This is a genomic window from Pseudomonas sp. R1-1 (assembly GCF_051132135.1).
Lineage (GTDB): Bacteria > Pseudomonadota > Gammaproteobacteria > Pseudomonadales > Pseudomonadaceae > Aquipseudomonas.
In genome coordinates this window covers 2,128,511-2,359,196 of sequence record NZ_CP071663.1, presented here as the reverse complement: position 1 = coordinate 2,359,196, position 230,686 = coordinate 2,128,511, and the positions used below count along the sequence as shown (strand labels likewise).

General features: G+C 59.7%; 191 protein-coding genes, 4 tRNA genes and 3 pseudogenes (2 of these 198 cut by a window edge). 101 read left to right on the top strand and 97 right to left on the bottom strand.

The features are described 5' to 3' along the window. Together clpA and clpS are read right to left on the bottom strand one after the other, a co-directional pair. Nucleotides 1-69, bottom strand: the 5' end (the start) of a protein-coding gene (clpA, locus tag J3P75_RS10725; protein WP_007964841.1) for an ATP-dependent Clp protease ATP-binding subunit ClpA. Its footprint begins 2,202 nt before the window's first position; 69 of the gene's 2,271 nt are visible here — the first part of the coding sequence; its start codon is at nucleotides 67-69; the stop codon falls past the left edge of the window. A 30-nt stretch (nucleotides 70-99) separates the two neighbouring features. Then, nucleotides 100-483 (bottom strand): ATP-dependent Clp protease adapter ClpS, encoded by a 384-nt coding sequence (gene clpS, locus J3P75_RS10720; protein WP_011334948.1) that lies wholly within the window; start codon nucleotides 481-483, stop codon nucleotides 100-102. Between the two features lie 224 nt (nucleotides 484-707). Here clpS and J3P75_RS10715 point away from each other — a divergent pair, with 224 nt between their 5' ends. Then, a complete protein-coding gene (locus J3P75_RS10715; RefSeq protein WP_434710311.1) occupies nucleotides 708-989 on the top strand; it encodes a cold shock domain-containing protein in 282 nt (93 codons plus the stop codon). A gap of 75 nt (nucleotides 990-1,064) precedes the next feature. Here the strand turns inward: J3P75_RS10715 and icd are convergent, their stop codons facing one another. Continuing rightward, nucleotides 1,065-2,321, bottom strand: coding sequence for an NADP-dependent isocitrate dehydrogenase (icd, locus tag J3P75_RS10710; RefSeq protein WP_208940634.1), 1,257 nt, complete (start codon nucleotides 2,319-2,321; stop codon nucleotides 1,065-1,067). Nucleotides 2,322-2,802: 481 nt separating this feature from the next. Here icd and J3P75_RS10705 point away from each other — a divergent pair, with 481 nt between their 5' ends. From J3P75_RS10705 to aceA, 9 genes are all read left to right on the top strand, one after another. Continuing rightward, nucleotides 2,803-5,028, top strand: coding sequence for an NADP-dependent isocitrate dehydrogenase (locus J3P75_RS10705; protein ID WP_434710309.1), 2,226 nt, complete (start codon nucleotides 2,803-2,805; stop codon nucleotides 5,026-5,028). 198 nt (nucleotides 5,029-5,226) lie between these two features. Next, nucleotides 5,227-5,673, top strand: coding sequence for an NUDIX hydrolase (locus J3P75_RS10700; RefSeq protein ID WP_434597196.1), 447 nt, complete (start codon nucleotides 5,227-5,229; stop codon nucleotides 5,671-5,673). A 60-nt stretch (nucleotides 5,674-5,733) separates the two neighbouring features. After that, nucleotides 5,734-6,858 (top strand): tRNA 2-thiouridine(34) synthase MnmA, encoded by a 1,125-nt coding sequence (gene mnmA, locus J3P75_RS10695; RefSeq protein ID WP_203418618.1) that lies wholly within the window; start codon nucleotides 5,734-5,736, stop codon nucleotides 6,856-6,858. Continuing rightward, entirely contained in the window at nucleotides 6,855-7,478 is a 624-nt protein-coding gene (gene hflD, locus J3P75_RS10690; RefSeq protein WP_090284360.1) for a high frequency lysogenization protein HflD, read from the top strand. Before mnmA ends, hflD begins: the two co-directional genes overlap by 4 nt. Before the next feature lie 126 nt (nucleotides 7,479-7,604). Next, complete coding sequence (purB, locus tag J3P75_RS10685; protein WP_434597190.1) at nucleotides 7,605-8,975, top strand: adenylosuccinate lyase; 1,371 nt, start codon at nucleotides 7,605-7,607, stop codon at nucleotides 8,973-8,975. Between the two features lie 86 nt (nucleotides 8,976-9,061). After that, nucleotides 9,062-10,231 carry a cupin domain-containing protein gene (locus J3P75_RS10680; protein ID WP_093100576.1) on the top strand — a complete coding sequence of 390 codons (1,170 nt, stop codon included), beginning with the start codon at nucleotides 9,062-9,064 and terminating at the stop codon, nucleotides 10,229-10,231. Next, nucleotides 10,224-10,649 carry a GNAT family N-acetyltransferase gene (locus J3P75_RS10675; RefSeq protein ID WP_090284364.1) on the top strand — a complete coding sequence of 142 codons (426 nt, stop codon included), beginning with the start codon at nucleotides 10,224-10,226 and terminating at the stop codon, nucleotides 10,647-10,649. The genes J3P75_RS10680 and J3P75_RS10675 overlap by 8 nt, the downstream gene beginning before the upstream one ends. Before the next feature lie 242 nt (nucleotides 10,650-10,891). Then, complete coding sequence (locus tag J3P75_RS10670) at nucleotides 10,892-11,653, top strand: secretin N-terminal domain-containing protein (RefSeq protein ID WP_434710306.1); 762 nt, start codon at nucleotides 10,892-10,894, stop codon at nucleotides 11,651-11,653. Between the two features lie 474 nt (nucleotides 11,654-12,127). Then, a complete protein-coding gene (gene aceA, locus J3P75_RS10665) occupies nucleotides 12,128-13,453 on the top strand; it encodes an isocitrate lyase (RefSeq protein WP_016775277.1) in 1,326 nt (441 codons plus the stop codon). A gap of 79 nt (nucleotides 13,454-13,532) precedes the next feature. Here the strand turns inward: aceA and leuS are convergent, their stop codons facing one another. The 13 genes from leuS to J3P75_RS10600 all read right to left on the bottom strand — a co-directional run bounded on the left by leuS (nucleotide 13,533) and on the right by J3P75_RS10600 (nucleotide 27,920). Next, complete coding sequence (leuS, locus tag J3P75_RS10660) at nucleotides 13,533-16,127, bottom strand: leucine--tRNA ligase (protein WP_434710304.1); 2,595 nt, start codon at nucleotides 16,125-16,127, stop codon at nucleotides 13,533-13,535. 137 nt (nucleotides 16,128-16,264) lie between these two features. Further along, nucleotides 16,265-17,302, bottom strand: a complete 1,038-nt coding sequence (locus tag J3P75_RS10655; RefSeq protein WP_434710302.1) for a fatty acid desaturase family protein — start codon at nucleotides 17,300-17,302, stop codon at nucleotides 16,265-16,267. A gap of 60 nt (nucleotides 17,303-17,362) precedes the next feature. Next, a complete protein-coding gene (locus J3P75_RS10650) occupies nucleotides 17,363-18,571 on the bottom strand; it encodes an MFS transporter (RefSeq protein WP_434710300.1) in 1,209 nt (402 codons plus the stop codon). After that, complete coding sequence (locus J3P75_RS10645) at nucleotides 18,568-19,785, bottom strand: ATP-grasp domain-containing protein (protein ID WP_434710298.1); 1,218 nt, start codon at nucleotides 19,783-19,785, stop codon at nucleotides 18,568-18,570. The genes J3P75_RS10650 and J3P75_RS10645 overlap by 4 nt, the downstream gene beginning before the upstream one ends. A gap of 13 nt (nucleotides 19,786-19,798) precedes the next feature. Next, a complete protein-coding gene (locus J3P75_RS10640) occupies nucleotides 19,799-20,536 on the bottom strand; it encodes a type IV toxin-antitoxin system AbiEi family antitoxin domain-containing protein (RefSeq protein WP_434597173.1) in 738 nt (245 codons plus the stop codon). 67 nt (nucleotides 20,537-20,603) lie between these two features. Then, nucleotides 20,604-21,707 carry a pyridoxal phosphate-dependent aminotransferase gene (locus J3P75_RS10635; RefSeq protein WP_434710296.1) on the bottom strand — a complete coding sequence of 368 codons (1,104 nt, stop codon included), beginning with the start codon at nucleotides 21,705-21,707 and terminating at the stop codon, nucleotides 20,604-20,606. Beyond that, nucleotides 21,704-22,444, bottom strand: coding sequence for a class II aldolase/adducin family protein (locus J3P75_RS10630; RefSeq protein WP_434597169.1), 741 nt, complete (start codon nucleotides 22,442-22,444; stop codon nucleotides 21,704-21,706). Before J3P75_RS10630 ends, J3P75_RS10635 begins: the two co-directional genes overlap by 4 nt. Then, nucleotides 22,437-23,414, bottom strand: coding sequence for a C-terminal binding protein (locus tag J3P75_RS10625; RefSeq protein WP_434710294.1), 978 nt, complete (start codon nucleotides 23,412-23,414; stop codon nucleotides 22,437-22,439). Before J3P75_RS10625 ends, J3P75_RS10630 begins: the two co-directional genes overlap by 8 nt. Nucleotides 23,415-23,473: 59 nt before the next feature. Then, a complete protein-coding gene (locus J3P75_RS10620; protein WP_434710292.1) occupies nucleotides 23,474-24,460 on the bottom strand; it encodes an ornithine cyclodeaminase family protein in 987 nt (328 codons plus the stop codon). A 59-nt stretch (nucleotides 24,461-24,519) separates the two neighbouring features. After that, complete coding sequence (locus tag J3P75_RS10615; protein ID WP_434710290.1) at nucleotides 24,520-25,260, bottom strand: SDR family NAD(P)-dependent oxidoreductase; 741 nt, start codon at nucleotides 25,258-25,260, stop codon at nucleotides 24,520-24,522. A gap of 50 nt (nucleotides 25,261-25,310) precedes the next feature. Beyond that, nucleotides 25,311-25,835, bottom strand: a complete 525-nt coding sequence (locus tag J3P75_RS10610; protein ID WP_434710289.1) for a MaoC family dehydratase — start codon at nucleotides 25,833-25,835, stop codon at nucleotides 25,311-25,313. Between the two features lie 10 nt (nucleotides 25,836-25,845). Further along, nucleotides 25,846-26,673, bottom strand: a complete 828-nt coding sequence (locus tag J3P75_RS10605) for an HpcH/HpaI aldolase/citrate lyase family protein (protein ID WP_434710287.1) — start codon at nucleotides 26,671-26,673, stop codon at nucleotides 25,846-25,848. Then, nucleotides 26,670-27,920 carry an aminotransferase class I/II-fold pyridoxal phosphate-dependent enzyme gene (locus tag J3P75_RS10600; protein ID WP_434597156.1) on the bottom strand — a complete coding sequence of 417 codons (1,251 nt, stop codon included), beginning with the start codon at nucleotides 27,918-27,920 and terminating at the stop codon, nucleotides 26,670-26,672. Before J3P75_RS10600 ends, J3P75_RS10605 begins: the two co-directional genes overlap by 4 nt. Before the next feature lie 869 nt (nucleotides 27,921-28,789). On the opposite strand from J3P75_RS10600, the gene J3P75_RS10595 reads away from it, so the two are divergent. The 15 genes and pseudogenes from J3P75_RS10595 to J3P75_RS10525 all read left to right on the top strand — a co-directional run bounded on the left by J3P75_RS10595 (nucleotide 28,790) and on the right by J3P75_RS10525 (nucleotide 44,683). Further along, entirely contained in the window at nucleotides 28,790-29,203 is a 414-nt protein-coding gene (locus J3P75_RS10595) for an NADH-quinone oxidoreductase subunit A (protein ID WP_003223812.1), read from the top strand. A gap of 10 nt (nucleotides 29,204-29,213) precedes the next feature. Then, nucleotides 29,214-29,888, top strand: coding sequence for a NuoB/complex I 20 kDa subunit family protein (locus tag J3P75_RS10590; RefSeq protein WP_016775278.1), 675 nt, complete (start codon nucleotides 29,214-29,216; stop codon nucleotides 29,886-29,888). Between the two features lie 69 nt (nucleotides 29,889-29,957). Beyond that, a complete protein-coding gene (gene nuoC / locus J3P75_RS10585) occupies nucleotides 29,958-31,742 on the top strand; it encodes an NADH-quinone oxidoreductase subunit C/D (protein ID WP_056788887.1) in 1,785 nt (594 codons plus the stop codon). 2 nt (nucleotides 31,743-31,744) lie between these two features. Then, nucleotides 31,745-32,242, top strand: a complete 498-nt coding sequence (gene nuoE / locus J3P75_RS10580) for an NADH-quinone oxidoreductase subunit NuoE (RefSeq protein WP_003223804.1) — start codon at nucleotides 31,745-31,747, stop codon at nucleotides 32,240-32,242. Then, a complete protein-coding gene (nuoF, locus tag J3P75_RS10575; protein WP_064363636.1) occupies nucleotides 32,239-33,594 on the top strand; it encodes an NADH-quinone oxidoreductase subunit NuoF in 1,356 nt (451 codons plus the stop codon). Before nuoE ends, nuoF begins: the two co-directional genes overlap by 4 nt. 136 nt (nucleotides 33,595-33,730) lie before the next feature. Then, nucleotides 33,731-36,445 (top strand): NADH-quinone oxidoreductase subunit NuoG, encoded by a 2,715-nt coding sequence (gene nuoG, locus J3P75_RS10570; RefSeq protein ID WP_434710285.1) that lies wholly within the window; start codon nucleotides 33,731-33,733, stop codon nucleotides 36,443-36,445. Then, nucleotides 36,442-37,449, top strand: coding sequence for an NADH-quinone oxidoreductase subunit NuoH (nuoH, locus tag J3P75_RS10565; RefSeq protein ID WP_039763316.1), 1,008 nt, complete (start codon nucleotides 36,442-36,444; stop codon nucleotides 37,447-37,449). The genes nuoG and nuoH overlap by 4 nt, the downstream gene beginning before the upstream one ends. An 11-nt stretch (nucleotides 37,450-37,460) precedes the next feature. Beyond that, complete coding sequence (nuoI, locus tag J3P75_RS10560; RefSeq protein WP_016775283.1) at nucleotides 37,461-38,009, top strand: NADH-quinone oxidoreductase subunit NuoI; 549 nt, start codon at nucleotides 37,461-37,463, stop codon at nucleotides 38,007-38,009. Nucleotides 38,010-38,018: 9 nt separating this feature from the next. Beyond that, nucleotides 38,019-38,519 (top strand): NADH-quinone oxidoreductase subunit J, encoded by a 501-nt coding sequence (gene nuoJ, locus J3P75_RS10555; RefSeq protein ID WP_090284375.1) that lies wholly within the window; start codon nucleotides 38,019-38,021, stop codon nucleotides 38,517-38,519. Nucleotides 38,520-38,522: 3 nt separating this feature from the next. Then, the gene (gene nuoK, locus J3P75_RS10550) at nucleotides 38,523-38,831 is read left to right on the top strand and encodes an NADH-quinone oxidoreductase subunit NuoK (RefSeq protein WP_003180046.1); all 309 of its coding nucleotides are present in this window, start codon (nucleotides 38,523-38,525) and stop codon (nucleotides 38,829-38,831) included. Beyond that, a complete protein-coding gene (gene nuoL / locus J3P75_RS10545) occupies nucleotides 38,828-40,681 on the top strand; it encodes an NADH-quinone oxidoreductase subunit L (protein ID WP_434710283.1) in 1,854 nt (617 codons plus the stop codon). The genes nuoK and nuoL overlap by 4 nt, the downstream gene beginning before the upstream one ends. 39 nt (nucleotides 40,682-40,720) lie before the next feature. Continuing rightward, nucleotides 40,721-42,253 (top strand): NADH-quinone oxidoreductase subunit M, encoded by a 1,533-nt coding sequence (gene nuoM, locus J3P75_RS10540; RefSeq protein WP_203418622.1) that lies wholly within the window; start codon nucleotides 40,721-40,723, stop codon nucleotides 42,251-42,253. Nucleotides 42,254-42,260: 7 nt separating this feature from the next. Beyond that, nucleotides 42,261-43,724 carry an NADH-quinone oxidoreductase subunit NuoN gene (gene nuoN / locus J3P75_RS10535; RefSeq protein WP_394508313.1) on the top strand — a complete coding sequence of 488 codons (1,464 nt, stop codon included), beginning with the start codon at nucleotides 42,261-42,263 and terminating at the stop codon, nucleotides 43,722-43,724. A 303-nt stretch (nucleotides 43,725-44,027) separates the two neighbouring features. Further along, a pseudogene (locus J3P75_RS10530) lies at nucleotides 44,028-44,379 on the top strand (toxin). Next, nucleotides 44,369-44,683: a helix-turn-helix domain-containing protein gene (locus tag J3P75_RS10525; protein WP_434597146.1), complete on the top strand. Its 315-nt coding sequence runs from the start codon at nucleotides 44,369-44,371 to the stop codon at nucleotides 44,681-44,683. The pseudogene J3P75_RS10530 and the gene J3P75_RS10525 overlap by 11 nt, the downstream one beginning before the upstream one ends. An 87-nt stretch (nucleotides 44,684-44,770) precedes the next feature. Here the strand turns inward: J3P75_RS10525 and J3P75_RS10520 are convergent, their stop codons facing one another. Continuing rightward, nucleotides 44,771-49,282, bottom strand: a complete 4,512-nt coding sequence (locus J3P75_RS10520) for a hypothetical protein (protein WP_434710280.1) — start codon at nucleotides 49,280-49,282, stop codon at nucleotides 44,771-44,773. 218 nt (nucleotides 49,283-49,500) lie between these two features. Here J3P75_RS10520 and J3P75_RS10515 point away from each other — a divergent pair, with 218 nt between their 5' ends. The 5 genes and pseudogenes from J3P75_RS10515 to J3P75_RS10495 all read left to right on the top strand — a co-directional run. Continuing rightward, nucleotides 49,501-53,139 carry a Tc toxin subunit A gene (locus J3P75_RS10515; protein ID WP_434710278.1) on the top strand — a complete coding sequence of 1,213 codons (3,639 nt, stop codon included), beginning with the start codon at nucleotides 49,501-49,503 and terminating at the stop codon, nucleotides 53,137-53,139. Between the two features lie 9 nt (nucleotides 53,140-53,148). After that, entirely contained in the window at nucleotides 53,149-58,020 is a 4,872-nt protein-coding gene (locus tag J3P75_RS10510) for a neuraminidase-like domain-containing protein (protein WP_434710276.1), read from the top strand. After that, a complete protein-coding gene (locus J3P75_RS10505; protein ID WP_434710274.1) occupies nucleotides 58,017-62,636 on the top strand; it encodes a SpvB/TcaC N-terminal domain-containing protein in 4,620 nt (1,539 codons plus the stop codon). The genes J3P75_RS10510 and J3P75_RS10505 overlap by 4 nt, the downstream gene beginning before the upstream one ends. Then, on the top strand, nucleotides 62,633-65,416 hold the full coding sequence (locus J3P75_RS10500; protein ID WP_434710272.1) for an RHS repeat domain-containing protein: 2,784 nt from the start codon (nucleotides 62,633-62,635) through the stop codon (nucleotides 65,414-65,416). Before J3P75_RS10505 ends, J3P75_RS10500 begins: the two co-directional genes overlap by 4 nt. A gap of 126 nt (nucleotides 65,417-65,542) precedes the next feature. Further along, nucleotides 65,543-65,702: pseudogene (locus J3P75_RS10495) on the top strand (ABC transporter permease); the annotation flags it as partial. A gap of 113 nt (nucleotides 65,703-65,815) precedes the next feature. On the opposite strand, the gene J3P75_RS10490 reads toward J3P75_RS10495, so the two are convergent. From J3P75_RS10490 to J3P75_RS10460, 7 genes are all read right to left on the bottom strand, one after another. Next, nucleotides 65,816-68,557, bottom strand: coding sequence for an RHS repeat-associated core domain-containing protein (locus tag J3P75_RS10490; protein WP_434710271.1), 2,742 nt, complete (start codon nucleotides 68,555-68,557; stop codon nucleotides 65,816-65,818). 215 nt (nucleotides 68,558-68,772) lie between these two features. Further along, entirely contained in the window at nucleotides 68,773-70,515 is a 1,743-nt protein-coding gene (locus tag J3P75_RS10485; RefSeq protein ID WP_090284389.1) for an ABC transporter substrate-binding protein, read from the bottom strand. A gap of 47 nt (nucleotides 70,516-70,562) precedes the next feature. Next, entirely contained in the window at nucleotides 70,563-70,835 is a 273-nt protein-coding gene (locus J3P75_RS10480) for a DUF2160 domain-containing protein (RefSeq protein ID WP_038861868.1), read from the bottom strand. 10 nt (nucleotides 70,836-70,845) lie between these two features. Further along, the gene (locus J3P75_RS10475) at nucleotides 70,846-71,646 is read right to left on the bottom strand and encodes a carbohydrate ABC transporter permease (protein ID WP_090284391.1); all 801 of its coding nucleotides are present in this window, start codon (nucleotides 71,644-71,646) and stop codon (nucleotides 70,846-70,848) included. 9 nt (nucleotides 71,647-71,655) lie between these two features. Then, nucleotides 71,656-72,522, bottom strand: a complete 867-nt coding sequence (locus tag J3P75_RS10470) for a carbohydrate ABC transporter permease (RefSeq protein WP_007912484.1) — start codon at nucleotides 72,520-72,522, stop codon at nucleotides 71,656-71,658. Beyond that, complete coding sequence (locus J3P75_RS10465) at nucleotides 72,519-73,631, bottom strand: ABC transporter ATP-binding protein (protein WP_434710269.1); 1,113 nt, start codon at nucleotides 73,629-73,631, stop codon at nucleotides 72,519-72,521. The genes J3P75_RS10470 and J3P75_RS10465 overlap by 4 nt, the downstream gene beginning before the upstream one ends. Then, nucleotides 73,631-74,725 (bottom strand): ABC transporter ATP-binding protein, encoded by a 1,095-nt coding sequence (locus J3P75_RS10460; protein ID WP_434710267.1) that lies wholly within the window; start codon nucleotides 74,723-74,725, stop codon nucleotides 73,631-73,633. Before J3P75_RS10460 ends, J3P75_RS10465 begins: the two co-directional genes overlap by 1 nt. A 383-nt stretch (nucleotides 74,726-75,108) precedes the next feature. Between J3P75_RS10460 and J3P75_RS10455 the strand changes: the two genes are divergently transcribed. Next, on the top strand, nucleotides 75,109-76,947 hold the full coding sequence (locus J3P75_RS10455) for a sigma-54-dependent Fis family transcriptional regulator (protein WP_434710265.1): 1,839 nt from the start codon (nucleotides 75,109-75,111) through the stop codon (nucleotides 76,945-76,947). Nucleotides 76,948-77,141: 194 nt separating this feature from the next. Here the strand turns inward: J3P75_RS10455 and cysS are convergent, their stop codons facing one another. Both cysS and J3P75_RS10445 read right to left on the bottom strand, forming a co-directional pair. Then, nucleotides 77,142-78,524: a cysteine--tRNA ligase gene (gene cysS, locus J3P75_RS10450; RefSeq protein ID WP_208940612.1), complete on the bottom strand. Its 1,383-nt coding sequence runs from the start codon at nucleotides 78,522-78,524 to the stop codon at nucleotides 77,142-77,144. Nucleotides 78,525-78,545: 21 nt separating this feature from the next. Continuing rightward, nucleotides 78,546-80,243 carry a glutamine--tRNA ligase/YqeY domain fusion protein gene (locus tag J3P75_RS10445; protein WP_093100539.1) on the bottom strand — a complete coding sequence of 566 codons (1,698 nt, stop codon included), beginning with the start codon at nucleotides 80,241-80,243 and terminating at the stop codon, nucleotides 78,546-78,548. Nucleotides 80,244-80,492: 249 nt separating this feature from the next. Between J3P75_RS10445 and J3P75_RS10440 the strand changes: the two genes are divergently transcribed. Then, on the top strand, nucleotides 80,493-80,996 hold the full coding sequence (locus tag J3P75_RS10440) for a peptidylprolyl isomerase (RefSeq protein WP_093100536.1): 504 nt from the start codon (nucleotides 80,493-80,495) through the stop codon (nucleotides 80,994-80,996). After that, nucleotides 80,993-81,739, top strand: coding sequence for a UDP-2,3-diacylglucosamine diphosphatase (gene lpxH / locus J3P75_RS10435; RefSeq protein ID WP_434710263.1), 747 nt, complete (start codon nucleotides 80,993-80,995; stop codon nucleotides 81,737-81,739). The genes J3P75_RS10440 and lpxH overlap by 4 nt, the downstream gene beginning before the upstream one ends. Before the next feature lie 178 nt (nucleotides 81,740-81,917). Here lpxH and J3P75_RS10430 read toward each other — a convergent pair whose 3' ends face one another. From J3P75_RS10430 to J3P75_RS10400, 7 genes are all read right to left on the bottom strand, one after another. Further along, nucleotides 81,918-83,447 carry a DHA2 family efflux MFS transporter permease subunit gene (locus J3P75_RS10430; RefSeq protein WP_394598289.1) on the bottom strand — a complete coding sequence of 510 codons (1,530 nt, stop codon included), beginning with the start codon at nucleotides 83,445-83,447 and terminating at the stop codon, nucleotides 81,918-81,920. Nucleotides 83,448-83,608: 161 nt separating this feature from the next. Further along, nucleotides 83,609-84,811, bottom strand: coding sequence for an HlyD family efflux transporter periplasmic adaptor subunit (locus tag J3P75_RS10425; protein WP_434710261.1), 1,203 nt, complete (start codon nucleotides 84,809-84,811; stop codon nucleotides 83,609-83,611). Between the two features lie 15 nt (nucleotides 84,812-84,826). Then, nucleotides 84,827-86,296, bottom strand: a complete 1,470-nt coding sequence (locus tag J3P75_RS10420; protein WP_434710259.1) for an efflux transporter outer membrane subunit — start codon at nucleotides 86,294-86,296, stop codon at nucleotides 84,827-84,829. Beyond that, nucleotides 86,286-86,768 carry a MarR family winged helix-turn-helix transcriptional regulator gene (locus tag J3P75_RS10415; protein ID WP_203418636.1) on the bottom strand — a complete coding sequence of 161 codons (483 nt, stop codon included), beginning with the start codon at nucleotides 86,766-86,768 and terminating at the stop codon, nucleotides 86,286-86,288. The genes J3P75_RS10420 and J3P75_RS10415 overlap by 11 nt, the downstream gene beginning before the upstream one ends. Before the next feature lie 266 nt (nucleotides 86,769-87,034). Continuing rightward, nucleotides 87,035-90,709 carry a translocation/assembly module TamB domain-containing protein gene (locus J3P75_RS10410; protein WP_434710257.1) on the bottom strand — a complete coding sequence of 1,225 codons (3,675 nt, stop codon included), beginning with the start codon at nucleotides 90,707-90,709 and terminating at the stop codon, nucleotides 87,035-87,037. Then, a complete protein-coding gene (locus J3P75_RS10405; protein WP_434710255.1) occupies nucleotides 90,706-92,433 on the bottom strand; it encodes an autotransporter assembly complex protein TamA in 1,728 nt (575 codons plus the stop codon). The genes J3P75_RS10410 and J3P75_RS10405 overlap by 4 nt, the downstream gene beginning before the upstream one ends. A 65-nt stretch (nucleotides 92,434-92,498) precedes the next feature. Beyond that, nucleotides 92,499-93,149, bottom strand: a complete 651-nt coding sequence (locus J3P75_RS10400) for a GNAT family N-acetyltransferase (protein WP_093100518.1) — start codon at nucleotides 93,147-93,149, stop codon at nucleotides 92,499-92,501. A 297-nt stretch (nucleotides 93,150-93,446) separates the two neighbouring features. Between J3P75_RS10400 and xthA the strand changes: the two genes are divergently transcribed. Continuing rightward, nucleotides 93,447-94,259, top strand: a complete 813-nt coding sequence (gene xthA / locus J3P75_RS10395) for an exodeoxyribonuclease III (protein ID WP_434710253.1) — start codon at nucleotides 93,447-93,449, stop codon at nucleotides 94,257-94,259. A gap of 188 nt (nucleotides 94,260-94,447) precedes the next feature. Next, a complete protein-coding gene (locus J3P75_RS10390; protein ID WP_434710251.1) occupies nucleotides 94,448-95,782 on the top strand; it encodes a substrate-binding domain-containing protein in 1,335 nt (444 codons plus the stop codon). A 118-nt stretch (nucleotides 95,783-95,900) separates the two neighbouring features. On the opposite strand, the gene J3P75_RS10385 is transcribed toward J3P75_RS10390, so the two are convergent. Then, on the bottom strand, nucleotides 95,901-97,130 hold the full coding sequence (locus tag J3P75_RS10385; protein WP_208940600.1) for an acyl-CoA dehydrogenase: 1,230 nt from the start codon (nucleotides 97,128-97,130) through the stop codon (nucleotides 95,901-95,903). A gap of 166 nt (nucleotides 97,131-97,296) precedes the next feature. Here J3P75_RS10385 and J3P75_RS10380 point away from each other — a divergent pair, with 166 nt between their 5' ends. From J3P75_RS10380 to J3P75_RS10370, 3 genes are all read left to right on the top strand, one after another. Next, nucleotides 97,297-98,226, top strand: coding sequence for a LysR family transcriptional regulator (locus tag J3P75_RS10380; protein WP_090284427.1), 930 nt, complete (start codon nucleotides 97,297-97,299; stop codon nucleotides 98,224-98,226). A 188-nt stretch (nucleotides 98,227-98,414) separates the two neighbouring features. Further along, nucleotides 98,415-98,813, top strand: coding sequence for a MerR family transcriptional regulator (locus tag J3P75_RS10375; protein WP_434597105.1), 399 nt, complete (start codon nucleotides 98,415-98,417; stop codon nucleotides 98,811-98,813). A 142-nt stretch (nucleotides 98,814-98,955) separates the two neighbouring features. After that, the gene (locus tag J3P75_RS10370) at nucleotides 98,956-99,855 is read left to right on the top strand and encodes a hydroxymethylglutaryl-CoA lyase (RefSeq protein WP_090284431.1); all 900 of its coding nucleotides are present in this window, start codon (nucleotides 98,956-98,958) and stop codon (nucleotides 99,853-99,855) included. Between the two features lie 662 nt (nucleotides 99,856-100,517). Here J3P75_RS10370 and J3P75_RS10365 read toward each other — a convergent pair. Further along, nucleotides 100,518-102,215, bottom strand: coding sequence for an AMP-binding protein (locus J3P75_RS10365; RefSeq protein WP_434710248.1), 1,698 nt, complete (start codon nucleotides 102,213-102,215; stop codon nucleotides 100,518-100,520). A 297-nt stretch (nucleotides 102,216-102,512) separates the two neighbouring features. On the opposite strand from J3P75_RS10365, the gene J3P75_RS10360 reads away from it, so the two are divergent. The 4 genes from J3P75_RS10360 to J3P75_RS10345 all read left to right on the top strand — a co-directional run bounded on the left by J3P75_RS10360 (nucleotide 102,513) and on the right by J3P75_RS10345 (nucleotide 108,167). Next, entirely contained in the window at nucleotides 102,513-103,676 is a 1,164-nt protein-coding gene (locus J3P75_RS10360) for an isovaleryl-CoA dehydrogenase (protein WP_208940597.1), read from the top strand. A 108-nt stretch (nucleotides 103,677-103,784) separates the two neighbouring features. Next, a complete protein-coding gene (locus J3P75_RS10355) occupies nucleotides 103,785-105,389 on the top strand; it encodes a carboxyl transferase domain-containing protein (RefSeq protein ID WP_434710246.1) in 1,605 nt (534 codons plus the stop codon). A gap of 13 nt (nucleotides 105,390-105,402) precedes the next feature. Further along, on the top strand, nucleotides 105,403-106,218 hold the full coding sequence (locus tag J3P75_RS10350) for a gamma-carboxygeranoyl-CoA hydratase (protein WP_434710244.1): 816 nt from the start codon (nucleotides 105,403-105,405) through the stop codon (nucleotides 106,216-106,218). Beyond that, on the top strand, nucleotides 106,218-108,167 hold the full coding sequence (locus J3P75_RS10345; protein ID WP_434710242.1) for a biotin carboxylase N-terminal domain-containing protein: 1,950 nt from the start codon (nucleotides 106,218-106,220) through the stop codon (nucleotides 108,165-108,167). The genes J3P75_RS10350 and J3P75_RS10345 overlap by 1 nt, the downstream gene beginning before the upstream one ends. 39 nt (nucleotides 108,168-108,206) lie before the next feature. Here J3P75_RS10345 and J3P75_RS10340 read toward each other — a convergent pair whose 3' ends face one another. Next, nucleotides 108,207-108,866 carry a LexA family protein gene (locus tag J3P75_RS10340; protein WP_434710240.1) on the bottom strand — a complete coding sequence of 220 codons (660 nt, stop codon included), beginning with the start codon at nucleotides 108,864-108,866 and terminating at the stop codon, nucleotides 108,207-108,209. A gap of 131 nt (nucleotides 108,867-108,997) precedes the next feature. Here J3P75_RS10340 and J3P75_RS10335 point away from each other — a divergent pair, with 131 nt between their 5' ends. Further along, nucleotides 108,998-109,336, top strand: coding sequence for a DUF6124 family protein (locus J3P75_RS10335; RefSeq protein WP_434597091.1), 339 nt, complete (start codon nucleotides 108,998-109,000; stop codon nucleotides 109,334-109,336). Between the two features lie 480 nt (nucleotides 109,337-109,816). Further along, nucleotides 109,817-110,968: a M14 family metallopeptidase gene (locus J3P75_RS10330; RefSeq protein ID WP_434710238.1), complete on the top strand. Its 1,152-nt coding sequence runs from the start codon at nucleotides 109,817-109,819 to the stop codon at nucleotides 110,966-110,968. A gap of 59 nt (nucleotides 110,969-111,027) precedes the next feature. On the opposite strand, the gene J3P75_RS10325 is transcribed toward J3P75_RS10330, so the two are convergent. Both J3P75_RS10325 and J3P75_RS10320 read right to left on the bottom strand, forming a co-directional pair. Beyond that, nucleotides 111,028-111,573, bottom strand: coding sequence for a cytochrome b (locus J3P75_RS10325; protein ID WP_093100491.1), 546 nt, complete (start codon nucleotides 111,571-111,573; stop codon nucleotides 111,028-111,030). Continuing rightward, nucleotides 111,570-112,676 carry a catalase family peroxidase gene (locus tag J3P75_RS10320; RefSeq protein WP_434710235.1) on the bottom strand — a complete coding sequence of 369 codons (1,107 nt, stop codon included), beginning with the start codon at nucleotides 112,674-112,676 and terminating at the stop codon, nucleotides 111,570-111,572. The genes J3P75_RS10325 and J3P75_RS10320 overlap by 4 nt, the downstream gene beginning before the upstream one ends. Nucleotides 112,677-112,833: 157 nt before the next feature. On the opposite strand from J3P75_RS10320, the gene J3P75_RS10315 reads away from it, so the two are divergent. The 4 genes from J3P75_RS10315 (at nucleotide 112,834) to J3P75_RS10300 (ending at nucleotide 117,113) form a co-directional block, all read left to right on the top strand. Then, nucleotides 112,834-113,340: an RNA polymerase sigma factor gene (locus J3P75_RS10315; RefSeq protein WP_434710234.1), complete on the top strand. Its 507-nt coding sequence runs from the start codon at nucleotides 112,834-112,836 to the stop codon at nucleotides 113,338-113,340. Continuing rightward, nucleotides 113,337-114,092, top strand: a complete 756-nt coding sequence (locus tag J3P75_RS10310) for an anti-sigma factor family protein (protein ID WP_434710232.1) — start codon at nucleotides 113,337-113,339, stop codon at nucleotides 114,090-114,092. The genes J3P75_RS10315 and J3P75_RS10310 overlap by 4 nt, the downstream gene beginning before the upstream one ends. Nucleotides 114,093-114,365: 273 nt before the next feature. After that, nucleotides 114,366-115,496, top strand: coding sequence for a cell division protein ZapE (gene zapE / locus J3P75_RS10305; protein ID WP_434710231.1), 1,131 nt, complete (start codon nucleotides 114,366-114,368; stop codon nucleotides 115,494-115,496). Nucleotides 115,497-115,799: 303 nt separating this feature from the next. Then, the gene (locus J3P75_RS10300) at nucleotides 115,800-117,113 is read left to right on the top strand and encodes a leucine-rich repeat-containing protein kinase family protein (protein WP_434710229.1); all 1,314 of its coding nucleotides are present in this window, start codon (nucleotides 115,800-115,802) and stop codon (nucleotides 117,111-117,113) included. A 114-nt stretch (nucleotides 117,114-117,227) separates the two neighbouring features. On the opposite strand, the gene J3P75_RS10295 is transcribed toward J3P75_RS10300, so the two are convergent. Next, entirely contained in the window at nucleotides 117,228-117,932 is a 705-nt protein-coding gene (locus J3P75_RS10295; RefSeq protein ID WP_203418660.1) for a YebC/PmpR family DNA-binding transcriptional regulator, read from the bottom strand. 222 nt (nucleotides 117,933-118,154) lie between these two features. Between J3P75_RS10295 and J3P75_RS10290 the strand changes: the two genes are divergently transcribed. Beyond that, complete coding sequence (locus J3P75_RS10290) at nucleotides 118,155-119,549, top strand: type VI secretion system Vgr family protein (protein ID WP_434710227.1); 1,395 nt, start codon at nucleotides 118,155-118,157, stop codon at nucleotides 119,547-119,549. A gap of 112 nt (nucleotides 119,550-119,661) precedes the next feature. Here the strand turns inward: J3P75_RS10290 and J3P75_RS10285 are convergent, their stop codons facing one another. Continuing rightward, nucleotides 119,662-120,522 carry a LysR substrate-binding domain-containing protein gene (locus J3P75_RS10285; protein WP_434710225.1) on the bottom strand — a complete coding sequence of 287 codons (861 nt, stop codon included), beginning with the start codon at nucleotides 120,520-120,522 and terminating at the stop codon, nucleotides 119,662-119,664. 111 nt (nucleotides 120,523-120,633) lie between these two features. On the opposite strand from J3P75_RS10285, the gene J3P75_RS10280 reads away from it, so the two are divergent. Continuing rightward, nucleotides 120,634-121,743 (top strand): 2-aminoethylphosphonate--pyruvate transaminase, encoded by a 1,110-nt coding sequence (locus J3P75_RS10280; protein ID WP_434710223.1) that lies wholly within the window; start codon nucleotides 120,634-120,636, stop codon nucleotides 121,741-121,743. Between the two features lie 142 nt (nucleotides 121,744-121,885). Further along, complete coding sequence (gene phnX, locus J3P75_RS10275; RefSeq protein WP_434710221.1) at nucleotides 121,886-122,713, top strand: phosphonoacetaldehyde hydrolase; 828 nt, start codon at nucleotides 121,886-121,888, stop codon at nucleotides 122,711-122,713. Nucleotides 122,714-122,798: 85 nt separating this feature from the next. Here the strand turns inward: phnX and J3P75_RS10270 are convergent, their stop codons facing one another. After that, a complete protein-coding gene (locus tag J3P75_RS10270; protein WP_434710219.1) occupies nucleotides 122,799-123,140 on the bottom strand; it encodes a hypothetical protein in 342 nt (113 codons plus the stop codon). On the opposite strand from J3P75_RS10270, the gene J3P75_RS10265 reads away from it, so the two are divergent. Then, the gene (locus J3P75_RS10265) at nucleotides 123,115-123,678 is read left to right on the top strand and encodes a hypothetical protein (RefSeq protein ID WP_434710217.1); all 564 of its coding nucleotides are present in this window, start codon (nucleotides 123,115-123,117) and stop codon (nucleotides 123,676-123,678) included. The two genes, J3P75_RS10270 and J3P75_RS10265, sit on opposite strands and share 26 nt — an antisense overlap. Before the next feature lie 273 nt (nucleotides 123,679-123,951). Then, nucleotides 123,952-124,500 carry a cytochrome b gene (locus J3P75_RS10260; protein ID WP_434710215.1) on the top strand — a complete coding sequence of 183 codons (549 nt, stop codon included), beginning with the start codon at nucleotides 123,952-123,954 and terminating at the stop codon, nucleotides 124,498-124,500. A 3-nt stretch (nucleotides 124,501-124,503) separates the two neighbouring features. Here J3P75_RS10260 and J3P75_RS10255 read toward each other — a convergent pair whose 3' ends face one another. Together J3P75_RS10255 and J3P75_RS10250 are read right to left on the bottom strand one after the other, a co-directional pair. Continuing rightward, on the bottom strand, nucleotides 124,504-125,430 hold the full coding sequence (locus tag J3P75_RS10255; RefSeq protein ID WP_434710214.1) for a 1-aminocyclopropane-1-carboxylate deaminase/D-cysteine desulfhydrase: 927 nt from the start codon (nucleotides 125,428-125,430) through the stop codon (nucleotides 124,504-124,506). 200 nt (nucleotides 125,431-125,630) lie between these two features. Next, nucleotides 125,631-127,670, bottom strand: coding sequence for an FAD-dependent oxidoreductase (locus J3P75_RS10250; protein WP_434710212.1), 2,040 nt, complete (start codon nucleotides 127,668-127,670; stop codon nucleotides 125,631-125,633). Nucleotides 127,671-127,878: 208 nt separating this feature from the next. Between J3P75_RS10250 and J3P75_RS10245 the strand changes: the two genes are divergently transcribed. Beyond that, on the top strand, nucleotides 127,879-129,009 hold the full coding sequence (locus tag J3P75_RS10245) for a nitrilase-related carbon-nitrogen hydrolase (RefSeq protein ID WP_434710210.1): 1,131 nt from the start codon (nucleotides 127,879-127,881) through the stop codon (nucleotides 129,007-129,009). A 3-nt stretch (nucleotides 129,010-129,012) separates the two neighbouring features. After that, nucleotides 129,013-130,053, top strand: a complete 1,041-nt coding sequence (locus J3P75_RS10240) for an AraC family transcriptional regulator (RefSeq protein ID WP_434710208.1) — start codon at nucleotides 129,013-129,015, stop codon at nucleotides 130,051-130,053. 404 nt (nucleotides 130,054-130,457) lie between these two features. Here the strand turns inward: J3P75_RS10240 and J3P75_RS10235 are convergent, their stop codons facing one another. Further along, a complete protein-coding gene (locus tag J3P75_RS10235; RefSeq protein ID WP_434710206.1) occupies nucleotides 130,458-131,324 on the bottom strand; it encodes a DUF2242 domain-containing protein in 867 nt (288 codons plus the stop codon). Between the two features lie 92 nt (nucleotides 131,325-131,416). After that, nucleotides 131,417-132,316: a LysR family transcriptional regulator gene (locus tag J3P75_RS10230; protein ID WP_434710204.1), complete on the bottom strand. Its 900-nt coding sequence runs from the start codon at nucleotides 132,314-132,316 to the stop codon at nucleotides 131,417-131,419. Between the two features lie 117 nt (nucleotides 132,317-132,433). On the opposite strand from J3P75_RS10230, the gene J3P75_RS10225 reads away from it, so the two are divergent. Next, entirely contained in the window at nucleotides 132,434-133,627 is a 1,194-nt protein-coding gene (locus J3P75_RS10225) for an MFS transporter (RefSeq protein WP_434710202.1), read from the top strand. Between the two features lie 657 nt (nucleotides 133,628-134,284). Here J3P75_RS10225 and J3P75_RS10220 read toward each other — a convergent pair. The 10 genes from J3P75_RS10220 to J3P75_RS10175 form a co-directional block, all read right to left on the bottom strand. Continuing rightward, nucleotides 134,285-136,156 carry a SurA N-terminal domain-containing protein gene (locus J3P75_RS10220; RefSeq protein WP_434710200.1) on the bottom strand — a complete coding sequence of 624 codons (1,872 nt, stop codon included), beginning with the start codon at nucleotides 136,154-136,156 and terminating at the stop codon, nucleotides 134,285-134,287. Between the two features lie 228 nt (nucleotides 136,157-136,384). Continuing rightward, complete coding sequence (locus J3P75_RS10215; RefSeq protein WP_003183171.1) at nucleotides 136,385-136,657, bottom strand: HU family DNA-binding protein; 273 nt, start codon at nucleotides 136,655-136,657, stop codon at nucleotides 136,385-136,387. A 149-nt stretch (nucleotides 136,658-136,806) separates the two neighbouring features. Beyond that, nucleotides 136,807-139,203 (bottom strand): endopeptidase La, encoded by a 2,397-nt coding sequence (gene lon / locus J3P75_RS10210; protein WP_090284491.1) that lies wholly within the window; start codon nucleotides 139,201-139,203, stop codon nucleotides 136,807-136,809. Between the two features lie 163 nt (nucleotides 139,204-139,366). After that, nucleotides 139,367-140,650, bottom strand: coding sequence for an ATP-dependent Clp protease ATP-binding subunit ClpX (clpX, locus tag J3P75_RS10205; RefSeq protein ID WP_016775335.1), 1,284 nt, complete (start codon nucleotides 140,648-140,650; stop codon nucleotides 139,367-139,369). Between the two features lie 111 nt (nucleotides 140,651-140,761). Further along, entirely contained in the window at nucleotides 140,762-141,397 is a 636-nt protein-coding gene (clpP, locus tag J3P75_RS10200; protein WP_007951559.1) for an ATP-dependent Clp endopeptidase proteolytic subunit ClpP, read from the bottom strand. A 91-nt stretch (nucleotides 141,398-141,488) separates the two neighbouring features. Next, nucleotides 141,489-142,799, bottom strand: coding sequence for a trigger factor (tig, locus tag J3P75_RS10195; RefSeq protein ID WP_093100444.1), 1,311 nt, complete (start codon nucleotides 142,797-142,799; stop codon nucleotides 141,489-141,491). 400 nt (nucleotides 142,800-143,199) lie between these two features. Continuing rightward, nucleotides 143,200-143,275 (bottom strand) — tRNA-His (locus J3P75_RS10190). A gap of 76 nt (nucleotides 143,276-143,351) precedes the next feature. Then, nucleotides 143,352-143,436: transfer RNA gene (locus tag J3P75_RS10185), tRNA-Leu, on the bottom strand. Nucleotides 143,437-143,493: 57 nt separating this feature from the next. Continuing rightward, nucleotides 143,494-143,569: transfer RNA gene (locus J3P75_RS10180), tRNA-His, on the bottom strand. Nucleotides 143,570-143,601: 32 nt separating this feature from the next. After that, a tRNA-Arg gene (locus J3P75_RS10175) sits at nucleotides 143,602-143,678 on the bottom strand. Between the two features lie 274 nt (nucleotides 143,679-143,952). Between J3P75_RS10175 and folD the strand changes: the two genes are divergently transcribed. Both folD and pbpG read left to right on the top strand, forming a co-directional pair. Then, nucleotides 143,953-144,807, top strand: a complete 855-nt coding sequence (folD, locus tag J3P75_RS10170) for a bifunctional methylenetetrahydrofolate dehydrogenase/methenyltetrahydrofolate cyclohydrolase FolD (RefSeq protein WP_090284495.1) — start codon at nucleotides 143,953-143,955, stop codon at nucleotides 144,805-144,807. Nucleotides 144,808-145,036: 229 nt separating this feature from the next. Beyond that, nucleotides 145,037-145,975: a D-alanyl-D-alanine endopeptidase gene (pbpG, locus tag J3P75_RS10165; protein WP_434710198.1), complete on the top strand. Its 939-nt coding sequence runs from the start codon at nucleotides 145,037-145,039 to the stop codon at nucleotides 145,973-145,975. Nucleotides 145,976-146,027: 52 nt separating this feature from the next. Here the strand turns inward: pbpG and J3P75_RS10160 are convergent, their stop codons facing one another. The 3 genes from J3P75_RS10160 to J3P75_RS10150 all read right to left on the bottom strand — a co-directional run bounded on the left by J3P75_RS10160 (nucleotide 146,028) and on the right by J3P75_RS10150 (nucleotide 147,211). After that, nucleotides 146,028-146,234 carry a hypothetical protein gene (locus J3P75_RS10160; protein ID WP_434710196.1) on the bottom strand — a complete coding sequence of 69 codons (207 nt, stop codon included), beginning with the start codon at nucleotides 146,232-146,234 and terminating at the stop codon, nucleotides 146,028-146,030. 11 nt (nucleotides 146,235-146,245) lie between these two features. After that, a complete protein-coding gene (locus tag J3P75_RS10155) occupies nucleotides 146,246-146,449 on the bottom strand; it encodes a DUF6021 family protein (RefSeq protein ID WP_434710194.1) in 204 nt (67 codons plus the stop codon). Nucleotides 146,450-146,539: 90 nt separating this feature from the next. After that, nucleotides 146,540-147,211: a peptidase C39 family protein gene (locus J3P75_RS10150; protein WP_434710192.1), complete on the bottom strand. Its 672-nt coding sequence runs from the start codon at nucleotides 147,209-147,211 to the stop codon at nucleotides 146,540-146,542. A 232-nt stretch (nucleotides 147,212-147,443) separates the two neighbouring features. Here J3P75_RS10150 and J3P75_RS10145 point away from each other — a divergent pair, with 232 nt between their 5' ends. After that, nucleotides 147,444-147,611, top strand: a complete 168-nt coding sequence (locus tag J3P75_RS10145; RefSeq protein WP_172833265.1) for a hypothetical protein — start codon at nucleotides 147,444-147,446, stop codon at nucleotides 147,609-147,611. 249 nt (nucleotides 147,612-147,860) lie between these two features. Here the strand turns inward: J3P75_RS10145 and J3P75_RS10140 are convergent, their stop codons facing one another. Together J3P75_RS10140 and J3P75_RS10135 are read right to left on the bottom strand one after the other, a co-directional pair. After that, a complete protein-coding gene (locus J3P75_RS10140) occupies nucleotides 147,861-148,610 on the bottom strand; it encodes a TerC family protein (RefSeq protein WP_090284503.1) in 750 nt (249 codons plus the stop codon). Nucleotides 148,611-148,640: 30 nt separating this feature from the next. Then, the gene (locus J3P75_RS10135) at nucleotides 148,641-148,883 is read right to left on the bottom strand and encodes a hypothetical protein (RefSeq protein ID WP_090284505.1); all 243 of its coding nucleotides are present in this window, start codon (nucleotides 148,881-148,883) and stop codon (nucleotides 148,641-148,643) included. Between the two features lie 133 nt (nucleotides 148,884-149,016). Here J3P75_RS10135 and nhaR point away from each other — a divergent pair, with 133 nt between their 5' ends. Beyond that, the gene (nhaR, locus tag J3P75_RS10130; protein ID WP_090284507.1) at nucleotides 149,017-149,916 is read left to right on the top strand and encodes a transcriptional activator NhaR; all 900 of its coding nucleotides are present in this window, start codon (nucleotides 149,017-149,019) and stop codon (nucleotides 149,914-149,916) included. Here nhaR and J3P75_RS10125 read toward each other — a convergent pair. After that, nucleotides 149,911-151,068 (bottom strand): MFS transporter, encoded by a 1,158-nt coding sequence (locus J3P75_RS10125; RefSeq protein WP_093100186.1) that lies wholly within the window; start codon nucleotides 151,066-151,068, stop codon nucleotides 149,911-149,913. The genes nhaR and J3P75_RS10125 overlap by 6 nt on opposite strands. 309 nt (nucleotides 151,069-151,377) lie before the next feature. Here J3P75_RS10125 and sstT point away from each other — a divergent pair, with 309 nt between their 5' ends. Continuing rightward, entirely contained in the window at nucleotides 151,378-152,610 is a 1,233-nt protein-coding gene (sstT, locus tag J3P75_RS10120) for a serine/threonine transporter SstT (RefSeq protein WP_434710190.1), read from the top strand. A 184-nt stretch (nucleotides 152,611-152,794) separates the two neighbouring features. Here sstT and J3P75_RS10115 read toward each other — a convergent pair whose 3' ends face one another. Next, nucleotides 152,795-153,304 (bottom strand): DUF1993 domain-containing protein, encoded by a 510-nt coding sequence (locus J3P75_RS10115; RefSeq protein WP_434710188.1) that lies wholly within the window; start codon nucleotides 153,302-153,304, stop codon nucleotides 152,795-152,797. Between the two features lie 125 nt (nucleotides 153,305-153,429). Here J3P75_RS10115 and J3P75_RS10110 point away from each other — a divergent pair, with 125 nt between their 5' ends. Further along, entirely contained in the window at nucleotides 153,430-154,074 is a 645-nt protein-coding gene (locus J3P75_RS10110; RefSeq protein ID WP_434710186.1) for a YceH family protein, read from the top strand. A gap of 114 nt (nucleotides 154,075-154,188) precedes the next feature. Here J3P75_RS10110 and J3P75_RS10105 read toward each other — a convergent pair whose 3' ends face one another. Together J3P75_RS10105 and J3P75_RS10100 are read right to left on the bottom strand one after the other, a co-directional pair. Next, on the bottom strand, nucleotides 154,189-154,707 hold the full coding sequence (locus J3P75_RS10105) for a cupin domain-containing protein (protein ID WP_434710185.1): 519 nt from the start codon (nucleotides 154,705-154,707) through the stop codon (nucleotides 154,189-154,191). 399 nt (nucleotides 154,708-155,106) lie between these two features. After that, nucleotides 155,107-155,925 carry a shikimate 5-dehydrogenase gene (locus J3P75_RS10100; protein WP_434710184.1) on the bottom strand — a complete coding sequence of 273 codons (819 nt, stop codon included), beginning with the start codon at nucleotides 155,923-155,925 and terminating at the stop codon, nucleotides 155,107-155,109. A 255-nt stretch (nucleotides 155,926-156,180) separates the two neighbouring features. Here J3P75_RS10100 and J3P75_RS10095 point away from each other — a divergent pair, with 255 nt between their 5' ends. Next, on the top strand, nucleotides 156,181-156,534 hold the full coding sequence (locus J3P75_RS10095) for a hypothetical protein (protein ID WP_434597028.1): 354 nt from the start codon (nucleotides 156,181-156,183) through the stop codon (nucleotides 156,532-156,534). Between the two features lie 154 nt (nucleotides 156,535-156,688). Here J3P75_RS10095 and J3P75_RS10090 read toward each other — a convergent pair whose 3' ends face one another. Continuing rightward, complete coding sequence (locus J3P75_RS10090; protein WP_434707542.1) at nucleotides 156,689-157,831, bottom strand: IS481 family transposase; 1,143 nt, start codon at nucleotides 157,829-157,831, stop codon at nucleotides 156,689-156,691. 480 nt (nucleotides 157,832-158,311) lie between these two features. Between J3P75_RS10090 and J3P75_RS10085 the strand changes: the two genes are divergently transcribed. Together J3P75_RS10085 and J3P75_RS10080 are read left to right on the top strand one after the other, a co-directional pair. Then, the gene (locus J3P75_RS10085) at nucleotides 158,312-158,506 is read left to right on the top strand and encodes a hypothetical protein (protein ID WP_016984641.1); all 195 of its coding nucleotides are present in this window, start codon (nucleotides 158,312-158,314) and stop codon (nucleotides 158,504-158,506) included. Between the two features lie 102 nt (nucleotides 158,507-158,608). Continuing rightward, nucleotides 158,609-158,791, top strand: coding sequence for a hypothetical protein (locus tag J3P75_RS10080; RefSeq protein WP_203418686.1), 183 nt, complete (start codon nucleotides 158,609-158,611; stop codon nucleotides 158,789-158,791). Here the strand turns inward: J3P75_RS10080 and J3P75_RS10075 are convergent. Beyond that, nucleotides 158,788-159,849: an AI-2E family transporter gene (locus J3P75_RS10075; RefSeq protein WP_434710182.1), complete on the bottom strand. Its 1,062-nt coding sequence runs from the start codon at nucleotides 159,847-159,849 to the stop codon at nucleotides 158,788-158,790. The genes J3P75_RS10080 and J3P75_RS10075 overlap by 4 nt on opposite strands. A gap of 152 nt (nucleotides 159,850-160,001) precedes the next feature. Here J3P75_RS10075 and yegQ point away from each other — a divergent pair, with 152 nt between their 5' ends. Beyond that, nucleotides 160,002-161,333 (top strand): tRNA 5-hydroxyuridine modification protein YegQ, encoded by a 1,332-nt coding sequence (yegQ, locus tag J3P75_RS10070; RefSeq protein ID WP_434710180.1) that lies wholly within the window; start codon nucleotides 160,002-160,004, stop codon nucleotides 161,331-161,333. Between the two features lie 81 nt (nucleotides 161,334-161,414). On the opposite strand, the gene J3P75_RS10065 is transcribed toward yegQ, so the two are convergent. Further along, nucleotides 161,415-161,645, bottom strand: a complete 231-nt coding sequence (locus J3P75_RS10065; protein ID WP_434710178.1) for a hypothetical protein — start codon at nucleotides 161,643-161,645, stop codon at nucleotides 161,415-161,417. A gap of 94 nt (nucleotides 161,646-161,739) precedes the next feature. Further along, nucleotides 161,740-162,453, bottom strand: a complete 714-nt coding sequence (locus J3P75_RS10060) for a FadR/GntR family transcriptional regulator (RefSeq protein ID WP_093100159.1) — start codon at nucleotides 162,451-162,453, stop codon at nucleotides 161,740-161,742. A 355-nt stretch (nucleotides 162,454-162,808) separates the two neighbouring features. Between J3P75_RS10060 and J3P75_RS10055 the strand changes: the two genes are divergently transcribed. Next, nucleotides 162,809-164,155, top strand: a complete 1,347-nt coding sequence (locus J3P75_RS10055; protein ID WP_434597008.1) for an MFS transporter — start codon at nucleotides 162,809-162,811, stop codon at nucleotides 164,153-164,155. Nucleotides 164,156-164,179: 24 nt separating this feature from the next. Next, complete coding sequence (gudD, locus tag J3P75_RS10050) at nucleotides 164,180-165,523, top strand: glucarate dehydratase (RefSeq protein WP_434710176.1); 1,344 nt, start codon at nucleotides 164,180-164,182, stop codon at nucleotides 165,521-165,523. 128 nt (nucleotides 165,524-165,651) lie between these two features. Here gudD and J3P75_RS10045 read toward each other — a convergent pair whose 3' ends face one another. Continuing rightward, nucleotides 165,652-166,524, bottom strand: a complete 873-nt coding sequence (locus J3P75_RS10045; RefSeq protein ID WP_434710175.1) for a LysR family transcriptional regulator — start codon at nucleotides 166,522-166,524, stop codon at nucleotides 165,652-165,654. 160 nt (nucleotides 166,525-166,684) lie between these two features. Here J3P75_RS10045 and ampC point away from each other — a divergent pair, with 160 nt between their 5' ends. Next, nucleotides 166,685-167,851: a class C beta-lactamase gene (ampC, locus tag J3P75_RS10040; RefSeq protein ID WP_434710173.1), complete on the top strand. Its 1,167-nt coding sequence runs from the start codon at nucleotides 166,685-166,687 to the stop codon at nucleotides 167,849-167,851. A 65-nt stretch (nucleotides 167,852-167,916) separates the two neighbouring features. On the opposite strand, the gene J3P75_RS10035 is transcribed toward ampC, so the two are convergent. After that, nucleotides 167,917-168,183 (bottom strand): hypothetical protein, encoded by a 267-nt coding sequence (locus J3P75_RS10035; protein WP_394508024.1) that lies wholly within the window; start codon nucleotides 168,181-168,183, stop codon nucleotides 167,917-167,919. 16 nt (nucleotides 168,184-168,199) lie between these two features. Beyond that, nucleotides 168,200-168,526, bottom strand: a complete 327-nt coding sequence (locus J3P75_RS10030) for a DUF6124 family protein (RefSeq protein WP_434710171.1) — start codon at nucleotides 168,524-168,526, stop codon at nucleotides 168,200-168,202. Nucleotides 168,527-169,013: 487 nt separating this feature from the next. Here J3P75_RS10030 and J3P75_RS10025 point away from each other — a divergent pair, with 487 nt between their 5' ends. Both J3P75_RS10025 and J3P75_RS10020 read left to right on the top strand, forming a co-directional pair. Beyond that, nucleotides 169,014-170,381, top strand: a complete 1,368-nt coding sequence (locus J3P75_RS10025; RefSeq protein WP_434710169.1) for an AAA family ATPase — start codon at nucleotides 169,014-169,016, stop codon at nucleotides 170,379-170,381. Further along, a complete protein-coding gene (locus J3P75_RS10020; RefSeq protein ID WP_434710167.1) occupies nucleotides 170,374-171,003 on the top strand; it encodes a retron system putative HNH endonuclease in 630 nt (209 codons plus the stop codon). The genes J3P75_RS10025 and J3P75_RS10020 overlap by 8 nt, the downstream gene beginning before the upstream one ends. 65 nt (nucleotides 171,004-171,068) lie before the next feature. Here the strand turns inward: J3P75_RS10020 and J3P75_RS10015 are convergent, their stop codons facing one another. Next, nucleotides 171,069-171,635 carry a DUF4174 domain-containing protein gene (locus tag J3P75_RS10015; RefSeq protein ID WP_434710166.1) on the bottom strand — a complete coding sequence of 189 codons (567 nt, stop codon included), beginning with the start codon at nucleotides 171,633-171,635 and terminating at the stop codon, nucleotides 171,069-171,071. A gap of 206 nt (nucleotides 171,636-171,841) precedes the next feature. Between J3P75_RS10015 and J3P75_RS10010 the strand changes: the two genes are divergently transcribed. Further along, nucleotides 171,842-172,306 carry a GNAT family N-acetyltransferase gene (locus J3P75_RS10010; RefSeq protein WP_434710165.1) on the top strand — a complete coding sequence of 155 codons (465 nt, stop codon included), beginning with the start codon at nucleotides 171,842-171,844 and terminating at the stop codon, nucleotides 172,304-172,306. Here J3P75_RS10010 and J3P75_RS10005 read toward each other — a convergent pair whose 3' ends face one another. From J3P75_RS10005 to J3P75_RS09995, 3 genes are all read right to left on the bottom strand, one after another. Next, nucleotides 172,307-173,092: a sulfite exporter TauE/SafE family protein gene (locus tag J3P75_RS10005; RefSeq protein WP_434710164.1), complete on the bottom strand. Its 786-nt coding sequence runs from the start codon at nucleotides 173,090-173,092 to the stop codon at nucleotides 172,307-172,309. It abuts the gene before it with no gap. Nucleotides 173,093-173,322: 230 nt separating this feature from the next. Beyond that, the gene (locus J3P75_RS10000; protein WP_434710163.1) at nucleotides 173,323-174,537 is read right to left on the bottom strand and encodes an MFS transporter; all 1,215 of its coding nucleotides are present in this window, start codon (nucleotides 174,535-174,537) and stop codon (nucleotides 173,323-173,325) included. Between the two features lie 192 nt (nucleotides 174,538-174,729). Continuing rightward, complete coding sequence (locus tag J3P75_RS09995) at nucleotides 174,730-175,479, bottom strand: hypothetical protein (protein ID WP_434710162.1); 750 nt, start codon at nucleotides 175,477-175,479, stop codon at nucleotides 174,730-174,732. A gap of 245 nt (nucleotides 175,480-175,724) precedes the next feature. On the opposite strand from J3P75_RS09995, the gene J3P75_RS09990 reads away from it, so the two are divergent. From J3P75_RS09990 to J3P75_RS09980, 3 genes are all read left to right on the top strand, one after another. Next, on the top strand, nucleotides 175,725-176,873 hold the full coding sequence (locus tag J3P75_RS09990) for an aldose epimerase family protein (RefSeq protein WP_434710161.1): 1,149 nt from the start codon (nucleotides 175,725-175,727) through the stop codon (nucleotides 176,871-176,873). 292 nt (nucleotides 176,874-177,165) lie between these two features. Next, nucleotides 177,166-177,987: an aldo/keto reductase gene (locus J3P75_RS09985; protein ID WP_434710159.1), complete on the top strand. Its 822-nt coding sequence runs from the start codon at nucleotides 177,166-177,168 to the stop codon at nucleotides 177,985-177,987. A 28-nt stretch (nucleotides 177,988-178,015) separates the two neighbouring features. After that, the gene (locus J3P75_RS09980) at nucleotides 178,016-178,486 is read left to right on the top strand and encodes a DUF1810 domain-containing protein (protein ID WP_434710157.1); all 471 of its coding nucleotides are present in this window, start codon (nucleotides 178,016-178,018) and stop codon (nucleotides 178,484-178,486) included. Here the strand turns inward: J3P75_RS09980 and J3P75_RS09975 are convergent. Next, nucleotides 178,451-180,811 carry a DNA polymerase II gene (locus J3P75_RS09975; RefSeq protein WP_434711252.1) on the bottom strand — a complete coding sequence of 787 codons (2,361 nt, stop codon included), beginning with the start codon at nucleotides 180,809-180,811 and terminating at the stop codon, nucleotides 178,451-178,453. The genes J3P75_RS09980 and J3P75_RS09975 overlap by 36 nt on opposite strands. Before the next feature lie 198 nt (nucleotides 180,812-181,009). On the opposite strand from J3P75_RS09975, the gene J3P75_RS09970 reads away from it, so the two are divergent. After that, nucleotides 181,010-181,450, top strand: a complete 441-nt coding sequence (locus J3P75_RS09970) for a CBS domain-containing protein (RefSeq protein WP_093100130.1) — start codon at nucleotides 181,010-181,012, stop codon at nucleotides 181,448-181,450. Between the two features lie 49 nt (nucleotides 181,451-181,499). Here J3P75_RS09970 and J3P75_RS09965 read toward each other — a convergent pair whose 3' ends face one another. Then, nucleotides 181,500-182,123: a glutathione S-transferase N-terminal domain-containing protein gene (locus J3P75_RS09965; protein WP_434710155.1), complete on the bottom strand. Its 624-nt coding sequence runs from the start codon at nucleotides 182,121-182,123 to the stop codon at nucleotides 181,500-181,502. A 1,091-nt stretch (nucleotides 182,124-183,214) separates the two neighbouring features. Here J3P75_RS09965 and J3P75_RS09960 point away from each other — a divergent pair. The 12 genes from J3P75_RS09960 to J3P75_RS09905 all read left to right on the top strand — a co-directional run bounded on the left by J3P75_RS09960 (nucleotide 183,215) and on the right by J3P75_RS09905 (nucleotide 196,593). Next, nucleotides 183,215-184,039 (top strand): energy transducer TonB, encoded by an 825-nt coding sequence (locus J3P75_RS09960; RefSeq protein WP_434710153.1) that lies wholly within the window; start codon nucleotides 183,215-183,217, stop codon nucleotides 184,037-184,039. Between the two features lie 63 nt (nucleotides 184,040-184,102). Continuing rightward, entirely contained in the window at nucleotides 184,103-184,789 is a 687-nt protein-coding gene (locus J3P75_RS09955) for a MotA/TolQ/ExbB proton channel family protein (RefSeq protein ID WP_394508129.1), read from the top strand. Beyond that, on the top strand, nucleotides 184,789-185,190 hold the full coding sequence (locus J3P75_RS09950) for an ExbD/TolR family protein (protein ID WP_041477201.1): 402 nt from the start codon (nucleotides 184,789-184,791) through the stop codon (nucleotides 185,188-185,190). The genes J3P75_RS09955 and J3P75_RS09950 overlap by 1 nt, the downstream gene beginning before the upstream one ends. A 209-nt stretch (nucleotides 185,191-185,399) precedes the next feature. After that, nucleotides 185,400-188,111 carry a TonB-dependent receptor gene (locus J3P75_RS09945; RefSeq protein WP_434710151.1) on the top strand — a complete coding sequence of 904 codons (2,712 nt, stop codon included), beginning with the start codon at nucleotides 185,400-185,402 and terminating at the stop codon, nucleotides 188,109-188,111. 149 nt (nucleotides 188,112-188,260) lie between these two features. After that, nucleotides 188,261-190,126 (top strand): extracellular solute-binding protein, encoded by a 1,866-nt coding sequence (locus J3P75_RS09940; RefSeq protein ID WP_434710149.1) that lies wholly within the window; start codon nucleotides 188,261-188,263, stop codon nucleotides 190,124-190,126. 1 nt (nucleotide 190,127) lies between these two features. Continuing rightward, entirely contained in the window at nucleotides 190,128-191,192 is a 1,065-nt protein-coding gene (locus J3P75_RS09935) for a microcin C ABC transporter permease YejB (protein ID WP_434710147.1), read from the top strand. Next, the gene (locus tag J3P75_RS09930; RefSeq protein WP_434710145.1) at nucleotides 191,192-192,214 is read left to right on the top strand and encodes an ABC transporter permease; all 1,023 of its coding nucleotides are present in this window, start codon (nucleotides 191,192-191,194) and stop codon (nucleotides 192,212-192,214) included. Before J3P75_RS09935 ends, J3P75_RS09930 begins: the two co-directional genes overlap by 1 nt. Nucleotide 192,215: 1 nt before the next feature. Further along, nucleotides 192,216-193,859 (top strand): ABC transporter ATP-binding protein, encoded by a 1,644-nt coding sequence (locus J3P75_RS09925; RefSeq protein ID WP_434710144.1) that lies wholly within the window; start codon nucleotides 192,216-192,218, stop codon nucleotides 193,857-193,859. A 174-nt stretch (nucleotides 193,860-194,033) separates the two neighbouring features. Further along, complete coding sequence (locus tag J3P75_RS09920; RefSeq protein WP_434710143.1) at nucleotides 194,034-194,555, top strand: DUF3455 domain-containing protein; 522 nt, start codon at nucleotides 194,034-194,036, stop codon at nucleotides 194,553-194,555. Between the two features lie 164 nt (nucleotides 194,556-194,719). Further along, complete coding sequence (locus J3P75_RS09915; protein ID WP_434710141.1) at nucleotides 194,720-195,253, top strand: sigma-70 family RNA polymerase sigma factor; 534 nt, start codon at nucleotides 194,720-194,722, stop codon at nucleotides 195,251-195,253. Then, complete coding sequence (locus J3P75_RS09910) at nucleotides 195,250-195,942, top strand: anti-sigma factor (protein ID WP_434710139.1); 693 nt, start codon at nucleotides 195,250-195,252, stop codon at nucleotides 195,940-195,942. Before J3P75_RS09915 ends, J3P75_RS09910 begins: the two co-directional genes overlap by 4 nt. Nucleotides 195,943-196,074: 132 nt before the next feature. Then, nucleotides 196,075-196,593 carry a phage infection protein gene (locus tag J3P75_RS09905; RefSeq protein ID WP_434710137.1) on the top strand — a complete coding sequence of 173 codons (519 nt, stop codon included), beginning with the start codon at nucleotides 196,075-196,077 and terminating at the stop codon, nucleotides 196,591-196,593. A 71-nt stretch (nucleotides 196,594-196,664) separates the two neighbouring features. Here the strand turns inward: J3P75_RS09905 and J3P75_RS09900 are convergent, their stop codons facing one another. The 3 genes from J3P75_RS09900 to J3P75_RS09890 form a co-directional block, all read right to left on the bottom strand. Continuing rightward, nucleotides 196,665-197,756 (bottom strand): DUF1615 domain-containing protein, encoded by a 1,092-nt coding sequence (locus J3P75_RS09900; protein ID WP_434710136.1) that lies wholly within the window; start codon nucleotides 197,754-197,756, stop codon nucleotides 196,665-196,667. A gap of 192 nt (nucleotides 197,757-197,948) precedes the next feature. After that, entirely contained in the window at nucleotides 197,949-198,923 is a 975-nt protein-coding gene (gene hemB / locus J3P75_RS09895) for a porphobilinogen synthase (RefSeq protein WP_434710134.1), read from the bottom strand. A 245-nt stretch (nucleotides 198,924-199,168) separates the two neighbouring features. After that, nucleotides 199,169-199,867 carry a glutathione S-transferase family protein gene (locus J3P75_RS09890; RefSeq protein ID WP_093100104.1) on the bottom strand — a complete coding sequence of 233 codons (699 nt, stop codon included), beginning with the start codon at nucleotides 199,865-199,867 and terminating at the stop codon, nucleotides 199,169-199,171. Between the two features lie 282 nt (nucleotides 199,868-200,149). Between J3P75_RS09890 and J3P75_RS09885 the strand changes: the two genes are divergently transcribed. Continuing rightward, a complete protein-coding gene (locus J3P75_RS09885) occupies nucleotides 200,150-200,824 on the top strand; it encodes a histidine phosphatase family protein (protein ID WP_434596945.1) in 675 nt (224 codons plus the stop codon). A gap of 115 nt (nucleotides 200,825-200,939) precedes the next feature. Here the strand turns inward: J3P75_RS09885 and mnmH are convergent, their stop codons facing one another. Continuing rightward, nucleotides 200,940-202,043 carry a tRNA 2-selenouridine(34) synthase MnmH gene (mnmH, locus tag J3P75_RS09880; RefSeq protein ID WP_434710132.1) on the bottom strand — a complete coding sequence of 368 codons (1,104 nt, stop codon included), beginning with the start codon at nucleotides 202,041-202,043 and terminating at the stop codon, nucleotides 200,940-200,942. Then, nucleotides 202,043-203,077, bottom strand: a complete 1,035-nt coding sequence (gene selD / locus J3P75_RS09875) for a selenide, water dikinase SelD (protein ID WP_090284574.1) — start codon at nucleotides 203,075-203,077, stop codon at nucleotides 202,043-202,045. The genes mnmH and selD overlap by 1 nt, the downstream gene beginning before the upstream one ends. A 293-nt stretch (nucleotides 203,078-203,370) precedes the next feature. Between selD and J3P75_RS09870 the strand changes: the two genes are divergently transcribed. Both J3P75_RS09870 and J3P75_RS09865 read left to right on the top strand, forming a co-directional pair. Further along, the gene (locus J3P75_RS09870; protein ID WP_434710130.1) at nucleotides 203,371-204,330 is read left to right on the top strand and encodes a nucleoside-specific channel-forming protein Tsx; all 960 of its coding nucleotides are present in this window, start codon (nucleotides 203,371-203,373) and stop codon (nucleotides 204,328-204,330) included. A 15-nt stretch (nucleotides 204,331-204,345) separates the two neighbouring features. After that, nucleotides 204,346-205,368 (top strand): purine-nucleoside phosphorylase, encoded by a 1,023-nt coding sequence (locus tag J3P75_RS09865; RefSeq protein WP_434710128.1) that lies wholly within the window; start codon nucleotides 204,346-204,348, stop codon nucleotides 205,366-205,368. Between the two features lie 123 nt (nucleotides 205,369-205,491). On the opposite strand, the gene J3P75_RS09860 is transcribed toward J3P75_RS09865, so the two are convergent. The 3 genes from J3P75_RS09860 to J3P75_RS09850 form a co-directional block, all read right to left on the bottom strand. Continuing rightward, nucleotides 205,492-206,448: a quinone oxidoreductase family protein gene (locus tag J3P75_RS09860; RefSeq protein ID WP_434710126.1), complete on the bottom strand. Its 957-nt coding sequence runs from the start codon at nucleotides 206,446-206,448 to the stop codon at nucleotides 205,492-205,494. Nucleotides 206,449-206,477: 29 nt separating this feature from the next. Further along, the gene (locus J3P75_RS09855) at nucleotides 206,478-206,651 is read right to left on the bottom strand and encodes a DUF1427 family protein (protein WP_434710124.1); all 174 of its coding nucleotides are present in this window, start codon (nucleotides 206,649-206,651) and stop codon (nucleotides 206,478-206,480) included. A 210-nt stretch (nucleotides 206,652-206,861) separates the two neighbouring features. Continuing rightward, the gene (locus tag J3P75_RS09850) at nucleotides 206,862-207,638 is read right to left on the bottom strand and encodes an AraC family transcriptional regulator (RefSeq protein WP_434710122.1); all 777 of its coding nucleotides are present in this window, start codon (nucleotides 207,636-207,638) and stop codon (nucleotides 206,862-206,864) included. 136 nt (nucleotides 207,639-207,774) lie between these two features. Here J3P75_RS09850 and J3P75_RS09845 point away from each other — a divergent pair, with 136 nt between their 5' ends. Beyond that, nucleotides 207,775-208,002 carry a DUF6555 family protein gene (locus tag J3P75_RS09845; protein WP_090284584.1) on the top strand — a complete coding sequence of 76 codons (228 nt, stop codon included), beginning with the start codon at nucleotides 207,775-207,777 and terminating at the stop codon, nucleotides 208,000-208,002. 35 nt (nucleotides 208,003-208,037) lie between these two features. After that, nucleotides 208,038-208,310 carry a hypothetical protein gene (locus J3P75_RS09840; RefSeq protein ID WP_434711250.1) on the top strand — a complete coding sequence of 91 codons (273 nt, stop codon included), beginning with the start codon at nucleotides 208,038-208,040 and terminating at the stop codon, nucleotides 208,308-208,310. Between the two features lie 430 nt (nucleotides 208,311-208,740). Here the strand turns inward: J3P75_RS09840 and J3P75_RS09835 are convergent, their stop codons facing one another. Beyond that, on the bottom strand, nucleotides 208,741-209,196 hold the full coding sequence (locus tag J3P75_RS09835; protein ID WP_434710120.1) for a DMT family transporter: 456 nt from the start codon (nucleotides 209,194-209,196) through the stop codon (nucleotides 208,741-208,743). A gap of 3 nt (nucleotides 209,197-209,199) precedes the next feature. Next, a complete protein-coding gene (locus J3P75_RS09830; protein ID WP_434710118.1) occupies nucleotides 209,200-209,685 on the bottom strand; it encodes a DMT family transporter in 486 nt (161 codons plus the stop codon). A 111-nt stretch (nucleotides 209,686-209,796) separates the two neighbouring features. Here J3P75_RS09830 and J3P75_RS09825 point away from each other — a divergent pair, with 111 nt between their 5' ends. Continuing rightward, nucleotides 209,797-210,732 (top strand): LysR family transcriptional regulator, encoded by a 936-nt coding sequence (locus J3P75_RS09825; RefSeq protein ID WP_434710116.1) that lies wholly within the window; start codon nucleotides 209,797-209,799, stop codon nucleotides 210,730-210,732. A 201-nt stretch (nucleotides 210,733-210,933) separates the two neighbouring features. On the opposite strand, the gene J3P75_RS09820 is transcribed toward J3P75_RS09825, so the two are convergent. Beyond that, entirely contained in the window at nucleotides 210,934-212,616 is a 1,683-nt protein-coding gene (locus J3P75_RS09820) for a methyl-accepting chemotaxis protein (protein WP_434710114.1), read from the bottom strand. Nucleotides 212,617-212,867: 251 nt separating this feature from the next. Further along, nucleotides 212,868-214,184 carry a Na+/H+ antiporter family protein gene (locus J3P75_RS09815; protein ID WP_434710112.1) on the bottom strand — a complete coding sequence of 439 codons (1,317 nt, stop codon included), beginning with the start codon at nucleotides 214,182-214,184 and terminating at the stop codon, nucleotides 212,868-212,870. A 260-nt stretch (nucleotides 214,185-214,444) separates the two neighbouring features. Here J3P75_RS09815 and J3P75_RS09810 point away from each other — a divergent pair. Next, nucleotides 214,445-215,809, top strand: a pseudogene (locus J3P75_RS09810) (chemotaxis protein); the annotation flags it as partial. A gap of 150 nt (nucleotides 215,810-215,959) precedes the next feature. Next, a complete protein-coding gene (locus J3P75_RS09805; protein WP_434711248.1) occupies nucleotides 215,960-216,715 on the top strand; it encodes a methyl-accepting chemotaxis protein in 756 nt (251 codons plus the stop codon). Nucleotides 216,716-216,846: 131 nt separating this feature from the next. Here the strand turns inward: J3P75_RS09805 and J3P75_RS09800 are convergent, their stop codons facing one another. Genes J3P75_RS09800 through J3P75_RS09785 form a run of 4 tightly spaced genes read right to left on the bottom strand, consistent with a single transcriptional unit; the run spans nucleotide 216,847 to nucleotide 219,448 of the window. Next, nucleotides 216,847-218,160 carry a sensor histidine kinase gene (locus J3P75_RS09800; protein WP_434710110.1) on the bottom strand — a complete coding sequence of 438 codons (1,314 nt, stop codon included), beginning with the start codon at nucleotides 218,158-218,160 and terminating at the stop codon, nucleotides 216,847-216,849. Beyond that, entirely contained in the window at nucleotides 218,157-218,825 is a 669-nt protein-coding gene (locus J3P75_RS09795) for a response regulator transcription factor (protein WP_434710108.1), read from the bottom strand. The genes J3P75_RS09800 and J3P75_RS09795 overlap by 4 nt, the downstream gene beginning before the upstream one ends. Nucleotides 218,826-218,828: 3 nt before the next feature. After that, nucleotides 218,829-219,140, bottom strand: coding sequence for a PepSY domain-containing protein (locus tag J3P75_RS09790; RefSeq protein WP_434710106.1), 312 nt, complete (start codon nucleotides 219,138-219,140; stop codon nucleotides 218,829-218,831). Then, on the bottom strand, nucleotides 219,140-219,448 hold the full coding sequence (locus J3P75_RS09785) for a PepSY domain-containing protein (protein ID WP_434710104.1): 309 nt from the start codon (nucleotides 219,446-219,448) through the stop codon (nucleotides 219,140-219,142). Before J3P75_RS09785 ends, J3P75_RS09790 begins: the two co-directional genes overlap by 1 nt. A gap of 316 nt (nucleotides 219,449-219,764) precedes the next feature. Between J3P75_RS09785 and J3P75_RS09780 the strand changes: the two genes are divergently transcribed. The 4 genes from J3P75_RS09780 to codA all read left to right on the top strand — a co-directional run bounded on the left by J3P75_RS09780 (nucleotide 219,765) and on the right by codA (nucleotide 224,300). Then, on the top strand, nucleotides 219,765-220,844 hold the full coding sequence (locus tag J3P75_RS09780) for a patatin-like phospholipase family protein (protein WP_434710102.1): 1,080 nt from the start codon (nucleotides 219,765-219,767) through the stop codon (nucleotides 220,842-220,844). A gap of 84 nt (nucleotides 220,845-220,928) precedes the next feature. Further along, the gene (gene queD / locus J3P75_RS09775; RefSeq protein WP_007915588.1) at nucleotides 220,929-221,285 is read left to right on the top strand and encodes a 6-carboxytetrahydropterin synthase QueD; all 357 of its coding nucleotides are present in this window, start codon (nucleotides 220,929-220,931) and stop codon (nucleotides 221,283-221,285) included. A gap of 482 nt (nucleotides 221,286-221,767) precedes the next feature. After that, nucleotides 221,768-223,039, top strand: coding sequence for a cytosine permease (gene codB, locus J3P75_RS09770; protein WP_394508064.1), 1,272 nt, complete (start codon nucleotides 221,768-221,770; stop codon nucleotides 223,037-223,039). A 13-nt stretch (nucleotides 223,040-223,052) separates the two neighbouring features. Then, nucleotides 223,053-224,300: a cytosine deaminase gene (codA, locus tag J3P75_RS09765; protein ID WP_434710100.1), complete on the top strand. Its 1,248-nt coding sequence runs from the start codon at nucleotides 223,053-223,055 to the stop codon at nucleotides 224,298-224,300. A 128-nt stretch (nucleotides 224,301-224,428) separates the two neighbouring features. On the opposite strand, the gene J3P75_RS09760 is transcribed toward codA, so the two are convergent. Further along, entirely contained in the window at nucleotides 224,429-225,409 is a 981-nt protein-coding gene (locus J3P75_RS09760; protein ID WP_434710099.1) for a diaminopimelate epimerase, read from the bottom strand. A gap of 237 nt (nucleotides 225,410-225,646) precedes the next feature. On the opposite strand from J3P75_RS09760, the gene J3P75_RS09755 reads away from it, so the two are divergent. Next, complete coding sequence (locus tag J3P75_RS09755; protein ID WP_090284616.1) at nucleotides 225,647-226,798, top strand: MFS transporter; 1,152 nt, start codon at nucleotides 225,647-225,649, stop codon at nucleotides 226,796-226,798. 85 nt (nucleotides 226,799-226,883) lie between these two features. On the opposite strand, the gene J3P75_RS09750 is transcribed toward J3P75_RS09755, so the two are convergent. The 3 genes from J3P75_RS09750 to J3P75_RS09740 form a co-directional block, all read right to left on the bottom strand. Then, nucleotides 226,884-229,310, bottom strand: coding sequence for a TonB-dependent siderophore receptor (locus J3P75_RS09750; RefSeq protein WP_434710097.1), 2,427 nt, complete (start codon nucleotides 229,308-229,310; stop codon nucleotides 226,884-226,886). Nucleotides 229,311-229,408: 98 nt separating this feature from the next. Continuing rightward, nucleotides 229,409-230,392 (bottom strand): FecR family protein, encoded by a 984-nt coding sequence (locus tag J3P75_RS09745; protein WP_434710096.1) that lies wholly within the window; start codon nucleotides 230,390-230,392, stop codon nucleotides 229,409-229,411. Nucleotides 230,393-230,432: 40 nt separating this feature from the next. Then, nucleotides 230,433-230,686, bottom strand: partial view of a sigma-70 family RNA polymerase sigma factor gene (locus J3P75_RS09740; protein ID WP_434710094.1) — the 3' portion only. 238 nt of this gene lie beyond the right edge of the window; only the last 254 of its 492 coding nucleotides appear in the window; its start codon lies off the right edge, out of view; the stop codon is at nucleotides 230,433-230,435.

Sequence of the window (230,686 nt, the reverse complement as noted above, 5' to 3'; positions counted from 1 at the left end):
CTCATGACGCTTCGAACGAGCCTCCTTGAAGGCTAGATTGAGGGTGACTTCGAGCTCGCGGTTTAACATAGCTTCACCTCATACCCAAGTGGTCGGCGATTAACCGTCCTTCTCGATTTCACAGAGTAGCGGATGCTGGCTTTCCCTGGCGTACTGGTTGACCTGCATGGCCTTTGTCTCGGCGATGTCGCGGGTAAACACTCCACATACTGCTCGTCCTTCTGTATGGACGGCCAGCATGACCTTGGTCGCCAGCTCGCGATTCAGGTTAAAAAACACCTCGAGCACTTCGACGACGAAATCCATCGGTGTGTAGTCATCGTTGAACAAAACCACCTTGTACATCGGCGGCGCCTGTAATGCAGGCTTCGCTTCCTGAACAGCAACGCCTGCCGAATCGTCGTCGTGCTCCTGTGGAAGATCCTTTTGGAGAAGCGGGCGATCCTGATTGAATGTTAGTCGAATCTGGCTGATTGCATGCATGGAAAGAAAGGTTCGTCAGTTGTGCAAATACAGTGGTGGGGGCGGTTGCCTGCGTTTTCAACTCCGACGGCCCGGTCACCTTGACTATCGGGAAAACGGTGTTACAACCAATAGAGCCCACAGTGGGTAAAAAAGATCCGCGGAGTCAATTCTTTTATCGAATTCGACTGCGGATGAACGGGATGATACTCCAGCGATGGAGACTGTTGCAGAGGGATTTGAGCATGGCTGTCGGCAAGGTGAAATGGTTCAACAATGCCAAGGGGTACGGTTTTATTAATACCGACACCCACGAAGGCCGCGATGAGGATAAGAAGGACATCGATTTCTTTGCGCACTACTCTGCCATTGAAATGGACGGGTACAAAACTCTCAAAGCGGGGCAACTGGTGAATTTCGAAATCATACAAGGTCCCAAAGGCTTGCATGCGGTAAAAATCACCCCGGTCGAAGTCCCAAAAGTTGTACCCAAAATCGTCCCGCAAGCTCAAACGGTATCCAGCTGACGCCTTAGCGCCATTAGCCATAAAAAACCGCCTGACTCGATCTCTCGACTCAGGCGGCTTTTGTGTATCCGCGTTTTACATATGCGAAATCAACGCATCCCCGAACCCCGAAGACGAAACCAGCGTGGCCCCATCCATCAAGCGCTCAAAGTCATACGTGACAGTTTTCGCCCCGATCGCACCGTTGGTGCCCTTGATGATCAGGTCTGCCGCTTCGGTCCAGCCCATGTGTCGCAGCATCATCTCGGCAGAGAGAATCAACGAACCCGGATTGACCTGATCCTTGCCGGCATACTTCGGCGCGGTACCGTGGGTCGCCTCGAACATCGCCACGGTGTCGGACAGGTTGGCGCCCGGTGCAATACCGATACCGCCCACTTCTGCCGCCAGGGCGTCGGACAGGTAATCGCCGTTGAGGTTAAGCGTCGCGATCACATCGTATTCGGCCGGACGCAGCAGGATCTGCTGGAGCATGGCGTCGGCGATGGCGTCTTTGACCACCACGTTCTTGCCGGTTTTCGGGTTCTTGAACTGCATCCACGGACCGCCATCGAGCAGGGTCGCGCCGAATTCTTCCGCCGCTACTTCGTAGGCCCATTCCTTGAAGGCACCTTCGGTGAACTTCATGATGTTGCCTTTGTGCACGATGGTCAGCGAATCGCGGTCGTTATCGACCACATATTGCAAGGCCTTGCGCGCCAGACGCTTGGTGCCTTCGCGAGAAACCGGCTTGACGCCGATGCCGCAGTTTTCATCGAAACGGATCTTGGTGACGCCCATTTCTTCTTTCAGGAATTTGATCACCTTGGTGGCTTCCGGCGAACCGGCCTTCCACTCGATGCCCGCGTAGATGTCTTCGGAATTCTCACGGAAGATGGTCATGTCGACGTCGCCGGGCTTTTTCACCGGGCTTGGCACGCCTTCGAACCAGCGCACCGGGCGCAGGCAGACGTAGAGGTCGAGTTGCTGACGCAGGGCCACGTTCAGCGAGCGGATGCCGCCACCGACCGGGGTGGTCAGCGGGCCTTTGATCGAGACCACGTAATCCTTGACCGCGTCGAGGGTTTCCTGCGGCAGCCAGGTGTCCTGATCGTAAACCTGGGTGGCTTTTTCCCCGGCGTAGACTTCCATCCAGGAAATCTTGCGCTTGCCGCCGTAGGCCTTTTCAACAGCAGCATCGACAACCTTGATCATCACCGGACTGATGTCGACACCAATCCCGTCGCCTTCGATGAAGGGGATGACCGGGTTATCAGGAACATTGAGAGAATGGTCTGCGTTGACGGTGATTTTGTCGCCGACGGCTGGAACCTGAATCTTCTTGTAACCCATGCTGAACTCCATTGTTTGGATTGAACACCTGGCTTGCTTCGAGCGTAACCCAGTTGAATCAACACGCAAACCCTATGTTCCGCCGCCGCGCACATCTGGTTTCGTACAAGCCTGAAAGCAAAGGGAAAAGCGCCAAACTCCAGCATTCGTAACGAGTCTTTGCCCGGCACCGCCCTGCGACCTTTAGACCAATGGACGAGAATCGTTGCATATGAACCATCGGCAGATTGCCAGCTACCTATGTATAATGCCGCCCGCTGACCACAGGGTCACGACGGCTGGCCTCTCTAGTACGAGACTTTCCGCCTGATTGGTCGGGTTGTTACCGCAGCCTGACTGCTTGACGCTCTACTGATGCACCCAACATCACCGCGAAGAATCTCGACATTCGGTTCATGGATGACTTTGAACGAACGCGCTTACCCGGCGCCCCTCGAGTTTCTGCGCACGCTTTAGCAAAGAAGAGAGAGTTAATCCGAATATGCCCACCCGCTCGAAGATCATCTATACCTTCACCGACGAAGCTCCTGCCCTCGCCACCTATTCCCTGCTGCCGATCATCGAGGCTTACACCGCCTCGGCCGATATCGCCGTGGAAACCCGCGATATCTCTCTTGCAGCACGCATTCTGGCAAGCTTCCCCGAGCAACTGGGCGACAAAGCCGTAGCCGACCACCTCGCCGAACTGGGCGAACTGGCCGTTACGCCTGAAGCCAACATCATCAAGCTGCCGAACATCAGCGCTTCGGTGCCGCAACTGCAAGCCGCGATCAAAGAGCTGCAGGCGCAGGGCTACAACCTGCCGGACTACCCGGAAACCGTGACCAGCGATGCCGATAAAGACGCCAAGGCGCGTTACGACAAGGTCAAGGGCAGCGCCGTGAACCCGGTTCTGCGTGAAGGCAACTCCGACCGTCGCGCTCCGCTGTCGGTAAAGAACTACGCACGCAAGCACCCGCACAAAATGGGCGCCTGGGCCAAAGACTCCAAGTCCCACGTCGCTCACATGAGCACCGGCGATTTCTACGGCAGCGAAAAAGCCGCCCTGATCGACGCCGCTGACGCCGTGAAGATCGAACTGATCGCCAAGGACGGTACTGCAACCGTTCTGAAAGAAAAAACCACCGTTCAGGCCGGCGAGATCCTCGACTGCGCCGTGATGAGCAAAAACGCCCTGCGCGCGTTCATCGCTGCTGAAATCGAAAGCGCCAAGGCTCAGGGCGTGCTGCTCTCGGTGCACCTGAAAGCGACCATGATGAAGGTCTCCGACCCGATCATGTTCGGCCAGATCGTTGCCGAGTACTACAAAGACGCACTGACCAAGCACGCTGACGTGCTGGCCGAGATCGGCTTCAACCTGAACAACGGCATCGGCGACCTGTACGCGCGCATCAAAGCGCTGCCGGCCGAGCAGCAAGCGCAGATCGAAGCTGACATGGCTGCGGTCTACGCTGTACGTCCGGCGCTGGCGATGGTCAACTCCGACAAGGGCATCACCAACCTGCACGTGCCGAGCGACGTTATCGTCGATGCCTCGATGCCAGCGATGATCCGTGACTCCGGCAAGATGTGGGGCACCGACGGTCAGCTGCACGACACCAAGGCAGTGATCCCGGATCGTTGCTACGCCACCATCTACCAGGCTGTGATCGAAGACTGCAAAGCCAATGGCGCGTTCGATCCGACCACCATGGGCAGCGTGCCGAACGTCGGTCTGATGGCGAAGAAAGCCGAAGAGTACGGCTCGCACGACAAGACCTTCCAGATCAAGGCTGACGGCGTGGTTCGCGTGACCGACAGCAAAGGCACCGTGCTGATGGAGCAGGCTGTTGAAGCCGGCGACATCTTCCGCATGTGCCAGACCAAAGACGCGCCGATCCAGGACTGGGTCAAACTGGCCGTCAACCGCGCTCGCGCCAGCAGCACCCCGGCGATCTTCTGGCTCGACCCGATGCGCGCTCACGATGGCGTGGTGATCGAGAAGGTTCAGGCTTACCTGAAGGATCACGACACCGCCGGTCTGGACATCCAGATCATGGCGCCGGTCGATGCCATGAAGTACACCCTGCAGCGCACCCGCGAAGGCAAGGACACCATTTCGGTGACCGGCAACGTACTGCGCGACTACCTGACCGACCTGTTCCCGATCATGGAACTGGGCACCAGCGCCAAGATGCTGTCGATCGTGCCGCTGATGAACGGCGGCGGTCTGTTCGAAACCGGCGCTGGCGGTTCGGCACCGAAGCACGTGCAGCAACTGGTTGAAGAAAACTTCCTGCGCTGGGATTCGCTGGGTGAGTTCCTCGCCCTCGCCGCTTCCCTCGAGCACTTGGGTGTGAACTACAACAACCCGAAAGCACTGGTGCTGTCGAAGACTCTGGACCAGGCCACCGGCCAGTTCCTCGACAACAACAAGTCGCCATCGCGCAAGGTCGGCAACATCGACAACCGCGGCAGCCACTTCTATCTGGCGATGTACTGGGCTCAGGCCCTGGCTGCCCAGACCGAAGACGCTGCACTGCAAGCGCAGTTCGCGACTCTGGCCAAAACCCTGACCGAGAACGAAGCGACCATCGTTGCCGAGCTCAACGCCGTTCAGGGCAAGCCAGTCGACATCGGCGGTTACTACCACGCCGACGCCGAGCTGATCAGCCAGGCCATGCGCCCAAGCGCAACCTTCAACGCGGCGATTGCTGCGCTGGTTTAAGGTTGTAGTGCGGTAAACAAACCCCGGCCCCGTGCCGGGGTTTGTGTTTTTGCTGACAACACAAAACCCTTGTAGGAGTGAGCCTGCTCGCGATAGCGGTATACCATTCACCATTAATGGCGACTGATGCACCGCTATCGCGAGCAGGCTCACTCCTACAGGGGATTGGGTTTCACACTTCAGAATTGAGGAAGATTTATGGAATGGCTGCCCCACATCACCGTCGCCACCATCATCGAAGACAACGGTCGCTTCCTGATGGTCGAAGAGCACAAGGCCGGGCGCAATGTGCTCAATCAGCCCGCCGGGCATCTCGATCCGAATGAAACCCTGATCGAAGCCGCCGTGCGCGAAACCCTCGAAGAGACCGGCTGGGACGTCGAACCCACCGGCGTCATCGGCATTTATCTGTACACCGCGCCGAGCAACGGCGTGACTTACCAGCGTGTGTGCTTCAGCGCCAAAGCCGTCAAACACCACCCGGACTATCAGCTTGACGATGGCATCCTCGGCGCCAAGTGGCTGAGCCGCGAAGAATTATTGGCTCAACGGGACAACTGGCGCAGCGAGTTGATCATGCGCTGCATCGACGATTATCTGGCCGGTCATCACTTCAGCCTCGAACTGATCCGCCCTTCCCTTTAGCCTTGCGGCCGCGAGCCTGCTAGAATCGCGCCCTTTTCCAAGACACTCATTGAAATCCCTATGCGTGATCCAGCCCCTTCTGACACATCCAAGAAGCGCGTCATTGTCGGCATGTCCGGCGGCGTGGACTCTTCCGTTTCCGCTCTCCTGCTGATCGAGCAGGGGTATGAAGTGGAAGGCCTGTTCATGAAGAACTGGGAAGAAGACGACGGAACGGAATACTGCACCGCCATGGACGACCTGGCGGATGCTCAGGCTGTCTGCGACAAGATCGGCATCAAATTGCACACCGCCAACTTCGCTGCCGAGTACTGGGACAACGTGTTCGAGCACTTCCTGGCCGAATACAAGGCCGGACGCACGCCGAACCCGGACATCCTGTGTAACCGCGAAATCAAGTTCAAGGCGTTCCTCGACTACGCGATGATGCTTGGCGCCGACCTGATCGCCACCGGCCACTACGTGCGCCGCCGTGACATCGATGGCCGCACCGAACTACTCAAGGGCCTCGATCCAAACAAGGATCAGAGCTACTTCCTGCACGCCGTTGGCGGCGAACAGATCGCCAAGACCCTGTTCCCGGTCGGCGAACTGGAAAAGCCGGAAGTGCGCGCGATTGCCGAGAAATACGAGCTGGCGACCGCGAAGAAGAAGGATTCCACCGGGATCTGCTTCATCGGTGAACGGCGCTTCAGCGACTTCCTCAAGCAATACCTGCCGGCGCAACCGGGCGAGATCAAAACCACCGAAGGCGAAGTCATCGGCCGCCACCACGGCTTGATGTACCACACCATCGGCCAGCGCCAGGGCCTTGGCATCGGCGGTTTGAAAGACGCCGGCGATGAACCGTGGTACGTGCTGCGCAAGGATCTGGACGTCAACGAACTGATCGTCGGTCAGGGCAACAACCATCCGTGGCTGTTCTCCGGCGCCCTGCTCGCTTCGGAGATCTATTGGGTCAATCCGATCGACCTAAGCCAGCCGCTGCGCCTGACCGCCAAAGTGCGTTATCGCCAGAGCGATCAGGCCTGCACCCTGGAGAAAACCGCCAGCGGCTATCGCGCCGTGTTCGACGAGCCGCAACGCGCGGTGACCCCGGGCCAATCGGTGGTGTTCTATGACGGTGAAATCTGCCTAGGCGGCGGCGTGATTGAAGTCGCCGAGCCATGGAGCGGCCAGGCATGAGCCCGACTCAGGAGCAACTGACGGCGCTCGGCGGCGTGTTTCTCGCCGCCGTGCTGGTCGACCGCATCGCCAAGACCGGCCAGACCAACGAAGCCGGCCTGAGCTGCATGCTCGGCAGCCTGCTGGTGCGCGACCCGAAAGACACGCTGGATGTGTACGGCGGCGATGACATCAATCTGCGCGAAGGTTATCGGGCGCTGATCGGCGCACTGGAACGTGACCCCAGCACTTTGCAGCGCGAGCCATTGCGTTACGCGCTGTCGATGCTCGGTCTGGAACGTCAACTGGCCAAGCGCGACGACATGCTCGACACCATCAGCAAGCGTTTGCCGCAGATCCAGTCGCAGGTCGAGCACTTCGGTCCGGCCCACGAAAACGTGGTGGCTGCGTGCGGCGCGCTGTATCAGGACACCCTGAGCACCTTGCGCCAGCGCATTCAGGTGCACGGCGACATGCGCAATCTGCAGCAACCGAGCAATGCCTCGAAGATTCGCGCCTTGCTGCTGGCCGGGATCCGTTCGGCGCGCTTGTGGCGCCAGCTCGGCGGGCATCGCTGGCAGTTGGTGATCAGCCGTCGCAAGTTGCTCAAAGAGCTGTATCCGCTGATGCGCAGCGAGTAAACGCCGCGCGATACCAGTTTTGTAGTCTGTAACGCGTAATACGCCGGTCAGTTGGCGACGGACCGGCGGATTTTTTCATGTATGATACGCGCCCCATTTCGTTGCCCGACTGTCCGAGAACACCCCATGCAGCTCTCTTCGCTCACTGCGGTTTCCCCTGTTGACGGCCGCTACGCCGGCAAAACCCAGGCCCTGCGCCCGATTTTCAGCGAGTACGGCCTGATCCGTGCCCGCGTTCTGGTTGAAGTGCGCTGGCTCCAGCGCCTGGCCGCCCACGCCGGTATTCCTGAAGTACCGGCCTTCTCCGCCGAGGCCAACGCCGTTCTCAATGAACTGGCGGAAAACTTCGCGTTGGAGCACGCCGAGCGCGTCAAAGAGATCGAGCGCACCACCAACCACGACGTCAAGGCGATCGAATACCTGCTCAAGGAGCAGGCGGCCAAGCTGCCGGAGCTGGCCAAGGTCAGCGAGTTCATCCACTTTGCCTGCACCAGCGAAGACATCAACAACCTGTCCCACGCGCTGATGCTGCGCGAAGGCCGTGACGACGTGATGCTACCGCTGATGCGCCAGACCGCCAACGCCATCCGCGAACTGGCCATCCGTTTCGCTGACGTGCCGATGCTGTCGCGCACCCACGGTCAACCGGCCTCGCCGACCACTCTGGGTAAAGAGCTGGCGAACGTGGTTTACCGTCTCGAGCGGCAGATCGCGCAGGTCGCTGCCGTGCCGCTGCTGGGCAAGATCAACGGCGCTGTCGGCAACTACAACGCGCACCTGTCGGCCTACCCGCAGATCGACTGGGAAGCCAACGCCCGCGCCTTCATCGAAGACGAGCTGGGCCTGGGCTTCAACCCGTACACCACACAGATCGAACCGCACGACTACATCGCCGAGCTGTTCGACGCGATCGCACGCTTCAACACCATCCTGATCGACTTCGACCGCGACATCTGGGGCTACATCTCCCTGGGTTATTTCAAGCAGCGCACCATCGCTGGCGAAATCGGTTCGTCGACCATGCCGCACAAGGTCAACCCGATCGACTTCGAGAACTCCGAAGGCAACCTGGGCATCGCCAACGCACTGTTCCAGCACCTGGCGAGCAAACTGCCGATCTCCCGCTGGCAGCGCGACCTGACCGACTCCACCGTTCTGCGCAACCTCGGTGTCGGCTTCGCCCACAGCGTGATCGCCTACGAAGCCAGCCTCAAAGGCATCAGCAAACTCGAGCTCAACGAGCAGAAGATTGCCGCTGACCTCGACGCGTGCTGGGAAGTGCTGGCCGAGCCGATCCAGACCGTGATGCGCCGCTACAACATCGAAAACCCGTACGAAAAGCTGAAAGAACTGACCCGCGGCAAGGGCATCAGCCCTGAAGCGCTGCAGACTTTCATCGATGGCCTGGACATGCCAGCCGAAGCGAAAGCCGAGCTCAAGCAACTGACCCCGGCCAACTATATCGGCAACGCCGTGGCACAAGCCAAACGCATCTGATCGACCGTTTGCCCCGTTCAAGACGCCCGGCCGCGCCGGGCGTTTTTATTCCCGTCTGAAAAGTGCTTTTTTTCAATAGGTTACATATGAATTCCGACATTCCTCTTCAACTTCTGGGCGGCCTCACGGCACGCGAATTCCTGCGTGACTACTGGCAGAAAAAACCGCTGCTGATCCGTCAGGCGATCCCTGACTTCGAAAGCCCGATCGACGCCGACGAACTGGCCGGCCTGGCCCTGGAAGAAGAAGTCGAATCGCGCCTGGTCATCGAGCACGGCGAGCGCCCATGGGAACTGCGTCGCGGCCCGTTCGCCGAAGACGAGTTCAGCAAATTGCCGGAAAAAGAATGGACCCTGCTGGTACAAGCGGTCGACCAGTTCGTCCCGGAAGTCAGCGAGCTGCTGGAAAACTTCCGCTTTCTGCCAAGCTGGCGCGTCGACGACGTGATGATCAGCTTCGCCGCCCCCGGTGGCAGTGTTGGTCCGCACTTCGATAACTACGACGTGTTCCTGCTGCAAGGCCACGGTAAGCGCAACTGGAAAATCGGCCAGATGTGCGATTCCGAAAGCCCGCTGCTGCAACACGCCGACCTGCGCATCCTCGCCGAATTCGAACAGACCGAAGAATGGGTTCTGGAACCGGGCGACATGCTGTACCTGCCGCCGCGCCTGGCTCACTGCGGTGTCGCGGTCGACAACTGCATGACCTACTCGGTCGGCTTCCGCGCGCCGAGCGCTGCTGAAGTGCTGACCCACTTCACCGACTTCCTCAGCCAGTTCCTGACTGACGAAGAGCGTTACACCGACGCCGACGCCAAGCCAGCCGCCGACCCGCATCAGATTCAACACGATGCGCTGGACCGCCTGAAGAGCCTGCTCGCTGAGCACATGAGCGATGAGCGCCTGCTGCTGACCTGGTTCGGCCAGTACATGACCGAGCCGCGCTACCCAGAACTGGTAGTGGGTCCGGAAGATGTCGAAGAGGAAGATTTCCTCGCCGCCCTGCAGGACGGCGCCGTGCTGATTCGCAACCCGAGCGCGCGTCTGGCCTGGTCGGAAGTCGATGACGATTTGCTGCTGTTCGCCAGCGGCCAGAGCCGTTATCTGCCGGGCAAGCTGCGCGAACTGCTGAAGCTGATCTGCGCCGCTGACGCCCTGCACGCCGATAACGTCGGCGACTGGCTGAACGACGAAGACGGTCGCAGCCTGCTCTGCGAACTGGTCAAGCAAGGTAGCCTGGGGTTCGCCGATGAATAAAATTCGCGTTCGTGTCGCAGACTGGCAGAAGGACATCGCCGAGATCCGGCGCATTCGTGAAACGGTGTTCATCGCCGAACAATCGGTGCCACCCGAGCTTGAGTGGGACGCGGATGATGCGACCGCCGTGCATTTTCTGGCGTTTGAAGGCGACTACCCGATCGGCACCGCGCGTTTGCTGCCCGATGGGCACATCGGCCGGGTTTCGGTGCTGAAAGACTGGCGCGGGATGAAAGTCGGCGACGCGCTGATGCAAGCGGTCATCGCCGAAGCGGAAGCGCGCGGCCTGAAGCAGCAAATGCTCAGTGCGCAGGTGCAGGCCACGGCGTTCTATGAACGCCTGGGCTTCAGCCTGGTCAGCGAGGAATTCCTCGAAGCCGGGATTCCGCATGTCGATATGGTTCGCCATTCGGCCTGAGCCTTGACTGATCGTTCCCATGCTCCGCGTGGGAACGCCTCTCGGGACGCTCCGCGTCCCTTGCGGCATGTGACGCAGAGCGTCACGGGCTGCATTCCCACGCAGAGCGTGGGAACGATCGCGCCAAAATGCGCCCCGCCATCCACCGATGCCGGGGCGTTTTGCTGTCTACGATTCAACTTGCCCCACCCCGGGCCGACAAACTGGCAATATCAAGCCTTTCGAAAGCGGAGATAACGGACATGTCCCTACGCACCCTCCTCACCACCCTGCTGCTCGGCTGCAGCTTTTCGGTGCTGGCAGCCACAGAAATCGTGCCCCTCAATTACCGCACCAGCGCCGACATGCTGCCGATGGCGCAAGACTTCCTCGGCAAGGACGGCCAGGTCAGCGCCTATGGCAATCAACTGATCATCAAGGCCGACCCGGACAAGATCCAGGAACTCAAGGCACTGATCGGGCAACTCGACACCGCGCCCAAGCGCTTGCTGATCACCGTCGACACTAATGAAAACAATGGCCGTGGCGACGAAGGCTATTCGGTCAACGGCGCGCAGGCGAATCAGACCCGCATCATCAGCCGCAGTACGACCAGCCGCGAAGGTGGCGTGCAGCAAGTGCAGGCCACCGATGGCATGCCAGCGCTGATCCAGGTGGGGCAAAGCGTGCCGATCACCAACGTTCAGAGTGATTCGTACGGTGGTTACAACAGCCAGACCCAATACCGAAACGTCACCCAGGGTTTCTACGTGACCGCGAGCGTCACCGGCGACATCGTCCATCTGACAATCAGTACCAATCGTGACCGCATGAGCCAGGAACGTCCCGATGTAGTGAACGTGCAAAGCACCGACACAACCGTCAGCGGACGCCTCGGCGAATGGATCACCCTGGCCGGGGTGAATCGCCAGACTCAGGCCGACAAACAGGGTCTGACCCGCAGCTACTCGACTCAAGGCCGCGATGACATGACCTTGCGGGTGAAAGTCGACGCACTGGACTAAAGCACCGAAAACTGACTGATTAGTCGTATTGGACGAAAGATGTAGTGCTTGAAAAAAAGCACTACAAAACGTTTGACGCGAAAAAAAAGCGAAGGCATGATGGCCTCGCTCCCGCTAATCAGGGGCCCTGGCAAGGGCCTTCGAAGCGCCGCCCGCACCTACCCCGCGAGCCGTTTCGTGTCTGTACCGCCCACAAGGCGTGTTTGACGAGGTTGCCGACTGGAACGAAGTTGTCCCGAGGGACGGAAGCGTATTTAGGTAACCCGGCTTCACGCTGCAGACCGCATAAAGGCCCACGACGCCGGAATGCGCCCGCACCGCGCCACTACCTGCTCACTTCCCCTCGAGCCCATCGTTCATCCCGTCGCCTACCCCGCCGAATCCGACTTGACCACCTAAGCTTCTGGTCAGCGAGCGCAGGAATTTTCCACCGCAGAACAACTTTTCAATAAAGACGCGACGAGGTTTATCTCCATGGCACTGACACGCGAACAGCAAATTGCAGCCCTCGAAAAAGACTGGGCTGAGAACCCGCGCTGGAAAGGCGTGACACGCACTTACTCCGCTGCTGACGTGGTCCGTCTGCGTGGCTCGGTCCAGCCTGAGCACACCTTTGCGAAGATGGGCGCCGAGAAGCTGTGGAACCTGGTCACCCAGGGTGCCAAGCCGTCCTTCCGTCCTGAGAAAGATTTCGTCAACTGCATGGGCGCCCTGACCGGTGGCCAGGCTGTTCAGCAGGTCAAAGCCGGTATCCAGGCGATCTACCTGTCGGGCTGGCAAGTGGCTGCGGACAACAACTCCGCAGAATCGATGTACCCGGACCAGTCGCTGTACCCGGTGGACTCGGTGCCAACCGTGGTCAAGCGCATCAACAACTCGTTCCGTCGTGCCGACCAGATCCAGTGGAAAGCCGGCAAGAACCCGGGCGACGACGGCTACATCGACTACTTCGCGCCGATCGTGGCTGACGCTGAAGCCGGTTTCGGCGGCGTCCTGAACGCTTACGAGCTGATGAAAAGCATGATCGAAGCAGGCGCCGCCGGCGTTCACTTCGAAGACCAACTGGCGTCGGTAAAAAAATGCGGCCACATGGGCGGCAAGGTACTGGTACCGACTCAAGAAGCCGTACAGAAGCTGACCGCTGCGCGTCTGGCGGCTGACGTTGCCGGCACGCCGACCATCATCCTGGCGCGTACCGACGCCAACGCAGCTGACCTGCTGACTTCCGACTGCGACCCGTACGACCAGCCGTTCGTGACCGGCGAGCGCACCCAGGAAGGTTTCTACAAGGTTCGCGCCGGTCTGGACCAGGCCATCGCCCGTGGTCTGGCTTACGCGCCATACGCCGACCTGATCTGGTGCGAAACCGCCAAGCCGGATCTGGAAGAAGCCCGTCGCTTCGCTGAAGCGATCAAGAAGGAATACCCGGACCAATTGCTGTCGTACAACTGCTCGCCTTCCTTCAACTGGAAGAAAAACCTGGACGACGCGACCATCGCCAAGTTCCAGCGCGAACTGTCCGCCATGGGTTACAAGCACCAGTTCATCACCCTGGCTGGCATTCACAACATGTGGCACAGCATGTTCAACCTGGCGCACGACTACGCCCGCAACGACATGACTGCCTACGTGAAGCTGCAAGAGCAGGAATTCGCTGACGCCGCCAAGGGTTACACCTTCGTGGCGCACCAGCAGGAAGTGGGCACTGGCTACTTCGACGACATGACCACCGTGATCCAGGGTGGCTCGTCGTCGGTGACCGCGCTGACCGGTTCGACTGAAGAAGAACAGTTCCACTGACAGATTGCCCTGACTAAAAAACCGGTGTTTCTGAGGAAACACCGGTTTTTTTTCGTTTTCAGCGCTCGATATCTGAGTATCAGACGATGAAGTTCACCAGCCGGTTGGGCACTACGATCATTTTTTTGGTGCCTTCCAGATAACCGTTCAAGGAAGGATCGGAACACGCCCGAATACGTATCGCGTCATAATCGGCGTCCAGCTCAATCATTATTTCGCCACGCAACTTGCCGTTGACTTGCACCATCATCTTGATCGTGTCCTGTTTCAAAGCCTCCTTATCAGGTTGCGGCCATGAACTGTCGTAAATGTCCCCCTGAAAATCCAGCTCTTCCCATAGCACCTGAGAAATATGCGGCGTCACGGGATGCAGAATCTGCAACAGAATACGCACCCCCTCTTGAACCACCCGGGAATCCGCGGCGCCGGCGCCTTCCAGCACTTTGAGCATTTTCATCGCACCCGACACCACCGTGTTGTACTGAAGCCGCTCATAATCGGTGTTGATCTGCTGCAACAAGCGATGCATGTCGAAACGCACGCGTCGCGACTCTACGTCAACGAGTTCACTTCGCTCGTTCGCGCCAGCCTGGCTCACATTATCGTGCACAAAAGCCCATAACCGGCGGAGAAAGCGGTAGGCCCCTTCAACACCGCTATCGCTCCAGATGGTACTTTGATCAGGAGGGCCGGCGAAGATCGTAAACAAACGGGCAGTGTCGGCACCGAACTTGTCGATGATGTCTCTGGGCTCAACCACGTTGTTCTTCGATTTGGACATTTTTTCGACGCCGCCAATAGTCACTGGCAATCCGTCTTCAAGCGCCGTGGCCCGCAATGGCCGACCTTTCTCATCGTACTGAACCGAGACCTGTGCGGGATAAAACCAGCGTCGGCTACCATCCCCGGCTTTGCGGTAATAGCTCTCACGCAGTAGCATGCCTTGGGTGAACAGATTCTTGAAAGGCTCGCTGAATGTCACCAATCCCTCGTCACGCATCGCCCGGGTCCAGAATCTGGCATACAGCAAATGCAGCACGGCATGTTCGATACCACCGATGTATTGATCAATCGGCATCCAGTAGCGAGCGCCTGGGCCCACCATGGATTCGTCATTGTCGGGATCGCAATAACGCATGAAATACCAGCTCGAATCGACGAAGGTATCCATGGTGTCCGTCTCACGTAACGCCGGTGCCGCACAACGCGGACATGGAACATGGCGGAACCCTTCATGCTGTAACAGCGGATTCGCACTACCGTCGGGAACGCAATCTTCCGGCAACACGACTGGCAGATCCGCGTAGGGGACGGGAACATCACCACACTGTTTACAGTGAATGATCGGGATTGGCGTCCCCCAATAACGCTGCCGGGAAATACCCCAGTCGCGTAGCCGCCAAGTGGTCGTTTCTTCTCCCATACCGGAATCGATCAATGCAGCGACAATCGCAGGAACGGCCTGCGCGATGGATAAACCATCATATCCCTGGGAATTGATGAGAAAACCCTCACGACTGCCATAGCTGTCAGACCAGACCTCAGGATCGTAGACCTCACCGACACGATCAATGACTTGTATTACCGGGAGATCGTATTGCCTGGCAAAATCATGATCTCGCTGATCATGGCCGGGCACGGCCATCAAGGCACCTTCGCCGTATTCGTTGAGCACATAATTGGTGATCCACAGCGCAACAGGTTCGCCCGTCAACGCATGTGTCACCACAAGACCGCTGTCGACGCCGATCTTGGTTTTGCCGCTGAGCGCTGGCCCCGCCTTTGCGGCCTCTCGACACGCATGAATCTGAGGTTCAAGCGCAGGATTGAGATCCAGAGCATATTTGGCCAGAGCATGATCTGGAGAAACCGCACAAAACGTGACCCCCAGCAGCGTTTCTACACGGGTAGTGAACACCCATAGCTTGCCGCCATCGATAAGATTTGAGTCGGAGTCACGAAACGAGTGACCGAATGCAAGGCGCACCCCTTCTGTCTTGCCTATCCAGTTACGCTGCATCGAGCGCACCATTTCCGGCCAGCCATCAAGCGTGTCGATCGCAGACAGCATTTCCTCGGAATACTGGGTTATACGCAAGTAATAACCAGGAATTTCGCGCTTCTCAACCAGCGCGCCCGAGCGCCAGCCTCGACCGTCAATCACCTGCTCGTTGGCCAATACCGTGTTGTCGACAGGATCCCAATTGACGATCTGCGTTTTCTTGTAGGCCAGACCTTTTTCAAGCATTTTGAGGAAAAACCACTGATTCCACTTGTAATAACGTGGATCGCAAGTAGCAATTTCCCGTGACCAGTCGAAGGCCAGACCAAGAGGCTGCATCTGTGCCTTCATGTCGGCAATGTTCAACCGTGTCCAATCGGCAGGCGAAACACCCGACTGCATCGCGGCGTTCTCCGCCGGCAAGCCAAATGCATCCCAGCCCATGGGCATCAGCACATTGAAACCCTTCATCCGTAGGTGACGGGCCAGCATGTCATTGATCGTATAATTGCGCACATGCCCCATATGCAACTTGCCCGATGGATAAGGCAACATTGAACACGCGTAAAATTTTGGCTGATCGGGTCTCTCGACCGCTGTGAATACATCCTTATCAAACCATCTGGCCTGTGCCGAACTTTCAACCCAGGCTGGATCATACTGCGATCGCATAAAGTTTCCTCAACATTGGCAGGTCTGGCGACCATCAGTCGCTTGCCCCACGCTCCTTTGCAAGTACTTGTCGATATCAAAAAGACAATGCCAGCAGCATTCAAATCCGCTCTTTAAATAAGACAAGGCGTTGGACTCTAGCAGTTTTTTCCTTCGCTGCGTCCACCGGGCAACCAACCCGTTGGCCATACACGGAACGCTCGAGGAGGTTTATATTTCGACTTTAGCGATCGATACAGACTTCCGTGAGTAATTAGGCAAAAGTGCGGCTGAAAATTCTCCATATACTGTGGGATTTTGTTCCAAGGCACTGTAGGAAAAATATGATGCGCGCCGTGGTAATTGAAGTTCATCAAACATACCCGCTCAACAAAAAATGAGACCTTTACATTGCGCGCAAATACGGAATCGTTCAGAGGCGTCTGATAATGAGCAAAACTGTCCAGCACTGTCAGTATGAAAGCTCTTGCCAGATACAGCACAATTAACACCCAGAGGTTTCCCCAGTACAAATAAACGCTACAGGTCAGTAACAAAAAGATACATGCTCCTTCACAGCGCAGCGCACTCAATTTGCGATTACGAATGGTGATGGACAACGCCGAGTGATCTCCCGGATCGATAGTTACGCCATAAATGCAGCTCATCACCGAATAGATATATCGCACGGGCAGAAAACAGACGATGACCGTCAGTGCAAAGTCATGCCAATAGGCGCCGAACAGTTTTCGGTAGTAATAGCCCAACACCTTGCGCCGTGACGATCGCTCAGCGATGTAAACCTCATCACAATCCTGTTGTGTTCTGCTGATTCGGTGATGTCGCAGATGGTCAAACCTCTGCAGGTCATAGGAAATCCCCATGAATACAGCCATCACTTGACCCATACGCCTGTTCGTCAGCGGATTGGGATGCAAGAGACCATGGATTGCCTCATGCACCATGACTCCCGTAGTGGAAGCAAACAACAACGTCGGCAGCAATGTCAGTGCAAACCAGGTATTGATCGCGATCAACCAGGGGGCAATTAGAAACTGATAACCGTTGACCAGCACAAGACCGTAGAAAATCATTCGATTGGTCGTGACGTCGATATCTTCGAAGTCACGGGTTTTGATCAGGCTGGGACAAACCGTATACAGCCGCTCATAAAGATCTTGAATTATAGCGCTCATCCTGAACACACCTTCTTCCGTTGAAATTTGTAAAGACCCAACTGGCTTCACTCGCCCACTTTAGCTCCGTTCCGGTGATGAAACGCTCCGAGGTGAAGCTGCCTTGACGAAAGCGATAAGACAGCCGACTCCAAACAGAATCCCCATTGCACCGTAGAGACTCCAGCTCAACTTGAATCCTACGCCGGTGATCAATGAAGCCCCCAGCCCTACGGAGACGATTCTCGCTCCCGCGAGCAAAATCGGAATCAGGGAAAAAAGAGTGGCCTGTGTTTGCAACGTGGTTTTTTGTGAGATCAGCGCGGTGATGTAGGTGATGCCAAGAATTTCACCCAAAGTCCAAAAGAATACGAACAACAGGATCAGCGCGGTCTGCTCAAAAATGGCATAGGCACCAAAACCGATGCCGTAAAAGATCGCTGCCAGTGACAAGTTGCTCAGTGCCCCAAAACGAGACGTCAATGCTATCAAGGGTTGTGTCAACGCAATCACCAGCAAAGCGTTGACGATACCGACCGCACCAAACACGGTAGCAGCCTCCCCCGCCGTCACAACGTCGAGCCAAAGCGGCAATTGATATTCACGCTGAGCATCAAGCACTGACAATGCAAAAAACATCGCACCTGCAACAATCACGATTCGAGGCACATCAATCATCGCCCCCAAAGAGGCCTTTGCGGTCTGCTGTCCTGTCGCTGAACGCACTGGCAAAGCCAGAAAAGCACTCGCCACCACGCACATTGCACTCACGATGATGGAGAAGAACATCAGAAAGCGACTATCGATGTCGAGCAGATACCCACCTGCGACAAATACCAGCGCAGCTCCCAGATTGCTCGCCAGATGCAAATACCCGAAGGAGGCGATCCGGTTGTCATCATCAGCGGCCAATGACGTCAGAACGCTGAAGGCTGGCGTTATCAGACCCGCACACGACATGAACATCAACACCATTGCAATCGAGGTTGCCGGCGAATTGAATACGGCAGCGCCCAGCAGAAACATCGATGAGCACAATGACGTGGCCAGTAGCAACGTCCGGAATGCCAAGCGCCCGACCAGCGCCCCGCCGAGCAGATTACCGACCAGGTAAAAAGCCGACATCAGCGTGATGACCAAGGCCACTGCGGCACTGTCGAGTTGATAATGGCGCTGAAAAAACAAGGCAGCGAAAGGCCCTAAGGCGTTTGCCATAACGAACAGGAACCTAAGCAAAACGACGTTGCGCATATCTGCCGCCAAACAGAAAACTTGCAGCGAAATCTTCACGAGAGTATGACCTCGACGCTGCGTAGGTGCGCGGCGCTGGCAGTACGGCAATCTTGTGTGGTGTCTGCCTGGGTGATGATGAAGGCTGCCCGATCCAGAAATGCCTCTGGCGGCGTTTTCAAGGTGCGCCCGACGCTCGCTTCAACAACCAACTGCGAGGAAACGCCCTGAGGAAACACGGCGCCAGCGCATCGCACAGCTTCGAACACCCCTTCTACCGCTGGGTATACGAAATCGATACTGGCCACCCTTGCCCGCGTGGCCTGCAGCGCTAGCGGTAGATTCCGGTAGCTGTCTACCAGCAGCTTGAACAGATCCAGGCCCGAGGCCAACTCAACCAGTTTGAGGATCTGGTCACCACCCGCACGCGTAGCAAGTTCGATGACCTTCGGGCCGCCCCTGCCCAAACGAATTTCGGTATGAGTAATGCCCCACTCAACGGACAAAGCCTCATGAGCGGCAACCACCAACCGGGAGACCTCCGCAGGCAGCGCCTGATCATCCGGTTCGAATGAAACAAGGTGCCCGATTTCTTCGAAATAAGGAGCGCTCCCCAAACGTTTTTGAGTCAACGCAAGAATGTTCACCTTACCCTGAACAACAAGACACTCCACGCTGATCTCGGGGCCATCGACGTAGGTTTCAACCAACGTATCATCCAGCACCACACTGCTCGTGCGGACCAGCTTGTCGCTGGCGTGTCTGGCGGTAATCGCCGCTTGCAGAGACTGTTCGCTGTCCACCAGCACAACGCCAATGCTGCCCGCCAGTTTTCTTGGCTTGATGACTACCGGAAACCCGATCCTGCGCGCCGCCGAGACGATTTCTTCGTCGTCGCAGGCCAACAGGGAAACAGGTGAAGAGACTCCATGCTCGGCGAAAGCCTGCCGCATGAGCTGCTTGTCACGGCTGATGCGGGCAGTGCTCAGGCTGTTGCCGCGCAGGCCGTAATGTTCAGACAACTGCGCGACTGCCTCGACGTAGAATTCGTAGTAGGTCACTACGAGCAGCAGTTCGAGACCGATAGAATCAATCTGCCGAATAATGTCGTCAACCTGCTCCGGATCTGCCGCTATCCAGTGGCTCACATAGCCATCCGCCCATTCGGGCAGATTCTTGCCAACCAGGATAACGGGGGCTTGTCTAGCCAGCGAAGCCAAGGCAAATTCGCGGTAATACTGATTCCCTGCATCCAACAACAAAATATGATTCATCTTGATGGTATCCCTATCCATAGGGTTTCAAAGATAGCATCGAACCGTCCTTCAGCCGAGTGATCCAGCGACTGGTACTGCCCACCGGAATACAGTGCTGACGGAGCACCTCATCGACGTTGAGCACGCCGGTCTCACGCGCCCATTTCAAAAACAGGCGCACCGCTTTTACGCTGGTACAACACTTCAACAGATAGCCCACGGTATCCGGGCACAAGGCGCCCACTTGAGAAAAGATCTGCCGGGCACCCTCAAGTGATTGCTTGCCACCTATTTCATAGAGCATTTCCAGTAATGCTCGCTCAGGCGTCGAGCATTGAATGCCGCCCAAGGCTTGTGATGCATCCATCAACGTTACGCACTGCACGCTGCTGACACTCCAATCAAACAGCCGAGCATGAGTGTAGCGTGCGCCAAAGCGCTCCGAGAACCAGCGGGGCAAGCTCAGCCGCGCGTCTCCCCAAAGCACCAGCGTTTGCCCTGTATGTGTCAGCAACGAACTCGAGCCGCCGATATGCAATCCATCGATATTACGAGACAGATACGACAGTGCCGCTGGCAAACCCAAAGGCTCATTGGGAAGTGCATAAACGCCATGAGCCACACGGGTCAACCAGCCACTTTTTGCATAGTTGGCGGCACGCTGATTGGAAATTCCAATTTTCTGCAGCGTTGGCATATCCAAGGGAATGCCCCGTGGCATGGTGGTATAGAGTTCTCTGATCAACGAGTACTGATGACGTCCTTTCATTCAATGCATCCTGCTCTGAATCCAATGGAAACACGCACTCACCGAGGATTATTCTGACAAGTACGCATTACCTGACCGCAATTTTCAGATCGCTCCAGCCAGCAGCACTGCCAGTGCCCTGCAGTAGCGCCATCAGTAATGCCTTGAGATCCGATGACGCGGGCACCGCCACGCGCAGCATATTGTCAAGCAGACCAAAACTGTGCGGATATTGCGAACAGTCGCTTACGCGAATCCCGGCCTTTGCAAACGCATTAGCCAGACGACCGTCATGCTGATCCTGAATCAACAGAAAGTTGGTATCGCTTTCGAGAACGACAATCGAGTTCGCACGACAGACTTCGATAATGTCACTTTTGATGCGATCGAGTTTTTCGTGAGCCAACCTCAGCGTTGCCTGGTTCTGCAAGCAGTACATCGCTGCTTTGACCGCCACATGATTCACATCCCAAGGGCCACGAACTTTCATCAATTCACGAACCGATTCCGGTTGCGTAACCACGTACCCAAGACGCAATCCGGCCAGGCCGAAGTATTTCGAAAAAGAACGAATGACAAACAACTGCCGGACGTTGCCGAACAAGGTCAGACAGGAATGCTGCAAATACTCGAAGTAACATTCGTCCACAATCAACGGTTTGTCTTGTTTGACGCAAGCGTCGACCAGGATTGCCAGTTGCTCAGGGTCGAGTTTTACCCCTAGAGGATTGTTGGGATTGCACAAGATAAGTCCCTGGCTGGTCTGCAAAGCCTCGACCACGGATGCAGTTGAGAGGCCAAATCCCTGAACCTGTTTTTCGAACTCGACAATGACCGGCTCGACACCGTTGATGCTGAGCATCTGGTAATAGAAGGAGAAAACCGGAGAGGGAACCACGACCCTGTTTCCGGGAGAGAAAAGCAAGCGTATTACCAGATCGATCGCCTGATCCGCACCATTGGTGAGCAGTAAACGGTCGCTGGAAACATTGCAGTAAGCAGCCAGCTCCTCCAGAAGCGGTCGATAATTAGGGTAGGTAAAAAGGTCTGCTGGTCTCAGTTCGCTGGCAATGAATTGCCCCAGAAACCCCTGCAGGAATTGGTTTTCGTTCAAGTCCAACAGTATGGATGACAGGTCACGCTCCGGTGCCCTCCATAGCCCGGAACGCGAAATATGCTCATGAATTTTCATGTGTACATCCCTCCGTAGATCACGTGTTCGCCCAGCTCGTACATTTGCGCGACGTCTTCACGACTGGCATATGCCACCGACCTGCCTGTGGCGGCCGCAAGACACTGGCTGGTGATCAGACGGCTGATTTCCGCAGTGAATGCCACCGCTCGATGAAACGCCTCGGAAAGATCACGGCCAAAACAGGTGATGCCATGACTGGGCATCACAATGCAGTTGGTATCGTTGGCACAGCGGCCTATGGCACTGACATCCAGTTCGATGTTTACGCCGGAGCCCAGAATGTAGGGGGGCTTGCCCATCACTAATGCCGTGTCGTTCGACACGTACTCCATTTGATGCCACGGCATGACCGAGAAAAAAGCGATGACATCGTTAGGATGAAGGTGCACGGTGGCATTCACGTCAGAGCGCAATCGCATGATTTCTCGATGCATTTGATGCCCGAGACTGGGCCTGAAGCGCCCGTGCAGAAGCTCGTCGGAGCGCATATCCAGCACCGCCAGATGTTGCAGGCCGCATTCCTCCAGGGAAACTCCCCTGTGTTTGGTATAAATCACTTCGCGTTGCCAGTATGGACATTGGCTGCGAACCGCAATATTACCCAGAGTGTTTACCAGCAACTGTCGCGCGGCCAAGCGCTGACCGTACTGCAGAATGCTGGTGCCAATTTCCAGGTCGAACCAGGCCGGCAACCCGGAGTGTGAGGTATCGCCGGTTAATTTCAACTCAGGCATGTTGTTCTACCTTCTCGGGCAGACATTCTGGATTAATCAGGGTTTTGACCTTTTCTCCATTCAACAGGCGTATCAAAGTATCCAGCGCATCGGCCTTCAACCGGGCCAGAGAACGCGCACTGTAGAAAGCGGCATGCGGCGTCAAAAACACCCGCTCGTGCTCTAGAAGTGCCTGCGGAACCAGCGGCTCTTCTTGCACGACATCCAGCAATGCCATCGAGACTTGTCCCGATTCAAGCGCGCGAAGTAGCGCCTGGGTATCGACGATGCCCCCGCGCGCCGTGTTGACGATCGTGGCGCCGGACTTCATCAACGAAAATTGCGCGTCACTTAGCAGATTTCTGGTTTCGGGCGTCAACGGCAGATGCAGGGAGATGACATCAGCGACTTCCAGCAAAGACTCAAGCGTGCTGCACTGGCCGACATCGCCTGCACATTGCTTGATCCATGGATCGTAGAAACAGATTCGGTAGCCCATGACCGCAGCTCTTTGCGCCAATTCCCGTCCTGTTGCGCCATATCCGATCAACCCCAGAACCGTATCGCTACAGGCATTGACTTCACCTGTATGGGAACGCCAGTTCCAGCCGCCATGGCGGGTATGAGCGGCATATTCGAGAAGCTTGCGCTGGGCGAGTAAAATCAATGCCATTGCGTGCTCCGCCACCTCCTGCGCGCCCACGGAACCAATGTTGGAGCAGAGAATGCCTTTGGAGCTCAACGCATCGACGTCGACATCATCAAGACCAATAGTCGCCTTTACGAGCGCCCGACAACGCTCCATCCTGGCAATCAGTGCTTCATCGACCACTACTGAGTGAAAAGCGATAATGCCGTCGGCCCGGGCCAACTGCTCGTTGGTAGGCTTAGACGTCACTTCGAGTTTGAAAAGTTGCTGCCTGGCGCCCGAGACATACTCTCCGGGGTCGACATAATTCACGCGCTGCGAATCGATCATCAGAATATTCATGAACATCCCTTTCTTGTCTATCAGATGGATTTGCGGTTCCGGTTTTCTAAAGAGCTACATCAAGTGCAAAAGTAGTCGCAGTTTTTTCCAATGCGTCCTGTCTTGGCCACTGCGTATAGGCAGGCAGCGACCACCATGTCCTGACTGGCGTGTCCCACACTGCGAAAATAACTCCGGCTATCAGAGGCCTCCGGCGAAGACCGTCCCAAGAGCAAACTCCCCAATTCCAGAACGTCTTTCCTGTCAATCGCGGAGCTCGCCAATGCCTGGGAAATCTCCCCCGATTCCCGACATGCCGCCGCCAGATTGTCGACATAGACTCGCGCGGTTTTGAGCAGACAGGGATCGACCTCACATGCCTGCACCGTACTGCCGCCAATGGCATTTATATGCACACCGGGACCAAGCTGATGGGCGCTGATCAAAGGCTGAGAACTGTCATGGGACGTGGTTGTGCAAACGACATCGGCGTTTTCGAGTGCCTGTTCGATCTCGCAGACCGCTTCAATTGGCAGATTCAGCTCAGCGCGAAGGCATTCGGCCAAAGCGATGCTGCTGGCCAGACGGCGAGAAAAGATCCTCACCTGTTTCAACTCCCTGACAGTTGCCATCGCTCGGATATGAGCAGCGGCCTGAGCTCCTGCACCGATCACCGCCAGGTTGATTGACCGCCGGGGACAGAGTTTGTCTGTCGCCAACGCGCTCATCGCACTGGTGCGAATGGCAGTCAAGGCGCCACTGTCGAGCATCGCCAAAAGACGTCCGGTGTCGACATCAATCAGCAATACTGCGCCGTTGACGGCCGCTAGCCCGCGCGCGGAGTTACCGGGGTGAAAAGACGATACTTTGACACCCAGCGTCTGGGTCGTCGGAAGAAAGGCCGGCATAAACAACGAAAATGATTTTTTGGGCTCGTGCTCGATAATCAAACGCTGTGGAACCACAGGAGCCGACCACATGAATCCTCGGAGAGCATCCTCCAGCGCGCGCACGATCGTGGGAAACTCGATACAACGCTCGATATCTTCGCGATTTAGAAGCAGCATGGCTTTTCCTTGTCCAGTCACGCTTTTTTAAATAACCGATTGTCCTCAACCGGTTGCGCTCACGCCTGAGTGCCTCCATCCACCGGCATTGCAATACCGGTAACAAAAGATGCCTGCTTGGAACTTAGCCAATAGACCGCACTGGCCACCTCCTCGGCTTCGCAAATACGATTCAGGGGATGTGACCTGCCCATTGCCTCCAGCTCATCCCCCAGAATGCCTTCCGATAAAGGTGTCCGGACAAATGCTGGACACACCGCGTTGATCCGAATGCCAAAGGGCGCATATTCCCGGGCTGCGGCACGCGTCATTCCCACCAGCGCATGCTTGCTCGCCGAGTACACCGAGCCCCCCGTTGCACTGGCACGAATCCCGGCCAACGACGCCACATTGACGATACTTCCCGTTCCTGCCGCCCGCATCGTAGGTAGAACGGCCTTCATGCATTGCCATGGGGCTCTTACATTGGTCGCCATGACATCTTCGAAAACCGTGTCACAGTAGTCCTCGGTCAATGTGAACGGTGTACCTTCAATACCTATGCTGTTTACAAGACATTTCACAGGCGGATGATCAGCGGCAATCCTGCGGAAAAAATCCGCCAGTGCGGCAGAGTCCCGCAGATCGACTGAATAACCATGCACAAGTCCGCCGGACTCTTTGATACGCTCACTCAATGCCTGGTTCTGTGCTTCCCGTCGCCCGCCAAAAACGACCTCATACCCTTCTCTGATAAAACGCCAGACACACGCTTCGCCAATGCCCGAGTTCCCGCCCGTAATCACTGCCAGCTTGCCCATGCAATGCTCCTTTTTTGCACCACCCCTGCAACGTTGGTATCCCGAAACAGTCAGCCAATAGGGTAGTCCTGAGAGTGGCCTTGCTTGGGAACCAAAAAGGTCCGCAGATAGGTAATCACCGGAGCATCATCTTGCTTGCGCCCAATGACCTTGATAGTGACGATGCCCTGGCCCGGACGCGAGCGGGACTCACGCTTGGAGACCACCTCGCTTTCGGCATACAGGGTATCGCCGACAAATACCGGATTGGGCAGCCGAATTTCGTCCCAGCCAAGATTAGCGATTGCGCGGGCGCTCATCGTTGCGACGGTCATGCCACTGACAATCGACAACGTCACCGAACTGTTTACCAGCAACCTCTCGAATTCTGTGCGACTGGCGTAAGCCGCGTCGATATGGGCAGGATGGTTATTCATGTTCATCAACGACTGCCAGATGTTATCCAGCTCGGTCACTGTGCGGCCAGGGCGATGCTCAAATACATCACCCACCACAAACTCTTCGTAATGCAGGCCATAAGACTCGCGGTAACGATTAGCACCGACTTGCTCATGTGCAGGAATCAAAGTTTCCATACTGCTCTCCTCAAAGGCCCAGTTCACGGGCGCGCTGAACCAGCTTCCTGGCCTGTTTGACGAATGGCGGCCCCACCATGAGGTTTTTCAGCCGGGTGATCTTGTCACCACTCGATTGGGACGCTTCCACCACCGCTAAAGCATGTTCGTACTCTGCCAAAGAGGGAGTGAACGCTTCATTGATGATGGAAATTTGTCGAGGATGAATGGAAGTTTTGCCGCTAAAGCCCAATTCCCGAGTGTCCTGGCATTCTTTAAGCAGCCCTGCGTCATCATCGAGATTGAAATACGCAGTATCGAAGGCGGGAATGCCCGCGGCACTTGCCGCCGCAACAATGCTGCAGCGGGCATGGAAGATATTGCTCCACCCGCCGATCTGCACTCCGAGACTTGCAGCGTAGTCCGCCGAACCGAAGATCAAGCCATCCGCAGCGGAAGCGATTGCATATATGTCACGAAGACACGCCGGTGTTTCAACCGTAACGAGAATTTTCGGCGCCTCTCCCTCTCGGATCAGATTGGCGCGCACCACTTCTATTTCAGCCGCGGCCTCGGTCATCGCCAAAACAACGAATTCGGGTCGCTGCCTGAGTGACTGCACGAGCAATAGATCGAGCAATCCCTCGTTATCACGGAGCGGGTTGATGCGCAGGGCTGTACGTTTCGAAGTCTCCGTTGCAAAAAACCGATCGACGCACGCCCGCGCCTGATTTTTTTGCGCGTGAGGGACACCGTCCTCCAGATCGATCACCATGACATCTGTGAGGGCACTCTTGGCATATTGCTCAGGATGCAGCGCAGAACAATAAAGCAGGCTTCTCGGGACTGGTTTGCTCATCGGGATTCATGGCTCCGTACCGGTTGCAAATGCTGTCGTGCCAGCGCCACTTCGGCGCGAACGACTGCGCAGAACTCTCGGATATCGTCGTGGGACATATCAGCACGCATCATCACGCGCAGTCCCGATTTGTTCCTCGCAACAATCGGGAAGAACACGGCGGAGGTATAAAACCCGCGCTTGAACACCATTTCCGATACATGAACAGCCATATCCGGGCTATCCAGAGGAATCACCCGGATAGGCAAACCCGAACCTGCGTGCTCTGTAGTGAACAGGCTGTCGAAAAGACGGATATTGGAGTCGAGCTTTTGCTGCAAAACACCCAGTTCAGGCGTCTTGTGAATATCCAGCGACGCCATCGCAGCGCCGATGGTGGCCGGATTAACATATTGCGAATAGGACATTGGCCCGCCAAAACGGCGGAAGATCTGCTGGTAGTTTGCACGTTCTGACATGAATATGCCGCCACCGTTGGCCCCGAAAGCCTTGGCCAGAGAGTAGACAAGCATGGTCCGAGGACTGAGCTCAGGCATGAATGTTCGAATATATCCCTCGCCTCGCTCACCATAAGCACTTAATGAGTGCGAGTCATCAAAGTATAGAAACAAGCCATATTTGTCCTGCAGCTCTAATAGTCGCTCAATAGGTGCGCTGCCACCCATGCTGTATGCACCATCAGCTACATAAGCAACCAATGGGTGACGCTTGCACATATCTTCGATAAATTCGACATCATTGTGATTGCAAGTCACAACCTGGGTTTCATCCCCACAAATAGCTTTCACCTGATTCAATGCAAAGTGAGCATGTTTATCGAAAATCAGATAAGGCCGTTGCCCGTCTGTGAACATACCTGCCGCAAGCAAGGGCAAGGAGGCAACAATGCCGGCACTACAGGAAGTTGCCGTGAACACACTGCAGCGGAACTGGGCAGACATGGCTTGCTCAAGCTCATCCAGTTCTTTCAGACGAATCCGGATACGCGAGGTGGGAAGATTTACGGTGCCGCTCTGCAGCACGTATTCTGCAGCGCGCTGAGCCAGGCGCTGATCAATCTCAAGCCCCAGATAAGAACATGAGCACATATTCATAAAGGCATGTTCATTCTGATCGATCATACGACTATGAGCGATATGCCTTACACTCAAGTCAGTCAGCCCGGAGTCCTGGGCGAGTTGCCATGATGGATTGCCAATCTCGACAGTCCTGGCGGTATTTATATATTGATTTTTTGAATCAGACATTCGCATCTCCCTTGCAATAGACAAGCTTCAATAAACGTCGACTTCGCAGACATGACATACCATTGTTATCACACTGAGGAATTAAACGATAAGAAAGACAACCCAAGGCATCCGCTTGGGTTTAAGCAATACAACATTAACTCGATCAGCGCGAGCCAATATGCAAATCACTTAGAGGAACGTCAAGTGTTTTTATAAGTCACTCGCAAACAAACCAAAGAGAGTAATGCCAAGGGTTAATATTTACGGATTATCTAAACATTGTCGGAAAAAAACATGAGGCATTGCACCGCACGTGACCGTCCATGCAGGCTTTTCAAACGACGGGCCACTTGTCCCGCGCAAGTCAATGCCGCCCTATCGAGCCTCCACCGCCGATGCAAGCAGATTCCTTAGGGGCGAGAAACCAACAACACGACATGTGCACGCCCGGATCACCGTTCCGGGCGAGGCAAAGGCCCGACGGAAGAAACAGAATATTGATCTGGAGCAGTCCAATTGAAAAAAAATGGAAAAACCGAACGCGCAAGTTGCCTGGTATCTCACCTACCAATAACTTTGCGCCTGCAAAATGCCTGAAAAACCCTGACAACAACGCAAACAATATTCATTATCATTTGAGGTGCGATTTCGTTACACCTGCTGCAAAACACAATTATTGAAAAGCCGGCTAATGCCCCGCAACTGCTGGGTTTCAGCCCAGTCAAGGTGCGCTAGGTCCTTATTCCAATAAATAATTTCGCTACAGGAATTTTACTTGCCGGGTGTTTAGCCATAAAATCAGCCCGATTGATTGCTGCGACATATCGTCACTGCCTTATTTCTTTATCAAGCTCAGAGACCTTTGCTCTCTGTTAAGGATTACCAGCATGCCCGAAGCGACAGGACTCATGGCCCACAACTGGGGCTTTGCCATTTTCCTTCTGGGTGTCGTCGGCCTGTGTGCCTTCATGCTTGGCGTCTCCAGCCTCCTTGGGTCAAAAGCCTGGGGTCGCAGCAAAAACGAACCGTTCGAGTCGGGCATGCTACCTACCGGTGGCGCCCGCTTGCGGCTCTCAGCCAAATTCTATCTGGTCGCGATGCTCTTCGTGATCTTCGATATCGAAGCCCTCTTTCTCTTTGCATGGTCTGTGTCCGTCCGCGAAAGCGGCTGGACCGGATTCGTCGAAGCTCTCGTTTTCATAGCAATTCTGTTGGCAGGTCTTGTCTACCTGTTCCGAGTGGGCGCCCTTGACTGGGCTCCGGAAGCTCGTCGCAAGCGGCAAGCGAAGCTGAAACAATGAGGCTTTGGCAATGCAATACAATCTCACCAGGATCGACCCCGATGCTCCTAACGAGCAGTATCCGATTGGCCAGCGGGAAACCGTTGCCGATCCGTTAGAAGATCAAGTCCACAAAAACATTTTCATGGGCAAGCTGGAAGACGTGCTGAGTGGCGCGGTCAACTGGGGGCGTAAAAACTCCCTGTGGCCGTACAACTTCGGCCTGTCGTGCTGCTACGTGGAAATGACCACCGCCTTCACGGCGCCCCACGACATCGCGCGCTTTGGCGCCGAAGTGATCCGGGCCTCGCCGCGTCAGGCTGACTTCATGGTTATCGCCGGTACCTGCTTCATCAAGATGGCGCCGATCATTCAGCGTCTCTACGAGCAGATGCTCGAACCGAAATGGGTAATTTCCATGGGTTCGTGCGCCAACTCCGGTGGCATGTACGACATCTACTCCGTGGTTCAAGGCGTGGACAAGTTCCTGCCCGTGGACGTCTACGTACCTGGCTGCCCGCCCCGTCCGGAAGCATTTCTGCAAGGCTTGATGCTGTTGCAGGAATCGATTGGACAGGAGCGTCGTCCGCTTTCCTGGGTCGTTGGTGATCAAGGCGTGTATCGCGCCGACATGCCTTCGCAAAAGGAACAGCGCCGCGAACAGCGAATCGCAGTCACCAATCTGCGCAGCCCTGACGAAGTCTGATCCAGATCTGTTCTTAGTAACGAGAAGCTGGCTTCATTCTTTACGTTGACCGAAAGCGAAAAAATAACCATGACTACAGGCAGTGCTCTGTACATCCCGCCTTACAAGGCAGACGACCAGGATGTGGTCGTCGAATTGAACAACCGCTTTGGCGCCGAAGCGTTCACCGCTCAGGCAACCCGCACCGGCATGCCGGTGCTGTGGGTGGCCCGCGCCAGACTGGTTGAAGTCCTGACTTTCCTGCGCAACCTGCCCAAGCCGTACGTCATGCTCTATGACCTGCACGGCGTGGACGAGCGTCTGCGCACCAAGCGTCAAGGGCTGCCGACCGGCGCCGATTTCACCGTGTTCTATCACCTCATGTCGCTGGAGCGTAATAGTGACGTGATGATCAAGGTCGCCTTGTCCGAAGGCGACCTCAGCATGCCTTCCGTCACCAGCATCTGGCCGAACGCCAACTGGTACGAGCGCGAAGTCTGGGACATGTTCGGTATCGACTTCAAAGGCCACCCGCACCTGTCGCGCATCATGATGCCGCCGACCTGGGAAGGTCACCCGCTGCGCAAGGACTTCCCGGCGCGCGCCACCGAATTCGATCCGTTCAGCCTCAACCTCGCCAAGCAGCAGCTTGAAGAGGAAGCCGCGCGTTTCCGCCCTGAAGACTGGGGCATGAAGCGTTCCGGCGCCAACGAGGACTACATGTTCCTCAACCTCGGCCCGAACCACCCGTCCGCGCACGGTGCGTTCCGCATCATCCTGCAACTGGACGGTGAAGAGATCGTCGATTGCGTTCCGGACATCGGTTACCACCACCGTGGTGCCGAGAAGATGGGCGAGCGTCAGTCCTGGCACAGCTACATTCCCTACACCGACCGCATCGACTACCTCGGCGGCGTGATGAACAACCTGCCGTACGTGCTCTCGGTCGAGAAGCTGGCCGGCATCAAGGTGCCGCAGAAGGTCGATGTCATACGCATCATGATGGCCGAGTTCTTCCGGATCACCAGCCACCTGCTGTTCCTGGGGACCTACATCCAGGACGTTGGCGCGATGACGCCGGTGTTCTTCACCTTCACCGACCGCCAGAAGGCGTACACGGTGATCGAAGCGATCACCGGTTTCCGTCTGCATCCGGCCTGGTACCGCATCGGTGGTGTTGCCCACGACCTGCCGCGCGGCTGGGAAAAGCTGGTTAAGGATTTCGTCGAGTGGATGCCCAAGCGTCTGGACGAATACACCAAGGCTGCGCTGCAGAACAGCATCCTCAAGGGGCGTACCGTCGGCGTCGCTGCCTACAACACCAAAGAAGCTCTGGAATGGGGCGTCACCGGTGCCGGCCTGCGTTCGACCGGTTGCGATTTCGACCTGCGTAAAGCGCGTCCGTACTCGGGCTACGAAAACTTCGAATTCGAAGTACCGCTGGCCGTCAACGGCGATGCCTACGACCGCTGCATGGTCCGCGTCGAAGAGATGCGCCAGAGCATCAAGATCATCGACCAGTGCATGCGCAACATGCCGGAAGGCCCGTACAAGGCGGATCACCCGCTGACCACGCCGCCGCCCAAAGAGCGCACGCTGCAGCACATCGAAACCCTGATCACGCACTTCCTGCAGGTTTCGTGGGGCCCGGTCATGCCGGCCAACGAATCCTTCCAGATGATCGAAGCGACCAAGGGCATCAACAGTTATTACCTGACGAGCGACGGCGGCACCATGAGCTACCGTACCCGGATCCGCACTCCGAGTTTCCCGCACCTGCAGCAGATCCCTTCGGTGATCAAAGGCAGCATGGTCGCGGACTTGATTGCGTACCTGGGTAGTATCGACTTCGTTATGGCCGACGTGGACCGCTAAGCATGAACAGCACGCTTATCCAGACAGACCGTTTCACCCTGAGTGAAACCGAGCGCTCGGCCATCGAGCACGAGCTGCATCACTACGAAGACCCGCGCGCGGCGTCGATCGAAGCCCTGAAGATCGTTCAGAAGGAACGCGGCTGGGTGCCGGACGGCGCCCTGTACGCAATCGGCGAGATCCTCGGCATCCCGGCCAGCGACGTTGAAGGCGTGGCGACGTTTTATAGCCAGATCTTCCGTCAACCGGTCGGCCGCCACATCATTCGCGTCTGCGACAGCATGGTCTGCTACATCGGCGGCCACGAGTCGGTGGTCAGCGAAATCCAGAACAATCTGGGCATCGGCCTGGGTCAGACCACCGCCGACGGTCGTTTCACCCTGCTGCCTGTCTGCTGCCTCGGCAACTGTGACAAGGCACCGGCGCTGATGATCGACGACGACACCTTTGGCGACGTACAGCCTGCTGGCGTGGCCAAACTGCTCGAGGGCTACGTATGACCCTGACATCTTTCGGTCCTGCCAACCGCATTCAGCGTTCGGCCGAGACTCACCCGCTGACCTGGCGTCTGCGCGATGACGGCGAAGCCGTGTGGCTCGACGAGTACCAGGCCAAGAACGGTTACGCTGCTGCGCGCAAAGCCTTCGCCGACATGGATCAGGACGCCATCGTCCAGACCGTGAAAGACGCCGGCCTCAAGGGTCGCGGCGGTGCCGGCTTCCCCACCGGCGTGAAGTGGGGCCTGATGCCCAAGGACGAATCCATCAACATCCGCTACCTGCTGTGCAACGCGGATGAAATGGAGCCGAACACCTGGAAAGACCGCATGCTGATGGAGCAACTGCCCCATCTGCTGATCGAAGGCATGCTGATCAGTGCTCGCGCGCTGAAAACCTACCGTGGCTATATCTTCCTGCGCGGCGAATACACCACCGCCGCCAAGCACCTCAACCGGGCCGTGGAAGAAGCCAAGGCCGCGGGCCTGCTGGGCAAGAACATTCTGGGCAGCGGTTTCGATTTCGAGCTGTTCGTCCACACCGGCGCCGGGCGTTACATCTGCGGAGAAGAAACCGCCCTGATCAACTCCCTCGAAGGCCGCCGCGCCAACCCGCGCTCCAAGCCGCCCTTCCCTGCCGCCGTCGGCGTGTGGGGCAAGCCGACCTGCGTGAACAACGTCGAAACCCTGTGCAACGTGCCGGCGATCATTGCCGACGGCGTTGACTGGTACAAATCGCTGGCCCGCGAAGGCTCCGAAGACATGGGCACCAAGCTCATGGGCTTCTCCGGCAAGGTCAAGAACCCGGGCCTGTGGGAACTGCCGTTCGGCGTCACCGGCCGCGAGTTGTTCGAAGACTACGCCGGCGGCATGCGCGACGGTTTCAAGCTCAAGGCCTGGCAGCCAGGGGGTGCCGGTACCGGTTTCCTCCTGCCGGAACACCTCGACGCACAGATGTATGCCGGCGGCATTGCCAAGGTCGGCACCCGTATGGGTACCGGTCTGGCGATGGCGGTGGACGACAGCGTCAACATGGTCTCGCTGCTGCGCAACATGGAGCAGTTCTTCGCGCGCGAATCCTGCGGTTTCTGCACCCCGTGCCGCGATGGCCTGCCATGGAGCGTTAAGCTCTTGATGGCCATCGAACAGGGCAAGGGTCAGCCCGGCGACATCGAGACCCTGCTGGGTCTGGTCGGTTTCCTCGGCCCAGGCAAGACCTTCTGTGCTCACGCACCGGGTGCCGTGGAGCCGTTGGGCAGTGCCATCAAATACTTCCGTCCAGAGTTCGAAGCCGGTATCGCGCCTGTCAGCGCCGCCGTCCCGCCTCTGGCAAGGCCGATCGTAGTCGGCGCGTAAACGCTTAAAAAGGCGAAGGGTCCGTGCCCTTCGCCTTTCGTCCGATGACGCCTTTCGGGGCTGACTGGATTCGGACGCATAACAAGATTCCATTAGCCACGCCCGCTGACACCGGGCCAACGAAGACCTTTGAACCATGGCCACTATCCACGTAGACGGCAAAGCGCTCGAAGTCGACGGGGCAGACAACCTGTTACAGGCATGTCTGTCGCTGGGCCTCGACATTCCATATTTCTGCTGGCACCCCGCACTTGGTAGCGTCGGGGCCTGCCGCCAGTGCGCGGTCAAGCAGTACACCGACGAAAACGACACCCGTGGTCGCATCGTTATGTCCTGCATGACGCCTGCCACCGACAACACCTGGATCTCCATCGACGATGAAGAATCCAAGGCGTTCCGCGCCAGCGTTGTCGAATGGCTGATGACCAACCACCCGCACGACTGCCCGGTGTGCGAGGAAGGTGGCCACTGCCACCTGCAAGACATGACCGTGATGACCGGCCACAACGAGCGCCGTTATCGCTTCAGCAAACGCACCCACCAGAACCAGCAACTGGGCCCGTTCATTTCCCACGAAATGAACCGCTGCATCGCCTGTTACCGCTGCGTGCGTTTCTACAAGGACTACGCCGGCGGCACCGACCTCGGTGTATTCGGCGCCCACGACAACGTGTACTTCGGTCGCGTTGAAGACGGCACCCTCGAAAGCGAGTTCTCCGGCAACCTCACCGAGGTCTGCCCGACCGGTGTGTTCACCGACAAGACCCACTCCGAGCGCTACAACCGTAAATGGGACATGCAGTTCGCCCCGAGCATCTGCCATGGCTGCTCGAGCGGCTGCAACATCTCGCCGGGCGAGCGTTACGGTGAACTGCGTCGCATCGAAAACCGTTTCAACGGTTCGGTGAACCAGTACTTCCTCTGCGACCGTGGCCGTTTCGGTTATGGCTACGTCAACCGCACCGATCGCCCACGTCAGCCGCTGCTGGCCGACGGCACCAGGCTGAGCCTGGACGACGCGCTGGATAAAGCCGCCGACCTGCTGCGCGGCCGCAACATCGTCGGTATCGGTTCGCCGCGTGCCAGCCTCGAAAGCAACTACGCGTTGCGCGAACTGGTCGGCGCCGAGCACTTCTACTCGGGTATCGAAGCGTCCGAGCTGGAGCGCATCCGTCTGGTTCTGCAGGTGCTCAAAGACAGCCCGCTGCCTGTGCCGAACATGCGCGACATCGAAGATCACGACGCAATCTTCGTCCTCGGCGAAGACCTGACCCAGACCGCCGCGCGTATGGCGCTGGCCCTGCGCCAATCGGTCAAGGGCAAGGCTGAAGACATGGCTGAAGCCATGCGCGTCCAGCCCTGGCTCGACGCCGCTGTGAAGAACATCGGTCAGCACGCGCTGAATCCGCTGTTCATCGCCAGCCTCGCTGAAACCAAGCTCGACGACGTCGCCGAAGAATGCGTACACGCCGCTCCCGATGATCTGGCACGCATCGGTTTCGCCGTTGCTCACGCGCTGGATGCCAGCGCTCCGGCCGTTGAAGGCCTGGACGCTGAAGCGCTGGAACTGGCCCAGCGCATCGCCGACGCCCTGCTCGCGGCCAAGCGTCCGCTGATCATCGCCGGCACTTCGCTCGGTTCGAAAGCGCTGATCGAAGCCGCGGCGAACATCGCCAAAGCCTTGAAGCTGCGCGAGAAGAACGGTTCGATCAGCCTGATCGTGCCGGAAGCCAACAGCCTCGGTCTGGCCATGCTCGGTGGCGAATCGGTCGACGCCGCGCTGCAAGCGGTCATCGATGGCCAGGCTGATGCGATCGTCGTGCTGGAAAACGATCTGTACACCCGCACCGCCAAAGCCAAGGTCGACGCTGCACTGAACGCCGCGAAAGTGGTGATCGTTGCCGACCATCAGAAAACCGCCACCACCGATCGCGCGCAACTGGTTCTGCCAGCGGCAAGCTTCGCCGAAGGCGACGGTACGCTGGTCAGCCAGGAAGGCCGCGCCCAGCGCTTCTTCCAGGTTTTCGATCCGCAATATCTGGACGCGAGCATCCTCGTTCACGAAGGCTGGCGCTGGCTGCATGCCCTGCGTGCGACCCTGCTGAACCAGCCGATCGACTGGACGCAACTCGACCACGTCACCGCTGCCGTGGCTTCGAACACCGAACAGCTGGCGCGTATCGTCGATGCCGCGCCGTCGGCGGCGTTCCGCATCAAGGGTCTGAAACTGGCGCGTGAGCCGCTGCGTTATTCCGGTCGCACCGCGATGCGCGCCGACATCAGCGTCCACGAACCACGCATGCCGCAAGACCACGACACCGCGTTCGCCTTCTCCATGGAAGGTTACTCGGGCTCTGCCGAACCGCGTCAGCAGGTGCCGTTTGCCTGGTCGCCGGGCTGGAACTCGCCACAAGCGTGGAACAAGTTCCAGGACGAAGTCGGTGGTCACCTGCGCGCTGGCGATCCGGGCACCCGCCTGATCGAAAGCACTGGCGACTCGCTGAACTGGTTCGCCGCTGCGCCGCGCGCCTTCAACCCGGCGCCGGGCACCTGGCAAGCCGTGCCGTTCTTCCACCTGTTCGGCAGCGAGGAAAACTCTTCGAAAGCCGCCCCGGTGCAAGAGCGCATTCCGGCCCCTTACGTGGCACTGGCGAAATCCGAAGCGGATCGTCTGGGCGTCAACGACGGAGCCCTGCTGAGCCTGAACGTGGCCGGCCAGACCCTGCGTCTGCCGCTGCGCATCAATGAAGAACTGGGCGCCGGTCTGGTGGCATTGCCTGCGGGCATCGCCGGCATTCCACCGGCATTCGCCGGCGTGTCCGTCGACGGTCTGCAGGAGGCAGCGCAATGACCTGGTTCACCCCTGAAGTGATCGATGTGATCCTGACGGTCATCAAAGCCATCGTGATCCTGCTGGCCGTGGTGGTCGCAGGCGCCTTGCTGAGCTTTGTCGAACGTCGTCTGCTGGGCTGGTGGCAGGACCGTTACGGTCCGAACCGCGTTGGCCCGTTCGGCATGTTCCAGATCGCCGCCGACATGCTCAAGATGTTCTTCAAGGAAGACTGGACCCCGCCGTTTGCCGACAAGGTGATCTTCACCCTGGCACCGGTGGTCGCCATGTCGGCCCTGCTGATCGCCTTCGCGATCATCCCGATCACCCCGACCTGGGGCGTAGCGGATCTGAACATCGGCCTGCTGTTCTTCTTCGCCATGGCCGGTCTGTCGGTCTATGCAGTGCTGTTCGCCGGCTGGTCGAGCAACAACAAATTCGCCCTTTTGGGCAGCCTGCGTGCTTCGGCACAGACCGTGTCCTACGAAGTGTTCATGGGCCTGGCCCTGATGGGCATCGTGGTTCAGGTCGGCTCGTTCAACATGCGCGACATCGTCGAGTACCAGGCGCAGAACCTGTGGTTCATCATTCCGCAGTTCTTCGGCTTCTGTACCTTCTTCATCGCTGGCGTCGCCGTGACTCACCGTCACCCGTTCGACCAGCCGGAAGCGGAACAGGAACTGGCTGACGGTTACCACATTGAATACGCCGGTATGAAATGGGGCATGTTCTTCGTCGGTGAATACATCGGCATCATCCTGATCTCGGCGCTGCTGGTCACCCTGTTCTTCGGTGGCTGGCACGGTCCGTTCGGCATCCTGCCGCAACTGTCCTTCGTCTGGTTCGCACTGAAGACCGCGTTCTTCATCATGCTGTTCATCCTGCTGCGCGCTTCCATCCCGCGTCCGCGTTATGACCAGGTGATGGATTTCAGCTGGAAATTCTGCCTGCCACTGACCCTGATCAATTTGCTGGTGACCGCTGCGGTTGTGTTGTTGAACACGCCTGCGGTTGCGGTTCAGTGAGGATTTGACCCATGTTCAAATATATTGGCGACATCGTTAAGGGTACCGGTACCCAGTTGCGCAGCCTGGTCATGGTCTTCGGCCATGGCTTTCGCAAGCGTGACACCCTGCAATATCCGGAAGAACAGGTCTACCTGCCGCCGCGTTACCGTGGCCGCATCGTCCTGACCCGCGACCCCGATGGCGAAGAACGCTGCGTAGCCTGCAACCTGTGCGCCGTGGCGTGCCCGGTGGGTTGCATCTCGCTGCAGAAAGCTGAAACCGAAGACGGTCGCTGGTACCCGGACTTCTTCCGTATCAACTTCTCGCGCTGCATTTTCTGCGGTCTCTGCGAGGAAGCCTGCCCGACCACCGCAATCCAGCTGACCCCGGATTTCGAGATGGCCGAGTTCAAACGTCAGGACCTGGTGTACGAGAAAGAAGATCTGCTGATCTCCGGCCCCGGCAAAAACCCTGATTACAACTTCTATCGTGTTGCAGGTATGGCAATCGCTGGCAAGCCGAAAGGCGCTGCGCAGAACGAAGCCGAACCGATCAACGTGAAGAGCTTGCTGCCTTAAGGAAGAACGATGGAATTCGCTTTCTATTTCGCATCGGGTATCGCGGTGGTGTCCACGCTTCGTGTGGTCACCAACACCAACCCTGTGCACGCCCTGCTCTACCTGATCATCTCGCTGATCGCCGTGGCCATGACGTTTTTCGCGCTCGGCGCACCGTTTGCCGGTGTGCTGGAAGTGATCGCCTACGCCGGCGCCATCATGGTGCTGTTCGTGTTCGTGGTGATGATGCTGAACCTGGGCCCGGCCTCGGTGCAGCAGGAACGCACCTGGCTCAAGCCCGGCATCTGGGCAGGGCCGGTGATTCTTGCCGGTCTGCTGCTGGCCGAACTGCTGTATGTGCTGTTCGCTCACCAGAGCGGTCAGGCCATCGGCCACACCACCGTAGACGCCAAGGCCGTGGGCATCAGCCTGTTCGGCCCGTACCTGCTGGTGGTCGAACTCGCCTCGATGCTGCTGCTCGCCGCAGCCGTCACGGCGTTCCATTTGGGCCGTAACGAGGCGAAGGAGTAAGACATGCCTGCTATCCCTCTCGAACATGGTTTAGCCGTAGCCGGCATCCTGTTCTGCCTTGGTCTGGTCGGCCTGATGGTCCGCCGCAACATTTTGTTCGTGTTGATGAGTCTGGAAGTGATGATGAACGCCTCTGCCCTGGCCTTCATCGTTGCGGGCGCCCGCTGGGCGCAGCCGGATGGACAGATCATGTTCATCCTGGTGATCAGCCTGGCAGCCGCCGAGGCCAGTATTGGCCTGGCGATCCTGCTGCAACTGTATCGCCGCTTCCACACGCTCGATATCGACGCTGCCAGTGAGATGCGCGGATGAACCTGATCTTTCTGACTTTCGTATTTCCTCTCATCGGTTTCCTGCTGCTGTCGTTCTCCCGTGGACGCTGGTCGGAAAACCTCTCGGCGCTGGTCGGCGTGGGATCCATTGGCTTGTCGGCGATTGTCACCGCCTACGTCATCTGGCAATTCAACGTCGCGCCTCCCGAAGGCGGTCACTACACCCTGGTGCTGTGGCAGTGGATGGCGGTAGAAGGCTTCAAGCCTGATTTCGCCCTGTACGTCGACGGCCTGTCGATCACCATGCTCGGCGTGGTGGTCGGCGTCGGTTTCCTGATCCACCTGTTCGCGTCCTGGTACATGCGCGGCGAAGCGGGCTATTCGCGCTTCTTCTCGTACACCAACCTGTTTATCGCCAGCATGCTGTTCCTGGTGCTCGGCGATAACCTGTTGTTCCTGTACTTCGGCTGGGAAGGCGTGGGCCTGTGCTCGTACCTGTTGATCGGTTTCTACTACAGCAACCGCAACAACGGTAACGCCGCACTCAAGGCCTTCATCGTGACCCGGATCGGTGACGTGTTCATGGCCATCGGCCTGTTCATCCTGTTCCAGCAAGTGGGCACGTTGAACATCCAGGAACTGCTGGTGCTGGCGCCGCAGAAATTCCAGGTCGGCGACTTCTGGATCACCCTGGCCACCCTGATGCTGCTGGGTGGTGCGGTCGGCAAATCGGCACAACTGCCGCTGCAAACCTGGCTCGCCGATGCGATGGCCGGCCCTACCCCGGTGTCGGCACTGATTCACGCTGCGACCATGGTAACCGCCGGTGTCTACCTGATCGCCCGTACCCACGGTCTGTTCACCCTGGCGCCGGACATCCTGCACCTGGTCGGGATCGTCGGTGGTGTGACGCTGGTGCTCGCTGGTTTCGCCGCTCTGGTGCAAACCGACATCAAACGCATCCTCGCCTACTCGACCATGAGCCAGATCGGCTACATGTTCCTGGCGCTGGGCGTTGGCGCCTGGGAAGGCGCGATCTTCCACCTGATGACCCACGCCTTCTTCAAGGCCCTGCTGTTCCTTGCTTCCGGTGCGGTGATCGTTGCCTGCCACCACGAGCAGAACATCTTCAAGATGGGCGGTCTGTGGAAGAAACTGCCACTGGCCTACACCAGCTTCATCGTTGGTGGTGCTGCACTGGCCGCGCTGCCACTGGTTACCGCAGGCTTCTACTCCAAGGACGAAATCCTTTGGGAAGCGTTCGCCAGCGGCAACCAGGGTCTGCTGTACGCCGGTCTGGTTGGTGCGTTCATGACCTCGCTGTACACCTTCCGCCTGATCTTCATCACGTTCCACGGTGAAGCCAAGACCGAAGCCCACGCCGGCCACGGCATCGCACACTGGCTGCCCCTGTCGGTGCTGATCGTGCTGTCGACTTTTGTCGGCGCGATGATCGTGCCGCCACTGCACGGCGTCCTGCCGGAAAGCATCGGGCATGCCGGTGGCGAAGCCAAGCACAGTCTGGAAATCGCCTCGGGCGCCATCGCTCTGGCCGGTATCCTGCTGGCGGCCCTGCTGTTTCTCGGCAAGCGTCGTTTCGTCACGGCGATCGCCAACAGCGGCATCGGCCGTTTCCTTTCGGCCTGGTGGTTCGCTGCCTGGGGCTTCGACTGGATCTACGACAAACTGTTCGTCAAGCCGTACCTTGCGATCAGCCATGTACTGCGCAAAGACCCGCTCGACCAGACCATCGGTCTGATCCCGCGTATGGCCAAGGGTGGTCACACTGCCCTGAGCCGTACCGAGACCGGTCAACTGCGTTGGTATGCCGCCTCGATGGCTGCTGGTGCCGTGCTGGTAATCGGCGCCATCGTGCTGGTAGCGGTCTGATATGAACCTTGCGAATTTGCGAAAGGAAACGAGCCCGTCATGATTCTGCCCTGGCTAATCCTGATCCCCTTCATCGGCGGCCTGCTGTGCTGGATGGGTGAGCGCTTCGGCGCTACCCTCCCGCGCTGGATTGCGCTGTTGACCATGACCCTGGAACTCGCCCTCGGCCTCTGGCTGTGGGCCCACGGTGACTATTCATTTGCACCGGCGCCGGGCGCCGATCCGACCTGGGCGCTTGAGTTCAAGCATGTCTGGATCCAGCGTTTCGGCATCAATGTGCATCTGGCTCTCGACGGCCTGTCGCTGTTGATGATCCTGCTGACCGGTCTGCTGGGTATCCTCTCGGTACTGTGCTCGTGGAAAGAGATTCAACGTCACGTTGGGTTCTTCCACTTGAACCTGATGTGGATCCTGGGCGGTGTCGTCGGCGTGTTCCTCGCCCTCGACCTGTTCATGTTCTTCTTCTTCTGGGAAATGATGCTGGTGCCGATGTATTTCCTCATCGCGCTCTGGGGTCACAGTTCTTCGGACGGCAAGAAAACCCGCATCTACGCAGCGACCAAGTTCTTCATCTTCACGCAGGCTTCCGGCCTGATCATGCTGGTGGCGATCCTCGGTCTGGTGCTGGTCAACTTCAACAACACTGGCGTGATTACTTTCAACTACGCCGACCTGTTGAAAACCAAGATGTCGATGACCACCGAGTACATTCTGATGCTCGGCTTCTTCATCGCCTTCGCGGTCAAGCTGCCCGTGGTGCCGTTCCACTCGTGGTTGCCTGATGCTCACGCCCAGGCGCCGACGGCCGGTTCCGTCGACCTCGCCGGTATCCTGCTGAAAACTGCGGCCTACGGCCTGCTGCGTTTCGCCCTGCCGCTGTTCCCGAATGCCTCGGCCGAGTTTGCGCCGATCGCCATGACCCTCGGTCTGATCGGGATTTTCTACGGTGCATTCCTGGCCTTCGCCCAAACCGACATCAAGCGTCTGATCGCCTTCTCCTCCGTTTCCCACATGGGTTTCGTGTTGATCGGCATCTACTCCGGCAGCCAACTGGCCCTGCAGGGCGCAGTGATCCAGATGCTCGCGCACGGTCTGTCGGCGGCGGCACTGTTTATCCTCAGCGGTCAGTTGTACGAGCGTTTGCACACTCGGGACATGCGTGAGATGGGCGGCCTGTGGTCGCGTATTGCGTACCTGCCGGCGATCAGCCTGTTCTTCGCGGCGGCGTCGCTGGGTCTGCCGGGTACCGGTAACTTTGTCGGCGAGTTCCTGATCCTGATCGGCTCTTTCGCCAGCGCTCCATGGGTCACGGCAATTGCCACCTCCGGTCTGGTGTTCGGCTCGGTGTATTCGCTGATCATGATCCACCGTGCCTACTTCGGCCCGTCGAAATCCGACGCGGTGCTGCACGGTATGGATGCGCGGGAACTGATCATGGTGCTGGGCCTTGCGGTGCTGCTGATTTACCTCGGCGTCTATCCGCAACCGTTCCTCGACACCTCTGCCGCCACGATGCATGGCGTGCAGCAGTGGCTCGGCACCGCCTTCACTCAACTCGCTTCGGCCCGGTAAGAGCGCTATGGAATTCACGATTCAACACTTTATTGCGCTTGCGCCACTGTTGATCACCAGCCTCACCATTATCGTGGTGATGCTGGCAATCGCCTGGCGCCGCAACCACTCGCAGACCTTCCTGATCTCGGTCGCTGGTCTGAACCTGGCCTTGCTGTCGATCCTGCCGGCGTTGAAAGTCGCGCCGCTGGCCGTGACCCCGTTGCTGCAGATCGACACCTTCGCTTGCCTTTACATGGCGCTGATCCTGGTCGCCACCCTCGCCTGCGTCACCCTCGCCCACGCCTACCTGGGTGATGGCGGTTCGGGCTACCCGGGCAACCGCGAAGAACTCTACCTGCTGATCCTGATGGCCGCCGCCGGTGGTCTGGTGCTGGTCAGCGCGCAGCACCTGGCCGGTTTGTTCATTGGTCTGGAACTGCTCTCGGTACCGGTCTACGGTCTGGTGGCTTACGCCTTCTTCAACAAGCGTTCGCTGGAAGCCGGCATCAAATACATGGTGCTATCGGCCGCCGGTTCTGCGTTCCTGTTGTTCGGTATGGCGCTGCTGTACGCCGACTCGGGTTCGCTGAGCTTCGTCGGTATCGGTCAGGCGCTGGCCGCGACTGGCCTGCCTAGCTCGCTGGCACAACTGGGCCTGGGCATGATGCTGATCGGTCTGGCGTTCAAGCTGTCGCTGGTACCGTTCCACCTGTGGACGCCGGACGTTTACGAAGGTGCGCCGGCCCCGGTGGCGGCGTTCCTCGCCACGGCTTCGAAGGTGGCGGTGTTTGCGGTGATGGTGCGTCTGTTCCAGATTTCCCCTGCCGCCAGCAGCGGTGTGCTGAGCGACGTGCTCAGTGTCATCGCCGTCGCTTCGATCCTGTTCGGTAACCTGCTGGCCCTGACCCAGAGCAACCTCAAGCGTCTGCTCGGCTACTCGTCCATCGCGCACTTCGGCTACCTGCTGATCGCGCTGGTGGCGAGCAAGGGCCTGGCGGTGGAAGCCATTGGCGTGTACTTGGTCACCTACGTGATCACCAGCCTCGGCGCCTTCGGCGTGATCACCCTGATGTCCTCGCCGTACAATGGCCGTGACGCTGACGCCCTGTACGAGTATCGCGGCCTGTTCTGGCGCCGTCCGTACCTGACCGCCGTGCTGACCGTAATGATGCTGTCGCTGGCCGGTATCCCGCTGACCGCAGGCTTCATTGGCAAGTTCTACATCATTGCCAGCGGTGTCGAATCGCACCAATGGTGGCTGGTCGGTGCGCTGGTGCTGGGCAGCGCCATCGGCGTGTTCTACTACCTGCGCGTGATGGTCACCCTGTACCTGATCGAGCCGAACCTGCGGCGCCACGACGCCCAATTGCACTGGGAACAGAAGGCAGGCGGCGTCATGCTGCTGGCCATCGCCCTGGTCGCGTTCTTCCTGGGTGTCTATCCGCAGCCATTGCTGGTGCTGGTACAGCAGGCCGGTCTGGCGGGCTGATTGCTCTGTTAGAACTGGAAACAAAAAAACGGCACCTTCGGGTGTCGTTTTTTTTGCCTGGGCTTTTTGCGCAGCCAAGCGACGCGTCTGGCTTGGCTGACGGCGTTAGGGGCTTTTTCCGACACGCCAGTTACGACGTCTCCCCTCCCCTCTATCGAACCTTCTCACCCCACCTGTTGACGCTTCCTACAGGTGTTTTTGCGACCGGAGTCTAGCGTTGAATAAGCAGCGAACAGGATGGCTTGGAGGCCTTGACCGATTCGCTTTTTGAAGTCAACACTATACGTAGGCAGCGTACAAAACATGGATGCTCTTTTTATCGAACTTCCTGCGTTTCAGAAGCACCGCGACGATTACCTCGACGAAGACCTCTTTCTCAGCTTCCAGCTGGAATTGCTGAAAAACCCAGAAGCAGGCGATCTCATCGAAGAAACCGGAGGGCTCCGAAAAATCCGCTTCTGCGACCAACGCAGAGGCAAAGGCAAGCGCAGCGGATTACGCATCATTTATTACTGGTGGTCAGGCTTCGATCAGTTCTGGCTGTTCACCGTCTACAGCAAAAGTGATCAAGACGACCTGACACCCGCGCAGAGAAAACTGTTCAGGCAAACGCTGGATCGAGAACTCAACACGAGAACCCCACTATGAAACGTGACATTTTTTCCGAACTGATGGATGGCCTGGACGCCCTGGCCGATGAGCGTCAAGGCAAAATCACGCTGCGCACCCACAAGGTCCAGTTGCCCAAACTGGTGCCGATCACCGCCGAAGAAGTGGTCGCCATCCGTCAACAGCTCAACCTCTCCCGATCGGTGTTTGCGATGTATCTGCGCACCAACACCCGCACGCTCGAAAACTGGGAGCAGGGACGCGCTACGCCCAATGCCCAGGCGACGACACTGATTCGTCTGGTCGAACGCTTTCCACAGACGATGGAACAGTTGGCGGCTCTGAGCTGATATTCGGCATGACACACCTGAAAGAAATAAAAACGCCTTTTCTCTGGCGAGAAAAGGCGTTGGCGATATCCGGGACACCAAGGATTGTCAGACGGTACTTCCGTCATAGCGGTTGAGAATGGAAAGCCTGGCGTTTTGCCCTTCTGTGTAATAAACATAGAACTGACCGTCAGATCGAGTATTCCCGGACGACGGCGGCCTCCCGTTATACGTGGCTGTCACCAAAACGCCGGCGGCAGCCTGCCCCGTGAACGTCGACTCCGCAAGAATTCCGTACTTCATGTTACCCGGCGGAAATGCCAACTCTTCGGGTCCGAACCTTTGAGCTATCTGGACTTTGTTATGCCCTAGGGACATGGCTAATTTCAAAGAATCGAAATCCCACGCCGGCACCCTCAACCACGCTGAAAAGCTGCCGGCCTGAGTGCTATTTTCGCAATCCAGCAACCAGTTCGCGCCCTCGACACCCAGAATTTGCGCAGTGCTCGGGCTTACCGTTACGCCTAGATCGAGTGCTTCTGCGCTCAATTCAAACGTCACCTTCTGCCCCAGGAACTGACTGTCAGGTTTTGCCTTCACGTTAATGATGTGCGCCGCACCCAGGCAGGGATAAGCCGGGTCGCCCCCGAAAGTTTGCGTAACCGAATCGAGATCGATCTCCACATCGTCTGTCATATTTCCGCCTTCAACGCGACCCGGCAACTGCCAGCCTGGCAGTAGCGCGCTGACTACGCTCAAACCGAAAACACCGGTGCTGCACTCCTTCGTTGAGATATCCCAGCGAATAGATGCTCCCGGCATAATCGTCTGAGGTGTTCCCAGATCCGGCACGAAGGTCAGACCACGTTCCGAGGCGTCCCAAAAATCCTGCAGGATCACGGTAGTACCGATCAAAGTACTGTTGTCGTTCGCCTTCAGCTCCAGCTTATAGGGCAGGTTCCTTCGCAGCAGCATCAGATCGCTTACCGCCAGATCAACCCGCTCGCCGTCCAGATAAAGCCCGGCCTCCTTGGCCCATTCGTCATGCAGCGCGGTCATTACTTCGTAGCGGGCGGTCATCACCACATCGTCGTTCTGCCGGGTAATATCAGCCAGAACTTCACTTTTTCCGACGGTGGCAGGTGTGTATCGGTATTGCGTCCAACCCTGCACGTCGGTTTCCGTACTGGCCAGTATTTCCTCCTCACCGTTGAGACGCCATTCCACTGTGATGCCTTGGGCGGCTTCTGCAATGACACCATCAACCACTTGGACTCTCAACAATACGCTCTGACCAGTGCCCATCACCGGCGTACCAATGACCGGGGCGGCATCGCCAATCGCGTACTTGGAGTCGACGACATAGAAAGCTAGAGGCTCAGTCCATTCGGAACAGTCGCCGTCGACTCTCTGCTGTGCCCGCACACTATAGGAAGCAACAGGCCACTCCTCTTTTGCCTTCCAACGCCAATCTACCGAACCCGCGACGCTACCAAAGGGTGTCTCGGCTTCATTCGCATGGCACAGAACGATCTCTCCCCCGGTTTCGCCTTTACCTCGGATCTGCGGTTTACGCAAAGTGTTGCCGCCCGGCGAAGGCACTAAAAATATCGGGGGTTCTGGCGGTGGTTTTACCGTAAACGAATGGCCAGCACTCCAATCGGAACCGGGTCCGTCCAATGCTTGCATGACTTGGAGGTCGATTTCGCCTGGCTCCAGAGGATTAATTACGGTGAAGACGAGATTGCCGCTGGCGTCCGCGATGTTTTCGTACAACACATCGCTATCTTTGAGACGCACGGAAATTAACGCACCTTGCAGGCCGGCGATTTTGATGGTCGGGTATCGAGAGGTCCTGCCACCCCTTTGCGGCACAAGAATCACGGGGCTTTCAGGCTTCTCCCCAACCTCAACGGTGAAGGTGCAGAGGTCGCTGTAGTCAGAGTCCATACCGTTTACTGTTTGTATAACCTTGACCGTATTTTCACCCGGCCCCCAATCCGACTGAGGCGTGAAAACGCAACCAGTGCCGTTCACAGCAAAATCGCCAAGCACATTGTCGTCGATTTCTGTGAACATTTGCAGGGTGACGGTGCCGGTCGCGACGCCGGTAATGGTCAGTACCTGATTACTGGCAGCCGGGTCAGGTGGCGGCACGATGACTGGCTTCGATGGCTTCACGCTCACGGTAACCAGATCGCTTGGATCGGAAACCACACCATTAACGGTCTGCACGACCTTGACTTGCGTTGTACCCGCCGCCCAGTTCGCTGTCGGCGTGAAAGTGCGCGTGCTGCCACTGCCGGTGAAACTGCCAATCACCGGTGCATCTCGCTCCGTAGACATTTGCAGCATGACAACACCTGCCACGACGCCGGTAATGGTTAGTGCCTGTATTGCTGAGGCTGGGCTGGGTGGCGGTGTGATGGCTGGTCTGGATGGCTTCGCTGAGAAGGAGATGTGATCGCTCGGATCCGAACCCATTAAGTCTATGATTTGAACAACCTTTACACGATTGATGCCTGGAGCCCAGTCCAAGGTTGGCGTAAAAGTACGTGTGCTTCCACTGCCAGTGGAATCGCCAGCCACCGTTACGTCTTTCTCTGTATACAGGCGCAGGATGACGTTCCCTGCCACGACGCCAGTAATGGTCAGCGCTTGATTCGGCATGGACGGATCAGGCGGCAAAGTGATGGCCGGTTTGGATGGCTTCACTCTGATTGAAACAAGATTGCTCCAATATGAAGGCATGCCACCCACGAATTGACGGGCCTTGAGACCGGTGGCTCCTGCTGGCCAGTCCGAAGTTGGCGTAAAACTAGCGTAGACACCGCCCATGAAATGACCTTCCACCGGATCGCCTTCCTCAGTGGCGACTTGCACCGTGGCAAATGCCATGAGCCGGGTAAAAGTGAGTTTCTGTCTTGCTGCAGCCGGTATGGGGGGATATTCGATGGTAAGTTTGTCTGGTCTCGCTCCAATGTACTCAATATCGCTCGGATCCGAGGCCACGCCATCTACCGTTTGAACGGCTTTTACCCCGGTGCCTGCTACCCAGTTCGAAGCTGGCATGAAAGTACGTGTGCTTCCCCTGCCAGTGAAATAGCCACCGACCGTTGCGTCATTCTGATTGTACAAGTTCAGCATGTCGTTGCCTGTTACAACGCCGGTAATGGTCAGCTCCTGTTTGGGCTCGGCCGGGCTGGGTGGCGGAGTAATAACCAGTCTGGGTGGTTTAACTACAATGGAAACAAGATCGCTCGGATCCGAATCTACACCACCTACGCTTTGAACGACCTTGACCCGGCCTGCGACCCAGTCGGCTGCTGGAGTGAAATTGCGTGTGCTGCCACTGCCGCTGAAATTGCCATCCACCGGTTCGTCTTCCTCGGTGGATATTTTCAGTGTGACGTTACCTGCCACGACACCGGTAATGGTGAGTATCTGTCTTGCTGGACCCGGATTGGCCGGCGGTGTAATGGCGGGTCTGGATGGCTTCACTTCGATGGAAACAAAATCGCTCGGATCCGAAGTCACGCCATTTACGGTTTGAACGACGTTGACCGGGGTTGTGCCTGCATCCCATCGCGAGCTTGGTGTAAAACTGCGTATGTTTCCACCACCTATGAAAGCGCCATCCACCAGTGAGTCATCCTCGGTGTACATTTGCAGCGGGATGTTACCTGCCACGACACCGGTTACCTCCAGTGCCTGCATGACCGAGGCCGGGCTGGGGGGCGGTGTGATGACTGGTCTGGACGGTTTCACTGGAATAAAAACAAGATTGCTCGGATTCGAAGGCACACCATCCAAGAATTGAACGACCTTGACCCGAATGCCTGCAGCCCAGTCGTAGGTTGGTGTGAAAGTGCGAGTTGCACCACTGCCAGTGAAACCGCCTTCAACCGGTGTGCCTTCTTCAGTAGACAATTGCAGTGTAACGTTACCTGTCACGACGCCGGTAATGGTCAGTATCTGTCTTGCTGAGGCAGGACTGGGTGGCGCAGGTATGCCGGGTATGGATGGCCTTACTCCAATGGATACAAGATCGCTCGGGTCTGAAGCCAAGCCACCTACGGTTTGAACGACCTTGACCCAATTGAGGCCTGCTGCCCAGTTCGTGGTTGGCGTAAAAGTGCGCATGTTGCCGCTACCAGTGGAACTGCCAACCACTGGTGCGTCTAGATCGGTGGACATTTGCAGCGTGACGTTGCCTGCCACGACGCCGGTAATGGTCAGCGCCTGTTTGACCGCAGCCGGGTACGGCGGCGTGTTGATGGTTGGTTTGGGCGGTTTAGGTTGCGGCACGTACAAGTTGTAGCATTCCGCCCAATCACTCCAGATCCAGGCCTGTTTGTACCTGACTCTGAAATTGAAGTAGGCATTAAAGCGATCAAAAGCAATATCGGGTACCCAGTGCTCCAACTTTATCCACTCATCCTCTGAACCATGATGGTCAGTTGCTTCACCCCAACATTCGATTTTCCAACTATCAGCCAGTGCAGGGGCTAGAGCTACGATATTGAACCCGAAAGGCGAGACTGTTGTATTACCCCAAGGTGACAGGATTACCGGTGCTGACCAAAGCCCATTCGGCTGTAGTTCGTTTTTATCATCCATCCCTACCGCTCCCATTCTGCCGGTGCAACTACCGGCCTCGTTGACACGACTTTTAACTCCACCTGACGCTTACGAACACCTGTCAACTCTGACAGTCCTGACGAACGGTCGAACACTTGATACGTTAACGATCGTCTTTTTTTATTACGAAAAGATCTAAAAAACAGATACATACCTGTCAGGTCTGACAGGTTACGCCGCGTTATTTAATCGCTACCTTGATCCCTGCTAGGCATTTCCGGATGCCTCCCCTTTTTGGCAGGAGATCCAACGTCATGGCCGACACTCCCTCACTGATAACCGCCCTCATCAAATTCGAAGCCCCACCAAAAAACAGCCGCGCAAGCTTCGCCACAGCCATGCAGAAAATGGGCTTCACTTCAGTCTTCGATATCGTGCGCCTGCCCAAGGCGGCATTCGCCCGTCAGCTTGCCCGGTACAGCGATGCCAATGCTGACTTGGCTTACGACAACGCGATGGGATACGCGGCATTGATTGCGCGTTTGTATCGTGAATACAAAACCTCTTCAGGGACAGTTCAGCAGTTGGCCCAACGCAATGGCCTTCGCGCACTGGTGCCGTCGGGTCCGACTTTTCAAGCGCAGTTCAAAGAGAACTGGGACGAGTACTGTGAAGGGGGGGCTATTGCCGACGCGACCGGGCCTGTCGCTTATTTATCTGCACTGAGGATATTTGCCAGCCAGCTGGAAGATACCAGTACCGACACCATGCGCCTCTTGATGGACAAGCGCCGTCCTGATTTGAAGGACCTGTTGATCACTCACGAGAGCACGTTCACTCCGAGGCCGATGCTGGACATCGTCAACGACGTATTGGAGCGTCAGTTACGCGCCTGGCTGGATCGCAACCCTGCCGACAAAGTTCGTTCTATCCACGAGGTCCTGGCCGATCGGCGCTATCCATTCGAATTGCCTTACAACTTTTATCACCACCAATGCCGTTTGGGCCTTGACGATAAAAAGCCTCAGCTGGGGGAATTGAATTACCTGGCCAGCCTGTTGCTTCCGATCAAACAGGCAGCAGCCAACGATTACGGGCAGATACAGCAACTGCCGTCACAGGCGCAACGGCTGCTGTGCGGGTTGAGTCCACAACAACAGCAATTGCTGATCGAACGCTCGGTATTCAGCGATTTTTATCTGACCCGCAGTGATCTGATCGATGGCTGGCAAAGCCCCCTCACTGCCTACCTGCGGCCGCATACCACACTGACCAGATGTTATTTGTTGCTATCGGGGCAGGCAGATATCGTGACTGTTACCCCGTTGGCGGACACGCCAACCGATACAGATGGCGCTAAAACCGCAGTGTCGCTGACCTTTCGCAACGACGCCGGGACCCAGCTCGCCAGTATCGATCTGAGCTCCAACGTCTCGGCCCCGCCAGGGACTGGATGGCTGGTGAATCGTCTGCACGCTGCCGGTAACTTCATCATCGCTCATTTCAAGGCGACGTCGCTGCCGACGCCCACTGAGCCGGGATTCACTGCCAGATGCGAACTGATCACCGTCACCGGAACCGCGGCCGAACCGGTCCTTCTGGCCAGGCAGCGCTTCGCCCTGACACTGGATGACCGATACAGCCTGACAAGCACAGAGCAGGACTTTCTCAGAAGAAGCTACGGTATCCAAGCCACCAGCGATTCGACCGTGTGGCAATTGACCCTGATGAGCCACTTCATGCATCGCACTGGCTTGAATGCGAAACAAGTCGAGCAACTTGTGGCTCGCCGCAGGTTCGAGGTGCGCGTGTCGCCGAGTTGCCCAGACCTGCAGCCAGCCCGCAACGTCGGTGCGCAACGGCGAACCGACAAGGTATCGGAGTTTTCCTATCCAGATCGCTACGGCGCCTGTTACGTCAATGGCACCGGACCCGGCACCGAGCTGTACGAACGTGAACAGGAAACGTCTCCCGAGAAAGTCCTGCACGATGACTCGGACAACGCCATCGGGCTGGAGCAGACAGCGTCGGCGGACAGCACACAATGGCGCCTGACCAAAGTTTCGCTGGACCGTCTCGATCGCCTGCAGCGAATGGCCCGTCTGCATCGCTGGACCGGCATTTCCTTCGCCCATCTCGACACCTTGGTCATCAGCGCCATACGTGCCGAAGGCGAAACCAACCTGGGCATGGAATTCAACGAAAATACCCTGCGTGCGCTAGGTGTCTATCGCTTCCTCAACCATCACTACTCCATAGAACCTGAACAATTCGCTGCGCTGATGCACGACCTCAGCCCCTATGCCAGTGGCAAGGACCAGGTGCCGTTATTGGATCAGGTGTTCAATCGCGTCCAGTTGTTCGACACACCGCTGATTCTCGATCAAAGCGTTATCGATCTGGCATCCGGCGACGCCGCCACGCTGAAAACCGTGCTGCAGTTGTGCGCTGGTCTGAAAGTGCAGCCGACCGAAGATTCATTCTTGTTGATTGCCGCGCAAACCAACGACCATTTGGGCTCACTGCGCCGCGACTTGCCGACTATCTCTTCGCTCTACCGTCAGACATTGGTGGCGCAGCTATTTGGCCACTCGGTGGCCGAGGTGCTGACATTGGCGAAACTGCTGGGAGGCAAAGCGTTCCTGACTGCGTTGGTCGGCGGCCGTTTAAGTGCCAGGACGGAAAAGCCAGCACCCGACATCCTCGATGTACTGATGATTTTGCACTGGGCGTTTGACTGGCTCAAGCAGAGCCAGCAAACCGTTGATCGCTTGCAGCAGCGCTTGGGGCCGCCCGCTCTGCTGCGTGCCGATACACCGGAGGATGCTCGCCGCACCCGCTTAACTGAAGAGACATTGTCTGACGATCTGCGCGCGCGACTGGTGAAATTACAGGGCGACACACGCCAAAACCTGATCACCAGAGAACAAGTCGCAGCATTGGGACTTCCGCCCAGAAATGGCGACTCTGGGGGTGAAATCAATTGGTTCAAGTTACTCGATGATCACGACTTGATCAGTTCCGAAGGACTGATAGCTGGCCTGGACAAGCCTTTGACGCTGATGGACGAACCAATCGGCTGGCTGGAGACTGGAGTTGCGTCATTGCTCGAGCACCTGATTCTGCAGCCCGAAGTCAAAGCCGCATGCGCTGCGAAACTCATCGAGTTGCTGCTCCGCGCCCATGACCATCAGAGCCAACTGCTCGAAGGCCTGTTCCAGGAAACCGCGCAACTCCCGGCAGATCGCTGCAAAGCGGTCATTCATTGGGCACACTCTTCGATTTACAGCATTTTGCTCGCAGCCCTGGAGGACACGCTGGAGGTAGAACTCATCGAGCATTTCCAGCGCGTATCGCGCCACGCGCAAATCATCGTAGAACTGCGGTTGAGCAATAGCGCTTTACGCGCGTTTGTCGTCAACCCGGCCTGGCTCGGTGGTGCGCAATACACCGACAGCAACAGCGAACCGGCACTCTGCGACCTCTACCTGCTCGAGCGCTTCAGTCATTGGTTCCATAGCCAGAGCCAACCGGAGGACAGCCTGCTGAGCTACTTCACTTGTGCCAACCCACCCAAGGTACAACTGAAGAACAAGGCTTTGCGCCAGCTCGCCAGCGAAACCGCCAATGCGGCGCTGGCCTGCCTGTTGGAATGGTCGGAGGCGGAAATCAGCACACTGACCGACATTCTGCCCGACAAACGCGCCAGTTCCATGGCTCACGTGGATTGGGTACGGCGCTGCCAGGCTGCCTGCCAGGCCAGCGGTTTGTCCGCTACCGCGCTGCTGCAAGCCACCGATCTGACCGACACCAGCTCGCTGGAGGACTGGAAAGCCGTGGGTCAAGCGGTCATGGCCACTCACTCCGCCGCCGCTGCCGCAATGGCCAATGACTAAGGAACGATCATGACGAACTCTTTTGACGCGCCTCTCAACGAAGCATTGCGTGACGTGATGCTCGCGCTTTATTTGCACGAAGCCGTGCCTAACGATGAATACCTCATCGAGCAAAAACTGAACCTGCAGATCAAGACAGCCAACGACCTTTATGAGTACTGGTTACTTGATGTGCTGGTCACCCAGAATGTTCCGACCAGTCCGGTAGCCTGCGCGATTGCCAGTTATCAGCAATTGATCAACGGCCTGCTCCTCAACATGGAGCCCGGTTACAGCAATGACAGCCTCACGCCCCAACAAAGCAAAACCTGGCGCGACGGGCTCAATCGCTACCCGATCTGGTCGGCGATTCAGCAATTGCGTCTCTTTCCTGACATTTATCTGGACCCGACCCTGCGCCTGTCCAGGACCTCCAGTTTCGAGCAATTGCAAAACGACCTCAATCAGGCACAGATTCAGCCGGAGACCGTGCAGACTGCCGTGCTCGCCTATCTGGCGCGGTTTGAAGAAGTCGCCAACCTGAAAATCTGCAACGGTTATATCGACGGTGAAGACTTCGCCAACAGCACCTATTACTTTGTCGGCAAATCACCAGCGGAAAACGCTTATTACTGGCGCTCGCTGGACATGTCGCAACGGGCAGTGAAACAACCGGCCGGCACGCCAGATGAAATCCCGGACAAATACGACAAACCGCTACCCAATGCCTGGACAGATTGGCAGAAGGCCAACGTGCCGATTTCCGAGAAAGCGCTGGAACATACCGTTCGCCCGTGCTGGTTCAACAACCGCTTGTTCATCGTATGGGCCGAAGTTGAACTTCAGGATGATGACGCCTTTGAATCTGGAGAACCAGGGACAAAAGCTGCAGACATCCTGAAATCCCACCCACGCTTTCGCTTGTATGCCAGTTACAAGAAATACGATGACAGTTGGAGTACGCCGCGGGTTTATATCGAGAGTTATTGCACGACCAAGGCGCTGGTTGATCGATCAATAGAAGAGATCCAACAAGAGACTCAAACCATCGCGGTGTATGACCACTCGACGTCCCCGGAGTCGATGGTTCTCATGTTGTATTCACATTATCAGGACAGCAGCGAACCAAGTACCGACAAATATGATTTTCTGCGCACGGTGCGTATCGACAAGAACTTAAATGTAACACCGCTGTTTCCCTCGTCGGGCGTGGTGCCCGATGTCAAGCGAGATGGACTGCCTGTCCACGCAACTTCTGATACCACTAGAGCGCATGTAATGCTCATCGGGAAAATCTTCGCCAAGGATAATGCTCATCGCTTTCAGTATTGGCTCCCTTCAGGCACACGGGAGTTTGGCAGCGTAGAACACAAAACCCCGCATGAAGAAAGTGACACCTGGAACTTTAACCGTTGGCAGCCAACAATCACGACCAGTGAAAAAGACGTCGACATCATTTATGACTCGACAAATTCCAATATCGAGTTGACGGTGAGGCTGGACGGCAGCTTCGAAAGTTATCGACAACTTCAGATTCTGGTTTACGCCGAGGAGGACAAGACCGTTTTGATGTTCAGGGTGACACTTAGATTCGATCTTGATTTCAGCTCTAAGTATTTCGAAGATTTTGAGTGGTGGATTCCTCTCCTTCCCGGATCAACCATTGAACCTGTTGGCACCGATTTTATGGATATCGGCGATACGGCGTTCTGCTTTAAAGGGAATCCTGATTCTCTTCGCAGCTTGATTGCAGACCGCCATTTACGCACTGAATTCACCGCACCAGCCACTCAGAAGGGATCTTCCGCTTCGCTGTCGGATAAAAGAGCGAACATGTTTATCCTCGCACACCTGTTGAGCGATCAATCTGCGTCCTTTTTGTCCTTTTGGCGCCGTAGCCCTGCCGGCGAGAAAGAAATCGCGCTTAACCCCCCCGCTACCCGTAACACTAACGGCCCGTTGGGTTACGGCTATCAGTTTTTCATCGCGCATCCTATCGATGTCAGCTCAGATACACCGCCCACGACATTCGCCGAAATGCGAACGCTCGCTGCCACGCATATGACCGATGTTATTTCCAAAGACTCGACTCTGACCCACTCGTTTTCGATTGATCAAACCACGCTGCAGCCCGACGGCTGGCCCGTAAGCTGGCCTGATAGTGGCTCATTGAACATTCCGCTGATCTATGGAGTGCTGGTTTATGACCGGCACTCGATGTATACCGCTCTGGTTGGCGGTGCTCTGAAAATGCTTTCCATCGGCTGGGCCGAATTGCCTCCCGCGGGGGTACAAACAGCCCCCAGTATCAACGACGTGGACAACCCGTCTCTGGGGGACAGCGCTTCACTGGGCAAAGCGCAATTCATTGACTTCACCAACTCAAGCATCCAGTTCAGCGATGGAGGTAAAAAGCTTGTCCGGGCGCCTGTGCGCATGAACACCACCTTCGCCCGGCAATTGATCAACCTTGCCGAGAGCGGCATGGACAACCTGCTGAGTTGGGAAACCCAGACACAGCACACTGAACCGCCGATCCCCGACGGCCTCGGTGCGCAATCGATGGATTTTTCCGGGGCGTACTACCTGTATTTCCTCGAGCTGTTTCTGTATTTGCCGTGGCTGGTGGCGTACCGCTTGAACGAGGAACAGCAACACGACGAAGCGAAACACTGGCTGGCTTATCTGTTCAATCCGGCGCGGCAAAGCGCTGACCCCGGGCATCCTGGTTATTGGCAGGCCGTGCCGCTGGAGCAACCGGTGTGGCCCGGCCCGGCAGATCCCAGCCAGGCGATTCTCTACCCTGACGATCCGCATCAGATTGCCCTGAGCTTTCCAGTGCATTTCAAGAAAGCCTTATACGGCCTCTACATCGACATCGAGAGCAATCAGGCTGACCAGGCTTATGGAGAGCTGACCCCGGACGGTCTGGCGGAAGCCAAATTACGCTACGTGCACATTCTCGATTTGCTCGGACCACGCCCCGATGTGCGCCAGGCCGACGACTGGGTACCGGTTACGCTGGAGGAATTGAGTTCAGCGGAAAATAACGACCTGCGCCAGTTCGAACAACAGCTCATTACTGCTCAGCGGCAACTGCAGGAGCAACCGCCACTGCGCATCGGCACCGCCCCGTACTCTGAGCCGGCACCGCTCTTGTGCCTGAGGCCGTATGGCGCTGGCACATCGCTGGCGAGCGTCGACAATCCCTATCTGCGGCGTCCGTTCAATCCCGAGCTGATCAAGCGCTGGGACCGTGCCGAGAGTCGCTTGTACAATTTGCGCCACAACCTCGACATGGCCGGCGCGCCCTTGCACCTGCCGTTGTTCGCGACACCGCTCGATCCGCGCGCCCTGCTCAATGCCTGGGGCCAGGGTTTGTCCGGCGCGGCGCTGAGTCGCCTGTTGAGCCCGCAGATTCCTCACTACCGCTTCAGTTTCATGTTCGCTTTGGCGCAGAACGCCGTCGACAGCGTAATCCAGTTCGGTTCGACGCTGTTGTCGCTGATTGAACGCAAGGAGCAGGCGCAATATCTGGAACTGCAACAGCAACAAGCGTGGAATCTGGCGAAGGTGGCGGTGGATATGCAAACGCAGGCCATGAAGATTGATGAGAAAAACAAGGAGGTTTTGCTGGCGAGTCAGGCGTTCAACTCGGAAAGGGTCAACTATTACCAACAGTTGGTAGATGAGGGGTTAAGCCGTAACGAAACGATTTCAAGTGCGTTACGGTTGAGGGCCAATACAAATGAATTTGGACTTGCGACAATTGAGAAATCGGCGAGCCTCGCAACCGGGTTACCAAACATCTTTGGACTTGCGGCAGGCGGGATCAACTGGGGAGCACTGGGTCAAGCAGTTGCTCATATCATTGGAGGCGAAATCCTTGCTGATAAAGCTGCAGCAACCTCCGCCGAGCTTACTTCGCAATTCGACCGACGCGGCGCGGACTGGATGTTCGCCCTTGACCAATCAAAACTCGAAGCCGAACAAATCAAAGCCCAACTCGCCGTCTACGAAGAGCAACACAAAGCCACCCAACTGCAACTGCGCCAGGCACAAACTGCACTCAACCAGGCCAAGGCCACTCATGACTTCCTGCTGAGCAGCAACCGCTTCAGCAAATCCCAGACCTACGACTGGCTCAACAGCAAGTTCGCCGGTTTCTACAGCACCGCCTTTACCACTGCGCAGTCTCTGTGCCAGGCCGCCGAAGCCTGCTGGCAATACGAGATGGGCAATTTCACCCAGTCGTTCGTCCGCCCCGGCGCGTGGAATGCCACTTACCGCGGGCTTGGAGCCGGGGAAGTGTTGAAAATGAATCTGCAGCAAATGTACAGCAGCTACTTGCAGCACAACCGCCGCGATCTGGAAATCAGAAAAACCGTATCGCTTAAAGAATTGAAGGCCAAGGCCCCCGATGCCTCGCTGAATAAAACCTGGGCCGAGATCAAGACTTCGCTGGAAACCGACGGCACGTGCGAGTTCGAACTGACGCACAAAATGTTCGAGGATGATTACGCCGGAGAAAATCATTATCTGCGCCGCATCAAGACCATCAGCGTGACCCTTCCCGGTGTAATCGGACCTTATCAGGATATTTGCGCCGTGCTGAAACAGACTCGCAGCAAGGTAGAAATGGCTGCCACACCGGGCAGCAATACCCGGGAGAATCTGCGGGTGAGCCAGCAGATTGCCCTGTCGACTTCGCTGCAGGACAACGGCATGTTCCAGCTCAATTTCCAGGACGAACGCTACCTGCCGTTCGAGTACACCGGGGCCATTTCTGCCTGGAGCCTGACGTTTCCGAACGACAAATCTCGAGAGCTCATGCTCAAATCCCTCACCGATATCATTGTGCACGTGAGCTACACCGCCCGCTGCGAAGGCGGTTCGCTATGAACCAACAAGAGCAGCCGCAAACCCCGACAATGCAGATCAACACCCCGACCCTGCCCAAGGGCGGCGGTGCCATTCAGAGCATCGGCAAGGGCTCGGCCGGTGTGGGCACCAAGGGCACAGCATCGCTGGAGTTGCCGCTACCGATTTCCCCCGGGCGCGGTTTTGCCCCTGCGCTGGGTCTCGGCTACAGCAGCGGCACCGGCAACAGCCCCTGCGGGATTGGCTGGCAACTGACGGTCAATGCAGTCACCCTGCGCACGGTCAAAGGCGTGCCGGCCTATGACGGTACTGATGAGGTGGTCGGGCCTGACGGCGATGTCTGGATGCCCGAGCGCAATGAAAGCGACGGCCAATTGATTTCCCGCAGTGCCTCCACCTACAACGGTCTGACGTTGCCAACGACTTATGATGTAGTGCGCCACTGGCCGCGGGTCGAAGGCGCGTTCAGCCTGATCGAGCATTGGTCGAGCGCCGCCGACACGCCAGGTTTCTGGCTGCTCCACGGTGCCGACGGCAGTCTGCATATGTATGGCAGCACTGCCCTGTCACGCCGGGCCGACCCCAGTGATCCATTGCGGGTCGGGGTCTGGCTGATCGACGAAAGCCTCAACACTCGCGGCGAGCACATCGTTTATCACTACAAGGCCGACACCGAAGCGCCCGTCGCACCGCAGTTTCGCGATTACCGTGCGCAGCGTTACCTCAGCCGCGTGTGCTACGGCAATGTTACGGCTGATCCGCATCTTTATGCCTGGCAGGCGAATAGCCGGGAACAGCCGCAATGGCACTTTCAACTGCTGTTCGATTATGGCGAGCGCAGCACCGACCTCGCACAGGTGCCGACCTTTGCCGAACAGCAGAGCTGGCCCGAGCGCAGTGACCCCTTCTGGATTTACGCCTACGGTTTCGAATTGGGGACGCGGCGTCTCTGCCGCCAGGTGCTGATGTTTCATCAGTTTCCCGAACTGGGTGAAGACCCGGTGCTGGTGCAGCGCCTGCTGCTGCAATACCGCAGCAGTCCGCTGGGCTACAACCAGCTCAGTGCCGCGCACCAACAGGCCTATGACGGCCTCGGCCAGATCGAAAGCCGGCCACCGATGGAGTTCGCTTACAACGCATTCGATCTCGAGCCGACCGTGCAGGGCTGGACAAGATTTCCCGACATGCCCGGGCTCAATGACGGCCAGCAATACCAAATGGTCGATCTATACGGCGAGGGATTGTCAGGCGTGCTGTGTCGCTATGACCAGGCCTGGTATTACCGTGAGCCAATGCGCGCACAGGCCGGTGGCGACGAAGTCGACTACAGCGACTGGCAACGCCTGGAACATGCGCCTACGGCTGATCGCGACAAACCGGTGCATCAATCCCTGACCGACCTGACCGGCGACGGCAGGCTCGACTGGCTGCTTGTCGCGCCAGGAATGTGCGGTTATTTCACGCTCGACCCGCAGCGCAACTGGTCCGGTTTTCTGCCCTTCGATGCGTTCCCGGCCGAATTTTCCCATTCGATGGCACAAATGACGGATCTGATGGGTGACGGTCTGAGCCACCTGACGCTAATCGGCCCGCGCAGTGTACGTCTGTATGCCAACCGTCGCGCCGCCGGGTTCGCCGCCGGCGTCGATGTGCCTCATACCGAAAAAACTGCCACAGGCACAGACGATGACCTGCCCGTGCTCAGCAATACGCCGACCGAACTGGTGGCGTTTGCCGATGTGCTGGGCAGTGGCCAGCAACATCTGGTGCGCATCCGCCACGATGAAGTCAAATGCTGGCCGAATCTTGGACGTGGACGGTTCGGCAAGGGCTTCGTGCTGTGCGCCCTGCCCTTCGCCTACAGCGAGTTCAACGCGTCACAGGTGCTGCTGGCCGACCTCGACGGTTCGGGCGCGGCCGATCTGATCTACCTGGAAACCGAACGCCTGCGGGTGTTCATGAACCACGCCGGTAAAGGTTTCGAACAGGTCTCCGTCGATTTGGCCTGGCCGGAGGGATTGGCCTACGACTCGCTCTGGCAAGTCAGCGCCGCCGATTTGCAAGGTGTGGGCTGCTCCAGCCTGATCGTGACATTGCCGCACATGTCGCCACGGCACTGGCGCTGCGACTTCATCAAAGCCAAGCCCTATTTGTTGAACCGCAGCTGCAACAACATGGGCGCCAGCAGCGGCGTGACCTATCGCAGCTCGGCGCAGGAATGGCTGGACGAAAAACGCGAGCAGCAAGCCGCTGGCATTGAACATCCGGCGTCGGCGCTGCCGCTGGCCATGCACCTGGTGAGCCGGCAGACCCAGCACGATGAGATCACCGGCAACACCCTGACGCAGACTTTGCATTATCGCGGCGGCTACTACGACCGCTTCGAGCGCGAATTTCGCGGTTTTCGCCTGTTGCTGCAAAACGACACCGAAGCAACGGTGGCCGAGCGTGCGACCGTCGGCTTCACCGCCCCCATCCTCAGCAAGACCTGGTTCCACACCGGCGAGGCGATCGATCCGCCGAGAAGCGGTTACTACGCTGGCGACATTGAGGCGGTCGAACTCAAACCGACTTTGCTGCAGAACTACCACGTCAATGACGGTGCAGCGCAATCCTTCACTGTGGCCGATGACGACAGCGCCCGAGAGATCGCTCGCACCCTGAGCGGCCGGGTGCTGCGTTCGGAGGTCTACGCGGCGGACGATAACCCGGATACCGCCGTGCCCTATGTGGTTCAAGAGCATCGCTACGGCGTGCGGATATTGCGGCCTAAAAGCAACTATCAACCGTACGCGGTTATCTTGCCGCTGGATCTCGAATCGCTGAGCTACCAATACGAGCCATGGCTGGCTGATGATCCGTTGTGCCAGCACCAACTGAGCCTTGAGTGGGACGCCTACGGCAGCAGCTTGCATGGTTTCACGGTGAACTACGCGCGACGCCGAACCCTGGCCGACACGCCACCGTTCAGCGATGAGCATCAGCAGAATTGGTGGCGGGACGCCCATGACGATGCGCAACAGAAGTGGTATCTGAGCCAAACCAGAGCGCAACCGATCCACCTGCCGGATACCGAGGCATGGCGCCTGGGCCTGCCCTTCCAACAGCGCAGCAATGCGCTGGTGCTGGAGAAAAACGCGCTGAGCCCGGCGCAGATCAGCCACGAACATTTTTTACAGATGAGCGGCGACGACGGCGAGTGGGCGAAACAGGCCGTGCTGGCCAGTCTGTCATTGCAGCGCTACATCAACCCGCAAAATGCTCAGACCCTTGAACCCGGCGAGGCCACCTTCGCGGGTTTGCCGGGGTATGTGGAAAGGGCGGAACTGGATGCCATCGCCCTGAGCGCTTACGACAAGCTCAAGAATGCCGACGGCGAAATGCCCTTCAACCTGAAAGAAAAACTCGAATCGCCAGAAGTCGGCTATCACATCATGCCGCTGTTTTTGCCAGCCGCCGCAGAGACTGCAATCGCCGATCCGGACGATGCGAAGAACTATTTGTGGTCGGTGCATCGAGGCTTCCCCACTTACCACGGGTTCGACAGCTTCTATAACGTGGAGAAATACCGCGAAACCCGCAGTCATGGCGAAACCCTGATCACCTATGACGCGTACTGGTGCCTGACCACCGCCGTGACCTTGCCCGACGGTTGTACCACCCGCAGCCTCGATGTGGATTACCGCACCTTTCTGCCGGCGTCCATCGAAGACGCCAACCGCAATATCCAGGAAGCACGCTACAACGCGTTCGGCGAGCCGTTGGTCAGCAGTTTCCATGGCACCGAACTGGGCGAGCCGGTGGGCTTCGACCCATTGAGCAGCTACGTGCCGCCGCCAGACCGCGATCCGACGGTTGCCATTGCCGACCCGAAAAACGCCATCGGCCGGTTCGCCAGCGCCAGTTTCTGGGACACCTTCAGCTGGATGGGCCGCGTCTCGCGCAACCCGCCACCTGCCTCGGACTGGTTGCAGTGGGCAACGAATAACGGCTTCATACTGCCCAGCGGACACCTTTGCGATCACGCCCGACAACACCTCGCCGGTCTGGAAAATCCCGACGCCAACGAGACGCTGCTGCTGCAGCAGATCAACGCGGCGCAACGCGAACCCGTGTACTCCGTCGCGCTGCTGGCGGACCGTTATCCCGGCGACCCCGAGATGCAAGTGCGGGTCAGTATCGCCTGCCTCGACGGCTTCGGCCGCTCGTTGCAGACCAAGCAGGAAGTCGAACCGGGCCTATCCTGGCAGGTCGATGAAAACGGTGAGTTGATCCTCAACGCCGACGGCCAACCGATAGAAGCCGAGGTATCGCAACGCTGGCGTGTCAGCGAACCGGTGGAATACAACAACAAAGGCGAAAAAGTGCGGATCTACCGGCCCTACTTCGCCGATCAGCCGCGCTACATCAATGACCGATCAATGCGCGCGCATGCCTTTCATGATCAGCAGTTCTACGACGCCGCAGGACGTCCGACCGAAACCGTGCTGGCGAAACAAATGCTGCAGGGCAATCCGCCGACAATGAAACACCTGCGCCGGCAAGTCTGGTACTGGATCTGGTGCAACGTGGCCTTCGACGAAAATGATTTGTTCGAGCCGCCGCCGGAACAACGGAGGCGTAACTGGTGGTCATGAATCCGGGCATCCATGCACAGACGCCGAACCTCGCCGCCATCGACAGTCGTGGTCTGCCGGTGCGCCAGGTGGCCTATTGGCGCGAGGACGCCAGCGAGCCTGAGGCGCGCATCACCGCCCGTCACCATGACGCTGCCGGGCGGTTGGTGGCGCAGCGAGATCCACGTTTGTTCGCCGACACATCAGCCCCGGCCAACCTCATCACGGTGTATTCACTGACCGGACAGGTCCTGACTACGCAGAGTGTCGATGCCGGATGGCGAGTCAGCTTGTTGGGTGAAGCGCGTCAAGCGCTGCACGGTTGGGATGGCCGGGGCAGCCAACGCACAATACAATACGACGAACAACTGCGGCCACTGGCACTGTTTGAACACCCCCGCGACGGTCAGCCTTTGTGCGCGGAGCGGTATGGTTATGGCGGCAGCGATCCGACGTTCGCCACACGTAACCAGTGCGGGCAACTGATACGGCACGACGATCCGGCCGGCACACAGTTGTTCGAACAGTTCGGATTGACGGGTGGGGTTGTGCAGCAGACTCGACATTTTCTGCGTGCGCTGGACGGCCCCGACTGGCCAGCGCTTGAAAGCGAACGCGACACGTTGCTTGAGACCGGCGCCGGAGCAATAAGCCGCTCGCTCTTCAATGCACCGGGTGAAGTGATTGAGCAGACCGATGCCAAAGGTAACCGGCAGTTTTTCAGTCAGACCTGCGATGGACAGTTGCACGAAGTACGCCTGCAACTGGATAAACAACCCCAACCGAAAACTCTGGTCAACTCCATCCAGTACAACGCCCAAGGCCAGACCGAGCAGGAAACCGGCGGCAACGACGTGATCACCGCACTGCACTATGCGCCCGAAGATGGTCGCCTGACCCGACTGCAAGCCAGACGCAACGACGAACTCCTCCAAGACTTGCACTATGCCTATGACCCGGTCGGCAATGTCATCAGCATCGAAGACGCCGCCCTGCCGATTCGCTACTTCGCCAACCAGCGCATAGAGCCGATCAACCGCTATGGGTATAACAGCCTCTATGAGTTGGTCAAAGCAACGGGATGGGAGGCTGGTGGCGCCAATCAGGGCCCGTCGTTTTTGGCATTCAACGATCCGGCCGCAGTCACCCAATACACCCAGACCTACCGCTATGATCGCGGTGGCAATCTACTGGAACTGACTCACGAAGGCGCGCAAAAACACAGTCATCGTTTACTCCCCGCGGCCCAAAGCAATCGCTGTCTACCCGTGTTGGATGGCGTGGAACCGAACGAAGAAGATTTCCGCAACGGCTTCGATGCCAATGGCAACCTGCTCGCCCTGCAACCGGGGCAGTCTTTGCATTGGGATGTGCGCAACCAGTTGCGCGGAGTCCAAACGGTTCAGCGTGACGCTGCGGCTGACGATAGTGAGCGCTACGTTTACGGCGCCGACGGCATGCGCCTGCGCAAAATGCAGCAGATGCAAACCAACTCCCGCACGCTGATCGCTGAAGTGCGTTATCTGCCCAATCTGCAAATCCGCACCCACAGCGGCACGGGCGAAACGCTGCAGGTCATCAGTGTTCAGGCCGGGCGCAACAGCGTGCAGGTGTTGCACTGGGAATCCGAGCCGCCCCAAGGCATCGCCAACGATCAACTGCGTTACAGCCTCAACGACCATTTGGGTTCCTGCACGCTGGAACTCGACAGCGCCGGCCAGGTAATGAGTCATGAGCGTTATCACCCTTTCGGCACCACCGCGTGGTTTGCCGGGCGCGGGGAAATCGAAGCGAGTTATAAAACGCTGCGCTATTCGGGCAAGGAGCGGGATGCGACGGGGCTTTATTACTATGGGTTCAGGTATTACGTGGCGTGGATGCAACGCTGGATCAATCCTGATCCAGCGGCGGATGTTGATGGCTTGAACCTTTATCGTTTTGTCCGCAATAACCCGATCATGTGGGTAGATGCCGAAGGCTTGGCGCCGGTGACGCTTTTATATGGGTTTGAACATGTCAGATCACGTGTCCTGAATGGCCTTGCCACAGCGTCGCCACAGCAAAGCTTCGTTCGTATCGATGAAATCAATGACGCTCTCCAAATCAATATGGAAAACGCTTCTTCAGACTTTGAAGGGTTCAACGAAATGATCCGCGAAGGAATTGAAGTAGAGGACGACAACGTCGATTACTTTATGCAGGCCACCCCCAGTTACCGAGGCACGCCTGCAGAGGCCCGAAATTTGCTGCAAGGTTGGTCCGACTATTTGAAAAGAAACGCTGCGGCATTTGATATCACCCGAAAAATCCAGAGTTATGAAACAACATCCACCAAGGAAGTCGGCCAATTCTGGAAAAAAAACCTGCGTGAGCCGCTGTCGGAGCACGAGGTCCAAAATGTTACTTCAACGCTACAAGACAGTCCCGAGGCGTTGTTCTCCTTGCGCACTGCCAGTTCGATCAAAGCAGGAGACGCCGTGATCAATTGGCAGTTCCGTCAATTCTCAAAGCTGGCATTGGACTGGATGGCAGGCACCTCTGAAGCCGGGGAAAACTCAGGCGTGGTGTTTTTGGATGTCATTGCCCGATCCCCCGATTTTGTGTTCAAAGAGTTTGCACAAGAAACGTTTACAACCAAACCTTACAAAGACGCCGGAGCGGTCTATGGAAAATCCTATAACCCGATTACACATTCCGAACGTCGCCATCTACAACAGCAAATGGCCAAGCCCGGCTCAAATTATGCCAAAAGAGTACAAATGATCGGTCTTGATCAGGCCAGGCAGTTGTCGAACGCATAGACTTCCAAGAGCCAGATTAAACACCAGAAACCTTGCGTGACAGTGGCGGGGAAATTACATATCCGTCATGTGCCGGGCACTCTTTCGAAGCCGGACACAAAACCACCTGTGGGAGCCCGCCTGCTGGCGATGGCCGGGGCGATCGGCGCGGGGACATCGCCTACCGCTATGGCTATCCGGCTTTGACAGCCAGATCCTGTTGACGGTGATTGTTATGCTGGTGGCTTTGGTGGCGGTGATTCAGTTTGGTGGGGACCAGTTGGCGCGGGGGTGGAAAGAGCGCTGAAGCAAGTTAAAAGTATCGCAACCGTTTTCTACCTCAATGGCGCACAACCGCGCCTAAAAGGGTACGAGTGCTCATTAGCCTCGTACCCTTTGACAAATATTTGATCGAAAACACTAAGTACTTTTTGAGCCCATTATTGAGTGTCGGGCATGCAACCCCAATGCCGCGAATATAATACTGTCTGCATTTTCAGTTGCCATTACTGCCCTAACATCCGGACGACTATTAAACAAGGCAACCGCTTTATCAATATCGAGAGCTGAAACTGAAACTCTCGAATATTTAGCAACTGCATCAATAAAAGTATCACGAACATTGTCAGGCATCTCTGGAGGAAAAATCTGGTTCGCCGTCAACTCACCTAACATCAAATGTTTCGAACTGAGTTGCGGCCGCTGTTTATCCAAATAAAAATAGTCCTCACTACCGATCCCCATAGTACCGAAGTGCGTGACTTCATGACCAATTTGCGCCACCAACGCGTCTGATTTGACATCAGTTCCGTTAACAAATATTCGCTTATGTGGGTCATCAGCATACACCCACATAACCAATGTTTTATTGGGGTTGTCAACAGCTACAAACTTATCGTTCCCCGAAGAGCTATTTAGCTCTTTGAACACGTTCCCTGCTCGTAAAAAAGCATCATAAACTTTAACCGACAAATATTGACTCTCATACTCAGAGCCAAAAAAATCTTTCAAAATCCCCGCATACTCACGGGACTCCGATACTACAGCGTTTATTCCGGCAGCGTAAACATCTTCGGCCTGGCTTAAGCTTTCCCTTATAAGTTCTCCCGAATTCTCCGGAAACTCTTCCAAACCACGTGCGAGAACAGTACCTCCCAGAGAGGCATGCGTCTCCCACTCATCTTCTCTTCCTTCATAAATTCGGCCATCCAAATCCTTTCGACTTACTGGATCATTTGAAACGAAGATAAAAATATTCAACCCATTAACAGGACCCGCCGGATCTGGATTAATCCACCGCTGCAACCACGGCGCGTAATACCGATAACCATAATAATAAAGCCCCGTCGAATCCCGCTCTTTCCCTGAGTAGCGAATCGCTTTACTTTTCGCCGCCACTGCATTTTTACCCGCCCAGCACGCCGTGCCACCAAACGGATAATAATGCTCCTGACTCAAAATCCCCGCGCCATCGTCCAACTCCAGAACGCTGGAACCGAGATGATCACTCAGGCTGTAACGCAGTTGATCGCTTTCAGCGCCATCAGGCCAATGCAGCATTCGCACCTGATTACGCCCGGCCGCGACACTGATCACATGCCGCTCTTTTCCGTTCGCTTCGCGATGCACCTCAAGACCCGGCAGATAAAGCACTTCTGATTTCAAGGTTTGCCCGGAGGTCTGGCTGAGGCGTGTTTTGCGCAAGCGATGGCCGGGGCGGTCGTAGACATAACTTTCGTCGTCATTTGGCTCGTCCTGGCGTTGCACCAGCGTCACTCGCCTCAGTTGATTGCGCACATTCCAGCTCATGGCCTGTCCGCGCTGCAATTGCAACTGATTGCCAGCGAGATCAAATCCTTCCGAAATCTGCGGTTCTCCCGGCAGCGAGCCATCGTCGCGCTGCCCCAGACTTCGATTGCTGTAAGCAGAGGTAAACATCGAAAAACCCGGCGCATCGCTGTGATGACGGGTGAGCAGATTGCCCGCCGCGTCGTAATTGAATGTCTGGATATAGTTGCGCCGCTGATTCGGGTCCAGCGGTGTGGGCAGCAGATCCGGTAATGCCGGGCCATGGCTCGGCTGGCTGACTTCCCAGCCTTTGGCCTGAACCAGTTGATACAGGCTGTCATATCGATAGCGGCTGACCGGCTCGATGCGCTGCTGATTGAAGTAAGTCACGGCTTGGGTTTTGTCTTCGAGGCTGACGATATTGCCCACCGGGTCGTAGACGTAGTGCAGATTCTGCAAGGGTGTTTGTTCGCCGACGGCTGCGCTGAGCTTCAGCAGCCGACCATCCTCAGGGCTGTACTCTGCGCGTGTCGTGACACCATCACCGGCAGTCTCATGTTCGATCTGCCCGTGCGCGTTGTAACGGATAGCCGTGACCAGGCACTTGGGTTGCCTATCCGCGCCGGCCAAGTGCAACCACATCGCAGACAGTTTGCCCGCCACGTCGTGATGGAAGGTTTGGGCATGGCCCAAGGCATCGGTCTGCTCTTTCAATTCGCCCGTGGGATAGAAAACGTAGCGGGTAGCGTAGGACTGCTCCTCCAGAAACACATCACGGTGTTCAGGGTCGCCAGGCCAGTCGGGCAGATTGAGGTCCGTCAGCATGCGCCGCGATTCGACCAGTCCGGCACCGGCCAGACCATAGTCGCTAATGAGCCGGGCCCCCGCCGGGTCATCATGGCGGATCAGGCGACCGCACTGATTGTGCTGGGCAAAGACATCATCCGCATCGGCATAGCTCAATCGCTCAACCACACGAGGCGGTTCGCCACGGGCCTGCTCCGTCATAACAATCAGGCGCTGCAGGTCGTCATAGTCGCTATTGCATTCGCTACCTCGGGCGTCCCAGGAGCAACGCAATGAGCCGGCCTGATCCGGCAGACTCAACTGCCACCCGGCATCGACGCTGTCCGTCAGCAATGCCTGCCCGCTCAATCCGTACGTGGTAGCCAGGTTCGGCTTCGGCGCCGTTCCCCACAATCGCGGATCCCACGATGCCATCTGACGCCCCGCTGCATCGAACACATGCCGGGTAATGCGCGGGTCGATGTCGGGCGAGTCCGGATGCCGGCAATAGCCGACGCTGCGGATCATCAGCGAACGGGAATCGATGACCGATAGCGTCGGCGTAGCGGTATCGTGATGAACATCCATGGTCACAAGCGTCCTTTCTCACCTTTGAGTGAAGAATGAGCGTTTTGGGGGTTTACCGATACTGTAAGAACTAACAGGCGCCATCCCGGCGACGGGCGAGTTGATAGAGACGCTTTAGCGCAACCTGCAGGAGTGCGCCTGCTCGCTATTACGGTAAACCGGGCAGCAAAGAAAACGGCACCTTCCGGTGCCGTTCGCTTTCTGCATTTCAGCTGTTACTTACGCGCATCCGCCCATGATTTCAGCAGTTCGCTATAACTCACCGTTTCACCCTTCGGCTTCTCATTGGCCAGTTTCGGCTTCGGTGCGCCCGGTTGGTCAAACCAGTATTGCGCATCGCGTTCCGGGTTCATTTTCGGTGCGCACACGGCTTGGGCCTTGGAGCGCTCGAGGCGTTCCATGATGCGGTCCTGATCCTTCGCCAGACCATCGAGCGCTTGTTGCGGGGTCTTCTCGCCGCTGGCCGCTTCGGCGATGTGGCTCCACCACAGTTGCGCCAGACGCGGGTAGTCCGGCACGTTGGTCCCGGTCGGGGTCCATTGCACGCGGGCCGGGCTGCGATAGAACTCGACCAGGCCACCGAGTTTCGGCGCCATGTCGGTCATGGCCTGCGAGTTAATGTCCGACTCACGAATCGGCGTCAGGCCGACGATGGTTTTCTTCAGCGAAACGGTTTTCGAAGTCACAAACTGCGCATACAGCCACGCCGCCAGTTTCTGCTTCTCAGGCGTGGACTTCATGAACGTCCACGAACCCACGTCCTGATAACCGAGCTTCATGCCCTCTTCCCAATACGGCCCGCGCGGCGATGGCGCCATGCGCCATTTCGGCGTGCCATCGGCGTTGACCACCGGCAGGCCCGGTTTGGTCATGTCGGCGGTGAACGCGGTGTACCAGAAGATCTGCTGAGCGATGTTGCCTTGCGACGGCACCGGGCCGGACTCGGAGAAGGTCATGCCGGCCGCTTCCGGTGGTGCGTATTTCTTCAGCCAGTCGACGTATTTGGTAGTGGCAAACACCGCCGCCGGGCCGTTGGTGTCGCCGCCGCGGGTCACGCTGGAACCGACCGGGTGGCAATCCTCGACGCGAATGCCCCACTCGTCCACCGGCAACCCGTTGGGAATGCCCTTGTCGCCACCGCCGGCCATGGAGAACCAGGCATCGGTGAAGCGCCAGCCCAGCGACGGGTCTTTCTTGCCGTAGTCCATGTGCCCGTAAACGCGTTTACCGTCGATTTCCTTGACGTCTTCGCTGAAGAATTTGGCGATGTCTTCATAGGCCGACCAGTTCACCGGCACGCCCAGCTCGTAGCCGTACTTTTCCTTGAACTTGGCTTTCAGGTCGGCGCGTTCGAACCAGTCGGCACGGAACCAGTACAGGTTGGCGAATTGCTGGTCGGGCAGTTGGTAGATCTTGCCGTCCGGTGCGGTGGTGAACGAGATGCCGATGAAGTCCTTGATGTCGAGGGTCGGCGAAGTGAAGTTCTTGCCTTCGTTGGCCATCAGGTCGGTGATCGATTCGGTCTTGCCGTAGCGAAAGTGCGTACCGATCAGGTCGGAGTCGTTGACCCAGCCGTCATAAATGTTCTTGTCCGACTGCATCACCGTCTGCATTTTCTCGACCACGTCGCCTTCCTGCAGCAGGTCGTGGGTGAGCTTGATCCCGGTGATTTCGCTAAAGGCCTTGGCCAGCACTTTCGATTCATATTCGTGGGTGGTCAGGGTCTCGGAAACGACCTTGATGTCCATGCCGCGAAATGGCTCGGCGGCCTTGATGAACCACTTCAACTCTTCCAGCTGCTGTTCGGCCGTCAGGGTCGAGGGCTTGAACTCGCTGCCGATCCATTTTTTCGCAGCATCTTCGTAGGCGTCGGCCCAGGCAGACGCGCTCAAACCGCTGAGTGCCAGCATGGCTGCCAATGAAATGCTATGTCGCAGCTTATTGTTTTTATCGAACATAGAGACCTCCTGTTTAAGTTGTGGAGCCGCATTGCCGAACGATTCGACTAGCCCCAACGCATCACAGCCAACAGCCACACCAGGGACAACGCGGACGCCACCCAGATGCTCCAGTCGGTGACGCCGATTACCAGCAAGTGCAGGTAGGCGCTGCCGAGAAGACCGATAAACAAGCGATCGCCACGGGTGGTGGCAATCGGCAGAAACCCTCGCCGCAAAATGCTCGGCGAGCGCAATTCCCAGGTGGTCATGCCCACCAGAATCAAACCGATGCCGATGAAGAACGCGGCGGTCGGTGTCGTCCAGCTCATCCATTCCATCATCAGCTCCTCAGACTCGACCGAGGGCAAAGCCCTTGGCCACGTGGTTGCGCACAAACCAGATCACCAGCATGCCCGGCAGGATGGTCAACACCCCCGCCGCCGCCAGCACGCCCCAGTCGATACCCGATGCCGACACGGTGCGGGTCATCACCGCCGCGATCGGCTTGGCGTTGACCGAGGTCAGCGTGCGCGCCAGCAGCAGTTCGACCCATGAAAACATGAAGCAGAAAAACGCCGTGACACCGATGCCGGAACCGATCAACGGGATGAAAATCTTCACGAAGAACTTGGGGAAACTGTAGCCGTCGATGTAGGCCGTTTCGTCGATCTCCTTGGGCACACCGGACATGAAGCCTTCCAGAATCCACACCGCCAGCGGCACGTTGAACAGGCAGTGCGCCAGCGCCACGGCGATGTGCGTGTCGAACAGGCCGATCGACGAATACAACTGAAAGAACGGCAGCAAAAACACCGCCGGTGGTGCCATGCGGTTGGTCAGCAGCCAGAAGAACAGGTGCTTGTCGCCGAGGAAACGATAGCGTGAAAACGCGTAGGCCGCCGGTAACGCCACGCTCAACGAGATCACGGTGTTTAGGCTGACGTAATACAGCGAGTTGAGATAACCGGTGTACCAGCTCGGATCGGTGAAGATCACCTTGTAGTTCGCCAGCGTGAAGGCCTGTGGGAAAAGCGTCAGGCCGCCGAGAATTTCGGTGTTGCTCTTGAACGACATGTTCAGCAGCCAGTAGATCGGCACCAGCAGGAACAGGATGTACACCAGCAACGGAATAAGCTTTCTCTTGCTCATGGCCGGGCCTCAGCGGTTGGCGTCGGAATGCGTCATGGCGGTATAGAACAGCCACGACACCAACAGGATGATCAGGAAATACACCAGCGAAAACGCCGCTGCCGGACCGAGGTCGAATTGCCCTACAGCCATCTGCGTCAACGTCTGACTGAGGAAGGTCGTGGCATTACCCGGCCCGCCGCCAGTGAGCACGAATGGCTCGGTGTAGATCATGAAGCTGTCCATGAAGCGCAACATCACCGCGATCAGCAGCACGCTTTTCAGCTTGGGCAATTGAATGTGGCGGAACACCGCCCAGGCCGAGGCGCGGTCGATCCGTGCAGCCTGGTAATACACGTCGGGTATCGCGCGCAAACCGGAGAAACACAGCAGTGCCACCAATGAAGTCCAGTGCCAGACGTCCATCACCAGCACCGTCACCCAGGCGTCCATGGTGTTGGCCGCATAGTTGTAGCTGATGCCCATGGCGTTGAGGCTGGAACCAAGCAGACCGATGTCGGCGCGGCCGAAAATCTGCCAGATGGTGCCGACCACGTTCCACGGAATCAGCAGCGGAATCGCCAGAATGATCAGCACCACCGAAGACCAGCGGCCCTTGGTCGGCATGGTCAGCGCGACGGCGATACCCAGCGGGATTTCGATCAGCAGCACGCAGGCCGAATAGATGAACTGGCGCAGCAGCGAGTCGTGCAGACGCGGGTCGAGCAGCACCTGCTTGTACCAGTCGGCGCCGACGAAGTAGCGGCTGGACTGGTCGAAGATGTCCTGCACCGAATAGTTGACGACGGTCATCATCGGGATCACCGCACTGAACGCCACCAGCAGGAACACTGGCAACACCAGCCACCAGGCCTTGTTGTTCTGCACCTTGTTCATGGCTGCACCTCATCGTCGCTGACTTCCAGCAAGAAGTCATCGGCATACACCATCAGCCACTGCGCCGGGAAACTGATGTACGCCGTGCCCTGGGGAACCGGTTTGTCTTCGGCCAGGCGCACTTTCAACGGCGCACCGTCGAGGTTGAGGGTCATGATCTTGTAGGTGCCGAGGTCTTCAACGTGTACGACGTCGGCCTGCATCGCGTCATCGAACGGCTCGTCCCAGACATGAATGAACTCGGGACGAATGCCGACCTTGAGATTCTTCCACTGACCGTGCTCGATATGGCGCTGCAAGGCGTCGGACAACGGCAAGTGTGTCGAAGCAAAACCGACGCCACCCGGTTGCGGCTGCACCTCGATCAGGTTCATGCCGGGGCTGCCGATGAAGTAGCCGACAAAGGTGTGGCTCGGCCGCTCGAACAATTGCCGTGGCGTGCCGAACTGGACGATCTGGCCGCCGTACATCACCGCGATCTTGTCAGCGAAGGTCGAAGCTTCGAGCTGATCGTGGGTGACGTAGACCATGGTGATGTTGAACTGTTCGTGGATCTGCTTGAGCTTGCGCCGCAGTTTCCACTTCAGGTGCGGGTCGATCACCGTCAACGGTTCATCGAACAGAATCGCCGAGACGTCGTCGCGCACCAGCCCTCGGCCCATCGAGACTTTCTGTTTTTCGTCGGCGGTGAGGTTGCGCGCCTTCTTGCTCAGCAGGTTTTGCAGGTCGAGGACTTCGGCGATTTCCTGCACCTTGCTGTGCACTTTCGCCTCGGCCATGCCCTGATTTCTCAAGGGGAATGCGAGGTTATCGAACACCGTCATGGTGTCGTAGACCACCGGAAACTGGAACACCTGAGCGATGTTGCGCTTCTCCGGCGTCAGGTCGTTGACCGCTTTGCCATCGAACAGCACATGGCCCTGGGACGGGCTGAGCAGGCCGGAAATGATGTTGAGCAAGGTCGACTTGCCGCAACCGGACGGGCCGAGCAACGCGTAGGCGCCGCCCTGCTCCCAGATGTGATCCATCTCACGTATCGCGTAGTCCTCGGCGCCGCTCGGGGTTTTGCTGTAGCTGTGGGCGAGGTGCTGCAAACGGATTTCGGCCATCAGGCAACCCTCGCGACACGCCGGCCCGGTGCTTGCACCAGACGGCCCTGCGCATCGAAAACGAACAGTTTGTGGGTCGGGATGTAAATGCGGATCGGCGCATCGACGTCGTATTCGTGAACGCCCGGCAGGTGCAGCACCAGCAGGAAATGCTCGTTGCGCACATGCAGGAAGGTTTCCGAGCCACTGATCTCGGCGACTTCGACGGTCACCGCCAGTTCCAGATCATCGTCGTTGCTCGGCACCAGCGAGATATGACTCGGGCGCACGCCGAAACGGTATTCACCCTCGCCCACCGGACGCAGATCGACATTCAACGGAAAGTGCACGAAATTGGCGAAGCTGACTTCGTTGCCGGCAATGCGCCCGGGCATCAGGTTGATCGGCGGTTCGGAGAACAATTCGGCGGCCAGCACGGTTTGCGGCTGGTGATACACCGAAGTCGACGGCCCGCTCTGAATCACCCGGCCTTCATGCAAGATCGTCGTGGTGCCGCCCAGCGCCAGCGCTTCGTTGGGCTCGGTGGTGGCGTAGATGGCGATGGTATGGCGCGCCTTGAACAGCTCGCGCATTTCCTGGCGCAGCTCTTCGCGCAGTTTGTAATCGAGGTTGACCAGCGGCTCGTCGAACAGGATCAGCTCGGCATCCTTGACCAGCGCGCGGGCCATGGCCGTGCGCTGTTGCTGACCGCCGGACAGCTCCAGCGGGTAGCGCTGCAGAAACTTCTCGATGCGCAGCATCTTCGCGGTTTCTTGCACTTTGCTCTGAATGATTTCTTTCGAGACCCCGGCCTGGCGCAGCGGCGAGGCGATGTTCTCGAACACGGTCATGGTCGGGTAATTGATGAACTGCTGATAGACCATCGACACATTGCGCAGGCGCACCGGGCGCTGGGTGACGTCGACGCCGTTCATCAGGATGCGCCCGCTGTCGGGCTTGTCGAGCCCGGCCATCAAGCGCATCAGGCTGGTCTTGCCGGACAGCGTGCGACCGAGCAAAACGTTGAAGGAACCGGGTTCGAATTTCAGGCACGCATCGTCGATCCAGATCTGGCCCTCGACGGTACGGCTGACGTGCTCCAGGGTGAGTGACATGGCTCGGCCTTTGTTATTTTTGGAGTCAAGCGACCGGAGCAACAGAGCGACTTTCGTGCCAGAAATGGCAAGTATTTGATTTGCCTGGATAACCAACGTTTACGGGGGCCAGCGCCGTTCACAGCTGAACACTTTTGAACAGTCGGGTGATTGACAATGAACAATAGTGAACAACACTCTATGAGCGCTTTTTGCCCGGATCTCATGGACGCCGAAGATCCCTGTAGGAGTGAGCCTGCTCGCGATAGCGGTGCGTCAGTCAATGCAAATCCGTCTGATAGACCGCTATCGCGAGCAGGCGAAGGCCTACAGAGGATCTGTGTTGGTTTTAAAGATCGGGCTCATAACAATAATAAAATCGCTGCACTCAGAGGCTCGCCCCCATGGCCGCACCTGCTTCGCCGCTGTCCCACGATGCGATCGTCCAGACGTCCTGGCAACGTTGTCGCGCGTTCGGTCTCGACCACCTGAGCACCCCGGCCTTCGATCAATTGCCCGCCGCTGGGATTGCGCAACTGCTCGACCGCCATCATTCACTGGTGCAGACCACGCATCAGGAAGTCCTGCCTTATTACGAAAACATCCTCAGCAACTCGAACTGCCTGATCATGCTCGCCGACAATCAGGGCCAGGTGCTGACTTCGTGGGGCACCCAGCGTTTTATCGAACCGAGCCTGGCGCGTGGCTTTCAGGCCGGGGCGAGCTGGATGGAGCGCTGCAGCGGCACCAATGCGATCGGCACCGCGCTGGCCTGTGAGCAGGCGGTGCACATCGAACACGACGAACACTTTCTCAAGGCCAACCGCTTCATGACTGGTTCCGCCGCGCCGATTTTCGACGCTGACCGCAAAGTCATCGCCGTGCTCGATGTTTCCAGCGACAGCTACCTGCCGCCCTCGCACACCTTGGGCATGGTCAAGATGATGAGCCAGACCGTGGAGAACCGGCTGATCCTCAATCTGTTCCATGGCCAGCACTTTCAACTGACCTTCAACACCGGGTTGAACAACCTCGACAGTCAGTGGGCCGGGTTGTTGATCTTCGATGAGAGCGGTCAGGTGTTGTCGGCCAATCGCCGCGCGGACAATCTGCTCGGGGTGCGCTTGTCGCGGGTCAGTGTGGAAAGCCTGTTCAAGGTCTCGCTGCTGGAGCTGATCAATCAACCGGACGGCTTGCCGTTCGCCTTGCAGACCTCCGGGCGCAACCGCTTTCAGTGTCTGTTGAAACGGCCGATACAGGCACCGGTTCAAGCCCGGGTATTTGTCACGGAGGAACAGCCAGCAGCCTCCAGCGCGATCAGCCTCAACAGCCTGCATTTCGGCGATAGCCGCGTGGAAAAAGCCGTGCGTCAGGCTGAACGCCTGCTGGAAAAAGACATCCCGCTGCTGATCCACGGCGAGACCGGCGTCGGCAAAGAGGTGTTCGTCAAAGCTCTCCATCAGGCCAGCTCGCGCAACAAACAAGCGTTCATCGCGGTGAACTGCGCGGCGATCCCCGCCGAACTGGTTGAGTCCGAGCTATTCGGTTATGAGAAAGGCGCGTTCACCGGCGCCAACCAGAAAGGCAGCATCGGCCTGATTCGCAAGGCGGACAAAGGCACGCTGTTTCTTGACGAGATTGGCGATATGCCGCTGCCAACCCAGGCGCGCCTGTTGCGGGTATTGCAGGAGCGTTGCGTGCAACCGGTGGGCAGCAGTGAGTTGTTCCCGGTAGATCTGCGGATCATCTCGGCAACCAACCGTTCGTTGCGTGAACAGGTCCAGTTGGGCCGGTTTCGTGAGGATCTGTATTACCGCATTGGCGGGCTGACCCTGGAACTGCCGCCGCTGCGCGAGCGCAGTGATAAGCAAGCGCTGTTCAAACGGCTATGGGAACAGCATCGTGAGTCGACGCAGTGGGCGGGTTTGAGCTCGGAGGTGCTGGAGTTGTTCGAACGGCATCCGTGGCCGGGGAATTTGCGTCAGGTCAGCAGCGTGATGCAGGTGGCGCTGGCCATGGCCGAGGAGCAACCGGTGCGACCGGAGCATTTGCCGGATGATTTTTTTGTCGATCTGGAAATGGAGCCGGTGGAGACGGCGGCGCCGTTGGGGCTGGATTTGAATGATGTTGACGCGTTGAACCGCGAGTTGAAGGCGGCCGGGGGGAATATTTCGCACCTGGCGCGGCGGTTGGGGGTGAGTCGGAATACGCTTTACAAGCGGTTGCGCCAGCCTGGCGACTGAGTACAACCCTTGCCCTCACCCCAGCCCTCTCTCACAGGCGAGGGGGCCGATTGGGGGATATCGATCGTTCCCACGCTCCGCGTGGGAATGCAGCCCGGGACGCTCCGCGTCCCTACAGAGCCGAACGCGGAGCGTCCGATGAGGCATTCCCACGCAGAGCGTGGGAACGATCAAGCAACATCGCAGGCGCCTACTCAGTCAGCCAGACGCCAGGTCGTGCCACCCTTGCCGTCTTCCAGCACCACGCCCATCGCCGTGAGTTGATCACGAATGCGGTCCGACTCGGCCCAATCCTTCGCAGCCCGAGCCGCCAGACGCGCCGCAATCAACGCATCAACCTCAGCCGCATCGACACGCCCTTCGGCGCCCGCCTGCAGGAAGTCGTCGGCTTCGAGCTGCAACACACCCAGCACACTCGCCAGCTCTTTGAGACGCGCCGCCAGACCCGCCGCCGCATCGAGATCGCTCTCACGCAGGCGGTTGATCTCACGCACCATCTCAAACAACACAGCGCAGGCTTCCGGCGTGCCGAAGTCGTCGTTCATCACCGCAGTGAAACGCTCGACAAACGCTTCGCCGCCGGCCGGCGCCACGTTAGGCAGGCCTTTCAACGCGTGGTAGAAACGCTCCAGTGCGCCTTTGGCGTCCTTGAGGTTGTCTTCCGAATAGTTGATCGCGCTGCGGTAGTGGCTCGACACCAGCAGGTAACGCACGACTTCCGGGTGGTACTTTTCCAGTACGTCGCGGATGGTGAAGAAGTTGTTCAACGACTTGGACATCTTTTCGCCGTTGATGCGGATCATCCCGCAATGCATCCACGCGTTGGCGTAGGTCTTGCCGGTGGCCGCTTCGCTCTGGGCGATTTCGTTTTCGTGGTGCGGGAATTCCAGATCGCTGCCGCCGCCATGAATGTCGAACGTCTCGCCCAGGCAGCAGGTCGACATCACCGAGCACTCGATGTGCCAGCCCGGACGCCCGGCGCCCCACGGCGATTCCCAGCTCGGCTCGCCCGGCTTGGCGGCTTTCCACAGGACGAAGTCGAGCGGGTCCTGTTTCGACTCGTCGACTTCGATGCGCGCGCCGATGCGCAGGTCTTCAATCTTCTTGCGCGACAGCTTGCCGTAGCCCATGAATTTGGCGACGCGGTAGTACACGTCGCCATTGCCCGGGGCGTAGGCGTAACCCTTGTCGATCAGCGCCTGAATCATCGCGTGCATGCCAGCGATGTGATCGGTGGCGCGCGGCTCCATGTCCGGCTTTTTGATGTTCAGGCGCGCTTCGTCTTCGTGCATCGCGGCGATCATGCGTTCGGTCAACGCTTCGAACGATTCACCGTTCTCGTTGGCGCGGTTGATGATCTTGTCGTCGATGTCGGTGATGTTGCGCACGTAGGTCAGGTCGTAGCCGCTGAAGCGCAGCCAGCGCGTCACCAGGTCGAACGCGACCATGCTGCGGCCGTGGCCGAGGTGGCAGTAGTCGTACACGGTCATCCCGCAGACATACATGCGCACCTTGTTGCCATCCAGCGGCTTGAAGACTTCTTTGCTCTTGGTGAGCGTGTTGTAGATCGTCAGCACGTTAATTTCCTTGACGCTGTCTCACTGGCCCCACGAATCACGCAGGGTCACGGTACGGTTGAATACCGGCTGACCGGGTTTCGAGTCCTTCAGATCCGCGACGAAGTAGCCTTCGCGTTCGAACTGGAAACGGTCTTCCGGCTGCGCATTGCCGAGCGATGGCTCGGCGCGACAACCGGTCAGCACTTGCAGTGAGTCAGGGTTGATGTTGTCGAGGAAACTCGCGCTGTCTTCGGCCTTCTCCGGGTTCGGCGAGCGGAACAGGCGATCATACAGACGCACTTCGCACTCGACGCTGGCGGCGGCCGGCACCCAGTGGATCACGCCTTTGACCTTGCGCCCTTCCGGATTCTTGCCGAGGGTTTCCGGGTCGTACGAGCAACGCAGTTCGACGATGTTGCCATCGGCGTCCTTGATCGCTTCGTCGGCACGGATCACGTAACTGCCGCGCAGACGCACTTCACCGGCCGGCTCCAGGCGCTTGTAGCCCTTCGGTGGCTCTTCCATGAAGTCGTCACGGTCGATGTAGATTTCCCGGGCGAACGGCAAGGCGCGCACGCCCATGTCTTCTTTCGGGTGGCGCGGCAGTTCGAGGTTTTCGACCTGGCCTTCCGGGTAGTTGGTGATGACCACTTTCAGCGGACGCAGCACGCACATGGCGCGCGGTGCGCTCTGGTCGAGGTCGTCACGGATGCTGAATTCGAGCATGCCGAAGTCGACCACGCCGTCGGAACGGTTGGTGCCGATCATCTCGCAGAAGTTGCGGATCGATTTCGGCGTGTAGCCACGGCGGCGGAAGCCCGACAGCGTGGACATGCGCGGGTCGTCCCAGCCATTGACGTGCTTTTCATCGACCAGTTGCTTGAGCTTGCGCTTGCTGGTGATCGTGTAGTTGAGGTTCAGGCGGCTGAACTCGTACTGACGCGGCTGCGCCGGTACCGGCAGGTGCTCGAGGAACCACTCGTACAGCGGACGATGGCTTTCGAATTCCAAGGTGCAGATCGAGTGGGTGATGCCTTCGATGGCGTCCGACTGACCGTGGGTGAAGTCGTAGTTCGGGTAGATGCACCACTTGTCGCCGGTCTGGTGGTGATGGGCGTGACGGATGCGGTACATGATCGGGTCGCGCAGGTTCATGTTCGGCGAGGCCATGTCGATCTTCGCCCGCAGCACGCGAGCGCCGTCGGGGAATTCACCGGCCTTCATGCGCGCGAACAGGTCGAGGTTTTCCTCTACCGAGCGGTCGCGGAACGGGCTGTTCTTGCCCGGCTCGGTCAGGCTGCCACGGTATTCCTTGGCCTGCTCGGGGGTCAGGTCGTCGACGTAGGCCTTGCCGGCCTTGATCAGCTCAACGGCCCAATCGTGCAACTGGTCGAAATACTGCGAGGCGTAGCGCACTTCACCGGACCACTCGAAGCCCAGCCATTTGACGTCGCTTTCGATCGCGTCGATGTATTCCTGGTCTTCCTTGGCCGGGTTGGTATCGTCGAAACGCAGGTGCGTGACGCCACCGAACTCCTGGGCCAGGCCGAAGTTCACGCAGATCGACTTGGCGTGGCCGATGTGCAGGTAACCGTTGGGCTCAGGCGGAAAACGCGTGACGATCTGGGTGTGCTTGCCCGAGTCCAGGTCTGCCTGGATGATCGGCCGCAGGAAATTGACCGGCACGGCAGGGCCGGACTTGGCATTCGAGGTAGGGTCGACAGTGGGCTTGCTCATAGGATCCTTGACTTACATGTGCGCGGCCGCAGAACGGGCCAGACAAAACAAAGCCGCTATCATAGCCGATGCTGTCAAGGGGCTGACAGAGCAGGCTCCATAAAGCGGCGCATTTAATCGCGCGGAAATGAAAAACCGCCTCGAAATTCGCGCCTGTCACGCTAAACTGCGCACCTTGGCCGAAGCAGGCTGAACCGGTTGCGGGGCTGAAGGTCCCAAAACCACGAATTCCTCAGAAGAGTAGCGATCATGACTCAAGTCAAACTGACCACCAACCATGGCGACATCGTCATCGAACTGAACGCTGAAAAGGCGCCGATCACCGTCGCCAACTTCATCGAATACGTCAACGCCGGTCACTACACCAACACCGTGTTCCACCGCGTCATCGGTAACTTCATGATCCAGGGCGGCGGTTTCGAGCCTGGCATGAAAGAGAAGAAAGACAAGCGTCCAAGCATCCAGAACGAAGCGGACAACGGTCTTTCCAACGACAAGTACACCGTCGCCATGGCCCGCACCATGGAGCCGCATTCGGCTTCGGCGCAGTTCTTCATCAACGTCGCCGACAACACTTTCCTCAACCACAGCGGCAAGAACGTGCAGGGCTGGGGCTACGCGGTATTCGGTAAAGTCACCGCAGGCACCGACGTTGTCGACAAGATCAAAGGCGTGTCGACCACTTCCAAGGCTGGCCACCAGGACGTACCCGCAGACGACGTGATCATCGAGAAAGCCGAGATCATTGAGTGATATTGCTGATTTCAGACTTGCATCTGGAAGAGGAGCGCCCGGACATTACCCGGGCGTTTCTGGATTTGCTCGCCGGACGCGCCCGCTCGGCGAGTGCCTTGTACATCCTCGGCGACTTCTTCGAGGCGTGGATCGGCGACGACGCCATGACGCCCTTCCAGCGTTCCATCTGCCAGGCCCTGCGCAAATTGAGCGACAGCGGCACGGACATTTTCCTCATGCACGGCAATCGCGACTTCATGCTCGGCAAGGCCTTTTGCAAACAGGCCGGCTGCACGCTGTTGAAGGACCCGAGTGTCGTGCAGTTCTACGGCGAGCCGGTGCTGCTGATGCACGGTGACAGCCTGTGTACCCGCGACGTCGGCTATATGAAGCTGCGCCGTTATCTGCGCAACCCGATCACCTTGTTCATCCTGCGCAATCTGCCGCTGCGCACGCGCCATAAACTGGCGCGCAAGCTGCGCAGCGAAAGCCGCGCGCAGGTGCGGATGAAGGCCAATGACATTGTCGATGTCACGCCGGAAGAGATTCCGCGGATCATGCAGCAATTCGGCGTGAACACCCTGATCCACGGCCACACCCACCGCCCCGCCATCCACAAGCTGCAACTCGGTGAGCAAGCAGCGAAGCGCATTGTGCTGGGAGATTGGGATCGTCAGGGTTGGGCGTTGCAGGTGGATGAGAGCGGGTATGCGCTGGCACCGTTCGACTTCGCCCCGCCGCTGGCATTGCCGCACGGCTGAAGATCGCTACCCCTCACCCCAGCCCTCTCCCCAGGGGGGCGAGGGGGAAAGGGAGCCGATCTCTGCGCTTTTCAAAACCTGAGTTCGACTCGGTATCTCAGGTCAGCGTATCTCGCAAGCAACCCACAGTCAGTCCCCTCTCCCTCCGGGAGAGGGTTAGGGTGAGGGGCTTTTGACCTTAGTGCCCGGAAGCAGCCGGCCCTGCCTTCGCCGCAAACGGCGGCTTCGCCAGCCACACGATCAGAATCAACCCCATAAACCCCCACCCCAGCAACGTGAAGTAATCCACGGTCGACAACATGTACGCCTGACTGGAAAGGATTTGATCCATCTGCGCATAAGCCGGCTGACTCGCCCCGCCCAGCGCATGCAAGGTCTCGCGCGTGGCCGGTTCGAAGGTACTGATGCTCTCGCTCATGTAGGCGTGATGCTGATTCGCCCGGCGAATCCAGATCCACGTGGTCAGCGATGCCGCAAAACTCCCGCCCAAGGTCCGCAGGAAGGTCGCCAGACCGGCCCCGTCGGCGATCTGGCTCGGCGGCAGATCCGACATCAGGATGCTCAGCGTCGGCATGAAGAACAGCGCCACGCCAATGCCCATGAACAACTGCACCAGGGCGATGGACTGGAAGTCGACCTCGTTGGTGAACTCGGCGCGCATGAAGCAACTCAGGCCGATCGCCAGAAACGCCAGTCCGGCGAGCAGGCGCAAATCAAACTTGTGTGCGTACTTACCAACAAACGGTGACAGCAGCACCGGCAGAATACCGATCGGCGCCACGGCCAGACCGGCCCAGGTCGCGGTGTAGCCCATTTGCGTCTGCAGCCATTGCGGCAGGATCAGGTTGATGCCGAAGAACCCGGCGTAACCCAAGACCAGCACCAGCGTGCCGATGCGGAAGTTGCGATAGGCGAACAGGCGCAGGTTGACCACCGGATGCTGGTCGGTCATTTCCCAGATCACGAACACCGCCAGCGCGACCACGGAAATCGCCGCGCCGATGATAATGAAGTTCGATTCGAACCAGTCCAGGTCATTGCCCTTGTCGAGGATCACCTGCAACGCGCCGACGCCGATGATCAGCGAGATCAGCCCGACGTAGTCCATCGGCTGGCGGCTGGTGACCACCGGCCGCTTGGCCAGTTGCGAACGCACCACCATCACCGCAAAAATCCCGATCGGCACGTTGATGAAGAAGATCCACGGCCAGCTGTAACTGTCGGTGATCCAGCCGCCGAGAATCGGCCCGGCAATCGGCGCGACCACCGTGACCATCGCCAATAACGCCAGGGCCATCCCGCGTTTCGCCGGCGGATACACCGCGATCAACAGGGTTTGCGTCATCGGATACAACGGCCCGGCGACCAGACCTTGCAGGACGCGAAAGCCGATCAGCTCGGGCATCGAGGTGGAAATACCACAGAGAAACGACGCCAGCACAAACAGCATCGTCGCCCACAGAAACAGTTTCACCTCGCCGAAACGGCGGCTGAGCCAGCCGGTCAGCGGCAGCGCGATGGCGTTGCTCACGGCGAACGAAGTGATCACCCAGGTGCCCTGCTCCGAACTCACCCCCAGGTTGCCGGAAATCGTCGGCAACGCCACGTTGGCGATGGTGGTGTCGAGCACCTGCATGAACGTCGCCAGCGACAGGCCAATGGTGCTGAGCAACAGGCTGGGCGGCGTGAAAGAAGCGTTATTGCTCATGGTGGATCCTATGAAACCTGAGAGGCGCTGCGCCATGGCAGGCGCAGCTGACCCTGTGGGAGCGAGCCTGCACGCGAAGGCGGTGGATCAGCCGACGTTCATGTTGAATGTCAGTCAGCATTCGCGAGCAGGCTCGCTCCCACAGGGTTTGGGGTCAGCATTCAGCGCTGCGCAGTCTTGCTCGCCGCGGCGCTGTTGTCGTGGATCAGCTGGGCAATCATCGCGTCCGCTTCGGCCAGTTGGCGCTCATACACATTGGTGCTGAACGAGGCTTTTTGCGGTGGCTGCTGCGCCAGTACCGGGCCGCTCTGGTCGTGCAGGTTGACTTCGACATTGGTCGACAGACCGACGCGCAGTGGATGCTTGGCCAATTCTTCGGCATTGATATGAATCCGCACCGGCACCCGCTGGACGATCTTGATCCAGTTACCGGTGGCGTTCTGCGCTGGCAGCAAGGCAAACGCACTACCGGTGCCGGCGCCGAGGCTGTCGACGGTGCCGCTGTACTTGACGTCGCTGCCGTACAGGTCGGCTTCGATGTCCACCGGCTGACCGATGCGCATGTCACGCAGTTGGGTTTCCTTGAAGTTGGCGTCGATCCACAGTTGGTTCAGCGGAATCACCGCCATCAGCGCGGTGCCCGGCTGTACGCGCTGACCGAGCTGCACGGTGCGCTTGGCGACGTAACCGGTCACCGGGGCGATCAAGGTGCTGCGCGCATTGGTCAGGTAGGCCTGACGCAAATCGGCAGCCGCCGACATCACGTCCGGATGCGACGACACCACGGTGTCATCGACCAGCGCGCTAGTGGTCTTCAGTTGCTGCTTGGCATTGGCCAGGGCGTTCTGCGCCGAGGTCAGATCGTCGCGAGCGTGGGACAGTTCTTCTTGGGAAATTGCCCCGCCCTGCGCCAGATTTTTCCGCCGGTTGTAGTTGTCGTGCGCCTTCTGCACTTCGGCCTGTTGCGCGTTGACCTGGGCTTTCATGCCGTCGACGTTGCTGTACAAGCCGCGCACCTGACGCACAGTGCGCGCCAGTTTGGCCTTGGCACTTTGCAGGCCGACTTCGGCGTCGTTGGGGTCGAAGTTGACCAGCACCTGGCCTTCCTGGACCAAATCACCGTCGTCGGCGCCGATGCTGACCACGGTGCCGGTCACCAGCGGGGTGATTTCCACGACGTTGCCGTTGACGTAGGCGTCGTCGGTGCTTTCGCTCCAGCGCCCGATGAATTCGTGATACGCCCACACGCCCGCAATGGCGAGCAGAACGACCACGGCCAGCGTCAGCAGCATCACCTTGCGTTTGCTCGGGTTGCCGGTGTCCGGGGTGTTGTCTTGAGCTTGAGTGTTTTCGGCAGTGGCCATGACAAATACCTTGAATTAGTGGTGCGACGGGGCTGGGCTGGCGTTGGCTGCGGTCAGGGTTTCACTCTGGAAGCCGCCGCCCAGCGCTTGCATCAGTTGAATCGACAGGTCGATCTGCTCGGCATTGAGCGTGGCCAGCTGACGCTGGGCCTGGAGCAATTGCTGCTCGATGCTGAGCACGTCCAGGTAGTTGCCGATGCCGGAACCGTAACGCTGGACCGCGGTGTTGTAAGAATCCTGAGCAATGTCGGTGGCGTGCTGCTGCGCACCGATCTGCCGGCCGATATCACGCAACTGGTTGATCGTGTCGCCGACATCGCCGAGGGCTTTCACCAGACTTTTGTTGTACTGCGCCACGGCGAGGTCGTAATCGGCGTCACGCGCATCGAGATTGGCGCGCAGGCGCCCGCCGTCGAAAATCGGCAGCGACACCGTCGGTGCAATGTTGAAGAAGCGACTGGCCGAGCCAAACATCGCATCACCCAACAACGACTCGGCACCGGCCGACGCGCTCAGGTTGAGATTCGGATAAAAACGCGTCTTGGCGGCGTCGATATCCTTGCTCGCCGCCTCGACACGCCAGCGCGCCGCGACCAGATCAGGACGTCGCCCGAGCAGTTCGGCAGGCAACACCGATGGCACCGCGACGGCGCTGGCTTGCAGCACTTTTGGCCGGGCGATGTCGTTGCCGCGATCCGGGCCTTTGCCGAGCAATACCGCCAGTGCAACTTTTGCGCTGTGCAGGCGTTTTTCCGCGTCGATCAGGCTGGCCTGGGAACTGGCTTCCAGACTCTGGGTTTGCTGAAACTGGTACTGGCTGTCGATCCCGGAACTCAGGCGACGCTGGCTCAGGTCGAGCATCTGCCGGGTGCGCTTTAGGTCTTCGTTGGCCAGGTCGTAAACGATATGCGCCTGACCAAGATCGCTGTAAGCGCGGGCGACGTCGGCAGCCAGCGTCAGTTGCGCAGCCTGACGATCGACTTCGGCGGCGCGCGCCTCGCCGAGTGCGGCTTCCCAGGCATCGCGCTGGCCGCCCCACAGGTCGAAGTTGTAATTGAAGCCGGCGCTGACATTGCGCACCGTCGAATAAGCGCCGCCCTGCCCCAGCGGATCCTGATCACGGGCCAGCCGCGAACGGCTGATGCCGGCGCTGGCGTCGAGGGTCGGATAGCGCTCGGCATCGGCGGCATACGCTGCCGCACTGGCCTGATGGGCGCGGGCGGCGGCGATCTGCATGTCCGGGCTGTCACGCAATGCTTCGCGGATCAGGCCGTCGAGCTGCGGATCGCCGAGGCTGGTCCACCAATCGCTCTTCGGCCACGCCGCCGGCGACAGGCTGACGCCGTCCAGAGACTGCGCTGTCTTCAGGTTCGCGGCGTCGAGGCGCTGACCTTCGGTTTCGAGGCCGCTGTAATTGGCGCAACCGGCGAGGATCATCGCCGACAGCAGCAGGGTCAGGCTGCTGCGCAAGGTTTTACCGCTCATTGTGGTCACCTAAGCGCTGGAGGGTGATCGGGTCACCAGCCGCCAGCAGGATTTTCTTGAGGATGTATTCGAGGGTTTTCAGCTCTTCGCGGGAGATGGCGCCGGCCAGTTCATTCATCGCATCGGCGCCAATCTGCGGCAGGCGATCGGTCAGTTGCTGGCCCTGTTCGGTCAGTTTCAACTGCACCTGCCGGCGGTCGTCTTCGCTGCGTTGGCGCAGCAGAAAACCTTTCTGCTCCAGACGATCGAGCATGCGCGTCATCGAACCACTGTCGAGCGACAGGTGCCGGCACAGCTCGGCCGGAGTGTCGACGCCGAACTGGGCCATGATGATCAGCACCTTGAACTGCGCAGCGGTGATGCCGTGGGGCTCCATGTGCGTGTCGATGATCCGGTCCTTGAGCAGCGCGGCACGGCCGAGCAACAGGCCGAGATGGCAATGCTTGAATTCATCGGGGGTGAAATGCTTCATCGGTCCACCTGATAACTGCCTAGGCAGTGAATGTATGTCGAGATGTTACTGCCTAGGCAGCGAATGTCAACGTAATAGTTAGGGGGCTTGGTAATTAGTTGAGCAAGGGAGTTGGTTTTTTGGGCGCGCAGGCGCACGCCATCGCCAGCAGGCTGGCTCCCACAAGGGATCTCCAACAGACACAAATGCTGTGTCGATCAGCGATTCAATGTGGGAGCCAGCCTGCTGGCGATGGCAGCGCCTCGGCTCAAGAAAAGATGCGCGATCTAGAAATCGCGCTTGTAAAAGATATCCAGCGAACTGGCGACACCACTGGCCGCTTCGACATACACCTTCTTGCTCAGCTTGTAGCGCAGGGCAATGGTGCTGGCCGGTTCGAACACGCCGACGCCGTAGCGCAGGCTGAGTTTTTCCGAGATGTTGCCGCTGGCGACGACGCTGGTGTCGTTGCCGCTGCCCTGGGTGTCGAGCTGGAAATCCTGAATGCCCAGATCCTTGGCCAGGCCGCTGGTGACCCCGGCGCTGCCCATCAGGCCTAGGCCCAATGCGGCTTGAGCGAGCATGTTGTTGTCTTCGCCATTGGTGCTCAGTGGACGACCGAGGACCAGATAGGACAACGCCTGCTCCTGGCTCATCGCCGGTTCCGAGAAGATTTGCGTGGTCGGCTGTTCGGCGCTGCCGCTCAGACGAATACCGGCGATCACGTCGTCGGTCTGGCGGATCGCTTCGATGTCCAGATACGGCTGATCGATGGGCCCGGCGAACAACAGCCGCGCGCGGCGCACTGTCAGGCGCTGGCCATAGGCGCGGTAGCGGCCGTCGTTGAGCCAGAGTTCGCCACGGGTGTCCATGTTGTCGCCGATGTGCACCTGACCTTGCAGGTTGGCGGTCAGGCCAAAACCGGCGAAGCTCAGCTTGTTCTGGCCGACGATCACGTCGATGTCCATCTTCATCGCGATCGGCGCTTTGCCCTCTTCGGTCTGGGCGCCGACGATGATCGTGTCGTCCGAGACCTTCACCGTCGACGGCGGCAGTTCGCGTACGGTGATTTCACCGTTGGGCACCAGCACCTTGCCAGCGATTTTCAGCTCGTCGCCGGCCATGGAGATCTTCAGGTCCGGCGCGACTTCAAGCTTGGCGTACGGCTCGACGGTGACCGGCAACTGCGTGCCTTTCAACGCCAGATCGACCACCAGCGCCTGGCCCCAGGCGACATTGCCGTTGAGACTGCCCCGCCCGCTCTTGCCGCTGTTCCAGCCGCCATCGAGGCGTACCGATTCACCGGCAATCGCCGCAGTCAGTTGCAGATTCTGCAGTTCGATCGGCAGTTCGGCGCCGGACACTTCGCCGTCGCTCAGTTGCACCGTGCCGTTGACCAGCGGCGCCAGCAGGCCGCCGGAAATCGTGCCGCTGCCGTTGAGGCGGCCGGTGAGTTTTTCCACCATCGGCACGAATGGCCGCGCGACGGACAGGTCCAGCCCGCTGAGGCGGAACGAGCCGCTCAACGGTTTGTTTTTTGGCAACGGATTGAGCTGCGCCTGCACCATCAATTCGCCGAGCTTGCCGCCGACGAAGTTCAGTTCGGTGTCGACGCGTTTCGGCGTCAGTTTGCTGGTGAGCCTGAGCGTCTGGTAGGGGAAGTCCAGCCACTGCTGCTGATCGCGCATGCGCAAGGTACCGCCGCTGGCGTCAATGCTGACCACGCCGTTGGGGCCGCTGGCCGGCAGGTCGAGCTGCAGGTCGGCATTGAGCCGGCCTTGCCAGGCGAAGTCTTTCGGCAACCACTGCGCCAGACTTTCGATCGGAAACTGCTTGAGGTGATAACGCAGTTTCGGCTCGGGCATCAGCCGCTGATCTTCGCCGCACAGGCTGGCGCTGCCGGAGGTCCAGCAATGCGCGCCAAAGTTGATCTTGCCATCGGCGAGGCGTTCCAGTTTCGCCGGATTCTGCAACCTCCAGTTCTGCCCGCCGGCCTGAATATCACCACTGGCCAGACGTCCGCGCCAGTTACCCTGATCCAGATTGCCGTCCAGCCCCAACGCCAGTTTCAGCTTGGGTCCGAGCAGATCGAGGTTGAGCTTCTGGCTTTTGATGTCTCCCTGGGCGCTGGCGGCCAGCGTACCCAGCGACGTGTCGCCGACCTGAATGCCGCTGCCCTTCAGATCGATCTTCGCCCGTTGCGCACTGTCGAGGTTGGCGTCGAGGTTGAGGCTTTGCAGGCGATTGTCCTGGAACACCAGTTGCGAGCCCTGCAAGTCGAGTTTGCCCTGTGGCGCCTTCAACGTGCCGGCGACATTGACCTGACCGTTGACCTGCCCGCGCAATTGCGGCCATAGCTGCGCCAGACGCGGTAGCTTGATGTCGATCTGCCCGGCGAGTTTCTGTTGCAGGCTGCCCTTGCCGCTGATGCTGTTGTCGCCGAGACGAATTTGCAAGGCGTTGAGATTCCACTGCTCGCCAGCACCGTCAGCCTTGGCTTGGAGAATCGCCGGTTGCCCACGCAGTTTGCCTTTGAGGTCGAGGTCGGCGGTGAGACTCAAGCGCTCATTCTTCATTTCGCCAGTGCTTTTCAGCGGCCCGGCCAACGTGCCCGGCAGCTCGGCGACCCAGTACGCCGGGTTCAACGCCGATAACTGCAGTGCGGTATCCCAGACGATGCCGTCGGCGAATTTGACCTCGACGTGGCCTTCAGCCTTGCCCTGCCCCGCTTCCATCACCAGTTGCGGCAAGGCGATCTGTTCGAGGCTGCCGCTGAACGGGCTGCTCAGGGTGAACGCCCCGGCCGGGCCATCCAGTGCGGCGGCGAAGTTGCCGAGATACTGACCGTCGGTGTAGGAAACTTCACCCGTGAAGGTACGCAAAGCGACTTGCGGCTCGTCGATTTCGTTGTAGAGCCGATGCCAGGGGAAGTCCTGCCAGTTGATGTTGGCTTGCGCGCTAAGCCCTTTGCTCCAGTCGACGTTACCGTTGAGTTTGAGGCTTTGTTTGTCGTTGGCCGTCAGATCAAGGCCGGCGATTTGCGCACCGTTGGCGTCGACTTTACCCTTGAGCAGCAGCGCCAACGGGGCTGTGTCGGCGGGCAATGTAGCGGTGCCGTTGAGCTGATAACCGTTTTTCAGGTCGCCTTCGCCGGTCAGCACTAACTGGTTGAGTTGCAGGGTGTCCGGCAGCTCGGCGCTGGGTTTGAACGCTTCGCTGGTGATACGCACCTTGGCCGGCAGGTTTTCCACCAATGGCTGCAACTCGCCGGTCAATTGGCCGTCGAGGTAACCACGGCTATCGGCGTGCAGATTGAGGGTCTTGAGCAGATCGCCTTCTGCCTTCAGGGCCAGCGTCCACGGTTCAGTTCCCGGTGCGGGCAGAGTCAGATCGCCCTGAATGTTCAGCGGCCAGTTGCCGGTCGGTTGCAGCAGGCCGGACAGGTTCAGGCTGAGTTCGTCACGCTGCAATTTCACGCTGTCGATCTGCAGACCTTGAGCAGTCCAGTGCGCGGCCACTTGCAAGCCTTTGAGCTGCTCGCTGCCGTTGAACAGCAGGCTGCCGACTTGCACGTCGCCCAGTTCGATGGCCACCGGCAATTGCAGATCCGGCAGTTTGATCGGGCCGCTCTCAGTGGTTTCTTCACTCGGCGGAAATTGCAGGATGACCTGATCGGCCTTGAGCTGATCGATGCACAGGGTCATGCGCGTCAGGCACAGCGGTGACCAGGTGAAGATCGCCTTGTTCAGCTCGACACGGCTAGTGCCCTGCTGCCACAGAAGATGATTGGCGCTCCACTGGCCGCCGAGGCGACCCTGGAAATTCTCCGCGCTCAAGCCCGGAATGAGCCCCAGCGCCCAGCGACTGCCGGCCTGAGTGCCGAGCACGGCGCTGATCGTCAATACAATCAACAGCAACAACGCCAGCAGCGTCACAGCCGTTATTTTCAAACCACGCTTCACAGCTCAGGCCCCATGGAAAAGTGCAGCCGGATGCCGCCGTCGTCGTCCAGCGCATGGGCGAGGTCGAGGCGGATCGGCCCGACCGGCGAGACCCAGCGCACACCGATGCCGACCCCGGTCTTGAGGTTCGGCAGTTCAAGTTTGTTGAAAGAGTTGCCTTGGTCGACGAAGGCCGCCACGCGCCATTTCTCGGCGACCGAATACTGATATTCAACGCTGCCGGCGACCATGTAGCGCCCGCCGATGCGGTCGCCGTCGGAGTTTTTCGGCGACAGGCTCTGATAGTCGTAGCCACGCACACTCTGATCGCCACCGGCGAAGAAGCGCAGCGACGGCGGGATCGAGTTGTAGCCGTTGGTGGCGCTGCCGCCGACCTGCACACGCCCGAGCAAACGGTGCTTGTCGAACACCGTGGTCAGGCCTTTGACCAGCGCCGTGCCATATAACAGGTTGTTGTCGGAACCGAGGCCTTCCTTCGCCACTTTGCTTTCGAAGCTCAGGCGATAGCCGTTGTGCGGGTCGATGCGGTTGTCGCTTTTCAGGTAGGAATAACTGATACCGGGCATGAGCAAGGTGCTCAGACCGGAGTCGTCGCCGAGTTCGTATTCCTCGCGCTGCCATTTCAGCGAGATCACCCGCTGCCAGCCGCTGGGCAACTTGCTGTGCCATTCCGGGCCGAAGGTCAGCAGTTTGCTGCGCGTGTCGGAGCCCTCGATGTCTTCGAATTGATAACCACCAGCCCAGCGCAGTTTGTCGGTCAGCGGCGGGTCGAGCGGAATGTCGTAGAACAGCCCGACGTTCTGCCGTGGCGCCGAAAGCTCGGCTTCCCAGCCATAGCTGTCGCCTTGCGGGTTGACCCAGTGGCGGGTCCAGTTGGCTTTGATGCGCGGGCCGACGTCGGTCGAATAACCAAGCCCCAGGCCCATGGTGCGCGGCTTGCGCGTGTCGAGTTTGACGTCGACCGGGATCACCTGGTCTTTGGCCGCCGTCGGTGCCGCGTCGACGCGCACGCCTTCGAAATAGCCGCTCGATTGCAGGTCGCGGTTGAGCTCGGCGATCAGCTCGGAGTCGTACGGCTCGCCGGCCTTGAACGGCACCATGCGTTGCAGCAAGTCTTCGTCGAACGGCGTGTCGCCCTCGAATTTCACTTTGCCCAGCGCATAACGCGGGCCGCTGTCATAGATCAATTCGACATCGGCGACGCCGGCGCGCGGGTCGACCAACAGCTTCTGGCTGGTGAAATGGCCGCTGAAGAAGCCGAAGCGCGAGGCCTGGTTCTGAATAAGTCTTTTCGCGTCTTCGTAGTGGCCGTGATTGAGCACCGCGCCGGACTTGAGCAGATCGCTTTTCGGCACATGAAAGGATTTCAGCGAGGCTGCCGGGCCATCGACTCGCACGGTGACGTTGCGCAGGCGGATCGGCTCGCCGGGATCGATGTTGAGCACCAGACGCGGTTTCTCCCCGCCCTTGACGTCGCTGTCGATCTGCGGCTGGTAGTAGCCCAACGCCTGGGCGGCCTTGCGCGCCTGCTCTTCGGCCCCGCGACTGAAGCGCTGCAAGGCTTCTTCGTCACGATCGCCGAGGCTGCCGATATAGCCTTCTATATTGGCCTTGAGTTCATCGTTGGACGGTTTGATCCGTACATCCAATTCACTTTGCGCCAGCGCCGCGCAGCTGGATAACAGCATGAGTACGCCGCTGGTAAATCTTCCTGGAAACTTCATAGGCGCGGATGCTATCAGGGCTGGGGAGCGTGATAGAACAGGAAATTTCCCAAGAAGTTCGATTATTACCCTGTTGCTGTTTGTAACACCTGCGGATTGGCGTGGAAAAACACGTGCTCGCGCACCGGCCCGACGGCAACCTCGCCGATCTCCTGATAACCCTGCCTTTTATAGAATTCCAGGTAGCGCGGGTTACCGGTGTCGAGCACCACGCCTTGCGAGGTTTCATCCACCGCGCACCAGTTGTGCACGGCGGTGAGCAGTTGTTCGCCGTAGTGCTTGCCCTGAAATTGCGGATGCACGCCGAGCAACGGCAGCATGTGCACCGAGTCACCGGGCACGCACGCGGCGACGGCATCGTGATATTCCAGATAGCGCCGGGTGCAGCGAAAACCGGTGCTGAGCACCATGCGCAGGCGCCACGCCCAGCTTTCCGTCACCCCCAGGCGCCGTTGTGGTGGCGCGATCAGGGCGATGCCGATCAGCCGATCGTTGACCAGCAGACCAATCGCCGGCAGGTCCTGGAGAAAATGCTGTTTGACCAGCTCGCGCACCGTCGCGCGCACGCGTTGCTCATAACCGGGGCGCTCGGCTTCGAACAGATAGCCGAAGGTCGGTTCGTGGCGGTAGGCCTGATACAGCAGCGAGCGAGCTTCGCGGGAATAACCGCGGTCGAGCATGTGGATGTCGGCGATGGCGGTCTGGGTGTCAGGCATGGTGGTGATTCTCCCCGGGGCGCGCTCGAAGGATGGCACGCTTGTTGGTACGAACCTTGGGCGGGTGGCGTGGTTCCCCCACAGGTATAGACCAACCTCGGATCTTCATCGACTGTCATGGCGCTATCGCGAGCAGGCTCACTCCTACAATTGGAATGCGTTCCCCTGTAGGAGTGAGCCTGCTCGCGATAGCCTCACCACAGGCCACCTGAATCCCACAGGTCAAAATGATTTCTCCCACACTGGCCCCCATCCCCCATGTCAGCTAGCATCGCCCTTTTGCCAGGACTGCCGACCATGAAGATTGTTTCCTTCAACATCAACGGACTGCGTGCCCGTCCGCACCAGCTGGCGGCGCTGATCGAAAAACATCAACCGGACGTGATCGGCCTGCAGGAAACCAAAGTCCACGACGATCAGTTCCCCCTCGAAGACATCCGCGCTCTCGGCTACCACGTGCACTTCCACGGACAGAAAGGCCATTACGGTGTCGCCCTGCTTTCGCGCCAAGAGCCGATCGCTATTCACAAAGGTTTCGCCACCGATGACGAAGACGCGCAGCGGCGCTTTATCTGGGGCACCTTCGCCGACGCCAATGGCGTGCCGGTAACGATCATGAACGGCTATTTCCCACAAGGCGAAAGCCGCGACCATCCGACCAAATTCCCCGCCAAGCAGCGTTTCTACAGCGATCTGCAAGCGTTGCTGGAAAGCCAGTTTCACAACGAACAGCCGCTGGTGGTGATGGGCGATGTGAACATTTCCCCGGAAGACTGCGACATCGGCATCGGCCCGGACAACATGAAGCGCTGGCTGAAAACCGGTAAATGCAGCTTCCTGCCGGAAGAACGCGAGTGGATGGCGCGCCTGAAAAACTGGGGCCTGACCGACAGCTTCCGGCACCTGAACCCGGACGTGACCGACATGTTCAGCTGGTTCGACTACCGCAGCCGTGGTTTTGAGGATGAACCGAAGCGTGGCCTGCGCATCGACGTGATTCTCGCCTCGCACGGTTTGCTGCCACGGGTGAAGGACGCCGGCGTCGATTACGAATTGCGCGGGATGGAAAAGCCATCGGACCACGCGCCGATCTGGCTCGAGCTGGCCTGATCCCAAGCCTTACGCAATACCTGTAGGAGTGAGCCTGCTCGCGATAGCGGTGTACCGGTCAACATCTGTGTCGACTGATTCACCGCTATCGCGAGCAGGCTCACTCCTACAGGGGTCCGCTGTCATCTTTCGGTCATGCGCCTGACTTAATCTCCCCGGCAATCCCCCAGGCCTGATTCGGTGCCGGCATGTCCCTGCGTGTGTTCTGCGTTTTTCTATTCAGCGCCTGGCAATCGGTCTGCGCCGCTGCCCTGCCCTTGCCGGGAAACGGCCCCGCTCTGCGCATCCAGGGTTCCAACACCATCGGCGCCGAACTCGGCCCGGCGTTGGTGGAAGGTCTGTTGCAGGAACAAGGTCTGCTGAAGATCCATCGGGAAACCCCGGACGCCGCCAATGAACTACGCATCGTCGGCCAGACCGCCGAAGGTCAGCGCGTGCTGGTCGAAGTGGCCGCGCACGGCTCCAGCACCGGTTTTGTCGCCCTGAAAAACGCCAGCGCCGACCTCGCCGCCGCGTCCCGCGAGATCAAGGACAGCGAGTTGCAGGCCTTGCAAGCACTGGGCGATCTGAAAAGCCCGGGCGCTGAGCAGGTCATTGCCATCGATGGCCTGGCAATCATCGTTCATCCCGACAATCCATTGCAGCAACTGGACACCGAGCAACTGGCGCGGATCTTTGCTGGCGAAGTGAAAACCTGGGAAGCGCTCGGCGGGCGTGGCGGCGCTATACATCTGTATGCGCGCGATGACCAGTCCGGCACCTACGACACGTTTAAGGAAGTGGTCCTCAGCCATCGTGGGAAAAGTCTGCACAGCGCGGCGAAACGTTTCGAATCCAGCGAGCAATTGTCCGACGCCGTAAGTAGCGATCCGCAGGCCATCGGTTTTATCGGTCTGCCTTATGTGCGCCAGGCCAAAGCCGTGGCCATCAGCGACGGCGCATCACTGCCGATGCTGCCCCTCGGCAGTCTGATTGCCACCGAGGACTATCCTTTGTCGCGGCGGCTGTTCTTTTATCTGCCGCCGCAGAGCCAGAATCCCTGGGCGAAAGCTTTGGTCATGTTTGCGCAAAGTCGTCAGGGTCAGCAGATTGTCGCGGCCAATGGTTTTGTCAGCCAGACCGTGCACGCCATGAGCGTGGCGCCGAATGCGCTGATGCCCGAGGGTTATCAAGCACTGAGCCGACACGCCCAGCGCCTGACGGTGAATTTTCGTTTCGAGGAAGGCAGCGCGAGCCTGGACAACAAGGCGCGCCAGGATCTGGCGCGGGTGCTCGACTATATAAAGCGTCATGACAAGAGCGAGCGGGCGGTGACGTTGGTCGGCTTCGGCGATGCCAAGGATGACCCGGCGCGTGCGGACCTGCTGTCGAAGCTGCGGGCGATGGCGGTACGCCGTGAGCTGGTCAAGAACGGCGTGGTGCTGCGCGAGGTTCGCGGCTTCGGCGCGTTGATGCCGGTGGCGGCGAATGATGCGGATCAGGGGCGGATCCGGAATCGGCGGGTTGAGGTTTGGGTGTACTGATCAGCACTGATCGTTCCCACGCTCTGCGTGGGAATGCATCCCGTGACGCTCTGCGTCACAGTGGACGCGGAGCGTCCCTGTGGGAGCGGGCTTGCCCGCGATGAACGATAACGCGGTGTTACTGACCGCTACGCAGCATTTCCTTCGGCACATACTTGCCGATTTCGAACTTGCCGATTGCCGCGCGGTGCACTTCGTCCGGGCCGTCGGCCAGGCGCAGGGTGCGTTGCATGGCGTACATGTAGGCCAGCGGGAAGTCGTTCGAAACCCCGGCGCCACCATGCATCTGGATCGCGCGATCGATCACCCGCAAGGCGACGTTCGGCGCGACCACCTTGATCTGCGCGATCTCGCTTTTGGCAATCTTGTTGCCGACGGTGTCCATCATGTACGCCGCTTTCAGCGTCAGCAGGCGCGCCATGTCGATTTCCATCCGCGAGTCGGCGATCTTGTCGATGTTGCCGCCCAGACGCGCCAGCGGTTTGCCGAACGCGGTACGGCTGACTGAACGTTTGCACATCAATTCCAGCGCACGCTCAGCCATGCCGATCGAACGCATGCAGTGGTGAATCCGTCCCGGGCCGAGACGCCCCTGGGCGATTTCGAAACCGCGACCTTCACCGAGCAGAACGTTTTCATAGGGCACGCGCACATTGTCGAACAGCACTTCGGCGTGGCCGTGCGGCGCATCGTCGTAGCCGAACACCGGCAGCGGGCGGACGATTTTTACCCCGGGGGTGTCGACCGGCACGAGGATCATCGAGTGCTGCGCATGACGCGGTGCATCGGGATTGCTCAGGCCCATGAAAATCAGGATTTTGCAGCGTGGGTCGCAGGCGCCGGAAGTCCACCACTTCTTGCCGTTGATCACCCACTCGTCGCCATCGCGCACCGCACGGGCGGCCATGTTGGTCGCGTCGGAAGAGGCAACGTCGGGTTCGGTCATGGCGAACGCCGAGCGGATCTCGCCGCGCAGCAACGGTTCGAGCCAGCGCTGTTTCTGCTCTTCGTTGGCGTAACGCACCAGCACTTCCATGTTGCCGGTGTCCGGTGCCGAGCAGTTGAACGGCTCCGGCCCGAGCAACGAACGGCCCATGATTTCCGCCAGCGGTGCGTACTCAAGGTTGGTCAGGCCGGCACCCAGTTCCGATTCCGGCAGGAACAGGTTCCAAAGGCCTTCGGCTTTGGCCTTGGCTTTGAGCTCGTCCATGATTGCCGTCGGCTGCCAGCGATCGCCCTCGGCAACCTGGCGCTCGAACACGGCTTCGGCCGGGTAAACGTATGTGTCCATGAACGCGGTCACGCGCTCACGCAGTTGTTGAACCTTGGGCGAATAAGCGAAATCCATGGGCAGCACCTTCTCTGATGGAGGTTGTTCAGGTCATGCAATCGATGCTAGAACAGCGCTGATAATTTACCTAGCCTATTCTCGGCGTGTATAAACATTCATCACCGATATATGATCGGCTGATAGCCAGCCCTCACATCGCCCAAATAACAAGAGATGCCGCGTTATGAATCTGAGCAAGGTCGACCTCAACCTTTTCATCGTCTTTGACGCGATCTACACCGAAGCCAACCTGACCCGCGCCGGGCAGATTGTCGGTATCACCCAACCGGCGGTGTCCAACGCGTTGGCACGGTTGCGCGAAACCTTCAACGATCCGTTGTTCGTGCGCACGGCGCAGGGCATGGTGCCGACGCCGATGGCGCAGAACATCATTGGCCCGGTGCGCAACGCCCTGTCGCTGTTGCGCGTATCGGTGCAGGAAAGCCGCATTTTCAACCCGGCGCAAGCGGTCAAGACTTACCGCATCAGCATGACCGACCTCACGGAAGCAATCATTCTGCCGCCCTTGTTCCAGCGCTTACGCCGACTGGCGCCGACGGTGATCATTGAAAGCTTTCTGTCCAAACGCCGGGAAACCACCAAGGAACTGGCCGCCGGGCGTCTGGATTTCGCCGTCGATGCACCGCTCAACACCGACCCCCAGGTGCGCCACGTCAAGCTGATGGACGACCGTTACGTCTGCGCGATGCGCAAGGGTCACCCCATGGCGGGCAAGGAAAAGCTATCGCTGGATGATTATCTGTCGCTGACCCACATTCACATCTCCAGCCGCCGCAGCGGGCTGGGTTATGTCGATCTGGCGCTGGGCAAAATGGGCATTCAACGCAAGATCGCCCTGCGCTCGCAGCACTATCTGATGGCCTCGCAAGTGATGCAGCAGACCGACATGGTCATGACCGTGCCGGAACGCTTTGCCCGACGCCATGACCTGCAATCGTTCAATTTGCCGGTGAATGATGTGCCGTCGGTGGAAACGCACCTTTATTGGCATGAGAGCACCGATCAGGACCCGGCGAATCGCTGGATGCGCGAGCAGATGATCGAGTTATGCCAACAGGTGACGGCGCAGGAGAAGAAGCTGGATAAGGTGTAGGGCTTTAGACCGCGTTATCGTTCTTCGCGAGCAGGCTCGCTCCCACATTGGTTTTGTGCATGTCGCAGGCCCTGTGAAAGCGAGCCTGCTCGCGAAGAGGCCATCAACCCCACCACAAACTTATCCCGCTTGACGTAAACGTCAACACGCCATTAGCTTAGCGCCATGCCCCTTCTCCGAGCGCTTTCATGAGCAGCCAGACCTACAGCATTTCCGACCTCGCCCGCGAGCTGGACATCACCACGCGGGCCATCCGTTTTTATGAAGAACAAGGCCTGCTGCGCCCCGAGCGCCGTGGCCAGGAACGCATCTACTCGCCGCGCGACAAGGTCAGCCTGAAGCTGATTCTGCGTGGCAAGCGCATCGGTTTCTCCCTCGCCGAATGCCGCGAGCTGATCGAGCTGTACGACCCGTCCAGCGGTAACACCAGACAGCTCAACAGCATGCTGGCAAAAATTGCCGAACGCCGCGAACAGCTCGAGCAGCAATTGCTGGACATCGAACAGATGAAGCTCGAACTCGATACCGCTGAAGAGCGCTGCGTGCAGGCATTGGAGCAGACGCTCAAGAGCCAGCAGGCGATCTGACAAATACCACATCCCCCTGTAGGAGTGAGCCTGCTCGCGATAGCGGTGTATCAGTGAAAAAATATACCGACTGACACACCGCTATCGCGAGCAGGCTCACTCCTACAGGGATCTCCGCGAATTCAAAAGAACAGGTGAGTCCATGTCCCTCCCTTCCCAAGTACGCCTGATCGAAGTCGGCCCGCGCGATGGCCTGCAGAACGAAGCCCAACCGATCAGCGTCGCCGACAAGGTGCAGCTGGTTGATGCCTTGAGCGCCGCTGGCGTTGGCTATATAGAAGTCGGCAGTTTCGTCTCACCGAAGTGGGTACCGCAGATGGCAGGCTCTGCCGAGGTGTTCGCGCAGATTCAGCGCAAGCCCGGCGTGACCTACGGTGCACTGGCGCCGAATCTGCGCGGTTTTGAAGATGCGCTGGCAGCCGGGGTCAAGGAGGTCGCGGTGTTTGCCGCCGCGTCCGAAGCGTTCTCGCAGCGCAACATCAATTGCTCGATCAGCGAAAGCCTGGCGCGGTTTGCGCCGATCATGCAAGCGGCGCAACAGCACGGCGTTACCGTGCGCGGTTACGTTTCCTGCGTGCTCGGCTGCCCGTACGAAGGCACGGTCGCGCCGGAGCAAGTGGCGATGGTCGCGCGCGAGCTGTACGCGATGGGCTGCTACGAAGTTTCGCTGGGCGACACCATCGGCACCGGCACCGCAGGCGCGACTCGCCGCCTGTTCGAAGTGGTGTCGGCGCAGGTGCCACGAGAAAAACTCGCCGGGCACTTCCACGACACTTACGGCCAGGCCATGGCCAATATCTACGCCAGCCTGCTCGAAGGCATCGCGGTGTTCGACAGCTCGATCGCCGGCCTCGGTGGCTGCCCATACGCCAAAGGCGCGAGCGGTAACGTTGCCAGCGAAGACGTGGTGTACCTGCTCAACGGCCTGGGCATCGAGACCGGTATCGACCTGGACGCCTTGATTGCCGCGGGCCAGCAGATCAGCACGGTACTCGGCCGCCCAAGTGGTTCGCGCGTGGCCAAGGCGCGCAGCGCACAGTGAGGTGTTACCGCTGAGTTCCTGGTGTGGGCAAAAGCGAGTAACACGGAAACAAATTGTCTGGCTTTGCCCTCGCTGAAAAAACCTGAAAATTTCAAGCTATTGATTTTAAAGGTTTTTTAAAAGTTGGCACGACACCTGCTATCTCTATCGCATAACAAGAATAAAAAGCCGCAAACCAATAAAAACAAGACGAAACGACTCTGACATAACAAAAACAACACGGCAGAGACGCAGCTAACAGATTTTTTTGGAGAAGGTGTGCTTTTCAGGGTGCTCTCAGGAGTGACCCGCAACCGGGCAGAGAACAATAAAACTACCTTCAGGTAGCTCCCGAATCGGTTGGATCGTTAAACGAGAAAGCAGATCAGCGCTCAAAAAAATACGTTTGCTCTTGACCCCGGATGGGGGTCGCCAAAAACAGCGGTAAAGGGCCACGGTTGCCAAAAACAACAACAGACCGACCCTCAATAATAAAAAAAGAGCACGCAACGACAAATTAAAGGGGAGCTTTGGCTCCCCTTTGTGCTTTCTGTGATTGCTCTTTCAAACACCGCCGATCCCCCTGTGGGAGCCAGCCTGCTGGCGATAGCGGTGTGTCAGTCAATTTGAATGTGTCTGAACCACCGCTATCGCCAGCAGGCTGGCTCCCACAGGTTTTGTGGTTACCGCTCGATTGTTTTTAGCTCTTGGATGCTGATCTCGCGCATCCTGAACTTCTGAATCTTGCCCGTCACCGTCATCGGAAACTCCTCGACGAATTTGAAGTGCCGCGGCGTCTTGAAGTGCGCGATGCGTTCCTTGCACCAGGCCTGCAACTCCAGCTCGGACGCACTGTGGCCGGGGTGGAATTTGATCCACGCGACAATCTCTTCGCCGTAGCGCGAGCAGGGAATGCCGATCACTTGCACGTCAGCCACCGCCGGATGAGTGAAGAAAAACTCCTCGAGCTCACGCGGATAAATGTTCTCGCCGCCACGAATGATCATGTCCTTGTTACGCCCGGCGATATTGACGTAGCCGGCCTCGTTCATGCTCGCCAGATCACCGGTGTGCATCCAGCCGGCCTCGTCGATGGCTTCGGCGGTGGCTTGCGGGTTGTTCCAATAGCCGAGCATCACGCTGTAACCGCGGGTGCAAAGCTCACCGATGGTGCCGCGCGGCACGAGGTTGCCGGCCTCGTCGATGATCTTGCTTTCCAGTTGCGGCTGGGTGCGGCCGACGGTGGTCACGCGCAGTTCCAGCTCGTCGTTCGGCCCGGTCTGCAGCGACACCGGGCTGGTTTCGGTCATGCCATAGGCGATCTGCACTTCGCTCATGTGCATCTCGCTGATGACCCGGCGCATCACTTCGATCGGGCACGTTGCGCCGGCCATGATCCCGGTGCGCAGGCTCGACAGATCGAATTCGCGGCGTTGCGGCTGATCGAGCATGGCGATGAACATCGTCGGGACACCGTAGAGGCCGGTGGCGTGTTCTTCGGCGACGGTTTGCAGGGTCAGCAGCGGATCGAAGGCGTCGTTGGGATAGATCATCGTGCTGCCATGGGTGATGCAGCCGAGGTTGCCCATGACCATGCCAAAGCAGTGATAGAGCGGCACCGGGATCACCAGACGATCACGCGGGGTCAGGCCGATGCTTTCGCCGACCATGTAACCGTTATTGAGAATGTTGTAGTGACTGAGGGTCGCGCCCTTGGGAAAACCGGTGGTGCCGGAGGTGTACTGAATGTTCACCGGTTGATCGAAGTGCAGGCTGTTGCTGCGTTCGCGCAGTTGCTCGGGCGAGACGCTCTGCGCGAGATCAGGCAGTTGCGACCATGGTAGAAAACCTCGCGGCGGCTGCGCATCGAGGCTGATCACCCCGTGCAGATCCGGCAGGCGCTCGCTGCGCAATTGGCCGGTGGCGTGCCCCGCCAGTTGCGGCAGCAGCCCTTGCAACATGCCGTGGTAGTCGGATGACTTGAACGCCCCGGCGCAAACCAGCCACTGGCAACCGGATTGCTTGAGCACGTATTCGAGTTCGGCGCTGCGATAAGCCGGGTTGATGTTGACCAGAATCACGCCGATTTTCGCCGTGGCCACCTGGGTGATGCACCACTGCGCGCAGTTCGGCGCCCAGATACCGAGGCGGTCGCCGGCCTGCAGACCCAATGCGAGCAACGCCCGGGCATGCACATCCACTGCGTCGGCCAGTTGGCGCCAGGAATAGCGCAACTGCTGATGACGGACCACCAGCGCTTCACCGTCCGGGTATTGCGCGACGGTTGCGTCGAACTGCTGACCAATGGTCAGCGCGAGCAAGGCCTTGTCCTGCGAACCACGGGTGTAGCTGCGCTGCGGTGCGGCACTGGGTTGATTCATGATGTCCCCTTCTTGTCTTTATTAGTGGGTGTATCGAAGTTCCCCTGTAGGAGTGAGCCTGCTCGCGATGGCGATTTATCAGTCGACGGTGATGATGACTGTTCTGACGCCATCGCGAGCAGGCTCACTCCTACAGAAAGCACTCCGCTTTTCGATCGTGAATGGCCCCTACTCTCGCCCAAGTTGACGTTAACGTAAAGTGTGATTGACAGTCATTCGTCGCAGGCTTACGTTAACGTAAAGGTGATAACTGACCGACCGTTTTCACTGCCACTACAAAAAGCCAAAAGGTGCCGCATGAGCTATCCATCCCTGAACTTCGCCCTCGGTGAAACCATCGACATGCTGCGCGATCAGGTTCAGTCTTTCGTCGCAGACCAGATCGCCCCGCGCGCGGCGCAAATCGACAGCGACAACCTGTTCCCCGCCGACCTGTGGCGCAAGTTCGGTGACATGGGCCTGCTCGGTGTCACCGTACCGGAAGAATATGGCGGCGCTGGCCTGGGGTACCTCGCACACGTGGTGGCGATGGAAGAAATCAGCCGCGGCTCGGCTTCGGTGGCGTTGTCCTACGGCGCGCATTCCAACCTCTGCGTCAACCAGATCAACCGCAACGGCAACCACGAACAGAAAAGCAAATACCTGCCGCAACTGATCAGCGGCGAACACGTCGGTGCGCTGGCGATGAGCGAGCCGAACGCCGGTTCTGACGTGGTTTCGATGAAACTGCGCGCCGACAAGCGCGGCGACCGTTTCGTGCTCAACGGCAGCAAGACCTGGATCACCAACGGCCCTGACGCCAACACTTATGTGATCTACGCCAAGACCGATCTGGAAAAAGGCCCGCACGGCATCACCGCCTTCATCGTCGAGCGCGACTGGAAAGGCTTCAGCCGCAGCAACAAGTTCGACAAGCTGGGCATGCGCGGCTCCAACACCTGCGAGCTGTTTTTCGATGACGTTGAGGTGCCTGAGGAAAATATTCTCGGCGTGCTCAACGGCGGCGTGAAAGTGTTGATGAGCGGCCTCGATTACGAACGCGTGGTGCTCTCCGGCGGGCCGACCGGGATCATGCAGTCGTGCATGGACCTGATCGTGCCGTACATCCACGACCGCAAGCAGTTCGGCCAGAGCATCGGCGAATTCCAGCTGATCCAGGGCAAAGTCGCCGACATGTACACCCAGCTCAACGCCAGCCGCGCCTACCTCTATGCGGTGGCGCAGGCCTGCGAGCGCGGCGAAACCACGCGCAAGGACGCCGCCGGGGTGATCCTCTACACCGCCGAACGCGCCACACAAATGGCTTTGGACGCGATCCAGATTCTCGGCGGCAACGGCTATATCAACGAATTCCCGGCGGGCCGTCTGCTCCGCGACGCCAAGCTGTACGAAATCGGCGCCGGCACCAGCGAGATCCGACGCATGCTGATCGGCCGCGAACTCTTCAACGAAACGAAATGAATTTCGTCAGCTGCAAGCCGCAAGCTCAAGCTGCAAGAGAATCGCGCACTTGCCCTACTTGCAGCTTGCCGCTTGTAGCTAGAAGCTGCTTACGGAGTAAGCCCCCCCATGATTTTGCACACTCAGCTCAATCCGCGCTCAGCCGAGTTCGCCGCCAACAGCGCGGCGATGCTCAAGCAGGTCGACGCCCTGCACACCCTGCTCGCTCAAGTCGCACAGGGTGGCGGCGCCAAAGCCCAGGAACGGCATACTTCGCGGGGCAAATTGCTGCCACGCGAGCGCATCAACCGCTTGCTTGATCCGGGCTCGCCGTTTCTGGAAATCAGCCAGTTGGCCGCTCACGCGGTGTATGGCGAGGACGTGCCGGCGGCGGGCGTGATCGCCGGGATCGGCCGGGTCGAGGGCGTCGAGTGCATGATTGTCGCCAACGATGCCACGGTAAAAGGCGGTTCGTACTACCCGCTGACCGTGAAGAAACACCTGCGCGCACAGACCATCGCCCAGCAGAATCGTCTGCCGTGCATTTACCTGGTGGACTCGGGCGGCGCCAACCTGCCGCGTCAGGATGAGGTGTTTCCTGACCGCGAGCATTTCGGGCGGATTTTTTTCAATCAGGCCAACATGAGCGCGATGGGCATTCCGCAGATTGCCGTGGTCATGGGCTCGTGCACCGCCGGCGGTGCGTACGTGCCGGCGATGGCCGACGAAGCAATCATGGTGCGCAACCAGGCGACGATTTTCCTCGCCGGCCCGCCGCTGGTGAAAGCCGCGACCGGTGAAGTGGTCAGCGCCGAAGATCTCGGCGGCGCCGATGTGCATTGCAAGACTTCCGGCGTGGCTGACCATTATGCCGAGAGCGACGAACACGCCCTCGCCCTCGCCCGCCGCAGCGTCGCCAACCTCAACTGGCGCAAGCTCGGCGACGTGCAGCAGCGCACGCCGATTGCGCCGCTGTACGCCAGCGATGAGTTGTACGGCGTGGTCTCGGCCGATGCCAAGCAGCCGTTCGATGTGCGCGAAGTGATTGCGCGGCTGGTCGACGGTTCGGTGTTCGATGAATTCAAGGCACTGTTTGGCACCACCCTGGTCTGCGGTTTCGCCCATCTGCACGGTTACCCGATTGCGATCCTGGCGAACAACGGCATCCTCTTCGCCGAAGCCGCACAGAAAGGCGCGCACTTCATCGAACTGGCCTGCCAGCGTGGCATTCCGTTGCTGTTTCTGCAGAACATCACCGGTTTCATGGTCGGGCAGAAATACGAGGCCGGCGGCATCGCCAAGCACGGCGCCAAACTGGTGACCGCCGTGGCTTGCGCCAAGGTGCCGAAATTCACGGTGATCATCGGTGGCAGCTTCGGCGCCGGTAATTACGGCATGTGCGGGCGTGCTTACGACCCGCGTTTCCTGTGGATGTGGCCGAACGCGCGCATCGGCGTGATGGGCGCCGAACAGGCGGCCGGAGTGCTGGTGCAGGTCAAGCGCGAGCAGGCTGAACGCAGCGGTCAGGCGTTCACTGCCGAGCAGGAAAGCGCGATCAAGCAGCCGATTCTCGACCAATACGAAGAGCAGGGTCACCCTTACTATTCCAGCGCTCGGCTGTGGGACGACGGCGTCATCGACCCGGCGCAGACCCGCGATGTGCTGGCCCTGGCCTTGTCCGCGTCGCTGAACGCGCCAATCGAACCGAGCCGCTTCGGCGTGTTCCGGATGTGATGGGGAGAATCTGATGAGCGACTTTAATACCCTCGAATTGCAAAGCGACCCACGCGGTTTCGCTACGCTGTGGCTCGACCGCGCCGAGAAAAACAACGCCTTCAATGCCGAGATGATCCGCGAACTGATCCTCGCTCTGGACAAGGTCGCCAGCGACGCCAGTCTGCGCTTCCTGCTGGTGCGCGGCCGTGGCAAGCACTTCAGCGCCGGCGCCGATCTGGCGTGGATGCAGCAATCGGCCGAGCTCGATTACCACACCAACCTCGACGACGCCCGCGAGCTGGCCGAGCTGATGTACAACCTCGCCAAGCTGAAGATTCCTGCACTGGCGGTGGTGCAAGGTGCCGCGTTCGGTGGCGCGCTGGGGCTGATAAGCTGCTGCGACATGGCGATCGGTGCCGATGACGCTCAGTTCTGTCTGTCGGAAGTGCGTATCGGCCTGGCGCCTGCAGTGATCAGCCCGTTCGTGGTCCAGGCAATCGGCGAACGCGCGGCGCGGCGCTATGCGCTGACGGCCGAACGCTTCGGCGGACAGCGGGCGCGTGAGATCGGTTTGCTGTCGGAAAGTTATCCGGCAGCCGAACTTGAACAGCAGGTTGAACAGTGGATCGACAACCTGCTTCTTAACAGCCCGGCGGCCATGCGCGCCAGCAAGGACTTGCTGCGTGAGGTCGGCCATGGCGCGCTGACCCCGGCGCTGCGCCGCTATACCGAAAATGCCATCGCCCGTATTCGCGTCAGCCCTGAGGGCCAGGAAGGCCTGCGTGCGTTCCTGCAAAAACGTCCGCCGAGCTGGCAAGCCGCAACCACCACCGAGGAGCCGCGTTGATGAGCGCACCCGTTCTCACCACCCTGCTGGTGGCCAACCGTGGCGAAATCGCCTGCCGCGTCATGCGCACCGCCAAATCCCTTGGCCTGACCACCATCGCGGTGCACAGCGCCACCGATCGCGAAGCGCGGCACAGCCGTGAAGCGGACATTCGCGTCGATCTGGGCGGCAGCAAAGCCGCCGATAGCTACCTGCAAATCGACAAGTTGATCGCGGCGGCCAAGGGCAGCGGCGCTCAAGCGATTCATCCCGGTTATGGATTCCTTTCCGAAAATGCCGGTTTCGCCCGCGCCATCGAAGCGGCCGGATTGATCTTCCTCGGCCCACCCGCCTCGGCCATCGACGCCATGGGCAGCAAATCCGCCGCCAAGGCGCTGATGGAAACGGCCGGCGTGCCCTTGGTACCGGGTTATCACGGCGAAGCGCAGGATCTCGATACCTTCCGCGCAGCCTGCGAGCGCATCGGTTATCCGGTGTTGCTCAAAGCCACCGCCGGCGGTGGCGGCAAAGGCATGAAAGTCGTCGAGGACGTCAGTCAACTGGCCGAAGCGCTGGCTTCGGCGCAGCGTGAGGCGCAGTCGTCGTTCGGCGACTCACGGATGCTGGTGGAGAAATACCTGCTCAAGCCGCGGCATGTGGAAATCCAGATCTTTGCCGATCAGCATGGCCATTGCCTGTACCTGAATGAGCGCGATTGCTCGATTCAACGACGTCACCAGAAAGTCGTCGAGGAAGCTCCGGCGCCGGGCCTGTCCGCAGAACTGCGGCGGGCGATGGGCGAAGCGGCCGTGCGCTCGGCGCAGGCGATCGGTTATGTCGGCGCGGGCACGGTGGAGTTTTTGCTGGATGCGCGCGGCGAGTTCTTCTTCATGGAAATGAACACGCGGTTGCAGGTCGAGCATCCAGTGACCGAAGCCATCACCGGTCTGGATCTGGTGGCGTGGCAGATTCGCGTCGCCCGTGGCGAGGCACTGCCGATCACTCAGGCGCAGGTGCCACTCAACGGTCATGCGATTGAAGTTCGCCTGTATGCAGAAGATCCGGCGAATGATTTTCTCCCGGCGACCGGCCGTTTGGCGCTGTATCGCGAATCTGCCGCGGGGCCGGGACGTCGCGTTGACAGCGGGGTCGAGGAAGGCGATGAAATCTCGCCGTTCTACGACCCGATGCTGGGCAAATTGATCGCCTGGGGCGAGGACCGCGAACAGGCCAGATTGCGTTTGTTGAGCATGCTCGACGAATTTGCCATTGGCGGTTTGAAGACCAACATTAATTTCTTGCGGCGGATCATTGCGCATCCGGCCTTTGCCGCGGCTGAACTGGATACCGGGTTTATTCCGCGTTACCAGGAGCAACTGCTGCCGGCACCGCAACCGTTGAGCGATGCGTTCTGGAGCGCGGCCGCGCAAGCGCTGGCGCAGAGTCTGCCGCAGCGTACGCGTGAGGATGACCTGGCTTCGCCGTGGTCAATCAACAGCGGTTTGCGCGCAGGCTTGCCACCGGAAACGACCCTGCATCTGAGTTGCGAAGGTCAGGATCGAGCCGTGACGCTGGATGGCACGGGCAACGCCAGACTGAGCGGCGAAGCACTCATCATCGACGACGCTGGCGTGCGCCGTGCATTGCGCGCCATTCGCCAAGGTGATGCGCTGTACCTGCATTGGGACGGCGAGTTACGACGTGTCGAAACCTACGACCCGATCAGCGCCGTCGACGCCAGTCACAGCCATCAGGGCGGTCTGACTGCGCCGATGAACGGCAGCATCGTCCGCGTGCTGGTCGAGGCCGGGCAAGCGGTTGAAGCGGGCGCGCAACTGGTGGTACTCGAAGCGATGAAAATGGAACACAGCATTCGCGCGCCGCATGCCGGAGTGATCAAGGCGCTGCATTGCCAGGAAGGCGAAATGGTCGGCGAAGGCAGCGCGCTGGTGGAACTGGAAGCCGTGTAAATGAAGGATCGATCCTACGCCTGGCGAGGATCGATCTGACTAGTAACGCGCCGTGGCCTGCACCACGACGCCGATGATTCGACATTCGTCGGTCAACACGGCTTTTGGCCACGTCGGGTTGAGCGGCACCAGGTAACGCTGGCCGCCCTGTTCGTCGAGTTTGCGGAAAATCGCTTCCGGGCTGTCGGGCCACTGGGCAATCACCAGTTTGCCCGGCACCGCCTCAACCGCCGGGTCGACCAGAATCAGCATGCCTTCGGCAATGCTCTGGCCGGTCGGCGCGGTCATCGAATCCCCCGCTACCGTCAACCAGAACGCCGCGCCGCGTGCGTGGTAATCGGTGAGTTCGAAGCGCTGTTTAGCGGACGCCCGCGTGTAGGACGCCGGGTCGCCTTCGCGGACCTCGCACGTCGTCTGCCAATCGCTGACCGGGTAACGGAAGTACGGGTTGTACTTCTGCGCCAGCGGCATCTCGTCCTCCGGCGTGACTTGCGGCTCACGAATCACCAGCACCACTTCGAGAAAATCCAGACCCAGCGCCTGCAGCACGCGGTTCATCTCGGTGATACCGGGTTCGCGACGCTTGTTCAGCCAATGACCGATCCCGCCCTGGGACATGCCGACGCGCTCTCCGAGCTCTGTTTGAGTGATTTTGAGTTCACTCATCTTGGCCTTGACCAACTCAATCCATTTATCCATGTGCAGCACCTTACTGTCCGCGCCTTCGGCCGGCAAAACACAAATTGTAGTATTTAAATTCTAGTCACAACTACGCACAGTACTATGCTGAGAGGACGGATTCTCAATCGAACAAGGAGTGCCTCGTCATCATGACTATCAGCAGCAAAGACTTGCCCGATCTGCAAATGGACACCACGTTTACTTCGCCCCAAGGCAACGCGGCAGCGCAGCGGGCGCTGGACTATTACTTGAAACCGGCTGTGTCAGAACCCGACGCGGATGAACGTTTTTTCGACGTCAAACGTCACCTCAGCGGTGAAGAAGCCCTGGTGCATGCTTCGGACCTGTTGCGCTGTGCCGCGGCGACGGCGTTCAAGGCCGCAGAAACCCTGCAAGGCGCGAGTCGCGACCTGGCGTTTTCCGTGGTGCACATGGTGGATATGGCGCGGGCGATGGTCGACCATTCGCTCGATGGCGAAGAAGCCTGAGCAAAGCAGACCGAGACGGACGGGAAAGAATTTTCCAATCGCGCGGATAAAAACATTTGACTTGCAAATGATAATGATTATTATTGCAAGCAGCTGGTCGCAAGATCAGTCGATGGACCAGAGACCTTAGGTCGGTCTTCTGGACTATCTCCTCATCAGGCTAATCACGGTTTTTGACCCGGCTTTTTGCCGGGTCTTTTTTTGCCCGTTTTCCGGGCTTATGGCTTCAGGCTAATGAAGTCTGTGGGTGTTGCGTATTCGATGGCGCGGATAATATCAAAAGAATATCGGATGACAAGCCAAGCCCGGCCACACTGGGGCAAACTTTGCCAATTAGCACTTGAGAATCACTCGCACACTCTCTAAGCTGCTTGCGCGTCACGGAGGACGCCCCCCGCTACACCCCCCGCAATTCCCCTCGGTTTCGACCCAGCCTGCGTGTAAAGTGACGGCCATAAAAATCGTATTCAGGAATCGATCATGTCCGTGGCCAAATCCTCGTTCGACATCAGCGCCAATTTCGACAGCGGCAATATTCAAGTCATCGACCTCAGCAATCCGCTCAGCCCGGTTCTGGCGATTCGCCCGGATACCCGCAGTGCACATTTTCAATGGTTCCACTTCAAGGCCAGCGGTCTGCATGTCGGTCAGGAACACTGGTTCCGGCTGATCAACGCCAGCCAGTCTTCGTATAACAAAGCGTGGACCGGCTACCAGGCCGTGGCGTCCTACGATCACGTCAACTGGTTCCGCATTCCAACCATTTTCGAAGGCGACTCCTTGCGTTTCTGCCTCGAAGCCACCCAGACCCACGCCTGGTTCGCCTATTTCGAACCGTACAGCCGCGGCCGCCACGACTGGCTGATCGAGCAGGCGCTGAGCAAGGCCGGCACGCAATTGCTGGCCACGGGCAAGAGCGTCGAAGGCCGTGACATCCAGTTACTGCGCAAAGGCAGCGGCGACGAAAGCCAGCGCAAGGTCTGGATCATCGCTCAGCAGCATCCGGGCGAGCACATGGCCGAGTGGTTCATGGAAGGCGTGATCGAGCGCCTGGAAAGACACGACGATCCGGTGCTCAACAAACTGCTGGCCAGCGCCGATCTGTACCTGGTGCCAAACATGAACCCGGACGGTGCCTTCCACGGTCATCTGCGCACCAACGCCATGGGCCAGGACTTGAATCGCGCCTGGCAGAACGCCAGTCAGGAGATCAGCCCCGAGGTACTTTTCGTACAGCAGCAAATGGAAAAGTATGGCGTCGATCTGTTCATCGACGTACACGGCGACGAGGAAATTCCCCACGTCTTCACCGCCGGTTGCGAAGGCAATCCGGGCTTCACCCCGCGCATCGAAAAGCTCGAGGAGCACTTCCGCACGCACCTCAAGCACACCACAAAGGATTTCCAGACGCAGTACGGCTACACCCGCGACGAACCGGGCCAGGCCAACATGACCCTGGCCTGCAACAGCGTCGGCCAGAAATACGACTGCTTGTCGCTAACACTGGAAATGCCGTTCAAGGATCACGACGACCACCCCGACAACATCACCGGCTGGTCGGGCAAGCGCTCGAAACAATTGGGCAAGGATGTGCTGACGACCGTTGCCGACATGGTCGATATCCTGCGCTGATCCCCTGCCCTCGCGGGACCGTAACAAGGCGCATCGACTCGATGCGCCAGTCGTGCAGATCAGCCGCGATCGCGACCGCGCAACATGCTGTCGAGCACTTCGTCGCGCCGTATCCAGCCGTGAAACAGCGCTGCCGCCAGATGCACCAGCACCGTCAGAAACAGCAGATAGGCCAGATAGCCGTGCGCTTTGCGCAGCAGCGCAAACAACTGCGCATCGGCGGGCACGATGGCGGGCAATTGCAACGCCGTACCGAGCATCACCGGCTCGCCCGAGGCGCTGATCATGGCCCAGCCGAGCAACGGCAACACCAGCATCAATCCATACAACAACCAATGTGAAGCCTTGGCCGCCAGCGCTTGCCAGTCCGGCAGATCAGCCGGCAGCGGCGGCTGACGGGTGCTCCAGCGCACCAACAGACGGACGATCACCAGCGCCAGAATGGCGATACCCAGCGGCTTGTGCAGATGAATCAGCCATTCATGCCGCTCGGACACCGATGTAACCATGCCGGCGCCGATAAACAGCATGGCGATGATCATCACGGCCATCAACCAGTGCAGCAGCCGCGCCAGCAAAACGAAATGGGTTGGTTGAGTGCTCATGGGCGAGCCTCCTGTTTGGCGGCGGGCAACTGGCTGACTTCGCTGGTGCGGCGCAGGTAGGAATCGGCATAGCCGGCCGATCGGGCGGCGAGCAACGGGTCGTCGGAACCTTGAATGCCGGCCGGCAATACCAGCGGGTCGTAGTTGATGTCACGGCACTCGCCGCTCAGCTGCGGTTGGGTTTTCTCCAGCACCAGCGTGCCGGCATTCAACACTTTGCGCTCGGCGGGCCAGCTCTTGCTGGCGTCGTTGACCGGATCCTCAGGATTGGCCAGGGTGATATTCAATTGAAAACGCAGTGGCCCCGATGCAAGGCGTTGCACCAGATCCTTTTCAAGGAAATCGCCGCCCTCGGGCGCGGTAGTACCGGCAGCGTCGCGCGCAGCGGGGGTCATGCTCCAGCGCACCGCCTGTTTCTTGCCGTTACCGTCGACCAGATAAAACGCGTTGACGCTGTTATAGGTTTCGGTGGCGTAACTGGCCGAAGGCTTGGCCGTTTTGATCCAGGTCAGAAAGGGCACTGCTTCCGGGTGCGCAGCGAAGAACGCGGGCACCTTCGTTGGGTCCGGTTTACCGGTGGCCGGGTCTGGCGACTGCGCCTGCTGCAACTGATAGAACGCCTCCGGCGTGCCGACCGGAAACACCGGCATGCTGTTCATGCCGGTGCGCCACTGTTGGCCGTTGGCCTGGGTGAAACGCAGCGCCAGACTGCGGATCGGCACACTGCCGTCCGGCGCGTACGGGTTACCTGAGGGCAGTGCGAAACGTCCGACCACCGGCGTTTGCGCCTCGTTGAACACTTGCGCGGTGGAGAACGCACGCGCCTCGCCGCTGCTCTCGAAATGGCCGATCACGCACACGCCTTTGCCGTGGTTGCGGCGAAAACCGGGATGCACGCCGTTGTTCTTTTCCAGCACATCCACCAGCGCTTTTGGCGTCAGCCGTTGTGGGTCAAGGTTGCCATGCACGTAGGCAAACGCGCCGGCGACAGCGGCGACGACCACGGCAATACCGCCCAGGCGCAAGATCAGGCTCGCGGCAGACAAGGGTGGGCGCCGCGGCTTGCCGGGCGGCGCAGTATCGGGTGAAGAGCGATCAACCATGAAAGGCTCCAGGGCCAGCGGCCGCAAGTAGGAAGAGTCAGCAAGACGCACCCCGTCGGGATTTATTCCACGCCTCGGTATTTATTTTTCCGAACGTGGAATAACCTCCAGCGACGGGCGTCTCCCTAGTCCACAGCGTAGTGAATGGCAGCACTTGATGAGCGAATTCGACGAACAGTTGCGAGAAATCATTCCCCGATTGCGCCGCTTCGCCGTGTCACTGACACGCAACAGCAGCAGCGCCGACGATCTGGTCCAGGCCAGTCTGGAGCGGGCACTGTCGAGTTGGGGTGAAAAACGCGCCGACGGTGACCTGCGTGCCTGGCTGTTTGCGATCCTGTACCGGCAGTTTCTCGACGCCCACCGCCGCTCTCGACGCTATGCGCGGATGCTCGAGTTTTTCACTGGTCGCGACGACACCGAACCGTCGGTGGAGCGCACGGTGATCGCTCAATCAACCCTGCACGCCTTCGACCGTTTGCCCACCGAACAGCGCGCGCTGCTGCTGATGGTCTCGGTCGAAGGCCTGTCCTATAAAGAGGTCGCCGAGATTCTCGGCACCCCGCTCGGCACCGTGATGTCGCGCCTGTCCCGCGCCCGCCAGGCCCTGCGCCAATTGAGCGACGGCGAAATCAGCAGCCCTTCTTTGCGGATACTCAAATGATCAGCCTGCCTCCCAACGAGCGTGATCTGCACGCGTACGTCGACCATCAGCTCAGCGACGCCGACCGGCGTGTAATGGAAACCTGGCTGGCCAGCCACCCGGACGAAGCGGCGCAAGTTCGCGCCTGGCAACACGATGCCCAGCAACTGCGCGCAGCGCTGAGCGGTGCGTTGCAGCAACCGGCCAATCCGGCGCTTGATCCGGCATTGATTCGCCGGCGCCGACAGCGTCAGTCACGCCGTCATCTGGCCAGTGCGGCGCTGCTGCTGATCGCCGTCAGCATCGGTGGTTTCAGTGGTTGGCAGGCGCGAGAAATGACCCTAGTGCGCTCCTCGCTGCTACCGATGACCGATGCCTTGCAGGCCTATCGCCTGATTGCCCAGCAAGGCCTGCTTCCGGCCGATTATCAGGTCAACAATGACGGTGACATGCAGCGCTGGCTCGATCGTTATTTCATCCAGGCCAGTCGCTTGCCGGATCTGACAGCGGCCGGGTTCGAACCGGTCAGCGGACGTCTGCTGAGCACCGATGAGGGGCCGGCGGCGATGGTGATGTACGAAGATCGCAGCGGCCACAAGGTGAGCTTTTATGTGCGCCCGCCGGGGCCGAAAAACACCTTCCTGCCACGTGGTCGGCGCAGCGACGGGGATTTGCAGGCCGAGTATTGGTCGGGTGACGGTTACAACTATGCGATGGTCAGCCCGACAGATTTGCCGGCAGCGCAACAGCTCAAGTCGTCGCAGCCCTTCTGAAATCCGCCTGCACCCTGTGGGAGCCAGCCTGCTGGCGATGGCGGTCTGTCAGTCGACTGATGTGCGCAATGATGAACCGCAATCGCCAGCAGGCTGGCTCCCACACGGAAATCAGCGCCAGGCTGACTCCCTGCGCAACGCTCTGGCAACCGCACAATCTGTTCCGTGATCGCCCACTCTCGCGCCCTTGCGGTGGCCGACCAACCCGCCCTCTGGTTACACTGAACCGCCGCGCCTCCGGGCGCCGGTCTGACGAACACGGAGACCCCGCGAGTGCCTGCCCCACCGCCGAAACGATCCCCCCTGCTGGCGCGCTGGCCGGCATTGCGCCGCTGGCTCGGCAAGGGCGTGCCGGCCGGCGCCGGACATGACCCCAATGCCCAGGTCATCCGGGATCATTTTCGAAACAAGGCCCATGAACAGGGCTACACCCTCAGCCACAGCCAGCAGCGCGTCATCGATTGCATGGCGCAACAGGCCAGCCTGTTGTTCGGCGCCAACGCGCACCAACCGCCGAGCCTGTATCTGTTCGGCGCGGTCGGGCGCGGCAAGAGCTGGTTGCTCGACGGTTTCTTTCAGGCGCTGCCGATCAGCGAGAAACGCCGGCTGCATTTCCATCAGTTCTTTGCGCAATTGCATGCGGGCATGTTCCGCCATCGCGGTCAGGACGATGCGCTGGAGGTCACGCTCGATGAACTGCTGGAAGATTGTCGGGTGCTGTGTTTCGACGAGTTTCATGTGCACGACATTGGCGATGCGATGCTCATCACCCGACTGTTCAAAGCGCTGTTCAAACGGCGGATTCTGCTGCTGGTGACGTCCAATTACCCGCCCGAAGGCCTGCTGCCCAACCCGCTGTATCACGCGCGTTTCAAACCGGTGATCGAGCTGATCCATGCGCGCATGCACGTCATGGAAGTCGGCGGGCCGCATGATTACCGCAGCCAGCAGCGGCATTTTCAACATCAAGTGTTTACCCACGGGCATTACGTATGGCCCGGCACGCCCGCGCAACGCGCAGCACTCGATCTGCCGCAGACTGACGCACAGCCCGTTGCGCTGACCGTCGGCACCCGACAGTTTCAGGCACGGTTCTGCACGGATCGACGCATCGGTTTCACCTTCAACGATCTGTGCGAACAGCCGACCGCCGTCATGGACTATCTGGAACTGTGTCGACGTTTCGATCATTGGGTCATCGAGGATCTGCCCGAACTGGGCGGATGCCCGATCGCCGCGCAACAGCGCTTCATCAACCTGATCGACGTGCTTTACGACCAGGACAAACATTTGACACTGATCGGGCGACGGCCACTGTGCGAAAGCCTCGAAGGCCACGCCATCGATCTGGCCCGCACCCGCAGCCGCCTGGGGCAATTGCAAACAATGCATGACCTTTCTTGAGCCACCATCCCCTGTGGCAGCCAGCCTGCTGGCGATGGCGGTGGGTCAGGCACACATCAGCGACAGAAAGTCAGCTATCGCTAGCAGGCTAGCTCCCACAGTGGGATTTGCGTTCTTGCAGTTAGTACCCAGACAACCTGTGGGAGCCAGCCTGCTGGCGACGGCGGTGGGACAGGCAGAACATCAGCGACAGAGAGTCAGCTATCGCCAGCAGGCTGGCTCCCGCAGGTTTCGTGGTGCCAGACCGCTTTGCCGTTATCATGTCGCCCCGCGCCGCTCCTTTATCGAAAGCGAACACCTACCATGCACACCCTTGCTCAATTGCGCGCCGGCGAACTGTCGGGCATTTCTCGTCTGGACCTGTCGTGTGGCCTGACCGAGTTTCCGCGCGAAATTTTCGACCTGACCGACACCCTCGAAATCCTCAACCTCAGCGGCAATGCCCTGAGTCGTCTGCCGGATGACTTGCATCGCCTGAAGCACCTGCGCGTGCTGTTCTGCTCCGACAACCAGTTCACCGAGCTGCCGGCATGTCTCGGCCAGTGCTCAGCGCTGACCATGGTCGGCTTCAAGGCCAACCGCATCGCCAGCGTACCGGCCGCCGCCCTGCCGCCGCTGCTGCGCTGGCTGATTCTCACTGACAACTGCCTCGAGCGTCTGCCGAGCGAACTCGGTGAGCGCCCTGCCCTGCAGAAACTCATGCTCGCCGGCAACCGCTTGCAAGCGCTGCCGCCGTCGCTGAGCCAATGCCATCGGCTCGAATTGATCCGTATCGCCGCCAACCGCCTCACCGAGTTGCCGCAATGGTTGCTGACCCTGCCGAGCCTGACGTGGCTGGCCTACGCCGGCAATCCGCTGGAAACCGAGGCGGATGCCGCCGCGCTAGAGGCCACGCCACAGATCGCCTGGTCGGCGCTGCATCTGCAACAGCAGTTGGGCGAAGGCGCCTCGGGGGTGATCTGCCGGGCGGACTGGCAACGTGACGACGGTTCGCTGACCCCGGTGGCAGTGAAGCTATACAAAGGCGAGATGACCAGCGATGGCTCGCCGCTGCACGAAATGAATGCCTGCATCACCGCCGGCCAGCATCCCAATCTGATCCGCATCGAGAGGCGCATCAGTGGCCACCCTGACGGCCAGCAAGGTCTGGTGATGCAATTGATCGATCCGTCGTTTGCCAACCTCGCCGATCTGCCGAGCCTTGATTCCTGCTCGCGCGATGTCTACGCCACTGATCAACGCTTCAGCGCCGAGGTCGCGCTGAACATCGCCAAGGGCATCGCCTCGGCGGCGCAGCATCTGCATCGTCAAGGCATCACCCATGGCGACCTGTATGGGCACAACATTCTGTTGAATCAGCACGGCGATTGTCTGCTCGGCGATTTTGGTGCGGCGTCGTTTCACGCTGTCGAGGACAACCGACAAACGCGCGCGCTGCAACGCCTCGAGGTACGTGCCTTCGGGATTTTGCTCGGGGAATTGCTCGCGCGCATCGATAGCGGGTTGAGCGATCGGCAGCGGCTGGCGCTTGAGGCGCTGGAGCAGCGTTGCTGTCAGGCGGATGTGCTGGGGCGGCCGGGGTTCGGCGAGGTCGTAGAAGTGTTGGGGAAATTGTGACCGCTGCGCGGTCAATCGCTAGCAGGGCTAGCTCCCACAAGGGATTTGTGTGGTTCGCAAATACCCTGTGGGAGCTAGCCCTGCTAGCGATGGGGCCATCACTGACGCTGTAGATCAGCCCGCCAGACCGACGAACATATCCTGCACGTCGTCATGGTTGTCGAGGCCTTCGAGGAACGCTTCGACTTCGGCCATCTGCTCGTCGCTCAGGCCGCTGACCGGGTTCTTCGGCTGGTAGCCGAGCTTGGCCGAGAGCACGGTGAAACCCTGTTCCGGCAGGGCTTTCTGCACGGCGTCCAGATCGGTTGGATCGGTCAGGAACAAGGTTGCGCCGTCTTCACCCGGCTCGAAATCCTGGGCGCCGGCTTCGATCGCGGCCATTTCCGGATCGGCGTCCGGGCTCTCCGGTGCGGCTTCGATCATGCCGACGTGGTTGAACATCCACGCTACCGAACCGGAAGCGCCCAGTTGGCCCTTACGGAAAGCTACGCGGATTTCGGCGACGGTGCGGTTGATGTTATCGGTCACGCACTCGACGATCAGCGGCACCTGATGCGGGGCGAAACCTTCGTAGGTCACGCGATGGTACTGCACGGTCTCACCCAGCAGACCTGCGCCTTTCTTGATCGCGCGGTCGAGGGTTTCTTTTGGCATCGAGGCTTTCTTGGCCTGTTCGACCACCAGACGCAAATGTGCGTTGGTGGCGGTATCGGCACCGTTGCGGGCAGCGATGGTGATTTCCTTCACCAGTTTGCCGAAGATCTTGCCCTTGGCGTTGGCAGCCGCTTCTTTGTGTTTAACCTTCCACTGTGCGCCCATTACTCACTCTCTTTGATCTGTGGCGCCGAGACATCTATTGGCCGACGCGTGGCGGCAAGTTTATACGGCCTAAAGTCGGCAATCGACCAAAAAAACGCAATGCCGAATCGACTACTTCACCAGACCTTGTAGGGGGATTCTGAAAAACGTCTTTGACATGACCATTCCGCTCTGCGGTTTCGTACCCTCTGACTCCCGTATTGCCTGACAGAGCCTGTGCGAATGCTCAATGACAAGGAAAGTCCTTTTACCCTGACCCTGACCGACAGTGGCCTTAGCCTGCCAGTGGTGGGTTTCGACGGCGAGGAAGCGCTCAACCAGCCCTATCGTTTCGACCTTGAACTGATCGGCCTCGCCCCCGCCATGGCACCGGGCGCGCTTTTGCAGCAACCGGCCTTTCTGCGTCTGGACGAGCAGCACGGGATTCATGGCGTGATCGACAGTGCCAGTTTCGAATATCGTGGCACGCACCGGATCGGTTATCGACTAAGCCTGGTGCCGCACCTGCACCGGTTGGCACAACCGCATAAACGGCGGGTGTTCGTGCAATTGAGCGTGCCGCAGATTCTTCAGCAGGTACTCGCTGAAAACGCTTTGGTCGCAGACGATTACCGGATCGAAATGACGGTCGGTCATTACCCGCTGCGGCCATTTTGCATCCAGTACGAGGAAAGCGATCTGGCGCTGCTCAACCGGCTCTGCGAAGAAGAAGGCATTCACTATCACTTCGAACATGGCGCCGACGGCCATGTCGTGGTGTTCGCCGATGACAGCCTGAGCCTGCCGCAAACGCCGGTATCAGTGCCTTTCAAGGCCGGCGAACAGACGCCTTCGCCCTGCATCAGCGCGCTGTACCAGCACCATCACGCTGCACCGATCTGCGCGTTGCGAACGGTGCGCGATCGCGGCCAACCGGCCAGCAGCGACACGGCGGCCAATCAACGGATGGCCGATCCACCGCCCAGACCCGCACCTGAACAGCGCCACCATGAACAGCGCAGCCGCCGTCATCTGGAGCGTCAGCGCGGCCAGCACCGCACGATCAACGGCCGCAGCGACCAGAGCGGTTTGTTCAGCGGCGATCTGCTGCAAGTCTCGGCGCATCCGATCAGCCACTTCAACGAGCAATGGCGAATCACTGCGATCCGTCATCGCGGGCAGCACCCATCGATTCTCGACCCGAGCCCATGCGTGCACCGCTACTTCAACGACTTCTGCGCGCAGCCGTGGTCGAGCGATTTTCGCCCGGCGCTCAAACAACCGCGGCCGAGCATTGCCGGTTTTCATCTGGCCCGGGTCGTGGGCAGCAGCGGGCAACCGGCGCAACTGGACGAACACGGCCGGGTCGCCATCAGCCTGTGGCCGGCGGCGCAGACGCCAGTGCAGGATAGCAACACGCTCTGGCTGCCCGTCGCCATGACGCGCACCCAGCGCCGCCTTACGCCGGCCGATCTGCCCTGCGCCGGCAGTGAAGTGTGGGTGAGTTTCCTCGATGGCGATCCGGATCGGCCGATCCTGTGCCTGGGCAATTCACCCGACCCGGCCCCCCGCCCGCCACCGCCGGCCCGCGACAACGGCTTGTTGCTCGACTGGCTGCTCAACCGCGCCGAACCGTGACTGGCGCGCTCACCGGCCCCATCGCCAGCAGGCTAGCTGCCCAAAGGGATATTGCGTCGTTCACAAAACCTGTGGGAGCCAGCCTGCTGGCGATTGCAGCCGCCGCGGTCTGTCAGGCTGACGCCAGATCGAAAAACGCCTGAATCAAGCGCAACTCCCGCCGCCGCTCCATGCAGCCGATCATGTGCCGGTTAACCAGCCCTGGCCCGCCAATCGGAACCGCTACCACCCGTGGGTCGTGGCTGACTTCCACCGAGGACACCACGCCCACGCCCAACTCGGCGGCGACGGCTTCGGTCACCGCTTCGCGACTGTCGAGTTCCAGCAGCACGCGCGGCTGGATCGACGCCTGCGTGCAGGCCCGGTCAAAGGTGCGCCGGGTAATCGAGCTCGGCTCACGCAATACCATGATCACCTGATCGAGTTCTTTGAGCGGCACCTCCCCGCCGCGCAGTGCCCATGGATGCCCGGCCGGCACCAAGGCGCAGATCCGCGACTCGCTCAGGCCTTGCAAATGCACACCTTTGCGCGGCTCGACCTCAGTCAGCACCGCGACATCCGCATGCTCGGACAACAGCGCAGCCAACGTTTCCTGAGCGTTGCCCAGGCGCAGATTCACGGTGATGCCGGGATACCGCGCACGCAGGCTGGCGAGCATCGGCATCACCAGGTGCGGGCCGTCCGCTGCCACCTCAAGCCGACCGGTGAGCAGTTGCCGGTTGGCTTCGAGCATCGTCTGCGCCTCTTCGGCGAGGCCGAACATCGTACGGGTGATCGCGGCGAGTCGGGTGCCCTCCTCGGTCAGCTCCACCCGACGCGCGGTGCGCCGCAACAGGGTGATCTGGTAGTGCTCCTCCAGCGCCTTGATGTGCCCGGTGACCGCTGGCTGGCTGATGAACAAGCGCGCAGCGGCGCGGGTGAAGCTGCCTTCACGGGCGACGGCGTCGAAGGCGCGCAGCTGGAACAGGTTCATGAATAACCCTCACTGATGGCTGGCATAACAACAAACAATTTGATTGATGCAACGGCGAATTGCAACGTATGCCCCGTAGCTTCATCCCCAGCGCAACCCGAGGACACCTGCATGAGTATCGCCGCCCCCATCCTGCTCACCCCCGGCCCGTTGACCACTTCGGCCCGCACTCGCCAGGCGATGCTGGTCGACTGGGGCTCCTGGGATGACCGCTTCAATCAACTGACCGTCAGCCTGTGCGAGCAATTGCTGGCAATCCTCAATGGCGCCGCGACCCACCACTGCGTGCCGTTGCAGGGCAGCGGCACCTTCGCCGTCGAAGCGGCCATCGGCACGCTGGTGCCGCGTGACGGCAAAATCCTGGTGCTGATCAACGGTGCCTACGGCAAACGGCTGGCAAAAATCTGCGAAGTGCTCGGGCGCTCGTTCAGCACCTTCGAAACCGCCGAGGACGAGCCGACCACCGCCGCCGACGTCGACCGTCTGCTGCGTGCCGACAGCTCGATCACCCACGTCGCGCTGATCCACTGCGAAACCAGCACCGGTATTCTCAACCCGCTGGCGCAGATCGCTCAGGTCGTCGAGCAGCACGGCAAACGCCTGATCATCGACGCCATGAGCTCGTTCGGCGCGCTGCCGGTGGATGCGCAGAAGGTCCCATTCGATGCGCTGATTGCAGCCTCTGGCAAATGCCTGGAAGGTGTGCCGGGGATGGGCTTTGTCTTCGCGCGCAAAGCATCACTGGCCGCTGCCGCCGGCAATTCGCATTCATTGGCGATGGACCTGTTCGACCAGCACGCCTATATGCAAAAAACCGGGCAATGGCGCTTCACCCCGCCGACCCACGTGGTCGCAGCGCTGCACGAAGCCTTGCAGCAATACAGCGAAGAAGGTGGCCTGCCGGCGCGGCATGCACGCTATGCCGCCAACTGCCAGGCGCTGATGGAAGAGATGGCCAAACTCGGTTTGCGCAGCTTTTTGCCGGCAGCCATTCAGGCGCCGATCATTGCCACGTTCCATGCGCCGAATGACCCGCGTTATCAGTTCAAGGATTTCTACGAACGTGTCAAGGCCAAGGGTTACATCCTTTATCCCGGCAAGTTGACCCAGGTGGAAACCTTCCGCGTCGGCTGCATCGGCCACGTCACCCCGGACGACATGCGTCTGGCTGTTGCGGCTGTCGGTGAGGTGCTGCGCGAGATGGAAGTGCTCGATATCTGAACCCTACACAAATCCCCTGTAGGAGTGAGCCTGCTCGCGATGAGGGCGTGTCAGTCGACGAAGATGTTCAATGTTCGACCGCCATCGCGAGCAGGCTCACTCCTACATTTAAAGCGCATTTCAACCCAGGAATTCTGTTGCCATGAACTACACCCAACCAACCAGGCTGCAAGCCGCGATCCTCGACTGGGCCGGCACCGTGGTCGATTTCGGCTCGTTCGCGCCGACGCAGATTTTCGTCGAGGCCTTTGCCGAGTTCGACGTGCAGGTGTCCATCGAAGAAGCCCGAGGCCCGATGGGCATGGGCAAGTGGGATCACATCCGCACGCTGTGCGATCAGCCGCAGGTCGCCGAACGCTATCGCAAGGCGTTCGGGCGCACGCCGACCGACGATGACGTCACCGCCATCTACAACCGCTTCATGCCGCTGCAGATCGAAAAAATTGCCGAGCACTCGGCGCTGATTCCCGGCGCTTTGCAGACCATCGCCAACCTGCGCGAGCAAGGCATCAGGATCGGTTCCTGCTCGGGTTACCCGAAACAGGTGATGGACAAGGTTGTCGAACTGGCCGCGCGCAACGGTTATGTCGCCGACCATGTGGTCGCCACCGATGAAGTGCCGAACGGTCGCCCATGGCCGGCGCAAGCCTTGGCCAACGTTATTGCGCTGGGCATCGATGACGTCGCGGCCTGCGTGAAGATCGACGACACCGTGCCGGGCATTCTCGAAGGTCGCCGCGCCGGGATGTGGACCGTGGCGCTGATCTGCTCGGGCAATGCGTTGGGGCTGGATTACGACGGTTTCCGCGCTTTGGGCAGCGACGAACTGGCCCGCGAGCGCAAGCGCATACACGCGTTGTTCGCCGGTTCGCGCCCGCATTACATGATCGACACCATCAGCGACCTGCCCGAGGTGATCGCCGATATCAATCAGCGACTGGCCAAGGGTGAAATGCCGCAGCAACATTGATTGCGCGAAAAAACACCGGCTGGCTGTTTAGGGAGTCAGCGGTGTTTTCGTATTTCAACGATGAGAAAAACTTTAACTTCCGAACTTACTCAGAGATCAGGTTTCCTGTGGCGTCATAGGCCAGTCCATCCGAATATTTGATACTGCCATCTGGAAACTTTGTTGTTCCATCTGCCCAGACAATAAGTCCATCAGCATATTCAATTGTGTCATCGGGCCAGACGATTCGTCCGTCAGGGTACTGCACCCGACCATCCTCATGCTGAATGATGCCATCGGGACGCGTAACCGACGTTTTATCCGCATCGATCAGGCTACCGTCCGGCAATGTCGTCGAGCCATCCTGATGTGTCGTGGCGCCAAATGTCTGGATCAAGGCGATCAAAGCTACCGGATCAATATTGACGTTGACTGTCGGCCACGGCATTGGCGGTCGTTTTGTGCTGGCCGGATCAGTCGGGCTGGTCGGGGTCAAAGGTTTGGTAGGTGCCACCGGCCGGGTTGGCGCTACAGGTTTGGTTGGCGTCACCGGGCGGGTTGGCGCTACAGGCGTGGTCGGCTTTACCGGGCGGGTTGGCGCTACAGGCGTGGTCGGCTTTACCGGGCGGGTTGGCGCTACAGGCGTGGTCGGCTTCACCGGGCGGGTTGGCGTGACAGGCGCGGTCGGCTTTACCGGGCGGGTCGGCGCTACAGGCGTGGTCGGCTTTACCGGGCGGGTTGGCGTGACAGGCGTGGTCGGCGTTGTCGGGCGGGTTGGCGTGACAGGCGTGGTCGGCGTTACCGGGCGGGTCGGCGTGACAGGCTTGGGTGAGGTGACGGAGGGCCGCGGCCGCGGTACAGGCGCCTTGGCCATCGCTTTTTTTACGGTATATCCATTTGCTTTGCGGGAAATTAAGTTCGTCTTCATAACTATTAAACTCATGCAATTGAAGTTGGTAATCATGATCCTTGAAAAACCTTCATGAACCTGGAGCAAACAGTATCCATCATGCTCAACCAACTCAAACACCAAGCAAACACAAGATATAAACAACAAGCCGTTACATCCATTTTTTACAAACACGCCGACAACTATTAATCGAAACAATCTAAAACAACCAAGAATGATTTTCGCTACATTTCCAGTCCCCGGCTAAAAAACATAAATAGCCCGGTAGAAATATTGTTTAAGGTTTAGAGTTGATACAGGTCGTCGGATATCGATGGCACAGTCAACCATGCACCATGAGGAAACACCTATGCCGTGGACAAGTTCTGAATCGCGCTACAGCACCGTCTCGGTTCTGCTGCACTGGCTGATGCTGGTGCTGTTGGCGCTGGTTTACGCCAGCATGGAGTTTCGCGGCCTGTTTCCCAAGGGTAGCGGTGGTCGCACGCTGGTTCGCGAAATGCACTACCTGCTCGGCCTGACCGTGTTCGTGCTGGTGTGGTTTCGCCTGCTCGCGCGCAGCCTCGGCCCGGCGCCGAAAATCTTTCCCGCATCACCGGCGTGGCAAACGCTGGTGGCGCGGCTGATGCACTGGGCGTTGTACCTGTTCATGATCAGCATGCCGATCCTTGGCTGGCTGATCACCAGCGCCGAGGGCCATCAAGTGATGTTCTACGGCTTCGACCTGCCACTGCTGGTCGGCGAAGACAAGGCGTTCGCCAAACAGGTCGAAGGCTGGCATGTGCTGATCGCGACCAGCGGCTACTGGCTGATCGGCCTGCATGCGCTGGCGGGGATTTATCACCATTACGTGGTGCGCGATAACACCCTGCTGCGGATGATGCCCAGGCGCGGCTGAGCGTCAGCCGCCGGCAAGCATGGCGCGCCGGCCCTGCAAGCCACCGCTGTGCACGAACAGCAGCCGCGTGCCCGGCGTGAACCGCCCAGCCTCGACCTGCTGCTTGAGCGCCAGCAAGGACTTGCCGGTGTACAGCGGCTCCAGCGGCACACCGCTGGCCTGTTCGGTCTGCTCGATGAACGCCAGCAGGGCCGGATCGATTTTGGCAAAACCACCCCGGCTGGCATCGATCAAGGTGTAATCGGCGTTACCCTGTCCGGCTTGTTGCAGAATTGATTCTACCTGTGCCGCCACGCCGTGATCTTCCGGTACCGCCAGCGCGCCATAGACATGGCGCGCACCGGCCTCGGCGAGCACCAGTCCGGCCAGTGTCGTACCGGTGCCGCAGGCCAGCCACCAGGCGTGAAAATCTTGCCAGCCCAGCGCCGCCAACTGCGTTTGCGCCTGAGAATGAATGGCCGCACAACCGCGTGCGCCGGCCAATCCCCCGCCACCCTCCGGCACCGCATACAGCTGTGGATATTGCGCCTGCCAAGGCTCCCAGAATCCAGAATCGTTACGGGCGCGATAGCCGCTGTAACCCAACCAGTGCAGTTGCATACCGAACGCCTGCAAATCCTCCACTGTCGGCGTTTGCTGCGCATGTCCGCGCAACAGGCCGACCGTGGCGAACCCCAAGCGCTGGCCCGCCGCTGCCAGCGCATGCAGATGATTGGAGTACGCACCGCCGAGGCTGATGATGCCCTCCGCGCCGGCGCGCTCGGCTGCCTTGAGGTGTTCGGTGAGTTTGAACCATTTGTTGCCGCTGATCAGCGGGTCGATCTGATCGAGGCGCAGGATCGCCACTTCGATGCCGGCAGTTGTCAGCCAGTCCAGACGCAGGTGTTCAAGAGGGGCTTGGGGTAGCCAGTTGGTGGGGGGTAAAAACATGGACGGCGATTCGATCAGGACAGAGTCCGCATTCTAGTCGCTCAAAAGCCGCTATCGCGAGCCGGCGCGCAAGATTTGTGGTCGGGCGTAAGCCCTGTGGGAGCGAGCCTGCTCGCGAAAGCGGAGTATCAGCCAATACAACTGTCGACTGACACGACGCCTTCGCGAGCAGGCTCACTCCTACAGGTCCGGCGCTGGGCTTAGAGCTCGGCGGCCAGACGCGAGCCTTGGTTGATCGCGCGTTTGGCATCCAGCTCTGCCGCCACATCGGCGCCGCCGATCAAGTGCACGTTCTGCCCCGCCTCGACCAAGCCATCGTGCAATTCGCGCAGCGGATCCTGTCCAGCGCAAATCACGATGTTGTCCACCGCCAGCACTTGCGGCTCACCGGTTTCGCCGATGCGGATGTGCAGGCCGTCGTCATCAATGCCGAGGTATTCGACACTGTTGAGCATCTGCACCTGCTTGTTCTTCAGACCGGTACGGTGAATCCAGCCGGTGGTTTTCCCGAGGCCGTCGCCGACCTTGGTTTTCTTGCGCTGCAACAGGAACACTTCACGCGCCGGCGCATGCGGCGCGGCTTTGATGCCGGCCACGCCGCCACGGGCCTCAAGTTGCGTATCGATGCCCCACTCCTTCCAGAAGGCCGCACGGTCCTGACTGGTCGCCACACCTTGATGGACCAGGAATTCGGAAACGTCGAAACCGATACCACCAGCGCCAATTACGGCCACGCGTTTGCCTACCGGTTTACGCTCGAGAATCACGTCCAGGTAGCTCAGTACCTTGGCATGCTCGACCCCCGGAATCGCCGGCACACGCGGGGCGATGCCCGTGGCGAGAATGATCTCGTCGTAACCGCCCTCGAGCAGTTTCGCCACATCGACGCGGGTGTTCAGGCACACCTCGACATGGGTGGTCTGCAACTTGCGCTTGAAGTAACGCAGGGTTTCGAAAAACTCCTCCTTGCCCGGCACACGTTTGGCGATGTTGAACTGGCCGCCGATTTCGCTGGCCGAATCGAACAGCGTCACCTGATGACCGCGCTCGGCGGCCACGGTGGCGGCGGACAAGCCGGCAGGGCCGGCGCCGACCACGGCGATTTTCTTGATCTGTTGCACCGGCAGGTAATTCAGCTCGGTCTCATGGCAGGCGCGCGGGTTGACCAGGCAACTGGTGAGCTTGCCGCCGAAGGTGTGATCGAGGCACGCCTGGTTGCAGCCGATGCAGGTGTTGATTTCGTCGGCGCGGCCTTCAGCGGCCTTATTGACGAAATCCGGATCGGCAAGGAACGGCCGCGCCATCGAGACCATGTCGGCATCGCCCTCGGCGAGAATCTGCTCGGCGATTTCCGGGGTGTTGATGCGGTTGGTGGTGATCAGCGGAATGCTCACCGAGCCGCGCAGCTTGGCCGTGACCTTGCTGAATGCGGCGCGCGGCACTTTCGTCGCGATGGTCGGAATCCGCGCTTCGTGCCAGCCGATCCCGGTGTTGATAATGGTCGCGCCGGCCTGCTCGACGGCTTTGGCCAACATGACGATTTCGTCCCAGGTGCTGCCGCCCTCGACCAGATCGAGCATCGACAGACGGAAGATAATGATGAAGTTCGGGCCCACCGCTTCGCGCACCCGGCGCACGATTTCCACCGGCAGGCGCATACGGTTTTCGTAACTGCCGCCCCAACGGTCGGTGCGGTGGTTGGTGTGCGCGGCGAGGAACTGGTTAATGAAATAACCTTCGGAGCCCATGATCTCGACGCCGTCGTACTCGGCAGTCTGCGCCAGCACAGAACAAGTCACGAAATCGCTGATCTGCTTCTCGATGCCTTCCTCGTCCAGTTCCTTGGGCTTGAACGGGTTGATCGGTGCCTGGATCGCACTCGGCGCGACCTGCTTCGGGCTGTAGGCATAACGGCCGGCGTGGAGAATCTGCATGCAGATCTTGCCGCCCGCCTCGTGCACCGCGCGGGTGACGATACGGTGCTTGAGTGCTTCCTCTTCGGTGGTCAGCTTGGCTGCGCCGGAATACACCCCGCCCTCGTCGTTAGGGCCGATGCCGCCAGTGACCATCAGGCCAACGCCGCCACGCGCACGCTCGGCGAAGTACGCCGCCATGCGCTCGAAACCGCCGGGTTTCTCTTCCAGGCCGGTGTGCATGGAGCCCATCAAGGTGCGGTTGCGCAGCGTGGTGAATCCCAGGTCCAGCGGGGCCAACAGGTGCGGGTAATGAGCGGCGGTCATCGGTAACTCCACAACGAGCGATCACGGAAAAGTTGCGAGCGCTCTGCGGCACTCGTCATTCATGCTCGACAGACTAAGAGTCGCCTCGCTGTGGCTCAATGACCGTAACTGACAACTTATTGATCCAAATGCGCAGCGCCCCTTGGCAACCGCGGCCATGCGCCCTACCCTAGTCGCCATACCCTGCACCCGGTCGTTGTTGGTTTTCATGCGCAAACTTTTGTACCTGACGTTTTCCATGGCCCTTGTGGCTGCCCTCACCACCTACGCAATGTGGGCGGCGGACCGGCCGGCCGGGCATTACCTGTCGGACCTGCGCATCAAACTGGCGGTCGACCAGGGCACACCCGCCGACCGCGGCAATCTGCTGGGCATCCAGCCCGAACTGTTTCCCACCGACTATCAAAGCCCCGAACGCCTGCACCGCAAACTCGCCGCCTATTTGCAGCAAGCGCAGGATCAAGGCTTGCTGAACGAAAAAACCGTCGTGGTCCTGCCGGAAAACATCGGCACCTGGCTATTGCTCTGTGGCGAAAAAGACGAGTTGTACCAGGCCCCGACCGTTGACGAGGCGATGAACTGGCTGGCGGCGAGCAATCCGCTGTTGTTCGCCCGCGCCTGGCTGCGTGCCAGCGGCAATGATCGACTCAACGACGCCCATCTGCGCATGAAAGCCAAGTCCATGGCCAAGCAATATCAGGCGCTGTTCGGTGGTCTGGCCAAGGAATTTCGCGTGACCCTGGTGGCCGGCTCGATCGTGTTGCCAGAACCGGAAATTCGCGATGGCCGGCTCAGACCGGGCAGTGGCTCGCTCTACAACAGCAGCGTGGTGTTCGGCCGCGACGGCGTGCCACTTGGCCAGCCGCAGCGCCAGATGCACCCGGTGTTCGCTCAGCGTGACGTGATCCAGGCCGAAGACAAAGAGCGTATCAATGTGGTTCAAACCCCGGCAGGCCGCCTCGGCGTGCTGATCGGCAGCGACAGTTGGTACCCGCAGAACTACCGCACGCTCGACGAGCAGAACGCGCAGCTTGTCGCCGTGCCGGCGCAGTTGTTCGGTCTGGATGCGTGGAACCAGCCGTGGCGCGGTTACAAGGGCTCGAGCACACCCGGTTCGGTGAGCCTCAAGCCCGGCGAAGTCACTGAAGGACAGGCCTGGCATCGACTGACCCTGACCGCCCAGCCGCCGAGCAGCCGCGCGATTGCCGGCGTCAGCGTATTCCTGCGCGGGCAGTTCTGGGACAAGGCCAGCTCCGGCCAGAGTTTCATCAGCAGCAACGGCCAGCATTTTGCTGATGGCGATGCCCGTGGCGCGCGTCTGCTGAATATCTGGTTGTAAGCCATGAAGCCGCAGCCGATGCGCCTCGGTGATCTGTCGGTAGGCTTCGTTCACAGCCTCGCCGACGCCGTGCGCAGCCATGGCATCGACCCACAGCCGCTGCTGGAACAATACGGCCTCGACGCAGCACGATTGGCCGAAGCCGGTGCGCGCTTGTCGATCCCTCGCTACATGCGCCTGGGCCACGCAGCAATCCAATTGACCGGGGATGCAGCGCTGGGTTTGCGCATGGGCCAGCTCAGTCGTCTGAGCCAGGCCGGGCTTGCCGGCGTCACCGCCGCGCAAGCACCGACCGTGCGCGAAGCCGCGCGTTGCCTGATCCGTTTCGAACCCTTGTACGGATCGAACTATCGTGGCCAGTCGAGCTTTCACGAAGACGCCCATGGCGCGTGGCTGCGCTTCTATTCGATCAGCCCGTACAACGCCTATAACCGCTTTGTCGTCGATTCGATCGTCGCCGGCTGGCTCAATCAGCTTTCCGCCATCAGCCATCAGCCGCTGCGGGCCGAACGCATCGAGATTGAATTCGCCGAGCCGGATTACCGTCAGGCCTACAGTTCGCTGGGTGACTGCCCGATCCAGTTCGGCGCCGAGGGCAACCAATTGCGCCTGAATCTGCACAGCCTTGCGCAGCGCAACCCCGAGCATTGCCCGAGTACCTGGCGGCATCTGCTGCAACTGTGTGAACGGGAACTCGAACAAATGACGCGAACCCGCAGCCTGCGCGAACGCATCACGCAACTGCTTGGGCCGTTGCTCAACGGCGGCCGCGAACCGGATCTTGAAGAAGTCGCGGCACGCCTGAAGCTGCCGACCTGGACGCTGCGGCGCAAACTGGCCGAGGAAGGCACGCAATTTCGCGCGATCCTCAACGACACGCGCCGTGACCTGGCAATGACCTACATCCGCGATACCGAACTGGCGTTCGGCGAAATCGCCTATCTGCTCGGTTTTGCTTCAGCCGAAGCATTTCAACGAGCGTTCAAGCGCTGGAGCGGCCAGACGCCGGGCGAGTTTCGTCGCAGTCATCGAATACGGGCTTGAAGCAGCTGCAAGTTTCAAGCTGCAAGCTTAAAGCTCGGTTGCGTCGTCTGCGGGTTCCGGTTGATCCAGTTCGTAAGCCTGGTATTCGAGCAGTTCTTCCTGATACTCATCCATCGTATAAATCCCCCGACTGCTCGCTATGAAAAATGGCCTGATCAATCGACCTGTGCCCCGAGCATAAAGTGCCCGTATGAAGGAAAAGTGAAGCGTGGCCTTCATGAATAAAACGTAGCAGGTGGTTGGGGATTTATCGCGGGGGGATTGTCTGGGGAATGTAACCAGATATAGCCGCGCCCAAATCAATGTAGGAGTGAGCCTGCTCACGATAGCGTCAGACCTGTCAACATTATGTTGGCTGATCTAACGCTATCGCGAGCCGGCTCACTCCTACAGGGGGATTGCGGTTATTGACCGGACGCAGGCATCGCTGGAATCGGCTCGGACGGCGGCGGAATGTCAGGGTTTGCCGGCGGCGTGATGGTTTCGCTCGCAGGCGCGGGCTCTTCAACGGGGGCTGGCGCCGGCGTGATCGGCGTCGACTCCGCCGGCGGCGCCACCGGTTCGGAACTGACTGGCGCCGTTTCAACCGGAGCCGGCGCAGGCTCTGCAGCAGGTGCAGGCGTTGCAGCAGGTTCCGCTGCCGGAGTCGGCACCAGCGGCGCAGGTGCCGGTGCAGGTGTCGCTTTCGCCTCAGGCACACCGAGGTCAGCCTTGGGCTTCTCCTCGATATGCGCGGCCTTCTTCGCATCCGCCGGCAGGAACTGCTCGACCAGAGTAAAGAACCGCTCGTAGAACTTCTGCGCAGTCACCGTCTCACTGGCGACCTTGACCATCGAATCGTCAGACGAGCCGATCGGCATCGACACCGAGCCCAGCACACCAACGCCGAGACTGGCCGAGTTGTTGGTCTTCTTCAGCGCATAACGATCCTGCAAGGCATTGGCAAACATCGTCGCATGATGCCCGGCGCTGCCGTCATCGGCGCAGACCACATTGAAGCTGATCTCCATGTGGGTATCGCCGGTCTGCTGGAAACTCTTGTGTCCGCTGACCAGTTTCGGATCGTTGCTGGTAATGATGTAGCCCTGACTGAGCAACGCCCGCCGTGCCGCCTCGCAACTGGCCACATCCGTCACCGGATAATTGCGCGAAAACGTACCGGAGTCGTCGAAGTTCTCGTGCTCATACATCGGCTTGTCTTTCGAACAGCCGGCAACGGCAGCCAACAACAGCGCCAACCCGGCTACACGCAAGGGAATGGAAATCAACATTGAACATCCTGAGAGAAAACAGTCCGGGGCGTATTGTGCAACAGATCGCAACCCCGCAGCGCATGGAATAGTGTCTTGAAACGGTTACAACGCTATGTCATCTGCGTATCGGGGAAAAGTCGCGAGACCAAATGATCGATGAACACGCGCAATTTCGCCGTGGCGTGACGACTCGATGGCCATAGGACCCAAAACTCACCGGTGTGTTCCAGATGCGCATCGAGCACCCGACGCAAGCGTCCTAGCGCCTCGGCCTCGCGGGTCATGAAATCAGGCAGACAGGCGATACCCATGCCGGCCAGCGCCGCATGGCTCACTGCTTCGATGGAGGTACTGACCAAGCGGGCGGGCAACCTCGGCTCCGCAGCTCCCTCTTCACGAATCAGTGGCCAGGCTTCCAGTTTTCCAGTGGCATGGAAGGTGTGCCGCAGGCACGCATGAGCGGCGAGATCAGCCGGTGTCTGCGGTACGCCACGCTGCTGCAGATACGCCGGACTGGCCACCAATACCATGTGAAAAGTACCCAATCGTCGCGCCATCAGACGCGAGTCGCGGGGTTTTCCGGTGCGGATCACGGCATCGAAACCTTCTTCCACGACATCGACCATGCGATCGGTCAGATCCAGGTCCAGCTCGATCTGCGGGTACATCGCCATGAACTCAGCCATGACCGGCATCACCAACCCATGCACCTGCGGCAGGCTGATGCGCAACCTGCCGTGGGGCTTGGCGGAGGCATCGCACAGTTCGAATTCCGCCGCCTCGACTTCGGCGAGGATCTTTCGGCATCGCTCAAGAAACATAGAGCCTTCGCTGGTCAGCGTGACGCTGCGGGTGGTGCGCTGAAACAGCCGCACGCCCAGTCGGGCTTCCAGCCGCGCGATGCTTTTGCCCACCGCCGACGATGAGACACCTTGGAGCCGGCCAGCCTCGGTGAAGCTGCGCGTCTCGGCGACTTGAACAAACACCGCAATACTGCCAAGGCTATCCATACGACTCCCCGATTGCTGACATCCGTGTCCGATATGTTCGGAACCTTAACCCGTTTTTCATCACCGTGCAGCGCCCTACTCTGCGCTTCTCGTCAAATTCGCACATGGAAGCCGCTCATGAACGATGCTCAACCTGTCTGCCCCGCATTCGATCAACCCGAACGCTTACCCCTCGCCGCCCTGCTGGCACTTGCCACCGCCGGATTCATCACGGTAATGACCGAAGCCATGCCGGCCGGACTGTTGCCGCAGATGAGCAGCGGCCTGAATGTCTCCCAGGCACTGATCGGGCAACTCATTACCGCGTACGCGCTCGGCTCGATCCTGGCGGCGATTCCGCTGACCATCGCCACCCGAGGCTGGCGCCGAAAACCCCTGCTGCTTTGCGCTGTCGGCGGTTTCGCGATTGCCAACAGCATCACCGCCGTATCGGAACTGTACTGGCTGAGCCTGATCGCACGCTTCGTTGCCGGCGTGTTCGCCGGACTGCTCTGGGCGCTACTGGCGGGTTACGCGAGCCGAATGGTCGCCCCGCACCTGCAAGGTCGCGCCATCACAGTAGCGATGCTCGGTGCACCTCTGGCGCTGTCGCTGGGAATCCCCGCAGGCACTTTGCTCGGCACGTTGGTCGGCTGGCGCCTGAGCTTCGCGATCATGACCGGGCTGACCATTGTGCTGGTGATATGGGTGCGCTGGCTGGTACCGGACTTTGCCGGCGAACGCGCGGGACACCGCAACCCTTTGCGACAGGTATTTACCTGGCCCGGCGTACGTCCGGTATTGTTTGTAACCCTGACCTACGTGGTCGCACACAATCTGCTGTACACCTACATCGCACCTTTTTTGCAGCCCTCCGGGCTTGTTGCAACGGTCGACCGGGTGTTGCTGGTATTCGGCCTCGCATCGGTGCTGGGCTTATGGATCGTAGGCGTCCTGATTGACCGCTGGCTACGCGAACTGGTGTTGATCAGTGCCGCGCTGTTCATGCTGTCCGCGCTCGCGCTGGGCCTGTGGCGCGACTCGCCGAGCGTGGTTTACACCGCCATCGCCATCTGGGGACTGGCCTTCGGCGCAATGCCATCCTTGTTGCAAACCGCATCAGCGAAAACCGCGAGCAACGCAGCCGATACCGCGCAATCGATGCTGGTGACGCTATGGAATGTAGGGATTGCTGGCGGAGGTTTGATCGGAGGCCTATTGCTTGAAGACGTCGGTGCAGGAACATTTCCGTGGATTGTTGCAGGCTTGCTGGTTTTGACCTTGGGGGTGACGGTCAAAGCTTGCAGACATGGATTTCCAACTGCCGGATAGGGGCCGCCTGGATTGCCGGGGGACGCTTGAACTGAGCCCAAAAATCAAAAGCCCCTCACCCTAACCCTCTCCCGGAGGGAGAGGGGACTGACCGAGGTGAATGTGAGAGGTGCGCCGACGTGCAATACCGAGTCAAACATAAGTTTTGAACGGCCCACAAATCGGCTCCCTTTCCTCAGGGAGAGGGTTGGGGTGAGGGGCAGCCACACCACAATCCAAAGCCAACCACCCGCTTCTAACCACTCAACAATGAGCGTTAGCTCGAGTGCCTTTGATCTTGATCTTGCCTAACCAGCGACATCGGAAGGCTGAGCGGAGGGATTGATCCGGGCGTGGGAGCGCAGCGACCGTCTGGCGCAGCCAGACACAGCGGAAGGAGGTGCAGCGAAGCAAACCGTAGCCGCTGCGCCCGGATCGATCCCGCAGCGAAGGAACCCGAGCCTGCGAGGGCCGTACGTAGGAGCAAGCGTTTTGGGTTACCTTTTTGGCGTTTGAAAAAGGTGACCCGCCGTAAGGGCGGAACCCTAAGCCGCCGTTACCGCAGCAACGGATATACACCCAAAACAACCAAAGCCTGGTCGGCCCAAAGGCCGCCAAGGCGCAAAAAAAAAGCCCCGACCTAAAAAAGGCCGGGGCTCCCATGTCTCCAGTCAGCAATCAGAACCGCTCGATATCCGCCTGACTCTCCAACTGCTTGCGATACGCCGCGAAATCCTGCTGCCCCTCACGGGAAGCCAGGAACCGCCGGTATTGCGCCTTCTCTTCATCGGTCGGCGCCGCCGCTTCGTTAACGCCGTTCAAGCGCACGATCATCAGGCTACCGTCCGGCAGCGTCACACTGCTGAAGGTCGGCTTGTCCTTGGCGGCCGGCTTCGGCATGCGGAACAGCGCCTGCAACACCGCCGGATCAACACCTTCCTGACCACGGGTAGCCGCTTCGGTGACTTTCCAGCTCTGACCGTCAATCGCCTTGTCCAGCGGAGCCTTGCCGTCGCGCAGATCAGCAATCAGCTTCTCGGCACGGGTCTTGGCGGCGGCGCTGGCATGCTCTTTGGTCAACTGAGTGCGGATCGCCGCATTAACGCTTTCCAGCGGCAGCTGCGCAGGCTTCAGGTGTTCCTTGGCGCGCAGCACGATTACGGTTTCCGGATCCAGCTCGATGGCGGTGCTGTTGGCGCCTTCATCAATCACTTCAGGGCTGAATGCAGCGGTGACCACGGCACGGTTGGCCGCAATACCTTCGCCACCTTCACGGCCGAACGGCTTGGACGTCTGCACGGTCAGCTTCAGATCCGCTGCTGGCTGTGCCAGGTCGGAGGCCTCAAACGCCGAGTCTTCCAGTTGCTTGGTCGCTTCAACGAAACGCTGCTCGACCTGTGCGGCTTTCAGCTCGCGGGTCAGCTTGTCTTTCAGGCTGGCCAGAGTCGGCACTTCAGGCGCTTCGACACCCAGCAACTTGATCAGGTGATAACCGAAATCGGTGCGAACCGGCTCGGAGACTTGATCTTTGCCCAGCGAATACAGGGCTTTTTCGAACGCTGGATCGTAAACACCAGGGCCTGCGTAACCCAAGTCACCGCCATTGTTGGCCGAACCCGGATCCTGCGAGAACTCTTTGGCCAGCGCTTCGAACTTCTCGCCCTTGGCCAGACGCGCCTGGACTTCGTCGATCTTCGCCTTGGCCTGAGCTTCGGTGGTCTTGTCGTTCACTTCGATCAGGATATGCGCCGCACGACGCTGTTCCGACAGATTGGCGATTTCTTTTTGATACGCGGCTTCCAGGTCTTCGTCCTTGACGGCGACCTGGTCGAAGAACGAAGCCTTCTTCAGTTCGACGTAGTCGATGATCACCTGATCCGGGGTCATGAACTCTTTGGCATGCTCATCGTAGTAAGCCTTGACCTCGTCGTCGGTGAGCTTCACCGCTGCCGGGTCAGCCTTGACGTTGAGCGTGGCGAAATCACGGGTCTGTTTTTCCAGACGGGCGAATGCCAGCACTTCGGCGTCGGTCACGAAACCGCTGCCCGCGACACCGGCGCGCAGTTGGCCGATCAGCATTTCCTGAGCCAGCATCTGGCGGAACTGCATGCGGCTGTAACCCAGTTGACGGATCACCTGGTCGAAACGCTCGGAACTGAACTTGCCGTCCACCTGGAATTCAGGCGTTTGCAGGATCACCTGATCGAGCGCACCTTCGGAGAAAGCGAATTTGGCCTGTTCGGCACCTTGCAACAGCAGTTTGCGATCGATCAGACCCTTGAGGGCCGATTCGCGGAGCATTTTTTCATCGAGCAAGGAAGCATCGAAATCCTTGCCCAACTGTTGCATCAGCTGACGGCGTTGCATGTCAACGGCCTGGCTCAGCTCGTTCTGGCTGATTTCTTCACCGTTGACCTTGGCCGCCTCATTCTTGTGAGTCGTGGCCTGGAAAATGGCATCGAAACCGGTCAAAGCCATCAGTGCAACGATGACTCCGATAATGGTCTTGGCAATCCAGCCTTGTGAATTGTCCCTGATATTCTGCAGCATGCGTCCCCCAGAAACGGTTGAACTTCAATATTTAGGCAACCGTGGAGCGTGGGTAGAATCCGGATAGAAGAAAGGCGCATCCGAGGATGCGCCTTCTCGTAACTGGCGGAGCGGACAGGGCTCGAACCCTCGATCCCGGCGTTACAGGCGACTTTCTCAGTGGCCTGCTCTACCGCTCCGCTGCCAAGTCAGGCTTGACCCCGACCCGGATGGGTAAAAACCTGAAACTCAGTTAACAGCTTCTTTCAGTGCTTTACCGGCTTTGAAACCTGGCTTCTTGGCAGCCGGGATTTCCAGAGTCTTGCCGGTCTGTGGGTTACGACCGGTACGCGCCGGACGGTCCGTCACGGAGAAAGTACCGAAACCAACCAGAACAACGGAGTCGCCAGCCTTCAGAGCGCCAGTGACGGATTCGATTACAGCGTCCAGCGCACGGCCAGCAGCAGCTTTCGGGATATCAGCGGATGCAGCGATAGCATCAATCAGTTCCGACTTGTTCACTCTAAGTCCCCTTATATCTATTTTGAGATGATTCTAAGTTTTTTTGGTGAAAGCAAAAACGAGTGCTGAATGGCCTACAGACACTTAAGAGCCGCTTTATAACAAGGGCTCTAAAAAACTGTCAAGGAAGCCACCCAGGCAAAAGCCTATTAATGCGTGCTAATTCTTTCCTTAGAGTCAGACTCACGTTTTTCGTCCTTGGCAACTATCTCCGGAGCCACATCCGGCAAGGGCTCCGGCGCGTATTGCAGCGCAATTTGCAGGACCTCGTCAATCCATTTAACCGGTTTAATCTGCAGATCCTGCTTGATATTGTCAGGAATCTCCTTCAGATCGCGCACGTTCTCTTCCGGAATAATCACGATCTTGATTCCGCCGCGGTGAGCCGCGAGCAGTTTTTCCTTCAGACCACCAATGGCCAGCACCTGACCACGCAACGTGATCTCACCGGTCATGGCGACATCGGCGCGCACCGGAATGCCGGTCAATGCCGAAACCAGCGCGGTGCACATGCCGACGCCAGCACTTGGGCCGTCCTTCGGCGTGGCGCCTTCAGGCATGTGAATGTGCGTGTCGCGCTTCTCGTGGAAATCCAGCGGAATGCCCAGACTCTTGGCGCGACTGCGCACCACAGTCTGCGCGGCAGTGATCGATTCGACCATAACATCGCCAAGCGAACCGGTCTTGATCAGCTGCCCTTTGCCCGGAATCACCGCCGCTTCAATCGTCAGCAATTCGCCACCGACCTGAGTCCAGGCCAGGCCAGTCACCTGACCCACCTGGTCCTGCTGCTCGGCCAGACCGTAGCGGAACTTGCGCACACCGAGGAAGTGCTCGAGCAGATCGGCTGTCACTTTCACCGAGAAGCGTTTTTCCATCGCGTGTTCTTTCACGGCCTTGCGGCAGACCTTGGCGATCTGGCGTTCGAGGCCACGCACACCGGCTTCACGGGTGTAATAACGGATGATGTCGCGGATCGCTTCCGCGTCGAATTCCAGTTCGCCCTTCTTCAGACCGTTCGCGGCGATCTGTTTTGGCGAGAGGTATTTGACGGCGATGTTGATCTTTTCGTCTTCGGTGTAGCCCGGTAGACGGATGACTTCCATGCGGTCCAGCAGCGCCGGCGGAATGTTCATCGAGTTCGAGGTGCACAGGAACATCACGTCGGAAAGGTCGTAATCGACTTCCAGATAGTGGTCGTTGAAGTTGTGGTTCTGCTCCGGATCGAGCACTTCCAGCAACGCCGACGCCGGGTCGCCACGCATGTCGCTGCCCATTTTGTCGATTTCATCGAGCAGGAACAGCGGGTTGCGCACGCCCACTTTTGTCATCTTTTGAATCAATCTTCCCGGCATGGAACCGATGTAGGTACGGCGATGACCACGGATTTCCGCTTCATCACGCACGCCACCGAGGGCCATGCGCACGAATTTGCGGTTGGTGGCATGGGCGATCGACTCTGCAAGCGAGGTTTTACCCACGCCCGGAGGACCGACCAGGCACAACACCGGACCACGGATTTTCTTCACGCGTTTCTGTACGGCGAGGTACTCGAGGATGCGTTCCTTGACCTCTTCCAGGCCGTAGTGGTCGGCATCGAGGATGTCTTCCGCGCGCGCCAGGTCCAGACGCACTTTGCTTTGCGCCTTCCACGGCACCTGCACCAGCCAATCGATGTACGAGCGCACCACGGTGGCTTCGGCGGACATCGGCGACATCTGCTTGAGCTTGTTCAGTTCGGCAGTGGCCTTGGCCAGGGCGTCTTTCGGCAGACCGGCAGCGTCGATACGCTTTTTCAGGTCTTCGATTTCGTTGTGGCCTTCGTCGCTGTCGCCGAGCTCTTTCTGAATGGCCTTCATCTGCTCGTTCAGGTAGTACTCGCGCTGACTGCGCTCCATCTGCTTCTTGACCCGGCCGCGGATGCGTTTTTCAACCTGTAGCAGGTCGATCTCGGCATCCAGCAGCGCCAGCACGTGTTCAACACGGGCCGACAGGTCGACGATTTCGAGGATTTCCTGCTTCTGCTCGATTTTCAGCGCCATGTGCGCAGCCATGGTGTCGACCAGACGCCCCGGCTCATCGATGCTGTTAAGCGACGACAGGACTTCAGCCGGGACCTTTTTACCCAGCTGGACGTATTGTTCAAACTGCGACAGCAACGTGCGCACGAACACTTCGGACTCGCGTTCGGCGGCGTCGACTTCGTCGATCAGCGAGACTTCGGCACGGCAGTGGCCGTCGACTTCACTGAAGCGCTCGACCGTTCCGCGCTGTTCGCCTTCGACCAGCACCTTGACGGTGCCGTCAGGCAGCTTGAGCAGTTGCAGAACCGTGGCGACGGTACCTACGCGATAGAGAGCATCTTCACCGGGATCGTCGTCAGCCGGGTTTCTCTGGGCCAGCAGCAGGATCTGCTTGTCGCCCGTCATCGCGGCCTCGAGGGCTTCGATGGATTTCTCGCGCCCCACGAACAGCGGGATAACCATGTGCGGATAAACCACGACATCACGCAATGGCAAGAGAGGCAATTCGATGGTTGTCTTCATGATTTCGCCTCTACGGCGGCCATAGGGCCGTAATCAGATGGAATTGAACTTGAAACCAAGATGGGGGCTGCCTTGAAAAAAAACAAGCGCAATGCGGCTGTAAAAAACCAGATAAAAAAAAAGAGGCCCGAGGGCCCCTTCTTTACTGCGACAGGGTGGACGCTTACGCGTCCGGCGCTGCCTTGGCAGTCGGCTCACTGTTCTCGTAGATATACAGTGGCTTGGACTTGCCTTCGATCACGCTTTCATCGATCACGACTTTGCTCACCTCGGACTGCGAGGGGATTTCATACATCGTGTCGAGCAGTACACCTTCGAGAATCGAGCGCAGGCCACGGGCACCGGTTTTACGTTCCAGGGCACGCTTGGCGACCGATTTCAGTGCGTCGGAACGGAATTCCAGATCGACGCCTTCCATCTCGAACAGCTTGGCATACTGCTTGGTCAGAGCATTTTTCGGTTCGGTGAGGATCTGCATCAACGCAGCCTCATCCAGCTCGTCCAGCGTCGCGAGGACCGGCAGACGACCGACGAATTCCGGGATCAGACCGAACTTGACCAGATCGTCAGGCTCGACTTCACGCAGGGATTCACCGACTTTCTTGCCTTCTTCCTTGCTGCGCACTTCTGCGTTGAAGCCGATGCCGCCCTTGGTGGAACGGTTTTGAATAACCTTTTCCAGACCGGAGAACGCACCACCACAGATGAACAGGATGTTACGGGTGTCGACCTGCAGGAATTCCTGCTGCGGATGCTTGCGGCCACCTTGCGGCGGAACGGAAGCGACCGTGCCTTCGATCAACTTGAGCAAGGCCTGCTGCACGCCTTCACCGGATACATCGCGGGTGATCGACGGGTTGTCGGACTTGCGCGAAATCTTGTCGATTTCATCGATGTAGACAATGCCCATCTGGGCCTTCTCCACGTCGTAATCGCACTTCTGCAGCAGCTTCTGAATGATGTTCTCGACATCTTCGCCCACATAACCGGCCTCGGTGAGGGTGGTCGCGTCAGCGATGGTGAACGGAACGTTCAGCAAGCGGGCCAGGGTTTCGGCCAGCAGGGTCTTACCGGAGCCTGTCGGGCCGATCAGCAGGATGTTGCTCTTGCCGAGTTCGACGTCGTCAGCCTTCTTGTCACGCTGGTTCAGGCGCTTGTAGTGGTTGTACACCGCTACGGCCAGTACCTTTTTCGCACGCTCCTGACCAATGACGTACTGGTCAAGGATGCCGCTGATTTCTTTAGGCGAAGGCAATTTATGCGCGCTGCTCTCGGCCTGGGCTTCCTGCACCTCCTCGCGGATGATGTCATTGCACAGGTCGACGCACTCGTCGCAGATAAAGACCGAGGGGCCGGCAATCAATTTGCGCACTTCATGCTGGCTTTTGCCACAGAAGGAGCAATAGAGCAGCTTGCCGTTGTCCTCGCCGTTGCGGGTGTCAGTCATTCGTTCGATCCAAATCCGATAGGCTTGCAACACAAGATGAAGGCTATTGCGGGCTTTTTCAAGCCCGCTGCTGATCGGACTTGCCGACAAGGCCTCTATGCGTCGCTTATTTTACGCTGGGCGCTGGTTGATCACTTCGTCGATCAGGCCATATTCCTTCGCCGCTTCTGCACTCATGAAATTGTCGCGATTGGTGTCGCGCTCGATTTCTTCCAGAGTACGGCCGCTGTGCTTGGCCATCAGCGTGTTCAGACGCTCGCGGATGAAGAGGATTTCCTTGGCATGGATTTCGATGTCCGACGCCTGGCCCTGGAAACCGCCCAGTGGCTGGTGAATCATCACACGCGAGTTCGGCAGGCAGAAACGCTTGCCCGGGGCACCTGCGGTAAGCAGGAACGCGCCCATGCTGCATGCCTGACCGATGCAAGTGGTCGATACGTTGGGTTTGATGAACTGCATGGTGTCGTAGATCGACATGCCTGCAGTCACCGAACCGCCCGGGGAGTTGATATAGAGATGGATGTCCTTGTCCGGGTTTTCCGCTTCAAGGAACAGCAGTTGCGCACAGATCAGGTTGGCCATGTAGTCCTCTACAGGACCCACCAGAAAGATCACTCGCTCCTTGAGCAGGCGCGAATAGATGTCATAGGCGCGTTCGCCACGAGCAGATTGCTCGACAACCATCGGGACCAGGCCGCCGGCGGCCTGGATATCAGAGTTCTGCTGAATATACGAATTACGGAACATGCTCTGCAGTCACTCCCAAATAGTTATGTCTTGAATACGCATAAGCCAGCTCGAAGGCTGGCTTATGTGTGTACTTCTAACGCAAAAACAATCAGTCGGCTGCTGGAGCTTCTACCGGTTTGACCGCTTCTTCGTAAGAGACCGATTTGTCGGTCACGCTAGCTTTCTGCAGAACAGTATCCACAACTTGTTCTTCCAGCACAACCGAACGCACTTCGTTCAGTTGCTGCTCGTTTTTGTAGTACCACGACACGACCTGCTCAGGCTCCTGGTAAGCCGAAGCCATTTCCTGAATCATCTCGCGAACGCGGGCTTCGTCAGGCTTGAGGTCGAACTGCTTGACCACTTCAGCCACGATCAGTCCCAGCACGACGCGGCGCTTGGCTTGCTCTTCGAACAGCTCGGCCGGCAGTTGGTCAGGCTTGATGTTGCCACCAAACTGCTGAACAGCCTGCACGCGCAGACGGTCAACTTCGTTGGACAGCAGCGCCTTTGGCACTTCGATCGGGTTGGTGGCCAGCAGACCGTCCATTACCTGATTTTTTACCTTGGATTTGATCGCCTGACGCAGCTCACGCTCCATGTTCTTGCGAACTTCGGTGCGGAAGCCGTCGATGCCGCTTTCCTTGATGCCGAATTGCGCGAAGAACTCTTCGTTCAGCTCAGGCAGCTTAGGCTCGGACACCGTGTTCACGGTAACGGTGAACTCAGCGGTTTTGCCAGCCAGGTCGAGGTTCTGATAGTCCTCTGGGAAGGTCAGGTTCAGAACGCGTTCTTCACCGGCCTTGGCGCCAACCAGGCCTTCTTCGAAGCCCGGGATCATGCGGCCGGAGCCCAGTACCAGCTGAGTGCCCTTGGCGGAACCGCCAGCGAACACTTCGCCGTCAACCTTGCCAACGAAATCGATGTTCAGCTGGTCTTCGTTCTGCGCAGCGCGATCGGCCACTTCAAAACGGGTGTTCTGCTTGCGCAGGATGTCGAGCATCTTGTCCAGGTCAGCGTCGGACACGTCGGCGCTCAGGCGCTCAACGGTGATGCCTTCGAAACCGGCAACGGTGAACTCAGGGAACACTTCGAATACAGCAACGTATTCCAGGTCTTTGCCAGCTTCGAGCGACTTTGGCTCGATCGACGGCGAACCCGCCGGGTTCAGCTTTTGCTCAACCACAGCTTCGTAGAACGACGACTGGATCACGTCGCCTACCGCTTCCTGGCGAGCATCGGCACCGAAACGGCGCTTGATTTCGCTCATTGGCACTTTGCCTGGACGGAAGCCAGCAATCTTGGCCTTTTGGGCAGTCTGCTGCAGACGCTTGTTGACCTGAGTCTCGATGCGCTCAGCCGGCACGGTGACGCTCATGCGGCGCTCGAGAGCAGTAGTATTTTCAACAGAAACTTGCATGGATATTCCTCGTTGCACAGACGTTAGCCGGCCGTTTCCGACCCCAGAATCAAGGGCATGCATTCTAGTGGGTCAAACTCAAGAAGTCACCCTACGGAAAACGGGTAAAAAAACAGCAGGCAGTTTATTCGGAGCGATACATCAAAGCAGCGCGCTCCGCAGACGAATACAAACCTTCACGCCAGGGCTCTGCACCACCGCTTCTATATATAGAAGAGACTGCCAGTCACTCCCCGACGGCCGCACTTGCGAGCAAGTACGCCAGGCAGCGCAGCATCATCGAGCAACATGATTACGACGAAGCGCCCTGCCCTTGCACCACGAAACCGGCCATACCGGATTTCAGAAGCGCTAAAACAAAAAAGGCGCCAGACTGTTAAATCTGGCGCCTTTCGAAATATGGGGTGGACGATGGGGATCGAACCCACGACAACGGGAGTCACAATCCCGTGCTCTACCAACTGAGCTACGCCCACCATATTGCGTAACAAAAAAGCCAAACAACTTCTTTGTTGAACCTCACCCGCCCGAAGACTTGAATGAAGCTTTGATTGGTGCGGATGAAGAGACTCGAACTCTTACGCCTTGCGGCGCTGGAACCTAAATCCAGTGTGTCTACCAATTCCACCACATCCGCGGATGAAGCTTTTAAAGCAAAGGCGCCAGACTGTTACATCTGGCGCCTTTCGAAATATGGGGTGGACGATGGGGATCGAACCCACGACAACGGGAGTCACAATCCCGTGCTCTACCAACTGAGCTACGCCCACCATATCGCGCTACTTGTGCCAATGCTGCCTAATGGCGCACCCGGCAGGACTCGAACCTGCGACCATCCGCTTAGAAGGCGGATGCTCTATCCAGCTGAGCTACGGGCGCCTTATTAATCTGTACTCTTAAGGACTACAAACTAAGTGCTTTCCAGTGTCGCAGAACCTTGATTCCGCTTCACCTTCTTAACCAGTGCTAGGCTGTGCCCGACAAGTGCGACGAATAGTATAGAGGGCTCCGAAGGTCGTCAAATCCTTTTTGAAAAAAATTCATTTAATTAAAGGAGTTAGAGGAATTTACTGACCAAGCGCCTTTGCCCTCACCGCTCGACATGCGAGAATGCGCTCTCATTTTTTCCCCTCTCGATGGTTAATCACGCGCAATGACTGCACAACTAATCGACGGCAAATCGATCGCCGCCAGCCTGCGCCAGCAGATCGCCCAACGAGTTGCCGAGCGTCGCCAGCAAGGCCTGCGCACGCCCGGCCTCGCGGTGATCCTGGTCGGCAGCGATCCTGCCTCTCAGGTTTATGTCTCGCACAAGCGTAAAGACTGTGAAGAGGTTGGCTTCCTCTCTCAAGCCTACGACCTGCCCGCCGAAACCACGCAAGTCGCGCTGACCGATCTGATCGATCGCCTCAACGACGACCCGGCAATCGACGGCATCCTGCTGCAGCTGCCACTGCCCGAGCATCTCGACGCATCGAAACTGCTGGAACGCATCCGCCCGGACAAAGACGTCGACGGTTTCCACCCGTATAACGTCGGTCGCCTGGCCCAGCGCATCCCGCTGCTGCGCCCATGCACCCCCAAGGGCATCATGACCCTGCTGGAAAGCACCGGTGCCGATCTGTACGGGATGGACGCCGTGGTCGTTGGCGCGTCCAACATCGTAGGCCGCCCGATGGCGATGGAACTGTTGCTGGCCGGCTGCACCGTCACCGTGACTCACCGCTTCACCAAGGACCTGGCCGGCCACGTCGGCCGCGCCGATCTGGTGGTTGTCGCCGCCGGCAAGCCGGGCCTGGTCAAGGGCGAGTGGATCAAGGAAGGCGCGATCGTGATCGACGTCGGCATCAACCGTCAGGACGACGGCAAACTGGTCGGTGACGTTGTCTACGAAACCGCCCTGCCCCGCGCTGGCTGGATCACTCCGGTGCCCGGCGGCGTCGGCCCGATGACCCGTGCGTGCCTGCTGGAAAACACGCTTTATGCAGCAGAAACCCTGCACGCCTGAGTGACATTTTCAGCGTTGAAAAAACCCGCCTTGTGCGGGTTTTTTATTGTTTGAGAAAAAACTGTAACCGTTCGCCGGAAACCCCTCTTTTTACAGGCCTTTTCACGAGATTTTCAGGTCGTTCAAACAACCATCGACAGATCTTCAGCCATACTCCTAGAATGCGACGCTTTGAAGAAATAACCCGTTACAAACTAACGGAATATCCAACCTTTATGAGTTCGCCCGCGTGAAAATTCGTCTTTCGATCCTGAGCCTGTTTTTCGCATTTGCAGGCACATTCATCACGCCAACGATCAACGCCGCGGAAACCACCGCTGCCCCACGCGACGCCTCGACCCTGAAGATCGCCTCCGGCAGCGCACTGCTCATGGATATGCAGACCAACAAAGTCATCTACTCCAGCAACCCTGACGTGATCGTGCCGATCGCCTCCGTCAGCAAGTTGATGACCGGACTGGTGGTGGTTGAAGCGCGGCAGAACATGGACGAATGGATCAATGTCGACATCAGCAACACCCCGGAAATGAAGGGGGTGTTTTCTCGAGTCAAACTCAAGAGCGAGCTGCCGCGCCGCGAAATGCTGCTGATTGCCTTGATGTCCTCGGAAAACCGCGCGGCGGCCAGCCTCGCCCACCATTATCCGGGCGGCTATGCCGCGTTTATTGCGGCAATGAACGCCAAGGCCAAGATGCTGGGCATGACCAGCACGCATTTCGTCGAGCCAACCGGGCTGTCAGAGCGCAACGTTTCCACTGCGCGCGATCTGAGCAAATTGCTGGTCGCCGCGCACAAGCACCCGTTGCTGAGCCAGCTCAGTACCACCAAGGAAAAAACCGTCGCCTTCCGCAAGCCCAATTACACCTTGGGTTTTCGCAACACCGACCACCTGGTCAACAAGGCTGACTGGGACATCATGATCACCAAGACCGGCTTCACCAATCCCGCCGGTCATTGCTTGGTGCTGGTGACTCGAATGGCCAACCGTCCGGTGGCGCTGGTGATCCTTGATGCATTCGGCAAGTACACGCATTTTGCCGACGCCAGCCGCATTCGCAGCTGGATGGAAACCGGTCGCAGCGCGGCGGTGCCGGCAGTCGCGCAGCAGTACAAGGCACAGAAAAACCTCAAGTCGCGCCAGAGCGGCGTGGTTGAAGCGTCCAAATAGCTGTCGCACAGTAAAAAGCCCCGATTTTCGGGGCTTTTTTTCGTCTGCCAGATCAGTCGTTGGGCAGCGGCATCTTGTCGTCATCGGGGATGCCATCGCCCGCAACTGGATCGCGGGACGGCTCGGGGGTCAGCACATTCGGCCGCGCCAACGGGTCACGCATCGGGCTGTCCGGATCAAGCACCGGGTCGACGTCTGACTCGGGCGTGGTCGGCACGCTGTCCGGTTTCTGGTCATCGAAGCTTGAATCGGTACTCATACGCACCTCACTCAGGGTTTCAGATCGCCCAACGGGTCGTAGGCTTTGCCGGGCTTGCGCTGCTCATCGTCGGGCTTTTCGTCCAGCGGAGCCTTCGCCGGGCCGACCGGGTCTACCTGCGGATCATCGAGATCGGGCGAATCCGGATCGAAGCCAAGATCCTCGCCAGAGGAATGCTCAGAAGAATGTGGGCCTTTCGGGGATGAATCTGCCATGTGCGCCTCCTGGTGCGCCCGCAAAATCACGGGCTCTACGCATAGGAGGCGAGCCGGACGCAGTCGTGCCCGGCAAGTGACGAACGGAGCTCAGTGTGCCGCCAGCGCCTTGCGCGCCTGCGCCGCTTCGTTTTCCTGACCGGCCTGGGCCAGCGCATCGGCTGCTTTCAGCCAGCGCTGCGTGTCAACGGCTGCAGGGATCTGCGAAGGTTTCTGGATCAGAATGGCCCAGCCGCCGGACTTTTCCAGCGCCGACTCGAAGGCACTGAAACTCATCAGTTGCCGACGGTTCATCCCGGCGCGCAGCAGCACGTTCTGCTTGTTGCGATCGTAGCCGGAAAGAATCGCATAGCGCGGCTCGGCCCAGAACGCCGAACCTTCGCTAAAGCGCACCATCACCGGATAACCGGCAGCTACCTGGGTCAACAGCGCTGGCAGATTGCTGTCCAGCGGGTAGACCAGCATGCCGTATTCACGAGCGAGGTTTTCAATGTTGCGCTGCAACTTGTCTTCGCCGCCCGGCAACTGCAACGGCTTTTCCAGCAGGCCCGGGGTGATCACGACGCCTTGCTGCGACAGCAGGCTGGCCAGCACCTGCGGCCCGCTCTGATTGGCTTCGCCACGATAGAACGTGCCGCTCAACTCGACCCGCTCCGGCAGACGCTTGACCTCCGGCGCCACAGTACCTGCGCAACCGTTCAAAACTGCCGCACCGACCGCAATGAGCAGCGCCGCACGCACTCGGGAAAATAGCTGGACCATCATCACTCTCTGTTCAGACGCCGGTCATCGTGTTCCGGCAACGCTGCGATCATAGGGCCGTGACCGCCTGCGGTATAGCCTTTGACCGCAGACCAGGCGATTGCATAGAGCGAACTGATTGGTCGCCAGCGACCTTTGGTCAATAGCCTGAAACACCCCATTGGCTAGACTGTCAGTGAAACAGAGCGAATTGAAAAGTGTGCGCCCGCTGCAGGGCGAAGAGGAGGCACTGATGAGCCTGACCATGACCATCGTAATGTTGATTGCCGGCTGGCTGGCTGTGGCGACTGCCATGTTGTGGGGGGTGTTGCGGATTTCGCGGAGGCATCATCACCCGGTGCAGACTGCGCCAACTGAGAAAAGCGAAGAGCATCGTGGGCGGCATGTGACGGCGCACTGAAGATCAAAAGCCCCTCACCCTAGCCCTCTCCCGGAGGGAGAGGGAACTGACCGGGGTGTTTATTCGAAGTATTCCAACCTGAGCTATCTAGCCGAACTCCGGATTTGAAAAGCCCGCAAATCAGCTCCCTCTCCCTCTCCCTCGGGAGAGGGTTGGGGTGAGGGGGCAGATTTCAGCTCGAACACAATCTCAAAGCAAAAAAAAACCGCCTGAGCCCAAAAGCCCAAGCGGTCTTTACGCTGTCAGCGCTTACGCTTGCTGAGTAACTTTCTTCTGTTTAGCCCGACGCGACATCATGTTCAACACCTCGATACCCGCCGAGAACGCCATCGCCGCATACACATAACCTTTCGGTACGTGAGCGCCGAAGCCTTCGGCGATCAAGGTCATACCGATCATGATCAGGAAGCCCAGGGCCAGCATCACCACGGTCGGGTTGTCGTTGATGAACTTGGCCAGCGGGTCAGCTGCCAGCAGCATCACCAGGACCGACACCACTACCGCAATGATCATGATCGGCAAGTGTTCGGTCATGCCGACAGCGGTAATGATGCTGTCAATCGAGAACACCATGTCGAGCATCAGGATCTGACCGATCGCGGCAGCGAAGCCCAGGGTTACGGTCGAGGTCGCGGTCTTCGGATCTTCCGGAGCCGGGTCCATGCTGTGATGGATCTCGGTGGTGGCTTTCCACACCAGGAACAGGCCACCGGCGATCAGAATCATGTCCTTCCAGGAGAACGCCTGGCCAAGGATTTCAATCACCGGCTCGGTCAACTGCACGATGAAGGCGATGGTGCTCAACAGCGCCAGACGCAGAATCAACGCCATGCCGATACCGATACGGCGAGCCTTCTGCCGATGTTGCTCAGGCAGCTTGTTGGTCAGGATCGAAATAAAGATCAGGTTATCGATGCCGAGCACGATTTCCATTACCACCAGTGTGGCCAAAGCAACCCAGGCGGTGGGGCTGGCGGCGAGTTCTAACAGATATTCCATGGGTCAGTCCTGACTCTGTGTAAGACGGGGTTAGATAGTCTTGGAGGAAGATTCGGATTCTTCCGTTTCTTTTTCCGGTGTTTCTTTTTTCTGAATCAAGCCACCGGTGGCATCGCTGAGCGCTTGCTCGGCGGCTTTATGGGTGTCGTCGATCGCTTGCTTGGCCGTTTCGGCCGCCGCGCCCATCAATTGCTGGGCGCTTTTTTCGGCCTGGTCGCAACCTGCCAGAACCAGTAAAGACGCAAACATCAGCGCAGGAAATGTGTATTTCATAATGATTCCTCGAATAAATCAGAGCGGCACGCAGAGCAGCCGTCGATGGCTGGGCATTCTAGGGAGGCAAACACTTCAGTAAAATTCGTATTTTTAGCGGCTATACTTCGGTTTTCACGAACTGAAGACCGTCATGCTCAATTACCGTCAACTGCACTACTTCTGGGTTGTCGCCAAGACCGGCAGCATCGTACGCGCCTGCGAGCAACTGAACCTGACCCCGCAAACCATCAGCGGGCAGATCTCCCTGCTTGAACAAACCTACGGCATCGAATTGTTTCGGCGTGTCGGCCGGCAGCTGGAACTCACCGAAGCCGGGCGCCAGGCCCTGCCCTACGCCGAGCAGATGTTCCAGCTCGGCGGTGAACTCGAGTTGATGCTGCGCGCGCAGCCCAACGAACAGCAGATCCTCTTTCGCGTCGGGGTCGCCGACGTGGTGCCGAAATCCATCGTTTATCGCTTGATCGCGCCAACCATGGAATTGAGCGAACCGCTGCGTATCACCTGCCGCGAGGACAAACTCGAACGCTTGCTGGCGGATCTGGCGATTCAGCGTCTCGATCTGGTGATTTCAGACAGCCCGATGCCTTCGCACCTCGACATCAAGGGCTACAGCCAGAAACTCGGTGAATGCGGGATCAGTTTTTTCGCCACCGCCGAACTGGCCGCGACATACGGTCAGGACTTCCCGCGCAGCCTGCACGGCGCCCCGCTGCTGATTCCCGGCGCGGAGACCGTGGTGCGCAGCCGCTTGCAGCGCTGGTTTGCCGAACAGCAGATCCAGCCGCAAATCGTCGGCGAGTTCGATGACAGTGCGTTGATGCAGGCGTTCGGCCAATCCGGCAGCGGGATTTTCATTGGCCCGAGCGTGATTGCCGATGAGGTGAAGCGCCAGTACGGCGTCGTGTTGATCGGCCAGACCGACGCGGTGACCGAGTCGTTCTATGCCATTTCGGTGGAGCGCAAGGTCAAGCACCCCGGCATAGTTGCGATTACCGAGGGTGCCCGACGCGAGCTGTTTACCACCTTATGAAGCGCAGGCTTCGCGCGGCTTCAAGGTCATCAGGACCATGGCGAGGAACACCGACAGCAGGATGAACCCGGCAGCGGCAAAACCGAGGAAGCCCAGGCCCGCGCTGTCGATGACCCGACCGCCGATCATCGCGCCCAGGCCGATGCCCAGATTGGCCCCGGCGATGTTCAACGAGGCGGCGAAGGCCGGCGCTTCCGGCGCGGCCTTCATCAGGCGCACATGGCTGACCAGGAACAACGCCGCCTGGGTCACGCCCCAGATCGCCATCGCCACGGCCAGGCCCAACGGTGAATGAATGTTCGGCACCAGCGAGACCATGCCAGCGATCATGAACGCGCAGAACAGCACCGAAGCGCCGAGCGGGTGCCGGTCCACCGCACGGCCGCCCAACGAGTTGCCGATCAGCCCGACCGCACCGAAGCCCATCAGGCACCAGCCGACCACGGTGCCGTTGAACCCGGCCAGCCGCTCAAGGATGTCAGCCAGATAGGTGTAAGCGGTGAACATGCCGCTGAACACCAGGATCGACAACAGCACATGGCCGAGCATCAGCGGGCTGCGCAGGATCTTGAACTGCGAACGGAAGCTGACTTGATGCTGATGCAGGCTGGTTTTCGGCAGGTAGACGAACAGCAGCAGAGCCTTGGCAAACGCAACCACCGCGAGAATCGCAAACGCCGTGCGCCAGCCGAAGGCGTCAGAAATCAACGTGCCGACCGGGATGCCGAACACCGTGGCGCAGACAATCCCGAAACCGATCTTGGCGATGGCGCGACCGGCGAAGTCCGGGCCGACGATATCCACCGCCGTCTCGCTGGCCAGTGCCCAGAACACCGGCAACCCCAGCGCCGGAATCAATCGGGCAACGGCCATGACCCAGATATTCGGCGCCAGTGCCGCAACGGTATTGGCCAGACCGAACATGATCAGGATGCTGATGAACAATTTACGCCGCTCGAAACGGGCGAAATACGCAGTGAGGAACGGGCCGAACATCGCCACGGTAAACGCGAACAGCGTCACCAATAATCCGGCTTGTGGAATGGTGACTTCAAGATCGCGGGCAATCGCCGGCAACAGGCCGACGATGACGAATTCCGTGGTCAGCACCGTAAATCCGGCGGCGGACAACAGAAGAATAGGCAACAGCATGCGCAACTCCAGCAAAACGACAACACCAGCGTTGGCCTTAAGGCCCGCTGGCGAAATTTGAAAATGAGGATGGCGCAGCTTAACAGAGAGTGCCCCGGCCTGACTTGCACAAACCTGTCTGATTGGCCAAACAAACCGGTGGCAGATCGTCACATGCCTGAGGGACAAGGCCTACGCTGTGATAAAGTCCGCGCCCTGCAAAACGTACAGCTTGTCCAGCGGCCGGTTTTTGGCGCTGATGTCGATTCGACACTCGGTTCGTGCCTGCCCACGCAACCTCGCACCCTATAAAAAACAGAGATGCCGTTCATGACCGCCTCATCCCCTTCTCTCCTGCAACGCTTGAAAAATCTCAGCCTGGTGACCCAGATCGTGATCGGCCTGATCGCCGGTATCGTCCTGGCGCTGCTTGCCCCGGAAGCGGCCAAGTCCACCGCGTTCATCGGCAAGGTGTTTGTCTCGGCGTTGAAAGCCGTGGCGCCGATTCTGGTGTTCGTGCTGGTGATGGCCTCGATCGCCAACCACAAGCATGGTCAGGAAACCCACATCCGGCCGATCCTGTTCCTGTACCTGCTGGGCACGTTCAGCGCAGCGGTGGTGGCCGTGGTTGCCAGCATGGCGTTCCCGTCCCATCTGGTGCTGTCGACTGAAAACGTTGCGGTCAGCGCACCGGGTGGTATTAGTGAAGTACTGCAAAGCCTGCTGCTGAGCGTGGTGGACAACCCGGTCAGCGCGCTGATGAACGCCAACTTCATCGGCATTCTGGCGTGGGCGATCGGCATGGGCATCGCGATCCGCCATGCCGGCGACACCACCCGCGAAGTGCTGGGCGACCTGTCCAACGGCGTCACGGTCATTGTTCGCGTGGTCATCCGCTTCGCGCCGCTGGGTATTTTCGGTCTGGTCGCGTCGACGCTGGCCACGTCCGGTTTCGGCGCACTGCTGGGTTACGCGCACCTGCTCGCGGTATTGCTCGGTTGCATGCTGTTCGTGGCGCTGGTGATGAATCCGCTGATCGTGTTCTGGAAGCTGCGCCGCAACCCTTATCCGCTGACCCTCAAGTGCCTGCGCGAAAGCGGCATTACGGCGTTTTTCACCCGCAGTTCGGCGGCGAACATTCCGGTCAACCTGGAACTGAGCAAGCGCCTGGGCCTGCATGAAGACACCTACTCGGTGTCGATCCCGCTGGGCGCGACCATCAACATGGCCGGCGCGGCGATCACCATCACCGTACTGGCCCTGGCTGCCGTGCACACGCTGGGGATTGCCGTGGACATTCCGACGGCGATCCTGCTCAGCGTCGTGGCAGCGATTTGTGCGTGCGGTGCTTCGGGTGTGGCCGGTGGCTCGCTGCTGTTGATTCCGCTGGCGTGCAGCCTGTTCGGCATCCCGAGCGAAATCGCCATGCAGGTGGTGGCGGTCGGTTTCATCATTGGCGTGCTGCAGGATTCGGCGGAGACTGCGCTGAACTCGTCGACTGACGTGCTGTTTACCGCAGCGGCTTGCATGGGTGAAGAAGCGAAGGCCCAGCGTACCGCCTGATATTCACGGTACCCCGATCGTTCCCACGCTCCGCGTGGGAATGCCTCTACGGACGCTCCGCGTTCGGCTCGAAAAAGGGACGCGGAGCGTCCCGGGCTGCATTCCCACGCGGAGCGGTGGGAACGATCAAATGAAAAGCCCGCCTCGGTGTGAACCTTGGCGGGCTTTTTTGTAGCTGGCTGTTTTAGAACGCGCCCATGTAATCGCGCTTGCCCACTTCCACCCCGTTATGACGCAGCAGCGCATAAGTCGTCGTGACGTGGAAGAAAAACTGCGGCAAACCGTAAGTCAGCAGGTACGACTGGCCACTGAAGCGCTTCTCTTTCGGGGTGCCCGGACGGGTGACGATCTCGATGCCTTCCTTGCCATCGATCTGCTCTGGCTTGATCTCGCCGATAAACGCCAGGACCTTGGCGATCAGGGCTTGCAGCTCGGCGAAGGTGGTTTCGCTGTCGTCGTACTTCGGCAGTTCTACTTCGGCCAGACGCGCCGACACGCCTTTGGCGAAGTCGACGGCGATCTGCACCTGGCGGGTCAGCGGGAACATGTCCGGGTACAGACGCGCTTGCAGGAACGCGTTCGGGTCGATGTTTTTCTCGCTGGCGTGGGCTTCAGCCTTTTTCAGCACATCGCTCAGGGCGTTGAGCATTTGTTGAAAAACCGGGACGGATGCGGCGTGCAGGGAAATGGTCATGGCAGTCTCGTGTGATGGCTGGGTGGAACAAGGAGGCGATTATAGCCATGCTTGATGACCACACGGCTTGCCTTTTGTTGGGCAAGGATTAGGCTAGGCGCCTTCGACTGCAGAGGGAACGCGCGATGACCACCGAACCAGAATCCAGCTCCGAACAGCCACAGCTCAACACCACGGAAATCCGCATCCTCGGCTCACTGATCGAGAAACAGGCGACCAGCCCGGAAAGCTATCCGCTGACCCTCAATGCGCTGGTGCTGGCCTGCAATCAGAAAACCAGCCGCGAACCGGTGATGAACCTGAATCCGGGCCAGGTCGGCCAGAGCCTGCGCGCCCTTGAGGGCCGGGGTTTTGCCAGGCTGGTGATGGGCAGTCGCGCCGATCGTTGGGAGCACAAGGTCGACAAGGCGCTTGAGCTGGTGCCAGCGCAGGTGATCTTGAGCGGACTGATGTTTCTGCGCGGCCCGCAGACCGTCAACGAGCTGCTGACCCGCAGCGGCCGCATGCATGAATTCGAAGACGCCGAACAGGTGGTGCATCAGCTCGAGCGCTTGATTGCGCGCGGGTTGGCCGTGCTGATCCCGCGTCAGGCCGGGCAGCGTGAAGACCGTTACACCCATGCGCTGGGCGATCCGGCGGACATCGAGGCGATCATCGCCGCGCGGCAGAATCCGGTGGAGCGCTCGGCCACCGGCGTTTCGGTGGAGCGTATCGAAGAGCTCGAAGCACGCATCGCCGCACTGGAAGAGCGCCTGGCACGCCTCGAATAATTCACGCATTCCCTTGTAGGAGTGAGCCTGCTCGCGATAGCGGCGTGTCAGTCACCTGATTGTTGAAGACACACCGCTATCGCGAGCAGGCTCACTCCTACAGGGGACGTGCGTTTATTCACCGTCCCAGTAATCCACCCCGTCCGCCTGCCGCGCCACGGCGACAAACCCGGACGGGTTGCCCTCGGCATCGACGCTGAAATTATCCATCACCGCATATTTGTTCGAGTCCGGGTATTCGCAGATCTCGGGTTGCTGCTGCGTGCTGATCGCCAGGTAACGCAACTCGCCCGAGCTGGTATTGATGATCTGATGCGCCTGCTCCGGGCCGCCCGGTGGACAGGCGATGATGTCACCGCTGCGGATCGGAAAACGCTCAGCGCCCAGGCGCACCTCGCCCTCCCCGGCCACCACGTAGAACATTTCCTCATTGACCCGATGGCTGTGAAACGGACTGCCGCGCATGCCCGGCGGCAAGGCGTACAGGCGGTAGCCAAGTTTTTGCGCGCCCAGTTGCTGGCCGATGCGGGCGAAGCGCTGTTGGTAGCGCCCAGCGGTTTCGCCTTGCGGGGCAAGGGCTTCGGGCAGGGGTTCGAGCTCGACCTCGTCGACATTGAGGATGGGCGGATGCATGGACGGCCTCGGTTTTGGTTTTTGGTGAAGGCAAGTCTGCGCTTGCCGCGCAGGCAGCATAGCCGAGGATGTCTGGCTTGATACCGCAGCGCGGCCATCGCCAGCAGGCTGGCTCCCACAGGTTGACCAGGTTCCAGTTGAAAAAGTGCGTCAACCTGGGAGCTTGTCTGCAAGGGATGGCGGACGCCAGACTGCAGTTGGCTGGCTCCCACAGGTTGACCGTGTTCCAACTGGAAAAATGCGCTTAACTTGTGGGAGCTTGCCTGCAAGGGATGGCAGACGCCAGACCGCAGGCTGGCTGGCTCTCACAGGTTGACCGGGTTCCAGCTGAAAAATGCGCTCAACCTGTGGGAGCTTGCCTGCAAGCGATAAGGTCCGCGCCGCCACCGCAAGATTCAATCAGCTACGCGCAAACGCCACCGCCGCCGCAAACTGCGCTTCATTCGGGCGCACGCCGGTATACAGCACAAACTGCTCCAGCGCCTGAATCGCGATGACTTCCAGCCCGGTGATGACCCGTTTGCCCTCGGCCCGAGCGCGCACAATCAGCGGTGTTTCCGAGGGAATCGCCACCACATCGAAAACCGTCTGCGCCGCCTTGATGACTGCCGGTTCAAACGCCAGTTGCCCCGCTTCCGGCCCGCCGTCCATCCCTACCGGCGTGACGTTGATCAACATCTGCGGGCGCTCCTCGCCCAGCTCTGCCTGCCAGCGGTAACCCAGCGAGTCCGCCAGCGCACGCCCGGCGCGCTCGTTGCGGGCGACGATCAGGCCGTTCCTGTAACCGCCGTCGCGCAAGGCACTGGCCACCGCTTTGGCCATACCGCCGCTGCCGCGCAGGGCGAAGGTCGAGTCCGTGGGCACGGCGTGGCTCTGGAGCAACTGGGCGACGGCGATGTAATCGGTGTTATAGGCCTTGAGGTGGCCGTTAGTGTTGACGATGGTGTTGATTGACTGGATCGCTGCCGCCGACGCATCGAACTCGTCGACCAGCGCAATGCACGCTTCCTTGAACGGCATCGATACGCCGCACCCGCGGATGCCCAGTGCGCGAATCCCGCTCACGGCACCGGTCAGGTCTTGACTGCTGAAGGCCTTGTAATAGAAATTCAGGCCCAGCTGTTCATACAAATGGTTGTGGAAACGCAGACCGAAATTGCCGGGCCGCCCCGACAGGGACATGCACAGCTGGGTGTCTTTGTTCGGGTTCATCTGCATGAAACTTCTCCTTCGAACGCACTTTCGGATAGACGGGATTAGCCAGCCCCGCGGGCTCTGAACGATCATGGGGCGTGATTTAGAGGGCTTTCGCGGCGATCGTTCAGCCCGGTAAAGAAACCGCTACAGACCTTACACAAAATTTACCCAGCGGCTGTGCTGATTTTGCCGATTTCACTGTCTCAGATGTATCCCCGCGACAACTATGGGCCTGGTGCAGGCCCTGCCGCCGGGTCGAAGAACCGAGGACTTATCATGATTCGTAAACTTCCCATTATGGCTTTGCTGATCGGCGCGCTCGCGGTCACGGGTCAGGCAGAAGCGGGTGGTGGCCACGGCTGGCAAGGCCCTGCAGTGTTTGGCGCGATCGTCGGCTCGGCCATCATCGGCTCGGCACTGATCAATCAGGATCGGCCGGTGTATGTGCAGCAACCGGTGTACGTACAGCCCCAACCGGTTTATGTGCAGCAGCCGCCACCGGTTTACTACCAGCCGGCGCCGGTGTATGTGCAGCAGCCGGTTTACGTGCAGCCGGCGCCGGTTTATTACGGCCCGCCTCGCGGGTATTACGGCCGGCCGCATGGGTATTACGGCGGGCCACGCTGGTGACAGGGACACGGAGCCCCGCTTTTGAAGCGGGGCTTTTTTGTGGGGAGTGTGCGATCGGCTTTGGACTTGTGGTGGATTCGCCCCTCACCCCAGCCCTCTCCCTGTATGTACCGGAGACATGGTGGACACATGTTCGGAGACATGGTGGACGGTTTTAGATCTTCTTACCTGCCGTCACGACCTGCAAGTTCAAGTCGATTCGAGCGACACGATGTCTACTCCAGTAGACATCGTGGATGCCGTCCTCCGTCGTCTCCCTGATCGCTATGCACCTGCCATAAAAAGCCTTTCCAATCTTGTATTCCCGATTCCTCCAAAAGATTTCGCCTCCCACCTGTACCTTCCTGACCACATCCGCGTCGCTGTACTCCGGTTCCGCCGGTCGCTCCTGATATTCCCTTGGGCTGCCACTGTAACGAGCCGCCGGCACCGCCATGCCCAGCGCCTGATGAGGGCGTTTTTGGTTGTAGATGTCGCGCCAGGTATCAAACGCCCGTTGTGCGTCGTCGAGATCGGTGAAAAACCGGCCTTGCAGGACTTCATTTTTCAGGCTGCGGTGGAAGCGCTCCAGTTTTCCCTGAGTCTGAGGATGATAAGGCCGGGAGTGACCGACCTTAATGCCCTGGCTCATCAGCCAGACTTCCAGCGCAGTATAAACGCCAGTCTGATCGCCCCATGGCGAGCCGTTGTCCATCGTCATGCGCAACGGCAGGCCGTAGCGTCGAAACGTCCGGATTAGATGGTCTTGTACAGTTTGGCGCTGTTCATTGGCACATGCGGCAATGCATAGCGAAAAGCGTGAGTGGTCGTCCAGTATTGTGAATGGATGGCAGCGTCCGTGGCTCAGACTGAAATGTCCCTTGAAGTCGATCTGCCATAGATCGTTAGGCGCTTCGTGCTCAAAGCGGATAAATGGTTTGATCTCGGTAGCCTTTGGATCAACACGCGAATGACGCTGCAAAACCGCATGCACAGTGCTGACAGAGGGCATCACAGCGCCTTCATCTTCCAGCACGCGCTTGAGCTTGCGGGCACCCCAGGCCTCGTATCGCTGACTCATGGTCAGAATCCGCTGCTCAACCTCATCAGCACAACGTTTCGGTGATGTTTTCGGTCGACGGGACTGATCGTGCAACCCCTCTACACCTGATATTTCAAACCTGTTGAGCCATTTGTAGGCAGTACTTGGGCTGATATTGAATCGACGGCAAAGCTGCCGAACATTCGCTCCTTCTTGCCGAGCTAAATGCACAAACTCTGTACGAAGTTGCATGGTGGATGCCTCTTGCCAGGACACAGGTCATCTCCTTGATGATGAGCAATGTGCCTATTAAAAAGTGTCCACCATGTCTCCGAACACCTGTCCACCATGTGTCCGGTACATACACTCCCGGAGGGAGAGGGAGCCGATCTCGGTTGGCTTTGAAGTTTGCGTACGACCCGGTATTTCCCGTCGGCGCATATCACGTACGACTCGGTATTTCACCTCAGCGTACCTCTCACATCCACCGCGATCAGTCCCCTCTCCCCCTGGGAGAGGGCTAGGGTGAGGGGCTTTTGATCTTTACGGGCGCACTGAGCATATTCGACCATTCGTCGCCCAACGTCTGAAAAAATCTCGCCAAGGTCGCTGCGAGAACAGTTTATGCAGCTAAAGTCGGCATGATTGACTCGACCGTCATGGGCATTTCCACGAAACGGTCATGGTTTTGTCATGACGGAGCCGCAATCTGAATCCGTCCGTAAACAACAGGTTGATAACAACAAGGACGACGGTATGCCAACACAAAACCCGCACCGCATTGTCGGTCTGTGCACCTCGAGCAAGGTGTACAGCGCGCTGACCGAACTCAAGCATCTGGAAGGTCACCGCTGCGCCAAGTTTCTTTCGCTGCTGGCGGAGAATCTGGTGCACAAAGGCTTGCTCAACGAGCGCGAAGTCATGCACATGCTCGATCAAGTGGTCGACTGAGGCAGCCCTCAACGGCGTCAATGACCACTATCGAAAGCGTTGATTGTCCGTAGAAGCGGCGAATCTCTAAGGTAACTCCATTGTTGAATGGAGGTACAGGTCATGGCTCAGGTTCAAATCATGTCGGTGGTCGGCAGTGCGGTTCCCGCTTCGCTCAGGGCGTCGGGGTTGCTCGCCTGCTGGTATCTGATGCGCGACGGCGAGGCGATCAGTGGTCCGCTCACCTCGTTACCCGCCGCACAGGCCTTGTCGCAGAAAATCGTCGGCGCGTCGTTCAACGCCTAAGGCAGTTGCACCTTGGGTTTGGTCTCGACGAACAGCGCCCAGCTCGACAGGAACAGCGCGGCGATCAACGGGCCGATGACGAAGCCGTTGAGGCCAAACACCGCGAGGCCGCCCAGGGTCGAGATCAGAATCATGTAATCGGGCATTTTCGTATCCTTGCCCACCAGAATCGGGCGCAGGACGTTGTCGACCAGGCCGATCACGAAAACCCCGAACAGGCCCAGCACCACGCCTTGCCAGATCATCCCGCTGAGCAGGAAGTACACGGCCACCGGCGCCCAGACGATTCCCGCGCCGACCGCTGGCAGCAACGACAGAAACGCCATCAACACCGCCCAAAGCAACGCGCTGGGAATGTCGAGAAACCAGAAAATCGCCCCACCCAGCGCCCCTTGCGTTACCGCGACGAGCACGTTGCCTTTGACGGTCGCACGCACCACGCGGTTGAATTTCAGTTGCAGGCGACGCTTGTGGTTTTCCTCCAGCGGCACCGCGGTGCGCATCTTGCGCGCCAGTTCAGGGCCGTCACGCAGGAAGAAAAACAGCAGGTACAGCATGATGAAAAAACTCACCACGAATTCAAAAGTGCCCTGGCCGAAACTGAACGCCTGAGTCGCCAGCACCTGACTGCCCTGCATGGCGGCCTTGACGATTTTCTCGCGCAGGCTGTCGAGTTCGCCCATGCCGAAACGGTCAAGCAAATGCTGAAAGTATGGCGGCAGGCTGTGCTTGAACTGCGCCAGATAGGCGGCAATGTCCAGCTCACCGCTTTCAATGTTCTTGTAAACCGTCGCCCCCTCCTGCACCAGCAGAATGCTGACGATGATCACCGGCAGGATCGCGATGACCAGGCACAGGCTCAACGTGCACAGCGACGTCAGGTTGCGTGGCCAGCCGAATCGGATCTGCAGCCGGCGCTGCACCGGCGCGAACAGAATGCCGAGAATCACTGCCCAGAACACCGCACCGTAGAACGGCAGCAGGATCCAGATGAAGGCCACCGTGACCAGCACCAGCAGCACTGTCAGGGATTTGAATTGAAGACTCTTTTCGTTCATGTCCGGTCCATGTCTGTCAGGCGTCATGCACGCCCCGAACCTTAGTCACCCGCGACGTGCGCGAGTGCCCTGTTTATTCGTTGAGCATAGATCCAGATCAATAAACCCTCGCTGCGCCTCGCTTACCCTGCCGCGCTTTTGCGACCGCCATCATGAACTCGACCCACAGCGCCCCCGAACTGCTCGCCCCCGCCGGCACCTTGAAAAACATGCGTTACGCCTTCGCCTACGGCGCCGATGCGGTGTATGCCGGGCAGCCGCGTTACAGCCTGCGGGTGCGCAACAATGAATTCGACCATGCCAATCTGGCGTTGGGCATCCGTGAGGCGCAGGCACAGGGCAAGCGCTTCTATGTGGTGGTCAACATCGCCCCGCACAATGCCAAGCTGAAGACCTTTCTCAAGGATCTGGCGCCGGTGATCGAGATGGCACCGGATGCGCTGATCATGTCCGATCCGGGGCTGATCATGCTGGTACGTCGGCACTTTGCGCAGATGCCGATTCATTTGTCGGTGCAGGCCAACACGGTGAACTGGGCGAGCGTCGAGTTCTGGCAACAGCAAGGTGTCAGCCGGGTCATTCTGTCGCGGGAATTGTCGCTGGAAGAGATTGGCGAAATCCGCGAACAAGTGCCTGGCATGGAGCTGGAAGTGTTCGTCCACGGCGCGCTGTGCATGGCCTACTCCGGGCGCTGCCTGCTCTCCGGCTACCTGAACAAGCGCGACGCCAATCAGGGCAGCTGCACCAATGCCTGTCGCTGGAAATACTCGGCGCAGCAGGCCACGGAAAATCAGCTCGGCGAGATCGTACAGACCTTCCAGCCCGAGCCGACCCTGGGCCTCGGCGCACCCACCGATCAGGTGTTCCTGTTGCAGGAAGCCAACCGCCCGGACGAACTGATGCCGGCCTTCGAAGACGAGCATGGCACCTACATCATGAACGCCAAAGACCTGCGCGCCGTGCAGCACGTCGAGCGTCTGACACGCATGGGCGTACATTCGCTGAAAATCGAAGGCCGGACAAAATCGCATTTCTATTGCGCCCGCACCACTCAGGTGTATCGCCGCGCCATCGACGATGCGGTCGCCGGCCGTCCGTTCGACCGCAGCCTGATGAGCGACCTCGAATCACTGGCCCAGCGCGGCTACACCGAAGGCTTTCTGCGCCGGCATGTGCATGATGAATATCAGAACTATCAGCACGGCAGCTCCGTGTCAGAGCGTCAGCAGTTCGTCGGCGAACTGACCGGTAAACGGCGTGAACGGCTGGCCGAGGTCAAGGTGAAGAACCGCTTCGCCGTGGGCGAGCATCTGGAATTGATGACGCCCAAGGGCAACTTTCATTTTGACCTGCACGAACTGCACAACCTCAAGGGCGAGACCATCGACGTAGCGCCGGGGGATGGCCACACGGTTTATCTGCCGATACCCGATGCGCTGGATCTGCGCTTCGGGTTACTGATGCGCGATATCCACACGACCTGAGATCCGTAAGCAGACTCGCGACCCTGTGGGAGCGAGCCTGCTCGCGAAGAGGCCAGCCAATCCAACACAAAAGCCCAGGGCTCAGCGCCGATCATCCGACAACGGCGTCGGCTCGTCCGCCGGCGGCACGTCCTCATCCGCGGCGGGATCTTTCCAGTCTTCCGGCCGGTCAGCATCGCTCAAGGGATCGCGCCCCGGGTCCATGCCCGGCGGCGCATCGTGATCGCTCAACGTCGGCTCGTCGGTGCCGGGAATACGGCGGGTCTGGTCGGTGGGCGCAATGCCGCCCGGAAACAGCGAATCGTCAGCCATGGTGCACCTCACAAAAACAGCGCCGGAATGTCCGGGTTGTCTTGGTTGGAGGCGAGGAAATTGGGCAGCGTGCGACGCAGCAGACCAGCGGCATTCAACCTTGCGCGGAAAAGCGATCACGGCTGTTGGTCAGGTGCAGCCACATCGCCGCCCGCGCCGCTTCCGGGTCCTGACGCTTGATCGCATTCAGGATCGCCTCGTGCTCCAGATTGGCCAGTTGCCCGAGCTTGCTCAGATCCGCCGCGCCCCGTTCGGCAGCATTGAGGCGAGTACGCGGAATCATCGCGCTGCCCAGGTGCTGCATGATCTCGCTGAAGCACACGTTACCGGTGGCCTCGGCGATCAACAGGTGAAAGCGCCGATCCGCCTCGACGCAACTGTCGTTGTTGTCCAGCAGCCGCTGATAGTCATCCAGCGCCTGGCGCATCTGCAGCAGTTGCTGCTCGCTGCGCCGTTGCGCCGCCAATGCCGCTGCCTGGGTTTCCAGGCCCAGGCGCAACTCGAGCATGCTGCGTACACCGAGCGCGGTGTCGACATTCAGGCGCAAGCCCTGCTCTGGCGCGCGCTCGATGACAAACGTGCCGATGCCATGGCGAGTTTCCACCAGCCCTGACGCCTGTAATTTGGAAATCGCCTCACGCACCACCGTGCGGCTGACGCCGTGCTCCTGAACGATGGAATTCTCCGACGGCAGCTTGTCACCCGGCGTCATCTGGCCGAGCAGAATGCTCTGGGTGAGCTTTTCCACCAGGTCATGCGCCAGGTTGTGCGCACGTTTGCGGGCGGGGGCGTCGAAGTCTTCTTGCATGGTCGAGTCCGGTGATCGGGGCTTGCCGATCGTAGCACCGCGCGTGACGTTGGCGGGACTGATTTTGGCCCTCTAACGCAGCCAACTTGTATGACAACAGCAAAAGTCATCCGAAACACACATCAAATCTTTCGTCACCCAGCCGCCCTTTGCAAAGACAAACAGCGACGCGCCCGCCACGCGAAAGCCAACAAATATGGCGCAGACGAAGCAAAAAACATAAAAACCTGCTTCTCAAGACGAAATTAATCACCCCACCCCACTTGTAGGACAAAAATTTCAAGTTGTATGATGTCTAGCAACAACGCAGCACCCAGACCTACCCGCATAAAAATAATCAGTGGGAGAAAACCAAGTGAAAACCTCCGTCTCGGGGATGAGCGAGGGTGTCGATCCGACGCTCGCCTCGGCCATCTCGAAAGTCAAACGCCACGTCCTGCCGCTCTTCGTGATCATGTTCATCGTCAATTACATTGACCGGGTGAACATCGGTTTCGTCCGCACCCACATGGAAACCGACCTGGGCATTGGCGCCGCTGCCTACGGCTTCGGCGCCGGGCTGTTCTTCATCGGTTACGCGCTGTTCGAAGTCCCTTCCAACATGCTCTTGCAGAAAGTCGGCGCGCGCATCTGGCTGACCCGCATCATGTTCACCTGGGGTCTGGTCGCCGCCGGCATGGCGTTCATCCAGAACGAAACCCACTTCTATATCCTGCGGTTCCTCCTCGGTGTGGCTGAGGCCGGTTTCTTTCCCGGGGTGATCTATTACTTCACCCGCTGGCTGCCCGGTGCCGAGCGCGGCAAGGCGATTGCGATTTTCCTCAGTGGCTCGGCCGTGGCTTCGTTGATCTCCGGGCCGCTGTCCGGCCTGCTTCTGCAAATCAACGGTCTGGGCATGCATGGCTGGCAGTGGATGTACTTCATCGAAGGGATGTTCTCGGTGTGCCTGTGCGTGTTCGTCTGGTTCTGGCTCGACGCGAAACCGCACGATGCGAAATGGCTGACCCGCGCCGAACAGGATGCCCTGGTCACCGCCATCGACGACGAACAAAAGGCGCGTGAAGCCGCGACTCCAATTCGTCCGTCGCTGGGCAAATTGCTCAAGGACCGGCAGATCATTCTGTTCTGCCTGATCTACTTCTTCATTCAGTTGACCATCTACGCAGCGACGTTCTGGCTGCCGAGCATCATCAAGAAAATGGGCGAGCTGAGCGACGTGCAGGTCGGCCTGTTCAACTCGATTCCGTGGCTGCTGTCGATTGTCGGCATGTATGCGTTCGCCACGCTCTCGGCGAAGTGGAAACACCAGCAGGCGTGGGTCGCCACCGCGCTGTTGATCGCCGCGGCGGGGATGTTCATGTCCACCACCGGCGGGCCGATTTTCGCTTTCGTGGCGATCTGCTTTGCGGCGCTGGGGTTCAAGTCGGCGTCGTCGCTGTTCTGGCCGATTCCGCAGGCTTATCTGGATGCCCGCATCGCCGCAGCGGTGATCGCGCTGATCAACTCGGTGGGCAACCTGGGCGGCTTCGTGGCGCCGACCACCTTCGGCTTGCTCGAAGAACACACCGGTTCGATTCAGGGCGGCCTCTATGGTCTGGCCGCGACCTCGATCATCGCCGCGATCATCGTCTTCGCCGCACGCACCACACCGAAACCTGCTGCTGAAAACGCCGTGGCCGACGCCGCGCCGAAACACGCCTGAATTCGTCTTCAAAGGAAAACAACAATGAGCGTACACGACACCGCCAAAGCCCCGATCATCACCGACATGCAGGTCATTCCGGTGGCCGGTCACGACGGCATGCTGCTCAACCTGAGCGGCGCCCACGGGCCGTTTTTCACCCGCAACATCGTCATTCTCAAGGACAACGCCGGCCACACCGGCGTCGGTGAAGTGCCCGGTGGCGAGCGCATTCGCCAGACCCTGGAAGACGCGCGCAATCTGGTGGTCGGCAGCCCGATCGGCACCTACCAGAAGATCCTCAACCAGGTGCGCCAGACCTTCGCCGATCGCGATGCCGGCGGCCGTGGCCTGCAGACCTTCGATTTGCGCATCACCATCCACGCCGTCACTGGCCTTGAAGCCGCCCTGCTCGACCTGCTCGGTCAGCATCTGGACGTGCCGGTGGCGGCACTGCTCGGCGAAGGCCAGCAGCGTGACGAAGTGAAGATGCTCGGCTATCTGTTCTATGTTGGTGATCAGCGCGAAACCGACCTCGCCTATCGCAGCGAACCGGAGGCCGACAACGACTGGTTCCGCGTCCGCCACGAAAAAGCCATGACCGCTGAAGCCGTGGTGCGTCTCGCCGAAGCGGCGCATGCCAGGTACGGTTTCAAGGACTTCAAACTCAAGGGCGGCGTGCTCAGCGGCGACGCCGAAATCGAAGCGGTCACCGCCCTCGCCGAGCGCTTTCCAGGGGCGCGGATCACCCTCGATCCGAACGGTGCATGGTCGTTGCAAGAGGCGATCCGCCTGTGCCGCGACCAGCACCACGTTCTGGCCTATGCCGAAGACCCGTGCGGTGCGGAAAACGGTTATTCCGGCCGTGAAGTGATGGCTGAATTCCGTCGTGCCACCGGGTTGAAAACCGCAACCAACATGATCGCCACCGACTGGCGCGAAATGGGCCACGCGATTCAGTTGCAGTCAGTGGATATTCCGCTGGCCGACCCGCATTTCTGGACCATGCAGGGTTCGGTGCGCGTCGCGCAGATGTGCCACGAATGGGGCCTGACCTGGGGCTCGCATTCCAACAACCACTTCGACATCTCGCTGGCGATGTTCACCCACGTCGCCGCTGCCGCACCGGGCGACATCACCGCCATCGACACCCACTGGATCTGGCAGGACGGCCAGCGCCTGACCAAGGCGCCCCTGCAAATCGTCGGCGGCTGCGTGCAAGTGCCGCAGAAGCCGGGGCTGGGGGTGGAACTGGACATGGATCAAGTGGCCAAGGCCCACGAACTCTACAAAGGCATGGGCCTCGGCGCGCGGGATGACAGCGTGGCGATGCAGTTCCTGATTCCGGGGTGGAAATTCGATAACAAGCGGCCGTGTCTGGTGCGTTGAGCCCGATCTTCAGTCCACCACCATCCCTGTAGGAGTGAGCCTGCTCGCGATAGCGGTGTGTCAGTCAGCATTGATTCCAACTGACACACCGCTATCGCGAGCAGGCTCACTCCTACATGGGTTTTGCATTATCCAGAGATGTGTAACAGCCAGTTTTTGAACGCCATCATGGCCGCCGACTCGGGCCGCGACTGCAATCGCGTCAACCAATAGCTGCCGGTCGTGATCTCGATCGCAAACGGCTGACAAATCACCTCCGCCGCCAGTTGCCGAGCGAACATCAGTGGCGGCGCCAACGCCACGCCACAGCCCTGAATGGCTGCCTCCATCATTCCCAGCGACGAATCGAACATGATGCTCTGCGGCGGCGCGGCATGCGTTGCCAACCCGGCAGCCTGAAACCACTGCGGCCATTCATCCGTGCGATAGGAACGCAGCAAGGTCTGCTGCAACAGGTCCGCTGGTGCATGCAGTTGTCGAGCGATGTCCGGCACGCACAGTACCGATAGCGGCGCATCGAGCAGACGCGTCGCCTCGATGCCATGCCATGCCCCCGCACCGAAGCGAACCGCGTAATCCAGCCCCTCCGCTGCGACATCCACGCGATTGTTGTGGGTCGACAGCCGTAAATCCATGAGCGGATGTTTCGCCCGGAAGTCCGCCAGCCTCGGCAACAACCAGCCCACAGCGAACGTGCCGACTGCGCCGACGGTCAACGTTTCGCGATACTGCCCGCCGGCGAGGCGCTCGAGAATCTGTGCGACGTGATCGAAGGAGGTGCTCAGCACCGGTAGCAGGGTTTCTCCTTCGCTGGTCAGCAGCAGCCCACGGGGCAGGCGTTTGAACAGGGTGACGTTAAGCTGCGCCTCAAGGCTCTTCACCTGATGGCTGACCGCCGCTTGTGTGACGCACAGTTCCACGGCGGCGCGAGTGAAGCTCAAATGACGCGCCGACGCTTCAAAGGCGCGCAGTGCGTTTAGCGGCAATTGCGGTCGTATCATGCCCTACCCCAAATTTTTCTAATGGCTCGTGCGAGTTTTCATCGTTTGTCGTTGGCCGCCGAGCTGATTAGATTGGCCGCGCTGATCAGCGACCCCACAAGAAAATCGCCCGCAGTGTAGCGGGATAACAACATCAACACTCATGGAGAGTGGTTCATTCATGTCATCCATAACTTCAAGCAAAGCCTTTTCCTGCGCAGCGTTCAGCCTGTTTTTTGGCGCCACAGCCTGCCTCGCCGCCGCGCCTGACGACGCGCAGCTGCAAGCGCTGGTCAACGCAACGGTCACGCCGGTTATGCAGCAGCAGAACATCGCCGGCCTCACCGTAGCGCTGACCGTCAACGGCAAGGCGCATTACTTTAACTACGGCGTCGCCGCCAAGGACACCGGTCAACGGGTCAGCGAGAACACCCTGTTCGAAATCGGCTCGGTGAGCAAAACCTTCACCGCGACCCTCGCAGGTTTCGCGCAAGCCACGGGCAAACTGGATCTGTCGACCAAGGCCAGCCAGCTCTGGCCTGAGCTGAAGGGCAGCGCCTTTGACAACATCAGCGTGCTGCAACTGGGCACCTACAGCGCCGGTGGCTTGCCGCTGCAATTCCCGGCCAACGCGGATTCGCCTGAGACCATGCTCGGCTATTTTCAGCACTGGAAACCGACCTGGCCGGCCGGCAGCCATCGCCAGTATTCCAATCCGAGCCTCGGCCTGTTCGGCTGCCTGACAGCAAAAAGCCTCGGCCAGCCGTTCGACCAGGCGACGGCGCAAACCTTGCTGCCGAAACTCGGTTTGCAGCACACATATCTCAGCGTCCCCACTGAACAAATGAGCCTTTACGCGCAAGGCTACGACAAGAACGACAAACCCGTGCGCGTCCGCCCCGGCGCCCTCGACATGCAAGCCTATGGTGTGAAAACCAGTGCCGTGGACCTGCTGCGTTACGTGCAGGCCAACCTCAAACCCGAAACCCTGGCGGCCCCCCTGCCCCAAACCATCGCCAACACCCACACCGGTTACTACCGCGTCGGCGACATGACCCAGGGCCTGGGCTGGGAAATGTACCCCTACCCGATCAGCCTCGAACGCCTGCTCGCCGGCAACTCCACGGAAATGGCCATGCAGGCGCACAAGGTGCAATGGCTGAATCCACCGCAGCCACAGCCCGAGAACGTACTGATTAACAAGACCGGTTCTACCGCAGGTTTTGGCGCGTACGTGGCGTTTGTACCGAGCAAAGACGTGGGTATTGCGATCATGGCCAACAAGAACTTTCCGATTGCGGAGCGGGTGAAGATTGCGCACAGGATTTTGAGTGCTGTGGCTGATTGATTGGTTGGTTGCGAGGCAATGAAAATAGGCGACCCGTTGAGGGTCGCCTATTTTTGATTCAGCTGTTAAAGCTGCGCCTGCAGTTTCCACCCGATGACATCCATCAGGTCGCAGCTGTCACGCAAGGGAATCGCCAGCACCCGCGCCAAGTCCTGCAACAGCAAAGCATCGTGTCCCTTGTTATCTCCCAGCGCGACGGTCTCCAGCAGTTGCGTCACACATCGCAACCGGTAGGCCGCCGTGCCATGCAGCACATCCACCGGCGCTTCGCTGTCGATCAGCAGACAAGGAATCTTGCAGTCGATCCCGGTAATCGGTACGTATCTCGCCATGCCTGAACCTCCGTGTTCAATGTTGGATGACCGTGGGTGGATCGAGATTGTCCAGCGCGCGGTTGAGCAGCAACTCGCCAAGCAGGGCCAATTGCTGGATCGACAGGGCATGGCAGCGCGATGAGCCTTGCAGTTTCGCCGCCAGATCGGTGCTCAGGACATTAAGTGAAGCGAGGGTTTCGCAGGCGTGGCAGAGCAGCGTCGGGGTATCAATGTCGGGCCGGAGGGTGAAGAGATGGCTGATGGGATCGGAATGATGGGGCTGGCGTAATCGGGGGTTGTTGGCGTCGAAGGACCCCGAACATAAGGGAGACTCGGGGGGACTTGGAGTGTGTTTTTTCATAAATTCAATCCTCGGGACATTTCAAGAAAAAACTGCCGAACTCACTTCCACGAGAGGGTGGCAGCTTTGCGCAGGTGTGGAAGTCCGGGGAAGCCCGAGGAACCCGGTGCACTCAAGAGTGCTCCTGCGCATAGCCGCCATTGGCAAACAATGTTGGCATAAAAATCGCCAACATGTGTTTACAGGCGCAGAGCGCTCTCGGGAATCACCGGACTTCCACATCCGGCCACCGTGTTCTACAGCGGCCAAACAAGACTATCCCCACCCCGCCCAACCCACCAGTTCACCACCGCCGCCGCGGCTTGCAGGAAAAATCCGCGGGGTTTGCAGGGCATTTGTGTCAGACGTTTCGGCAGGCACATGCTGCAATGACTTTTGATTAGCGCGCGGATTCGTTGCCTCTACACTGCATCACATCAATTTGTGGCCGGGAATGACATAATGCGTGCCAAAGCCAGCAACCATGAGGCCTCGTAAGGGCGTACCAATGGAAATAAGAGTACTCAAGCTCAAAAACTTTGGCCGATTTGCGAACTTGGCTGTCAAGTTGGCGCCAACGGAAATGCATCCGGCAAAGGTAACCGTCATTGTCGGAAATAACGGTGCTGGAAAAACAACTCTCTTGAGATCACTGGCGACTACTCTGAGCTGGCTCGTCGCGAGAATTCGCTCGGAAAAAGGAAATGGCACCCATATTCTTGAAGAAGATATCCAGAACGGGTTCTCTGCATCTTATGCATCAACCGTCGTCGCGGACTGTTTAGAACCACACTCGGAGCCGTCGAGTATCGAATCAAAGGAAGAGCTTTTTGTCTGGGGAGTGGCACGCGGCCGGCAAGGAAGAAAGTATGCAGTCCATAGCGAGCTGACCGAAGCAAGTCGACTAGCCGACTACTATCGCACTAGATTAACAGCCACCGAGAAAGCTTCTGTTCCACTAATCGCCTATTACCCGGTTGAGCGCTCGGTCCTTGAAATCCCACTGAAGATCAAGACCAAACACACCTTTGATCAATTAGACGGCTACGATAATTCGCTCAATCGAGGCGTCGACTTTCGTCGGTTCTTTGAATGGTTCCGAGAGCGGGAAGATAGTGAAAACGAGAGCGGCATATCCGATACGGCCTTAGCTGAGATATCCATAAAATTCGGCTACGACAGTGACATCTGGAAAACCTTATCGAACCTGAAAGCATCCTCTCGGGATCGCCAGCTAACAGCCGTTCGTTCGGCCATCGCCGCCTTCATGCCCGGGTTCATGAATCTTCGCGTTAGGCGTAAACCTAGACTTCATATGGCCATCGACAAGGACGGCGTAACCCTCAATGTCGCCCAGCTTTCGCAAGGCGAGAAATCGATGATGGCGCTGGTTGGAGATATCGCGCGCCGCTTGGCGATGATGAACCAGTCAATGGACAACCCACTCCATGGTGACGGTATCGTCTTGATCGATGAAGTGGATCTACACCTGCATCCAAGGTGGCAACGCAGCCTTGTTCGGCAGCTGAGCGAAACCTTTCCGAACTGCCAGTTTGTCCTGACCACTCATTCCCCTCTGGTCATCAGCGACGCGAAAGACGTACTGGTTTACGTACTCAATGACGGCGAAATTCACGAACACAACGGCCTGTACGGGCTGGATGCCAACCAAGTGTTACTCGAAGTCATGGATACGGACATTCGCAACAGTGATGTGCAGAAGCGTTTGAATCGATTGCTTAATGAGGTGCAGGACGGAAATCTCGCAAAAGCAAAATCATCGTTTGCCGAACTTTCCGCAGAGCTCCCCGAAGGCCATATCGAATTGGCCAAGGCCGCGTTGCTGATACGCAAACTGGAGTTGCGTCGTGCGTAAGATCATCAAGGGAGCTGAGCCGGATTCACTTTCAAAATGGAAACAGAAAAACAAAACCGCCACCTACCCCGACCTTCCACACGAAGAGCGGCAATCGGTGCGCGCCGCCTGCATCGCCGAGCAGTTCGGACTGTGCGCTTATTGCTGCCAGTCCATCACCCTGGACGGCTCTCACAACGAGCATGTTGAAGCTCAGAATCGCGTCCACAACCGCACGCTGGACTTCACCAACATCGTTGCCAGTTGCGGAAACCGTCCTCATTGCGGGCATGGTCGAGGAACGCAGCCGCTGCGGCTGACTCCGCTCATGGATGAGTGTGAAACCGAACTCAAGTTCTATCTTTCCGGGCTGGTCGCAGGAAGAACTGCCCGCGCGGAAGAGGCTATCGAGGCGTTGAATCTGGGGCACACCGAAGAGCGCAATCGAGCACTTATCGGTAGACGGAGAAGCTTGGTCGAAGCACTGATTTACAAAGTGGGAGTACAACCTGGCGAATTGCCGGAGATTGAAGACAAGGAAATACTCGACCTCCTCCTGGATGATCTTCTTCTACCAAAAGCGCATAAGCTCGAACCCTTCTCCCCCGTACTGGTGAATATCATCCGCCAGATGCCAGCGTAAAAAAGGGCGAGAAGATAGATATCCTCTCGCCCCCTCTAAAGTAGAACCCTGACTACACCACCCGATCAATCATCCGGCATTTCCGGCGGCTTGCTCGGTTTTGCAGGCTTGCTCGGCTTGGTGCCTTTCGCGCCTTTGGCAGGCTCCGGTTCGGCTGCGGCTGGGGCGGCCTGAGCCGCGGCGGCGGCTTCTTTTTCGGCCATGGGCATGGCGTCGATGGTTTCGAAAATTTTCGCCAGGCTCAAAGCCTTGGCTTCGTCACCGGAGGCGGAGAGTTTGGTCTCGCCGTCCTTGCCCACCAGGAACACTTTCGGATATGCACCGGCGCCCAGTTTGAGCGAGCGCAGCAGCGCCATGGTGTCCTGCTGGCCCAGGTCCTTGCCATCGAGTTGCCCGGACATGTTGAGAATGGTGTAGACCTTGATGTTGCGGTCGGTGACGGCCTTTTTGTTGGCCGGGTCGTCCAGCGACTTTTTCAGGCTGACCCACACCGGGTCGACGGTGCTTTGTGCGATGACGATCAGCGGTCGGGCGCGGCCGACATCGCCGGCCAATGGCGAATCGCTGTCGGCGGCGAGCAAGGGACCGGCCATCGCCAGCAAGAATGTCAGGGTCAGTGACCTGATGAGCATGCGCATCTCCTTTTGATATCCACGCTCTACTGATTGCGCATCGCGGCGATTGTTCCGGTGCAGTCGGGCAAATATGTTTCGCCTTTCCCGAAGCTTAGGACAGACACGACATTGCGCAACCGTACGCGCGGACTCGGCCTGTTGATTTGATCAAGATGTCCTTCGGCTTTAGTGTGGCAGCCCGAATATTGAAATGGAGTTCTGCAATGCACATCGAATACCTGTGCGACCGTCCGGAGTTTATCGAGGAGCTGGCCGAGCTCAATTTCAACGAGTGGGGCGAGTTCGCGCCCGGCGACAGTCTTCAGGCTCGCATCGAGCTGATGCGCTCGGCTTGTGGCAAAGGTGAAATACCCAGTGTGGTGGTCGCACTGCAAGCATCCGAATTGCTCGGGGGTGCATTGCTGATCGACAGCGATCTGGAGGTGCGCCCGGAACTGACACCCTGGCTGGCCGGGGTTTACGTGAAAACCGAACACCGCGGCAAAGGGGTGGCGTCGCGACTGATCAATCATGTCGTCGAAGAAGCGCGCAAACTCGGGGTAGCGCAACTGTATTTGTACACCGACACCTCACAGTCGCTATATGCGCGACTGGGGTGGGAAGTGGTCGAAGAGCTTGTTTACGAAGGATTGCCAGTGGTGGTGATGAAGTTCCGCCTCTGCGATTGATCAAAACGCCAACTTGTACCCGATCAACACCAGCATCGTCGCCAGGCACGGACGCAGGACTTCGTCGGAGATACGCCCGGTGAGGTGGCTGCCGAGCCAGATGCCGGGCAGCGAGCCGACCAGCAGAAAGCCGAGGACGCCCCAGTCCATGTTGCCCATGCTCGCGTGGCCGAGGCCGGCGACCAGGGTGAGGGGGACGGCGTGGGCGATTTCGGTGCCGACCAGGCGGCGGGTTGGCAGCAACGGGTAGAGGATGAACAAGGCGACCGTGCCGAGGGCGCCGGCGCCGATCGAGGTCAGGGCGACCATGGTGCCGAGGATCAGGCCGGTGATCACCGTCATGACGTTGAGGCGCGAACCGCTGGGATTGTAGTTGCCGCCGGCGCGTTTGTGGGCAAATTCGAGCAGACGCTTTTTGAAGAAAATCGCCACCGCGGTGGCGAACAGGACGAAGCCCAGCGCCTGTTTGATGATGGCGTTCATCGCCTCGGGCGCGGTGTGCAGGGTGCTGAGAAACCACAGGGTCATGGCCACTGCCGGCACGCTGCCAAGGGTCAGCCAGCCGGTGATGGCCCAGTCGATGTTCTGGTTCTTTTTATGGACGAGGACGCCGCTGGATTTGGTAATGGCGGCGTACAGCAGGTCAGTACCCACTGCGGTTGCCGGGTTGATGCCGAACCACAGCAGGATCGGCGTCATCAACGAACCACCGCCGACACCGGTCATGCCGACAATAAAACCCACCACCAGCCCGGCAATCACCAGGCCGAAATTTGCCAATTCCATTAAACCGTCCAGAAAAACGACAGGAAAAATCTGGCCCGCAGCATAGCGATTTTTCTTATAACCACATATATCGATGCGGTCTATCGTTATGCCAAATGTAAACCCACCGGGATCCCCTGTAGGCCTTCGCCTGCTCGCGATAGCGGTGTGTCAGTTGAAATCAATGTTGACTGATACACCGCTATCGCGAGCAGGCGAAGGCCTACAGAGAATTGCGGTGATTTCGAGAATCAATGCAGCCGCCGCCCCGCTTTGAAACTGTGGGTTCTGTTGCACCACACCGTGGCCAACGCGATCAGCGACAGGATCAACAGCGCCCACGGAAACGACATGGCCCCGGCCCGGTCCAGCAACACACCGCCAAACAAGCCGCCGCCGGCAATCGCGACGTTCCACGAGGTAGTGAGCATCGCCTGCACCACGTCGACGTGATCGCCCGCCGAGTCCGCTGCCGAGGTCAGCAGCAATGTCGCGGAACCGCCGAACGACAGGCCCCACACCGCCATGCAGGCAAACACAACCAGCGCTGACGGTGCGGCCAGCGCCAGCACCAGTGCGGTCAAGGCGAACAGCGCGAGACTGATCAGGGTCAGCTTGCGCAACCAGCGATCGACCAGCAGGCCGATGATCCAGATGCCCACCAGCGAGCATAGGCCGAACACCAGCAGCACCAGATCGACCCGATCAGCCAGACCGGCCTGGGTCAGAAACGGCGCGATGTAGGTGTAGAGAATGTTGTGCCCGAGCATCCACGTCAGCACCACGAACAGCACCGGGCGCACACCGGGCAGGCGCAACGATTCGAGCAAGGGCAGGCGCTCGTCGCTGGCCTGGCCCGGACGATCCGGCACGGCGATGACGATCCACGCCGCCAACGCCAGCGCCAGCGCCGACATGATCCCGAAGGAGGCGCGCCAGCCGATCAGATTGCCCAGCCAGGTCCCGGCCGGCGTACCCAGCGACAGCGCCACCGGGGTGCCGAGCATGGCAATCGCCAGCGCTCGCCCCTGCTGATGCACCGGCACGATGCCGCGCGCGTAACCGGCCATGATTCCCCATGACAGCCCCGCCGCCATCCCGGCGAGGAAACGCGATGCCAGCGTCAGGCCGTAATGAGTGGAAAACGTGGTCACGGTGTTGAACAGCAGAAAGCCGCCGACTGTCATCAGCAACACCCGCCGCCGTGGCCAGCCGCGCGTGGCCACGGTGAGCGGAATCGCCGCAACGATCGAGCCCAGCGCGTACAACGTGACGAGTTGCCCGGCGAGCACTTCGCTGACGTTGAGACCGGCGCCGATTTGCGGCAGCAGCCCGGCCGGCAGGGTTTCGGTGAGGATGGCGATGAAGCCGGTCATGGCGAATGCCAGCAACGCGGCGATGGGCAGTTTGTCGGCGCGGACGCTGGGGTCGACGCGGCTGAAATCGGCGCTTGCGGGGTCGCTCATGACGGGTGCAGCTCCTTTTGGATCAGTCGAGGCGAGCGATTGTATACAAAATTTATTGCCGCTACGCCATCCCTGTGGGAGCTGGCTTGCCAGCGATGGCGGTGGATCAGGCACTAAATATATCGACTGACCCGGCCCCATCGCTGGCAAGCCAGCTCCCACAGGGTTTGATGTGTAGGCTCATCACCGCGCTCACTGCACCGGCAAGAAATTCAAGAACAGCAAACTCTGCGCGTAATTCAGGCCGATCCTGCGATAGCGCTCATCGAGCATCTGCGTGAGTAGATCCAGACGCGCCACAATTTTGCTGAATTCGGTGGCAAAACTCAGGTTGCCTCCCTCCTCGGAGATCTCGTTGGAGAACAGCAGCGGCTGGCCTTCCTTGTTCTGCCGCTGCGACAGGATCCACATGGCCTTCTCGATGTTGCGCGCAGAATTGTGAACGAACGTCGGGTTGATCGCGTCAGTCATATAGAACTCGGTGCGATTGCCGTGCGCGGTGACGAGCATGCTGCCGATCGCATAGATAAACGCGCCGACGCGGTCGCCGAGAAACTCCGGGCTCATCGCGTAGCTCAGCGCGGCGAGGTCCTTGCGCCCGCCGAGCACCGGCAGCGGCTGTTGCTGCTCGACAGCCAGGCGCACTTGTTTAACCGCGGTGTTGATGTTGAGAAAACCCGATTTGCGCAGTTCTTCGGGGTTGCGCAGGTACAGCTTGCCCATCAGGCGATAGAGGCTGTTGAGGTTGTCGCGCATCGCCAGCGTGGCCATGCGGTCGACGCTGGTCTGCAGAAATTCCTGCGGCTGGCCCTCACGCATCTGGGTGATGAAGCCGTTGCCGTTCTGGTGGCTGCAACCGCTGAACAGCAGCGACGACAGGCAAGCCAACAGCAGGCACGGGCGACGGAACAGAGGGACGATCAGGGCAAAAGCGCTCGGCATGAATTCTCGAACTGGCACATTCCGGTGCGACGGGAGTCATCGCATCCTGGCCATGGATAGAGCCGCCGATTGCGAAAAAGTGCAGTGCCCGGTCTGTGAACCGACCTTCGGCAAATCACATACAATCAATTAGTCGGACTTTATATTTGCATTTGCGCTTATGTCGGCTATAAATCCTCTGTTAATTTTCCAATAGCATGACTAATTGCAGATTTCAAAAACAACAACAAAAAGGAAGGTCAACCATGCTTCAATCCCGTCACCTGCTTTCCGGCCTCGGACTGTCCCTGATGATCACTACCCTCTCTGCCAACGCGGCGGGCCTGACCGCCGAACACAAAGCCTTCGGCAAGACCAATGACGGCACGCCGGTCGAGCAATACATTCTGCGCAACAGCCACGGCATGCAGGCCACCGTCATCACGTACGGCGCGACCCTGCAAGCGCTGAAGGTCGCCGACAAGCACGGCAAGTTCGACGACGTGGTGCTCGGTTTCGACGATGTGCAGGGCTACCAGAAAGGCACCGCGTATTTCGGCGCGACCATCGGCCGCTTCGGCAATCGCTTGGCCGACGGCGCCTTCGAACTGGACGGCAAGCGCTATCAAGTGCCGCAGAACGACAAGACCAACGCGCTGCATGGCGGCACCCAGGGTTTCGACAAGAGAGTCTGGAAAGCCGAGGAAACCAAGGACAAGGATTCGGTCGGCGTGACCCTCACCTATCTATCGGCGGATGGCGAAATGGGGTTCCCCGGCAACCTCACCACCGAGGTGACCTACCGCCTGACCGATGCCAACGAACTGCGCATCGATTACAAGGCAACCACCGATAAACCGACGGTGTTGAACCTGACCAACCACAGCTACTTCAACCTCGCCGGCGCCGGCAATGGCGACATTCTCAAACAGGTCGCTACGATCAACGCCAGCCATTACACCCCAGTCACCGCCAAGCTGATTCCGACCGGTGAACTGGCGCCCGTTGCGGGCACGCCGATGGACTTCACCAAGCCGACAGCGATCGGTACGCACATCAAGGCTGACCATCCGCAACTGAAATTCGCCGAGCCGAAACAGGGCGGCTTCGACTTCAACTGGGCGCTGGACACCAAGGGCGATATCAGCAAAGTCGCCACCGAAGTCAGCGATCCGCAATCGGGCCGGCATCTGCAGCTGTTCACCAGCGAGCCGGGCGTGCAGTTCTACACCAGCAACTTCCTCGACGGCACGGTCAAGGGCAAGGGCGGCAAGGTATATCCGCACTGGGGCGCGTTCACCCTCGAGACCCAGCACTATCCGGATTCGCCGAATCAGCCGAACTTCCCAAGCACCCGCCTCGACCCGGGCGAGACTTATACCCAGAGCGTCGTGCTGAAGTTCTCCGCAAAATAACCCCCGCCCCAGATCGTTCCCACGCTCCCGCGTGGGAATGCAGCCGGGACGCTTTGCATCCCCTCACAAGCTGGAACGCAGAGCGTCCCTTGAGGCATTCCCACGCAGGGCGTGGGAACGATCAAAACGCAACCTGAAAACCGCGCCGAAGATCGTTCCCACGCTCCCGCGTGGGAATGCAGCCCGGGACGCTCTGCGTCCCTTCTCAAGCCGGAACGCGGAGCGTGGGAACGATCTGGACTATCTTGCTGCCCCATTAAAGGAATCGACACACTCACATAAGGAGGTTTGCATGCGTACCCTCGAGTTGGCCGGCGTGCAGGTGCCGGTGATTGGCCAGGGCACCTGGCGCATGGGTGAGGACCGCTCGGCGCACAAGCGTGAAGTGACGGCGCTGCGCAGCGGCATCGAGCTGGGCATGACCCTGATCGACACCGCCGAAATGTACGCCGAGGGCGGTGCGGAAACGGTGGTTGGCGAGGCCATCACCGGCCTTCGCGATCAGGTGTTTCTGGTCAGCAAGGTCTACCCGCACAACGCCAGCCGCAAAGGCATTCCGCAAGCCTGCGAGCGCAGCCTGCGCCGGCTCGACACCGATTACATCGACCTCTATCTGCTGCATTGGCGCGGCCAGTATCCGCTGGAAGAAACCGTCGAAGCGTTCGAACGCCTGCGCGAGGACGGCAAGATCGGCCGTTGGGGCGTGTCGAATTTCGACGTCGACGACCTCGAAGAACTCTCCAGTTCGCAATGCGCGACCAATCAGGTGCTCTACAACCTCGAAGAACGCGGGATCGAATTCGATCTGCTGCCGTGGTGCCAGCACCAGCGCATGCCACTGATGGCCTACTGTCCGATCGGCCAGGGCGGCGCCATGCTCGCCGAGCCGGTGCTCAAAGACATTGCCGCTCGTCACGGCGTGACCCCGGCACAGGTTTCGCTGGCGTGGATTCTGCGTCAGGATGGCCTGATTGCGATTCCCAAGGCTGTGCACCCAGAGCATGTGCAACTCAATGCCCAAGCCGCGCAGCTGCAACTGGAGGCCGGGGATCTGGCGGCGCTGGACCAGGTATTTCAAGCGCCACAACGCAAGCAGCGGCTGGCCATGGTCTGAGCCGCTGCCGACTGGCGAGGGCTTCGCGATGAGAAGCACGGATCAGCACGACCCGTTCAACCTGCAACGTTTCATCCAGGCGCAGGACCCGGTGTTCGACCGCGTCCAGCGCGAACTCGAGACGGGCCGCAAGCGCAGCCACTGGATGTGGTTTGTCTTCCCGCAATTCGCCGGGCTGGGCGGCAGTGAGATGGCGCGACGCTTCGCCATTGGCTCGGCCGAAGAAGCGCAGGCTTATCTGGCGCACGCCGTGCTCGGCGAACGATTGCGCACCTGCACGCAATGGGTGCTGGCCGTGCGGGAGCGCTCGATCAATGAGACTTTCGGCCACCCGGACGATTTGAAATTCCATTCCTCAATGACGCTGTTCGCCCAGTTCGCTGGCGCGGACAGCGTGTTCGATCAGGCGCTGGAACGGTATTTCCACGGCATTCTCGATGAGTGGACGCTGCAACTGCTCGACTCAAAACAGGCCCAGTTGCCCGCCGATCAGGGTTGAGAAATCGTCATCGACGAACGGCAGAATCGCATCCGCCACCGGTTGCAGCTGGCGGGTGATGTAGTGGTCGTAATCGATGGCGGCGCGGCGCACTTCCAGCGGTTCCGGGCCGGCCAGCGTGATCACGTAACTGATCCAGCCGCCGTTCTGGTATTGCCGCGGACGCCCGTGTTCGGCGTTGTAGTCATCGGCAAGGCGCGCCGCACGCACATGGGGCGGCACGTTGCGTTCGTAATCGTCGAGGGTGCGGCGCAGGCGCTTGCGATAGACCAGACGCTCGTCGAACTCACCGGCCAGAGTCTTGCGCACGTAGTCGCGCACGTAATCCTGATATGGCTTGCGCTGAAAAATCCGCTGATACAGCTCCTGCTGGAATTGCCGGGCCAGCAGCGACCAGTCGGTGCGTACGGTTTCCAGGCCCTTGTAGACCATTTCCTCGCTGCCATCGGCGCGGACGACGAGGCCGGCATAGCGTTTCTTGCTGCCCTCCTCCGCGCCGCGAATGGTCGGCATCAGAAAGCGTTTGTAATGAATCTCGAACTGCAATTCCAGCGCGCTTTCCAGCCCGTATTCTTCGCGCACATGCTCACGCCACCAGTCGTTGACGTGCCGGACCAGCGCATGGCCGATCTGCGCCGCCTCCTCCTGGCCGTGCGGGCGGCGCAGCCAGACGAAGGTCGAGTCGGTGTCGCCATAGATCACCGCGTGGCCTTGCGCTTCGATCAACTGGCGCGTGCGCAACATGATCTCATGGCCGCGCAAGGTGATCGATGACGCCAGCCGCGTATCGAAAAAACGGCAACCGCTGGAGCCGAGCACGCCGTAGAAGGCGTTCATGATGATCTTCAGCGCTTGCGACAGCGGCGCGTTGTGCTCGCGCTTGGCGGTCTCACGGCCTTCGGCCACCCGCGACACGATGGACGGCAGGCAGTGACGCGTGCGAGAGAAACGTGCGCCGCGAAAGCCCGGCACCGAATCGGTGTCGTCCGGATGCTGCAAACCTTCGATCAAGCCCACCGGGTCGATCAGAAACGTGCGGATGATCGACGGATACAGGCTCTTGTAATCGAGCACCAGCACCGATTCATAGAGACCCGGCTGCGAGTCCATCACAAAACCGCCGGGGCTGGCCTGCGGCGGATTGGTGCCCAGATTTGGCGCAACGAAACCCTGGCGGTGCATCAGCGGCATGTACAGATGAGTGAAGGCCGCCACCGAACCACCGCTGCGATCCGCCGGCAGGCCGGTGACACTGGCGCGTTCGAGCAAAAAGGTCAGCAGTTCGGTCTTGGCGAAGATTCGCGTGACCAGTTCGCAGTCCTTGAGGTTGTACCTGGCCAGCGCCGGTTTGTCCTCGGCGAACATGCGGTTGATTTCGTCCATGCGCTGGTACGGGTTGTCGATGGCCTTGCCTTCGCCGAGCAGGGTCTGCGCGACGTTTTCCAGGCTGAACGACGGAAAGCTCCAGGTCGCCGAGCGCAGCGCTTCGATGCCATCGATGATCAACCGCCCCGCCGCCGAGGCGAAAAAGTGATTGCGGCTGCCGTGCTCGCGCCACTGCATTTCTTCGCCGCCACGGCCGATTTTCAGCGGCACACCGAGGCGTCGCGCATGTTGGTGGAGGATGCGCAAATCGAATTGCACAACGTTCCAGCCGATGATCGCGTCGGGATCATGCTGCGCAAACCATTCGTTGAGTTTTTTCAGAATCAGCGTGCGCGAATCGCAATATTCGAGATCAAAGTCGACGATGCTGGCGTCACCGTTCGGCGCGCCGAGCATGTACACCTGGCGCTGACCGCAGCCTTCCAGCGCGATCGAGTACAGCTCGCCGGTTTCTGTGGTTTCGATGTCCAGCGACACCAGCCGCAGCGTCGGCCGGTAGTTGGGGTCCGGTTTGAGTTGCGCATTGAGCAAGACGCCGTCGGCATCGGCTGTACCGCTGAACACGACCGGCGCGGTGATGAAGCGCTCCATCAGATAGCGTTCCGGCGGGCGCACATCGGCTTCGAACACATCAATGCCAGCGCGGCTCAATGCGCTTTCCAGGCGCATCAACTGGCCGTGCTGCTGACAATACAAACCCAGCACCGGACGATGCTCGAAATCCTGCAAGGCCAACGGGCGCAGTTCGACGTTCTTTTCGTCGTGCAACAGGCGTTGCGCCGCTTCGCGCTGTGCGGCGGGAATGAACGCTACCGACGGCTGATGCGGCAAGCGCACACGGCGCGGCCCGGCGTCGGTCGCCAGCCAGAACTCGACTTCGGTGCCGGCCGGCGTATCGCGCCAATGCCGGGTCAGGACGAAGCCCTGCGGTAAATCCACCACTGCAACCTCGGAATCGGGATAGACCGGCATTCTACCCGGCATTGCCGGAAATGACCTTGGCGATAAATCAGCGCTTGAACAGTAAAAAACCCGGCAAATGGCGTTTTTTGCACGCTATCTGCCGCTTTGCCACCTTGCCCTGCGCGGCTGCGTCTACGATGCTTGGTGAACAACGACAACACCTGAGTAACCGCCATGAAGACCGTCGCCCAACTGCTCAAGCTCAAAGATCAGAAAAATCAGGAAGTGCACCAGATCAAACCCGATCACATGGTGCTCGAAGCGCTGATGAAGATGGCCGAGAAAAACGTCGGCGCCCTGCTGGTAGTCGAAGACGACAAGGTGGTCGGCATCATCAGTGAGAGGGACTATGCGCGCAAACTGGTGCTCAAGGGCCGCTCATCGGTGGGCACACCGGTCAGCGACATCATGGTCAAGGACGTGATCACCGTGGACACCAAACAGACCGTCGACACCTGCCTGGGCATCATGTCCGACAAACGCCTGCGCCACTTGCCGGTGGTCGAGGACGGCCAGTTGATCGGCCTGCTGTCGATCGGCGACCTGGTCAAGGAAGCGATTGCCGAACAGGCCGAGCTGATCAAACAGCTGGAGCAATACATCCGCGGGGAATGATCCCTCCACATGATCGTTCCCACGCTCCGCGTGGGAACGATCAGGTTGCTCAGGTCGGCCAATGCCGCGCAAACACCGGCGCCAGCACCGGGTGGCGGTCGATGCGTTGCAGCCAGGCGTAGAACCCCGGTCGCGTCTGCCGCAGATGCTCGCGACTGCCCTCCCAGCGCGTCACCACCGCCGCCAGCACATCCAGGGCTCCCGGGGTCTCGTCGTCCAGGTACAGCTCGGCGGAGAACTGGTCGGCAAACAACTCCCAACTGAAGTGCAAACGCCGGCGCGCGCCGTCGATCAGGTTTTGCCGTGCGCCTTCGTCGGGCGTGATCAGCCAGCGCTCGGGGTAATCGATGATGCCGATGGCCGCGTAGCAGTTGCTGACGATGTAGGCCAGGCCGCGAATCGCCTGATCACGATCAGCTACCTCGGCGGGCAGCAGGCCGGACTGGGGAAACGTCAGACCCAAGTGAATCAGAATCGCCGCGCTCTCGGTCATCGCGCTGCCGTCGGGCAGTTGCAACGTCGGAATCTGTTTCAGCGGATTGAGTTTGGCCAACGCCTCGGCGGCCTCCGCGCTGGCTTCGTTATCAATGAAGCGGTAAGCAATCTGGCATAACTCCAGTGCCGCCTCGATCGCCGCAGCGCCGGAATTCTTGTGCCCATAAAGTTGATACATAGCCAATCCCCCCGAAAAAACCTTTGCCACAGCGTAGATGCCTGTGGCCCGGGTGTAGAAATAATCTGCCGGCGTAACGTTTCTGGCACGGTTTTCCCATGCACTGCCGACTTGCGAATTCACATCTCGCACAACAGCGCTGGCGGTGCCCATCCCGCACCAAGAGCAATCATCGAACGCTATCCGCGTTCTTGTAAGGTGCGATACCGAACCAAAAGTTCGCGTATCCAGGCTGGCAACAAGGAGTTCACCGCGTGAATCTTCAACCGTTTTGCCGCATCACTCGCCACTACTATCTGTGCGCTCCAGGCCTGGTTCATCCGAACAGCCGCCCTGCTTACTTTATTACCTGACTTCAACAGCACGTCGCTGTCGGCCATCCATTGTTCGCCGACAGCGAGGTGCTATTTACTTTTTAAATATGACTGGGATTGTTCGCGGCGCTAATCGGCGCAACTACAGAATTGTCGGACAACAACTTCCAGATAATCAACATTGCACCAAAAGCGTTCCAGCCGAATAACCAGACCAGCACTAGTTCATCGGTTTCCGATAAACAAAAACAAGGAAAACAGCCCGTGACCCGCTAGAACATTGACCCGCACCAAATCGGTCCGCCGCGCACCAGCACGTGCATCGGCCGGCAGCCGCGCAACCGCTCTGTTCCGCTATTTCGCGGGATAAAGCGTCAAGCCCGACTCGCCTTTAAAAAAGCTCCGGCCCACGGGGTAACGGTTCACTGCGCGCCATGACAAACACTTGACCGTGACAAAACTTATATAAATGCGACACGCGTAACAGCAACGAAATAACGACGCTACGTTGCAGCCACATCTGGCACAACGGTTGCAATATGTAACAGGCATGAGACACCCCGAAGTGTCTTCAGCAACAGAACAACAACCATGGAATGGCCAATGAACAAACCGAGTCGATGGCACTGAGCCAGTAAGTTTGCACAAGCCCGGTTAATTGGATAGTTCAACTATCGGCTTCTGCACACCTTGAAGAAAGTTGCATTCACCCACTCGAACATTCACCCAATGTTCGGACGGCGGCTTATTGCCCTTCATCTACCCGAGGGAGCTTTAATGAACGATGCGGTAAAGCATAAAACCCTGCCGGGGCCGTTGCGGGAAGCGCCGGTCCCGCCGCCAACGGGCAGGCCGGCCTTCACAGCCAACACTTCACAACCCGGCGGTCTGAATAAACAGCAGATGGTCTTGCTGGTGGCCGTGTCGGCGCTGATACACGGGGCCGCCTGGTGGTTTCTCCAGCAGTCCAGAACCGAGCCATTGCCAACGCCGCCGCAGATTCCGGAAATGACCGTCGAGCTCACCAGCCCGACGCCACCGGCACCGCCGACTCCGGAACCGCCACCCCCGCCACCCCCGCCGCCTCCGCCAGAGCCTGAACAACCGGTGGAAGACGAGGACGCGGTCAAGCCACCGCCCAAACCGGTGGAAAAGCCCAAGCCGATCGAAAAACCGAAACCGCTCGAGAAGCCCAAACCGGTGAAAAAAGTCGAGCCTGCAAAAGCGCCACCAGCCCCGCCACAACCGGCTGTTCCCACTGCCCCGGCGGCACCGAGCGCGCCGTCGGCACCCGCCGCTGCGCCCGCGCCAGTGAAAGAGTCGGCAGCGATTTCCGGCCTCGCCAGCTTGGGCAATCCACCGCCGGAATACCCGTCGCTGGCGTTGCGGCGCAACTGGGAAGGCAGCGTGGTGTTGCGCATTCAGGTGCTGGCCAACGGTCGCGCGGGTTCGGTGACGGTGACCAAGTCCAGCGGCAAGCCGCAACTCGATGACGCCGCTGTCGCTGCAGTGAAGAACTGGAAGTTCATTCCGGCCAAGCGCGGTGACACGCCGATTGACGGCTTCGCCACCCAGACCATCGATTTCAAATTGCCGCAGTGACGGCACAACCGACCCATTACTGATTAACGCAAGCGAGGTGTAACCATGAACGACTTATCTTCGATGATTGTCCCCGGTGTCCTCTGGGGCCTGGTGCTGTTTTCCGTGGTCAGTTGGGCGATCCTGCTGGTCAAGTCGGCGCAGTACCTGCGCCAGAAAGCGCAGAACAAACAGTTCACCAAAGCCTTCTGGAGCGCGCCGGATCTGCTCACCGCCGCCGAACACGCCAGCCAGTATCCGGGTTCGCTGGCGCGCATCGCCAGCAGTGGGTTCGAAGCATTGCTGGTGGAAGATTCGCCGCGCACCACGCAACAACTGGCGCACACCATCAACCGCTCGGATCGTCTGGAACGCAACCTGCGCCAACAGATCCAGAAGGAACGCCGCTCGCTGGAAAACGGTCAGGCGATTCTCGCCAGTATCGGCAGCACCGCGCCGTTCATTGGCCTGTTCGGTACGGTGTGGGGCATCATGGAAGCGCTGAAAAGCATCGGCGAAACCGGTTCGGCCAGCCTTGAAGCGGTCGCCGGGCCGATCGGCCACGCACTGATCGCCACCGGGGTAGGTATCGCCGTCGCCGTGCCAGCGGTGCTGATCTACAACTTCTTTCTAAGGCGCCTGAAGCTCGCCTCGGCGGACATGGATGACTTCGCCCACGACTTCGACGCCCTCGCCTCGCGCAGCGCGTTTTCCATCAGCCGTCAGGCCATTGCCAGCAAAACCACCAGCGCCGTGCGGGAGGCCAGCTGATGTCTTTCTCGACTCAAGACAGCGATGAAGTGCTCAGCGAAATGAACGTCACGCCGCTGGTCGACGTGATGCTCGTGCTGCTGGTGGTGTTCATCGTGACCGCGCCGCTGATGACCAACGCGATCAAGGTCAACCTGCCGAAAACCGACGCCGTCGCCCCCGCCGAAAAGAAAGACCCGGTAGTGGTCAGCGTCGATCAGGACGGCAAGTTCTATCTGGCCAAGACCGAGTTGGCCCCCGAGTCGCTGGAGGCCAGCCTCAAGGAGGTCAAGGCCAAGGACGCCGATGTCCGCGTGCAGTTGCAGGCCGACGCCGCCGTCAATTACGGCCAGGTGGCGAAAGCCATGGCCTCCATCGAACGCTCGGGCATCAGCAAGATATCGGTGATGACCACCCACTGAATGCGGTGCCGCGCGCGACTTGAACATCGCACGCGGCACCGCTGAACGAATCCCGTCGCAATCGGCCGACCGAAAAAACGCCACGCGTGTTCGGAGGGGATCGGCTTGCTTGAAGAAAGTGGTTTTCCGCACGCGGTATCACCGGTAGCGGAGCAATGAGCGGCTCACAAGGCCATTTCGATAACGTCTGATAAAAGTCGGAAACAACCATGCTGATGAACACTCCACGCTTCACGCTCAAACCCTTGGTGGCCACGATCTCTCGCCATCGTTTCGTTCCGTTGTACCTGGTGGCCGTGGGAATGGGCGCCGGCACCGTGCAAGCGGCCGAGGACGACAACGCCAGCGTCCCGGCGGCAGCCGCGGTCGTCGCGCCCACCACGCAACTGCAACGGGTGGAAGTGACCGGTTCGGCGATTCGCCGGGTCGATGCAGAAACGGCGGTGCCGATCACCATTCTCAAGGCCGATGAACTGCGCAAACAGGGCGTGACCACCACCGCCGAACTGGTCCAGCGCATCACCGGCAGCCAGTCGATCAACAACAGCGCAGGCTCCGTGGGTGCGGCGACTGGCGGCGCCTCGTTCGCCGACATGCGCGGCATCGGCGCGAACAAGACGCTGGTGCTGCTCAACGGCCGGCGTCTGGCCAACAACGCCTTATCGGGCACCAACTCGGCGGGCGGCGCGGTGGATCTGAACATGATCCCGTTTGCCGCCATCGAGCGCGTGGAAGTGCTGCGCGACGGCGCCTCGGCGCTGTACGGCACCGATGCGATCGGCGGTGTGATCAACTTCATCACCAAAAAATCCCTCACCGACGGCGCGCTGACCCTCGGCGGCGAAACCCCGACCCACAGCGGCGGTGGCGCAACCAAAGACATGAGCGCCAGTTGGGGTTACGGCGATCTGGAAGAAGACCGCTTCAACGTGCTCGGCGTGTTCAACTACAACAAGCAGCAGAACCTCGACGCCAACGACCGCTCGTTCGCCACCGACTACGCCCCCGGCCGCGGCCTCGATCAGACCTCCGGCACCGCGTTCCCCGGTAACTACAGCCAGAACGGCAACGCCACCAACCCGTTGGCCGCCAGCAATTGCAACGGGCCCAATCTGATCGCCCGCGACGGCTTGTGCCGCTTCAGCACACGTGAATTCATCGACCTGGTGCCGCAGACCGAGAAGACTTCGTTCTTCGGCAAGACCACCGGCAAGCTCGGCGACGATCACAACGTCAACCTCGAATATTTCTGGTCGCGCAACAACAACGCCACCGCCGTCGGCCCGGCACCATTGACCGGTCTGAGCCTGGATTCGTCGTCGCCCTATTACCCCGGCAATGGCATCACCCCGGCGCCCACCGATTTCGCCCTCGACCCGACGCAACCGGTCGACGTCAACTGGCGTGAAACCGCCGCCGGCCCGCGTGAATCGAAGGACCAGAACACCAGTCAGCGCTTTCTGCTGAGCTTCGATGGTCTGGTTGCCGGCTGGGATTACAACGTCGGCGCCTCGTACAACCAGAACAAAATCGTCTCCAGCGTCACCAGTGGTTATGTCAGCGATCAGGCGATGATCGACGGTCTGGCCAGCGGTTTGCTCAACCCGTTCGGCCCGCAATCGGCCGCTGGTCAGCAGTACATCGATAACGCGGCGTACCACGGCGCCTATTCCACGGCTGTGGGCCGCGTGGCCGGGTTCGACGGGCGCATCAGCCGCGAGATCGGCGACTGGTTCGGCGCCGGCCCGTCCGGTCTGGCCTTGGGTGGCGAGTACCGCAAAGAGAAATTCCATCAGGACTTCGAACAGTTTGCCGGCGACATCCAGAGCCTCGGCATCGACCCGGCCGGCAGCGTCGAGGGTGACCGCAGCGTCAAAGCCGCCTACGCCGAAATCAACGTGCCGGTGCTCGACAGCCTGGAACTGTCCGCCGCCGTGCGCCACGACAAATACAGCGACTTCGGCAGCACCACCAACCCGAAATACTCGTTCCGTTATCAGCCGTTGAAAGAGCTGGTGGTGCGTGGCGCCTACAGCGAAGGCTTCCGTGCGCCGTCGCTGTACGAGCTGTATTCGCCGCGCAGCATCACCTTCACCCAGGGCTACTACAACGACCCGGTGCTGTGTACCGGCGGCGTGGTTCAACCGGGCGGCAACGGTGGCCGCGATTGCGGTCAGCAGTTCCTCAACCAGATCGGCGGCAACGAAGACCTGGCCCCGGAAAAGGCGCGCAACGTGACGCTGGGCTTCGTCTATCAGCCGATCAGCAACCTCTCGGTAGGTCTGGATTTCTGGTGGATTCACATTTCCAACCAGATCCAGCCATTCCCGGAATCCACCGTGTTCGATCAGGCCGGCTCCTATCCGGATCGCTTCGTGCGTAACGCCGACGGCACGCTAAATTACATCGTCACCGGCAACGCCAACCTTGGCATCGTCGAAACCAACGGCGTCGATGTGTCGCTCGACTATCGCTTCCCCAATACGCCGTACGGTCAGTTTGGCCTCGGCTTGCAAGGCACTTATGTCGATGAGTACGACTTCCAGAGCACCATCAAAGGCCCGTTCACTGACAAGGTCGGCGACTTTCAGGGTGACGGCGTAATCGCGCGCTGGAAGCACAACCTCACCGGCAGCTGGAGCCTGGGCGCGGCGCGGGCAGCGCTGACCAACCGCTTCACCACCGGCTACAACGACTACGACCGCGACACCCATTCGCGCGTGGCCTCGTATTCGGTGTGGGACCTGTCGGCCGGCTACACCTTCAACAAGGTGCTGGATGTCGACGCCGGGATGAAGAACGTCTTCGACCGCAACCCGCCGTTCTCCAACCAGGCCTACAACTTCCAGAGCGGCTATGACCCGCGCTACACCGACCCGCTGGGGCGCACCTTGTTTGCGCGCATGACTTACCACTTCTAACTGAAAACACCACAACCCTTTGTAGGAGTGAGCCTGCTCGCGATAGCGTTTTTTCAGTCAACCTTGCAGGGTCTGACTTGGCCTCATCGCGAGCAGGCTCACTCCTACAGTTTTGAACCGTGTGCTTCCAGGGATTGAGGAGTGACTTCATGAATATCTTGCGCAACATCGCCGCGCTGCTTTTGGGCAGTGCGCTGCTGTGCTCTGGCACCTCGGCGCTCGCCGCCGGCAGCCATGCGCTGACGGTGTACGGCGAGGCGCCGAAGTATCCGGCGAATTTCCAGCATTTCGATTTCGTCGATCCCAAGGCGCCCAAGGGCGGTTCGCTCAGCCGCGCGTCGATGGAGATCGGCCAGTACAACTACATCACCCCGTATGCCGACCAGGGCATTTCCGTGGTGCAGGTCAACGACTGGGTGTACGCACCCCTGGCGTTCCGCTCGCTCGATGAGCCCTACACCGTCTACGGTCTGGTCGCCGAGCAGATCGAGCGCGACCCCGACGGGCGCTGGGTGCGTTTCACCCTCAACCCCAAGGCGCGTTTTGCCGACGGCACGCCGATCAGCGCCGAAGATGTGCGCTACACCTTCAACCTGCTGATGACCAAGGGCAGCCTCAGTTATCGCCAGCAGTACGCCGATGTGCAGGACGTGCTGATCGAAGGCCCGCGACAAGTACGCTTCACCTTCAAGAACAACCTCAACCGCACGCTGGCGCTGGACCTGGCGACGATGCGCGTGGTGCCCGAACACTGGTGGAAAACCCGCGACTTCGCCAATGGCGGCGGTTTCGAGCCGCCGCTGGGCAGCGGCCCGTACCGAGTGAGCAAGGTCGACGCCGGGCGCAGCATCAGTTTCCAGCGCGACCCGGACTGGTGGGGCAAGGATCTGCCGGTCAGTCGCGGCATGTACAACTTCGACACGCTGACCGTGAATTTCTACGGCGACACCGACGTCGCTCGCCAGTTGTTGCAGGCCGGTGCGTTTGACTACAACCGCGAGTTTTCCTCATCCGGTTACGTCGTCGGCTACGACAGCCCGGCCCTGCGCGACGGGCGCCTGCAGCAAGCGATCCTCGCCCCGGAAAAACCTACCGCAGCGCAAGGCTTCGTGTTCAACCTGCAGAATCCGATCTTCAAGGATCGCCGCGTGCGCCAGGCAATCAGCCTGCTGTGGGATTTCGAATGGACCAACAAGCAGATGATGCGGGGTTTCTACGTGCGCCAGAACAGCTTCTGGCCGAAGAGTGAAATGGCTGCCACGGCGCTGCCCGACGCCGATGAATTGAAGATCCTTGAACCACTGCGCGGCAAGGTCCCCGATGAGGTTTTCACCACGGTGTATGAAGCGCCGAAAACCGACGGCAGTGGCTACATCCGCGACAAGCAATTGCAAGCGCTGAAGCTGCTCGCCGAAGCCGGCTGGACGCCGCAACACAATCGCCTGGTCAACGCTGCGGGCGAGCCAATGGAATTCACGTTTCTCGACGGTCAGGGCGGTTTTGATCGCATGCTGCTGCCGTTCAAACGCACCCTCGCGCAGATCGGCATCACGCTCAATCTGCGGCGTATCGATTCGGCGCAGTACGTCAACCGTCTCAATGCCCGCGACTACGACATGATCGTCACCAGTTTCCCGCGCAGTGGCGATCCGATCGTCTCCCCGGGCCGCGAGTTGTACAGCCTGTACGCCTCGCAAAGTGCCACGCAGGTCGGCAGTTCGAACTCGATGGTGCTGGCCGACCCGGCGGTCGATCAACTGATCGACGGACTGGTCCAGGCCAACAGCCGCCAAGCCATGGTGCATTACGCCCGCGCCCTCGACCGGGTGCTGCAATGGGGTTACTACATGATTCCCAACTACTACTCCAAAGGCACGCCGACGGTGCATCAGAACCGCTTTGGCATGCCGGCCGTGCAACCGGCGTACGACGAAGGCCTCAACACCTGGTGGGAAGTCTCGGCCAAGCCGCTGACCACCCAGCAGATGCGCGCTCAGCTCGCGGGAGGCCAGTGACATGTTGCGTTATCTGAGTCGTCGCTTGCTGCTGATCATCCCCACACTGCTGTGCATTCTGGTGGTGAATTTCCTGATCGTGCAGGCAGCGCCGGGTGGGCCGGTGGAACAAGCCATTGCCCGTTTGCAAGGCTTTGGCGGGCACAGCATGGGCGGTGGCGGCGAAGTCGCGGCGGTCGGCGGTGCCGGGCGCAGCAGCCGTGGTCTGGACCCGGCGCTGATCGAAGAAATCAAACACCATTACGGCTTCGACAAACCGCTGCACGAACGCCTGTGGCTGATGCTGACAAACTACGCGCAGCTGGACCTGGGCAGCAGTTTTTTTCGCGGCGCCAAGGTCACTGACCTGATCGTGCAGAAGCTGCCGGTGTCACTGTCGCTGGGCTTGTGGGCGACGCTGATCACTTACCTGATTTCGATCCCGCTGGGCATTCGCAAGGCAATCAGAAACGGCAGCGCGTTTGATGTCTGGAGCAGCACGGCAATCATCATCGGCTATGCGATGCCGGCATTTCTCTTTGCCATTCTGCTGATCGTGGTGTTCGCCGGTGGCAGCTACGTCAACTGGTTTCCAGTGCAGGGGCTGGTCTCGGACGACTTCGAGAAACTGAGCACGCTGGGCAAGCTCGGCGATTACCTCTGGCATCTGGTGTTGCCGGTCACCGCGCTGGTGATCGGCGGCTTCGCCACATTGACGATCCTGACCAAGAACAGCTTTCTCAACGAGATCAGCCGCCAGTACGTGGTCACCGCGCGGGCCAAAGGCCTGACCGAGCGCCGTGTGCTCTACGGCCACGTGTTTCGCAACGCCATGCTGCTGGTGGTGGCCGGGGTGCCGTCGGCGCTGATCGAGGTGTTCTTCGCCGGCTCGCTGCTGATCGAAACCATCTTCAACCTCGACGGCCTCGGCCGCATGAGCTACGAAGCGGCGGTGTCGCGCGACTATCCGGTGGTGTTCGGCGCGCTGTTTCTGTTCACCCTGTTCGGCCTGTTGATCAAGCTGATCGGCGACCTCTGCTACACCCTGCTCGATCCGCGCATCGACTTTTCGGCGAGGACTGCCTGATGTTCACACTGTCTCCTCTGGGCCGACGCCGTGTCGCGCAATTCAAGGCCAACCGCCGTGGACGCTGGTCGCTGTGGCTGTTTATCGGCTTGTGCCTGATTTGCCTCGGCGGCGAGTTGATCGCCAACGACAAGCCGCTGGTGATCCGCTACCACGACGCTTTCTACTTTCCGATCCTCAGCGATTATCAGGAAACCGATTTTGGCGGCGAGCTGCCGTTTCAGCCGGATTACGCCAGCAGCTACGTGCACAAGCTGATCGAAGATCAGGGCGGCTGGATGCTGTTTCCGCCGATCCCGTTCAGCTACGACACGGTCAATTACGACCTTGCCGAACCGGCACCCAGTCCGCCCTCGTCGAGCAATTGGCTGGGCACTGACGATCAGGCCCGCGATGTGCTGGCGCGGGTGATTTTCGGCACACGGATTTCGATCTCGTTTGCGTTGATCCTCACCGCCATCAGTGCGCTGATCGGCATCGTTACCGGTGCGCTGCAAGGCTATTACGGCGGTTGGGTCGACCTGCTCGGGCAACGTGTGCTGGAGATCTGGTCGGGGCTGCCGGTGCTGTACCTGCTGATCATTCTGTCCGGTTTCGTCTCGCCGGGTTTCTGGTGGTTGCTGGGGATCATGGCGCTGTTTTCCTGGCTGGCGCTGGTCGATGTGGTGCGCGCCGAGTTCCTCCGCGGGCGCAATCTGGAATACGTCAAAGCCGCGCGGGCACTGGGCCTGACCGATAACGAACTGATGCGCCGGCACATCCTGCCCAACGCCATGACCTCCACCCTCACCTACCTGCCGTTCATTCTCACCGGTGCCATCGCCACCCTGACCGCGCTGGATTTTCTCGGCTTCGGCATGCCGGCCGGCACCGCCTCGCTGGGCGAGCTGATCGGCCAGGCCAAGCGCAATCTGCAGGCACCGTGGCTGGGGCTGACGGCGTTTTTCGCCTTGGCGTTGATTTTGTCTTTGTTGGTTTTTATTGGTGAGGCCTGCCGTGACGCGTTCGATCCCCGGAGCTGACATGACTGACAACCTGATTGAAATTCGCGACCTGCGTGTCGCCTTCGCCGGGCAGCCCGTGGTGCACGGGGTCAACCTCGATATTCGCCGTGGCGAGTGCCTGGCATTGGTCGGTGAATCCGGCTCGGGCAAATCGGTGACGGCGCATTCGATCCTGCGCTTGCTGCCGGGCAAGAACCTCAGCAGCAGCGGCGCGATCCGCTACAACGGCGTGGATTTGCTGCACGCCAGCGAGCAGCAGATGCGTGGCTTGCGCGGCAATCGCATCGCGATGATCTTTCAGGAGCCGATGACCTCGCTCAACCCGCTGCACACGGTGCAACGGCAGATCAGCGAAGTGCTGGAAACCCACAAAGGTCTCAAGGGCCGCGCTGCTCGCGCACGCACGCTGGAGCTGTTGGAACTGGTCGGCATTCGCCAGCCGTTACAGCGTTTGAAGGCCTATCCGCATCAGCTCTCCGGCGGTCAGCGGCAACGGGTGATGATCGCCATGGCGCTGGCCAACGAGCCGGAGTTGTTGATCGCCGATGAGCCGACCACGGCGCTCGACGTCACAGTGCAGCAGAAGATCCTCGAACTGCTGATCGAGTTGCAGCAACGCCTCGGCATGTCGTTGCTGCTGATCAGCCACGACCTCAATCTGGTGCGGCGCATCGCGCAGCGCGTGTGCGTGATGCGTCACGGCGAGATCGTCGAACAGGCCGATTGCGCAACGCTGTTCAACGCGCCGCAGCATCCTTACAGCCGCCTGCTGATCGAGGCCGAGCCGAGCGGCGCGCCGGTGCCGAGTCAGTACGAGCACAACTTGCTCGAGGTCGACGATCTGAAGGTCTGGTTTCCTCTGCCCAAGGCATTGTTCAGCCGCCAGCAGGATTACATCAAAGCGGTGGACGGGGTCAGTTTCACCCTGCAACGCGGCAAGACTCTGGGAATTGTCGGCGAGTCGGGTTCGGGCAAGTCGACCTTGGGTCAGGCGATTCTGCGTCTGGTCGAATCCGAGGGCAACATCCGTTTCGGCAACAAGCAATTGAGCCTGCTCAACCAGCGCTTGATGCGGCCGTTGCGGCGGCAGATTCAGGTGGTGTTTCAGGATCCGTTCGGCAGCCTCAGCCCGCGCATGTCGGTGCAGCAGATCATTGCCGAGGGCTTGCTGACCCATGGCATCGGTACAGAAGCCGAACGTGAAGCCGCGGTGATCCGCGTGCTTGAAGAGGTCGGTCTCGACCCGCAAAGCCGTCATCGCTATCCCCATGAGTTTTCCGGCGGCCAGCGCCAACGCATTTCCATCGCCCGCGCACTGGTGCTGGAACCGGCGCTGATCCTGCTCGACGAACCGACCTCGGCGCTGGACCGCACCGTGCAAAAGCAGGTGGTGGAGTTGTTGCGGCAATTGCAGATCAAGCACGGGCTGACGTATCTGTTCATCAGCCATGATCTGGCAGTGGTGCATGCGCTGGCGCATGACTTGATGGTGATCAAGGATGGCAAGGTCGTTGAACAAGGACCGTCGCAGGCGATTTTCGCGGCGCCACAACATCCCTACACCCAGGAACTCCTCAACGCCTCCTCCCTCAATCCCAACACAAAGCCCTGTAGGAGTGAGCCTGCTCCGGGCGGCGTTCCGACGATAGCGGTATTGCAGTGATATGAGTGCTGCCTGACCCACCGCTATCGCGAGCAGGCTCACTCCTACAGGGATTGAGGGGGGCATTGAAATTTATTTTTCAGGCACTGCATCCAATCGCCTCCGCCACGGGTAGTCCCTGTAACAGCCCACTTTTGTGCTGTCAGCGCTCTACCCTTTTCGGAGAATCATCGGATGAACATCACCCAGCTGATTGGCTTCACCGGTTTGCTCGCCGTCACCTCGACGACCTTTGCCCAGAGCAGTTATCCCGACACCATCAAAGTGCCGGACGGCCACAAGATCGCCATGGAAACCACCGGCGTCGGCGAGATCACCTATGAATGCCGCGACAAGCCGAACATGGCCGGCCAGACCGAGTGGACCTTCGTCGGCCCGAAAGCCGTGCTCAATGACCGCAGCGGCAAGCAGGTCGGCACCTACTTCGGCCCGCCAGCCACCTGGCAAGCCAAGGACGGTTCGAAAGTCACCGGCACGCAATTGGCCGTAGCGCCATCAAGCCCGGGCAACCTGCCGTATCAACTGGTGAAAGCCAACCCGGCTGAAGGCAAAGGCGCGATGAGCGGCGTGAGCTACATCCAGCGCGTCGCACTCAAGGGCGGCGTGGCCCCGGCCAGCGCCTGCACGACGGCGAACAAGGGCAAGCAGGAAGTGGTGAAGTATCAGGCGGATTACATCTTCTGGGCGGCGAACTGATTTTCAAAAGCACTGAAGATCCACCTGTGGGAGCGAGCCTGCTCGCGAATGCGCCAGGTCAGACAGAAATAGCTTCGACTGACACTCCGCCTTCGCGAGCAGGCTCGCTCCCACAAGTAACAAGGCGTCTGGATGTTTGGGGAATGTCAGCTAGATTGCACACCATGCCTTTAGCCGAATCCGATTTCGATTACCAGGACCGTCTCGCTGCCTGTGCCCGCGGCGAGCGTGCGGCCCTGCGCGATTTGTATGTGCAGGAAGGCCCGCGCCTGCTCGGCGTGGCCAAGCGTCTGGTGCGCGACACGGCACTGGCGGAGGACATCGTTCATGAAGCATTCATCAAGATCTGGAACGGCGCGGCGGGGTTTGACCCGGCGCGCGGTTCGGCGCGTGGCTGGATGTTCAGCGTGACCCGGCATCTGGCGCTGAACCTGTTGCGCGATCACAGTCGCGAAACGCCGCTCAGTGTCGATCACGAAGTGGCGGCCGAGGATGACGGCTTCGATGCTGCCGCACATTCGGCGCGCATCCACCGTTGCCTGGAACAGCTGGAGCCGCAGCGGCGCACCTGCATCCTGCATGCGTATGTCGACGGCTACAGCCACGCGCAGATTTCGGCGCGCCTCGGCACACCGCTGGGCACCGTCAAAGCGTGGCTCAAGCGCAGCCTCAATGCGTTGCGGGAGTGCATGGGATGAGCGGCGAATCGGCGCAGGAACGTGATGAACTGGCCAGCGAATACGTGCTCGGCACGCTGTCATTCGAACAGCGGATCGAGGTGCAGCGACGCTTGCCCGACGATCCCGAGCTGCGTGCGGCAGTGGACGCCTGGGAGCGACGCCTGCTGGAGCTGACCGATCTGGCCGAACCGCAGCAACCGTCGGCGCTGCTGTGGCCGCGCATCGAACGCAGCCTCAATCGCCTCACCCACAAAAGCCCGGCAACGTCGTGGTGGAATCGGCTGCCGCTGTGGCGCGGCTTGAGTGCGGCCGGGTTGGCGGCAACCCTGGTATTGGGTTCGATTCTGCTGACCCAGACCGCGCCGAAACCGAGCTATCTGGTGGTGCTGGTGGCGCCGCAGGACAAGGCACCGGGCTGGGTGATCCAGGCCAGCAACTCGCGCGAGATTCAGCTGATTCCGCTCGGCGTGGTCGAAGTGCCGGCAGACAAGGCCCTGGAGTTCTGGACCAAAGCGGACGGCTGGCAAGGGCCGGTGTCGCTGGGGCTGGTCAAACCGGGCGAGGCCTTGTCGGTGCCGCTGGATAAACTGCCGCCGCTGCAACCGAATCAGTTGTTCGAGCTGACGCTGGAGGGCGCCAATGGCTCGCCGATCGGCAAACCGACCGGGCCGATTCAGGCGATCGGCCGCGCGGTGAAGGTGCTTTAAGGCTCTGTTCTGCGGCTTGCAGCTACCATCATCGGCGTCGATGTTCACCATCACGGCAATGAAGTTCTCAGAAAAAATTCCGGGCGTAACATCAGCTCCATACCAACCAACAACACCCCGGAGCACACCATCATGAAACGCCAGACTCTTCTCAGCATCGCTTTCTCGGTTTTCGCAGTTAACGCTTTTGCCGCTACCCCGGCCCACACAATGATCGCCGCTGACGGCTCGGACAAATTGATCGAAAGCCGTCTGGCTGAAGGTGGTTCGGATCGTCTGATCGAACGCCGCGTCGCTGAAGGCGGATCGGATCGTCTGATCGAACGTCGCGTCGCTGAGGGTGGCTCGGATCGTCTGATCGAACGTCGCGTTGCTGAAGGTGGCTCGGATCGTCTGATCGAACGTCGCGTTGCTGAAGGTGGCTCGGATCGTCTGATCGAACGCCGCGTTGCCGAAGGTGGTTCGGATCGTCTGATCGAACGCCGCGTTGCTGAAGGTGGCTCGGATCGTCTGATCGAACGCCGCGTTGCTGAAGGTGGTTCGGATCGTCTGATCGAACGCCGCGTTGCTGAAGGTGGTTCGGATCGTCTGATCGAACGTCGTGTCGCTGAAGGCGGTGCTGATCGCATGAACGAACTGCGCAACGCTTGAATGAATGGCGTCACGCGCAACACCGCAGAAAAACCCGGCTCCCTCAGCCGGGTTTTTTATGTCTACCGTTTTTACCCGGCCTTGGCCATGCAGCGTTTATAGCGTTCGTCCACGCGTTTGGCGAACCACGCGGTGGTGAGTTTGCGGGTGATCTTCGGACTTTGCAGGACGATGCCCGGCAACACCGCCCGCGGCAATGGCTTGCCTTCAGCCTGCTCGGCCAGTTCAAAGACCCGCTTGTAGAGTTTGCTCTCTTCGAATTCCAGGGTTTTGCCCTTCTCCAGCTGATCGCGAATGCTCGGGTTGCGCATGCCCAGCGATTTGCCGAGGGTGCGCACCGCCAGTTCCGTGCTGCCGGGCATGATCGAGTCGTAGCGGATCAAGTCGCCATCGAGCGCCAGCGGAATGCCCGAAGCGCGGCTCACGGCGTTCTGGAATGCGGCGTTGCGGCTGGCGTACCAACCGGCATTGAAATCGGCGAAGCGGTACAACGGCTCGCGGTAACTGACCGGATAACCGAGCAAATGGGCAATACCGAAATACATGCCACCGCGCCGGCTGAACACTTCGCGGCGAATCGTGCCGTCCACCGGGTACGGATAATCCTTGGCGTGCTGTTCGGCAAATTCGATGCTGACCTGCATCGGTCCGCCGGTGTGCACCGGGTTGAAGCCGCCGAACAAGGTGCGTCCCATCGGCACCATGCCAATGAAATCATCGAAAATCGCACTCAGCTCTTTTTCGCTGCGCGCCGCATTCAGGCGTTCGCTGTAACTCTTGCCGTTGGGCGAACGCACTTGCAGGGCACCGCTGACCAGCAGGCTGGGGATGTGCACTTTGGCGGCGCGGCGGTCGATTTCGTCACGGGCGATCTTGCCCAGGCCAGGGACTTTCGGGTCAGCCTGAAAGGTCGATTCCTGCTCGGCCACGGCCAGCACCGAACACAGATTTTGCGTGGTCGGGCTGATGTTCTGCGCGGCGAAGGCGGCGTAGATATCGGTGGCCCAGCCCTGCCGGTCAGGGATTTTCGCCGGCAGCAGCCGGACGATTTCGGCTTTCACCTCGGCGGGTGGGCGTGGCAGCGGTTCGCCGCCGCGCTGGCTGGCGCAACCGGCCAATGCCAGCAAAGCCGCGAGGGTGATGAGTAAGCGAGGGGTGTGCATGTTGCGTTATCCAGTCCGTTGAGGCGCCCCCACCATACACAATCGCTGGCAAACCGTGGGCCGTGACACAAAGAACACCCTGAACCCTGTGGGAGCTGGCTTGCCAGCGATAGCGGTAGATCAGCCAGCATGATTCTGCCTGTGCCGACGCCATCGCTGGCAAGCCAGCTCCCACAGGTTATGGGGTGTTGTTCAGATCCCCGCCAACGCCAGATCCATCGCAAAGTAGGTGAAGATCAGATCCGCACCCGCGCGCTTGATTGCGCCGAGGCTTTCGCGCACCACACGGTCTTCATCGATCGCGCCGGCCTGGGCGCCGAATTTGATCATCGCGTACTCGCCACTGACCTGATACGCCGCCAGCGGCAGGTTCGACGCCTGACGGATATCGCGGATGATGTCGAGGTAGGCGCCGGCGGGTTTGACCATCAGCGCATCGGCGCCTTCCTGCTCATCGAGCAGCGACTCGCGCAGGGCTTCGCGGCGGTTCATCGGGTTCATCTGGTAGCTTTTGCGGTCGCCCTTCAGCGCGCTGCCACCGGCCTCGCGGAACGGGCCATACAGCGCCGAAGCGAATTTGGTCGAATAAGCCATGATCGGAATCTGGGTGAATCCGGCTTCGTCCAGCGCCTGACGAATCGCCCGCACCTGGCCGTCCATCGCGGCCGACGGCGCGATCACATCGGCACCGGCACGCGCCGCCGCCACGGCTTGTTTGCCGAGGTTGATCAGGGTCTGGTCGTTGTCGACTTCGTGGTTGTGCATCACGCCGCAGTGGCCGTGATCGGTGTACTCGCAAAAGCAGGTGTCGGACATCACGATCATTTCCGGCACGGCGTCCTTGGCGATGCGCGACATACGCGACACCAGGCCGTCTTCACGCCAGGTGTCGCTGCCGTTGCTGTCCAGATGATGCGAGACGCCGAAAGTCATCACCGACTTGATCCCGGCGCGCGCGTAACGCTCGATTTCGCTGGCCAGCTTGCGCTCGGGAATGCGCTGCACACCGGGCATGCTGGTGATCGGCACGAAGTCGTCGATGTCTTCTTCGACGAAGATCGGCAGGACCAGATCGTTCAGGCTGAACTCGGTTTCCTGGAACAGACTGCGCAGGCTCGCATTGCGGCGCAGACGGCGGGGACGTGCTTCGGGGAACTGACTGGACATGGGGCCTTTCCTGAAAACGGCGGATGAGACGAAAGTCGTAGGGGGCGAAGCTTATGCCTTGCGGGGGTTGGGGTACAAACCTGGATCAATCAAGAGAGCGTTACCGGGTTCGCAATAATCCTCAGAACACTACAAATCCCCTGTAGGAGTGAGCCTGCTCGCGATAGCGGTATATCAGCCACACATTTTTTGACTGACACACCGCTATCGCGAGCAGGCGAAGGCCTACAGGGGAATGCGGTGAGTCAGGAGGGAATGGTGAGGCCGCGAACGACAGCAGGACGAGCGAGAAACCGCTCCAGCACCCGCGTGACATTGGGGAAGTTCTGAATGCCCACCAGATCACCCGCTTCATAAAAGCCGATCAGGTTGCGCACCCACGGGAACGTGGCGATATCGGCAATGGTGTACCGCTCGCCCATGATCCAGTCACGTCCTTCCAGGCGCGTATTCAACACGTTGAGCAGGCGTTTGCTTTCATCGACATAACGATCGCGCGGACGCTTGTCTTCGTAATCCTTGCCGGCAAATTTGTTGAAGAAACCGAGCTGGCCGAACATCGGGCCGATGCCGCCCATCTGGAACATCAGCCACTGGATCGTCTCGTAACGCAGCGCGCCTTCCTGGGCCAGCAACTGGCCGCTTTTGTCAGCCAGATAGATCAGGATGGCGCCGGACTCGAACAGCGGCAGCGGCTGGTCGCCGGGACCATGCGGATCGAGGATCGCCGGGATCTTGTTGTTCGGGTTCAGCGACAGGAACTCTGGCGAGGTCTGGTCATTGGTGTCGAACCCGACGCGATGCGGCTCGTACGGCAGGCCGATTTCTTCGAGCATGATCGAGACTTTCACGCCGTTGGGCGTCGGCAGGGAATAGAGCTGAATCCAGTCAGGGTACTGCGCCGGCCATTTCTGGGTGATCGGGAACGCGGACAGATCGGTCATGGGAAGCATCCAGTCACAAATTAGAAGCCGATCATAAAACAGGCCCGCCGCAGCGCCTACACGAACCGTAACATCCTGTCGCTAACCTGCGCTCAAGCTCGCAGAGTTTGTCGTTAAAGTGCCGCACGGCGGGCCGAATCGAACCAAACGGCCCGCTAGGACTCTGAGCTATGCCTTTTTGCAGAGGAAGCTGTTCACGACATGGAAAACACCCGGCGCCGGCAGCCCGTGGTGTAACGGTTTGTCAGCCCTAACTGAATTTGCTGAAGAACTTTTGATTTCATGACGAACCTGATGAGTTTCGCCAAACGTTTCAAACACCGTGCCTATGTATTCCTGCCTTCCCTGCTGGCCGTGACTGCGCTGGCGTTGTCGCTGGAGTCCAGCGAGAGCCGCGCACAGCCGGCCGACGGCACGCAGACGCTGGTGTTTCTGCGCCATGCCGAAAAACCCGAAGGCGGCCTGGGTCAGCTCAACTGCCAGGGCCTGAACCGCGCCATCGACCTGTCGACGCTGCTGCCGGAAAAATTCGGCAAGGCCGACTACGTGTTCGCCGCCAATCCGACGCGCAATGTCGAAGAAGGCGAGCTGGACAATTCCTACAGCTACATTCGTCCGCTGATGACCATCAGCCCCGCTGCGATCAAGCTCGGCCTGCCGGTGAACATCGAGTTCTCGGCCAATGACACCAGTGACCTGGCCCGCGAACTGCTGGACGAGAAGTACCACAACTCGACGATCTACACCGCTTGGTCACACGGCTATCTGCCAGAGCTGATCAACAAGGTTGCGGGCAACGCGGTCGGCAAGAAACAGAACATCACCGAGGACTGGGCGGGCAATGATTTCGACTCGCTGTATGTGCTGACCCTGACCTGGCACAACGGCAAGGCCAGCCTGCAGAGCCATAGTTACAAGCAGGGGCTGGACCATGGCGAGCAGAGCTGCCCGACCTGAATCTTGCATTGGCCTTGCTGGCCCCATCGCCAGCAGGCTGGCTCCCACAGGTTTTGTGTACGCCGCACCCCTTGTGGGAGCTAGCCTGCTAGCGATGAGGCCTGTCGAAGCAACCTCAACCTTTCTGATTCACCCTTTCCTGCAGATACTCGATCACCGCCCCCCGCTCCCCGGCAAACTCGATCCGCCCGCCCTTCTTCTCGCGCTGGAACACGTACATCGGGTCGTAATACTCACGCAGCAAGCCTTCGATCCAGCCGCGATGCAGGTCCACCGCGCCGCTGCGGGCCTGCTCGGCCAGTGCGTCTTCCATCAACAGCAACAGACGTCGATGGCGCTCGCCACCCAGACGTTTCTGTACGTTGTTCAGGCTCTCTATCAGGCGTTCGGAAAACAGCGTGAAACCCTCCTCGCCATGGACCGCTGAAAACTCCGCCGCCAGATCGGTGACGTAATCACGCAGGATCCGCTCGACGCGATCCTCGAAACGGTCCTCCAGCCAGACCATCGGGTACTGCTGCATGCCCTGATACAGCGCCAGCGGCAAGGCGCAACTGCCAACCACCCGGCTCTCGTCCTCGAGCACGAACTGCTCGATAGCGGCATCGCGCTTCTTGAGGATGTCGATGGCCAGACGGTTTTCGAAATCGATGTTCGACGGCTGCCCGGTCGCGCGTTTGCCGAAGCTCGAACCGCGATGATTGGCGTGCCCTTCCAGGTCCAGACCATTGCGCAGCTGCACCAGCACTTCGGTCTTGCCAGTGCCGGTCATGCCACCGAGCAGAACGAAATCGCACTGGCCGATGGCTTGTTCAAGGGTGTCGATCAGAAAACTGCGCATCGCCTTGTAGCCACCACCGACGCGCGGATAGTCGATGCCGGCCTCGTCGCGCAGCCATTGCTGGGTGATCTGCGAGCGCAGGCCGCCGCGAAAACAATACAGATAACCATCAGGATGGGCTCGGGCGAAATCGGCCCAGGCCTGGATGCGCTCGGCCTTCACCGCGCCGGACACCAGTTGATGGCCCAATTCGATGGCCGCCTGCTGGCCGTGCTGCTTGTAGCAGGTGCCGATTTTTTGCCGCTCGGCGTCGTTCATCAGCGGCAGGTTGACCACGCCGGGGAACGCGCCCTTGTGAAACTCGACCGGCGCACGGGCGTCCATCAGCGGCCGGTCGTTGAGGAAGATGTCGCGGTAATCGGTGCAGTCGCGGAGCATCAAATCACCTCGACTGCGTTCGTCTGTCGCTCGACCAGTTCGCCGATTGGCGCTAGGTTCAGGCCCAGTTCGGCGGCAACCGCGAGGAATTCTTCGTTGCCCTCTGGCGTCACGGCGATCAGCAGACCACCGCTGGTTTGCGGATCGCACAGCACGCGTTTGTGCAGCTCCTGGACGCGGCCGACCTGTTTTGCGTAGCTGTCGAAATTGCGCAACGTGCCGCCGGGCACGCAGCCTTGATCGAGGTAATACTCGACGCTGTCCAGACGCGGCACGCGGTCATAGGCGATGCGCGCGGTGAGCTGGCTGCCGTCCGCCATTTCCACCAGATGCCCGAGCAGACCAAAACCGGTGACGTCGGTCATCGCCGTAACGCCGGCGAGTTTGCCGAAACGGCTGCCGGGCTTGTTCAGGGTGCACATCCAGTCACGGGCCACGCCGACGTCGGCGGCGCGAAGCTTGCCCTTCTTTTCGGCGGTGGTGAGGATGCCGATGCCCAGCGGCTTGGTCAGGTACAACAGGCAACCGGCGGTGGCGGTGTCGTTGCGCTTCATGTGGCGCTTTTCCACAAGCCCTGTGACGGCGAGGCCGAAAATCGGCTCCGGCGCATCGATCGAATGCCCGCCGGCCAGCGGAATGCCCGCCGCGTCGCACACCGCGCGGCCACCGCGAATCACTTCCCGCGCCACTTCCGGCGCCAGCACGTTGACCGGCCAGCCGAGAATGGCGATCGCCATCAGCGGATCACCGCCCATCGCATAGATATCGCTGATCGCATTGGTCGCGGCGATGCGGCCGAAGTCGAACGGGTCATCGACGATCGGCATGAAAAAGTCCGTGGTCGACACCACACCGCGCTCGGCATCGATCTCGTACACCGCCGCGTCATCACGCGATGCATTGCCGACCCACAATTTGGGGTCGAGGTTCTGCGCGCCACTGCCGGCCAGAATCACTTCCAGCACCTGCGGAGAAATCTTGCAGCCGCAACCGGCGCCGTGGCTGTATTGGGTCAGACGAATCGGCTCGCTCATGGGAGGGTCTCTGGCAATGAATGGGACGGATTCTAGCAGAGCGCGACGAGGATCATGGACGCTGGCGTCTGCCAAACGTCTTGGCGAACAGGCTCGCCGCTACAAGGTTTGGTGCTGGATGTAGCTTTCTGATCGATCCGTCATGAAATGTCGCGAAAGCTCCTACATTTCAGCGTCTTGCCAAATCTGGTACGCCTTGTGCAAACGTTTGCTTGTCGCCCATGCCAGCGTTTTCGTGACAAACCCCAATAGCCCACGGAACTGCGGGCCCTGATCAAAAAAAGGACTTTTGAATGCACCTCGCCTTGTCTCAACGCGCACCGTTGTTGCGCACTTGTGCTGTTTCCCTGCTACTGACCGGCGTTACCGGATTTCTCAGCTTCAGCGCTCTCGCGCAACCGGCCCCCGCCGAAGAATCCGCTCAGGGCGAGAGCCTCAGCCCAGAGGCCAGCCCGCCGAAACAAGGTGCGTACCTGTCGGACTGGTACAACCAGGACCTGACCCTGATCGGCAGCAAGGACATCAGCTTCGGCCCGCAACCGGCCGATGACATCTATCTGGAATACGAGTATTTCGGCCGAAAAGGCCCGTTCGAACTTTACGGTTACATCGATGTGCCGAAGATTTTCAACATCGGCAACAGCCACGACAAAGGCGTGTGGGATCACGGTTCGCCGGTGTTCATGGAGCACGAACCGCGGATCTCCATCGACTACCTCGCCGGCCGCAGCCTGGCCATCGGCCCGTTCAAGGAGTGGTACGTAGCGTTCGACTGGATCTACGACCACGGCAGCCGCAAGGAAAACCGCGCCAACACGCTTTACAGCGGTTTCGGCACCGACATCGATACGCACTCGCGGGTCAATCTGTCGGCCAACCTGTACGGTCGCTATCAGTGGGAAAACTACGGCGCGAGCAATGAGTATTCGTGGGACGGTTACCGGGCGCAGCTCAAATACATCGTCCCCATCGACACATTCAGCAATGGCGCATCGCTGACCTACATTGGCTTCACCAACTTCGATTTTGGCTCCGATCTGCACAAGGACGACCCGGCGCGTACTGCCAACGCGACGGTGGCCACCAACGTCTTACTCTACTCGTTCACGCATCTGCGCTTCACCCTCGTCGGCCGCTATTTCCACAACGGCGGCAACTGGGATGACGGCAGCGAGCTGAATTTCGGCGACGGCAATTTCCGTGCGCGTTCCAACGGCTGGGGTTACTACGCCGGCATCGGTTATCAGTTCTGACTCAAGGAGTTTTGCATGCAAGCCATGAAACGTTTGACCCTGGCCGGCGCGGCCCTGCTCTCTTCCACTGCATGGGCGAGCGAGACACCGATTCAACCGAAAGTCCTGCTGATCACCATGTTCGCCCCCGAGGCGCAGCACTGGATCGACCGGCTCGAGCTGAAACAGGAAATCCGCGTACCGGGCCTGTCCGCGGAATACCCGAGCATTCGTTGCAACGCCCAGCAGGTGTGCCTGCTGACCACCGGCATGGGCCAGACCAACGCCGCCGCCTCGACCTTGGCACTGGCCTTGTCGCCGAAATTCGACCTGCGCAAAAGTTACTTCCTGATCGCAGGCATCGCCGGCATCAGCCCAAAACACGGCACCATCGGCACCGCCGCGTGGGCGCATTATCTGGTCGAGTTCGGCACGCAGTGGGAGCTGGATTCGCGCGATGCGCCGGCGAGCTGGCCGACCGGGTACCTGGGCATCAACACCCAAGGCCCAAACGAAAAACCACCGCTGGACTACAAGACCGAAGTCTTCGAACTCAACCCGACACTGCAAGCCAAGGCCTTCGCGCTGAGCCACAAGGTGGTTCTTAGCGAGAGCAAGGAATCGGCGGCGTGGCGGCAGAAATACCCTTCCGCTCCGGCTAACCAGCCACCGGTGGTGACGCGCTGCGATACGCTGGCCGGCAACACCTGGTTTTCCGGCACGCGCCTGAGCGAACGCGCCGAGGTCTGGACCAAACTGCTGACCGACAACAAGGGCGAATACTGCACCACGCAACAGGAAGACAACTCCACGTATGAAGCGCTGCTACGCGCCAGCCGCGAAGGCCTGGTCGACGTGCAGCGCCTTGCCGTGGTGCGCGCCGGCTCCGATTTCGACCGCCCGCAACCCGGCGGCAGTGAGGTCGACAACCTGCTCAAGTACGCCGATCAGGGTGGGTTTGTGCCGGCGCTGGAAAACCTGTTTCGGGCCGGTAATCCGCTGGTGCAGGACATTCTCAAGAACTGGTCGGCGTGGGAAAAAGGCGTGCCGCAGTCCTGAGCCCCAACACAAATCAACTGTAGGAGTGAGCCTGCTCGCGATAGCGGTGTGTCAGTCACCTATGTATCGACTGACACACCGCTATCGCGAGCAGGCTCACTCCTACAGGGGGTTTGCGGCGAATCAGGGAATGAGGATGATCTTGTCCCCGCCACCCTCGTTCACCTCAACATAACGCTGTACCCCTTCAGCCAGCGGCACCTCAACCAACCCCTGCGGCAACGGCAACCGATCCTCATCGAAAAACCGCCCAAACTGCTCAAGCATCGCCGCGCACGCTTCGACGCCATACAACAGCGAATTGATCCCCACCACCGAACCGCCCTTGCGGTACAGCGCCAGCGCCGGCAGTTGCACGTGGCCGTCCACTGGTGCGGCGATGATTGCGATGCGCCCGAATGTCGCCAGCGCCGCCACCGACGCCGGTAGCCAGAAACCGGTGGTGTCGAAGATCACATCGGCCCCGCCGCGATACACCGCGTTGACTTGCGCGCCAAGGGCTTCGGGTTGCTCCAATTGCATCGTTTGATACCCCTGCGCCTGCAAGTCGGCCACTTGCTCGGGACGCCGCGCGGCAGCGAGCAACTGCGCACCGCGCACTTTCGCCAGGGCCAAAGCAGCCGTCGCCACCGCCCCGCCGCCGATCACCAGCAAACGTGTGTCGGCGCGCACCAGACTGCGCTCCAGCGCATCCCACGCCGTGGTGTACGGCACGCCGAGGCTGGCCGCTTGAGCGAAGCTCAGGTGCGATGGCTTATGAGCGACGCCGCTGGCCGGCAGTTTGACGAATTGCGCATGGGAGCCATCGGCGAAGAAGCCCAGCTCACGACCAGTGCCCCATACTTGCTGGCCGATCAACGCTTGCGGGCCTTCGACTACGATCCCGGCAAAATCCCGCCCGGGAATGCGCGGCAGCGTGGTGTAAGGAAAACGGCCGAGGACGTTCTTCACATCGCTGGGGTTGAGGCCGGCAGCCTTGATCTGCACCAGCACTTCATCAGGGCCCGGCACAGGTGACGGCACTTCGGCGTAACGCAGGGAAGACAGGTCGCCGGTTTTATCGAATTGCAGAGCTTTCATGGAACGATCCACCCAAGTAGATGAGAAATTCAGGACAACCAACCGGCTACCAATTGCCGGCCCATCGGCCACAACTGTTCACCGGCGAGCATGCCGAGCAGGCCGACCAGCGCAATGGCCGGTGGTGCGGGAGAACGAAAATCCAACGCGCCGTACAACAGGCCGACGCCCAGACCGATGGCAAGCGAAATCAGATAACTCATGGAGGCACTCCGCCGTTGAAAGGAATGGGCAGAGTTTAGGGAGAGGGACCGAAGGCTACCGGCCAAGGACTTCAGGATTTCAGCCAAACCTGAGCTCACCCAGATCCTCTGTAGGAGTGAGCCTGCTCGCGATAGCGGTGTGTCAGTCTATCAATGTTCAACTGACACACCGCTATCGCGAGCAGGCTCACTCCTACAGGGGGATTGCATTCAGCCAGTAACAAATTGCGAAGGCGCCACCCCCAGCTCACGCCGAAACATGTCACTGAAACTGCTCGGCGAATAACCCAGTTCCCGCGCGATGACGCTCACCGCCACGCCCTGAATCAACTCCGCCACTGCCGTCGCCAGTTGCACCTGACGCCGCCATTCGGCGAAGCCCATGCCGAGGCTGTCCTTGAACAGCCGCGCGAGGGTGCGCACGCTGGCCCCGGCATTTTCCGCATGCTGCTCGAACGGCAGCGCCAGCGACGGCGCCGCCATCACCGCCTGACACACGTTCATCAGGCGCCGATCGGAATCGTCCGGCAGCGGGACCTTCAATGAAGAGCGCCGCGCACGCCTCAGCTCGAGCAACGCCAGCCCGACCAGCGCCTCGTAGTACTCCGGTTCGCCGCTGTCGCCCTGCGCCACCAGGCCGACGATCAGCTCACGCAGTAATCCGCCGACTTCGATCACCTGCACCGTCGCATCCAGCGTCGCCGCCAGCGCCGGGCGCAGATAGATATTGCGCATCTGCAAGTCCGACACCACGCGAATGGCGTGCGGCACACCCGGCGGCAACCACACCGCCCGCTGCGGCGGCACGACCAGCGCTTCGTGCGGCGTCTCGACCCACATCACCCCGCTCATCGCATACAGCAACTGCCCCCAGACATGCTCATGGGGCTCGATGAACAACCCGCGCGGATAGGTGCGCGCCAGCGGTTGCACGGGCACATCGGGGTCACTCAGATCGGGGGGCGCAGCAAGGGCCATGGCGAGCATTCATTGGGGTTGGCGAAGGCGCCATGGTAACCAGCGCGCCCAACGCTCGCCAATCATCGCTACCGTCGGACAATCCGACTGAATTTTCGCGACGCCCTGCGATCCGTTAATTACCACAGGGAGGAATACCGGCTTTATGAACAACGCAAAACTTTTTGTTATCGACTACACCCTTCACGGTACGCCCAAGTCGTTCATTATCCGCTCGGACAAAATGGACAATGCCGAAGCCTGGCACTGGGCGAGCTGCGACGCCGGCGTCGGCCGAATCCCGCGCTTTGGCCGTGAAAAGGTACAAAAGACCAGCAAACCGATGGCGGAAAAATTCGGCCTGGAAAACGTCACATGGCGCCAGACGCATTAACTACCCAGTCGCTTGCGGACGAGGGAGAAGCAATGATGGACATCCTTTACCACCCGGCGCGACTGGACTACGGCCTGACCACGTTCTTCGGCCAGATCAGCAAAACCGTAGACTGCGAAGTCGGCCTCGAGACGGTTGCGGACGATCCTTACCGCTTTACCTTATGCGTCAAGGCGCCGGTACCGGAGGATCTGGACCAGGCGAAAATCGTCGTGGTGAAAGTGGATGGACGTACGCTTCAGGGCAGTGTCCGAGAAACAGAGCGGATGGGAGATGCAGGGCTAAAACTGCAGGTAGAGCCAGATTAGGCAAAAGCCCCTCACCCTAGCCCTCTCCCAAAGGGAGAGGGAACTGATCGCAGGTAATGTGAGAATTGCACCGACTTGCAATACCGAGCCGAATGCAAGCTCCAAAACCAACCAAAATCGGCCCCCTCTCCAGGGGGAGAGGGCTGGGGTGAGGGGCGAATCCACCACAAATCCAAAGCCATGCGACGCTTCCCACCACTCAATAGGCCGAGTGTCAGCTCGCCTGCTTTTGATCTTGCTTTTGCGTCACCGGCGACATCGGAGCGAAGGGACCCGAGCCTGCGAGGGCCGAACGCAGGAGCAAGCCTTTTGGTTCCTTTTTGCTGGGCCGGCACTCCGGCGTCTGAAAAAGGGACTCGCCGTAAGGGCGAAACCGCCAGCCGCAGCACCCGAAGCAACGGATATCCCCCATCTCAGCAACAAAAAACAATCAATCGACGGAGCGCGAAGAACTCCGATACATAAACACCAGCGCCAACGCCAGACACCCCATCGCCAAAACCCGACTCGACGAAAGCTCGATCCCCGGATTGCCCAACCAGCCGAAATTATCGATCAACATCCCCATCCCCAACTGCCCGACAATCACCGCCACCGTCGCCACAGCCGTGCCTACCACCGGCACCGCGCCAACCATCACCATCATGTACACCACGCCAAACAAGGCCCCGGTCAACTGCCACTTCGGCACGTCGAGCAAACTCACCGCCTGCACCGGCTCAAAGAAGAAAATCAACAACCCGGTCACCACCGCGCCTACCGCAAAGGTCAGCAGACTGCTGCGCAACACGCCAACCGACTCACCCAGGCGCCCGTTGATCGCCGCTTGCACGCTCAACACCGCGCCGGCCAACACCACTACTGCCAACAAAATCACCAGACCCATCACTCACCCCCGCGCAATCAGAATCAACGCCACTACTATCAGCCCCAAGGCCAGCCAACGCTCAGCATTGACCTTCTTGCGCGTGGCGCCGAACCAGCCGAAATGGTCGATCAGCACGCTCTCGCCCACTTGCCCCGAGAGGATCGCGATCATGGTCATGGCAATACCGATATGCGGCGTTGCCAGGGTCAGCACCACCACGTACATCGGCCCGAGAAAACCGCCGATCAACTGCCAGCGCGGCAGATCGGTCAACGCCGGGCCTTTCTGCGGGCCGGCGAACAGCAGCAACAAGAACAGAATCGCCGCACCGACGCCGAAGATACTCAGCGTCGCCCACAGGTGCCCGACCTGCTCGCCCAACGGCCCGAGCAAACCGGCCTCCACCGACAAGCCCATGCCCGCCAGTATCACCAGCGGCAGCAACAGCAAGCGCAACCCCGACTTTTTCACAGGCGTGGCAACAGCCACTTCATCCAGCGTCTGCATAAAAACTTTCCACTCAAGAAACGATGGCGCGGATTATCGGTTGGCAGAGCTGTGCGATAAATGGGAGCATTCGGACAACACTTTTGCGCAACTCGCACAGCAGGACACCCCATGCACGGGCTCAATGAACTGGGATTCAAGGCACTGCGGCTGTTTATTGCCGTGCTCGACCATGGCAGCTTTTCCGAAGTTGCGCGCCGCGAAGGCGTGGCACCCTCTTCGATCTCGCGGCAGATCCAGTTGATGGAGCAGGCGCTGAATCAGCAATTGCTCTATCGCCACACCCGCGCCGTTTCGCCGACCGAGGCCGGCCGCATGCTCGGCCACCATGCGCGGCTGGTGCTGGTGCAACTGGAAGAAGCCGAGCAAGCGTTGCAGGAGCAGCAAAGCGAACCCACCGGCCTGGTGCGCATCAACGCCCCGGTGGTGTTCGGCCAGCGCCATCTGAGCCCCTGGCTGGGCCAGTTGTGCGCGCGGTATCCGCAGTTGCAACTGGATATCCAGCAGACCGATCACTACGTCGACCCGTTGCAGGAAGGCGCCGACCTGCTGGTGCGCATCGGCCCACTGCATGATTCGAGCATGCAGGCGCGAATTCTGGCGCCGCACCGCTTTCAGGTCGCCGCCAGCCCGGCGTACCTGGCGCGCTACGGCGCGCCGCAACAGCCTGACGATCTGGCTCAACACCAATGCCTGGCCTACAAAGGCGCGGCCGGTCAGCAGCGCTGGTTTTTCCGCCGCGATGGCGAGGACTGGACGCCGTATTCAGTCAAAGGCCCGATCACTAGCAACCACGCCGACACCCTCACCCAGGCCGCCGAACAGGGGCTGGGGCTGGTGATGTTTCCGTCATGGCTGATTGGCGAAGCAGTGCGCGCCGGCACGCTGGTGCCGGTGATGCGCGGCTATCAGGTGTCTAACAGTCTGGAGCCGCAGCAGATTGCGGTGCTGTGGCCGGGCAGTCGAAGGTTGTCGGTGAAGGTGCGGACGGTGATTGATTTTTTTGTCGAGTGTTTTGGCGAGGTGCCGTATTGGGACAGGCCTTGAAGATCAAGAGCCCCTCACCCTAGCCCTCTCCCAGAGGGAGAGGGGACCGATTGGGGGATATTGGGAGAATACGCCGATCTGAGAGTCCGGTATTGAATCCGTAATCAACTCGTTTTTTCAGGCCGCCGTCTGACGCAAGACACCCCGGTCGGTCCCCTCTCCCTCCGGGAGAGGGCTAGGGTGAGGGCTGCTTTTCAAGCGTCAGATCCGGAACTGCCCCACCAGCTTGCCCAACCGCTGCCCCAACTCCGCCAGACTGCGCGAGGTCTGCGCGCCCAATTGCGTTTCATCGGCAACGCTGTCCACCGCCACTGCAATCTGGTGCACGCTGCGGTTGATCTCTTCTGCCACCGCCGTCTGCTCTTCGGCGGCGCTGGCGATCTGTGCGTTCATCGAGTTGATTGTCGCGATCAGCTCAGCCATGGCATCCAGCGATGCCCCGGCCTGATTGGCCTGCTGTGACGTGCCATCACCGGCCTCGCTGGAGCGGCGCATGGCCTCAACGGCCTGCTGCGTGCCAGCTTGCAGGCGGTCGATCATGCCTTGAATTTCCTGGGTGCTGATCTGCGTGCGGCTGGCCAGCGCACGGACCTCATCGGCGACCACGGCAAAACCACGCCCGGCCTCACCCGCCCGCGCCGCTTCGATTGCCGCGTTGAGGGCCAGCAGGTTGGTTTGCTCGGCGATTGAGCGAATCACCCCGAGCACACCGACAATCGAGGTCACGTCCTGCTGCAAGCTGTCCAGCGATACGCCGCTGTTGCGAATGTCATCAACCAGCGCATGAATCTGTTTGATGCTGCCGGCCACCACGCGTTTGGCGCTCTGGCCTTCTGCGTCGGTCTGCTGCGCGGCGACGGCGGCGTTCTGCGCGCTCTTGGCAACTTCCTGCGCGGCGGCGGACATCTCGTTGATGGCGGTGGCGACCTGATCGGTCTCGTGACGCTGACGCTCCATTGCCTGATCCGAGCGCTGCGCCTGATCCGACACCTGAGTCACCAGCCCGGTCAGTTGTGTGGTCATCTCGGTGATCTGCCGCACCAGGCCGTGGATCTTGTCGACGAAGCGGTTGAACGAGCCGGCCAGTTCGCCGAGTTCATCCTGACTGGTGATATTCAAGCGCCGGGTAAGATCGCCCTCGCCTGCCGCGATGTCATCGAGGTTGGCTTTCATCAGGGTCAGCGGCCGCAGGATGGTATTGGCCAGCAGCATCCCCGCCGCGGCAATCACCAGCAGCACCAGCACCGCCACGCCGACAATGCTCAGCACCACGCCTTGCACGCGTTCCTGCACCTGAGCTTCGACCAGCGCCACTTGCGCTTCGATGCCGTCGAGGTTGACCGAGGTACCGACGGCCATGTCCCACTTGGCCAGGTATTCGGTGTAACCGAGTTTCGGCACCAGCACTTTCGCATTGCCCGGCAGCGGCGAGCTGTATTGCAGGTAGTGAGTACCGTCCTTCGCCACTTTCACTAGACCGAGGTTGACGTAGACGCCATTCGGGTCGCGGTTGTCCTTGAAGCTTTTGCCCACGCCGTCAGGGTCGTTGGCCTTGAACAGGCGCACGATCTCCGAGTCGTAGGCAAAGAAGTAGCCGTCCTTGCCGTAGCGGATGCCCGACAGCAGCTTGATCGCCTGCGCCCGCGCCTCGGTGTCGCCGGGCGCGGCAGCGTCGTACAGCGGTTTGATCGTGGTCATCGCCACGGCGACATAACTTTGCAGAGTGGCTTTGGCGTCGCCGAGCAGGCGCTCGCGGGTCTGTTCGACCTCCTTGCGCGCCTGTTCCTGGAGGATGAACAGTGTGGTCAGGCTGATGACCAGCGCAAAGAGCAATACCGGAAGAACGGCGAGGGACAGGACTTTAGCCTTGAGGCTCAGGCGCATTGTGGGGGCTCACTCTTTTGATTTTGTTGGCGTGGTTAAAGGCTTTAACGGCACGCCAGGGCAAAAGTTGAGTCCGGATCATTCCCTGATCCCCTGCTCGCGAAAGGGTTGGGTTGCATCTGATCGTTCCCACGCTCTGCGTGGGAATGCAGCCCGGGACGCTCTGCGTCCCTTTCAGAAGCCGAACGCGGAGCGTCCGATGAGGCATTCCCACGCAGAGCGTGGGAACGATCAGTGGGTCGGTGACAGGGTCAGAGCACCATCGCGGCCAACCAGCCGAACGCCAGCAGCGGCAGGTTGTAGTGCAGGAAGGTCGGCACCACGGTGTCCCAGATGTGGTGATGCTGGCCGTCGATGTTCAGGCCGGAGGTTGGGCCGAGGGTCGAATCCGAGGCCGGCGAACCGGCGTCGCCCAGCGCACCGGCAGTGCCGACGATGCACACGATGGCCATCGGGCTGAAGCCCAGTTGCACGCACAGCGGCACGAAAATCGCCGCCAGAATCGGCACCGTGGAAAACGACGAGCCGATGCCCATGGTTACCAGCAAGCCCACCAGCAGCATCAACAGCGCGCCGACGCCTTTGCTGTGATTGATCCATGCCGCCGACGATTCAACCAGGGTCTGCACCTGCCCGGTGGCCTTCATCACCTCGGCGAAACCGGAGGCGGCGATCATGATGAAACCGATCATCGCCATCATTTTCATGCCTTCGGTGAACAGGTCATCGGTTTCGCGCCACTTGACGATGCCGGACACCGAGAAGATCAGGAAACCCACCAGCGCACCGATAATCATCGAATCCAGCAGCAACTGCACGACGAACGCCGAGGCGATGGCCACGCCGGCGATCAGCAGACTCAACGGGTTGTAATGCACTGCGGTCTGCTCGACCTGCTCGATTTTTTCCAGGTCATAGACGCGCTTCTTGCGATAACTGATGAACGCCATCGCCAAGCCGAAAACCATGCCCAGCGCCGGAATGCCCATGGCGTGGGTGATGTTGATGCCGCTGATGTCGACGCCGCTGCGCGCAACGTTGGCCAGCAGGATTTCATTGAGGAAGATGTTGCCGAAACCCACCGGCAGGAACATGTACGGGGTGATCAGGCCGAAGGTCATGACGCAGGCGATCAGGCGGCGGTCGAGTTGCAGCTTGGTCAGCACATAGAGCAGTGGTGGCACCAGCAGCGGAATGAACGCAATGTGGATCGGCAGGATGTTCTGCGAAGCAATCGCCACCACCCACAACAGGCCGATCAGCAGCCATTTGACGTTGCCGCCGCCGGTCGAATGCTGCCGGTCAACCATCGCTAGCGCCCTGTCGGCCAGCGCGTGGGCCAGGCCAGACTTGGCGATTGCCACGGCGAAAGCGCCGAGCAACGCGTAGGACAACGCCACGGTCGCACCACCGCCCAGACCACTGTTGAACGCCTTGAGTGTGGCGTCCATGCCCAGGCCACCGGTCAGGCCGCCAACCAGCGCCCCGACGATCAGCGCGATCACCACATGCACGCGGGACAGGCTGAGAATCAGCATGACGCCGACTGCTGCTATGACTGCATTCATTTCACTACCTCGAAAAACACTGCGGTGGACAACCGACCGCCAGACAGGATGAGTCCGCCAGAACTGCTCGGCGGAGCCAAAAGGGTCTTGTTAAAAGGGCGCGCACTGTGCCCCAAGCAGCCTCAAGCTGCAAGTTTCGAGCGGCAAGCGAAAAGCAAATCCCTTCGATCGTTCCCACGCTCTGCGTGGGAATGCAGCCCGGGACGCTCCGCGTCCCAAAGCGGACGCAGAGCGTCCATTGAGGCATTCCCACGCGGAGCATGGGAACGATCAATCCTGGCGCCCGACGCTCGCTTTTAGCTTGCAGCTTGCCGCTCAAGAAAGCTGTTTTTCAGCCGTTAGAGTGCAAAGTCTCAGATATTTATCGAATAAGGATGTTTTCCATGTCGCTCAGACACCTTTCCATCCAATGGAAAATCACCCTGCTCGCCGGCCTTTGTCTGGCCGGTATCGTGACCCTGTTGGTCGGTCTTTCGCTGTATCGCATGGAGCACAGTTCCGCGCTGGTCAAGGCGTCGAGCATGGAAATGCTCACCGAGTCGGCGCAGGCGCGCATCGAGTCGCAGGGTGAGGTGCAAGCGGCAGGCATTCGCCAGCAGTTCATGGACGCCTATCAATACGGCCACGGCTTCTCGCGGCAGGTGCTGTTTCTGCGCGAACAGGCCGAGAAGCGTTTTCTCGATGCCTTCGATCTGCGCGAAGACATGACCCGTCAGGTCAAATCTGCGCTGCAGGCCAACCCGGACCTGCTCGGCCTGTCGCTGGTATTCGAAGCCAATGCACTGGACGGCAAGGACGAACTGTTCGCCGGGCAAGAGGAGCTGGGCAGCAACGACAAGGGCCGTTTTGCTCTGTACTGGTCGCAGCCGACCCCGGGCAAGGTCCACTCGATGGCCCTGCCGGAAAGTGACATGAGCGACACCCGCACCGGCCCCAGCGGTCAGGCGGCCAACGCTTGGTTCACCTGCCCGCGCAGCACGCTCAAGCCGTGTGTGATCGAACCGTACTTTTACGTGATCGACGGGCAGAAAGTGCTGATGACCAGCATCGTCTTCCCCCTGCTGCTCAACGGCGAGGTCATCGCCTCGCTGTCGGTCGACATCAACCTCAACAGCCTGCAAGCGATCAGCCAGACCGCGAGCAAGAAACTCTACGACGGTCAGACCGCCGTCAGCATCATCAGCCCCGCCGGCCTGCTCGCCGGTTACAGCGCCGATGCCGGCAAACTCAGCCAGCGTCTGGACGCCGTCGACACCACCAGCGGGGCTGAACTGCTGCGACGCCTGGCGGCCAGCACCGGCGTGAGCAGTCTGCACAACAATGGTCAGCTGAAAGTGCTCTCGCCGTTCCAGCCGATTCCGGGCGGGCCGGCGTGGGGCGTGCTGCTCGATGTGCCGGAAAAAGTTCTGGTCAGCCGCGCCGAAGCACTCGAGCAACAGCTGGACGCGAGCAATACCTCGGGCACGTTGATGGAGTTGGGCCTCGGCGGCCTCGCCGCCCTGCTCGGCCTGCTGCTGGTGTGGCTGATGGCGCGCAGTGTGACCCGACCGATCCTGGGCGTCGCGCACATGCTTGAAGACATCGCCAGCGGCGAAGGCGACCTGACCCGTCGCCTGGCCTATGACAAGCAGGACGAACTCGGGCAACTGGCGGGCTGGTTCAACCGCTTTCTCGACAAGTTGCAGCCGATCATCGCCGAAGTGAAACGCTCGGTGCAGGATGCGCGCAGCACGGCTGATCAGTCCTCGGCCATCGCCACCCAGACCAGCGCCGGCATGGAGCAGCAATACCGTCAGGTCGATCAGGTCGCCACTGCCTCCCACGAAATGAGCGCCACCGCGCAGGACGTCGCCCGCAGCGCGGCCCAGGCGGCCGAAGCCGCCAAGGACGCCGACCGCGCCACTCGCCAGGGCCTGACCGTAATCGACCGCACTACCGCGAGCATCGACACCCTCGCCGCCGACATGAGCGCGGCGATGGTGCAGGTTGAAGGTCTGGCGGCCAACAGCGAGAAAATCGGCGCGGTGCTGGAAACCATTCGCGCGATTGCCGAGCAGACCAATCTGCTGGCACTGAATGCCGCGATCGAAGCGGCACGGGCCGGTGAAGCCGGACGCGGTTTTGCCGTGGTTGCCGATGAAGTGCGCAACCTTGCCCGACGCACCCAGGAATCGGTGGAGGAAACCCGTCAGGTCATCGAGCAATTGCAGAACGGCACGCAGGAGGTGGTCGGTTCGATCGGCAACAGCCATCGCCAGGCCCAGGGCAGTGTCGAGCAGGTCGGCCAGGCAGTGACCGCACTGCGCCAGATCGGCGACGCGGTGACGGTGATCAGCGACATGAACCTGCAGATTGCCAGCGCCGCTGAAGAGCAGAGCGCGGTGGCCGAAGAGATCAACAACAACGTGGCGACGATTCGCGACGTGACGGAATCGCTGTCGGGGCAGGCCAATGAATCGGCGCGGGTCAGCCAGTCGCTCAACAGCCTGGCGAATCAGCAGCAGCGGTTGATGGATCAGTTTCGCGTTTGACGGCTAGCCCGAGAACCAATGTGGGAGCTAGCCTGCTAGCGATGACGGCGTCACATTCAATACTCATGTGACTGAAAGATCGCTATCGCTAGCAGGGCTAGCTCCCACAGGGGATGGTGTAGTCATCAGGCTCAGCGTTTAGGCAATTCGATTACCACCTTCAACCCACCCCACTCGCTCTCGCCCAACACCAGCAAGCCGCCCCACGTTTCCACGATATCGCGCACGATTCCCAACCCCAGCCCATGGCCGTCGGTCTGTTCATCCAGCCGTGTGCCACGACTGAACACCTCGGCGCGCTGTTGTTCGGGAATCCCGGGGCCGTCATCCTCGACGCTCAAGGCAAAGCCATCGGTGCGTTCGATCACGCTCAAGCGCACTTCGGCGTCCGCCCACTTGCAGGCGTTATCCAGCAGGTTGCCCAGCAGCTCGAGCAGATCCTCACGGTCCCACGGCAGTTGCAGGCCCGCCGGGGCGACGTAGCTGAGCGCCAGATGCTCGCCGTGGATCATATTCAGCGTCGCCAGCAATCCCGGCAGTTCCGCGTCGCAATCGAACAGCGCGCCGGGCAGTGCATCGCCGGACAAGCGCGCGCGATTCAACTCGCGATTGAGGCGCTGCTGCACTTGCTCCAGTTGCTCGATGAGGACCTTGCGCAGTTCCGGATGCGCATCGAGTTTTTCGCTCGACGCCACGCTCAACAACACCGCCAGCGGGGTTTTCAAGGCATGGCCGAGATTGCCCAGGGCGTTGCGCGAGCGCTTGAGGCTGTCTTCGGTGTGGGCGAGCAAATGGTTGATCTGCGCCACCAGCGGCTCCAGTTCCACCGGCACTTGGTCGTCGAGCTGCGAACGCTGGCCCTGCTGCAATTGCGCGATCTGTTCGCGCGCCCGTTCCAGCGGCTTCAAGGCGCGGCGTACGGTCAGGCGCTGCAACAGCAGAATCACCAGCAACGCCGTCAGGCCTGCTGCCAGACCGATCTGGCGCATGCGCTGGAAGCTTTCGCGCACCGGCGTGTAATCCTGCGCGACGCTGATTGAAATCGACTGGCCGAGGCGCCGATAGTCCGAACGCAGTATCAGCAACTGTTGGCCGTCCGGGCCCAACTGCAGATTGCTGTGCAGGCCGGGATGATCGAGCAGCGGCAGGTCCTGGTCCCACAATGAGCGCGAACGCCAGTGGCTGTCGGCAAAGTCGATGCGGAAGTAATGCCCGGAAAACGGCCGCTGATAGGCTGGCGACAGATGCCGCTCGTCCAGCTGCAAGCCTTGCGGGCCACGGACCAACGCCACCAGCAGGCTCTCGCTGTCGTTGCGCAGACCCGCTTCGAGATAACGCTGCAGACCCACTTCGAACAACCACAGGCTGGTCTGCGCCAGCACCACGCCGACGATCACCATCACACTGATCAGACCCAGGCTCAAGCGGCGCTGGATCGATCTCACGAGGCTTGCCCGCCGAACAGGTAACCCTGGCCGCGACGGGTTTCGATCACGCTTTTGCCGAGCTTGCGTCGCAGGTGATTGACGTGCACTTCGAGCACGTTGGAATCGCGCTCGGTTTCACCGTCGTAGAGGTGTTCGGCGAGGTGGCTTTTGGAGAGGATCTGCTCCGGATGCAACATGAAATAGCGCAGCAGACGAAACTCGGCGGCCGTCAGTTGAATGTCCGCGCCGTCACGCACCACGCACTGACGCCCCTCGTCCAGGTGCAGGCCGGCGGCCTTCAAAGTCGGTTGATTGGCCTGCCCCTTGGAGCGGCGCAGCAGCGACTGAATGCGCAGTTGCAGCTCTTCGGGATGAAACGGCTTGGTCAGGTAATCGTCGGCACCGGCCTTCAGGCCCTCGATGCGTTCGGCCCAGGAATCGCGTGCCGTCAGTATCAACACCGGAATCGCCAGCCCACCGGCGCGCCACTGCGCCAGTACGTCAAGCCCCGGCACACCGGGCAGGCCGAGATCGAGGATGATCAGATCGTAAGGCTCGCTGCTGCCCTGATACACCGCATCGCGACCGTCCGCCAGCCAATCGACCGCGTAACCTTGCCGCTGCAGGCTGGCGAGCAACTCGTCGGCCAGCGGTACATGGTCTTCCACCAAGAGCAAACGCATCGATCAATCTTCCTTGTCTTTGACTAACTCGCCGGTATCGGCTTTCAAGTGCAGCTCGCGCGCCACACCCTCGACCGTCAGCAACTCAACTTCGTAAATGTAGACGTCGTGTTTTTCTTCCAGCTCGACTTCCAGCAGTTTCGCGCCGGGGTAGCGATCCATGGCCTGCTGCAGCACTTGCTCCAGCGGCAGGATTACGCCCTCGCGACGCAGGGTCAGTGCCTCGTCCTGATCAAGGTCGCGAGCCATGGCCGGGCTGCACAACAACACCAGCGTCAGCGCCGTCAGGCGGGTGACGCGAATATTCAGCTTCATTACGTATCCTGATGATCCCTGAGCACTTCACCATCGACAGCGTTCAACTCCAGATCCCACTTCAGCCCTTTCGGGTCGCGCAATTCGATCTGGTAAATGAACTTGCCGTACTCTTCCTCCAGCTCGGTTTCGGTGATTTCCGAGCCCGGGTGTTTGTCCAGTGCGATGGCGTTGAGCTTCTCGAAGGAGACGATAGTACCAGCGTCACGCAAGCGAAGCGCCTCGTCAGGCCCCAGATCGCGCGCAAACGCAGTGCTGGCAGTGAGGCAGATGAGCGAGGCAGTGGTCAGGGCAGTCAGGGTGTTCACGGGTGTCTCCGAATTCTTATAGGTTGCTTAAGGTAGGCACCTTAGCGGCAGCAACTTAACTGAAACTGAATGGCCATCATTGTGCCCACCACCGCAGGACCACAGTCCGACGCATTGATCGTTCCCACGCTCCGCGTGGGAATGCAGCCGGGGACGCTCTGCGTCCCATTGGAACGCGGAGCGTCCCTTGAGGCATTCCCACGCAGAGCGTGGGAACGATCAGTACTGATAAACCGCTATCGCGAGCAGGCTCTCTCCTACAAGGGCTCTGCAACATGTGCTTATAATCCCCAGCTTGCTAACGATCGAGGCCGGTATGACCGCCATCCACATCAAATTCCCTGCCCTCACGCTCAAGGCCGGCCCGCGGGCCATGGCGCGCATTCGCGCCCAGGGCTTGAACGCTGCCGACGTCGGCACCCTGCCCGGCGCGGCCGGTGGGCCGAAGGCGCTGGGGATTCAAGGGCTGGATCTGGCGCTGTTCGGTGAATGGCTGCCGAGTGCGCCGCGCGCGCGTTCGCTGATCGGCGCTTCAGTCGGCTCCTGGCGCTTCGCCAGCGCCTGCCTGCCGGACGCCGCCGAAGGCATCCGCCGCCTCGGGCATTTGTACGCCGAGCAGAATTTCAACAAAGGCGTGACCATGGCCGAGATCAGTCAGAGCTCGCAGCGCATGCTCAACGACCTGCTCGACGGCCGCGACGCCAGCATCCTCGACAATGCGCATTACCGCTTGAACATCATGGTGGTGAAAAGTCAGGGGCGACTGGCCGAGGATCATCGCGGACGACTCGGTCTGGCGCTGGGTTCGGTGATTGCCGACAACCTGCGTGGTCGTGCGCGCCTGTCACGGCACTTCGAGCGGCTGATCATCCACGACCCGCGCCTGGCCCCGCCGCTGCATGCACTGGACGATTTTCCTTCGCGCTTTGTCGCGCTGAACACCGGCAACCTGCGCCAGGCCCTGCTCGCCTCGGGTTCGATTCCGATGGTCATGGAAGGCGTGCGCGATTTGCCGGGTGCTGGCGCGGGGACGTTCCGCGACGGTGGCCTGCTCGACTATCACCTCGACCTGCCCTACAGCGGCGACGGCATCGTGCTCTATCCGCACTTCACCGACCGGGTGATTCCCGGCTGGTTCGACAAGACCCTGCCGTGGCGCCGCGCCTCGGTGCAGCGTTTGCAGGACGTGCTGTTGCTCGCGCCGTCGAAGGAATATCTGGCCCGCCTGCCCTTCGGCAAACTGCCCGACCGTAACGACTTCAAGCGCTTCATGGGCGATGCCCCCGGCCGGCAGAAGTACTGGCACACGGCGATGGACGAAAGCCGCCGCCTCGGTGACGAATTTCTCGAACTGACGGCCAACGGTCGCCTCGCCGAGCACTTGCTGACCCTTTAGTCAGCACAGCCACAGACAAGCTGATAAACTCGCCGCCTGCCCGAATCGCTGCGGCGAACGCCATCTGAACAGAGCCAGAATACTGTGGAAATCTTCAAGGAATTTACTTTCGAATCCGCCCACCGCCTGCCGCACGTCCCGGACGGCCACAAGTGCGGGCGTCTGCACGGTCACTCGTTCAAAGTGGCGCTGCACCTGAGCGGCGACCTCGACCCGCACACCGGCTGGATCCGCGATTTCTCCGAGATCAAGGCGATCTTCAAGCCGCTGTACGAGCGTCTCGATCACAACTACCTGAACGACATTCCCGGTCTGGAAAACCCGACCAGTGAAGTGCTGGCCAAATTCATCTGGAATGAAATGAAGCCGCTGCTGCCAGAACTGAGCGCGATCCGCATTCATGAGACGTGCACCAGCGGATGCATCTATCGCGGCGAGTAATCACCGCAGATCGCTTTGTGTAGGCCTTCGCCTGCTCGCGATAGCGGTGTGTCAGCCAAACATATGCTTGATGACACACCGCTATCGCGAGCAGGCGAAGGCCTACAGGGGTCGGTGTTGAGTCAGGAAATAAAGAACAGCCGCGAAGGCTGTTTTTTTATGCCTGCGCCGCCCTACTGCAATTCCTCTGTCAGCATCAAAATCCCCAGACACCGATCGTTCCCATGCTCTGCGTGGGAATGCCTCAACGGACGCTCCGCGTTCGGCTTTGGCGGGGGACGCGGAGCGTCCCGGGCTGCATTCCCACGCAGAGCGTGGGAACGATCATGGGCCGTGGCTCCCACATGGCACACGGGTGCGCTCGGGTGCACCGTTTTTGCGCCTGACTTTGCCGCGTCGTCTATACATACCCCACCCAATCGGTATTTGGCACGACCGCTGCAACCCTCCCGCGTCTTCTCCCTTCCAGCAAGGACTGCCCCATGACGCAGAACGCTCCCGGCAACGATTACCCCCTCAGCGAAGTCCCGATGCACGCGCGCAAAGGCCTGGCCTCTACCGCGATGGTGTTACTGGGCTTCACGTTTTTCACCGCGACCATGTTTGCCGGCGGCAAGCTCGGCGTGGCGTTCACCTTCAGCGAGATGATCGCGGTGATTGTGGTCGGCAACCTGCTGCTCGGCCTGTACGCGGCGGGCCTTGGCTATATCGCTTTCAAGAGCGGGCTCAATTCGGTGCTGATGGGCCGTTTCTGTTTTGGTGAAGTGGGCAGCAAGCTCAGCGACCTGATCCTCGGTTTTACCCAGATCGGCTGGTACGCCTGGGGCACGGCGACGGCGGCGGTGGTGATCGGCAAGTATTTCAATCTCAATGAAGCCACGGTGCTCGGCCTGATGGTGCTGTTCGGGCTGGGTTTCTGCGCCACGGCGTACATCGGCTATCGCGGGCTGGAAATTCTCTCGTACATCGCGGTGCCGGCGATGCTGTTGTTGTTGATGCTGTCGATGTGGGTGGCGACGATAAAAGTCGGCGGTTTCGAGGGCTTGCTCAGCGTCGTGCCGACGGGTTCGCTGGACTGGTCGACAGCCATCACGCTGGTGTTCGGCACCTTTGTCAGTGGCGCGACGCAAGCGACCAACTGGACGCGTTTCTCGCGCTCGGCACGGGTCGCGGTGCTGGCCAGCCTGATCGGTTTTTTTGTTGGCAACGGCCTGATGGTATTGATCGGCGCGTATGGCGCGATCGTCTATCAGCAACCAGACGTAGTCGAGGTGTTGCTGTTGCAAGGTTTCGCCATGGCCGCGATGGCCATGCTGCTGCTGAACATCTGGAGCACCCAGGACAACACCATCTACAACTTTGCCGTCGCCGGTTGCAACCTGCTGCGCACCGGCCGGCGCAGAACCGTAACCCTCGGTGGCGCGGTAATCGGCACGGTGCTCGCCTTGCTCGGCATGTACGACATGCTGGTGCCGTATCTGATTTTGCTCGGCACAGTGATTCCGCCGATTGGCGGGGTGATCATGGCGGACTTCTTCTATCGCTGGCGCGGGCACTATCCGCGTCTGGCCGACGCGCGGTTGCCGGCGTTCAACTGGCCGGGGCTAGGGGCTTACGGGGTGGGCACCATTGCTGCGTTCAGTTCGCCGTGGGTCGCGCCGCTGGTAGGGATCGCCGCTGCCGCGCTAACGTATGTCATCGTCACCGGTCTGCTCGGCGCCCGTCGCGTCAGCGCACCACTACAAGATCTATAAAAGGATTCGCCTGATGCACATCATCAACGCCCGCCTGCGCAACCAGGAAGGCCTGCACGAATTGCACCTGGAAAACGGTCTGATCCACAGCATCGCCCGGCAGACCGAAGCACCGACGCTTGGCCCGGACGACCTCGACGCCGGCGGCAATCTGGTGGTGCCGCCCTTCGTCGAGCCGCACATTCACCTCGACGCCACCCTCACCGCCGGCGAGCCGCGCTGGAACATGAGCGGCACACTGTTCGAAGGCATTGAGTGCTGGGGCGAACGCAAGGTCACCATCACCGAAGAAGACACCAAGACCCGCGCCAAAAAGACCATTCAGGCGCTCGCCGCCCACGGCATTCAGCACGTGCGCACCCACGTCGACGTCACCGACCCGCAACTCACCGCACTCAAGGCGATGCTCGAAGTGCGCGAGGAAAGCCGTCATCTGATCGACCTGCAAATCGTCGCGTTCCCGCAAGAAGGCATCGAATCATTCCGCAACGGTCGCGAGCTGATGGAAGACGCGATCCGCATGGGCGCGGACGTGGTCGGCGGGATTCCGCATTTCGAGTACACCCGCGATCAGGGCGTCAGTTCGGTGAAGTTTCTGATGGACCTCGCCGAGCGTACCGGTTGCCTGGTCGACGTGCATTGCGACGAGACCGACGACCCGCACTCACGCTTCCTCGAAGTGCTCGCCGAAGAAGCGCGCAGCCGCGACATGGGCGCCCGCGTCACCGCCAGCCACACCACGGCGATGGGCTCTTACGACAACGCTTACTGCGCCAAACTGTTCCGCCTGCTCGGCCATTCCGGGATCAGTTTTGTCTCGTGCCCGACCGAGAGCATTCACCTGCAAGGGCGCTTTGACAACTTCCCGAAACGCCGTGGCGTGACCCGCGTCAACGAACTGCTCGAAGCCGGGATGAACGTGTGCTTCGGCCAGGATTCGATCGTCGACCCGTGGTATCCGCTGGGTAACGGCAACATCCTGCGCGTACTCGAAGCCGGCCTGCACATCTGCCACATGCTCGGTTATCGCAACCTGCAAAGTGCGCTGGATCTGGTCACCGACAACAGCGCCAAAGCCATGCACCTGGGCGAGCGTTACGGGCTGGAACAAGGGCGCCCGGCGAATCTGCTGATCCTGTCGGCGGACAGCGATTACGAAGTGATACGCAGCCAGGGCTTGCCGCTGTATTCGATTCGCGATGGCAAGGTGTTGATGAAGCGGCAGATGCCGGTGGTGGAGTTCAGCGGTGGTCTGAGCTGAGGTTTGTGCCGGATCTGATGGCCTCATCGCTGGCAAGCCAGGCTCCCACAGGTTTTGTGCCGATCATCAATATTGAGTACGGCGTAAACCTGTGGGAGCCTGGCTTGCCAGCGATGGCGGCTTCGAATTCAGCCCATCAACCGCGCCGTTCCGAACAATCTGACTCGCACCAATTCTTCGTCTGCTAACTCCAGCAAAACCGGCGCCGTGCCGCCGGGCATTACCACCTGCACTTGCCCCGCCGCGACCCAACCCACCCGCCACGCCGCCGATGCCACCGCACTGGCGCTGGTGCCGGATGAGGCCGTCGGCCCTTCGCCCCGCTCGAACACCCGGGCGTGGATTTTCTGGGGTGATTGCAGCGCGGCCCATTGCAGATTGACGCCCGCCGGGCAGAGTTTTCCTGAGCCGATCGGCATGGCATAGGCGATTCGGGTCAGGCCTTCGTTCAACGCAGATTCAGTCATTTGCTCATTGCTCGGCAATGCGTCGGGATCGCTGAGCAACGTCACGCAATGCGGATTGCCGATGCGCACGAACTGGCTGTGCGTCCAGGCCGGATCGAGCTGGGCCAAGGGCTGGACATGGCTGACCGTACGCCCATTGAATTGCACCTCTTCGCCCTGCTGCGCGCCGACGGCTGCCGGGCCGAAATCGGGCTGACCCAGATCGAGCCAGAAGCCCTGAACACCGTCCACCGTGGCCGGCTTCACCGAGGTTTCCACAGCGTCGCCCTTGTCGTGATGCACGCGTAACAGCGCGCCTGCTTCCGGCATCAAGCCTTGCCCGGCGAGCGCCTGGGAGAAAATCGTCAATCCGTTGCCACTGCGTTCGGCGAGGGTGCCGTCGGTGTTGACGATCAGCACATCGAACGGCGCCGCCGACTGGAACGGGCCGATCAGCAAGCCGTCGCTGCGATGGGCCTTGCTGTGCGCCGGGCGCTGGCCTGCAGGCCAGTCGCAGCAAACGCTGATCGCCGTGTCGCTCCATGACTGACGCGAGGCGGCGCATTCGCGGGCGCTGGCGGGCAGAGCGATGCCTGCCTCGCGCAAGGCTTCGGGTGAAACCACACCATAGATATTGCCTCGTGCGTCATAAAACCGAGTCATCCCCACCTCTCTGCGCCGCCGAAAAATCTCACTGTAAACCGCAATCCCCTGTAGGAGTGAGCCTGCTCGCGATAGCGGTGGGTCAGTCGATATATTTTTACCTGACACACCGCTATCGCGAGCAGGCGAAGGTCTACAGGGTACGATGTTGTCTGTACTTCCTCGAATGACTGGCGATCGAACCTCGCCGCTGAATCAGTGTCCTTCGGGGACGCGATGTTTTTACCAAGGATCGATATGACCAGCCTCAACCCCCAAGACACCTTCGTCCCCGGACGCCTGCAACAGATGTCCACGCGCGTGGCCTTTTTCATCGCCGGGCTCGGCATCGCCGCGTGGGCACCGCTGGTGCCTTATGCCAAAGCCCGCGCCGGTCTCGATGAGGGCACGCTGGGCCTGTTGCTGTTGTGCCTGGGCGTCGGCTCGATTCTGGCGATGCCGTTGGCGGGGATTCTGGCGACGCGCTTCGGCTGCCGGCGCGTGGCCACGGGCGGCACGTTGTTGATCTGCGCGGCGCTGCCGTTGCTGGCGACGGTGTCGTCGATACCGGCGCTGATCGCCACCCTTTTCATGTTCGGCGCGGGGTTGGGCACGGTGGATTCGACGGTGAACCTGCAAGCGGTGATCGTCGAACGCGCCAGCGGCAAGAACATGATGTCGGGTTTTCATGGCTTGTTCAGTCTCGGCGGAATTGTCGGCGCGGCGGGCGTCAGCGCCCTGCTCGGCCTCGGCCTGTCGCCACTGGCGGCGATGCTGGTGGTGGTCGCGCTGTTGATCGCGGCGCTGTGCAAATGCGTGCCGCACATGCTGCCCTACGGCAGCGAAAGTTCGGGTCCGGCATTCGCCATTCCCCATGGCATCGTGCTGTTTATCGGTGGCATGTGCTTCATTGTCTTCCTCACCGAAGGCGCTGCGCTGGACTGGAGCGCGGTGTTCCTCGCACAGGAACGCGGGATCGATACGGCTTATGCCGGCCTCGGTTACGCGGCATTTGCCCTGACCATGACCGCCGGCCGTTTGTTGGGCGATCGTATCGTCCGCCGTTTGGGCGCAACGCGGATCATTCTGTTTGGCGGGCTGACGGCAGCGGCCGGTCTGTTTCTGGCAACTTTCGCGCCGAGCTGGCAAGCCGCGCTGGTGGGGTATGCACTGGTTGGCGCCGGTTGCTCGAACATCGTGCCGGTGCTGTACACCGCGGTGGGCAAGCAGACGGTGATGCCGGAAAGTATCGCGGTACCGGCGATTACTACCTTGGGCTATGCGGGGATTCTTGCCGGGCCGGCAGTGATCGGTTTTGTCGCCCACGCCAGCAGCTTGAGTTTTGCCTTTGGCCTGATGGCGGTGCTGCTGGTCGCGGTGGCGATTGGCGGGAAAGTACTGAAGGTCTGAAAAGCTTCGCGAGCAGGCTCGCTCCCACACAATCTCGGTGAACCTGTGGGAGCGAGCCTGCTCGCGAAGAAGCCGACGCGGTCTGTCAGAACCCCACGCTAGCCTGCACAAAGAACGTCCTCGGTGCGCCAACATACATGCCCGCATTGTTGTCGCTGGAGCGGGTGAAGTATTGCTTGTCGAAAATGTTCTTCACCCCGGCACCGAGCTTGAGGTTCGACAGTTGCGCGCCGAAGTCATAACCGCCGCGCACGTTCCAGGTGACGTAGCCGGGAATGTCGCCGTATTGCCCGTCGGCGGTGCCCTCGGTGATGTAGTTGCCGTTGAAACTGCCGTCAGCGTTGACCCCGGTGCCCGGCGAGCGTTGCTGCGATTGGGCGAAGCCGTCGAGGTTGTAGGTCCAGCGATCAACGTCGTAACGCAAACCGACCGTCGCTACCTGGCGTGAGTAGAACGGCAGGTCACGGCCCTTGAAGCCGGGAATATCGCCCTCGTACACCGCGCGGGTGTAAGTCACGCCGGCATTGGCGGTCAGGCCGTCGAGGCGCGGGTCCAGAGCGGCCATGTCGTAATGCACCGAGGCTTCGACGCCCTGGTGCTTGGTCGCGCCGAGGTTGGTCCAGCCGACGTCATTGCTGATGTATTGCAACTCGTCGTCGAAGTCGATGTAGAACAGCGTCACCTCGCCGCCCCACACGTCGTCGCTGTAACGCGTGCCGATCTCGTAGGTCTTGGCTTTTTCCGGGTTCAGGCCGCTGGCGGTCTGGTCACCCGTGCCGCCCTGGCCGAGCTGAAAGTACTGCAAGGCACCGAACGAGGTTTCGTAGTTGGCAAACAGTTTCCACGCATCGGACAGGTGATACATCACGCTCAGTGCCGGCAGCGGTTCATTGCTGTCGATGCTGCGGCGCTTTTCCTGCACTGGCCGGTTCGAGGTGTCGAGCACCGGCCGGTCGTGCCATTCGGTGCTGATGTGTTCGAAACGGATGCCCGGGGTGATCGTCCAGTTGCCGACATCGATCTTGTTGTCGACGTAGAAGGCATTGGCCTCAGTGCCACCGGTACGGTCCTGATAGACGTGACCATCAGAGGTGCGGCTGACCACCGGTTGATTGTTCACCAGCGCCAGACGACTGGCTTCTTCATGCATGCCTTCCTTGAGGTAGCGATAACCGACGCTGACCTCCTGGGTGGTCGGGCCGACATCGAACACATGCGACACCCGCGGCTCGATGCCGAAGGTGTAGTAGGTGCGCGGGTAAGAGCTGAGGGTTTTCTGGTCGCGCGCGGCAATCGTGCTGCCACGATAGCTGTCGGAGTAGTAGGTCAGCACTTCGGCCTGGGTACGATCGTCGATCTGCCGAATCCACTTGAACGACACGTCCTTGCGCCGGCCGCTGAAGCTGTCGTAATCGCGGTCGGACTGAAACGGCTTATCGTCGTACTGCTTCTGGGTCAGGCCGCCGGGCATGTCGGCGCTGGCGTCGTAATAGTGGAAGTTGAGGCTGAAATCGTCCTGCTCGGTCGGCGCCCAGTGGGTCTTGAGGATCACATCGTCGATGTCGTTGCCGTTGTTGCGCTCGCGGTAGCCGTGGCCGTTGACCCCGGAATACAGCAAGGCCATGCCGATGCCGTTGTCGGCGGTGCCGCCCAAAAACGCCGTGTCGATGTGTTTCCAGCCGCCGTGCTGCGACGTCTCCAGCGTGGTGCCGATTTCACCGGTGGTTTTCTCCGGGATCGCGCGGGTGACGAAGTTGATCACTCCGCCGACGTTCTGCGGCCCGTAACGCACCGAACCGGCGCCGCGCACCACATCGATGCTGTCGAGGTTGCCCGAGGAAATCGGCGCCATCGACAGTTGCGGCTGACCGTACGGCGCAAACGCCGCCGGCACGCCATCGATCAGCACGGTGGAGCGCGGCGACAGGCGCGACGTGAGACCACGCACGCCAACGTTGAGGGAAATATCGCTGCCGCCGGTGCCGTTGGCGTCCTGCACCTGTACGCCCGGTACGCGCTTGAGCACATCGCCCACGGTCATTGCGCCTTGCTCGACCATGGCTTCACGACGGATCACCGTGCGCGCGCCGGGGTGGTTCTGCACCACGGCGGCGTTGGCGTCGCCGAGCCAGTCGCCGACCACTTTGATATCGGTCACACCGAGTTCCAACGGGCCATTGGTCGCTGCGGAAGTGGCGGCCGGTGCCAGCGTCACCGAGCCTTCGTTGATCTGATAATCCAGACCGCTGCCCTGCAGCAACTGACGCAGCGCCTGTTCCGGGGAAATATCACCATCGACCGCCGGCGCCTGTTTGCCGGCCACCAGATCCGGGCTGAAAAACACTTGCAGCGAGGTTTGCTGACCCAGTTCACTCAAGGCCTGGCCCAGCGGCTGCGCACGAATATGGATGGCTTCAGCGGCGAATGCCTGCGGCATGGCAGCGCTGACCGCCAGCGCGAGGGCCAGCGGTAACCAAGAGGATTTTTTGTTATGGGCTGTGGTGTTTTTCACGTCGTACAGAGTCCTGTGGATCGCAATAGTGTGCGGCTGTTAATGCAAACCAGTTGCAGTTGAACAGGAAGACGCTGAACTCGAAAAAAACCTGAATTTTATTTTGCGATTATTTCCTGACGGCCATCGGCAAGGCTGCGCACGGCCACCGGCAGAATGCTCGGCAAGGCTTTGAGCAAGGCATCGGTGTTGTCGGCGTTGAACACACTGGTCAGGCGCAGACTCGCCACGGCCGGGTCACTCACCGTCAACGGATGCTGCCGATAGCGCGATACTTCGGCTGCGACGTCGCTGAGGCTGGCGTTGTCGAACACCAGTTTGCCGTTGCGCCACGCGGTCAGTTGTGCCGGGTTGACTGCGTAGGCTGGCGCGACTTTGCCGTGGGCATCAACGTGCGTGCCGAGGCCCGCCGTCAGGCTGATGAATTGATCACTCGGCGCATCCCGCCCCTGCACCTTGACCGTGCCCTGCTCCACCGCCACACGGGTTTGCGCAGGGTCGCGGCGCACATCGAAACGGGTGCCGGTCACCGTGACCTTGCCGCTCTCGGTTTGCACGACAAATGGCCGCGATGCATCGTGCTCGACGCTGAACATCGCCTCACCTTCGCGCAGTTCAATCAAGCGACGATTCTGTTCATAGCGCACCTGCAAGCGGCTGCGGCTGTTCAGATCGATCAGCGAACCGTCCGGCAATGCCACGTGTTTGCGTTCGCCCAACGCCGTGACGAATTCGGCGCTGTAGCCGCCCGGATGATGCAACCCGCTGAACAGACCGAGGCCGAGCGCCACCGCCAGCACACTGGCTGCCACCGCGTAACGCAACAAGGGCCGGCGTGCGAGACGGCTCGGCGGCGTTTCAGCCAAGGCTTTGAGGCGTGGCGCCGGGAGCAGATCGGCCGCCGACCATAAGCCCTGCAGCAACTGAAATTCATCGCGATGCTGCGCATGCTCGTTCAGCCAGGCGTCGAAGCGCTGCTGCTCTTCGGCGCTGACGTCCGGCTCCTGCAACTGCACGAACCAGCGCGCAGCATCATCGCGCACCGTGCTCGGCCCGCACGCGCAATCACGGGTATCCGTCATGGAAGGTCCTGTTGGGCTGGGGAGGGAAAATCGCCACCGCTCATGATTGCAAGCCATCAAGGCGATCTCGCAGATGCCGCAGGGTGCGGATCATATACTTTTCGACCATGTTCTTGGACAGTCCCAGGCGTTCGGCGATTTCCGCCTGGGTCAGGCCTTCGATCTTCTGCCAGACGAAAATCTTCCGGCAATTGACCGGCAGCTCGGTCAGCGCCCGCTCGATGGAATCGGCCAACTGGATCGCATGCATGTAATGCTCCGGGTCGCCGGACGCCGACGCACTGTGCTCGATAG

What these genes read in the sequence shown, in the direction of transcription:
- J3P75_RS10490 (WP_434710271.1), bottom strand. Translation starts at nt 68,557, where the DNA reads ATGGATGTTCATCACGATACCGCTACGCCGACGCTATCGGTCATCGAT.
- J3P75_RS10045 (WP_434710175.1), bottom strand. Translation starts at nt 166,524, where the DNA reads ATGATACGACCGCAATTGCCGCTAAACGCACTGCGCGCCTTTGAAGCG.
- J3P75_RS10300 (WP_434710229.1), top strand. Translation starts at nt 115,800, where the DNA reads ATGCACACCCTTGCTCAATTGCGCGCCGGCGAACTGTCGGGCATTTCT.
- J3P75_RS09995 (WP_434710162.1), bottom strand. Translation starts at nt 175,479, where the DNA reads ATGCCGAGCGCTTTTGCCCTGATCGTCCCTCTGTTCCGTCGCCCGTGC.
- J3P75_RS09755 (WP_090284616.1), top strand. Translation starts at nt 225,647, where the DNA reads ATGACCAGCCTCAACCCCCAAGACACCTTCGTCCCCGGACGCCTGCAA.
- nuoM (WP_203418622.1), top strand. Translation starts at nt 40,721, where the DNA reads ATGATTCTGCCCTGGCTAATCCTGATCCCCTTCATCGGCGGCCTGCTG.
- J3P75_RS10400 (WP_093100518.1), bottom strand. Translation starts at nt 93,149, where the DNA reads ATGCCTGACACCCAGACCGCCATCGCCGACATCCACATGCTCGACCGC.
- J3P75_RS10220 (WP_434710200.1), bottom strand. Translation starts at nt 136,156, where the DNA reads ATGCTGCAGAATATCAGGGACAATTCACAAGGCTGGATTGCCAAGACC.
- J3P75_RS10620 (WP_434710292.1), bottom strand. Translation starts at nt 24,460, where the DNA reads ATGCTGCTTCTAAATCGCGAAGATATCGAGCGTTGTATCGAGTTTCCC.
- J3P75_RS10390 (WP_434710251.1), top strand. Translation starts at nt 94,448, where the DNA reads ATGTCCCTGCGTGTGTTCTGCGTTTTTCTATTCAGCGCCTGGCAATCG.
- J3P75_RS09905 (WP_434710137.1), top strand. Translation starts at nt 196,075, where the DNA reads ATGAAACGCCAGACTCTTCTCAGCATCGCTTTCTCGGTTTTCGCAGTT.
- J3P75_RS10260 (WP_434710215.1), top strand. Translation starts at nt 123,952, where the DNA reads ATGCCGTGGACAAGTTCTGAATCGCGCTACAGCACCGTCTCGGTTCTG.
- J3P75_RS09920 (WP_434710143.1), top strand. Translation starts at nt 194,034, where the DNA reads ATGAACATCACCCAGCTGATTGGCTTCACCGGTTTGCTCGCCGTCACC.
- J3P75_RS10340 (WP_434710240.1), bottom strand. Translation starts at nt 108,866, where the DNA reads ATGGATAAATGGATTGAGTTGGTCAAGGCCAAGATGAGTGAACTCAAA.
- codA (WP_434710100.1), top strand. Translation starts at nt 223,053, where the DNA reads ATGCACATCATCAACGCCCGCCTGCGCAACCAGGAAGGCCTGCACGAA.
- J3P75_RS10470 (WP_007912484.1), bottom strand. Translation starts at nt 72,522, where the DNA reads ATGAACAAGGTGCAGAACAACAAGGCCTGGTGGCTGGTGTTGCCAGTG.
- J3P75_RS09910 (WP_434710139.1), top strand. Translation starts at nt 195,250, where the DNA reads ATGAGCGGCGAATCGGCGCAGGAACGTGATGAACTGGCCAGCGAATAC.
- ampC (WP_434710173.1), top strand. Translation starts at nt 166,685, where the DNA reads ATGTCATCCATAACTTCAAGCAAAGCCTTTTCCTGCGCAGCGTTCAGC.
- J3P75_RS10365 (WP_434710248.1), bottom strand. Translation starts at nt 102,215, where the DNA reads ATGAATCAACCCAGTGCCGCACCGCAGCGCAGCTACACCCGTGGTTCG.
- J3P75_RS10510 (WP_434710276.1), top strand. Translation starts at nt 53,149, where the DNA reads ATGACGAACTCTTTTGACGCGCCTCTCAACGAAGCATTGCGTGACGTG.
- J3P75_RS09815 (WP_434710112.1), bottom strand. Translation starts at nt 214,184, where the DNA reads ATGAATGCAGTCATAGCAGCAGTCGGCGTCATGCTGATTCTCAGCCTG.
- hflD (WP_090284360.1), top strand. Translation starts at nt 6,855, where the DNA reads ATGAGCCCGACTCAGGAGCAACTGACGGCGCTCGGCGGCGTGTTTCTC.
- J3P75_RS10155 (WP_434710194.1), bottom strand. Translation starts at nt 146,449, where the DNA reads ATGGCAGATTCATCCCCGAAAGGCCCACATTCTTCTGAGCATTCCTCT.
- mnmH (WP_434710132.1), bottom strand. Translation starts at nt 202,043, where the DNA reads ATGCTCCGCGACTGCACCGATTACCGCGACATCTTCCTCAACGACCGG.
- yegQ (WP_434710180.1), top strand. Translation starts at nt 160,002, where the DNA reads ATGAACTCGACCCACAGCGCCCCCGAACTGCTCGCCCCCGCCGGCACC.
- sstT (WP_434710190.1), top strand. Translation starts at nt 151,378, where the DNA reads ATGACCGCCTCATCCCCTTCTCTCCTGCAACGCTTGAAAAATCTCAGC.
- folD (WP_090284495.1), top strand. Translation starts at nt 143,953, where the DNA reads ATGACTGCACAACTAATCGACGGCAAATCGATCGCCGCCAGCCTGCGC.
- J3P75_RS09885 (WP_434596945.1), top strand. Translation starts at nt 200,150, where the DNA reads ATGACGAACCTGATGAGTTTCGCCAAACGTTTCAAACACCGTGCCTAT.
- J3P75_RS10240 (WP_434710208.1), top strand. Translation starts at nt 129,013, where the DNA reads ATGAAGCCGCAGCCGATGCGCCTCGGTGATCTGTCGGTAGGCTTCGTT.
- J3P75_RS10075 (WP_434710182.1), bottom strand. Translation starts at nt 159,849, where the DNA reads ATGAACGAAAAGAGTCTTCAATTCAAATCCCTGACAGTGCTGCTGGTG.
- J3P75_RS10150 (WP_434710192.1), bottom strand. Translation starts at nt 147,211, where the DNA reads ATGGTCCAGCTATTTTCCCGAGTGCGTGCGGCGCTGCTCATTGCGGTC.
- J3P75_RS10635 (WP_434710296.1), bottom strand. Translation starts at nt 21,707, where the DNA reads ATGAAAATTCATGAGCATATTTCGCGTTCCGGGCTATGGAGGGCACCG.
- J3P75_RS10455 (WP_434710265.1), top strand. Translation starts at nt 75,109, where the DNA reads ATGGCCGCACCTGCTTCGCCGCTGTCCCACGATGCGATCGTCCAGACG.
- J3P75_RS10105 (WP_434710185.1), bottom strand. Translation starts at nt 154,707, where the DNA reads ATGCATCCGCCCATCCTCAATGTCGACGAGGTCGAGCTCGAACCCCTG.
- J3P75_RS10310 (WP_434710232.1), top strand. Translation starts at nt 113,337, where the DNA reads ATGATCAGCCTGCCTCCCAACGAGCGTGATCTGCACGCGTACGTCGAC.
- J3P75_RS10160 (WP_434710196.1), bottom strand. Translation starts at nt 146,234, where the DNA reads ATGAGTACCGATTCAAGCTTCGATGACCAGAAACCGGACAGCGTGCCG.
- J3P75_RS10645 (WP_434710298.1), bottom strand. Translation starts at nt 19,785, where the DNA reads ATGAATCATATTTTGTTGTTGGATGCAGGGAATCAGTATTACCGCGAA.
- J3P75_RS09850 (WP_434710122.1), bottom strand. Translation starts at nt 207,638, where the DNA reads ATGCTCGCCATGGCCCTTGCTGCGCCCCCCGATCTGAGTGACCCCGAT.
- J3P75_RS10465 (WP_434710269.1), bottom strand. Translation starts at nt 73,631, where the DNA reads ATGGCCGAAATCCGTTTGCAGCACCTCGCCCACAGCTACAGCAAAACC.
- J3P75_RS10355 (WP_434710246.1), top strand. Translation starts at nt 103,785, where the DNA reads ATGATTTTGCACACTCAGCTCAATCCGCGCTCAGCCGAGTTCGCCGCC.
- J3P75_RS10010 (WP_434710165.1), top strand. Translation starts at nt 171,842, where the DNA reads ATGCACATCGAATACCTGTGCGACCGTCCGGAGTTTATCGAGGAGCTG.
- J3P75_RS10065 (WP_434710178.1), bottom strand. Translation starts at nt 161,645, where the DNA reads ATGGCTGACGATTCGCTGTTTCCGGGCGGCATTGCGCCCACCGACCAG.
- J3P75_RS10700 (WP_434597196.1), top strand. Translation starts at nt 5,227, where the DNA reads ATGGAATGGCTGCCCCACATCACCGTCGCCACCATCATCGAAGACAAC.
- J3P75_RS10135 (WP_090284505.1), bottom strand. Translation starts at nt 148,883, where the DNA reads ATGAAATACACATTTCCTGCGCTGATGTTTGCGTCTTTACTGGTTCTG.
- nuoF (WP_064363636.1), top strand. Translation starts at nt 32,239, where the DNA reads ATGACCCTGACATCTTTCGGTCCTGCCAACCGCATTCAGCGTTCGGCC.
- J3P75_RS10335 (WP_434597091.1), top strand. Translation starts at nt 108,998, where the DNA reads ATGACTATCAGCAGCAAAGACTTGCCCGATCTGCAAATGGACACCACG.
- J3P75_RS10655 (WP_434710302.1), bottom strand. Translation starts at nt 17,302, where the DNA reads ATGAGCGCTATAATTCAAGATCTTTATGAGCGGCTGTATACGGTTTGT.
- nhaR (WP_090284507.1), top strand. Translation starts at nt 149,017, where the DNA reads ATGCTCAATTACCGTCAACTGCACTACTTCTGGGTTGTCGCCAAGACC.
- J3P75_RS10425 (WP_434710261.1), bottom strand. Translation starts at nt 84,811, where the DNA reads ATGGCCACTGCCGAAAACACTCAAGCTCAAGACAACACCCCGGACACC.
- J3P75_RS10015 (WP_434710166.1), bottom strand. Translation starts at nt 171,635, where the DNA reads ATGCTCATCAGGTCACTGACCCTGACATTCTTGCTGGCGATGGCCGGT.
- J3P75_RS10270 (WP_434710219.1), bottom strand. Translation starts at nt 123,140, where the DNA reads ATGCCGTGGCCGACAGTCAACGTCAATATTGATCCGGTAGCTTTGATC.
- J3P75_RS10485 (WP_090284389.1), bottom strand. Translation starts at nt 70,515, where the DNA reads ATGTTCGATAAAAACAATAAGCTGCGACATAGCATTTCATTGGCAGCC.
- J3P75_RS10360 (WP_208940597.1), top strand. Translation starts at nt 102,513, where the DNA reads ATGAGCTATCCATCCCTGAACTTCGCCCTCGGTGAAACCATCGACATG.
- J3P75_RS10520 (WP_434710280.1), bottom strand. Translation starts at nt 49,282, where the DNA reads ATGGATGATAAAAACGAACTACAGCCGAATGGGCTTTGGTCAGCACCG.
- hemB (WP_434710134.1), bottom strand. Translation starts at nt 198,923, where the DNA reads ATGTCCAGTCAGTTCCCCGAAGCACGTCCCCGCCGTCTGCGCCGCAAT.
- aceA (WP_016775277.1), top strand. Translation starts at nt 12,128, where the DNA reads ATGGCACTGACACGCGAACAGCAAATTGCAGCCCTCGAAAAAGACTGG.
- J3P75_RS10060 (WP_093100159.1), bottom strand. Translation starts at nt 162,453, where the DNA reads ATGCAAGAAGACTTCGACGCCCCCGCCCGCAAACGTGCGCACAACCTG.
- J3P75_RS09990 (WP_434710161.1), top strand. Translation starts at nt 175,725, where the DNA reads ATGCTTCAATCCCGTCACCTGCTTTCCGGCCTCGGACTGTCCCTGATG.
- J3P75_RS10025 (WP_434710169.1), top strand. Translation starts at nt 169,014, where the DNA reads ATGGAAATAAGAGTACTCAAGCTCAAAAACTTTGGCCGATTTGCGAAC.
- nuoC (WP_056788887.1), top strand. Translation starts at nt 29,958, where the DNA reads ATGACTACAGGCAGTGCTCTGTACATCCCGCCTTACAAGGCAGACGAC.
- J3P75_RS10460 (WP_434710267.1), bottom strand. Translation starts at nt 74,725, where the DNA reads ATGTCACTCACCCTGGAGCACGTCAGCCGTACCGTCGAGGGCCAGATC.
- clpP (WP_007951559.1), bottom strand. Translation starts at nt 141,397, where the DNA reads ATGTTCCGTAATTCGTATATTCAGCAGAACTCTGATATCCAGGCCGCC.
- J3P75_RS10625 (WP_434710294.1), bottom strand. Translation starts at nt 23,414, where the DNA reads ATGAATATTCTGATGATCGATTCGCAGCGCGTGAATTATGTCGACCCC.
- lon (WP_090284491.1), bottom strand. Translation starts at nt 139,203, where the DNA reads ATGAAGACAACCATCGAATTGCCTCTCTTGCCATTGCGTGATGTCGTG.
- J3P75_RS10035 (WP_394508024.1), bottom strand. Translation starts at nt 168,183, where the DNA reads ATGGCGAGATACGTACCGATTACCGGGATCGACTGCAAGATTCCTTGT.
- J3P75_RS09835 (WP_434710120.1), bottom strand. Translation starts at nt 209,196, where the DNA reads ATGGGTCTGGTGATTTTGTTGGCAGTAGTGGTGTTGGCCGGCGCGGTG.
- J3P75_RS09795 (WP_434710108.1), bottom strand. Translation starts at nt 218,825, where the DNA reads ATGCGTTTGCTCTTGGTGGAAGACCATGTACCGCTGGCCGACGAGTTG.
- J3P75_RS09925 (WP_434710144.1), top strand. Translation starts at nt 192,216, where the DNA reads ATGACTGACAACCTGATTGAAATTCGCGACCTGCGTGTCGCCTTCGCC.
- selD (WP_090284574.1), bottom strand. Translation starts at nt 203,077, where the DNA reads ATGAGCGAGCCGATTCGTCTGACCCAATACAGCCACGGCGCCGGTTGC.
- J3P75_RS10115 (WP_434710188.1), bottom strand. Translation starts at nt 153,304, where the DNA reads ATGACCATTTCCCTGCACGCCGCATCCGTCCCGGTTTTTCAACAAATG.
- J3P75_RS10110 (WP_434710186.1), top strand. Translation starts at nt 153,430, where the DNA reads ATGACCACCGAACCAGAATCCAGCTCCGAACAGCCACAGCTCAACACC.
- J3P75_RS09980 (WP_434710157.1), top strand. Translation starts at nt 178,016, where the DNA reads ATGAGAAGCACGGATCAGCACGACCCGTTCAACCTGCAACGTTTCATC.
- J3P75_RS09820 (WP_434710114.1), bottom strand. Translation starts at nt 212,616, where the DNA reads ATGCGCCTGAGCCTCAAGGCTAAAGTCCTGTCCCTCGCCGTTCTTCCG.
- J3P75_RS09780 (WP_434710102.1), top strand. Translation starts at nt 219,765, where the DNA reads ATGACCGCCATCCACATCAAATTCCCTGCCCTCACGCTCAAGGCCGGC.
- J3P75_RS10345 (WP_434710242.1), top strand. Translation starts at nt 106,218, where the DNA reads ATGAGCGCACCCGTTCTCACCACCCTGCTGGTGGCCAACCGTGGCGAA.
- codB (WP_394508064.1), top strand. Translation starts at nt 221,768, where the DNA reads ATGACGCAGAACGCTCCCGGCAACGATTACCCCCTCAGCGAAGTCCCG.
- clpX (WP_016775335.1), bottom strand. Translation starts at nt 140,650, where the DNA reads ATGACTGACACCCGCAACGGCGAGGACAACGGCAAGCTGCTCTATTGC.
- J3P75_RS09965 (WP_434710155.1), bottom strand. Translation starts at nt 182,123, where the DNA reads ATGTATCAACTTTATGGGCACAAGAATTCCGGCGCTGCGGCGATCGAG.
- J3P75_RS10235 (WP_434710206.1), bottom strand. Translation starts at nt 131,324, where the DNA reads ATGTTGATTTCCATTCCCTTGCGTGTAGCCGGGTTGGCGCTGTTGTTG.
- nuoI (WP_016775283.1), top strand. Translation starts at nt 37,461, where the DNA reads ATGTTCAAATATATTGGCGACATCGTTAAGGGTACCGGTACCCAGTTG.
- J3P75_RS10615 (WP_434710290.1), bottom strand. Translation starts at nt 25,260, where the DNA reads ATGGGCAAGCTGGCAGTGATTACGGGCGGGAACTCGGGCATTGGCGAA.
- J3P75_RS10445 (WP_093100539.1), bottom strand. Translation starts at nt 80,243, where the DNA reads ATGAGCAAGCCCACTGTCGACCCTACCTCGAATGCCAAGTCCGGCCCT.
- J3P75_RS10350 (WP_434710244.1), top strand. Translation starts at nt 105,403, where the DNA reads ATGAGCGACTTTAATACCCTCGAATTGCAAAGCGACCCACGCGGTTTC.
- nuoK (WP_003180046.1), top strand. Translation starts at nt 38,523, where the DNA reads ATGCCTGCTATCCCTCTCGAACATGGTTTAGCCGTAGCCGGCATCCTG.
- J3P75_RS10380 (WP_090284427.1), top strand. Translation starts at nt 97,297, where the DNA reads ATGAATCTGAGCAAGGTCGACCTCAACCTTTTCATCGTCTTTGACGCG.
- J3P75_RS09985 (WP_434710159.1), top strand. Translation starts at nt 177,166, where the DNA reads ATGCGTACCCTCGAGTTGGCCGGCGTGCAGGTGCCGGTGATTGGCCAG.
- J3P75_RS10005 (WP_434710164.1), bottom strand. Translation starts at nt 173,092, where the DNA reads ATGGAATTGGCAAATTTCGGCCTGGTGATTGCCGGGCTGGTGGTGGGT.
- J3P75_RS10080 (WP_203418686.1), top strand. Translation starts at nt 158,609, where the DNA reads ATGGCTCAGGTTCAAATCATGTCGGTGGTCGGCAGTGCGGTTCCCGCT.
- J3P75_RS10320 (WP_434710235.1), bottom strand. Translation starts at nt 112,676, where the DNA reads ATGGTTGATCGCTCTTCACCCGATACTGCGCCGCCCGGCAAGCCGCGG.
- tig (WP_093100444.1), bottom strand. Translation starts at nt 142,799, where the DNA reads ATGCAAGTTTCTGTTGAAAATACTACTGCTCTCGAGCGCCGCATGAGC.
- nuoL (WP_434710283.1), top strand. Translation starts at nt 38,828, where the DNA reads ATGAACCTGATCTTTCTGACTTTCGTATTTCCTCTCATCGGTTTCCTG.
- mnmA (WP_203418618.1), top strand. Translation starts at nt 5,734, where the DNA reads ATGCGTGATCCAGCCCCTTCTGACACATCCAAGAAGCGCGTCATTGTC.
- J3P75_RS10140 (WP_090284503.1), bottom strand. Translation starts at nt 148,610, where the DNA reads ATGGAATATCTGTTAGAACTCGCCGCCAGCCCCACCGCCTGGGTTGCT.
- J3P75_RS10230 (WP_434710204.1), bottom strand. Translation starts at nt 132,316, where the DNA reads ATGGATAGCCTTGGCAGTATTGCGGTGTTTGTTCAAGTCGCCGAGACG.
- J3P75_RS10145 (WP_172833265.1), top strand. Translation starts at nt 147,444, where the DNA reads ATGAGCCTGACCATGACCATCGTAATGTTGATTGCCGGCTGGCTGGCT.
- J3P75_RS09930 (WP_434710145.1), top strand. Translation starts at nt 191,192, where the DNA reads ATGTTCACACTGTCTCCTCTGGGCCGACGCCGTGTCGCGCAATTCAAG.
- J3P75_RS10315 (WP_434710234.1), top strand. Translation starts at nt 112,834, where the DNA reads ATGAGCGAATTCGACGAACAGTTGCGAGAAATCATTCCCCGATTGCGC.
- J3P75_RS09935 (WP_434710147.1), top strand. Translation starts at nt 190,128, where the DNA reads ATGTTGCGTTATCTGAGTCGTCGCTTGCTGCTGATCATCCCCACACTG.
- J3P75_RS10630 (WP_434597169.1), bottom strand. Translation starts at nt 22,444, where the DNA reads ATGCCTGAGTTGAAATTAACCGGCGATACCTCACACTCCGGGTTGCCG.
- xthA (WP_434710253.1), top strand. Translation starts at nt 93,447, where the DNA reads ATGAAGATTGTTTCCTTCAACATCAACGGACTGCGTGCCCGTCCGCAC.
- J3P75_RS09945 (WP_434710151.1), top strand. Translation starts at nt 185,400, where the DNA reads ATGCTGATGAACACTCCACGCTTCACGCTCAAACCCTTGGTGGCCACG.
- J3P75_RS10430 (WP_394598289.1), bottom strand. Translation starts at nt 83,447, where the DNA reads ATGAGCAATAACGCTTCTTTCACGCCGCCCAGCCTGTTGCTCAGCACC.
- J3P75_RS10250 (WP_434710212.1), bottom strand. Translation starts at nt 127,670, where the DNA reads ATGACCGCCGCTCATTACCCGCACCTGTTGGCCCCGCTGGACCTGGGA.
- J3P75_RS09970 (WP_093100130.1), top strand. Translation starts at nt 181,010, where the DNA reads ATGAAGACCGTCGCCCAACTGCTCAAGCTCAAAGATCAGAAAAATCAG.
- J3P75_RS10610 (WP_434710289.1), bottom strand. Translation starts at nt 25,835, where the DNA reads ATGGAAACTTTGATTCCTGCACATGAGCAAGTCGGTGCTAATCGTTAC.
- J3P75_RS10505 (WP_434710274.1), top strand. Translation starts at nt 58,017, where the DNA reads ATGAACCAACAAGAGCAGCCGCAAACCCCGACAATGCAGATCAACACC.
- J3P75_RS10255 (WP_434710214.1), bottom strand. Translation starts at nt 125,430, where the DNA reads ATGTTTTTACCCCCCACCAACTGGCTACCCCAAGCCCCTCTTGAACAC.
- J3P75_RS10125 (WP_093100186.1), bottom strand. Translation starts at nt 151,068, where the DNA reads ATGCTGTTGCCTATTCTTCTGTTGTCCGCCGCCGGATTTACGGTGCTG.
- J3P75_RS10100 (WP_434710184.1), bottom strand. Translation starts at nt 155,925, where the DNA reads ATGCAGATGAACCCGAACAAAGACACCCAGCTGTGCATGTCCCTGTCG.
- J3P75_RS09955 (WP_394508129.1), top strand. Translation starts at nt 184,103, where the DNA reads ATGATTGTCCCCGGTGTCCTCTGGGGCCTGGTGCTGTTTTCCGTGGTC.
- J3P75_RS10000 (WP_434710163.1), bottom strand. Translation starts at nt 174,537, where the DNA reads ATGAGCGACCCCGCAAGCGCCGATTTCAGCCGCGTCGACCCCAGCGTC.
- J3P75_RS10640 (WP_434597173.1), bottom strand. Translation starts at nt 20,536, where the DNA reads ATGAAAGGACGTCATCAGTACTCGTTGATCAGAGAACTCTATACCACC.
- clpS (WP_011334948.1), bottom strand. Translation starts at nt 483, where the DNA reads ATGCATGCAATCAGCCAGATTCGACTAACATTCAATCAGGATCGCCCG.
- J3P75_RS09860 (WP_434710126.1), bottom strand. Translation starts at nt 206,448, where the DNA reads ATGAAAGCTCTGCAATTCGATAAAACCGGCGACCTGTCTTCCCTGCGT.
- J3P75_RS10715 (WP_434710311.1), top strand. Translation starts at nt 708, where the DNA reads ATGGCTGTCGGCAAGGTGAAATGGTTCAACAATGCCAAGGGGTACGGT.
- J3P75_RS09960 (WP_434710153.1), top strand. Translation starts at nt 183,215, where the DNA reads ATGAACGATGCGGTAAAGCATAAAACCCTGCCGGGGCCGTTGCGGGAA.
- J3P75_RS10675 (WP_090284364.1), top strand. Translation starts at nt 10,224, where the DNA reads ATGAATAAAATTCGCGTTCGTGTCGCAGACTGGCAGAAGGACATCGCC.
- J3P75_RS10590 (WP_016775278.1), top strand. Translation starts at nt 29,214, where the DNA reads ATGCAATACAATCTCACCAGGATCGACCCCGATGCTCCTAACGAGCAG.
- J3P75_RS09830 (WP_434710118.1), bottom strand. Translation starts at nt 209,685, where the DNA reads ATGCAGACGCTGGATGAAGTGGCTGTTGCCACGCCTGTGAAAAAGTCG.
- J3P75_RS10295 (WP_203418660.1), bottom strand. Translation starts at nt 117,932, where the DNA reads ATGGGCGCACAGTGGAAGGTTAAACACAAAGAAGCGGCTGCCAACGCC.
- J3P75_RS10280 (WP_434710223.1), top strand. Translation starts at nt 120,634, where the DNA reads ATGAGTATCGCCGCCCCCATCCTGCTCACCCCCGGCCCGTTGACCACT.
- J3P75_RS10480 (WP_038861868.1), bottom strand. Translation starts at nt 70,835, where the DNA reads ATGGAATGGATGAGCTGGACGACACCGACCGCCGCGTTCTTCATCGGC.
- J3P75_RS09950 (WP_041477201.1), top strand. Translation starts at nt 184,789, where the DNA reads ATGTCTTTCTCGACTCAAGACAGCGATGAAGTGCTCAGCGAAATGAAC.
- J3P75_RS10680 (WP_093100576.1), top strand. Translation starts at nt 9,062, where the DNA reads ATGAATTCCGACATTCCTCTTCAACTTCTGGGCGGCCTCACGGCACGC.
- J3P75_RS10030 (WP_434710171.1), bottom strand. Translation starts at nt 168,526, where the DNA reads ATGAAAAAACACACTCCAAGTCCCCCCGAGTCTCCCTTATGTTCGGGG.
- J3P75_RS10245 (WP_434710210.1), top strand. Translation starts at nt 127,879, where the DNA reads ATGCGCAAACTTTTGTACCTGACGTTTTCCATGGCCCTTGTGGCTGCC.
- purB (WP_434597190.1), top strand. Translation starts at nt 7,605, where the DNA reads ATGCAGCTCTCTTCGCTCACTGCGGTTTCCCCTGTTGACGGCCGCTAC.
- J3P75_RS10405 (WP_434710255.1), bottom strand. Translation starts at nt 92,433, where the DNA reads ATGAAGTTTCCAGGAAGATTTACCAGCGGCGTACTCATGCTGTTATCC.
- icd (WP_208940634.1), bottom strand. Translation starts at nt 2,321, where the DNA reads ATGGGTTACAAGAAGATTCAGGTTCCAGCCGTCGGCGACAAAATCACC.
- J3P75_RS09865 (WP_434710128.1), top strand. Translation starts at nt 204,346, where the DNA reads ATGCAAGCCATGAAACGTTTGACCCTGGCCGGCGCGGCCCTGCTCTCT.
- J3P75_RS09890 (WP_093100104.1), bottom strand. Translation starts at nt 199,867, where the DNA reads ATGACCGATCTGTCCGCGTTCCCGATCACCCAGAAATGGCCGGCGCAG.
- J3P75_RS10095 (WP_434597028.1), top strand. Translation starts at nt 156,181, where the DNA reads ATGATTCGTAAACTTCCCATTATGGCTTTGCTGATCGGCGCGCTCGCG.
- J3P75_RS09805 (WP_434711248.1), top strand. Translation starts at nt 215,960, where the DNA reads ATGGAGCAGCAATACCGTCAGGTCGATCAGGTCGCCACTGCCTCCCAC.
- J3P75_RS10370 (WP_090284431.1), top strand. Translation starts at nt 98,956, where the DNA reads ATGTCCCTCCCTTCCCAAGTACGCCTGATCGAAGTCGGCCCGCGCGAT.
- J3P75_RS10605 (WP_434710287.1), bottom strand. Translation starts at nt 26,673, where the DNA reads ATGAGCAAACCAGTCCCGAGAAGCCTGCTTTATTGTTCTGCGCTGCAT.
- J3P75_RS09870 (WP_434710130.1), top strand. Translation starts at nt 203,371, where the DNA reads ATGCACCTCGCCTTGTCTCAACGCGCACCGTTGTTGCGCACTTGTGCT.
- nuoH (WP_039763316.1), top strand. Translation starts at nt 36,442, where the DNA reads ATGACCTGGTTCACCCCTGAAGTGATCGATGTGATCCTGACGGTCATC.
- J3P75_RS10225 (WP_434710202.1), top strand. Translation starts at nt 132,434, where the DNA reads ATGAACGATGCTCAACCTGTCTGCCCCGCATTCGATCAACCCGAACGC.
- gudD (WP_434710176.1), top strand. Translation starts at nt 164,180, where the DNA reads ATGAGCGTACACGACACCGCCAAAGCCCCGATCATCACCGACATGCAG.
- J3P75_RS09825 (WP_434710116.1), top strand. Translation starts at nt 209,797, where the DNA reads ATGCACGGGCTCAATGAACTGGGATTCAAGGCACTGCGGCTGTTTATT.
- J3P75_RS09915 (WP_434710141.1), top strand. Translation starts at nt 194,720, where the DNA reads ATGCCTTTAGCCGAATCCGATTTCGATTACCAGGACCGTCTCGCTGCC.
- J3P75_RS10600 (WP_434597156.1), bottom strand. Translation starts at nt 27,920, where the DNA reads ATGTCTGATTCAAAAAATCAATATATAAATACCGCCAGGACTGTCGAG.
- J3P75_RS10420 (WP_434710259.1), bottom strand. Translation starts at nt 86,296, where the DNA reads ATGAGCGGTAAAACCTTGCGCAGCAGCCTGACCCTGCTGCTGTCGGCG.
- nuoN (WP_394508313.1), top strand. Translation starts at nt 42,261, where the DNA reads ATGGAATTCACGATTCAACACTTTATTGCGCTTGCGCCACTGTTGATC.
- J3P75_RS10670 (WP_434710306.1), top strand. Translation starts at nt 10,892, where the DNA reads ATGTCCCTACGCACCCTCCTCACCACCCTGCTGCTCGGCTGCAGCTTT.
- phnX (WP_434710221.1), top strand. Translation starts at nt 121,886, where the DNA reads ATGAACTACACCCAACCAACCAGGCTGCAAGCCGCGATCCTCGACTGG.
- J3P75_RS10325 (WP_093100491.1), bottom strand. Translation starts at nt 111,573, where the DNA reads ATGAGCACTCAACCAACCCATTTCGTTTTGCTGGCGCGGCTGCTGCAC.
- J3P75_RS10330 (WP_434710238.1), top strand. Translation starts at nt 109,817, where the DNA reads ATGTCCGTGGCCAAATCCTCGTTCGACATCAGCGCCAATTTCGACAGC.
- J3P75_RS10595 (WP_003223812.1), top strand. Translation starts at nt 28,790, where the DNA reads ATGCCCGAAGCGACAGGACTCATGGCCCACAACTGGGGCTTTGCCATT.
- J3P75_RS10375 (WP_434597105.1), top strand. Translation starts at nt 98,415, where the DNA reads ATGAGCAGCCAGACCTACAGCATTTCCGACCTCGCCCGCGAGCTGGAC.
- J3P75_RS10285 (WP_434710225.1), bottom strand. Translation starts at nt 120,522, where the DNA reads ATGAACCTGTTCCAGCTGCGCGCCTTCGACGCCGTCGCCCGTGAAGGC.
- J3P75_RS09940 (WP_434710149.1), top strand. Translation starts at nt 188,261, where the DNA reads ATGAATATCTTGCGCAACATCGCCGCGCTGCTTTTGGGCAGTGCGCTG.
- J3P75_RS09845 (WP_090284584.1), top strand. Translation starts at nt 207,775, where the DNA reads ATGAACAACGCAAAACTTTTTGTTATCGACTACACCCTTCACGGTACG.
- leuS (WP_434710304.1), bottom strand. Translation starts at nt 16,127, where the DNA reads ATGCGATCGCAGTATGATCCAGCCTGGGTTGAAAGTTCGGCACAGGCC.
- J3P75_RS10500 (WP_434710272.1), top strand. Translation starts at nt 62,633, where the DNA reads ATGAATCCGGGCATCCATGCACAGACGCCGAACCTCGCCGCCATCGAC.
- J3P75_RS09790 (WP_434710106.1), bottom strand. Translation starts at nt 219,140, where the DNA reads ATGAAGCTGAATATTCGCGTCACCCGCCTGACGGCGCTGACGCTGGTG.
- J3P75_RS10290 (WP_434710227.1), top strand. Translation starts at nt 118,155, where the DNA reads ATGCTCAATGACAAGGAAAGTCCTTTTACCCTGACCCTGACCGACAGT.
- J3P75_RS09745 (WP_434710096.1), bottom strand. Translation starts at nt 230,392, where the DNA reads ATGACGGATACCCGTGATTGCGCGTGCGGGCCGAGCACGGTGCGCGAT.
- J3P75_RS09760 (WP_434710099.1), bottom strand. Translation starts at nt 225,409, where the DNA reads ATGACTCGGTTTTATGACGCACGAGGCAATATCTATGGTGTGGTTTCA.
- J3P75_RS09840 (WP_434711250.1), top strand. Translation starts at nt 208,038, where the DNA reads ATGGACATCCTTTACCACCCGGCGCGACTGGACTACGGCCTGACCACG.
- J3P75_RS10475 (WP_090284391.1), bottom strand. Translation starts at nt 71,646, where the DNA reads ATGAGCAAGAGAAAGCTTATTCCGTTGCTGGTGTACATCCTGTTCCTG.
- nuoG (WP_434710285.1), top strand. Translation starts at nt 33,731, where the DNA reads ATGGCCACTATCCACGTAGACGGCAAAGCGCTCGAAGTCGACGGGGCA.
- J3P75_RS10705 (WP_434710309.1), top strand. Translation starts at nt 2,803, where the DNA reads ATGCCCACCCGCTCGAAGATCATCTATACCTTCACCGACGAAGCTCCT.
- nuoE (WP_003223804.1), top strand. Translation starts at nt 31,745, where the DNA reads ATGAACAGCACGCTTATCCAGACAGACCGTTTCACCCTGAGTGAAACC.
- J3P75_RS09855 (WP_434710124.1), bottom strand. Translation starts at nt 206,651, where the DNA reads ATGAGTTATCTGATTTCGCTTGCCATCGGTCTGGGCGTCGGCCTGTTG.
- J3P75_RS10385 (WP_208940600.1), bottom strand. Translation starts at nt 97,130, where the DNA reads ATGGATTTCGCTTATTCGCCCAAGGTTCAACAACTGCGTGAGCGCGTG.
- J3P75_RS10525 (WP_434597146.1), top strand. Translation starts at nt 44,369, where the DNA reads ATGAAACGTGACATTTTTTCCGAACTGATGGATGGCCTGGACGCCCTG.
- J3P75_RS09900 (WP_434710136.1), bottom strand. Translation starts at nt 197,756, where the DNA reads ATGCACACCCCTCGCTTACTCATCACCCTCGCGGCTTTGCTGGCATTG.
- J3P75_RS10415 (WP_203418636.1), bottom strand. Translation starts at nt 86,768, where the DNA reads ATGAAGCATTTCACCCCCGATGAATTCAAGCATTGCCATCTCGGCCTG.
- nuoJ (WP_090284375.1), top strand. Translation starts at nt 38,019, where the DNA reads ATGGAATTCGCTTTCTATTTCGCATCGGGTATCGCGGTGGTGTCCACG.
- J3P75_RS10085 (WP_016984641.1), top strand. Translation starts at nt 158,312, where the DNA reads ATGCCAACACAAAACCCGCACCGCATTGTCGGTCTGTGCACCTCGAGC.
- J3P75_RS10440 (WP_093100536.1), top strand. Translation starts at nt 80,493, where the DNA reads ATGACTCAAGTCAAACTGACCACCAACCATGGCGACATCGTCATCGAA.